This window comes from Solwaraspora sp. WMMD791 (assembly GCF_029581195.1).
Taxonomy (GTDB): domain Bacteria; phylum Actinomycetota; class Actinomycetes; order Mycobacteriales; family Micromonosporaceae; genus Micromonospora_E.
Map to the genome: position 1 here is coordinate 2075966 of NZ_CP120737.1, position 230686 is coordinate 2306651.

Annotated in this window: 204 protein-coding genes and 8 pseudogenes (2 of these 212 cut by a window edge); 76 read left to right on the top strand and 136 right to left on the bottom strand. The window is 71.9% G+C overall.

Going from position 1 to position 230686, the window contains the following annotated elements:
* The 3 genes in view from O7623_RS08990 to O7623_RS09000 are tightly spaced (at most 21 nt apart) and all read left to right on the top strand, a layout consistent with a single transcriptional unit that may run on beyond the window.
* Positions 1-188, top strand: the 3' portion of a protein-coding gene (locus O7623_RS08990; protein WP_282228150.1) for a trypsin-like peptidase domain-containing protein. The gene continues 634 nt to the left of window position 1, outside the view; only the last 188 of its 822 coding nucleotides appear in the window; its start codon lies off the left edge, out of view; it ends in the stop codon at positions 186-188.
* 21 nt (positions 189-209) lie between these two features.
* Positions 210-839 (top strand): hypothetical protein, encoded by a 630-nt coding sequence (locus tag O7623_RS08995; RefSeq protein ID WP_282228151.1) that lies wholly within the window; start codon positions 210-212, stop codon positions 837-839.
* A 10-nt stretch (positions 840-849) separates the two neighbouring features.
* A complete protein-coding gene (locus O7623_RS09000; RefSeq protein ID WP_282228152.1) occupies positions 850-1347 on the top strand; it encodes a hypothetical protein in 498 nt (165 codons plus the stop codon).
* Here the strand turns inward: O7623_RS09000 and O7623_RS09005 are convergent.
* Positions 1329-2513 carry an FAD-dependent oxidoreductase gene (locus O7623_RS09005; protein WP_282228153.1) on the bottom strand — a complete coding sequence of 395 codons (1185 nt, stop codon included), beginning with the start codon at positions 2511-2513 and terminating at the stop codon, positions 1329-1331. The two genes, O7623_RS09000 and O7623_RS09005, sit on opposite strands and share 19 nt — an antisense overlap.
* A gap of 101 nt (positions 2514-2614) precedes the next feature.
* On the bottom strand, positions 2615-3559 hold the full coding sequence (locus O7623_RS09010) for an RNA polymerase sigma-70 factor (RefSeq protein WP_282228154.1): 945 nt from the start codon (positions 3557-3559) through the stop codon (positions 2615-2617).
* A 49-nt stretch (positions 3560-3608) separates the two neighbouring features.
* Between O7623_RS09010 and O7623_RS09015 the strand changes: the two genes are divergently transcribed.
* Positions 3609-4166, top strand: a complete 558-nt coding sequence (locus O7623_RS09015) for a dihydrofolate reductase family protein (protein ID WP_282228155.1) — start codon at positions 3609-3611, stop codon at positions 4164-4166.
* A gap of 20 nt (positions 4167-4186) precedes the next feature.
* Here O7623_RS09015 and O7623_RS09020 read toward each other — a convergent pair whose 3' ends face one another.
* From O7623_RS09020 to O7623_RS09035, 4 genes are all read right to left on the bottom strand, one after another.
* Positions 4187-5023 carry an MOSC domain-containing protein gene (locus O7623_RS09020; RefSeq protein WP_282228156.1) on the bottom strand — a complete coding sequence of 279 codons (837 nt, stop codon included), beginning with the start codon at positions 5021-5023 and terminating at the stop codon, positions 4187-4189.
* Between the two features lie 64 nt (positions 5024-5087).
* Positions 5088-5969, bottom strand: a complete 882-nt coding sequence (locus O7623_RS09025) for a hypothetical protein (protein ID WP_282228157.1) — start codon at positions 5967-5969, stop codon at positions 5088-5090.
* A complete protein-coding gene (locus tag O7623_RS09030; RefSeq protein ID WP_282228158.1) occupies positions 5969-7096 on the bottom strand; it encodes a hypothetical protein in 1128 nt (375 codons plus the stop codon). The genes O7623_RS09025 and O7623_RS09030 overlap by 1 nt, the downstream gene beginning before the upstream one ends.
* An 80-nt stretch (positions 7097-7176) precedes the next feature.
* On the bottom strand, positions 7177-7974 hold the full coding sequence (locus O7623_RS09035) for an XRE family transcriptional regulator (protein ID WP_282228159.1): 798 nt from the start codon (positions 7972-7974) through the stop codon (positions 7177-7179).
* A 105-nt stretch (positions 7975-8079) separates the two neighbouring features.
* Here O7623_RS09035 and O7623_RS09040 point away from each other — a divergent pair, with 105 nt between their 5' ends.
* Both O7623_RS09040 and O7623_RS09045 read left to right on the top strand, forming a co-directional pair.
* Positions 8080-9009 (top strand): HNH endonuclease, encoded by a 930-nt coding sequence (locus O7623_RS09040; RefSeq protein WP_282228160.1) that lies wholly within the window; start codon positions 8080-8082, stop codon positions 9007-9009.
* 320 nt (positions 9010-9329) lie between these two features.
* Positions 9330-11729 carry a hypothetical protein gene (locus O7623_RS09045; protein WP_282228161.1) on the top strand — a complete coding sequence of 800 codons (2400 nt, stop codon included), beginning with the start codon at positions 9330-9332 and terminating at the stop codon, positions 11727-11729.
* Positions 11730-11794: 65 nt separating this feature from the next.
* Here the strand turns inward: O7623_RS09045 and O7623_RS09050 are convergent.
* Positions 11795-12531, bottom strand: a pseudogene (locus tag O7623_RS09050) (transposase family protein).
* Positions 12532-12843: 312 nt separating this feature from the next.
* Positions 12844-13077 (bottom strand): GntR family transcriptional regulator, encoded by a 234-nt coding sequence (locus O7623_RS09055; RefSeq protein ID WP_282228162.1) that lies wholly within the window; start codon positions 13075-13077, stop codon positions 12844-12846.
* Between the two features lie 193 nt (positions 13078-13270).
* Between O7623_RS09055 and O7623_RS09060 the strand changes: the two genes are divergently transcribed.
* The 4 genes from O7623_RS09060 (at position 13271) to O7623_RS09075 (ending at position 16432) form a co-directional block, all read left to right on the top strand.
* Positions 13271-13612, top strand: coding sequence for a hypothetical protein (locus tag O7623_RS09060; protein ID WP_282228163.1), 342 nt, complete (start codon positions 13271-13273; stop codon positions 13610-13612).
* Positions 13609-14343 carry a hypothetical protein gene (locus tag O7623_RS09065; protein WP_282228164.1) on the top strand — a complete coding sequence of 245 codons (735 nt, stop codon included), beginning with the start codon at positions 13609-13611 and terminating at the stop codon, positions 14341-14343. The genes O7623_RS09060 and O7623_RS09065 overlap by 4 nt, the downstream gene beginning before the upstream one ends.
* 162 nt (positions 14344-14505) lie before the next feature.
* The gene (locus tag O7623_RS09070) at positions 14506-14808 is read left to right on the top strand and encodes a hypothetical protein (protein ID WP_282228165.1); all 303 of its coding nucleotides are present in this window, start codon (positions 14506-14508) and stop codon (positions 14806-14808) included.
* 157 nt (positions 14809-14965) lie between these two features.
* Entirely contained in the window at positions 14966-16432 is a 1467-nt protein-coding gene (locus O7623_RS09075) for a cellulose binding domain-containing protein (RefSeq protein ID WP_282228166.1), read from the top strand.
* A gap of 137 nt (positions 16433-16569) precedes the next feature.
* Here the strand turns inward: O7623_RS09075 and O7623_RS09080 are convergent, their stop codons facing one another.
* From O7623_RS09080 to O7623_RS09100, 5 genes are all read right to left on the bottom strand, one after another.
* Complete coding sequence (locus O7623_RS09080; RefSeq protein WP_282228167.1) at positions 16570-18369, bottom strand: tetratricopeptide repeat protein; 1800 nt, start codon at positions 18367-18369, stop codon at positions 16570-16572.
* Positions 18330-19004: a helix-turn-helix domain-containing protein gene (locus O7623_RS09085; RefSeq protein ID WP_282228168.1), complete on the bottom strand. Its 675-nt coding sequence runs from the start codon at positions 19002-19004 to the stop codon at positions 18330-18332. The genes O7623_RS09080 and O7623_RS09085 overlap by 40 nt, the downstream gene beginning before the upstream one ends.
* Positions 19005-19185: 181 nt before the next feature.
* Positions 19186-20511, bottom strand: coding sequence for an ATP-dependent 6-phosphofructokinase (locus O7623_RS09090; protein WP_282228169.1), 1326 nt, complete (start codon positions 20509-20511; stop codon positions 19186-19188).
* A gap of 115 nt (positions 20512-20626) precedes the next feature.
* Positions 20627-21595: a hypothetical protein gene (locus O7623_RS09095; protein ID WP_282228170.1), complete on the bottom strand. Its 969-nt coding sequence runs from the start codon at positions 21593-21595 to the stop codon at positions 20627-20629.
* Positions 21596-21600: 5 nt separating this feature from the next.
* The gene (locus O7623_RS09100) at positions 21601-24198 is read right to left on the bottom strand and encodes an FtsK/SpoIIIE domain-containing protein (protein ID WP_282228171.1); all 2598 of its coding nucleotides are present in this window, start codon (positions 24196-24198) and stop codon (positions 21601-21603) included.
* A 193-nt stretch (positions 24199-24391) separates the two neighbouring features.
* Here O7623_RS09100 and O7623_RS09105 point away from each other — a divergent pair, with 193 nt between their 5' ends.
* From O7623_RS09105 to O7623_RS09125, 5 genes are all read left to right on the top strand, one after another.
* Complete coding sequence (locus O7623_RS09105; RefSeq protein ID WP_282228172.1) at positions 24392-25162, top strand: hypothetical protein; 771 nt, start codon at positions 24392-24394, stop codon at positions 25160-25162.
* Positions 25163-25242: 80 nt separating this feature from the next.
* On the top strand, positions 25243-25635 hold the full coding sequence (locus tag O7623_RS09110) for a hypothetical protein (protein WP_282228173.1): 393 nt from the start codon (positions 25243-25245) through the stop codon (positions 25633-25635).
* A complete protein-coding gene (locus O7623_RS09115; protein ID WP_282228174.1) occupies positions 25632-26609 on the top strand; it encodes a hypothetical protein in 978 nt (325 codons plus the stop codon). The genes O7623_RS09110 and O7623_RS09115 overlap by 4 nt, the downstream gene beginning before the upstream one ends.
* Before the next feature lie 41 nt (positions 26610-26650).
* Positions 26651-27568, top strand: coding sequence for a hypothetical protein (locus O7623_RS09120; RefSeq protein WP_282228175.1), 918 nt, complete (start codon positions 26651-26653; stop codon positions 27566-27568).
* A gap of 10 nt (positions 27569-27578) precedes the next feature.
* Positions 27579-30161 carry a CHAT domain-containing protein gene (locus O7623_RS09125; RefSeq protein ID WP_282228176.1) on the top strand — a complete coding sequence of 861 codons (2583 nt, stop codon included), beginning with the start codon at positions 27579-27581 and terminating at the stop codon, positions 30159-30161.
* A 155-nt stretch (positions 30162-30316) separates the two neighbouring features.
* Here O7623_RS09125 and O7623_RS09130 read toward each other — a convergent pair whose 3' ends face one another.
* The 3 genes from O7623_RS09130 to gltB all read right to left on the bottom strand — a co-directional run bounded on the left by O7623_RS09130 (position 30317) and on the right by gltB (position 37483).
* The gene (locus O7623_RS09130; RefSeq protein WP_282228177.1) at positions 30317-31120 is read right to left on the bottom strand and encodes an SGNH/GDSL hydrolase family protein; all 804 of its coding nucleotides are present in this window, start codon (positions 31118-31120) and stop codon (positions 30317-30319) included.
* Between the two features lie 257 nt (positions 31121-31377).
* Complete coding sequence (locus O7623_RS09135; protein ID WP_282228178.1) at positions 31378-32856, bottom strand: glutamate synthase subunit beta; 1479 nt, start codon at positions 32854-32856, stop codon at positions 31378-31380.
* A complete protein-coding gene (gene gltB, locus O7623_RS09140) occupies positions 32849-37483 on the bottom strand; it encodes a glutamate synthase large subunit (RefSeq protein ID WP_282228179.1) in 4635 nt (1544 codons plus the stop codon). The genes O7623_RS09135 and gltB overlap by 8 nt, the downstream gene beginning before the upstream one ends.
* A gap of 145 nt (positions 37484-37628) precedes the next feature.
* Here gltB and O7623_RS09145 point away from each other — a divergent pair, with 145 nt between their 5' ends.
* Positions 37629-38681, top strand: a complete 1053-nt coding sequence (locus tag O7623_RS09145; protein ID WP_282228180.1) for a GNAT family N-acetyltransferase — start codon at positions 37629-37631, stop codon at positions 38679-38681.
* A gap of 43 nt (positions 38682-38724) precedes the next feature.
* Here O7623_RS09145 and O7623_RS09150 read toward each other — a convergent pair whose 3' ends face one another.
* The 5 genes from O7623_RS09150 to trpC form a co-directional block, all read right to left on the bottom strand.
* The gene (locus O7623_RS09150) at positions 38725-39924 is read right to left on the bottom strand and encodes an NAD(P)/FAD-dependent oxidoreductase (protein ID WP_282228181.1); all 1200 of its coding nucleotides are present in this window, start codon (positions 39922-39924) and stop codon (positions 38725-38727) included.
* 51 nt (positions 39925-39975) lie between these two features.
* On the bottom strand, positions 39976-41265 hold the full coding sequence (lgt, locus tag O7623_RS09155) for a prolipoprotein diacylglyceryl transferase (protein ID WP_282228182.1): 1290 nt from the start codon (positions 41263-41265) through the stop codon (positions 39976-39978).
* A 94-nt stretch (positions 41266-41359) separates the two neighbouring features.
* Positions 41360-42163: a tryptophan synthase subunit alpha gene (gene trpA / locus O7623_RS09160; RefSeq protein ID WP_282229355.1), complete on the bottom strand. Its 804-nt coding sequence runs from the start codon at positions 42161-42163 to the stop codon at positions 41360-41362.
* A complete protein-coding gene (gene trpB, locus O7623_RS09165; RefSeq protein WP_282228183.1) occupies positions 42160-43407 on the bottom strand; it encodes a tryptophan synthase subunit beta in 1248 nt (415 codons plus the stop codon). The genes trpA and trpB overlap by 4 nt, the downstream gene beginning before the upstream one ends.
* Complete coding sequence (gene trpC / locus O7623_RS09170) at positions 43404-44285, bottom strand: indole-3-glycerol phosphate synthase TrpC (RefSeq protein ID WP_282228184.1); 882 nt, start codon at positions 44283-44285, stop codon at positions 43404-43406. The genes trpB and trpC overlap by 4 nt, the downstream gene beginning before the upstream one ends.
* A gap of 387 nt (positions 44286-44672) precedes the next feature.
* On the opposite strand from trpC, the gene O7623_RS09175 reads away from it, so the two are divergent.
* Positions 44673-44978 carry a hypothetical protein gene (locus O7623_RS09175; protein WP_282228185.1) on the top strand — a complete coding sequence of 102 codons (306 nt, stop codon included), beginning with the start codon at positions 44673-44675 and terminating at the stop codon, positions 44976-44978.
* A gap of 4 nt (positions 44979-44982) precedes the next feature.
* Here O7623_RS09175 and O7623_RS09180 read toward each other — a convergent pair whose 3' ends face one another.
* From O7623_RS09180 to hisI, 3 genes are all read right to left on the bottom strand, one after another.
* A complete protein-coding gene (locus O7623_RS09180; RefSeq protein ID WP_282229356.1) occupies positions 44983-45573 on the bottom strand; it encodes a Trp biosynthesis-associated membrane protein in 591 nt (196 codons plus the stop codon).
* A gap of 98 nt (positions 45574-45671) precedes the next feature.
* Positions 45672-47225, bottom strand: coding sequence for an anthranilate synthase component I (locus O7623_RS09185; protein ID WP_282228186.1), 1554 nt, complete (start codon positions 47223-47225; stop codon positions 45672-45674).
* A complete protein-coding gene (gene hisI / locus O7623_RS09190; protein ID WP_282228187.1) occupies positions 47222-47668 on the bottom strand; it encodes a phosphoribosyl-AMP cyclohydrolase in 447 nt (148 codons plus the stop codon). Before hisI ends, O7623_RS09185 begins: the two co-directional genes overlap by 4 nt.
* A gap of 368 nt (positions 47669-48036) precedes the next feature.
* Between hisI and O7623_RS09195 the strand changes: the two genes are divergently transcribed.
* Positions 48037-49107, top strand: coding sequence for a hypothetical protein (locus tag O7623_RS09195; protein WP_282228188.1), 1071 nt, complete (start codon positions 48037-48039; stop codon positions 49105-49107).
* Between the two features lie 42 nt (positions 49108-49149).
* Here O7623_RS09195 and O7623_RS09200 read toward each other — a convergent pair whose 3' ends face one another.
* Positions 49150-49533 carry a MerR family transcriptional regulator gene (locus O7623_RS09200; protein ID WP_282228189.1) on the bottom strand — a complete coding sequence of 128 codons (384 nt, stop codon included), beginning with the start codon at positions 49531-49533 and terminating at the stop codon, positions 49150-49152.
* Positions 49534-49695: 162 nt separating this feature from the next.
* Between O7623_RS09200 and O7623_RS09205 the strand changes: the two genes are divergently transcribed.
* Genes O7623_RS09205 through O7623_RS09215 form a run of 3 tightly spaced genes read left to right on the top strand, consistent with a single transcriptional unit; the run spans position 49696 to position 51068 of the window.
* A complete protein-coding gene (locus tag O7623_RS09205) occupies positions 49696-50271 on the top strand; it encodes a TetR/AcrR family transcriptional regulator (RefSeq protein ID WP_282228190.1) in 576 nt (191 codons plus the stop codon).
* 45 nt (positions 50272-50316) lie between these two features.
* Positions 50317-50610 carry a hypothetical protein gene (locus O7623_RS09210; protein WP_282228191.1) on the top strand — a complete coding sequence of 98 codons (294 nt, stop codon included), beginning with the start codon at positions 50317-50319 and terminating at the stop codon, positions 50608-50610.
* The gene (locus O7623_RS09215; RefSeq protein WP_282228192.1) at positions 50607-51068 is read left to right on the top strand and encodes a tetratricopeptide repeat protein; all 462 of its coding nucleotides are present in this window, start codon (positions 50607-50609) and stop codon (positions 51066-51068) included. Before O7623_RS09210 ends, O7623_RS09215 begins: the two co-directional genes overlap by 4 nt.
* A 58-nt stretch (positions 51069-51126) precedes the next feature.
* On the opposite strand, the pseudogene O7623_RS09220 reads toward O7623_RS09215, so the two are convergent.
* Positions 51127-51489: pseudogene (locus tag O7623_RS09220) on the bottom strand (M23 family metallopeptidase); the annotation flags it as partial.
* Positions 51490-51918: 429 nt separating this feature from the next.
* Between O7623_RS09220 and O7623_RS09225 the strand changes: the two are divergent.
* The 3 genes from O7623_RS09225 (at position 51919) to O7623_RS09235 (ending at position 54123) form a co-directional block, all read left to right on the top strand.
* The gene (locus O7623_RS09225; RefSeq protein ID WP_282228193.1) at positions 51919-52659 is read left to right on the top strand and encodes an ABC transporter ATP-binding protein; all 741 of its coding nucleotides are present in this window, start codon (positions 51919-51921) and stop codon (positions 52657-52659) included.
* On the top strand, positions 52656-53411 hold the full coding sequence (locus tag O7623_RS09230; protein WP_282228194.1) for an ABC transporter permease: 756 nt from the start codon (positions 52656-52658) through the stop codon (positions 53409-53411). The genes O7623_RS09225 and O7623_RS09230 overlap by 4 nt, the downstream gene beginning before the upstream one ends.
* A gap of 97 nt (positions 53412-53508) precedes the next feature.
* A complete protein-coding gene (locus O7623_RS09235; RefSeq protein WP_282228195.1) occupies positions 53509-54123 on the top strand; it encodes a TetR family transcriptional regulator in 615 nt (204 codons plus the stop codon).
* A gap of 84 nt (positions 54124-54207) precedes the next feature.
* On the opposite strand, the gene O7623_RS09240 is transcribed toward O7623_RS09235, so the two are convergent.
* The gene (locus O7623_RS09240; RefSeq protein WP_282228196.1) at positions 54208-54960 is read right to left on the bottom strand and encodes a DUF2470 domain-containing protein; all 753 of its coding nucleotides are present in this window, start codon (positions 54958-54960) and stop codon (positions 54208-54210) included.
* 73 nt (positions 54961-55033) lie between these two features.
* Here O7623_RS09240 and rpsD point away from each other — a divergent pair, with 73 nt between their 5' ends.
* Positions 55034-55645, top strand: coding sequence for a 30S ribosomal protein S4 (gene rpsD, locus O7623_RS09245; RefSeq protein ID WP_282228197.1), 612 nt, complete (start codon positions 55034-55036; stop codon positions 55643-55645).
* An 81-nt stretch (positions 55646-55726) separates the two neighbouring features.
* Here the strand turns inward: rpsD and O7623_RS09250 are convergent, their stop codons facing one another.
* Positions 55727-57589, bottom strand: a complete 1863-nt coding sequence (locus tag O7623_RS09250) for an ABC transporter ATP-binding protein (RefSeq protein WP_282228198.1) — start codon at positions 57587-57589, stop codon at positions 55727-55729.
* Entirely contained in the window at positions 57586-59502 is a 1917-nt protein-coding gene (locus O7623_RS09255) for an ABC transporter ATP-binding protein (RefSeq protein ID WP_282228199.1), read from the bottom strand. Before O7623_RS09255 ends, O7623_RS09250 begins: the two co-directional genes overlap by 4 nt.
* Positions 59503-59668: 166 nt before the next feature.
* Between O7623_RS09255 and O7623_RS09260 the strand changes: the two genes are divergently transcribed.
* Together O7623_RS09260 and O7623_RS09265 are read left to right on the top strand one after the other, a co-directional pair.
* Entirely contained in the window at positions 59669-60298 is a 630-nt protein-coding gene (locus O7623_RS09260; protein WP_282228200.1) for a TIGR03085 family metal-binding protein, read from the top strand.
* A gap of 87 nt (positions 60299-60385) precedes the next feature.
* A complete protein-coding gene (locus tag O7623_RS09265) occupies positions 60386-61330 on the top strand; it encodes a terpene synthase (RefSeq protein WP_282228201.1) in 945 nt (314 codons plus the stop codon).
* Between the two features lie 34 nt (positions 61331-61364).
* Here the strand turns inward: O7623_RS09265 and O7623_RS09270 are convergent, their stop codons facing one another.
* A complete protein-coding gene (locus tag O7623_RS09270; protein ID WP_282228202.1) occupies positions 61365-61871 on the bottom strand; it encodes a septum formation initiator in 507 nt (168 codons plus the stop codon).
* A gap of 104 nt (positions 61872-61975) precedes the next feature.
* Between O7623_RS09270 and O7623_RS09275 the strand changes: the two genes are divergently transcribed.
* The 3 genes from O7623_RS09275 to O7623_RS09285 all read left to right on the top strand — a co-directional run bounded on the left by O7623_RS09275 (position 61976) and on the right by O7623_RS09285 (position 64563).
* Positions 61976-62665 (top strand): response regulator transcription factor, encoded by a 690-nt coding sequence (locus O7623_RS09275; RefSeq protein WP_282228203.1) that lies wholly within the window; start codon positions 61976-61978, stop codon positions 62663-62665.
* Positions 62662-63948, top strand: a complete 1287-nt coding sequence (locus O7623_RS09280) for a HAMP domain-containing sensor histidine kinase (RefSeq protein WP_282228204.1) — start codon at positions 62662-62664, stop codon at positions 63946-63948. The genes O7623_RS09275 and O7623_RS09280 overlap by 4 nt, the downstream gene beginning before the upstream one ends.
* A 105-nt stretch (positions 63949-64053) precedes the next feature.
* Complete coding sequence (locus O7623_RS09285) at positions 64054-64563, top strand: PepSY domain-containing protein (protein ID WP_282228205.1); 510 nt, start codon at positions 64054-64056, stop codon at positions 64561-64563.
* Positions 64564-64664: 101 nt separating this feature from the next.
* Here the strand turns inward: O7623_RS09285 and O7623_RS09290 are convergent, their stop codons facing one another.
* A complete protein-coding gene (locus O7623_RS09290; protein ID WP_282228206.1) occupies positions 64665-65879 on the bottom strand; it encodes a S8 family peptidase in 1215 nt (404 codons plus the stop codon).
* Positions 65880-66180: 301 nt separating this feature from the next.
* Between O7623_RS09290 and O7623_RS09295 the strand changes: the two genes are divergently transcribed.
* Complete coding sequence (locus O7623_RS09295; RefSeq protein ID WP_282228207.1) at positions 66181-68007, top strand: long-chain fatty acid--CoA ligase; 1827 nt, start codon at positions 66181-66183, stop codon at positions 68005-68007.
* Positions 68008-68032: 25 nt separating this feature from the next.
* Here the strand turns inward: O7623_RS09295 and O7623_RS09300 are convergent, their stop codons facing one another.
* A complete protein-coding gene (locus tag O7623_RS09300; RefSeq protein WP_282228208.1) occupies positions 68033-69493 on the bottom strand; it encodes a PLP-dependent aminotransferase family protein in 1461 nt (486 codons plus the stop codon).
* Positions 69494-69555: 62 nt separating this feature from the next.
* Here O7623_RS09300 and O7623_RS09305 point away from each other — a divergent pair, with 62 nt between their 5' ends.
* Entirely contained in the window at positions 69556-70266 is a 711-nt protein-coding gene (locus O7623_RS09305; protein ID WP_282228209.1) for a hypothetical protein, read from the top strand.
* On the opposite strand, the gene O7623_RS09310 is transcribed toward O7623_RS09305, so the two are convergent.
* Positions 70208-71725, bottom strand: a complete 1518-nt coding sequence (locus tag O7623_RS09310; protein ID WP_282228210.1) for a beta-N-acetylhexosaminidase — start codon at positions 71723-71725, stop codon at positions 70208-70210. The two genes, O7623_RS09305 and O7623_RS09310, sit on opposite strands and share 59 nt — an antisense overlap.
* A 56-nt stretch (positions 71726-71781) precedes the next feature.
* Between O7623_RS09310 and O7623_RS09315 the strand changes: the two genes are divergently transcribed.
* The gene (locus O7623_RS09315; protein ID WP_282228211.1) at positions 71782-72258 is read left to right on the top strand and encodes a hypothetical protein; all 477 of its coding nucleotides are present in this window, start codon (positions 71782-71784) and stop codon (positions 72256-72258) included.
* An 88-nt stretch (positions 72259-72346) separates the two neighbouring features.
* Here O7623_RS09315 and hisF read toward each other — a convergent pair whose 3' ends face one another.
* The 8 genes and pseudogenes from hisF to hisD all read right to left on the bottom strand — a co-directional run.
* Positions 72347-73129, bottom strand: a complete 783-nt coding sequence (gene hisF / locus O7623_RS09320) for an imidazole glycerol phosphate synthase subunit HisF (protein ID WP_282228212.1) — start codon at positions 73127-73129, stop codon at positions 72347-72349.
* Positions 73126-73872, bottom strand: coding sequence for a bifunctional 1-(5-phosphoribosyl)-5-((5-phosphoribosylamino)methylideneamino)imidazole-4-carboxamide isomerase/phosphoribosylanthranilate isomerase PriA (gene priA, locus O7623_RS09325; RefSeq protein ID WP_282228213.1), 747 nt, complete (start codon positions 73870-73872; stop codon positions 73126-73128). The genes hisF and priA overlap by 4 nt, the downstream gene beginning before the upstream one ends.
* Before the next feature lie 26 nt (positions 73873-73898).
* Complete coding sequence (locus tag O7623_RS09330; protein WP_282228214.1) at positions 73899-74225, bottom strand: hypothetical protein; 327 nt, start codon at positions 74223-74225, stop codon at positions 73899-73901.
* Positions 74218-74889, bottom strand: a complete 672-nt coding sequence (hisH, locus tag O7623_RS09335; RefSeq protein ID WP_282228215.1) for an imidazole glycerol phosphate synthase subunit HisH — start codon at positions 74887-74889, stop codon at positions 74218-74220. The genes O7623_RS09330 and hisH overlap by 8 nt, the downstream gene beginning before the upstream one ends.
* On the bottom strand, positions 74889-75059 hold the full coding sequence (locus O7623_RS09340; RefSeq protein ID WP_282228216.1) for a hypothetical protein: 171 nt from the start codon (positions 75057-75059) through the stop codon (positions 74889-74891). Before O7623_RS09340 ends, hisH begins: the two co-directional genes overlap by 1 nt.
* Before the next feature lies 1 nt (position 75060).
* Positions 75061-75672: an imidazoleglycerol-phosphate dehydratase HisB gene (gene hisB / locus O7623_RS09345; RefSeq protein ID WP_282228217.1), complete on the bottom strand. Its 612-nt coding sequence runs from the start codon at positions 75670-75672 to the stop codon at positions 75061-75063.
* 77 nt (positions 75673-75749) lie between these two features.
* Positions 75750-76832: pseudogene (locus O7623_RS09350) on the bottom strand (histidinol-phosphate transaminase); the annotation flags it as partial.
* 98 nt (positions 76833-76930) lie between these two features.
* Positions 76931-78235: pseudogene (gene hisD / locus O7623_RS09355) on the bottom strand (histidinol dehydrogenase); the annotation flags it as partial.
* Positions 78236-78322: 87 nt separating this feature from the next.
* Here hisD and O7623_RS09360 point away from each other — a divergent pair.
* Positions 78323-79024, top strand: a complete 702-nt coding sequence (locus O7623_RS09360; RefSeq protein ID WP_282228218.1) for an LON peptidase substrate-binding domain-containing protein — start codon at positions 78323-78325, stop codon at positions 79022-79024.
* Here the strand turns inward: O7623_RS09360 and O7623_RS09365 are convergent.
* Both O7623_RS09365 and dnaE read right to left on the bottom strand, forming a co-directional pair.
* On the bottom strand, positions 78939-79808 hold the full coding sequence (locus O7623_RS09365) for a DUF2567 domain-containing protein (protein WP_282228219.1): 870 nt from the start codon (positions 79806-79808) through the stop codon (positions 78939-78941). The two genes, O7623_RS09360 and O7623_RS09365, sit on opposite strands and share 86 nt — an antisense overlap.
* Positions 79809-79827: 19 nt before the next feature.
* On the bottom strand, positions 79828-83364 hold the full coding sequence (gene dnaE / locus O7623_RS09370; protein ID WP_282228220.1) for a DNA polymerase III subunit alpha: 3537 nt from the start codon (positions 83362-83364) through the stop codon (positions 79828-79830).
* Between the two features lie 185 nt (positions 83365-83549).
* Between dnaE and O7623_RS09375 the strand changes: the two genes are divergently transcribed.
* A complete protein-coding gene (locus O7623_RS09375; protein ID WP_282228221.1) occupies positions 83550-85208 on the top strand; it encodes a hypothetical protein in 1659 nt (552 codons plus the stop codon).
* A 6-nt stretch (positions 85209-85214) separates the two neighbouring features.
* On the opposite strand, the gene O7623_RS09380 is transcribed toward O7623_RS09375, so the two are convergent.
* The 23 genes and pseudogenes from O7623_RS09380 to mraZ all read right to left on the bottom strand — a co-directional run bounded on the left by O7623_RS09380 (position 85215) and on the right by mraZ (position 109908).
* Complete coding sequence (locus O7623_RS09380; protein ID WP_282228222.1) at positions 85215-86750, bottom strand: AAA family ATPase; 1536 nt, start codon at positions 86748-86750, stop codon at positions 85215-85217.
* 178 nt (positions 86751-86928) lie between these two features.
* A complete protein-coding gene (locus O7623_RS09385) occupies positions 86929-87768 on the bottom strand; it encodes a hypothetical protein (protein ID WP_282228223.1) in 840 nt (279 codons plus the stop codon).
* Positions 87769-87825: 57 nt separating this feature from the next.
* Complete coding sequence (locus O7623_RS09390) at positions 87826-88767, bottom strand: RluA family pseudouridine synthase (protein ID WP_282228224.1); 942 nt, start codon at positions 88765-88767, stop codon at positions 87826-87828.
* A gap of 2 nt (positions 88768-88769) precedes the next feature.
* The gene (gene lspA / locus O7623_RS09395; protein WP_282229357.1) at positions 88770-89324 is read right to left on the bottom strand and encodes a signal peptidase II; all 555 of its coding nucleotides are present in this window, start codon (positions 89322-89324) and stop codon (positions 88770-88772) included.
* A gap of 72 nt (positions 89325-89396) precedes the next feature.
* Positions 89397-89816 (bottom strand): TraR/DksA family transcriptional regulator, encoded by a 420-nt coding sequence (locus O7623_RS09400; RefSeq protein ID WP_282228225.1) that lies wholly within the window; start codon positions 89814-89816, stop codon positions 89397-89399.
* Positions 89817-90102: 286 nt separating this feature from the next.
* Positions 90103-90441, bottom strand: coding sequence for a DUF167 domain-containing protein (locus O7623_RS09405; protein ID WP_282228226.1), 339 nt, complete (start codon positions 90439-90441; stop codon positions 90103-90105).
* A 21-nt stretch (positions 90442-90462) separates the two neighbouring features.
* Positions 90463-91200, bottom strand: coding sequence for a hypothetical protein (locus O7623_RS09410; protein ID WP_282228227.1), 738 nt, complete (start codon positions 91198-91200; stop codon positions 90463-90465).
* A 52-nt stretch (positions 91201-91252) separates the two neighbouring features.
* Positions 91253-92056: a DivIVA domain-containing protein gene (locus O7623_RS09415; protein WP_282228228.1), complete on the bottom strand. Its 804-nt coding sequence runs from the start codon at positions 92054-92056 to the stop codon at positions 91253-91255.
* Between the two features lie 40 nt (positions 92057-92096).
* On the bottom strand, positions 92097-92402 hold the full coding sequence (locus tag O7623_RS09420) for a YggT family protein (RefSeq protein ID WP_282228229.1): 306 nt from the start codon (positions 92400-92402) through the stop codon (positions 92097-92099).
* A gap of 24 nt (positions 92403-92426) precedes the next feature.
* Complete coding sequence (gene sepF / locus O7623_RS09425) at positions 92427-93140, bottom strand: cell division protein SepF (protein ID WP_282228230.1); 714 nt, start codon at positions 93138-93140, stop codon at positions 92427-92429.
* Between the two features lie 191 nt (positions 93141-93331).
* On the bottom strand, positions 93332-94105 hold the full coding sequence (locus O7623_RS09430; protein WP_282228231.1) for a YggS family pyridoxal phosphate-dependent enzyme: 774 nt from the start codon (positions 94103-94105) through the stop codon (positions 93332-93334).
* On the bottom strand, positions 94102-95211 hold the full coding sequence (gene ftsZ, locus O7623_RS09435) for a cell division protein FtsZ (protein ID WP_282228232.1): 1110 nt from the start codon (positions 95209-95211) through the stop codon (positions 94102-94104). Before ftsZ ends, O7623_RS09430 begins: the two co-directional genes overlap by 4 nt.
* A gap of 284 nt (positions 95212-95495) precedes the next feature.
* A complete protein-coding gene (locus O7623_RS09440) occupies positions 95496-96305 on the bottom strand; it encodes an FtsQ-type POTRA domain-containing protein (RefSeq protein ID WP_282228233.1) in 810 nt (269 codons plus the stop codon).
* 128 nt (positions 96306-96433) lie between these two features.
* On the bottom strand, positions 96434-97864 hold the full coding sequence (murC, locus tag O7623_RS09445) for a UDP-N-acetylmuramate--L-alanine ligase (RefSeq protein WP_282228234.1): 1431 nt from the start codon (positions 97862-97864) through the stop codon (positions 96434-96436).
* Positions 97865-97886: 22 nt separating this feature from the next.
* Positions 97887-98993 carry an undecaprenyldiphospho-muramoylpentapeptide beta-N-acetylglucosaminyltransferase gene (gene murG, locus O7623_RS09450; protein WP_282228235.1) on the bottom strand — a complete coding sequence of 369 codons (1107 nt, stop codon included), beginning with the start codon at positions 98991-98993 and terminating at the stop codon, positions 97887-97889.
* A 120-nt stretch (positions 98994-99113) separates the two neighbouring features.
* Positions 99114-100580: an FtsW/RodA/SpoVE family cell cycle protein gene (locus tag O7623_RS09455; RefSeq protein ID WP_282229358.1), complete on the bottom strand. Its 1467-nt coding sequence runs from the start codon at positions 100578-100580 to the stop codon at positions 99114-99116.
* Between the two features lie 371 nt (positions 100581-100951).
* The gene (gene mraY / locus O7623_RS09460) at positions 100952-102076 is read right to left on the bottom strand and encodes a phospho-N-acetylmuramoyl-pentapeptide-transferase (RefSeq protein WP_282228236.1); all 1125 of its coding nucleotides are present in this window, start codon (positions 102074-102076) and stop codon (positions 100952-100954) included.
* Positions 102073-103542, bottom strand: a complete 1470-nt coding sequence (gene murF, locus O7623_RS09465) for a UDP-N-acetylmuramoyl-tripeptide--D-alanyl-D-alanine ligase (RefSeq protein ID WP_282228237.1) — start codon at positions 103540-103542, stop codon at positions 102073-102075. Before murF ends, mraY begins: the two co-directional genes overlap by 4 nt.
* On the bottom strand, positions 103539-105128 hold the full coding sequence (locus O7623_RS09470; protein ID WP_282228238.1) for a UDP-N-acetylmuramoyl-L-alanyl-D-glutamate--2,6-diaminopimelate ligase: 1590 nt from the start codon (positions 105126-105128) through the stop codon (positions 103539-103541). Before O7623_RS09470 ends, murF begins: the two co-directional genes overlap by 4 nt.
* 43 nt (positions 105129-105171) lie before the next feature.
* Positions 105172-107487 carry a penicillin-binding protein 2 gene (locus tag O7623_RS09475; protein ID WP_282228239.1) on the bottom strand — a complete coding sequence of 772 codons (2316 nt, stop codon included), beginning with the start codon at positions 107485-107487 and terminating at the stop codon, positions 105172-105174.
* Between the two features lie 6 nt (positions 107488-107493).
* On the bottom strand, positions 107494-108069 hold the full coding sequence (locus tag O7623_RS09480; RefSeq protein ID WP_282228240.1) for a hypothetical protein: 576 nt from the start codon (positions 108067-108069) through the stop codon (positions 107494-107496).
* Positions 108070-108263: 194 nt separating this feature from the next.
* Positions 108264-109214: pseudogene (gene rsmH / locus O7623_RS09485) on the bottom strand (16S rRNA (cytosine(1402)-N(4))-methyltransferase RsmH); the annotation flags it as partial.
* Positions 109215-109476: 262 nt separating this feature from the next.
* Positions 109477-109908, bottom strand: coding sequence for a division/cell wall cluster transcriptional repressor MraZ (gene mraZ / locus O7623_RS09490; RefSeq protein WP_282228241.1), 432 nt, complete (start codon positions 109906-109908; stop codon positions 109477-109479).
* A 514-nt stretch (positions 109909-110422) separates the two neighbouring features.
* Here mraZ and O7623_RS09495 point away from each other — a divergent pair.
* The 4 genes from O7623_RS09495 (at position 110423) to O7623_RS09510 (ending at position 114453) form a co-directional block, all read left to right on the top strand.
* On the top strand, positions 110423-111643 hold the full coding sequence (locus O7623_RS09495) for a MurT ligase domain-containing protein (protein WP_282229359.1): 1221 nt from the start codon (positions 110423-110425) through the stop codon (positions 111641-111643).
* A 25-nt stretch (positions 111644-111668) separates the two neighbouring features.
* Positions 111669-112382 carry a DJ-1/PfpI family protein gene (locus O7623_RS09500; RefSeq protein WP_282229360.1) on the top strand — a complete coding sequence of 238 codons (714 nt, stop codon included), beginning with the start codon at positions 111669-111671 and terminating at the stop codon, positions 112380-112382.
* Positions 112383-113021: 639 nt separating this feature from the next.
* Positions 113022-113384, top strand: coding sequence for a hypothetical protein (locus tag O7623_RS09505; protein WP_282228242.1), 363 nt, complete (start codon positions 113022-113024; stop codon positions 113382-113384).
* Between the two features lie 313 nt (positions 113385-113697).
* Positions 113698-114453 carry a VTT domain-containing protein gene (locus tag O7623_RS09510; protein ID WP_282228243.1) on the top strand — a complete coding sequence of 252 codons (756 nt, stop codon included), beginning with the start codon at positions 113698-113700 and terminating at the stop codon, positions 114451-114453.
* On the opposite strand, the gene O7623_RS09515 is transcribed toward O7623_RS09510, so the two are convergent.
* Positions 114437-115264: a hypothetical protein gene (locus O7623_RS09515; protein ID WP_282228244.1), complete on the bottom strand. Its 828-nt coding sequence runs from the start codon at positions 115262-115264 to the stop codon at positions 114437-114439. The two genes, O7623_RS09510 and O7623_RS09515, sit on opposite strands and share 17 nt — an antisense overlap.
* An 80-nt stretch (positions 115265-115344) precedes the next feature.
* Here O7623_RS09515 and O7623_RS09520 point away from each other — a divergent pair, with 80 nt between their 5' ends.
* On the top strand, positions 115345-115767 hold the full coding sequence (locus tag O7623_RS09520; protein ID WP_282228245.1) for a helix-turn-helix domain-containing protein: 423 nt from the start codon (positions 115345-115347) through the stop codon (positions 115765-115767).
* A gap of 59 nt (positions 115768-115826) precedes the next feature.
* Here the strand turns inward: O7623_RS09520 and leuS are convergent, their stop codons facing one another.
* The 8 genes and pseudogenes from leuS to O7623_RS09560 all read right to left on the bottom strand — a co-directional run bounded on the left by leuS (position 115827) and on the right by O7623_RS09560 (position 125853).
* A complete protein-coding gene (leuS, locus tag O7623_RS09525) occupies positions 115827-118667 on the bottom strand; it encodes a leucine--tRNA ligase (RefSeq protein WP_282228246.1) in 2841 nt (946 codons plus the stop codon).
* Positions 118668-119042: 375 nt separating this feature from the next.
* Positions 119043-119429, bottom strand: coding sequence for a monovalent cation/H(+) antiporter subunit G (gene mnhG / locus O7623_RS09530; RefSeq protein WP_282228247.1), 387 nt, complete (start codon positions 119427-119429; stop codon positions 119043-119045).
* Complete coding sequence (locus O7623_RS09535) at positions 119426-119683, bottom strand: monovalent cation/H+ antiporter complex subunit F (protein ID WP_282228248.1); 258 nt, start codon at positions 119681-119683, stop codon at positions 119426-119428. The genes mnhG and O7623_RS09535 overlap by 4 nt, the downstream gene beginning before the upstream one ends.
* Entirely contained in the window at positions 119680-120159 is a 480-nt protein-coding gene (locus O7623_RS09540) for a Na+/H+ antiporter subunit E (protein ID WP_282228249.1), read from the bottom strand. The genes O7623_RS09535 and O7623_RS09540 overlap by 4 nt, the downstream gene beginning before the upstream one ends.
* Positions 120156-121742, bottom strand: coding sequence for a monovalent cation/H+ antiporter subunit D family protein (locus tag O7623_RS09545; RefSeq protein WP_282228250.1), 1587 nt, complete (start codon positions 121740-121742; stop codon positions 120156-120158). The genes O7623_RS09540 and O7623_RS09545 overlap by 4 nt, the downstream gene beginning before the upstream one ends.
* Positions 121743-121987: 245 nt before the next feature.
* Positions 121988-122251 (bottom strand): annotated as a pseudogene (locus tag O7623_RS09550) (NADH-quinone oxidoreductase subunit K); the annotation flags it as partial.
* Positions 122248-125091 carry a hydrogen gas-evolving membrane-bound hydrogenase subunit E gene (gene mbhE / locus O7623_RS09555; RefSeq protein WP_282228251.1) on the bottom strand — a complete coding sequence of 948 codons (2844 nt, stop codon included), beginning with the start codon at positions 125089-125091 and terminating at the stop codon, positions 122248-122250. The pseudogene O7623_RS09550 and the gene mbhE, both read right to left, overlap by 4 nt.
* Positions 125092-125190: 99 nt before the next feature.
* The gene (locus O7623_RS09560) at positions 125191-125853 is read right to left on the bottom strand and encodes a universal stress protein (protein WP_282228252.1); all 663 of its coding nucleotides are present in this window, start codon (positions 125851-125853) and stop codon (positions 125191-125193) included.
* 509 nt (positions 125854-126362) lie between these two features.
* On the opposite strand from O7623_RS09560, the gene O7623_RS09565 reads away from it, so the two are divergent.
* The 3 genes from O7623_RS09565 to O7623_RS09575 are packed head-to-tail and all read left to right on the top strand — an operon-like array spanning position 126363 to position 131209.
* A complete protein-coding gene (locus O7623_RS09565; RefSeq protein ID WP_282228253.1) occupies positions 126363-127430 on the top strand; it encodes a MoxR family ATPase in 1068 nt (355 codons plus the stop codon).
* 3 nt (positions 127431-127433) lie between these two features.
* Positions 127434-128732: a DUF58 domain-containing protein gene (locus tag O7623_RS09570; protein WP_282228254.1), complete on the top strand. Its 1299-nt coding sequence runs from the start codon at positions 127434-127436 to the stop codon at positions 128730-128732.
* Positions 128729-131209, top strand: a complete 2481-nt coding sequence (locus O7623_RS09575) for a DUF3488 and transglutaminase-like domain-containing protein (RefSeq protein ID WP_282228255.1) — start codon at positions 128729-128731, stop codon at positions 131207-131209. The genes O7623_RS09570 and O7623_RS09575 overlap by 4 nt, the downstream gene beginning before the upstream one ends.
* Before the next feature lie 338 nt (positions 131210-131547).
* On the opposite strand, the gene O7623_RS09580 is transcribed toward O7623_RS09575, so the two are convergent.
* The 3 genes from O7623_RS09580 to O7623_RS09590 form a co-directional block, all read right to left on the bottom strand.
* Positions 131548-131934: a DUF3040 domain-containing protein gene (locus tag O7623_RS09580; protein WP_282228256.1), complete on the bottom strand. Its 387-nt coding sequence runs from the start codon at positions 131932-131934 to the stop codon at positions 131548-131550.
* Between the two features lie 262 nt (positions 131935-132196).
* Positions 132197-133408, bottom strand: a complete 1212-nt coding sequence (locus O7623_RS09585; RefSeq protein WP_282228257.1) for a nucleotide pyrophosphatase/phosphodiesterase family protein — start codon at positions 133406-133408, stop codon at positions 132197-132199.
* Positions 133405-134154 (bottom strand): methyltransferase domain-containing protein, encoded by a 750-nt coding sequence (locus O7623_RS09590; protein WP_282228258.1) that lies wholly within the window; start codon positions 134152-134154, stop codon positions 133405-133407. Before O7623_RS09590 ends, O7623_RS09585 begins: the two co-directional genes overlap by 4 nt.
* 142 nt (positions 134155-134296) lie before the next feature.
* On the opposite strand from O7623_RS09590, the gene O7623_RS09595 reads away from it, so the two are divergent.
* Both O7623_RS09595 and O7623_RS09600 read left to right on the top strand, forming a co-directional pair.
* Entirely contained in the window at positions 134297-134629 is a 333-nt protein-coding gene (locus tag O7623_RS09595) for a PadR family transcriptional regulator (RefSeq protein WP_282228259.1), read from the top strand.
* A complete protein-coding gene (locus tag O7623_RS09600) occupies positions 134626-135663 on the top strand; it encodes a hypothetical protein (protein WP_282228260.1) in 1038 nt (345 codons plus the stop codon). The genes O7623_RS09595 and O7623_RS09600 overlap by 4 nt, the downstream gene beginning before the upstream one ends.
* Here the strand turns inward: O7623_RS09600 and O7623_RS09605 are convergent.
* The 7 genes from O7623_RS09605 to O7623_RS09635 form a co-directional block, all read right to left on the bottom strand.
* Positions 135635-138961, bottom strand: a complete 3327-nt coding sequence (locus O7623_RS09605; RefSeq protein ID WP_282228261.1) for an error-prone DNA polymerase — start codon at positions 138959-138961, stop codon at positions 135635-135637. The two genes, O7623_RS09600 and O7623_RS09605, sit on opposite strands and share 29 nt — an antisense overlap.
* Complete coding sequence (locus O7623_RS09610) at positions 138954-140540, bottom strand: DNA polymerase Y family protein (protein WP_282228262.1); 1587 nt, start codon at positions 140538-140540, stop codon at positions 138954-138956. Before O7623_RS09610 ends, O7623_RS09605 begins: the two co-directional genes overlap by 8 nt.
* A gap of 31 nt (positions 140541-140571) precedes the next feature.
* Positions 140572-141435 carry a hypothetical protein gene (locus O7623_RS09615; RefSeq protein ID WP_348775136.1) on the bottom strand — a complete coding sequence of 288 codons (864 nt, stop codon included), beginning with the start codon at positions 141433-141435 and terminating at the stop codon, positions 140572-140574.
* 96 nt (positions 141436-141531) lie between these two features.
* Positions 141532-141984, bottom strand: a complete 453-nt coding sequence (locus tag O7623_RS09620; protein ID WP_282228263.1) for an SAV_6107 family HEPN domain-containing protein — start codon at positions 141982-141984, stop codon at positions 141532-141534.
* A gap of 468 nt (positions 141985-142452) precedes the next feature.
* The gene (locus O7623_RS09625) at positions 142453-143073 is read right to left on the bottom strand and encodes a C39 family peptidase (RefSeq protein WP_282228264.1); all 621 of its coding nucleotides are present in this window, start codon (positions 143071-143073) and stop codon (positions 142453-142455) included.
* 548 nt (positions 143074-143621) lie between these two features.
* Entirely contained in the window at positions 143622-144467 is an 846-nt protein-coding gene (locus O7623_RS09630) for a hypothetical protein (protein WP_282228265.1), read from the bottom strand.
* 180 nt (positions 144468-144647) lie between these two features.
* On the bottom strand, positions 144648-148100 hold the full coding sequence (locus tag O7623_RS09635; RefSeq protein ID WP_282228266.1) for a hypothetical protein: 3453 nt from the start codon (positions 148098-148100) through the stop codon (positions 144648-144650).
* A 103-nt stretch (positions 148101-148203) separates the two neighbouring features.
* On the opposite strand from O7623_RS09635, the gene O7623_RS09640 reads away from it, so the two are divergent.
* Complete coding sequence (locus O7623_RS09640) at positions 148204-148563, top strand: helix-turn-helix transcriptional regulator (RefSeq protein ID WP_282228267.1); 360 nt, start codon at positions 148204-148206, stop codon at positions 148561-148563.
* A 5-nt stretch (positions 148564-148568) separates the two neighbouring features.
* Positions 148569-150854 (top strand): hypothetical protein, encoded by a 2286-nt coding sequence (locus O7623_RS09645; protein WP_282228268.1) that lies wholly within the window; start codon positions 148569-148571, stop codon positions 150852-150854.
* 118 nt (positions 150855-150972) lie between these two features.
* Here the strand turns inward: O7623_RS09645 and O7623_RS09650 are convergent, their stop codons facing one another.
* From O7623_RS09650 to O7623_RS09660, 3 genes are all read right to left on the bottom strand, one after another.
* Positions 150973-151593, bottom strand: a complete 621-nt coding sequence (locus tag O7623_RS09650) for a hypothetical protein (protein WP_282228269.1) — start codon at positions 151591-151593, stop codon at positions 150973-150975.
* 77 nt (positions 151594-151670) lie between these two features.
* The gene (locus O7623_RS09655) at positions 151671-152012 is read right to left on the bottom strand and encodes a hypothetical protein (protein WP_282228270.1); all 342 of its coding nucleotides are present in this window, start codon (positions 152010-152012) and stop codon (positions 151671-151673) included.
* A 257-nt stretch (positions 152013-152269) separates the two neighbouring features.
* Positions 152270-155824, bottom strand: coding sequence for a ThuA domain-containing protein (locus tag O7623_RS09660; RefSeq protein ID WP_282228271.1), 3555 nt, complete (start codon positions 155822-155824; stop codon positions 152270-152272).
* A 461-nt stretch (positions 155825-156285) separates the two neighbouring features.
* Between O7623_RS09660 and O7623_RS09665 the strand changes: the two genes are divergently transcribed.
* From O7623_RS09665 to O7623_RS09675, 3 genes are all read left to right on the top strand, one after another.
* The gene (locus O7623_RS09665; RefSeq protein ID WP_282228272.1) at positions 156286-158307 is read left to right on the top strand and encodes a cellulase family glycosylhydrolase; all 2022 of its coding nucleotides are present in this window, start codon (positions 156286-156288) and stop codon (positions 158305-158307) included.
* 177 nt (positions 158308-158484) lie between these two features.
* The gene (locus O7623_RS09670) at positions 158485-160038 is read left to right on the top strand and encodes a class I tRNA ligase family protein (RefSeq protein WP_282228273.1); all 1554 of its coding nucleotides are present in this window, start codon (positions 158485-158487) and stop codon (positions 160036-160038) included.
* Positions 160039-160179: 141 nt separating this feature from the next.
* The gene (locus O7623_RS09675; protein ID WP_282228274.1) at positions 160180-160695 is read left to right on the top strand and encodes a hypothetical protein; all 516 of its coding nucleotides are present in this window, start codon (positions 160180-160182) and stop codon (positions 160693-160695) included.
* 15 nt (positions 160696-160710) lie between these two features.
* Here O7623_RS09675 and O7623_RS09680 read toward each other — a convergent pair whose 3' ends face one another.
* The 10 genes from O7623_RS09680 to O7623_RS09725 form a co-directional block, all read right to left on the bottom strand.
* Positions 160711-161385, bottom strand: a complete 675-nt coding sequence (locus O7623_RS09680; RefSeq protein ID WP_282228275.1) for a C39 family peptidase — start codon at positions 161383-161385, stop codon at positions 160711-160713.
* 239 nt (positions 161386-161624) lie between these two features.
* Positions 161625-162416 carry a hypothetical protein gene (locus O7623_RS09685; protein WP_282228276.1) on the bottom strand — a complete coding sequence of 264 codons (792 nt, stop codon included), beginning with the start codon at positions 162414-162416 and terminating at the stop codon, positions 161625-161627.
* Positions 162406-162924: a SigE family RNA polymerase sigma factor gene (locus O7623_RS09690; protein ID WP_282228277.1), complete on the bottom strand. Its 519-nt coding sequence runs from the start codon at positions 162922-162924 to the stop codon at positions 162406-162408. The genes O7623_RS09685 and O7623_RS09690 overlap by 11 nt, the downstream gene beginning before the upstream one ends.
* A gap of 18 nt (positions 162925-162942) precedes the next feature.
* On the bottom strand, positions 162943-163602 hold the full coding sequence (locus O7623_RS09695) for a hypothetical protein (protein ID WP_282228278.1): 660 nt from the start codon (positions 163600-163602) through the stop codon (positions 162943-162945).
* A gap of 126 nt (positions 163603-163728) precedes the next feature.
* The gene (locus tag O7623_RS09700) at positions 163729-164433 is read right to left on the bottom strand and encodes an endonuclease V (protein WP_282228279.1); all 705 of its coding nucleotides are present in this window, start codon (positions 164431-164433) and stop codon (positions 163729-163731) included.
* The gene (locus O7623_RS09705; RefSeq protein WP_282228280.1) at positions 164430-164987 is read right to left on the bottom strand and encodes a GNAT family N-acetyltransferase; all 558 of its coding nucleotides are present in this window, start codon (positions 164985-164987) and stop codon (positions 164430-164432) included. The genes O7623_RS09700 and O7623_RS09705 overlap by 4 nt, the downstream gene beginning before the upstream one ends.
* 10 nt (positions 164988-164997) lie before the next feature.
* Positions 164998-165534 (bottom strand): STM3941 family protein, encoded by a 537-nt coding sequence (locus tag O7623_RS09710; protein WP_282228281.1) that lies wholly within the window; start codon positions 165532-165534, stop codon positions 164998-165000.
* Between the two features lie 62 nt (positions 165535-165596).
* Complete coding sequence (locus O7623_RS09715; RefSeq protein ID WP_282228282.1) at positions 165597-165725, bottom strand: hypothetical protein; 129 nt, start codon at positions 165723-165725, stop codon at positions 165597-165599.
* Positions 165726-165851: 126 nt separating this feature from the next.
* Positions 165852-166490 (bottom strand): GPP34 family phosphoprotein, encoded by a 639-nt coding sequence (locus tag O7623_RS09720; RefSeq protein WP_282228283.1) that lies wholly within the window; start codon positions 166488-166490, stop codon positions 165852-165854.
* Positions 166491-166579: 89 nt separating this feature from the next.
* Positions 166580-166723 (bottom strand): hypothetical protein, encoded by a 144-nt coding sequence (locus O7623_RS09725; protein ID WP_282228284.1) that lies wholly within the window; start codon positions 166721-166723, stop codon positions 166580-166582.
* 457 nt (positions 166724-167180) lie between these two features.
* On the opposite strand from O7623_RS09725, the gene O7623_RS09730 reads away from it, so the two are divergent.
* Positions 167181-168074, top strand: coding sequence for a helix-turn-helix transcriptional regulator (locus O7623_RS09730; RefSeq protein ID WP_282228285.1), 894 nt, complete (start codon positions 167181-167183; stop codon positions 168072-168074).
* 17 nt (positions 168075-168091) lie between these two features.
* Positions 168092-168301: a DUF397 domain-containing protein gene (locus O7623_RS09735; RefSeq protein WP_282228286.1), complete on the top strand. Its 210-nt coding sequence runs from the start codon at positions 168092-168094 to the stop codon at positions 168299-168301.
* A gap of 672 nt (positions 168302-168973) precedes the next feature.
* On the opposite strand, the gene O7623_RS09740 is transcribed toward O7623_RS09735, so the two are convergent.
* From O7623_RS09740 to O7623_RS09755, 4 genes are all read right to left on the bottom strand, one after another.
* Complete coding sequence (locus tag O7623_RS09740) at positions 168974-169516, bottom strand: hypothetical protein (RefSeq protein WP_282228287.1); 543 nt, start codon at positions 169514-169516, stop codon at positions 168974-168976.
* Positions 169517-169692: 176 nt separating this feature from the next.
* Positions 169693-170268: a hypothetical protein gene (locus O7623_RS09745; protein WP_282228288.1), complete on the bottom strand. Its 576-nt coding sequence runs from the start codon at positions 170266-170268 to the stop codon at positions 169693-169695.
* A 354-nt stretch (positions 170269-170622) separates the two neighbouring features.
* The gene (locus O7623_RS09750) at positions 170623-171126 is read right to left on the bottom strand and encodes a hypothetical protein (RefSeq protein WP_282228289.1); all 504 of its coding nucleotides are present in this window, start codon (positions 171124-171126) and stop codon (positions 170623-170625) included.
* Between the two features lie 168 nt (positions 171127-171294).
* Positions 171295-172485 (bottom strand): hypothetical protein, encoded by a 1191-nt coding sequence (locus tag O7623_RS09755; RefSeq protein ID WP_282228290.1) that lies wholly within the window; start codon positions 172483-172485, stop codon positions 171295-171297.
* A 153-nt stretch (positions 172486-172638) separates the two neighbouring features.
* On the opposite strand from O7623_RS09755, the gene O7623_RS09760 reads away from it, so the two are divergent.
* Together O7623_RS09760 and O7623_RS09765 are read left to right on the top strand one after the other, a co-directional pair.
* Positions 172639-173649: an intradiol ring-cleavage dioxygenase gene (locus O7623_RS09760; RefSeq protein WP_282228291.1), complete on the top strand. Its 1011-nt coding sequence runs from the start codon at positions 172639-172641 to the stop codon at positions 173647-173649.
* 235 nt (positions 173650-173884) lie between these two features.
* On the top strand, positions 173885-174394 hold the full coding sequence (locus tag O7623_RS09765) for a hypothetical protein (RefSeq protein WP_282228292.1): 510 nt from the start codon (positions 173885-173887) through the stop codon (positions 174392-174394).
* Between the two features lie 25 nt (positions 174395-174419).
* On the opposite strand, the gene O7623_RS09770 is transcribed toward O7623_RS09765, so the two are convergent.
* Positions 174420-175415 (bottom strand): cellulose binding domain-containing protein, encoded by a 996-nt coding sequence (locus tag O7623_RS09770; RefSeq protein WP_282228293.1) that lies wholly within the window; start codon positions 175413-175415, stop codon positions 174420-174422.
* 142 nt (positions 175416-175557) lie between these two features.
* Between O7623_RS09770 and O7623_RS09775 the strand changes: the two genes are divergently transcribed.
* Positions 175558-176499, top strand: a complete 942-nt coding sequence (locus tag O7623_RS09775; RefSeq protein ID WP_282228294.1) for a 3,4-dioxygenase subunit beta — start codon at positions 175558-175560, stop codon at positions 176497-176499.
* Between the two features lie 74 nt (positions 176500-176573).
* On the opposite strand, the gene O7623_RS09780 is transcribed toward O7623_RS09775, so the two are convergent.
* From O7623_RS09780 to O7623_RS09815, 8 genes are all read right to left on the bottom strand, one after another.
* Complete coding sequence (locus tag O7623_RS09780; RefSeq protein WP_282228295.1) at positions 176574-178952, bottom strand: RICIN domain-containing protein; 2379 nt, start codon at positions 178950-178952, stop codon at positions 176574-176576.
* A gap of 231 nt (positions 178953-179183) precedes the next feature.
* Entirely contained in the window at positions 179184-180125 is a 942-nt protein-coding gene (locus O7623_RS09785; RefSeq protein ID WP_282228296.1) for an aldo/keto reductase, read from the bottom strand.
* A gap of 80 nt (positions 180126-180205) precedes the next feature.
* Positions 180206-180967, bottom strand: coding sequence for a 2-dehydro-3-deoxy-D-gluconate 5-dehydrogenase KduD (gene kduD / locus O7623_RS09790; RefSeq protein ID WP_282228297.1), 762 nt, complete (start codon positions 180965-180967; stop codon positions 180206-180208).
* A complete protein-coding gene (locus O7623_RS09795; RefSeq protein ID WP_282228298.1) occupies positions 180964-181992 on the bottom strand; it encodes an alcohol dehydrogenase catalytic domain-containing protein in 1029 nt (342 codons plus the stop codon). The genes kduD and O7623_RS09795 overlap by 4 nt, the downstream gene beginning before the upstream one ends.
* A gap of 56 nt (positions 181993-182048) precedes the next feature.
* Positions 182049-183299, bottom strand: a complete 1251-nt coding sequence (locus O7623_RS09800) for a mandelate racemase/muconate lactonizing enzyme family protein (protein WP_282228299.1) — start codon at positions 183297-183299, stop codon at positions 182049-182051.
* A gap of 1 nt (position 183300) precedes the next feature.
* The gene (locus tag O7623_RS09805; RefSeq protein ID WP_282228300.1) at positions 183301-184128 is read right to left on the bottom strand and encodes a carbohydrate ABC transporter permease; all 828 of its coding nucleotides are present in this window, start codon (positions 184126-184128) and stop codon (positions 183301-183303) included.
* Positions 184128-185066, bottom strand: coding sequence for a sugar ABC transporter permease (locus tag O7623_RS09810; RefSeq protein WP_282228301.1), 939 nt, complete (start codon positions 185064-185066; stop codon positions 184128-184130). Before O7623_RS09810 ends, O7623_RS09805 begins: the two co-directional genes overlap by 1 nt.
* 3 nt (positions 185067-185069) lie before the next feature.
* On the bottom strand, positions 185070-186338 hold the full coding sequence (locus O7623_RS09815) for an extracellular solute-binding protein (RefSeq protein ID WP_282228302.1): 1269 nt from the start codon (positions 186336-186338) through the stop codon (positions 185070-185072).
* Between the two features lie 150 nt (positions 186339-186488).
* Between O7623_RS09815 and O7623_RS09820 the strand changes: the two genes are divergently transcribed.
* Positions 186489-187259, top strand: a complete 771-nt coding sequence (locus O7623_RS09820; RefSeq protein WP_282228303.1) for a FadR/GntR family transcriptional regulator — start codon at positions 186489-186491, stop codon at positions 187257-187259.
* 63 nt (positions 187260-187322) lie between these two features.
* Positions 187323-187640, top strand: a complete 318-nt coding sequence (locus tag O7623_RS09825; protein ID WP_282228304.1) for a DUF2087 domain-containing protein — start codon at positions 187323-187325, stop codon at positions 187638-187640.
* A 4-nt stretch (positions 187641-187644) separates the two neighbouring features.
* On the opposite strand, the gene O7623_RS09830 is transcribed toward O7623_RS09825, so the two are convergent.
* Genes O7623_RS09830 through O7623_RS09845 form a run of 4 tightly spaced genes read right to left on the bottom strand, consistent with a single transcriptional unit; the run spans position 187645 to position 191416 of the window.
* Positions 187645-188685, bottom strand: a complete 1041-nt coding sequence (locus tag O7623_RS09830; protein WP_282228305.1) for a phosphatidylinositol-specific phospholipase C — start codon at positions 188683-188685, stop codon at positions 187645-187647.
* A gap of 48 nt (positions 188686-188733) precedes the next feature.
* Positions 188734-189579, bottom strand: a complete 846-nt coding sequence (locus tag O7623_RS09835) for an ABC-2 family transporter protein (RefSeq protein WP_282228306.1) — start codon at positions 189577-189579, stop codon at positions 188734-188736.
* A gap of 2 nt (positions 189580-189581) precedes the next feature.
* A complete protein-coding gene (locus O7623_RS09840) occupies positions 189582-190409 on the bottom strand; it encodes an ABC-2 family transporter protein (protein ID WP_282228307.1) in 828 nt (275 codons plus the stop codon).
* Positions 190406-191416, bottom strand: a complete 1011-nt coding sequence (locus O7623_RS09845; protein ID WP_282228308.1) for an ATP-binding cassette domain-containing protein — start codon at positions 191414-191416, stop codon at positions 190406-190408. Before O7623_RS09845 ends, O7623_RS09840 begins: the two co-directional genes overlap by 4 nt.
* A gap of 108 nt (positions 191417-191524) precedes the next feature.
* Between O7623_RS09845 and O7623_RS09850 the strand changes: the two genes are divergently transcribed.
* Together O7623_RS09850 and O7623_RS09855 are read left to right on the top strand one after the other, a co-directional pair.
* Positions 191525-192535 carry an EamA family transporter gene (locus tag O7623_RS09850; protein WP_282228309.1) on the top strand — a complete coding sequence of 337 codons (1011 nt, stop codon included), beginning with the start codon at positions 191525-191527 and terminating at the stop codon, positions 192533-192535.
* Positions 192536-192545: 10 nt separating this feature from the next.
* Complete coding sequence (locus tag O7623_RS09855) at positions 192546-193430, top strand: diacylglycerol kinase family protein (RefSeq protein WP_282228310.1); 885 nt, start codon at positions 192546-192548, stop codon at positions 193428-193430.
* A 142-nt stretch (positions 193431-193572) separates the two neighbouring features.
* On the opposite strand, the gene O7623_RS09860 is transcribed toward O7623_RS09855, so the two are convergent.
* From O7623_RS09860 to O7623_RS09875, 4 genes are all read right to left on the bottom strand, one after another.
* The gene (locus O7623_RS09860; RefSeq protein WP_282223817.1) at positions 193573-194835 is read right to left on the bottom strand and encodes an ISL3 family transposase; all 1263 of its coding nucleotides are present in this window, start codon (positions 194833-194835) and stop codon (positions 193573-193575) included.
* Positions 194836-195035: 200 nt separating this feature from the next.
* Complete coding sequence (locus tag O7623_RS09865; protein ID WP_282228311.1) at positions 195036-195224, bottom strand: DUF397 domain-containing protein; 189 nt, start codon at positions 195222-195224, stop codon at positions 195036-195038.
* Positions 195225-195260: 36 nt separating this feature from the next.
* Positions 195261-195932 (bottom strand): helix-turn-helix transcriptional regulator, encoded by a 672-nt coding sequence (locus tag O7623_RS09870; protein WP_282228312.1) that lies wholly within the window; start codon positions 195930-195932, stop codon positions 195261-195263.
* A gap of 110 nt (positions 195933-196042) precedes the next feature.
* Positions 196043-196585, bottom strand: coding sequence for a GNAT family N-acetyltransferase (locus tag O7623_RS09875; protein WP_282228313.1), 543 nt, complete (start codon positions 196583-196585; stop codon positions 196043-196045).
* A gap of 128 nt (positions 196586-196713) precedes the next feature.
* On the opposite strand from O7623_RS09875, the gene O7623_RS09880 reads away from it, so the two are divergent.
* The 6 genes from O7623_RS09880 (at position 196714) to crtI (ending at position 202106) form a co-directional block, all read left to right on the top strand.
* The gene (locus O7623_RS09880) at positions 196714-197202 is read left to right on the top strand and encodes a YbaK/EbsC family protein (RefSeq protein WP_282228314.1); all 489 of its coding nucleotides are present in this window, start codon (positions 196714-196716) and stop codon (positions 197200-197202) included.
* On the top strand, positions 197199-197963 hold the full coding sequence (locus tag O7623_RS09885) for a monooxygenase (protein ID WP_282228315.1): 765 nt from the start codon (positions 197199-197201) through the stop codon (positions 197961-197963). The genes O7623_RS09880 and O7623_RS09885 overlap by 4 nt, the downstream gene beginning before the upstream one ends.
* Positions 197964-197976: 13 nt before the next feature.
* Positions 197977-198567, top strand: coding sequence for a GNAT family N-acetyltransferase (locus O7623_RS09890; protein ID WP_282228316.1), 591 nt, complete (start codon positions 197977-197979; stop codon positions 198565-198567).
* Positions 198564-199340, top strand: a complete 777-nt coding sequence (locus O7623_RS09895) for a carotenoid biosynthesis protein (protein ID WP_282228317.1) — start codon at positions 198564-198566, stop codon at positions 199338-199340. The genes O7623_RS09890 and O7623_RS09895 overlap by 4 nt, the downstream gene beginning before the upstream one ends.
* Positions 199337-200539 carry a glycosyltransferase gene (locus O7623_RS09900; RefSeq protein WP_282228318.1) on the top strand — a complete coding sequence of 401 codons (1203 nt, stop codon included), beginning with the start codon at positions 199337-199339 and terminating at the stop codon, positions 200537-200539. Before O7623_RS09895 ends, O7623_RS09900 begins: the two co-directional genes overlap by 4 nt.
* 61 nt (positions 200540-200600) lie before the next feature.
* Entirely contained in the window at positions 200601-202106 is a 1506-nt protein-coding gene (crtI, locus tag O7623_RS09905) for a phytoene desaturase family protein (protein WP_282228319.1), read from the top strand.
* Positions 202107-202155: 49 nt separating this feature from the next.
* On the opposite strand, the gene O7623_RS09910 is transcribed toward crtI, so the two are convergent.
* Both O7623_RS09910 and metF read right to left on the bottom strand, forming a co-directional pair.
* Positions 202156-202833 carry a CDP-alcohol phosphatidyltransferase family protein gene (locus O7623_RS09910; RefSeq protein WP_282228320.1) on the bottom strand — a complete coding sequence of 226 codons (678 nt, stop codon included), beginning with the start codon at positions 202831-202833 and terminating at the stop codon, positions 202156-202158.
* A gap of 44 nt (positions 202834-202877) precedes the next feature.
* Positions 202878-203795, bottom strand: coding sequence for a methylenetetrahydrofolate reductase [NAD(P)H] (metF, locus tag O7623_RS09915; protein ID WP_282228321.1), 918 nt, complete (start codon positions 203793-203795; stop codon positions 202878-202880).
* A gap of 60 nt (positions 203796-203855) precedes the next feature.
* Here metF and O7623_RS09920 point away from each other — a divergent pair, with 60 nt between their 5' ends.
* On the top strand, positions 203856-204938 hold the full coding sequence (locus tag O7623_RS09920; protein WP_282228322.1) for a polyprenyl synthetase family protein: 1083 nt from the start codon (positions 203856-203858) through the stop codon (positions 204936-204938).
* Between the two features lie 36 nt (positions 204939-204974).
* Here the strand turns inward: O7623_RS09920 and O7623_RS09925 are convergent, their stop codons facing one another.
* From O7623_RS09925 to O7623_RS09935, 3 genes are read right to left on the bottom strand one after another with little or no spacing between them, the layout of a single operon-like run.
* Positions 204975-205355 carry a lycopene cyclase domain-containing protein gene (locus tag O7623_RS09925; protein WP_282228323.1) on the bottom strand — a complete coding sequence of 127 codons (381 nt, stop codon included), beginning with the start codon at positions 205353-205355 and terminating at the stop codon, positions 204975-204977.
* Entirely contained in the window at positions 205352-205807 is a 456-nt protein-coding gene (locus O7623_RS09930; RefSeq protein WP_282228324.1) for a lycopene cyclase domain-containing protein, read from the bottom strand. Before O7623_RS09930 ends, O7623_RS09925 begins: the two co-directional genes overlap by 4 nt.
* A gap of 5 nt (positions 205808-205812) precedes the next feature.
* Positions 205813-206202 (bottom strand): Rv2175c family DNA-binding protein, encoded by a 390-nt coding sequence (locus O7623_RS09935; protein WP_282229361.1) that lies wholly within the window; start codon positions 206200-206202, stop codon positions 205813-205815.
* 167 nt (positions 206203-206369) lie between these two features.
* Between O7623_RS09935 and O7623_RS09940 the strand changes: the two genes are divergently transcribed.
* Positions 206370-208475: a Stk1 family PASTA domain-containing Ser/Thr kinase gene (locus tag O7623_RS09940; protein WP_282228325.1), complete on the top strand. Its 2106-nt coding sequence runs from the start codon at positions 206370-206372 to the stop codon at positions 208473-208475.
* A complete protein-coding gene (locus tag O7623_RS09945; protein ID WP_282229362.1) occupies positions 208475-209398 on the top strand; it encodes a deoxyribonuclease IV in 924 nt (307 codons plus the stop codon). Before O7623_RS09940 ends, O7623_RS09945 begins: the two co-directional genes overlap by 1 nt.
* 30 nt (positions 209399-209428) lie before the next feature.
* On the opposite strand, the gene O7623_RS09950 is transcribed toward O7623_RS09945, so the two are convergent.
* On the bottom strand, positions 209429-210208 hold the full coding sequence (locus O7623_RS09950) for an ABC transporter permease (protein ID WP_282228326.1): 780 nt from the start codon (positions 210206-210208) through the stop codon (positions 209429-209431).
* Complete coding sequence (locus O7623_RS09955; RefSeq protein WP_282228327.1) at positions 210205-211149, bottom strand: ATP-binding cassette domain-containing protein; 945 nt, start codon at positions 211147-211149, stop codon at positions 210205-210207. Before O7623_RS09955 ends, O7623_RS09950 begins: the two co-directional genes overlap by 4 nt.
* Before the next feature lie 79 nt (positions 211150-211228).
* On the opposite strand from O7623_RS09955, the gene O7623_RS09960 reads away from it, so the two are divergent.
* On the top strand, positions 211229-211975 hold the full coding sequence (locus O7623_RS09960) for a TetR/AcrR family transcriptional regulator C-terminal domain-containing protein (protein ID WP_282228328.1): 747 nt from the start codon (positions 211229-211231) through the stop codon (positions 211973-211975).
* On the opposite strand, the gene O7623_RS09965 is transcribed toward O7623_RS09960, so the two are convergent.
* The 4 genes from O7623_RS09965 to O7623_RS09980 are packed head-to-tail and all read right to left on the bottom strand — an operon-like array spanning position 211972 to position 215734.
* On the bottom strand, positions 211972-212994 hold the full coding sequence (locus O7623_RS09965; RefSeq protein WP_282229363.1) for a GntG family PLP-dependent aldolase: 1023 nt from the start codon (positions 212992-212994) through the stop codon (positions 211972-211974). The two genes, O7623_RS09960 and O7623_RS09965, sit on opposite strands and share 4 nt — an antisense overlap.
* Positions 212995-213025: 31 nt before the next feature.
* The gene (locus O7623_RS09970; protein WP_282228329.1) at positions 213026-214432 is read right to left on the bottom strand and encodes a 3-deoxy-7-phosphoheptulonate synthase class II; all 1407 of its coding nucleotides are present in this window, start codon (positions 214430-214432) and stop codon (positions 213026-213028) included.
* Between the two features lie 10 nt (positions 214433-214442).
* Entirely contained in the window at positions 214443-215075 is a 633-nt protein-coding gene (locus tag O7623_RS09975; RefSeq protein WP_282228330.1) for a hypothetical protein, read from the bottom strand.
* A 17-nt stretch (positions 215076-215092) separates the two neighbouring features.
* Complete coding sequence (locus O7623_RS09980; RefSeq protein WP_282228331.1) at positions 215093-215734, bottom strand: TetR/AcrR family transcriptional regulator; 642 nt, start codon at positions 215732-215734, stop codon at positions 215093-215095.
* Between the two features lie 186 nt (positions 215735-215920).
* Here O7623_RS09980 and O7623_RS09985 point away from each other — a divergent pair, with 186 nt between their 5' ends.
* On the top strand, positions 215921-216826 hold the full coding sequence (locus tag O7623_RS09985; RefSeq protein WP_282228332.1) for an ABC transporter permease: 906 nt from the start codon (positions 215921-215923) through the stop codon (positions 216824-216826).
* Positions 216819-217619, top strand: a complete 801-nt coding sequence (locus O7623_RS09990) for an ABC transporter ATP-binding protein (RefSeq protein WP_282228333.1) — start codon at positions 216819-216821, stop codon at positions 217617-217619. The genes O7623_RS09985 and O7623_RS09990 overlap by 8 nt, the downstream gene beginning before the upstream one ends.
* 106 nt (positions 217620-217725) lie before the next feature.
* On the opposite strand, the gene O7623_RS09995 is transcribed toward O7623_RS09990, so the two are convergent.
* From O7623_RS09995 to O7623_RS10015, 5 genes are all read right to left on the bottom strand, one after another.
* On the bottom strand, positions 217726-219336 hold the full coding sequence (locus O7623_RS09995; RefSeq protein ID WP_282228334.1) for a glycosyl hydrolase family 18 protein: 1611 nt from the start codon (positions 219334-219336) through the stop codon (positions 217726-217728).
* Between the two features lie 116 nt (positions 219337-219452).
* A complete protein-coding gene (locus O7623_RS10000) occupies positions 219453-219803 on the bottom strand; it encodes a DUF2203 domain-containing protein (protein ID WP_282228335.1) in 351 nt (116 codons plus the stop codon).
* Positions 219804-220163: 360 nt separating this feature from the next.
* On the bottom strand, positions 220164-220982 hold the full coding sequence (gene proC, locus O7623_RS10005) for a pyrroline-5-carboxylate reductase (RefSeq protein WP_282228336.1): 819 nt from the start codon (positions 220980-220982) through the stop codon (positions 220164-220166).
* A gap of 88 nt (positions 220983-221070) precedes the next feature.
* On the bottom strand, positions 221071-222099 hold the full coding sequence (locus O7623_RS10010) for a 6-phosphofructokinase (protein WP_282228337.1): 1029 nt from the start codon (positions 222097-222099) through the stop codon (positions 221071-221073).
* A gap of 175 nt (positions 222100-222274) precedes the next feature.
* Positions 222275-222781, bottom strand: a complete 507-nt coding sequence (locus O7623_RS10015; protein WP_282228338.1) for a polyadenylate-specific 3'-exoribonuclease AS — start codon at positions 222779-222781, stop codon at positions 222275-222277.
* Between the two features lie 360 nt (positions 222782-223141).
* Between O7623_RS10015 and O7623_RS10020 the strand changes: the two genes are divergently transcribed.
* A complete protein-coding gene (locus O7623_RS10020) occupies positions 223142-223834 on the top strand; it encodes a Crp/Fnr family transcriptional regulator (RefSeq protein ID WP_282228339.1) in 693 nt (230 codons plus the stop codon).
* Positions 223835-223896: 62 nt separating this feature from the next.
* On the opposite strand, the gene O7623_RS10025 is transcribed toward O7623_RS10020, so the two are convergent.
* The gene (locus tag O7623_RS10025; RefSeq protein WP_282228340.1) at positions 223897-224088 is read right to left on the bottom strand and encodes a hypothetical protein; all 192 of its coding nucleotides are present in this window, start codon (positions 224086-224088) and stop codon (positions 223897-223899) included.
* A 269-nt stretch (positions 224089-224357) separates the two neighbouring features.
* Between O7623_RS10025 and O7623_RS10030 the strand changes: the two genes are divergently transcribed.
* The 4 genes and pseudogenes from O7623_RS10030 to O7623_RS10045 all read left to right on the top strand — a co-directional run.
* On the top strand, positions 224358-227888 hold the full coding sequence (locus tag O7623_RS10030) for an adenylate/guanylate cyclase domain-containing protein (RefSeq protein WP_282229364.1): 3531 nt from the start codon (positions 224358-224360) through the stop codon (positions 227886-227888).
* 214 nt (positions 227889-228102) lie between these two features.
* Positions 228103-228375 (top strand): annotated as a pseudogene (locus O7623_RS10035) (DUF308 domain-containing protein); the annotation flags it as partial.
* A gap of 510 nt (positions 228376-228885) precedes the next feature.
* Positions 228886-229239, top strand: a pseudogene (locus O7623_RS10040) (DUF308 domain-containing protein); the annotation flags it as partial.
* Positions 229240-229403: 164 nt separating this feature from the next.
* A protein-coding gene (locus O7623_RS10045) for a trehalose-6-phosphate synthase (RefSeq protein ID WP_282228341.1) crosses the window boundary here: on the top strand, positions 229404-230686 show its 5' portion. The gene runs 130 nt beyond the window's last position; only the first 1283 of its 1413 coding nucleotides appear in the window; its start codon is at positions 229404-229406; its stop codon lies off the right edge, out of view.

Sequence of the window (230686 nt, forward strand, 5' to 3'; positions counted from 1 at the left end):
ACCGCACCGACGGCCCCGGATCAGTGATCCAGTTCGACGCGCCGGTCAACCCCGGCAACTCCGGCGGCCCGGTCATCAACACCCGCAAGGAGGTCGTGGGGATCGCCACCGCGAAGGCCCGCGACGCGGAGGGCATCGGACTCGCCGTACCGATCCGGACCGCCTGCGAGACCTTCCACGTCTGCTGATCGATCTCATCGGAGGAACCGATGTCGTACCCGTACGGGCCGGACGACGCCCAGTACCGTCCCCCCACGGCCCCCGTCCCCGCCCCGGCCCCTGTCCCGCCGATCTCCGCCCCGACCTCCGCCCCGCCGACCCAGCCCTTTCCGGTGCAACCGACGTACGGGCCGGGCCCGGCGCCGATGCCGCCGTACGCACCCACCTCGCCGCCGGTGCCGCCGTACGCACCCACCTCGCCGCCGGTGCCGCCGACGGCCCCGAAGGGGCGCGCCACCATCGTGCTCGCCGTCGTGTCGGTGCTGCTGCTCGCTCTCGGCGCGGTCGGCTTCGGCCTGTACGCCAACGAGCGCGGCGAGCTGCGCGACACCCGGTCCGACCTGACCAACCAGCTGCAGGAGCAACGCGACATCGTCACCGAGCAGGAGGAGAAGATAGCCGAGACCGAGGCGCGGGTCGGCGAGCTGACTACCGAGCTCGACACCACCAAGGAGAACCTGGCCGGGGTCACCGAGGAACGAGACGTGCTGCTGCCGTGCATGCGACGGGCGCAGGAAATGTTCGACGCCGCCCGCGCCGGCAACGAGAGCAAGTTGGACACCGCGCTGCGCCAGGCCGACACCGCCTGCAGCAGGGCACAGGCCGGAGTGGATTCCTGAAATGACGATCATGCGTGAAAGACGCCGCTCCCCGATGACGGGTCTCGCCGTGGCCGGCGCGGTGATCGTGATACTCGCCGTGGTCACCGCCGTGCTGGTGGTGGCGGTGACCAGGAGCGGCGGACCCGTCGACGAGTTCGAGCAGGCCGCCGAGCAGTTCCACAGCCGCTACGAGCCGTTGGCGCGCCAGCTCGAGACCAACCTGGACCGGGCCGGGGCCGGGATGTTCGACCCGGGGCTGGCGACCGCGCAGCAGGACGCCCGGGCCCTGGCCGACCTGTTCGACGAGTACGGCACGGCGCTGGCCGGCATCGAGTTCCCCGCCGACGCCGAGCCGGCCGCGACCCAGCTGGCGAACGCGGTCGAGGCCGGCAAGGTGTTGTGGGTCAACGCCGCTGGGTTCTTCGACAAGGGCCCGATGGAGTCGCTCATCGACGAGCTGCGGCCGCAGACCGAGGCGGCGATCGCCGAACGCGAGGAGTCGCTGCGTCAGGCGCTCAGCGGGTAGCGTACGCGGTGGCGGCGGGTCGGCAGCCGCAGCGTCGGGTTGGCGACGCCCCAGGCGGCACCCTTGCAGACCAGCTCCTTGTAGCCGGCGGCGAGTCGCCCGGTGAGCACCGCCGGCCGGGCGCGATCGTCGGCGGTGACGTACTGGATCAGGCCGTCGCGGCGGCCCAGCGAGATGCACTGGTTGTAGTAGCGGATCGGCACGTTCGGCGGTTTGCCGCCGGTCAGCCGGGCGGCGATCGCGTCGGCGGCCTGCCACGCGGTCGGCACCCCGGAGGCGCACGACATCCGCAGCGGTTTCTCGCCGGGTCCGACCACGAAGGCCGCGTCGCCGACGACGGAGACGTCCGGGTGCGACACCGACCGCATCATGTCGTCGACGACGATCTGGCCGCTGTCGGCCAGCTTCAATCCGGTGGTACGGGCGAGCGGGTGCACGGCGAACCCGGTGGTCCAGACGGTGACGGCGGCCGGGAGGGTGCCGCCGTCGGCGGTGGTGACCCGGTCGGCGGCGACGCCGGTGACGGTGGTGTGCTCGTACCCGGTGATGTCGAGTCTGTCGAGGACGACGCGCAGGTGGGCGCGGCCCTTCGGCGCGAGGGTGTCGCCGAGACCGTCGCGGACGACGAGGGCGACGGCGAGGTCCGGGCGGGCCTCGGCGATCTCCGTCGCCGCCTCCAGGCCGGTCAGCCCGCCGCCGACCACGACGACCGGCTGTCCGGCGGTGAGGCGGGCGAGGCGGTCCCGTAGCCGCAGCGCTCCCGCCCGGCTGGCGATCTCGTCGGCATGTGCGGCGACGCCGGGGACGTCACCGGGGTCCCAGCCGCTGCCGAGGGCGTAGACGAGGGTGTCGTAGCCGAGGGTGTCGGTCTGGTCCGCTCCGGGGCTGGTGTGGTCGGTGACCGTGACCGTCCTGGCGTCGACGCCGACGCCGGTGACGGTCGCGATCCGCACCTCGACGCCGGTGCCGGCGAACATCTGGCGCAACGGCCGGGGTGTGAGGTCCTGGCCGGTCGCCAGCTGGTGCATCCGTACGCGTTCGACGAAGTCGGGTCCGGCGTTGACGACGGTGATGTCGACGTCTGCGGGGTCGAGCCGCCGGGCGAGGCGGCCGGCGGCGACGGCTCCGGCGTAGCCGGCGCCGAGGACGATGATGCGGTGCCGCATGTCCTGCTCCTGTCTGTCTGCACGGGGTGTGACGCCACCTGAACCGGGCAGCCCCGCGGTTGCTGACACGACAGCGGCGTGAAGCAGCTCACACGGCGTGGTCAGAAGGCGGTGAACAGCGGTTCCCCGTGGTCGACGGCCGCCCAGGACGCGGTCGCCCGGTGCAGCTTGTCCGGGTTGACCTGGCTGCGGATCACCGCGACCCCGTCGGCGGTGACCTGCAGACAGATGACGCCGATGACCCGGGCGTCGACGACGACCACGACGGCCGGGTCACCGTTGGCGGTCCAGGCGTACAGCTCGGGTGAACCGCCGAGCAGCGCGCGCTTGGCCGCACCCGGGGTGAACAGGCCGCGCAGGAACTTCGCGACCGCGACGGCACCGACCACCGGGGCGACCCGGGCCGGGACGTGCCCGCCGCCGTCACCGATCGAGACGGCGTCGGCGGTGAGCAACTGGACCAGCGGCTCGACCCGGCCGCTGGTGGCGGCGGCCAGGAACTCCGCGACGACCCGCCGGGCTGCGGCCCGGTCGACCTCGGTACGGGCCCGGCCGTCGGCGACGTGCTGCCGGGCCCGGTGCAGGAGCTGCTGGCTGGCGGCCTCGGTGACGCCGAGGATGCCGGCAATGTCGCGGTGCGGGTAGTCGAACGCCTCCCGCAGGACGTACACGGCCCGCTCCTGTGGCGACAGCCGTTCCATCAGGGCCAGGACGGCGTACGAGACGGATTCGCGCTGTTCGACGGTGTCGGCCGGGCCGAGCATCGGGTCGCCGGCGAGCAGCGGCTCCGGCAGCCACTGCCCGACGTACGTCTCGCGGCGGGCCCGCGCGGAGGTCAACTGGTTGAGGCACAGGTTGGTGAGGACCTTCGTCAGCCAGGCCTCGGGGACGTCGATCCGGTCGACGTCGGCGGCCTGCCAGCGCAGGAACGTCTCCTGTACGGCGTCCTCGGCCTCGCTGGCGGAGCCGAGCAGGCGGTAGGCGATCGCCGCCAGGCGCGGCCTGGCCGCCTCGAACCGGTCGACGTCGTCCCCCGTCAGGGCCATGGAGCCGATCGTAGGCCCGGCCGTCGACCGGTCGTTAGACTCGCCGGCCATGGGCCTGCTCACCTTCAGCCTCAACGTCACCCTGGACGGTTGCGTCGACCACCGGGAGGGGATCGCCGACGACGAGACGCACGCCCTCTTCACCCGTCTCATGGAGGCCAGCGGGGCGATGCTGTGGGGTCGCGTCACCTACGAGATGATGGAGAGCTACTGGCCGGCCGTCGCCTGCGGCGACGAGGAAGCACCGCCGGCAGTGCGGGAGTGGGCGGTCAAGCTGGAGACCAAACCCAAGTACGTGGTGTCGTCGACGCGCACCGACTTCCCGTGGGCCAACAGCCACCACATCGCCGGTAATCTGCGTGAGGGCGTGCAGAAGCTCAAGGACGCGACCCCGGCCGGGGTCCTCGTCGGCAGCGGCACGCTCGCGACCGCGCTGGACCGGCTGGACCTGATCGACGAGTACCAGTTGCTCGTCCATCCCATGATCGCCGGCCACGGCCCGACGCTGTACCAGGGCGGGCTGCCCGGCACCCGCCGGCTCGAACTGCTCTCAGCGCAGCCGCTGCGCAACGGCGCGGTGCTCCTGCACTATCGCCGCGCGCGCTGATTCACCGGGCACGGGTACGGTCAGCAGAACTCGACCGGGTCACCGGAGCGGATGACGCCGGCCTCCAGCGGACGCGCGTACACCCCGGCGCACGGCAGAACGCCGACATCCGCCAGACGCAGCCGGTTGTGCCGGCTCAGCACCTGCAGCAGCGCGACGTCCGGCTCGCCGTCACCGTGCCGCAGCGCCGGCACCACGCACCGTGGGGTCGCGACGACGACCTCGGCGACCACGTCGGGGCCGATCCGTAGCCGACGCCCCGGCCAGAGGTTTTCGACGAAGCCGGCAGTCGGGTCGGGCACCTCGACGACGATGTTGGGTCGGAAGCGCTTACTCTCGACCGGCCGACCCGAGTGGGCCGCGAGGCCGGCCAGCGTCGCGGTCGTCATCAGGTGCAGGGGCGCGAAGTCGAAGAACGTACCCGGTGGGGAGCCGGCAGCCAGCACGGAGCTGGCGATCTGCGCGCGCGACAGGTCGTCGTCGGTGCGTACCTGGTCCGGGTCCATCCGCTCGATGGTCGCGCCCGGCCCGGCCCGGTCGAGCAGGCGCACGTCCCGACCCAGCAGCGTGGACAGCCCCGGATCGGGGCGGCCGGTGACCGTCACCGTCCCGGTCGTACCGTCCGCCATGGTCAGCTGGACCGCCGGGGTGCCGGCGGCGTCGGGGGGCGCCAGCGTGGACCGTACGGTCAGCATGTCCCGCCACCGGCGCGGGTTCTTGGCGCTGGCCACCTTGCCGGTAAGGCAGTCGAGCACCGCGAAGGCCCGGTCGCCGGCGATGCCCGCCTCGTCGACGTACGCCCGGTCCAGGTCCTCTCCGAGCATCGACTTGACCGGGTAGCGCGACAGCTGCCGCACCCTGCCCACCTGACGATCGTGGCCCATGGCCGTAGAACCTAGCCGAAGGATCTGCAGCGGTCGGTCAGCTCGTCGTGAGGTTGGTGACGAGGGTGCGCAGCCAGGGTTGCGCGAGTGCGTGGTCGCGTCCCACGGCGCGGGCGACGGCGTGGCGACCGGTCCGACTACGGCCGTACGCCACCAGCGCGGCGGCCTCGGTGAGGGCCTGCCGGGTGCGTTCGTCGCGGCCGGGTCCGGTGTCTTCGGCCAGCCACCGGTCGGGGTAGAACGAGCGGGTCAGCTTCACCTGATTGTCACCGAAGTGCGACCAGACCCAGGGATGCATCGACACGTTGGTCACGGCGGCGGCGGGCAGCGTCCGGGTCCAGGTGGCGTGCTGCTGCCACCGGTACGTGTTCGGGCTGGTCCTGGTCCGGCTGGTGACGCCGAGGAAGCGCAGCTTGCGGCGGATGACCGGCCACGGCTCGCGGTCGGCGTCGATCCAGTCGCGCAGCAGGGTGAACAGTTCAGTGAACGTCCCACCCCGGTGCACGACGTCGACCAGCACCGCGGGCCGGTCCCGCCTGGCGAGCGCGTGTGGCGTCAGCCCGACCGCGCCGAGGAACCGTCGCCCCTGGGTCACCTCGGCGCGGGTCAACGGACGCCGCCGCCACCGGCCCCCGGAGCTGACCCATGGACGCTGGAACGACAGCGGCAGCCGATGAAGCCGCTGTCCACCGACGGGTCCGGCGAGGACTCCGCCGAGCAGGTCGAACATCGAATCCAATGATCTGCCGACGAAGTACAGGTCACCGTTTCCGCTACGGGCCAGCACCTTCCCCGTGCAGGTGACGAGCTCGTCGAGGAACCACAGGTCCGGCGGTACGGCACCATCGAGCAACGTTCCGAGCTGGTCCGGCGTGACCAGGTCCCACCGGAACGGCACACTCTCCTGCCAGGTCCGCACTACCAGGTGAAGCCGACCGTGAACGGGGTGTTGACCGGGGTGCCGGCACTGTTCAGGCAGGTCACACCGACCTTCATGTCAGTGGTGCCGACCGGGTGCCAGTACTGCACGTGGCAGTGGGCGTCCTGGTAGCCGAGCGCGTACGCGACGGCGTGCCCGGAGTAGTCGATGATCTGCGGGAACACCATCTCGTACCGTCCGGTCCCGGTGCGGGTCACGGCGTAGTCGCCGCTCACCGAGCTGCCGTTGGTCCAGGTGATCGCCGGTACCGGCCCACCCGACGGGTACGTGTCGCCGACCGTGGCCAGCGCCGTCGGGGCGATCTGCTGCAGCAGGTTGTGGATCGTCCAGGTGATCGTGAACCGGGAGTCGACGAAGGCTCCGGAGGCGTCCCGGCACAGCACCCGGGCGATCCCGTCCGCGAGGTAGCCGACCACCTTGCACTTCACGGCCGCCGACGTGTAGGCCGTGACCTGGTAGAAGGTGTCCTGCGTCTGGGCGGCCGAGGCGGGCAGCTTCACCGCGTACGAGCCGGGCGCGTCCCGCGCCACCCACGGTGTGCCGCCGCCGGCGTCGTGGCGGTACCAGCTGCTCGGGGTGTACATCGGCGAGGTCGGATCGTTCGACCAGAGGTACGACACCCCGTCGGCGGCGAGCGTGGAGCCGCTGGCCTCGACGAAGTTCGCCACGAACGTCGAGTCCTGCCGGGTGCCGTTGGCCCCGAAGCAGTAGACGGCGACCAGCAGGTCGGTGCCGGACGGATACCAGGAGCCGACGGTGCAGAACCGGGCCGCCGCGCCGTACGCCTGGGCGTGTGCCACTCCCCCGCCGCCGGTCACCAGCGACCCGAGCCCACCGAACCGCACCAGGTAGGAACCGGCACCGGACCGGGTCACGGTGATCGGCCCGCCGCCGGGATTCTTCGCGTACGAGTAGTAGGGGTGGCCGCCGGAGGTCCACATCGGCACCGTGTAGCTCGCGGTGGTGGGGCTGCTGGCCCACACGTAGCTGGTGACGGCCGGGGTGACGGCCGCCGCAGCCGGCGCTGCCGCCGTGACGGTGCCGGCCAGGCCGACTGCCGCAGCACCGAGGACGGTCGCGATTCGCCGAAGAAGCCCACTGGTCATGCGCCCGACGCTAACCACCGCCGTCAACCGCCCGCGCCAGCCATGTCGCGTTCCGCGCGTCCGTCCCATAAGGCCTGGCGTCAGGCGGGGTTGGGGCAGTTGCACCGAAGCAACGGGTCAAGTTGCTTGGTGCGCAGATGACGAATGGCGTGTGCGTGATGGTCGACCTGTCGCAGCTGGTCGGCGGTCAGCCGGCGGGCCGACCAGATCAGCTCGGCGGCTTCGGCCGCGTCCGGGTGGGCCGGCTGGTCGACCCCGGTCAGGTCGATCCCCGTCAACGCACTGAGGTCGTCCCGGGGGATGTCGATGAACGCGGCGAACCCGGCGAGCAGCTCAGGTGTCAACGTCTTCTCGGCACCGCCGATCAACCCGATCGTCGACGCCGACAGCATCGGACCCTTGCCGATGCCGAACAGGTACTTGGCGGAGCCGGGCAGGCCCAGGTTCCGGTTGTGCAGCAGGCGCACCACCAGGCCGCCGGGGCCGCGCAGGCGCCGGTGGCGCGGTGGCTCCGGCTGCGGCGGGGCCGGGCGGGGTTGCTGCGGCATCGCGCGGACGAGCTGGTGCAGTTCCGGTACGGCACCCGGCAGGTACGTCAGCGACCAGGCCAGCGATCCGAGCGTGCTCGACGCGGTGGCGTCCAGCGGGGTGAGATTGTCCGGCACCGGCTGACCGGCGATCACGAACAGGTCGCTCCGATGCAGGCCGAGGGCGGGTCCGAGCCGGCGCAGCAGCGACGGGTCGGGCTCGCCACCGTCGAGCACCGACGTGATCACGGCGTCGGCGGTGTCCGTACTGCGGGCAAGCTCGCCGGCATCGAGGCCGCGCCGCCCGGCCAGCAGCGCCAACGGCAGTCCAAACGCCGGCAGCTCCCGCATAGTCCCGCATCCAACCGCGCACGGCCCGCGCTGGCAAGGTGCACTCTCGACTGTCGGCCGGTCGGCCCATTCCGGGCTGCGCCGCCTGCCGAGCAAGATGACCGGGTGAAAGCGTTCGTGGGGGTCACCGACGGCGAGTGGCGCAGCTTCCTCGCCACCCGGCCGCAGATCAACGAGGTCAACTTCTGGCGGCCCGGCGGCGGCAGCTTCAAGACCCTCACCCCCGGCGAGCCGTTCTTCTTCAAGAGTCGCTACCCGCACAACCGGATCGTCGGCGGCGGCTTCTTCAGCGGTTTCGCGAAGCTACGGCTCTCGGAAGCCTGGGGGCTGTTCGGCGAGGCCAACGGCGCGGGCTCCCTCGCCGATATGGCCCGCGACATCGGCAAGTACCGCAAGGATCCGATCGGCCCCGGCGAAGACCCGGTGATCGGCTGCATCTTCATCCGCGACACCGTCTTCTTCCCCGAGGGCCGGCAGCCGGAGCCGCCGCCGGAGTTCTCGTCGAACCTCACCCAGGGCAAGACCTACGACCTGTCGTCGGGCACGCACTTCGACTACTTCGAGCAGCTGACGAAACTGCTGCTCGACGGCGAGGTGCGGGTCGACCCGGAAGGCTCCTGGCACCGGCCGGGTCCGGTGTTCGGCGACCCCCGGCTCCGGCCGCAACGCCTCGGGCAGCAGTCGTTCAAGGCGGTCGTCCTCGACACGTACTCCCGGCGCTGCGCGATCACCGACAGCAAGTTGCGGCCGGCGCTGCAGGCCGCGCACATCCGCCCGGTGGCTGCCGGCGGCGAGCACCGCATCGACAACGGCATGCTGCTGCGGGCCGACGTACACATCCTCTTCGACCAGGGCTACCTGGGCGTCGACCCGAAGTATCGGCTGCTGGTCAGCCGACGCCTGCGCGACGACTTCGGCAACGGCGAACAGTTCTACGCCCGCGCCGGCACCCAGATCGCCGTACCCGAGCAGAAGGCCCGCCGCCCCGATCACGACCTGCTCGAATGGCACACTGACACGGTCTTCCAGCACTGACGGTCACGTGCGAGGCCGTTGTTAGATGCGACAGGAAGCGTTCGCGTTCGGCGGTCGCGATCGAGGCCGCAAGATTGTCGGCAGGCACGAACCAAGCGGAGGTTCAGCCTAAGTTGCTGGTACCGCCGCTGAGGGGTCGTCAGGGCCGCCGCAGGCCATAGCCCCACAACCATCAAACACGGAAGGCGACTAACCAAACACAGCGCGCGTAGCCAAATGTCCTTTATGGCCACTTAGACCACTAAGCGAAAAATGCACTCGCAAAGTATGACCACTGGAGGGCTGCCACCCAGCCGACCACTGCACTAACCTTACCGACCATGATGGAACCCAAGAGCCGCGATGAGTTGTTCGAACTGTACGGCAATGATTCGACCACCAGCACCCTGCGTGAATTCTTGGACATCCGACACCTTCTGGGTACATGCATCATAGATTCACAGTATCGCGTTGATCGCGAGATGCACGAGTCCCTTACACTAACCCCACTCGGCGAACGCATGCGTGAAGCCTTCACGAAAAAGGGAATAAAATATCCAGAAGCACGATTCATTTGCTTTCTTGAAGTATTTCAAAAAGATCTACTCATTGACCTCAACGAGTCAAGCTATGACAAACTTGCAAGCGTCGTAAGCGAGGAGATTCGTTCCCGCAAGATACTTTTCCCATACACCTATGGGCGACTATTGTATGACAAGCTAAATGCGATGCCGTTACGGGCAGGGCGGTCAGTTCTAACCGCATCCGAGACCCAGGAAGTTCTTGCGGGCACACCTCAAGGCGTGTTTCAAATGGGAAGGTACGTGACAGGCCCGTATGGGCTCCTTCTCAGTAACCACCGCAGGATGATTTCCCCCCGAGATTCGGTCCCTTACCACTGCGCCGACATCCGCTGCACAGAAACCCACGATCGAACTCTGGTTTCTGACAGCTCGGCTGCAATAAATCAGGCACGCTCGACAGCAGTAAGGATGCTGGATAAGGATAGTCATGACCACAGCGACTGGCGAGGCTTTTTTGAAAGGTCGGGACTACGCGCAAGCGACCCCTATGACGACCTTTCCGGCGACTGCATTCCCTTTCTCCTAGGTGATTCACTTGCATTATCGGAGCTCAGGTCGCTTGTTGCATGGCTACTGGACCACACAGGGAACGAGGTTCGGCAGGTTGCAACAAAGGTTGGAATCCGCCCCGCCCAGGCAGCTCAGATGACCGCAGGGTTAGGCGAAGCCGAACTCCTGCAACTGGTTCTTATGGCATCAAACAAAGATATCTTCTCGGGACTTGATCACCTCGTCCGCGAGAATCTCATTCCAGTTCCGCCGGGTGAAGTCCGCAGGCCGGTGGTAAACGCAGATGTAGAAGTGGGCACTTATGCCCTCAAAGCAGAACTCGGACGCTTTGGCGTACGCATAAGGTCCGATGTCTATCCCCTTGCACCGCTCCGCCTTAAGCGCTTGGTTGGCCAGATGTATAGACTTGACGACGAAGCCGACCGACAAGATCTCGAATGGCAACTCAGAGGTGAGGAATCCGCGAATCTCGAGGCTAAGATCGAAAGCTATCTCCAAAACGGAGATCCAAGCACGGTCATCTCCGCACTTCTTCTCGCTCGGCGAAGCAATTTCATAGTCGCTTCCTCTCACCTCGGACTAGCAGAGGATAATTTGCGCACCGACGAAGACAGAGTCAACGCAGTCATGTGGAAGCTCGGATTTCCAGTAGAGGGAACCTTGGACCCACACCGAAGCTTTTGGAATCTTTTCGACACCCTGAATCAGTCTATCCGTCAGTCCCCACTGACGCTCGCCCCGCAAGATGTTGATCGAATCAGAGGCCACGCTGGCGCATTTTTTCCCGTGCTTGAGTCAGTCCTTCGTGATTCGCTTTTCTATGTCACCTGGGCACTCACAACAGATCACCCATCAACGGCCAGGCCCTTTGTCTATCGTCCACACATTGATGAGGAGTACTCCCGCCTGCGCCTTGATGAAGCAGGAAAGACCACCAACGTCGATCACCAGGTCCGATTCACGGAGAAGACTGACCTATACGCTCTCATGCGGGGCTATCAGCTGCTTGCCGATATTCTGGACCAGCAATCTATCGACTCCGAATCTTATCTCCGGCCGAACCACGAAATACCCGACTGGGCAATCCAACAGGAATTGCAGAAGTTTGCCTTCAATCACACGTCGCCCTACCTCGATCTATTGCCAGAAAGCCAGAAGCTTATCCTGAAGAATCTTCGAGGCATAAGCACTCGCTTGATCTCGACGGAAGCTTACGAAGCACGTAACGAGTGGGCCCACGGAAGACAGGGAACGCCCAATCTGGATATTCTGAAAATTGGCATGGACGCAATCCGCGAAGCAGTTATTTGGATTGAAGACGCTGGGTTCTCTCGCCAGATATTTCGACGGGTACGCTCAGTCCGGGACGAAGCGGATAGGTCGACAGTTGTCCTGGCAAACAAAAATAAGCGAGAACTGGCCTTCCATAGACCATCAATGTTCGGTTGGCTCGACATGCCACCGCTGAGCGAGCCACAGCACGTACTGTCGGCGGCCAGGTTCGCTGAACCTAATGAAGTATTACGGTTTCAAACGGAGAGCGATTCACCGTTCTCACGACTTTGGCGCGACTACCCTGTCCGCACAGGTGATCCGTCTACGTCGATAAACTCTCAACACTCACATGTTACTCAGGCTCGCCAATAGACGTCAACGGGATGTGATCGCACCGGTCTCGTGAGCGTCGCGGATGTTCTATTCACCGCAGTTATCTACAAGTTGTCTTCGTAACTCGGTGATCGCGTTAGCGGTCGGCGCCATCCCGCCAGGATGATGTTGTGGAGGTCGGCGATGCCGGAAGCGGTGTTCGGTGAATGTGTGGGCGGCGCGGCGGTGGTCGCGCAGGATCTTGAAGGTCTTCATTCGGGCCAAGGCGTGTTCGACCTAGGATCGGACGGTGCAGTGATGCTTGTTCAGGGTGGTCTTCCAGTAGGGCAGTTCGCTTCCGTCGGTGGGTTTGCAGTAGGAAATGATCACCTCGGGGCTGCCACGGTAGGCGCCGTCGGCCATGACCGGACGTCCGGCGAGTTGGCATCGACGCCGGAGATGCGGTAGACGATGGTGTCATTGCGGTTGCCTGGCTGCGGGTCACCGAGGGCGACGAATAGGCGGGTGAGGGCGTCGATGGCGACATGGTCGACCCGCCGTCGAAGTGCCGGGGCCAGAGCGAGCAGGGGCCGAGGGTGTCGATGACCCGTGCGCGGCGGAGTGCGACACCCCGAACAGCGGGCCGATCTGGCGCATGGTCAGGTTCGTGCGCCAGTACGCGGCCACCAGCAGTACCCGGTCGGCAAGGTCGGATGAACAGGGGGCCGTCCCAACCCGGCCATCGGCGATCGCGTCCCCGCCGCGTTCGGCGACCAGCCGAACCAGCCTGCGGAACTGGGCGGGCTGCAGCCCTGTGAACGGGAAGATCCCACTCCGGGCGGGCCACGGTGATCACCTGCACCACGACACCCATCCAGAAGGACGTGCACCGGACTGCGGGACGGTCCCCTAGCAGCCCAGGCCTGGGTATCCACGGTCGGCCAGGTTTGCAAACCTCACTTATAGAACCAGCACAGGCGACGAGGGTGCGATCGTGGTCTGCCACGACGTCTCAGCAAGAAGGCTGGTACTGGACGGGAATCAAGATCGCTAAGACCTGCGCGGCCAGTCTCCCCGGCTGGCTGACCTGCCAGCACGCGGACTCGCGTGCTGGCAACATTACTCCGAACTCTGCACGAGCAGACCACCGCGATATGGCGTGTAGGGCCGGTGATCAGGCTTCTTCCGATCGGTCGGCGACGAACACGCCGAGGCCCTGCCTGCCGATGAGTTCGCCGGACTCGATCATCGAGTCGACGGCGCGGCGCACGGTGGCCGATGTCGTCGAGTGCTGCTCCATCAGCTTCCGAGTTGTCGGAATCCTGTCGCCCGGTTTCAGCAGTCCTGCCCTGATCTGCGCGCGGAGATCATCTCGGATGGATCTCCACAGCGGCACGGCGTAGGGCATGGGCCGATGCCATCACCTGAGCAGCACCGCTGGACATCCAACCCTAGGTTTGCTAGTAATGCTAGGACACATTCAGTCGATCGAGTTCGACCGACTCGACACGCTCACGAGGCAACCCGACCGTCAGGACCAGCGCAAACGTCAGAACTTCCAGCAGTAGTGCCATCTCCACGCGTACGGGAGGCAACGTCCGGTGACACCCGACCCCCACCCCACCCCGACCGTCCCACCGCCACCCACCCGGCAGCGCCCGGCCGGCGACCAGCGATCCGCGACCTACTACACCCGGTACGCCCGCGCCCGCGTCGTCGAGGCGCAACGCACCATCGACAGTCACACCACCTCGGCGTACACCGGGTGTTGTCTCGGCTGTGGACGGCCCGGACCGTGCGCGGACCTGACCGAAGCCGAAGCGACGATGCGCCGCTACCACCGGCTGCCCTTCCGCCGGCCCGGCGCGACCCTGCTCGACCCCCACCGGGTCGCCGACACCGCCGACCGGCCCCGGTTCTCCTGGCTGAGCAGGTCGGCATGAGCACCCGGGAGAACGCCGCCGACGCCGCGGCCCTGCAGGTCGCCGCCGACACGATCGGCGCGCTACGGGCGGTCTGCCTGGCCCTGGAGACCGCCGTCACCCACGTCACCGAACAACTCGGCGACGCCCACACGCTCGCCCCGGACGCCCGGCTCGCCGTCGACCGCTACGAGGAAGCCCTGCACCAGGCGTGGGAGGCGTACGGCGACGTCTTCGACGCGGTCGCCGCCGCCCGCCGGCACCTGCCCGGCAGCCGACCCGTCGGCGTCGCCAGCGTCCTGCACGGGTTGCGGACCGCCCGCGACCAGGCCGGGCACGCCGCCGCGACGGTCTTCGACGCCCGACCACGACTGCTGGCCGCCGCCGACTGGCTGCACCGCAGCGACGACCGGCACGCCCAGGCGGCCGCCGCCCGGCTGCGGCAGTCGCTGACCCGGCTGCACCGGGTCGAGACCAGCCTGAACGTCGCCACCAACGCCGTCGAACGCTACCTCGACGCCCTCGACACCGACCAGGATCCGCCGCAGCAGCGCCGGCAGCGGCTGGCCCGGCTGCGGGCGATCGCCACCGGCCCCGGACATCCCCGACCGCCCGCCGAGGTGCTGACCGTCGCCGCCGGCACCGCCGTCGCCCTGGTCGTCGCCGGCCGGCAACACATCCGGTTCCGCACCGAACGGCAACTCTTCCTGCAGGCCTTCTGGGAAGACGCCACCCGAAACTGGAGGATCTGATGCCCACCGCCCGCGCCGCCACCCCCGCCGCCGCGCCCGCTGCCGCCCTGACCCAGCTGATCGCCGGCCAGACCGGCGCCCACCAGCGGCAACTCGCCCGCTTCGACGACACCCAGTGGCAGCTACTATCTCGACCTGCTCAGCGCGCTGTTCGTCCTCGTCGTGCACCGGCGCTTCCGCCCCGGCGACCCGGCGGCGGTCATCCGCTACGTCGCCAGCGTCCGCGAACGCTTCGACCCCGCCGGCACCGGCATCGAGCCGACCACCGCCGAAACCCTGCTGTACGCCGCCCTCGGCCAGCATGACACCCTGCCCGCCACCGCCGAGACCATCGCCATCCAGACCACCCTCGTCGTCGCCCTCGTCAACGACGAAGGACTCAGCGCCGCCGGCCTGGCCAACCTGATCGACGACACCAACGAGTTGATCGCCCTACACGCCGAACCCCCCGACCGGCAGCAGTGAACCGCCTCCGGCATCGGGTCGGCCGGCAGCCGGCAGGACGCCCGGCAGGAGTCAACCTGCCGGGCGTCCTGCCTGTCACCCCACACCAGACGTTGCTTGACTCAGCGTCATGGTATCAATTCGAAAAGCGATCACCCTTGGGGTGGTCGCCGGGGCAATGGTCAGCGCGACCGTGCTCACCAGCCCCGTCTCCGCCGACGCGGAGTCCCGCCAGCCAGCGCCGACCGAGGCCGTCGAGTCCATCCTCGACATCATCCCGGCGCAGACCCTCGAACGGATGGTCGCTCAGGCGCCGCTGGTCGACGCGGCCAACGTCATCCGTACGGCGGTGGAACGTGCGCCGGACCGCGGCTACGCCGGCATCGGCCTGGTCGACGACCACGTCACCCTGTGGTGGAAGGGCGCGCTGCCCGCCGACATCGCCGTAGCCGTCGCCGCCGCCCGCCGCACCGCGCCGGTCGAGGTGGCCCGGGCCACCTACTCCCGCGCCGAGCTGCGCAAGGCCGCCGCCAGGCTCACCCCGGTGGTGCAGGCCGACCCGTCGGACGCCAGCCACTCGGTCCGGCTGCGTACGGACGGCTCCGGAATCGACATCGCCGTCGACTACACCGTGGGCGCCAGGGTGCCGAAGCTGCCAGCCACCGGTGTCCGTACCAGGATCGTCGAACGCGACCAGATGGTCGAACGGTCCCGAGCCAACGACGCCGCGCCGTTCGACGGCGGGGCCGGCATCGGCTTCACCACACCCGGATGCACCGCCGGCTTCGGCGTACGCAACGCGGACACCGACGCCGGGTACATCCTCACCGCCGAACACTGCGGAGCCATCGGCTCCCCCTGGCACGTCGGCTGGGACACCACCACCGGCACCGGCACGCTGGTCGGCTACGCGGTCGACAGCAACGACGACCACGACACGATGATCATTTCGACGTCGACCCCCGGCGACCACATCTACGTCGGCGGTCAGCACGACGAGGTCCGCGCCCAGGTCGTCGGCTGGACCGAGGTCATCCCAGGCCAGCTGCTGTGCCAGTCCGGGTACACCTCCGCGGGTGAGATCGGCGGTCCCGTCTGCAACCTGCGGGTCGACTACCACTACACCGACATCGAAGACCTGGTCGAGGCCACCCAGCTCGACGGCGACGAGGCCGCCCGGGGCGGCGACAGCGGCGGCCCGGTCTACTTCGTCAACGCCGACGGCACCGTGCTCGCCGCCGGCACCACCACCCGGTCGGGCGGCGCAGGATTCGGGTTCCAGGACTTCGCGACCGCCCGCGACGACTACGGCAACCTGGTGCCGGCGACGGCGATCGCCAGCACCTGCCGGGTCTCCTTCGTGGTCACCGACTCGTGGAGCACCGGCTACACCGCCAGCGTCACCGTCTACAACGACGGCCCGGCCATCACCGGCTGGTCGGTGGGCTGGGCCTTCCCCGGCGGGCAGGTCCTCCAGGGCCACTGGAACGGCGTCTTCCAGCAGACCGGCCCGGCGGTGACCGTCACCAACGAAAACTACAACGCCAGCATCCCGACCGGCGGTGCCGTCAACTTCGGCTTCACCGCGAACGGCTCCCCCGCCACCCCGGCACCGTTCACCCTCAACGGGACCACCTGCAACTGACCCTGTCCGCCGACACCGGGTCCCGCCGCATTACCGGCGGGGCCCGGTCCGTGTCGGCGCGGGTCAGGACGCGGGCATCGTCCGCGCGGTCAGGCGCGCGCCGTCGGCGCGGGTCAGGACGCGGGCGTCGGCTGCGGTCAGGACGCGGCCAGTTCGCGGCGCAGGGTGACCCGCAGGGTCCGCACCTGCGGGGCGTCCAGTTCGCCGCACCGGTCGAGCGCCCGCTGGCGCAGCAGACGGGCAGCCGCCGTCTCCGACGCCGCGTCGGCCAGCGCCGCGAGCGCGTACAGCATCTGCGCCTCCCACCACGGGCAGGACAGGGCCGCATACAGGGCCAGCGCCGCCCGCAGCGCCTCGCCGGCCGCGTCGACCTCACCCAACGCCTGAAGCGCCAGCCCGTACCGGTGGATGGCGGCGGCCTCGCTGAACGTCGCACCACACCGGTGGAACACCTGCCGGGCGCGGGCGTACACCTCGGCGGCATCCCGCCAACGGCCCAACCCGGCAAGATCCGCCCCGAGGCTCATCATCGCGCCGGCCTGCGCCACCGCCGCGCCGGTCCGGCTGAGACCGTTGCCCTGGCCGTAGAACGCCAACACGTCGCGGTGCAACTCGGCCGCCTCGGCGAACCGGCCGAGCGCGGCCAGCGCCCCGCCCTGTGCGCTCGCCGCGCCGTACTCGCCGAGGGCGTACCCGATCTCGCGGAACAGGCCGACCGCCCGGCGGCTGTGGTCGACGGCCGACTCCGCGCGGCCCATCCGGACCAGGATCACGGCGATGTAGGTCAGCGCCCACGCCTGCTCCCGGCGGTCCCCGATCCGCCGGGCCAGCTCCCGCGCCCGGACGAGGGCGGCCAGCCCGTCGAGGTTGCGGTCCTGGCAGAAGTACCGGGCCCAACCCACGAAGTTCAGCAGTACGGCCTCGTCGTGCGGTTTGCCGGCGGCCTGGGCGGCGGCGGCTCCCAGCGAGAAGATCTCCTCCCAGGGGTGCCGGTGACTGTTGGCGTCGGAGTACCAGTGCAGTGCCCGGCCGACCGCGATCACGTCGGCGTGCCGACCGCGCCGGGCCGCGTCGCGCAGCGCCGCCAGCCAGTTGCCCGATTCCCGGTCCAGCCAGTACGCCGCCGCCCGGTCGTCGTCGAACGGGGAGTCGGCCCGGCCGGCGTCCGGTTCGAACATGGCACCGGCCTGCCGGACCCGCCGCAGCAGCCAGTCGACCAGCTGATCGTGCGCCCCTGCCCGGCTGGCCGGTTGCTCCTCGACGTCGAGGCGTTCCCGGGCGTAGAGCCGGACCAGGTCATGGAACTGGTACCGGTCCCCGACGGTCAGCAGGACACCGGCCTCGACCAGCTCCTCCAGGGCCGCCGCCGCGGTCTCCTCGTCGGTGCCGGCCGCGACGGCGACCAGCGTGGGTGCGAAGTCGGGGCTGGGAATCAGCGACGCCCGCCGGAACACGCGCGCGGTCACCGGGTCCAGTTGCCGGTACGAGACCTCGAACGCGGACCGCACGCCCACATCTCCAGCGGTCAGCACGGTCAGCCTTCGGCGCTCGTCACGGAGCAGGTCCACCAGCCAGGCGATTGACCACTGTGGTCGGCTGGCGAGCCGGTTGCCGGCGATCCGCACGGCCAGCGGCAGCCGGCCGCAGAGCTCGACGAGCTGGTCCGCGGCGGCCGGCTCGGCGGCGACCCGGTCGGCACCGACGATCGCCGCGAGCAGCGCCCGACCGGCCGCCGGGGCGAGCACGTCGAGCGGCTGGCGGACCGCGCCGGCGAGGCCGGTCAGCGGACGCCGGCAGGTGACCAGCGCCAGGCATCCCCGCCCGGCCGGCAGCAGCGGACGCACCTGGGCCTCGCTCGCGGCGTTGTCCAGGATCACCAGCATCGGCCGGTCCCGGGTCAGGGTGCGGAACAGGCCGCCCCGCTCCGCCAGCGACACCGGCACCCTGCTGTCCGGCACCCCGAGCGACCGCAGCAGTCCGGCCAGCGCCTCGGCCGGGTCGAGCGGTCCGTCCGGCGCGGCACCCTGCAGGTCGACGAAGAGGCCCAGCTGAGTCGATGGCCGGCCGCGACGGCCAGGCTGGTCTTGCCGATCCCCGGCGGCCCGTGCAGCACCACCACCGAGGAGGTGTCCGGCCGCCCGGCGGCGACCTCGGCGGCCAAAGTCGCCAGCCGTTGCAGGATCTCCGCCCGGCCGGCCAGGTCCGGAACGGCGGAGGGCAGTTCTCCGGGTACGACCACCGCCAGGCGCCCGTGCAGCACCTCCGGTCGGTCGTGCGGCACCTCCGGTCGGTCGTGCGGCGCCGCCACGCCGTCGTACGGCACCGCCGGGCTGTTGTGTGGCTGCCACTCGGCCCGCGCCAGGGCGACGAAACGGTCGCGGTCCGCCCCGGCCAGCCGCAGGGCATCGGCGAGCAGCACCACCGTGCGTCGTTGCGGGCTGCGTACCCGGCCGCGCTCCATCTCCCGGATGCTGCGGACGCTGGAACCGGCCGCCTCAGCAAGCTCCTCCTGGGTCAGCCTCCGCTCGAGGCGGAGGGTTCTGAGCAGATCTCCGAACTGGTCATGCTGCACCTGACCGATTGGCATGCTTCCCCAACCACTCAACGCCCTGACTCATCTGACGTGCGTCGTCGCTCGCGCGTACGTCACCAGAATCGACGACAATGTGCACAGAGTGTGATCGCCGCCATGACAAATCCGTGACGAGTCATCAGGGCCCGGCGTACGCCGGCACCGGCTTCCCGCCGCTCGATCAGGTGAGCAGCGGCGGCTGACCGGTGGCCTCCAGGACCGACAACCACAGGTCGCCGTACGGGTCGACCTGGTTACGGGAGCTCACCACCAGCGGCATCGGCACATGCACGAACCTGCCCCGCCACCGGCCCACCACCAGGTCCGTCCGACCGGCCATCGCCGCGTGCACCGCCGCATGCGCCAACCGAATACAGTAGACACTGTCGTACGGGTTGGCCGGCACCCCACGGATCGTGTAACTCGGATCGATGTACTTCACACTCGCCTCGCGCCCGGCCGCGGCGAAGTCCTCGACGATCCGCTGCCGCAGATAGCGGCCGAAATCGTGCAGCCGCAGATTGCCGGACGCGTCGTGGCCGACAGGTTCGCCGGCCAGATGCTCCTGGCCGGCGCCCTCGGCGGCGACGACCGTCGCGTGCCCCCGCTCGGCGACCCGGCGACGCAGGTGCGCCAGGAAACCACCCGGGCCGTTCAGGGCGAACGGCACCTCGGGCACCAGGACGAAATCGGCGTCGTGGGTGGCCAGGGCCGCGTAACAGGCGATGAAACCCGAGTGCCGGCCCATCAGCTGTACGAGCCCGATCCCGCCCGGGAACGCGGTGGCCTCCACATGCGCGGCCCGGATCACGTCGGTGGCGTGCGCGACCGCCGTCTGAAAACCAAAGCTCTGATCGATGTACGGGATGTCGTTGTCGATCGTCTTGGGCACCCCGACGACGGCGACCGGCCGGCCCCGTCGGGCGAGCACCTCGGTGATCCGCGACGCGCCGCGCATCGAACCGTCGCCACCGATCACGAACAGGATGTCGATGCCGTGCTCGTCGAGGGTGTCGGCGATCTCCTCCGGATCCTGGTTGCCCCGCGACGTGCCGAGGATCGTGCCGCCGTACTCGTCGATCCGGTCCACGACGGCCGGGGTCAGCGGGACCGGGTCGTGGCCGTACCGGGCGACCAGCCCCTGATAGCCGTTGCGGAAACCGACGATCTGCCGCACCCCGTAGCCGGTGGTCAGCTCCAGCACCAGGGCCCGGATGACATTGTTGAGGCCGGGGCAGAGCCCACCGCAGGTGACGATCCCGACCCGGGTCCGGGCCGGCTCGAAGAAGATCTTCTGCCGGGGTCCGCCCGGTTCGAGGCTGGGCAGCTCGTCGATGGGCAGACCCCGACCAGTGAGCATCCCGACGGTGTCGTCGAGCAGCACCCGGTCGGACTCGTCGACGTAGTGCCAACTGGTGTTGCGCCCGAGCAGCAGTCGGGCCAGCGGCGAGTCGAACAGGCACCCGCCCAGCGTCCGGATCTCCAGTCGCACCGGCTCGTCGGCCATCCGCCCATGGTCCCGGCCATAGTTTTCAACGGCGTTACCGAAAGTTACGCCTTGCTCGCACGAGGATACGGCCCCAGACGCTACAACATCGGCGGGCGAGCCCGAGCCGGTCGACTCAGAACTCGTCGAGTTGAAGGAAGACCAGCAGCAGAAGGATCGAGGCGGCGGCGCCGGCGAAACTGATCAGGAACCCCAGCTTCGGGAACCGGGGACCGCCGTCGGTCTCCAGCCGGGACCGCCCCCACTTGCTGATCACGAAGTACGCGGCGAAGAACCCCATCGCCGGGAAGCCGGTGCAGGACCAGATGAACTTGGTGCTGACGTCGACAGTGGCGGCGAACGGGTTCAGGAAGATGGCGAACTGCAGGGCGGCGACGGCAGCGGCGAACCCCAGGTAGACGGTGACCGCCCGGGCCAGCGGTGTAAAGCCGGGCAGCAGCGGCGGGCGGGCCGCCGCCTGCTCCGCCTCGGTGGCGGCGGCATCGGCCTCGTCGAGCTGGCGGCGGGCCGCCTCCAGCTCCTGCTCCGCGTCCGGCGGAAACCCGCCGACGGCCGCCGGGTCACCGGAGACCGGCGCGGCCGAGACCGGGCCGGCCGCGCCCGCGCCGACGCCGTACGGCTGCACCTGCTCGGCCTGCGCGGACGGCCCGAACGCCCCGGCGGACAGCGGCACCGGTTGTTCGCTGGTGGCCAGCTCGGGGCGGCGCGGCGGTGGCGGCAGCCCGGCCGGCCCCGGCCCCGCCTGACCCGGCATCGCCCGGCCCGGTGGTGGCGGTGGCGGTGGCGGCCACGGGACACCGGCCGGCGAGGCACCGTACCCGCCGGATCGTTGCTGGCCCGGCGCGTTGCCGGCAGCCGGGGTCGCAGCGATGGGCGGCGGCGCGGGTGGAGCCGGCTCGCCGGCGGCCTGAGCGATCGCCGCCAGCCGCTGCCACTGGGCGTACAGCCGCTGACCGAGCTGGTCGGCGTAGCCGGTGAGCCGCTGCCGGCGGGTCTGGTGCTGCGCCGAGCCGGCCTGACCGGTGCGGTGCAGGTCGTGCAGGTGCCGGGCCAGGGCGGCGTACTCGTCGAAGTCGCTGCTCACCGCGCTCAGCCTTCCTCGTCCAGCTCACGGCCGGGCAACGCGAACGGCACGATCAGCCGGGTCCGCTGGTCGTGCCGGTCGATCAGCAACGCCCGGTTCGGCCGCGGCCGGTACGCCAGGTCGTGGGTGCCCAGGTAGGAGCCGAGCTCCCCGCCGGGCACGTTCATCGCCACCAGGCAGGCCAGGTCGTCGCGGTTGTGTGAGCCGCCCAGGTCGTCGGCGAGCCGGCGCAGCCCACGCCACCACCCCAGCAGGTGTACGCCGTGGCCGGGCCCCTGACGCAGCACCACCTGCAGGTCGTCCAGCCCGGACTTGTACATCTCGTCCTTCGCGCCGAGCACCCCGGCGGCGGCGTCCATTCCGAACACCACCAGGTACGTCCGACCACCGTCGGCCGGCGCGGCGGTGCCGTCCGGGTTGGCCAGCCGGCGCAGCTCCTCACGCAGCTCGGCGGCGGTCAGCCGGGTGATCGAATGCCCGAAGGTGTGCAGCGCGTCGGCGGTTTCCTCGGCGACCTCGTCGGCGGAGGCGACCAGCGGTGCCAGCAGGAACCGGGCGTGGCCGGCCGGCTCCTGCCGGGCCAGGCTGACCGTGGCGGCGTGCAGCACGTCGGCGGCGTGGCCGGTGGTGCCGACCACGGCGATGTGCCGGCCCGGGGTGGCGTCCAGCGGGAACACCGCCGAGCTGAGGTCCACGTCGACCTGCCGGCCGACCATCGCCAGGGGGCGCCGTCCGCCGGGGGCCAGTGAGCGGTACGTCGGATCACCGTCGAGGTGCGCCGCCTCGTACCCCTTGAAGATCGCCGGCGGGCGGGCGCCGGCGGCGCGGGCCTGCCACAGCTCGTGGCGCAGCGCGGCGATCCGCCGCGCCCCGCCGTGCGCGTCCGGGAACCGGATGACCGTGTTGGCGTTGGCGATGCCGGCCGAGGCGTTGACGATCGCCTGCCCGACCGGCAGCCCACCGGCGGCCTGGTTGAGCGGGTCGAGGACCCCGTTGCCGCCGGGCAGCGCCACCCGCAGCGGGAACTGGCCGAAGATCGAGTCGGTCTTGCCGTAGAGCGCGTCGATGCCGGACATGCTCTGGCTGGCCAGGACCAGGTGTACGCCGTACGACCGGCCCTTGCGGGCCAGCTCCTCCAGCAGGGCAGCGGCCTCCCGGGCGACCGAGTCGTTGCCCTCGAACAGCACATGGAACTCGTCGATCACGGCGACGGTACGCGGCGTCGGGGTGCCGTCGCGGGGCAGGTCGGCCAGCTTCGTCACGCCGTGGCGTTTCATCGCCGCCGCCCGCCGGTTCAGCTCGCGGCGCAGCTCCCGCAGCACGGCGACGCCGTACTCCCGGTCGGATTCGATGCCGACGGCGCGGGCGTGTGGAATCCACGACGGGTCGCGGCCGGTCGGCACGAACTCGGTGAAGCTGACACCCTCCTTGAAGTCGAGCAGGTAGAGGGCCAGCTCGTCGGGTGCGTAGCGGGCGGCGAGGCTGTAGAGCAGGTCGAGCAGGAAGACGGTCTTGCCGGAGCCGGTGCGCCCACCGACGAGCCAGTGCGGGGTGACGTCGTCGAAGGCGAGGATCGCCGGTTCGCGGCCGGCCCGGCCGACGATGGTGTGCAGGCCGGCGGTGGCCGACTCGGTCCAGATCCGGGGCGGCAGCAGGTCGGCGAAGTCCAGGGTGGATTCGCGTCGGTGGATCTCGCCGAGCCGGCCGGCGAGGGTTTCGACCACCCGGGCCGGCGGGTCGCCGTCGAGGGCGACCGGCGCGGCCAGCCCGGAGCCGTCGGCGCTGAACGGCTGCCCCGGTGGGTCGCCGACGAAGGCCCGGTTGCTGTCCAGCCTGATCAGGGTGGTGGCACCCAGCGTCGGCGGCGCCACCCCGGTGCCGGCCGGTGGGTAGCCGGCGACGATCACGCAGACCCGGGCGGACGCCCCGGCGTGGGTGAGCGCGGCGAGGCGCATCAGCTCGGCCCGCCCGTCGGGCAGCGCCCCGGCGACCACCACCAGCAGCTCCCCCGCCGTCTGGCCTGCGGAGCCGGCCCGGTCGCCGGTGCGGGCCTGGGCGGCCCGCACGTGCTGGTCGGCGTCGTCGAGGCGCTCCTTGGCTTCGGCGTCGGTGGCGGCCGGCGGTGCCAGCACACCGGCTTCGACCAGCGGCCGCAGCGGCAGGAACGTGGCACCCATCGACGTGGTGTCCAGCGCGGTCACCCGTACCGTGCCGGGTGGAGCGGCCGCGAGCAGCCGGACCACCAGGCTGCGCAGCAGCGCGGCGACCTTCGGTTGCCGGGCGTCGGCGTCGATGGCCAGGTGCGCGCCGGCGCCGAGCGGCACCAGCGCCGGGAACTCGACCGGGTCACCGGTGCCGGCCAACCCGACCGGGCGGGCCAGGCCGACCCGGACCGGGGCCGGGCCGGCGGCCAGGTCCCGGGTGGCGCTGGTGGCACCGGTGGTGAGGGTTTCGCCGACGCGGCGCAGCCGGTCGGTGACGTCGCCGAGATCCGGTGGCGGTGGTGCCGGGCTGTCCGCTATGGCCGATCGCGCGGTGGTCAGATGGGTCACGGCCTGCCGGTGGGCGGCCAGCGCCCGGCGGTACGCGGCACCGAAGCTCATCCCACCCCCACCTGCCACTCGGGTAGCCACCGGAACACTATCCGAATCGGGCAGGCCCTGTTAACCCGGCCGTCGTGGTGCGGCCGGCGCGACCCGGCCGACACTCCGGACCGGGCGATAGGGCGACCGCACACCCGAAATGCCCTTATTATTCGTCATTGGAGTGTCACCACCACCGTCGGAAGTGCGATCGATGCGACCTGGCGACAACGACGACACCGACGGCACCGACGGCACCGAGACCGGGCAGGACGCCCGCGACGGAAGGGAGCACGACCAGACCGAGCGCGACGAAATGCTGCGCCGGTTCGCCGACCGGCTCGACAAGCCACTCGGCATCCTCGGCGTGCTGTTCCTGCTCCTGGTGATCGGGCAGTTCGTCACCACCCATCCGCCGACGGCCGCCGTGCTCGGCGTGGCCAGCTGGGTGCTGTGGGTGGTCTTCGTCGCCGAGTTCTCGCTGCGGGCCTGGTTGGGCCGCCATCACCCCGGCCGGTTCTGGCGGCGCAACTGGTGGCAGCTGCTCTTCCTCGCCGTACCGGTGCTGCGCTTCGCCCGGGTGGCGCTGGCGCTGCGGACGGCCCGCGCCGGCGCGGCGATCTCCGCCGCCGTACGGGGTTCACGCTCCGCCGGCCGGTTGCTCACCGACCGGCTCGCCTGGCTCGTCGCGGTGACGGTGAGCCTCATCCTCGCCGCCGGCCAGCTGCTCGTCGTCTCCGGCTCATACCCGAGCTACGCGCAGGCGCTGCACGACGTCACGCTCACCACGATCACCGGTCAGCGGATGGCCGCACGGGACCCGTTCGCCCAGGTTCTGGAGCTGATTCTGGCCGCGTACTCGGTCGTCGTCTTCGGCACCCTGGCCGGCGCGCTCGGTGCCTACTTCCTCAGCAACCGGCCGGCATCCGATGGCGACGACGACCGGGGCGACGACCGGGACGGCACCGGCACCGGCTCAGGTTGACCGGACCGGGCATAGTGGAGTGGACCGTTCGCGGTCGGTACGCGCGGCGGCACGCCCGGTCGACTGGTACGGAGGCCACAGTGAATGAACTGGTGCGGGTCGCCCGGCTGCTGCGCGGCTACCTGCCGACGCTGCTCGACGCGGCCGAGGCCGCCGCGTACGACCAGCGGATCGCCGAGCTGCTCGCCGCGGACCGCGCCGGCCTACCGATCGACGACGACCTCGTCGAGCTGGTCGCGTCGTCGCCGGCGCTGCACACCTGGGTCGCCCGCGTCCTGGAGAGTCCGTGGCTGCTGCCGCAGGAGGTCAGCGAGCGCTACACCCCGCTGGCCGGCGACCGGGCCGGGTCCGACCTGCAGCGGTACGCCTGCCCGGTCGACGGCGACGTCGAGTGGTACCGCGTCTCCCTGTCGGATCCGGTGCCGATCTGCCCGCAGCACGGCAAGGCCCTCGTGCTGGCCGGGCCGGCATGATCGACGTCGTCACCGAGGCGGTCGCCGGCCGGCTGGCGGAACGGGCGGTGACCCGGCTCGGCCCGGCGCTGATCTTCTGGTCCGGCGGGGCACTGGCCTGGCTGACCGGCAACGGCGGCTGGGCCGGCCTGGTCCGGCTCGGCGAGCAGGCCGCCGAGCTGCCCGGCCTGGTGCAGCTGGCACTGCTCGCCGGCGTACTCGTCGTGGTGTCCGCCTCGGCGCTGCTGGTGGCACGGCTGACCCGGCCGGTGCTACGGCTGCTCGAAGGCTACTGGCCGCGACCCGCCGGCTGGCTGCGCGACCGGCTGGTGACGCGGACGGCCGCCCGACGGGCCGCGCTGGCAGCCGAGCTGCGCCAGCTCGCCGGACCGGTCGACAGTGGACAGGCCAGCACGGCGCAGACCGCCCGGTACGCCCACTGCGAGGCCGCGCTGCACCGATTGCCGGCCGAGCGGTGGCTGCTGCCGACGCCGGTGGGCAACCTGCTGCGGGCCGCCGAGGTCGGCCCGACCGAGAAGTACGGTGTGGACGCGGTCGCGGTGTGGCCGCACCTGTGGTGCGTACTGCCGGAGCCGGTGCGTACCGACCTGGCGCGCGCCCGGGTCGGGGTGGACAACGCCGTCGCGGCGGTGATCTGGGGTCTGGGTTTCGTCGCCTTCGCCGGCTGGAACGCCTGGGCGGTGCCGGCCGGTCTGCTGCTGGCCGGGTGTGCCGCCGGGTGGTGGGTCCCGGCGCGGGCCGCCAGCTACGCCGACCTGCTGACCGCCGGCTACGACCTGTACCGGGGTGAGCTGTACCGGCAGCTACGGTGGCCGCTGCCGGACAACCCCGACGACGAACGGCGGTCCGGCCGGCAGCTGACCACCTATCTGGTCCGTGGCCTGGCCGGCACCGCGCCGACGTTCGTTCCCGCTCCCCCACCGACGTTCGTTCCCGCTCCCCCACCGACGGACACCGCAGCCGGGGCGACGTGATGTGGCGCCGCGTTCGTGCCTCGGTCGCCCTCGGCGTACGGATGACGCGCATCGACCGGGCCGACAAGGCCTTCGCCGCCACCGGCGACCCCCGCCACCTCGACGTCGCGATCGACGAGGGCCTCGCCCTGCTGGACGACCACCACCTGCGCGACCAGCAGCCGCTGCGGGCGGCGATGGCCTGGGAGGTCGGCCGGACGGTCCGCACCCGCATCGACCTGCGGCTACGGAACCTGATCGGACTCGCCGGGCCAGCGCCGGTCGACCTGGACCCGCAGGCGTGGGACCCGGCCGGGCGGGCCGCCGTCGCCGCCGACGTCGACCTGTTCATCCGGCTGATGCGGCTGCCGGTCGCCGGGCTGCCGGAGCACTCCGCCTACCGCGACAGCGTCCGGATCGACCTCGCCGACGGGCACACCCGGCGCTACCAGCTGACCCGGGCACCCGACGAGCTGGACACCGGCATCCGGCTCTACCGGGAGGCGCTCGAACTGAGCCAGGGCCCCGACCACAACCTGGTCATCTGTCTGCTCGGCCTGGCCGACCTGCACCAGGAGCGGTACGGCTGGCACCGCGACCCGGCCGACCTGGCCGCCGCCGTCACCCACGCCGAGCAGGCTCTACGGCTGCCCGGCCTCAGCGAGCCGCACCGGTTGGAAGTCACCGGGATCCTCGCCGACGCCCTCGTCGAGCAGGTCGAGCAGGGTGCGGTCCCGGACGACGCCCGGCTGTCGACCATCGACACGGCCATCGGGCACTACGAGGACCTGCTGAGTCGGCCCGTCGCCGACGACGTCAGTCAGGAGCTGCCCCGGCTGCGCACCAATCTTGCGTACGCGCGGCGGCTGCGCTACCGGCTCGGCGGTGACCCGGCCGACCTGGACCGGCAGATCGATCTGCTCACCGACGCGCTCGCGGGAACCGATGCGGGCGCGGGGCCCGGCGAGCGCGTCGGGTAGGAGGGTGATGATGCTGCGCCGACGACGCCAGCCGCCGCGGCCGGTGCTGCTGCGGCTGCAACTGGCCGACGCGCTGCTGGAACGGGCCGCTCTGACCCGCTCCGCCGGTACCGGCGCGCACCTCGACCGGGCCCGCGACGACCACCACCGGGGAGTCGCCGGCCTGCTGCTGGCCGCCCGGGACGCCGAGCTGACCGTCACCGACCTGCCGTACCTGGTGGACCTCGTGGTCCGGTGGGTCGACGAAATCACCCCACGCGGCGAGCTGGTCGCCCTGCTGGACGCGACGATCGCCCAGATCGAGCAGCACCTGCCCCAGCTGGACCGGCCGGCCCACCCGCTGACCGCCGTCGAGACCGACGGGATCGCCGCGCTGGAGGCGCAGCTGCGGGAGGCGCTGTTCCAGCTGTCACTCAAACGGATGGTAACCAGCGGTGCCGATGTGCATCTGGCGCACGCCGTCGCGCTCAGCCAGTCGATGGTGGCGGCACCGCAGCCGGGGCGGTCGGGCCGTCAACGCCGGGACAGCGCCGCGTTGGCGCTGCTGGCCCGAGCGGACGCGGCCACCAGCGAGGCCGACGCGGACGCCGCCGTCGCGCTGCTGCGGGCCAACCTGACGCCGGCCGAGCTCGCCGGCGACGATCCGCCGGACGAGGCCGAGATCGCCACCACGACGGTCAACCTGGCGTTCGCGCTGCTGCAGCGGCACCGTGTACGCGGTGACGACGACACACTGCACGAGGCCCGCGAGCTGATCGAGGCCGCGCTGCGGCGGGCCGAGGAGCACGGCGTACGGACGCCGGAGCTGGCGCACGCGGCGGCCAATGCGTACCTGGTGGTGTTCGACGAGGTCAGCCGGCAGCGGGCCCGGCAGCTGCTGGCCGAGGCAGACGGAGAGTCCTTCTCCGCCGCGTTCGCCCTGGCCATGCTCGACCACTACGCGGCGGACCCCACCCGCCGCGCGGACGTGGCCCGGCAGTTGGAGTCGCTGCTGACGGCCGAGCCGGGCCTGCCGCCGATGCTCGGCGCGCACCTGCGGCGGGAGCGGGGCCGGTTGGCGCTGCTCGACGGCGAGTGGCGGGCCGCCGCCGGGTGGTTCGCCGACGCCCGGACGGCCTTCGGTGACCTGTACGACGCGCAGGCGCTGCTGACCAGCCGCGAACGGGTCCTCGGCTTCCGCGACGACCTCGCGGTGCTGCACGGGCTGGCGTTGGCCCGCGCCGGGGACTGTGAGGCGGCGGTCGGCATGCTGGAGGAGAGCCGGGCCCGGCTGCTCAACGAGGCGCTCGAACTGTCCCAGGTCGCCCTCGAGCAGGTGCCCACGGAGCTGGTCGACGCGTACCGGGCGGCAGCCGCCCAGGTACGGGACCTCACCACCGCCGACCGGCGGACGGCCGACCCGCTGCGGGTGGAGCCGGCACGGGCCGCGTTGCGGCAGGCAGTCGCGGCGATCCGGGCCGAGCCCGGCAGCGGGTCGTTCCTGCAGCCGTCGGGCCTGACCGAGGCACGGCAGGCCGCCGCCGACGGTACGCCGCTGGTCTACCTCGCCGCCGCCGAGACCACCGGGTACGCGCTGATCGTCCACGCCGACGCCGTGGATCTGGTGGAGCTGCCGGAGCTGAGCACCGACGACGCCAAGGCTCACGCCCTCGATCATCTGATCAGCTGCCACACCCGCTCCGGTGACTGGTCGGCACAGTTGACGCGGTTCCTCGGCTGGCTCGGGGCGTCGGTGCTGGGTCCGGTGCTGGCGGCGCTGCCGGCGGTGGACGCGGTGGCCGTCGTACCGATGGGGGTGCTCGGTCTGTTGCCGTTGCACGCCGCGCGGCTGGCCGACGGTACGCACGTCCTCGACCGGCTCACTGTCACGTACGTACCGAATGCGCGGGCGCTGGTCGCCGCCCGGCACGCGGCCGGGGACGGTCCGACGCCGGGGCATCTGCTGGTGGTCGACGACCCGCAGCCGGTGGCCGCACCGTTGGCCCACGCCGCCGCCGAGGCCGACCGGGTGCAGTCGCACTTCGCCGACACGGTCCGCTTCCCCGGCCCGACGGCGACCCGGGCGGCGGTGCTCGCCGCGCTGGGCGACCGCGACGTGCTGCACTTCGCCTGCCACGGGGCGGCGGACGTGGCCGATCCCCGGTCCAGCGGGGTCCGGTTGGCCGACGGGATGCTGACCGTGGCCGACCTGCTGCGTACCCCGTTGCGGTGCCGGCTGGCCGTGCTCGCCGCCTGCGAAACCGCGATGATCGGCCTGGACGCGCTCGACGAGGTCGTCGGGTTGCCGGCCGGGCTGATGCAGGCGGGCTGCGCCGGGGTGGTCGGCACCGGGTGGGCGGTGGACAGCGCGGCGGCGGCACTGGTCGTCAGCCGGTTCTACGACGCGTGGCGGGTCGACGGCTGCGCTCCGGCCGAGGCGCTGCGGGTGGCGCAGCGGTGGCTGCGGGACTGCACCAATGCCCAGGCGCACGACCGGTATCCGACCCTGCGGCCACGACCGGACCGGTCGGCGGCGGCAGTGCGGCTGTGGGAGTCGGCCCGGCCGTTCGCCGACGCCCGCTACTGGGCAGCGTTCAGCTACGTCGGGATCTGACCCGGCACCTTTTTGGCGCGGACGGTTCAACCGGTCCGGTCCTGCCGGTCCGTGGCGGCCGGACCTGCCTGTCCGTGGCGGCCCGGTACGCCGCTGTGGCGGCCCGGTCCCCGTGGTGAGGTCGGGGACCGGACCGCCAGGTACGCCGATGACCGTCAGCTGGTGACCGAGTTGAGCGCGGCCAGATAGCCGTCGCGGTAGCCGGCGGCGTTCGGGTGGTACGCGGCGATCAGCGCCGAGAAGTCGTTGATCCACGGGGTGGCTCCACAGACCCCGTGCCCGGCGAACTGGTCCCGGGTGTCCACGAAGGTCGCGCCGGCGGCGGCGGCCCGGTCGGCGGTGACCTCGGCGAGCAGGTCGGCGGCGTCGTTGATGATGGTGCGCTTGGTCAGGCTGACCGCGAACAGCCCACAGTTGCGGACCTCCTCGAACAGTCGCGGGTACCCGAGCACGATCAGCTCGGCGTTCGGGGCCCGCTGCTTGATCGCGGCGTAGGTGGTGTCGAGCCGGCCGGGCAGCTGGGTGGTGGCGAACTCGCGGGCCCGGTTGACGGCGCTGGCGCAGGAGGATTCGCTGCCGAGCCGGCAGTTGAGCACGACGTCGGCGAATCCGGCGTCGTTGCCGCCGATGGTGATGGTGACCATCGTCGTGTTGGCGTCCAGTACGGACAGTTGGTTGTCGAGCACGTCGGCGGTGACCGCGCCGCCGCAGGCGACGAAGCGGAAGCTGGCCGGCGAGTTGGCTGCCGCCCACAGTGGGGCGTACGAGCGGTTGCTGCGCAGGCAGGTGGTCTCGTAGGGGGCGGCACCGACGCCGGAGGAGAACGAGTCGCCGAGGGCGGCGTAGTGAACGGCAGGGGCGGCCTGGGCGGGGGCGGCGGCCGCGAGGGTGCCGGCGCCGACGGCGCCGAGGGTGACGGCCAGCGCGAGCGCGGCGCGGGCCAGGGGGCGAAGGATCATGGACGGACCTCACGAAGGACGGGGGGATCCTTGGGGCCGCGCGCGTGGCCGTGGGGAGTAACTGTTGTTACTAGCCGGTAATGCTATCGAAACATCTGCATCTCCGAAAGAGCACCCGTCGCGCCATGATCACGACGATCTTGCACTTACCGATGGACAAGTCGGACATATTTTCTCGATAAGCGCAAGATCGTCGCGGGGAGTCGGCGTCGCGGAATCGGCGTCGCGGGGAGTCGGCGTCGCGGAGCCAGCGGCGGTCAGCGGGCGGCGAGAGGCTGCATGGCGGGGGTCACCGGGGCCGGCAGGTCCCCCACCCCGCCGAGGTACGAGTGGATCGCGGCCGCCGCCGCCCGCCCCTCGGCGATCGCCCACACGATCAGCGATGCGCCCCGGTGCATGTCCCCGGCGACGAAGACGCCCTTGGTCGCGGTCTGCCACTGCCCGTCGGAGTCGACCGCGCCCCGCCGGTTGCGGACCAGCCGCAACTGCTCCAGCAGCGGCTGCTCCTCGGTGCCCTCGAAGCCGATCGCCAGCAGCACCAGGTCCGCCGGCAGCTCCCGCTCCGACCCCGGGACCACCGTCAGGATCCGCTCACCGTCGACCTTCGTGACCGTCACCTCGGCGATACGCACCGCCTTCACCGCGCCGGTGCCGTCGTCGACGAACTCCTGTACGGCGACGGCGAACACCCGCTCGCCGCCCTCCTCGTGCGCCGGGTACTCGCGCAGCAGCCACGGCCAGGTCGGCCACGGGTCGCGGGCCTCGTCGCGGGCGCTCGGCGGCTGCGGGTACAGGTCCAGCTGGTAGACCCCGGCCGCGCCCTGGCGGTGCGCCACCCCGAGACAGTCGGCGGCGGTGTCACCGCCACCGATGATCACCACATGCTTGCCGGCCGCGTCGACCGCCGGCTGCCCCGCCCCGGCGGCCACCACCCGATTCGACTCGACCAGATGCTCCATCGCCAGGTGCACCCCGCGCAGCGCCCGGCCCGGCGTCGCCGGGGTGTCCCGGCCGGCGAGCGCGCCGCAGGCCAGCAGCACCGCGTCGTGGTCGGCCCGCAGCTGCGCGGCGGTGACGTCGACCCCGACGTTCACCCCGGTCTGGAACTGCACGCCCTCGGCCGCCAACTGGGCCAACCGCAGGTCGATGTGCTGCTTTTCCAACTTGAAGTCGGGGATGCCGTAGCGCAGCAGCCCACCGATCGCGTCGTCACGTTCGAAGACGGTCACCGCGTGCCCGGCCCGGGCCAGCTGCTGCGCGGCGGCCAGCCCGGCCGGGCCGGAGCCGACCACAGCGACCCGCCTACCCGACGGCGCCGGCACCTCCTGCGGAGTGATCAGCCCGGCGTCGACCGCCCGGTTGATGATCTCCACCTCGACCTGCTTGATGGTCACCGGCGCGCCACCGCCAATGCCCAGTACGCAGGCCGCCTCACACGGAGCCGGGCAGAGCCGGCCGGTGAACTCCGGGAAGTTGTTGGTGGCGTGCAGCGACTCGATCGCCGCTGCCCAGCCGCCGGTGCGGACCAGGTCGTTCCAGTCCGGGATGCGGTTGCCCAGCGGGCAGCCGTCGTGGCAGAACGGGATCCCGCAGTCCATGCAGCGGGTCGCCTGCTCGCGGATCAGCTCGTCGGTGGCCGGCGGGTAGACCTCCCGCCAGTCGGAGATCCGCACCGGTACGGGGCGGCGCTGCGGCAGTCGCCGGTCGAACCGCAGGAATCCGGTCGGGTCAGGCACGAGCCACCTCCATGACGGCCTCATCCACGTCACGGCCGGCAGCTTCGGCGGCCCTCATCGCTTCCAACACCCGCTTGTAGTCGCGCGGCACCACGACGGCGAACTCCTCCACCGCCTCCGGCCAGCGCTTGAGCAGTGCCTCGGCCACCGCCGAGTCGGTCTCGGCGAGATGCCGCTCGACCAGTTCCCGCAGCATCGGCTCGGCCTCGGCCGACACCGGCTCCAGGTCCACCAGCTCCCGGTTGACCAGCCGCTCGTCGAGTCGCCACAGGTACGCCGTACCGCCGGACATGCCGGCGGCGAAGTTGCGCCCGGTGGGGCCGAGCACCACGACCGTACCGCCGGTCATGTATTCGCAGCCGTGGTCGCCGACTCCCTCGACGACCGCAGCGGCGCCCGAGTTGCGCACCGCGAACCGTTCGCCGACCCGCCCGCGCAGGAACAGCTCACCGGCGGTGGCCCCGTACAGGATGGTGTTGCCGGCGATGATCTGCTCCTCGGCGCCGGCGCCGCCAGGGGCGGCGAACGGTGCCGCCGCGTCCGGGCGCACGATCAGCCGACCCCCGGACAGGCCCTTGCCGACGTAGTCGTTGGCGTCGCCGTGCAGCCGCAGCGTCACCCCGCGCGGCAGGAAGGCCCCGAACGACTGCCCGGCGGTGCCGGTGAGGGTGAACTCGATGGTGTCGTCGGGCAGCCCGGCCCCACCGACCCGACGGGTCACCTCGCCGCCGAGCATCGCGCCGACGCTGCGGTGCTCGTTGCGCACCGTCACCGACGCCTTGACCGGGGTCCGGTCAGTCAGTGCCGGTGCGGCGAGCGCGATCAGCTCGTTGTCGAGGGCCTTGTCCAGGCCGTGGTCCTGGGCCCGGATGCCGCGCAGCGACGCCCCGGCCGGCAGGGTCGGCACGTGCAGCACCGCCGACAGGTCCAGCCCCTTGGCCTTCCAGTGGTCCACCGCCGGGGCGGTGTCGAGCAGGTCGGCCCGGCCGATCGCCTCGTCGATCGACCGGAACCCCAGCTCGGCGAGGTAGCCACGGACCTCCTCGGCGAGGAACAGGAAGAAGTTCTCCACGAACTCCGGTTTGCCGGTGAAGCGTTCCCGCAGCACCGGGTTCTGGGTGGCGATGCCGACCGGGCAGGTGTCCAGGTGGCAGACCCGCATCATCACGCAGCCCTCGACGATCAGCGGCGCGGTGGCGAAGCCGTACTCCTCGGCGCCGAGCAGCGCCGCGATCAGCACGTCCCGGCCGGTCTTGAGCTGCCCGTCGACCTGGACGGTGACCCGGTCGCGCAGCTTGTTCAGCAGCAGCGTCTGCTGCGCCTCGGCCAGGCCCAGCTCCCACGGGGTGCCGGCGTGCTTGAGCGAGTTCAGCGGCGACGCGCCGGTGCCGCCGTCGTGGCCGGAGATCAGGATGACGTCGGCCTTGAGCTTGGCGACGCCGGCGGCGACGGTGCCGACGCCGATCTCGCTGACCAGTTTGACGTGCACCCGGGCGGCCGGGTTGACGCACTTGAGGTCGTGGACCAGCTGGGCGAGGTCCTCGATCGAGTAGATGTCGTGGTGCGGCGGTGGCGAGATCAGCCCGACGCCGGGGGTGGCGTGGCGGGTCTTGGCGATCCACGGCCACACCTTGTTGCCGGGCAGCTGCCCGCCCTCGCCCGGCTTGGCGCCCTGGGCCATCTTGATCTGCAGGTCGTCGGCGTTGACCAGGTATTCGCTGGTCACGCCGAACCGGCCGGAGGCGATCTGTTTGACCGCCGAACGCCGGGTCGGGTCGTAGAGCCGCTCGACGTCCTCGCCGCCCTCGCCGGTGTTGGACCGCCCGCCGAGGCGGTTCATCGCGATGGCGAGGGTCTCGTGTGCCTCGGCGGAGATCGACCCGTAGCTCATCGCACCGGTGGAGAAGCGCTTGACGATCTCGCTGGCCGGCTCGACCTCGTCGAGCGGGACCGGTTCGCGCACCCCGGTCCGCAGGGTGAACAGTCCGCGCAGCGAGCCGGCCCGTTCGGCCAGTTCGTCAACGGCGGCGGTGTAGCGGCGGAACACGTCGTACTGCCCGGAGCGGGTGGCGTGCTGCAGCAGGAACACCGTCTCCGGGTTGAACAGGTGGATCTCACCTTCGCGCCGCCACTGGTACTCGCCACCGACGTCGAGGCGCCGGTGCGAACGTTCGGCGCTGTTGGCCGGGTAGGCGCGGGCGTGCCGGGCCGCGATCTCGGCGTGGATGCCGGCCAGGCCGACGCCGCCGACCGTGCCGGGGGTGCCGGCGAAGTAGCGCTCGACGACCAGTGGGTCGAGACCGACGGCTTCGAAGACCTGCGCCCCGCAGTACGAGGAGACCGTCGAGATGCCCATCTTCGACATGATCTTCAGGACGCCCTTGCCGAGCGCCTTGACGTAGTTGCGGATCGCGACGGTGGACTCGATGCCGGGCAGCGCGCCGGTGGCGATCAGGTCCTCGACCGATTCGAAGGCCAGGTACGGGTTGACCGCCGCCGCGCCGTAGCCGATCAGCACAGCGGCGTGGTGCACCTCGCGGCAGTCGCCGCTCTCGACGACCAGCGCCACCTGGGTGCGGGTCTGCTCGCGGACCAGGTGCTGGTGCACGGCGGCGGTGAGCAGCAGCGACGGGATCGGGGCCAGGTCGATCGTGGAGTCACGGTCGGAGAGCACGAAGATCCGTACGCCGTCCTCGATCGCCTCGGAGACGTGCCGGCAGATCTGGGTGAGTCGGGCCTTGATGCCCTCGGCGCCGTCGCGCAGCGGGTAGAGCCCGGAGACCCGGACCGCCTTGAAGCCGGGCAGGTCGCCGTCCTCGTCGATCGACAGGATCTTGGCCAGCTCGTCGTTGTCGATCACCGGGTACGGCAGCACGATCTGCCGGCAGGACGCCGGCCCGGGGTCGAGCAGGTTGCCCTCCGGGCCGATGGTCGACTGCAGGCTGGTCACCATCTCCTCCCGGATGGCGTCCAACGGCGGGTTGGTGACCTGGGCGAACAGCTGGTGGAAGTAGTCGAACAGCAGCCGGGGCCGGGTGGACAGCGGCGCGATCGGGGTGTCGGTGCCCATCGACCCGATCGGTTCGATGCCCTTGCGGGCCATCGGCGCGATCAGGATCTTCAGCTCCTCCTCGGTGTAGCCGAAGGTCTGCTGGCGGCGCTGCACCGAGTCGTGGGTGTAGACGGTGTGGTCGCGCTCGGGCAGGTCCCGCAGGTCGATCAGCCCGGCGTGCAGCCAGTCGGCGTACGGCTGGGCCGCGGCCAGCTCGGCCTTGACCTGCTCGTCCTCCACGATGCGCCCGGCGGCGGTGTCGACCAGGAACATCCGCCCGGGGCGCAGCCGGCCCTTGGCGACCACGGTCGCCGGGTCGAGGTCGAGCACCCCGGCCTCGCTGCCGAGCACCACCAGGCCGTCGCTGGTACGCCACCAGCGGCCGGGGCGCAGGCCGTTGCGGTCCAGCACCGCGCCGACGATCTCACCGTCGGTGAAGGCGACCGACGCCGGGCCGTCCCACGGCTCCATCAGGCTGGCGTGGAAGCGGTAGAAGTCACGCTTGGCCGGGTCCATCCCGGGGTCGTTCTCCCACGCCTCCGGGATCATCATCAGCACGGCGTGCGGCAGGCTGCGCCCGGCCAGGTGCAGCAGCTCGAGGACCTCGTCGAAGTTGGCCGAGTCGGACGCCTGCGGGGTGCAGACCGGGAAGAGCCGGCGGATGTTGCCCGGGATGTTCGGCGTGGCCAGCAGCGCCTCGCGGGCGTTCATCCAGTTCTTGTTGCCCCGGATCGTGTTGATCTCGCCGTTGTGCGCGATGAAGCGGTACGGGTGGGCCAGCGGCCACGACGGAAAGGTGTTGGTGGAGAACCGGGAGTGCACCAGGGCGATCGCGCTGGCCACCCGCTCGTCGCGCAGGTCCGGGAAGAACTCCGGCAGCTGGTCGGGGGTGAGCATGCCCTTGTAGACCATGGTCCGGCCGGACAGTGACGGAAAGTACGCCGGCACGCCACGCTCGGCGCTCTCCCGCTCGGCCTGCTTGCGGACGCAGAACGCCACCCGGTCCAGGTCCAGCCCGGTCAACGGGGTGCCGGCCGGGCCGGCGGGCGCGTCGGTGAGCCGGTGCGCGGCGAGGAAGAGCTGGCTGATCCGGGGGCGGGCGGCGTCGGCGGTCTCACCGAGCCCGTCCGGCTGCACCGGCACGTCCCGCCAGCCGAGCACGTCGGCGCCTTCGACCAGGGCGTACTTCTCGACGATGCGCCGGACCCGGGCTTCGTCGGCCGGGTCGGTCGGCAGGAAGACCAGGCCGGTGGCGTACTGGCCGGCCGGCGGAAGCGCGAAGTCGACGACGGCCCGCAGGAACTCGTCGGGGACCTGGATCATGATGCCGGCGCCGTCGCCGGTGTTCTGCTCCGCGCCCCGGGCCCCCCGGTGGTCCAGCCGGCACAGCGCGGCCAGGCCCTTGGCCACCACGTCGTGCGAGCGGCGACCGTTGAGGTCGGCCACGAAGGCGACACCGCACGCGTCGTGTTCGCGGGCCGGGTCGTAGAGACCCTGCGCCGGCGGCGGGGCGGCCTGCGGCCGGGACGCCTGCGGCGGGCAAGGGTGCGGTCCCTGCGGGTACGGAAGAACCACCGGGCCTCCTGTCGTCACTCGCGCATGAACAGATTCGGGACGACGTCGGCCCTGGAGAGTTTATTGAGTCTACGTGAGGGGCCACCGGACATCACCAGTGCGAATTGATCACACGTCCACAGTATGGGACGTGTAGTCTCACAAGGTGGCCAACCAGGAAGACCGACTCCTCGATCGGCTGGACCGGTTCTGCGATGCCGTACCGCGTGCCGCCGCCCGCCCCGAAGAGCTGGGCGATTATGTACTTTTCGTGCGGCGGGAGGAAGGCGGGTGGCCGTTCTACGCTCGCCCCCGCCGGGGTGCCGCCGCCCCGCCGGCCGCCGCCGACATCACCACCGTACGCGCTCGACAGCGCGAACTGGGGCTTCCCGAGTCGTTCGAATGGATCCACGAGATCCGGCCCGACCTGCTCGCCGTGGCCCGCGCCGCCGGCCTGGGGGTCCACCAGGCACCGCTGATGGTGCTCGACCCGGCGGCCCTGCCCGCCGACTCCCCTGCCGACTCCCCTGCCGACCCGCCGGCCGTACGGCTGCTCGATCCGGATTCGCCCGGTTTCGAGACCGACCTGGCGGCCTGGTTCGCGGTCGCCCAGGCCGCCTTCAACCCCGTTTCGACCGCCGACGGACCGCTGCCGACCACGAGTGCAGATGCCCCCGAGATTGTTACAGTGACATTTCCCACTGTCGATAGTGGTGATCGGGCACCGGGTACGGAATGGCCGACAACCGGCGCGACGGCCGCTGTGCTCGCCACCGCCGCCAACGGCCCGGATGCCGCGTCAGCCGCAGCGCAGGCACCTGCCACGGAGGCCACGCAGACCGCAGCGGCCACTCACACCACGACAGCCACCGACCTGCTGCCGGCGACGCTGGTCCGCCACGAAGGTGACGCGATCCGCTCCGGCATCCACCGGATCGCGCTGGCCACCCTGCCTGGGCGGACCGACCCGGTCGCGGTCGGCTCGGTCAACCGGGTCGACGACGTGGCCGAGATCGTCGGGGTCGGCACCCTGCCGGCGGCCCGCCGGCAGGGCCTCGCCTCCGCCGTCACCGTCACCCTGGCCCGGCAGGCCCTCGCCGACGGCGTCGACCTGGTCTTCCTGGCAGCCGGCAGCGACGACGTCGCGATGCTCTACCACCGGCTCGGGTTCCGCCGCGTCGGCACCGCCTGCATCGCCAGCCCGACAGCCACCGTCTGAGCCGACAGCCAGAGGTCGGGGCGGCCGGGACCGGCTCCACCGGTCACGACGGTGGCGGACTCCACCGGTCGGCGGTGGCCGCGACGCTGCCCAGCAGCCGGGGGCTGATCGTGCCGAGCGTGGCGTCGCGGGCCCGCAGCGCCAACCGGCCCCGGGCCTGCAACACCGCCGCCATCCGCCGGCTCTGCCGCACCATCGCCACCGTCCGGGGCCGCCGCAGCCTGCTGTACGCGGCCACCGCGTCGGCCAACCGCGGGCCCGGCACCGCGTCCCGGACCACCGCGCAGAGCGTCGCCGCGTCCTCGAACGCCAGGCAGGCACCCTGACCGAGATGGTGCGACATGGCATGCGCCGCGTCGCCGAGCAGGACCACGCCGCCCGGACCGGTCGGGAACCCGTACGACGGAGGCAGTGGCCGCAACTCGCGGACCTCGGCCTGGACCAGGTCCGCCGGTTCGGTCGCGGCGAGCAACTCCCCGACCGGGCTCGGCCAGCCGGCGAACCAGCGGCGCAGCAACGTCAACTGGGTCGCCGGCGGCTCCGGCCGGGACGCGCCGGCCGCCGTCGCCACCCAGTAGATGCCGCCCCGGCTGGAGCCGCCGGCCGAGCCCCGCTCGCCCAGCGACGCCGACACGAACCGGTACCCGGCACCGAGGATCTCCCCCGAGATACGCTCCGGCGGCAACTGCGGCGCCCGGTACCAGGGGACCACCGCCCGCCAGGCGGCGCACCCCGAGCTGACCACCGTACTGGCCGGGGCCAACGCGGGGCGCAGCGTGCTCTGCGCGCCATCCGCCGCGACCACCAGGTCGGCCTCGACCACGCCCCGGCCGGTGGTCACCGCCGGCCGGTCCGTCGAGGCCGGTCGCAGGCCGCGCACCGCCACCCCGGTACGGATCTCCACCTGCTCACCCAGACCGGCGATCAGGGCGTCGTGCAGATCCTCCTGATGGACCACCACCGGGACCCGCTCACCGGCCTGCGGCCGCGGCTGCACCAGCCACTGCCCGTCGGGCCGGCGGACACCGTGGTACGCCAGCCCGGTCGCGATCGCGTCCAGCCCGCCGCCGAGTCCGAGCGCCTGCAACGCGCGGATCCCGTTCGGCCAGAGCACCAGAGCGGTGCCGGCCGACCGGATCCGGTCCTGCCGCTCCAGCAGGGTGACCCGCCACCCCGACCGGGCCAGCGCGCCCGCGACCGCCAGCCCACCGACACCGGCCCCCACCACGACGGCAGTACGCATCCGCCCCGCCTTCCCGGATCGATCGTCAGGCCACCCGATGCGGTGGCCCGGTCAGCGCCCGGACGTGTCCGGCTTGTTCTCCGTGGCGGCCACGGTCTCCGCAGCCACCGCCGGCTCGTCAGCCGGCTCCTCCGCCGCCACCGGCTCCTCCGCCACCGGCTCCTTGGTCGGTGCCGGCTCGGCAGCCGGAACCGGTTCCTCGGCAGCCGGAGCGTCCCCGGCCGGCGCGGTACCGGTACGCAGGTATTCGGCGTACTGCGGCTCGTCGACCACCTGGTAACCGCCGACGGCCTCGGCACCCGCCGGCCTGGCGGAGACATCGACCTGCGACACCCCACCGGTGGCGGCACCGGAGCCCCCGGGCTGCCCCGAGCCGGGCGTGTCCGCTCCGGCCGACCCGCCGGACGTGCCAGCCGTCCCACCAGCGGACAGCGGCGGCAACGGTTCGCCGGCGGCGTCCAGCGGGATCAGGAACTGCTGCGGGCCACGGACCCGGACCAGGTACGCCAACGCGCCGAGGAAGACCAGCAGCGAGGTCCACACGTTCAGCCGGACCCCGAGGATCTCGTTGGCGGTGTCGGTACGCATCATCTCGATCCAGAACCGGCCGGCGGTGTAACCCATCACGTACACCGCGAACGCCCGCCCGGCACCGAGCTTCCAGCGGCGCTCGGCCAGGATCACCAGACCGGCGACACCGACGTTCCAGAGCGCCTCGTACAGGAACGTCGGGTGGTACAGCCCCGGCTCCAGCACCGGGTTGCCCTCCGGATCCCGCAGGGCCTGGCCCGGATTGGCCCGGTCCATCTGGTGCACCTGCAGCCCCCACGGCAACGTGGTCGGGCCGCCGTACAGCTCGTTGTTGAACCAGTTGCCGAATCTCCCGACCGCCTGGGCCAGCGGCAGCCCCGGGGCCAGCGCGTCGGCGACCACGGTCAGCGGGATACCGAGCTGGCGGGCGGCGAGCCAGGCACCCACCGCGCCACCGGCGACCGCGCCCCAGATGCCGAGCCCGCCCTGCCAGATGTAGAGGGCCTCGATCGGGTTGCCGCCGGCGCCGAAGTACTCCTGCGGCGAGCTGACGACGTGGTAGAGCCGGGCACCGATGATGCCGGCCGGCACCGCCCAGATGGCGATGTCCAGCACCGCCCAGGGTCGGGCCCCGCGCTGGCGGAGGCGGTACTCGGTGACCACGCAGGCCACGACGATGCCGGCGACGATGCAGAGCGCGTACGCCCGGATGGGTATCGGACCAAGCTGCCAGACCGCAGTGGCCGGGCTGGGGATAGCGGCGAGAGTCACGGATGCACACGCTACCGTCGCGACCCGTCGACCCGGCACCCCGGTCAGGGTGGGAAAACCGCGTGTCTCGCTCCGGCACCGCTGGCCGGGTCGATGGATGACGGCCCGGGTCAGCGGCTGACTGCCCGGCGGGTCAGCGGCTGACGGCCCGGACCCCGGCGGCGAGCTCGCCACTGAGCTGACGCAGGGCGGCCAGCCCGGAAGCCAGGTCGGGGGCGTCGAGCAGGCAGCGGATCAACGCGCTGCCGACGATCACCCCGTCGGCGAAGGAGCCGACCTGCGCCGCCTGGGCGCCGTTGCCGACCCCGAGGCCGACCCCGACCGGCAGGTCGGTGACCGCGCGCAGCCGGCGGACCAGCGTCGGCGCCGCGTCGGAGGACTGCTCCCGGGCGCCGGTGACCCCCATCAGGGCGGTGGCGTAGACGAAGCCCCGGCAGTGCCGGACCGTCATCGCCAACCGCTCGTCGGTCGACGACGGTGAGACCAGGAAGGTCCGGTCCAGGCCGTACGTGTCCGACGCCGCCAGCCAGTCGTCGGCCTCGTCCGGGATCAGGTCCGGGGTGATCAGGCCGGTCCCGCCGGCGGCGGCCAGGTCTCGAGCGAACGTGTCGACCCCGTACCGCTCGATCGGGTTCCAGTAGGTCATCGTGACCACCGGGGCACCGGTGGCGGCGACCGCCTCGATGATCCGCAGGGCATCGGCGATGCGCACCCCACCGGCCAGCGCGATGTCGCTGGCCCGCTGGATCACCGGGCCGTCCATCACCGGATCGGAGTACGGCAGCTCGACCTCGATGACGTCGACCCCGGCGTCGACCATCGCCCGCATCGCCGTGATGCTGTCGTCGACCGTCGGGAAGCCGGCCGGCATGCAGCCGACCAGGACCGCCCGGCCCTCGGCGCGGGCCTTGTCGAACGCGACCGTGATGCTCATCAGTCCTGCCCGTCGAGGATGCCGAAGTACGCCCCGGCGGTGTGTACGTCCTTGTCTCCCCGGCCGGAGAGGTTGACCACGATCGTCGGGGTCCGGCCCAGCTCGGCCGTCAACTCGGGGACGATCTTGATCATGCCGGCGAGGGCGTGCGCGCTCTCGATCGCCGGGATGATCCCCTCGGTGCGGCAGAGCAGCTGGAACGCCTCCATCGCCTCGGCGTCGGTGACCGGCCGGTAGTGCGCCCGGCCGGTGTCGTGCAGCCAGGCGTGCTCCGGGCCGACCGCCGGGTAGTCCAGCCCGGCCGAGATGGAGTGCGAGTCCAGGGTCTGCCCGTCGGCGTCCTGCAGCAGGTAGGTACGGGCGCCGTGCAGCACCCCGGAGGAGCCACCGGTGATGCTGGCCGCGTGCCGGCCGGTGGCCACCCCGTCGCCGCCGGCTTCGAACCCGTACAGCCGGACCTGCTCGTCGCCGACGAAGGCGTGGAAGATGCCGATCGCGTTGGATCCGCCGCCGACGCAGGCGGCCACCGCGTCCGGCAGGGCCCCGAGGGTCTCCAGACACTGCGCGCGGGCCTCGTCGCCGATGCCGCGTACGAAGTCGCGCACCATCGCCGGGAACGGGTGGGGCCCGGCGGCGGTGCCGATCAGATAGTGGGTGTGGTCGACGCTGGCCACCCAGTCGCGCAGCGCCTCGTTGAGCGCGTCCTTGAGGGTGCGCGAGCCGTTGGTGACCGGCACCACGGTCGCCCCGAGCATCCGCATCCGGGCGACGTTGAGCGCCTGCCGTTCGGTGTCGACCTCGCCCATGTAGACCACGCACTCGAGGTCGAGCAGGGCGGCGGCGGTGGCGCTGGCCACCCCGTGCTGCCCGGCGCCGGTCTCGGCGATGATCCGGGGCTTGCCCATCCGCCGGGTCAGCAGCGCCTGGCCGAGCACGTTGCGCACCTTGTGCGCGCCGGTGTGGTTGAGGTCCTCGCGCTTGAGCAGGACCGTCGCGCCGACCTGGGCGGAGAGCCGTTCGGCCCGGTACAGCAGCGACGGGGTGCCGGCATAGTCGCGCAGCAGCCGGGCGAAGTCGGCCCGGAACCCGTCGTCGGCCATCGCCTGCCGGTAGGCGACGTCGAGCTCGTCGAGGGCGGCGATCAGCGCCTCCGGGACGAACCGGCCGCCGTAGCGGCCGAAGTGACCCGTCCCGTCGGGCAGCTCGCCCGGGTGGGCACCGGCGGCGGTGCCGGCCGGGGCGCTCACCGGACCGGCCGTGGGGTCGCCGGGTGGTTGCCCGCGTTGACCAGCTCCGCGACCGCGTCCCGGGGGCTCTTCTGGGTGACCAGGCCCTCGCCGACCAGGACGGCGTCGGCGCCGGCCGACGCGTACCTGATCAGGTCGTGCGGCCCCCGCACCCCCGATTCGGCGATCTTGACGACGCTGTTGGGCAGCCCGGGGGCGATCCGTTCGAAGACCGACCGGTCGACCTCCAGGGTGCGCAGGTCCCGGGCGTTGACCCCGATGACCTGGGCACCGGCCTCCAGGGCCCGATCGGCCTCCTCCTCGGTGTGCACCTCGACCAGCGCGGTCATGCCCAGCGACTCGATCCGCTCCAGCAGACCGACCAGGACGTTCTGCTCCAACGCGACGACCATCAGCAGCACCAGGTCGGCACCGTGCGCACGGGCCTCGTGCACCTGGTAGCTGGAGACGATGAAGTCCTTGCGCAGCACCGGCACGTCCACCGCGGCCCGCACGGCGGTCAGGTCGTCCAGCGAGCCACCGAACCACCGGCCCTCGGTGAGCACGCTGATGCAGCGGGCACCGCCGGCGGCGTACTCGGTCGCCAGGTCCGCCGGATCCGGGATGTCGGCCAGCGCGCCCTTCGACGGCGACGACCGCTTGACCTCGGCGATCACCCCGACCCCGGGCTTACGCAGCGCGGCGCACGCGTCGATCGGCGGCGGTGCCGCGGCGGCGAGCTCACGGATCCGGCTCAGCGGCACCAGCTCCTCGCGACGCTTCAGGTCGGCCCGGACGCCAGCAAGGATCTCATCGAGAACGCTGAGTGCCGGCGCCGCCGGTCCCGCGCTGTCTTCCTGGTCAGCAGTCACCAACGGACTCCCCTCTCCGGGTGTCATGCGCCCGATGCTAGGCGGCGGCGCAGGGTAACCAGAGCCGGGGGTATGGCGCGCCTCACGAATTGGACTGGGGCATAATGTCCAACCTTTTGTGTCAACGGCATCACCCACCGTACTCAAGTGCCGACCCGACGGACCCATGCCTGCGGAATCTCCGCGATTCCATCGACATTGATCTTAGCCTGCCGGACGGTGGGGGCGCGCTGTGGCACAGATCAACACCGGCGGTACGGACGACACCGGTGCACCGGGGCGATAGTTGACACAGGCGTCACCGCCGACAGTTGACCTGCGGGTCACCGTCGCGAAACAGGCCCCGGTCAGCATGGAGTTCGGGCAGACTGGTCGGCGGTAGCCGCCGGCCGTGCAACCACCCTGGGGGGCACCATGAGCACCGCGCCACGCGACACGACCGTCGACCTGATCGCCATCCCCCGCGCCGTCGTCGCCCTGGCCGCCGAGGTCGCGCACTCGGTCGAACGCGCCGTGGTGGGCGACCACCGGGTGCGTACCGCGCAGGGCAACGCCTGGGAGGCGATCTGCGCCGACCGGGCCCGCGCCCACCAGCGTGACGAGATCCGCCGGCTGGTCGCGACGCTGGCGAGCAGCCGGCCGGTCGAGACGCAGACCGCCGACGCCCGCCGGGAGACCAGGCCGACCACCACCCGACGGGAGACCGGCGCGGCGGCGTGACGGGCTAACGCGGCCCGTCGTCGACGGTCGGATCCTCACCCCGGTCGAGCGCGGCCCAGGTGTCGAGCGTCGACCTCGGTGCCGACGTCGCCCGGCGGTCGGCCGCCGGGCGGGTCGACGTCGCCCCAGGTGCCGTCGTCCCGGGCGCCGTCCGCTCGTACCGGGCCCCCATCGCCGGCCAGCCACCCGACCGCAGGACCGTCACCAGCCCACCGGCGGTCGACAGCAGCGCCCCCGCCATCGCCAGGGCCGGCCAGTGCGGCGCGGTCGACGCCGTTTCCGCCGCCGCCCGACCCACCGGGGTCACCCCGACCAGCACCGCCGCCGCGCCCGCCAGCACCGCCACACCGACGACGGCGAGCAACGCCCCGATCAGCCGCCTGACCAGTCCCCGGCTGGCCAGCACCGCCCCCGCGCCGGCCAGCCCGACCAGGGCCAGCGCCGGTAACCACGGCAGTACGTCGGCCCCGGTGCGTACCACCTCCACGGCAGGCAGCGGCTCCGGCCGTACCGTCACCTCCACCCCCCACGCCTGCCGGGCGGCGTACCAGGTCAGGCCGGCGCCGACCAGGCAGGCACCGACGGCACCGGCCAGCTCCCGACGGACGCCGGGCGCCCGCGAGCCGGCCCCGCCGGCGGCCGTCGGGCCCGGTGCGCCCGCGGCAGGTCCGATGCCGTCCGGCCCGTTGCCGGTCACCGGGCCGGGCGCAGGGTCTCGGCGGCGGCGATCGCGACCAGCACCGCCGCAGCCTTGCTCTGGGTCTCCCGCTCCTCGGCGGCCGGATCGGAGTCGGCCACGATCCCCGCGCCCGCCTGCACGTAGGCGCGACCGCCCCGGATCACCGCGGTCCGGATCGCGATCGCCATGTCGAGGTCGCCGCCGAAGCCGAAGTAGCCGACGGTGCCGCCGTAGATGCCCCGGCGGGTCGGCTCCAGCTCCTCGATGATCTCCATCGCCCGTACCTTCGGCGCACCGGACAGGGTTCCGGCCGGGAAGCTCGCCGCCAGCGCGTCGAACGCGGTACGGTCCGCGCGCAGCTCGCCCACCACCGTCGACACGATGTGCATGACATGGCTGTACCGCTCGACCGTGGCGAACTCCGGCACCTCCACGGTGCCGGGCCGGCAGACCCGGCCCAGGTCGTTACGGCCCAGGTCGACGAGCATGACGTGTTCGGCCCGTTCCTTCGGGTCGGCCAGCAGCTCGGCGGCGAGCGCCGCGTCCTCCTCCGGGGTCGCCCCCCGCCGCCGGGTGCCGGCGATCGGGTGCAGCAACGCGCGCCGGGTGCCCTCCTCGGTGACGGTCACCTTCAGATGCGCCTCCGGCGACGACCCGACCACGTCGAAGTCGTCGAACCGCAGCAGGTACATGTAGGGGCTCGGGTTGGTGGCCCGCAGCACCCGGTAGACGTCCAACGGGTCGGCGGTGGTGTCCCGCTCGAACCGCTGCGCCAGCACGATCTGGAAGCACTCGCCGGCCCGGATCGCCTCCTTGGCCTGCTCGACCGCCTTCGGGTACTCCCCCGGTGCGGTACGGCTGCGAACCGCGCCCGCGTCGGCCGGAGTGTCGATCATGGACACCATCGGCGGGTTGGGCCGCGACAGCGCGGTGGTCATCGCGTCCAGCCGGCCGATCGCGTGGTGGTAGGCGGCGGCGACCGTGGCGGGATCGGCGGACTCCGGCAGTACCGCGTTGGCGACCAGGATCGCCGTACCGTCGTAGTGGTCGAGTACCACCAGGTCGGTGGCGAGCAGCAGACCGAACTCGGGCAGTCCCAGCTCGTCGGCGGTCAGCTCGGGCAGCCGCTCCAGCCGGCGCACGAAGTCGTAACTCAGGTAGCCGACCAGGCCACCGGTCAGCGGCGGCAGCCCGGCGGTGGCATCGGGCACTGGTGGCGGGCCGGTCAGCGCGGCGACCGTCGACCGCAGCACGTCCACCGGGTCGCCGCCGCCGGGCAGCCCGTCCGGTGGGTCGCCGAGCCAACGGGCGACACCGCCGGACTCGGTCAACGTCGCCGCGCTGCGCACCCCGACGAACGAGTAGCGCGACCAGGCGGTGCCGGCCGACCCGGCGCCCTGTTCGGCGGACTCCAGCAGGAAGGTCCCCGGCCCACCGGCGAGTTTGCGGTACACCCCGACCGGGGTCTCGCCGTCGGCCAACAGCCGACGGGTGACCGGCACCACCCGGCGTTGCCGGGCCAGGTTGGCGAAGGTCTGCGCGTCCGGGCTGACCGTTCCGGTCGTCATCGGCCCCCCTCGGTGGCGGTGATCGTGCCGGTCACCGGCAGTTCGTCGAAGAAGCAGTTCGGTGCACCGGTGTGGCAGGCGGCACCGACCTGCTCCACGGCGACCAGGACGGCGTCACCGTCGCAGTCCAGCCGCACCGACCGCACGTACTGGTGGTGCCCGGAGGTGGCCCCCTTGACCCAGTATTCCTGCCGGCTGCGCGACCAGTAGGTGGCCCGGCCGGTGGTCAGCGTCCGGTGCAGCGCCTCGTCGTCCATCCACGCCATCATCAGCACCTCGCCGGTGCCGTGCCGCTGCACGACGGCGGCGACCAGGCCGTCGGCGGTGCGGCGCAACCGGGCCGCGATGGCGGGATCGAGGGCGGACGCGCGGGCGGGGGCGCCGTCGCCGGGCCGCCGCCGGGCGGCTGCGGGGTCGGCGTGCGGTTCATCGGGTACGGGCACAGTGACCGATTGTCCCGTACGGCCGAACCGGCGTGCTGCCGCGTCCCGTCACCGGTGTCGTAAGCCCGACAGCGGTCGGCCGGATCCGACGGTTCGGGGGCTGTGCCGTCGCGGCCGGAGGGGTACCTTGACGGTGCGCCGCCACGGTCGAGGTCTGCGGGCACGTCCCATGCCCCGCACCGGTTCCGGCACCTGTCGACAGCACCGCGCCCGGGGCCTGCCCGGCGCGGTCGACGTACGTCCGGCCGGGTCCGTCGGCCTCGTCCGGTGCGGCGAGTCGGCGCACCACCCCAGCCACACGCCCGTGCGGGTGACGACCCGGTTGCACCGCCGACCGGGCACCCGCCGACGCGGACGGAGGATTCTCGATGCAGCCCATGGCCACCCCTCAGCCTTCGGGGGCGGTGGAGTCGGGGGACGCCGCCCCCGCCCCCGTTCCCGTGCACGGCAGACCGATCCCGGCACCCCGGCCGATGGCCGCCGGACATGTGATCAACGAAGCGACGACCGAGATGCCGGTGATCGCGCCACCTTCGGCGGACCGGCAGAACCCGAGCCCGCTGCCCCCGATCGCCACGCAGTTGCTCGGTGGCACCCCGACCGACGAACGGGAGTCGGACGAGGTGCCGTCGGCCACCGCCCAGGGGCCGACGGACACCGCACCGGAGTCCCCCGGTCACAAGCCCGCCGACGCGGCGTCAGCGGCGCATGTCGCCGACACGTCCCTGCCGGCGGATACCGATTCACCCGCTGACTCCGACTCCGACGACTCCTCCGACTCTTCCGATGGGCCGGCGGGCGACAACGCGACGGCCACGCAGCCCGAGCCGGCGGCGGAGGCAGAGCCGGCGGGCTCCGCCGACGATGCCGACCCGCACGACGCCGACGACCCGGCCGAGGACGACGACGACCCAGAGGCCGTCACCGCACACGGCGACGCCGGTGACCTCTCCTTCGACGACGACGACCTCGAGGACGAGGACGACGAGGACGAGGAGGACGACGACCTCGAGGATGACGATGACGACGAGGAGGACGACCTCGACGATGACGATGACGACGGGGATGAGGATGACGACGAAGACGAGGAGCCGGCTGACTTGCTGACCTCAGTGGATGACGCGCAGCCGGAAGCGGTGTCGGCGCGGCGGCCGGGCGACGTGTCGTTGCCGCCGATCACGATCTGGACCGAGGCCGCCGCCGACGATCTGCGCGACGAGTGGCACGAGATCAAGGCCCGGTTCGTCGACGAACCGGACGTCGCCCTGGCGCAGGCCCAGGCGCTGGTCGGGCACACCGTCCGGACGCTGGCCGAACGTCTCCTCGCCGAACAGAACGAACTCGACCCGCACCGGCACAGCGAGACGCCGGACACCGAGTCGATGCGGGTGGCGTTGCGCCAGTACCGCGAGTTCCTCGACCGCCTGCTGGCCATCTGACGTGGGTGAGGTTGGCGTGGCGGGGTACCCGCCACGCCCACCTCACCGCTCGTCCACGAGTTTCCGGTAAGCGTCGATCTTGTGGTCGAGGACGGCCAGGTCCTCCTGCAACTGCCCGATCCGGGCGAGGACAAGTGCCCGGTGCCGCTCGAACAGGTCGATGCGTTGCGGCAGCGTGCCGTCGCCCTGCCGGGCGAGTTCGGTGTACCGGCGCATGTCACGCACCGACATCCCGGTGCGCCGCAGTCGGGTCAGCAGGATCAGCCAGCCGATGTCGGTTTCGGTGTAGCGGCGGCGACCCGCCGCGTCCCGCCCGACCGGGGCGACCAGCCCTTCCTGCTCGTACCACCGCAGGGTGTGCGGGCTGAGCCCGACCCGCGCGGCGGCCGCACCGACGGTCAGGGAGCCGCTGGCCGATGTGGTCATGACGCCCAGGGTGACAGGCGGACGCCAGCAGCGCCGCGCACCGGACGCGGCCCTCCGGCGCAACCGGCGGCGACCACTTGACACCCGCTAGGACGGATGCCCTAGAGTGCCGCGTAGGACAACCGTCCTAGCGATCCGGCCAGCTGAGGGAGAGTGCGGTCGATGGCAGCGAGCGCGACCCGCGCCCAGATCGTCGCAGCGGCCGACCGGCTCTTCTACGAACAGGGTTTCGAACACACCTCGTTCACGACGATCGCCGAGGTGGTGGGACTGTCGAGAGGCAACTTCTACTACCACTTCAAGACCAAGAACGAGATCCTGGCGGCGGTGATCGCGTCCCGGATCGACGCCACCCGCGCGATGCTGCGGCAGTGGGAGGACGAGACGGCCGAGCCCACGGAGCGGATCCGGCGCTTCATCCGCATCGTGCAGACCAACCGGGCGGACATCCGCGACTTCGGCTGCCCGGTCGGCACCCTGACCGCAGAGCTGACAAAACTGCGACACCCGTCCCGGCCGGAGGCAACCGCCCTGTTCACGGTGTTCCGTGACTGGCTGACCGCGCAGTTCGCGACGCTCGGCCATGGGGAGGGCTCGGACGCGATGGCGCTCCATGTGCTGGCCTTCAGCCAGGGCGTCGCCACCCTGACGAATGCCTTCGGCGACGAGGACTTCGTCCATCGCGAGGTCGCCCGGATGGAAGCCTGGCTGGCCACCTGCGGCACCCGACCGAGCTGACCGCACCGGCGGATCCCCTTACCCTGCCGTCACGAGAGAGAGCCGATGTTCATCGTGTTGCTCCGGTTCACCGGGAACAAGGCCGCCGCCGGCGAGTACCTGTCCGAGCATCAGCAGTGGATCACGCAGGGCCTGGATGATCAGGTGTTCCTCCTGGTCGGCGGGATCCAGCCCGGACTCGGGGGCGCGGTGCTGGCGCACAACGTGACGCTGCCGCAGTTGCAGCAGCGGGTGGCGGCGGACCCGTTCGTCATCCACCGGGTCGTCGACGCCGAGATCCTGGAGATCGCACCGGGCATGGCCGATCCACGGCTGGACTTTCTGGTGCCGGCCCGGTGACCTCCGACGGGATGCTCGCCCGGATCAACGAGGGCGTCCAGTTGCACCACCGGCAGGGCCAGCCGGCCGCCGCCCGCGACCTGTTCGCGCGGATCTGGGCCGAGATCTGCGGCGAGCGGGGCGATCCGTTGCACGTCTGCGTCCTCGCGCACGCGATGGCCGACGTGCAGGACGACGTCGGTCAGGAACTGCTCTGGGACGAGCGGGCCCTGGTTGCGGCCGACCGGCTCACCGACGGCCGGGTCGCGCAGGCCGGGGTGCCGCTGTCGGTGGCCGCCCTGTATCCGTCGTTGCACCTCAACATCGGCGAGTGCTACCGCAGGCTCGGTGATCTCGACCGGGCCAGGGAGCACCTGCGCCAGGCGCGGGCCGGGATCGACGCGCTCGGCCACGACGCGTACGGGCAGCTGATCCGCGACGGTCTGGACCGACTGACGCAGCTGCTGGGCGAGGGGTGAGCGTCGGCTGCCGGGCGGCGGTCCGCCCGGCAGCCGACGGTGTCGACAACCGGCCGGTTCAGCAGCCGAGATCCACGCCCCGGGCGGCCATCCACGGGCCGGGATCGATCTGGTTCCACAGCCCGGCGTGCACCTCGAAGTGCAGGTGCGGACCGGTCGAGTCACCGGTGGACCCCTCGTCGCCGACGCGTTGCCCGGCGGCCACCACGTCACCGGCGGAGACTGACGCCGTACGCAGGTGCGCGTAGTGGGTCAGGTGCCCGTCGCCGTGGTCGATCAGCACGGAGATGCCGTACCCGGAGTAGAGCCAGCCGCTGTCGACGACCGTTCCGGCTCCGGCGGCGTACACCGGGGTGCCCTCGTCGGCGGCGAGGTCCAGCCCGGCGTGCTGGGTGCCCCAGCGCGGCCCGAAGCAGGAGGTGGTCTCGGCGCCGGGCATCGGATGCGCCCAGCCGGTGCCCGCCGCGTGCGCGGCGGTGGCGGCACCGGCCACCCCGCCGAGGGCCATCGTCGCGGTCAGCGCGACCCGGCCCAGCAGGGTCCGGCGTAGCAGGGTCCGTACGCCGGCGCGACGGGTACGGCGGGCTCGACGGTCACGGCCACGGTCAGTAGGGGGTTTCATCACACCTCCGTAGCGAACTGCGGTTTGTGACGGGACACGGCGTTTGCCGCTATCCGCGCCAGCTGCTGGTGATGGACCTGAGCGATTCCAACGATCAGCAGCTCAGCGACCATGCCGGGCAGCGGCGGTGAGCCGCGCCACGGACCCCGCCGGAAATAGCCCCTGGCGTCACGGTCGGTAATTCATCTACCGTTGAGTTCAACGCATGATGAATTACTGGAGGCAACCATGGAGCCCGTCATCGAGGTCACCGACCTCGTGGTCGACCGGGGCCGCCGCCGCGTGCTGCACGGGATCTCGTGCACCGTCGGCCGTGGCAGCGTCACCGGCCTGCTCGGCCCGAGCGGCAGCGGCAAGAGCACCCTGATGCGGGCGGTCGTCGGGGTGCAGACCGTCCGGTCCGGGCAGGTCCGCGTCTTCGGCCGACCGGCCGGAGCACCCGCCCTGCGGCGTACCGTCGGGTATCTCACCCAGGCACCCAGCGTCTACGCCGACCTCACCGTCCGGGAGAACGCCCGGTACTTCGCCGCGTTGTACGGCCTGTCGGCGGCCGACGCCGACCGGGCCGTCGCCGACGTCGGCCTGGCGTCCGCCGCCGGGCAACTGGTGGCCGACCTCTCCGGCGGTCAACGCAGCCGCGCCTCGCTGGCCTGCGCCCTGGTCGGCCGCCCCGACCTGGTCGTCCTCGACGAGCCGACGGTCGGCCAGGACCCCGTCCTGCGGGCCGAACTGTGGGCCCGGTTCCACGCCCTCGCCGCCGCCGGCACCACCCTGCTGGTCTCCAGTCACGTGATGGACGAGGCCGGCCGGTGCGACCGACTGCTGCTGATCCGCGACGGACGGCTGATCGCCGACGACACCCCGGCGGCGGTACGCGCCGCCGCCGGCACCGACGACCTGGACGAGGCGTTCCTGCGGCTCATCCGCCAGCACCAGTCGACCGACGCTACCCGAGGAGCAGACCGGTGAACCCGACGATCCTGGCCGCCACGGTCGGCCGCGTCCTGCGTCAGCTGCGCCACGACCGGCGTACCGTCGCACTGCTGGTCGTCGTGCCGGCGCTGCTGCTGACCCTGCTCTACTACATGTACGGCGACCAGGACCCGGCCACCGGTGGGCCGGCGCTGTTCAACCGGGTCGCGCTGGTGATGCTCGGCGTCTTCCCATTCGTGATCATGTTCCTGGTGACCAGCATCGCTATGCTGCGCGAACGTACCAGCGGCACCCTGGAACGACTGCTCACCACCCCGCTGGGAAAACTGGACCTGCTGTTCGGCTACGGCATCGCGTTCGGGCTCGCGGCGGCGGTGCAGGCCACCGTGGCCAGCGCGGCCGCCTACTGGCTGTTCGACCTGACCACCGCCGGCTCCGCCGCCCTGGTGATCGCCATCGCGGTGCTCAACGCGCTGCTCGGGGTGGCGCTCGGCCTGCTGTGCAGCGCTTTCGCCCGCACCGAGTTCCAGGCCGTACAGTTCATGCCGGTGGTGGTGATCCCGCAACTGCTGCTCTGCGGGTTGTTCGTCGCCCGTGACCAGATGGCCGGTTGGCTGGAGGCGATCAGCAACGTCCTGCCGCTGTCCTACGCCGTGTCGGCGTTGACGGAGGTCGGGGCGCATCCGGAGCCGACCGCGACGCTCTGGCGCGACCTGGGCGTGGTCGCTGGGGCGGTGGTCGCCGCGCTGGTGCTGGCCGCCGCTACCTTGCGCCGACGAAGCGGCTGAGTGCGGCGCGGCAACTGGGTGTGCGGCTGCGGGCGGCGCGGCAGCTGGGTGTGCGGCTGCGGGCGGCGCGGCGACGGCGACAGGAGTGACAGGACCGATGGCACGACGCACCGGGCGGCGACCGGGCAATCCCGACACCCGCGAGGCGATCCTGACCGCCGCCCGGCAGACCTTCGGTGAGCGCGGCTTCGACCAGGCGTCGGTACGGGCGATCGCGGCCGCCGCCGGCGTCGACCCGGCGCTGGTGCACCACTACTTCGGCACCAAGGACAACCTGTTCCTGGCCGCGATGAACGCGCCGGTGGACCCGGCCGAGCTGCTGCCGCAGGCGTTCGCCGGCGGCCGCGAGGAGGTCGGGCAGCGGCTGGTCCGGCTGGTCCTGGGAGTCTGGGACTCACCAGCCGGGGTGGCCGCCCTGGCGTTGCTGCGCTCGGCGTTGAGCAACGACTGGACCGCCCGGCTGATGCGCGAGTTCGTCACCACCCAGATCGTCCGTCGGGTACTGGGCCAGCTCGACCTCGACCCGGCGGAGCTGCCGCTGCGCACCGCGCTGGTGGTGTCGCAGATGGCTGGCCTGCTCGTGACCCGCTACGTGCTGCGGCTGTCGCCGCTGTCCACCATGGCGGCCGACGAGGTGGCGGCGGCGGTCGGGCCGACGATCCAGCGTTACCTCACCGGCACCGTCACCACGGCGTCGCCGCCCGACCACTGACCGCCGGTGGGTGCGCACCCCGTGTCAAGCGGCGGTGGGTGCGCAGGCGTCAGGCGGCGGTTGGTGCGCGGCGGTCGGTGGGTATCAGGCGGCGGCCGGTGGGGCGCAGCAGCGTCGGCAGAGCACCGGGTGCAGCAGCCGGGCGAGTTCGGCGCGGTCGCGGACCGGGGCGGGAAAGGCGAGCCGGGCGCGGGGGCCCTGCGGGCCGAGCGCGACCACGAAGCCGTACCGGTCCATCCGGACGACCTGCGGGTCACCGGCGAGCGACCGGTGGCCGGCGTCGCGCAGCTGCCGACGGATGAACGCGGTCATCTCGGTCCGGTGGTGGTCGGCGAGGTCGACGAGCAGCTGCGACTCGATGCCGCCGAGCGGATCGGGTTCGGCGGCGGCGTACTCGTCGGGGTCCACCTCGGTGGTGACGCCGCACCGCTGCAGCCGGACCTCGGCCACCTCCATCCGGAACATGGTGGCGCCGTGGCCGACGTCGAGCAGGTCGGGGCAGGCGTGCACGTCGGCGAAGTCCAACGCGGCCATCCGGGCGGCCGCGCCGTCGAGCGGGCTGACCCAACCGGATACCCAGACCTGGCCGTGGGTGGGCGAACCGGCCACCGGCGGCACGTCGGTCGCCTCCAGTACGACCGCGACGTCGTCGGCGCCGTCGACCGGACGCAGGGCACCGGCGATCGGGTCCGACCCGGTCGCCAGCAGCAGGATCCGTCCCATCGGGTCGGTCGCGTGCCGTACGGCGAGTGGGCCGGGCCGGCAGGCGACGTGCGCCGTGCCGGGCAGCCGGCCCGCGGCCAGGGTCCGGGCGATCTCTGCGGGGCTGGGCTGCATGACACGGACCTCCGAGATCAGTTAGGCTCACCTTAGTGAGGGCAGGCTAACCTACTAATCCGGAGTCGTCCACGTGAACCACCCACGACCCAAGGCGCGAATCTCCCGCGCCCTCGGCATCCCGCTGACCCGCAAGTGCACCAAGTACTTCGAGCGCCGCCCGTACCCGCCCGGCGTACACGGCCGCGCCCGACGCAAGCCCTCGGACTACCAGGTCCGGCTGCTGGAGAAGCAGCGGCTGCGCCACCAGTACAACGTCAGCGAGACCCAGCTGCGCCGCGCCTTCGACGACGCCGTACGGGGTGCCGGCAAGACCGGCGACACGTTGGTCAGCCTGCTGGAACGCCGCCTCGACGCGGTGGTGCACCGGGCCGGGCTGGCCCGCACCGTCTACCAGGCCCGCCAACTGGTCGCGCACGGCCACTTCAGCGTCGACGGGGTCAAGGTGGACCGGCCGTCCTACCGGCTGCGCCCCGGCCAGGTGGTCGAAGTCCGCGAGCGCAGCCGCACCAAGCCGCCGTTCCAGCTGGCCGCCGCCGGCGCACACACCGGCGACGGGCCGACCGCGCCGTACCTGTCGGTCAGCCTGAGCGAGCTGACCGCGACGCTGCTGCGCGAACCGGCCCGAAGCGAAGTGCCGATCATCTGCGACGAGCAGCTCGTGGTCGAGTTCTACTCCCGCTGAGCCCGGAGCGGCCCGACGCGACGCCGCCCGCCCGTCAGGCCCGGTCGGTGCCGCGACGCGGGCACCGACCGGAACGGGTGGTCAGCGGGTCTGCTCCAACCAGGACGCGAACAGCCGTGCGTAGACCGAATCGGGGTCGGCGAGCAACTGCTCGTGCGGACCCCGCTGCACCACCCGCCCCCGGTCGACGACGATCACCTCGTCGGCGGCCTGCGCGGTGGACAGCCGGTGGGCGATCGTCAACGTGGTCCGCCCCCGGGTCACCGCGTCCAACGTACGCTGCAGCCGGACCTCAGTCGCAGGGTCGACGGCGCTGGTCGCCTCGTCGAGCACCAGCAGATCGGGGTCGGCGACGTAGGCCCGGACCAACGCCACCAGCTGACGCTCCCCGACGCTCAACGCCTCGCCCCGCTCGCCGACCGGCGTGTCCAGCCCAGCCGGCAGCCCGGCCACCCAGTCCGACAGACCCAGCTCGCCGAAGGCGGCGGCGAGCCGCTGGTCGGTCAGCTCCGGCCGGGCGAACCGGACGTTCTGCGCCACCGTCGCGTCGAACAGGAACCCGTCCTGCGGCACCATCACCACCCGGGACCGCAACGACTCGAACCGGACCTGGTCCAACGGCACCCCGGAGAGCAGCACCCGACCGGTGGCCGGATCCATCAACCGGGTGAGCAGCTTCGCGAAGGTCGTCTTGCCACTTCCGGTCTCCCCGACCACCGCCACCCGCGTCTTCGCCGGAATCTCCAGGCGCACGTCGGCCAGCACCGTCGGACCACCGGGGTACGCGAAGCTGACATCGTCGAACCGCACGTCCAGCGCGCCCCGGGGCAGATCCACCCCCTCGTGACCGGGGTCGGCCACGTCGGGCGCGATGTCGAGCACGTCGAGCACCCGACGCCAGCCGGCGATGGCGTTCTGCGCCTCGTTGAGCACCTCGGTGGCGATCTGGACCGGCTGGATGAACAGCGTCACCAGGAACAGGAACGCGGTCAGCTGGCCGACGGTCAGGTCACCGTCGACGCCCATCCGTACCCCGACCACCACCACCCCGGCCAGGGCCAGCCCGGCGGCGATCTCCCCGACGGAGAAGCCGATCACGCTGGTCCGCAGCGCCCGCTGCTGGGCCCGCCGCTGGCCCTCGATCGCCTCGTCGAGGCGACGCGCGGTGCGGCCGGACACCCCGTACGCGCGGATCACGGCCGCGCCGACGACGCTCTCGGCGACCGCCGCCAGCAGGGCCCCGGTCCGTTGGCGGACCACGCCGTACGCGGCGGCGAGCCGTCGTTGGAACGCCCGGATGATCAGCAACGCCGGGATGAAGGCCGCCAGGACCACCAGGGTGAGCTGCCACGAGTACACGGCCATCACGGTCGCGGTGACCACCACCTGCCCACCACTGATCAGCAGGATCACCCCGCCCCACTGCAGGAACTGGGTGATCTGGTCGACGTCGCTGGTGACCCGGCTGACCAGCGAACCGCGCCGTTCCGACTGCTGGTGCAGCATCGACAGGTCGTGCACATGGCGGAACGCCCTGGTCCGCACCGCGGCGAGCGCGGTCTCGCTGACGGTGAACAGCCGCCGCATCATGAAGTACCCGGCGACGGTCGTCCCGGCCAGCACCGTGGCGGTCAACGCCACGATCAGCCCGACCACGCCGAGGTCCGGGCCGCCCGGGGCGCGCAGGCCGTTGTCGATGGCCTGCTGTACGGCGACCGGGATGGCGGCCCGGCCGACCATCGACGCCAGGGCCAGGGCGAGGGTCCCGGCCAGTCCGGTACGCAGCTCCGGCGACAGGGCCAGCCCGCGCCGCAGGGTCCGCCAGGTCGACTCGGCCGGTGGCTCCCCGGCACCGCCGGGTGCCGGAGCCGTACCGCCGGCGCCGGGCGTCCCCGCTGGCTGCGGGCGTCGCCGGCCGCTCTGGTCCATCGTGGGGGCACTCACCGGTTCACCTCCACCGGGCGTGACACGCCGTCGACCGGCCCGGTCGGGTCGACGCCGCCGGCCCGGTCCCGTTCCCGTTGCGCCTCGGCCTGCTCGTACGCGGTGACCAGGTCGGCGTAGCCGGGGCAGCGGGCGAGCAGTTGCTGGTGCGTACCGGTGTCGACGACCCGCCCCTGGTCGAGGAAGACGACCTCGTCGGCGAGGGCAATGGTGGCGCGGCGGTAGGCGACCACCAGGATCGAGGTGGCGATCTCCGAGGTCCGCAGCGCGGCCAGGATCGCCGCCTCCACCCGGGGGTCGACGGCGCTGGTCGCGTCGTCGAGCACCAGCAGCCGGGGTCGGCCGGCCAGGGCCCGGGCCAGGGTGAGGCGCTGGCGCTGCCCGCCGGACAGCGTGGTGCCCCGTTCCCCGACCATCGTGTCGAGCCCGTCGGGCAGCGCCGCGATGAACCCGTCCGCCTCGGCCAGCCGCAGCGCCGCCCACACCGACTCGTCGGTCACCCCGTCGCGGTCCAGTGCGACGTTGGCCCGGACCGTGTCGTCGAAGACGAAGGGCACCTGGGCGACCAGGGAGATCGTCCGGGCCAGCGATTCCGCTGTCAGTTCCCGCAGGTCGACGCCGTCGACGGTCACCGTACCGGCGGTCGGGTCGACCAGCCGGGCGGCGAGCGCCGCGATGGTCGACTTACCGGAGCCGGTCGGCCCGACCAGGGCGACCGTGCGCCCGGCCGGCACCGTGAACGACACGTCGTGCAGAACCTGCGGCGCGGGCCCGGACGCCGCGTCGTCGGTGCCGCGCGCCGTGGTGTCCGGTGTGTCCGGGGAGTCCGGCCCGTAGCTGAAGCGGACCCGGTCCAGGACCAGGCTCGCCGCGTCGGTCGCGGCCGCCGGCAGCCCGTCGGTGCCGTACGGCATCTGCCCGCTCGCGGTCAGCACCCGGTGCACGCGGTCCCAGCCGGCGACGCTGCGCGGCAGTTCGGCGAGCACCCAGCCGATGGCCCGGACCGGGAACGCCAGCACGGTGAACAGGAACGCGACGCTCACCAGGTCGGCGACGCTGATCGCACCCTGCCGCAGCCGGTATGTGCCGACCAGGAGCACCGCCAGGGTGCCGAGACTGGGCAGCGTCTCCAGCAACGGGTCGAACATGCCCCGGAGCCGACCGACGGCGATCAGCGCGTCGCGCAGCTCGGCGGCCCGGGCGGCGAAGCGGACCGTCTCCTGGCCTTCCCGGCCCATCGTCTTGACCACCAACGCGCCGTCGAAGCTCTCGTGCGCGATCGCGCTGACCTCGGCCCGCAGCTGCTGGGCGCGGACCTGCCGGGGGGCCATCCGGCGGGAGTAGACGACGTTGAGGGTGAACAGCGCGGGGAACACCGCCAGCCCGACCAGGGCCAGGACCCAGTCGGTGACGAACAGGGCGCCGATCGCGGCCACCAGCATCACCACCGTGCCGACGGCGAACGGCAGCGGCGCCACCGGGAACCAGGTCGCCTCGACATCGGAGTTCGCGTTCGACAGCAGGGTGCCGGTCGGATGCCGCTGATGCCACGCCATCGGCAGTTCGAGGTAGCGGCGGGTGACCCGACGCCGGTACGACGCCTGCAGGCGGTACTGCATGAACCCGGCACCGAGCCGACGGCCGAAGATCCCGCCCACCTTGACGACGCTCACCGCCAGCAGGGCGGCCGCACCGGCGGCGAGCAGACCGGTCTCGGCCTGCCCGGACTCGATCGAGGGCACGACCACCTCACCGACGATCGCCCCGACGACGTACGCGCTGGCGATGGTGAGCAGCCCGAACACGACGCTGCCGCCGACCCCGACGGTGAACAGCCCCGGCTGCTCCCGGATGCCCTGGCCGAGCACCCACAGCCCACGCAGCAGCACGTCACGGCTTGTCCTATTGGCCACACTTCCCCCGCAGGTAAGTTCCGAACATCAAATCTTGTCCTTACCAACCGACGACGCCAGCCGACGGCGACGACTGTGGCGACCGCCACACCGACGGCGACGGCGGGACAGGACGGATCGCCCGGCTCCCCCGCCACCGGCTCACGCCTGCACCTAGGATCGGTTCATGGCGCGGTTCGCACAGATGGAACGTCAAGCCCTTGCCGACCTGTTCCTCACCATCGGTCCGGATGCACCGACGGTCAACGAGGGCTGGACCACCCGCGACCTCGCGGCGCACCTGGTGGTGCGGGAGCGCCGGCCCGACGCCGGGCCCGGGATCTGGCTGCCGGTGCTGCGCGGATACAGCGAACGGGTCCGCACCGAGTACGCCCGCCGGCCATTCCCGGAGCTGGTCGCGCTGGTCCGGCAACCACCGGTGTGGAGCCCGCTGAGCAACCCGCTCACCGACGAACTCGCCAACCTCATGGAGTTCTTCATCCACCACGAGGACGTCCGCCGCGCCGTACCCGACTGGGCCCCCCGGGAACTCCCGCCCGGCGAGCAGGCGGCGCTGTGGAAGCGGGTCGCCGCGTTGAGCCGGCTGCACCTGCGCCGGTTCACCGGGGCGGTCCGGGTCGTCGCCGACGGCTACGGCGAGGTGAGCACCGGCGGCGGTGGCGAGCCGGTACTGATCAGCGCCCCGCCCGGTGAGCTCGTGCTGTTCCTGACCGGTCGGCAACGGGTCGCCCGGGTGCAGATCGACTGCCCCGCGGTGCTCGAAGAACGATTGCGTAACGCCGGGTTCGGCTTCTGAGGGCGGCACTCGCCGCCACGGGCGCGGACCGCGATGATGATCACACCGGTGCGCCACCCCTCCCCCCGGCGCCCGCCCGGAGGTCACATGCCCGCGTTCGCGCCGACATCGGTGGTGGCACCGCCGTTCCGTCCCCGGACGAACCCGCATCTGCCGACCCTCGCCGAGCAGTCGATCCAGTGGGCCGAACGGTTCGCGCTGACCGCCAACGCCTCCACCGCGGCCCGGCTGCGTCGGGCCAACGCGGCCGAGTTGGCGGCCCGCGCCGCGCCCAGCGCCGAACTCGCCCACGCCCAACTGCTCAGCGATCTGATCACCTGGCTGTTCGCACTGGACGACGTCTGTGACGAAGACGGTGGCGGTGCCGACCCGTGCCGGGTCTCGCCCCTGATCAGTCCACTGATGCAGGTGCTGGAGCGGTACGGCGTACCGGCTGCCGGTCCGGTGGCGGACCAGGAGCCGCTGTCGGCGGCGCTGGCCGACCTGTGTCACCGGGTCCGCCGGCTGCGCCGGCCCGGAGCCCTGTTGCGCTTCACCGCTTCGCTGCACCACTACCTCTTCGCGCTGCTCTGGGAGGCCAGCAACCGCCAGCAGGGTCGGGTGCCGGCGGTGGCCGAGTACATCCAGATGCGCCGGCACACCGGCGCCGTACTGCCCAGTTTCGCGCTCACCGACCTCGCGGAAAACGGACTGCCGCATTCCCGTCACCGGGTTGACCCACGGCTAGCGGAATTGAACACTGTCGCGGCGGATCTGGTCTGCTGGTGCAACGACCTGTTCTCCTACGCCAAGGAACACCACCAGGATCCGCACAACCTGGCCGTCGTCATCGCGCACGAGACCGGCCAGAGCGCGGCGGCGGGGCTGGCCGAGGCCAGCAGCCGGTTCACCGACAGCCTGGCGCTCTACCTGCGGTTGGAGGCGGAGGTGCTGGTCGACGCGCCGCCTGCGGTGGAGCGCCTCGTCGCCGCCCGGCGGCACTGGATCCGGGGCACCTACGACTGGTCGGTCAACTCCCAGCGCTACCGGTGAGGGCTCCGGCCGGCGACGCGCCGGGAGGCGGGCGTCAGTCGTCCAGTTCCCAGCTGACCTGCGGACGACCGGCGACACAGATCACGGTCACCTCGTACTCGCCAGCCGCGCCGACGAAGCTCACCTCGGCGTCGTCGTCGGGACCACGGTCCACATCGCTCGCGGTGTAACCCTGCGCGGGCGCCCAGGAGACCAGGCGGGCCAACGCGCCGTCGCAGGCGGCGACCACGGTGCCGCCGGGGGTCGCCGCGACCTGCCGCACAGCGGTGTCGGTCGGCGACGGCGACGGCGGGTCAGGGCTGGTCGCCGGCGACGCCGGTGCCGACGTCGGTGACGGCGCTGGCGGCACCATGGCCGTGGCCGAGGGCGACACCGAGGCGGCCGCGAGCTGGCGGGCGATCTCCTGCTGGTCGAGCACCTCACCGGCCGGGCCACCGGTCAGCCCTTCACCGACCACCCGCAGCGCGGCCAGTCCGATCATGGTCGCCGCGCCGACGGCTAGGCACCAGCCGGCGACGGTGAGCAGCACACGACGGGTCACCCTGGTGACTATGCCCGCCGGTGGGTTAACGGCAGCGCCGGGGGACCCTAAAGAACCGTTAACGGGTGCCGTCACCAGCGACGGCGCCAGGTAGCGTGCCTGTCGTGGCCCGGCTGCTGGTGATCGAGGACGACCTGGCGATCCGTACCCCGCTGATCCGGGCCCTGCGCGAACGCGGCCACGCCGTCGCGGCCGCGCACACCGCGATGGCCGGCCTGACGCACGCCCTCGACGACCGACCCGACCTGGTCGTGCTCGACCTCGGCCTGCCCGACCTGGACGGGTTGGAGATGCTGCGGATGCTGCGGGCCGTCAGCCGGGTACCGGTGATCATCGCCACCGCCCGCGACGACGAGGCCGAGATCGTCCGAGGGCTCGACGCCGGCGCCGACGACTACGTCGTCAAGCCCTTCACCGCCGCCCAGCTCGACGCTCGGGTGCGGGCCGTGCTGCGCCGGGGCGCCGGCGAACCGGAAGAAACTGCGGTGCTGGTCGGTGAGCTGCGCATCGACGTACGGTCCCGACAGGTCAGTTTGGCCGGCGCGACGCTGGAGCTGACCCCGCGCGAGTTCGACCTGCTGCACTACCTGGCGGCCCGGGCCGGGCAGGTGGTCTCCAAACGGGAACTGATGACCGAGGTCTGGCAGGTGCCCTACGGCGGCGCGGACAAGACCGTCGACGTCCACCTGTCCTGGCTGCGCCGCAAACTCGGCGAAACCGCCGGCGCGCCCCGCTACCTGCACACCGTCCGCGGCGTCGGGGTGCGCCTGGACGCCCCGGACGGCGTCGGGTGAGACGCCGGCTCACCCTGCTGGTCGCCGCCACCACGACCCTGGTGCTGGTGGCCTTCCTGGTGCCGCTGGCGCTGCTGCTGCGCACCGTGGCGCAGGACCGGGCGATCATCGCCGCCACCGCCGACGTGCAGTCGATCGTCTCGCTGGTCGGCACCGCCGACGTCGCCACCCTGCGGCTGACCGTCGAGCAGCTGGCCGCCACCGCCGACCGGCCGGTCACCGTCTACCTGCCCGACGGCACGGTCCTCGGTGACCAGGTCGCGGCGACGCCGGCGGTCCGGCTGGCCGGCACCGGCCGCAGCCTCACCGCCGCCGACGCCCAGGGCCGGGAGATCCTGGTCGCGGTGCAGGGCCGCCCCGACGGTACGGCGGTGATCCGTACCTTCGTCTCCGCCGCCGAGCTGGACCGGGGGGTCGGCCGGGCCTGGACGGTGTTGGCCGGGCTCGGCCTGGGTCTGATCCTGGTCGGGGTCCTCGTCGCCGACCGGCTGGCCCGCCGGCTGGTCGCGCCGATCACCGAGCTGTCGGCGGTGTCGCACCGGTTGGCCGGCGCCGAACTGTCGGCCCGGGCGCAGCCCGGTGGCCCGCCGGAGGTGCGGGAGGTGGCCGGGGCGTTGAACCACCTGGCCGGGCGGATCCAGGAACTGCTGCGTGACGAACGTGAACGCATCGCCGATTTGTCACACCGGCTCCGCACGCCGCTGACCGCGCTGCGGCTGGAGGCCGAGTCGCTGCCCGACCCGGCGGAGGCGGCCCGGGTCACCGCCGCGGTGGACTCCCTCGAACGGGCCGTCACCGGTCTGATCCAGCAGGCCCGCCGGCGCAGCGCCGCTCCGACCGGGCCGGGCGGGCAGCCTGCGGTCGCCGACGCCGCCGTGGTGGTCCGCGACCGGGTCGAGTTCTGGTCGGTGCTGGCCGAGGACACCGGGCGTACCGTCCGACTCGAGCTGGCCGCCGGCCCGCTGCCGGTCGCCGTCGACGCGGAGGAGCTGGCTGCCGCGGTGGACGCCCTGCTGGGCAACGTCTTCGCGCACACCCCGGACGGCACCGGGTTCGCGGTCGCCCTGGCCGCGACCGCCGAGGACGTGGCACTCACCGTCGCCGACACCGGCCCCGGCCTGCCCGACGGGCTGGCCCGGCGCGGGGTGTCCCAGGCCGGTTCGACCGGGCTGGGCCTGGACATCGCCGCCCGGGTGGCCCGGGCCAGCGGTGGCCGGCTGACGGTGGTGGACGGATCGCCGGGCGCGGTGGTGACGCTGCGGCTCGGCCGGCCACGGACCTGACCGGCGCGGACCCACGGTCTTAACCCGCCCTTAGCGCTCGCACAGCGCGCCGCTATCCGGCGGTGGACGAACCTTGCTGTCAACGACGACAACAGGAGGTGCGAGATGGCTCGCAGGTCAGTGATCGTAATGGCCGGAGTGGGTGCGGTGGCCGCGTTGGCGGTGGCCGGTACGGCGGTCGGCTCGGCCGCCCAGAACGTGACCGGTACGGCCAAGGCGGTCAGCGCCACCAGTGGCACCGGTCCGGCCACGGCATCGCAGCCGGCCACCACCGGCACCCCGACCGCCCCGGCGACCGGGTCCGGTGACGCCGGTGCCACCGACGTGGTCGGGGTCGAGCAGGCGAAGCGGATCGCGCTGGCGCACGTCGGCGAGGGTCGGGTCACCGAGATCGAGCGGGACCAGGAGCACGGCCGGCCGGTCTGGGAGGTCGAGGTCAGGGCCGAGCGCGTCGAGTGGGACCTGGACATCGACCGGGAGACCGGGGGGATCCTCGACGTCGACCGGGACGACGACGATGACGATGACGGCCGGGACGACGACGGCCACGACGACGACCGGCGTGACCGGGACGACGACCACGACGACGACCGGGACGACCGACGCGACGACTGACCGGTCGTCACGCCGGACAGGGTGCGGCCCCCGGGCGCTGGGGGTTCCCGGGGGCCGCGCGCACTGCTCAGTTCGTCGGGTTGGTCGAGCTGGTCACCAGCTCAGTTGACCACGAAGAGCAGGCGGTTCGGGGAGCCGCTGCCCGCGCTGGTCACCACACCGGTGGTGGCGTTGCTCACCAGCGAGCTGGTGACCTGGGCCGGGCTGTAGGACGGGTTGGCGGCGAGCACCAGGGCGGCGGCACCGGCCACGTGCGGCGAGGCCATCGAGGTGCCGCTGATGGTGTTGGTCGCGGTGTTGCTGGTGTACCAGGGCGCGGTGATCGACGAACCCGGCGCGAAGATGTCCAGGCAGCTGCCGTAGTTGGAGTAGGACGCACGGGCGTCGGTGCTGGTGGTGGCACCGACGGTGATCGCGTTGGCGACCCGGGCCGGCGAGTAGCTGCAGGCGTTGCGGTTGGAGTTGCCGGCGGCGACGGCGTAGCTGACGCCGGAGGAGATCGAGTTGGCCACCGCGCTGTCCAGCGTGCTGCTGGCGCCGCCGCCGAGGCTCATGTTGGCCACGGCCGGCTTGCGGGCGTTGGAGGTGACCCAGTTGACCCCGGCGATGACGCCGGCGGTGGTGCCGCTGCCGGAGCAGTTGAGCACCCGGACGGCGACCAGCCGCACGCCCTTGGCCACCCCGTACGCGCTGCCGCCCACGGTGCCGGCGACGTGGGTGCCGTGGCCGTTGCAGTCCTCGGAGGTGCCACCGAACGCGTCGTAGCCACGGCTGGCCCGCCCACCGAAGTCGTTGTGGGTGGTCCGGATGCCGGTGTCGATGATGTACGCGGTGACGTTGCTGGCCGTGCTGGGGTACGTGTAGGCGCTGTTCAGCGGGCGGTTGCGCTGGTCGATGCGGTCCAGACCCCAGGACGGCGGGTTGGTCTGGGTGGCGGCGATCGACACGACGTGGTTCTGCTCGACGTACGCCACCGAGGAGTGGGCGGCCAGCCGGCGGGCCTGCGAGGCGGTGAGGGTGGCCTCGAAGCCGTTGACGGCGGCGCCGAACACCCGCTCGACGGATCCGCCGTACTGGCCGGCGAGGCTGCCGGCGCGGTCGGCGACGGCGGCGGTGCGTGCCGAGGTCGCCTTGGCCGCGACGGCGGAGTCCTTGAGCACCACGATGTAGCTGTCCGCGACCGCGGTGGCACCACCGGCGAGCTGGATCTCGCCGGCGGGCGCGGCGGCGGCCGGGTTGCCGATCAGCGCGGTGGCGACCGCAGCGGCACAGCCGGTCAGCAGCAGCCGTCGGCTGTGTGTACGGAGAACGGTCATCCCTGTCCCTTCCTCAATCTGGACACCCGCGTCGGCTTGTGGCCGTCGGTCACGGGTGGACGATCGGGATATCGATCGATGGGATCGTATGCGGGGATAGTGGTCAGGTTTCTATACCGTTATGGCCATACCGTCGACGTCCGGTCGGCCGACGCTCGGGCACGACCGGTGGATGGCGGGGCGGGAACCGCAGCGTGCGACCCGGCGGGACTAGCCGAAGGGCGGCCGTGCCACTACTGTTCGGTAACACGGAATTAACGTGACGGCGCTCACTATCACATATGCGGAGGCGACGCACCCGATGGCTCTCCACGTACCATATCGGTCGATTCCCGACATGTTCCTGCAGCGGGTCGCCGCGACCCCCGACAAGAACGCCTTTGCCTCGCCCGCTCCGGGCGACTCGGGTCTGACCTGGTTGACCTGGAGTCAGGTCGCCGCGCGGACCAAGGCGATCGCCGCCGGCCTGTACGGCCTCGGAGTCGGCAACGAGGACCGGGTGGCCATCCTGGCGGGCACCCGGCTCGAGTGGGTGCTCGCCGACCTGGGGATCATGTGCGCCGCCGGGGCGACCACCACGGTCTACCCCACCACCGAACCGACCGACGCCACCTTCATCATCGGCGACTCGGGATCCAAGGTCCTCATCGCCGAGAACCCCACCCAGGCCGGCAAGATCGCCGGCACTGACCTGCCCGCGCTGACCCATGTGGTGCTGATGGACGGCGAGCCCGACCCGGCTGCGGCCGTCCCCCAACTGACGTTGGCGCAGTTGGAGGAACGTGGCACCCAGGCGCTGGCCGACGAACCCGGGCTGATCGAGCGGATCGCCACCACGATCGAGCCGGAGCATCTGGCAACGCTGATCTACACCTCCGGCACCACCGGCCGCCCCAAGGGCGTCGAACTGCTGCACCGGGGCTGGTGCTGGGAGGCGGTGGCCCAGGCCGACCTGGGCATCATGAACCCCGACGACCTGCAGTACCTCTGGCTGCCGCTGTCACACTCGTTCGGCAAGACCCTGCTCTGCAGCATCATCCACGTCGGACTTCCCACCTACGTGGACGGCCGGGTGGACAAGCTGGTCGAGATGCTGGCGGTGGTCCGGCCCACACTGATGTGCGCCGCCCCCCGGATCTTCGAGAAGGTCTACAACAAGGCGGTCACCACCGCCCGCGACGCCGGCGGCGCCAAGGCCAGGATCTTCAACTGGGCGGTCGGCGTCGGCCGGCAGCGGGTCGCCCTGCAACAGGCCGGCACACCGGTGCCGGGCGGGCTGAAGCTCAAGTACGCCATCGCCGAGAAACTGGTGTTCAGCAAGCTCCAGGCCCGCCTCGGCGGGCACATCCGGGTGCTGGTCTCCGGCTCCGCGCCACTGAGTCCGGACATCGCCGAGTTCTTCGCCGCCGCGAACCTGCCGATCTGCGAAGGGTACGGGTTGACCGAGGCGAGCGCCGCGAACTTCGTCAACCGACCGGTCCAGATCAAGATCGGTACGGTCGGTCAGCCCCTCGGTGACCTGGAGTGCCGCATCGACGACGACGGCGAGGTCCTGCTGCGCGGCGCGCCGGTGATGCGCGGCTACCACAACCTGCCGCAGGAGACGGCCGAGGCGTTCACCGAGGGCGGCTACTTCCGCACCGGCGACATCGGCGTGCTCGACGACGACGGCTTCCTCACCATCACCGACCGCAAGAAGGATCTGGTCAAGACCTCCGGCGGCAAGTACGTCGCGCCGTCGCACATCGAGGGCCTGTTCAAGGCCACCTGCCCGTACACCTCGCAGGCGGTGGTGATCGGGCAGGCGCGCAACTACTGCACGATGCTGGTGACCCTGGATCCGGACGCCATCGCCGGCTGGGCCGCCGGTGGCCCGCTGGCCGGCCGCCCGTACGCCGAGATCGTCGCCTCGCCGCAGGCGCACGCGCTCGTCGAGGGGTACGTGGCCGAACTCAACAGCAAGCTGAACCGCTGGGAAACCATCAAGAAATTCACTATCCTCAATCGGGACCTGACCATCGAGGACGGCGAGATGACGCCGTCACTCAAGATCAAGCGCCGGATCGTGGAGAGCAACTTCGCCGCGGAGATCGACCGGATGTACGCCGGTCAACTCGCCGAGATCTGACCGTGGGGTCGGGCACCAGCCGCCGTCAGGCGATCATGGCGGGCTCCCGCCACTGGCGGCGGCTGGTGCGGTCGAGGTCGTAGCGCACCGCGGCGATCCGGCGCACCGCGTCGGTCAGCACCGGTACCGGCAGGGTGAACGGCAGCCGCAGGAAGCGCTCGAGGGTGCCGTCGATGCCGAACCGGGGTCCCGGTGCCAGCCGGACCCCGGCCTCCTCGGCGGCCCGGGCCAGGGCGCTGGAGATCGGACCGTCCAGCTCCGCCCAGAGGGTCACCCCGCCGTGCGGCACGGTGACCCGCCACTCCGGTAGCGCGGTGGCCAACTCGGCCAGCAGCGCGTCTCGCTGCGCGGTCAGTTGCGCCAACCGCGCCGGCACGATCTGGTCGGCGGCGGCCAGCAGGTGCACCCCGACCAGTTGGTCGAGCACCGGCCCGGCCATGTCGACGCCGACCCGCAGGGCCGCGAGCCGTTGCACCAGCGGTGCCGAGGCCCGCACCCACCCGATCCGCAGGCCGCCCCAGTACGGCTTGCTCATCCCGCCGATGGAGATCACCCGGGAGTGCCGGTCGAAGACCGCGGTCGGCGGCGGGACCACGGTGCCGTCCAACGGAAGGTCCACGAACGACTCGTCCACCACCAGGTCGGTGCCGCTGGCGTGGGCCGCCGCGACGACCCGTTCCCGCAGCTCGGTCGACATCAGGTGGCCGGTCGGGTTCTGGAACTCCGGAATCAGGTAGGCCAGCCGGGGGCGCTCCTGCCGGATCGCGCCGAGCAGCAGGTCCGCGTCCCAGCCGCCGTCCGGTCCGGTGGCCAGCCCGTGGGTGGCGATCCGGGCCCGGCGGGCGGCCAACGCGGCGAGCGCGTTCGGGTACGTCGGCGACTCCACCAGCGCCGGCGCACCGGCCGGCAGCAGCAGCCGCAGCACCAGGTCGAGAGCGTGCTGGGTGCCACCGGTCACCATGATCTGCTCGGCGCTGGTGGTAAGTCCGCGCCGGGTGTAGCCCTGCGCGATCGCCGCCCGCAGTTCGGCGAGGCCGGTCGGGAAGTAGCCGGCGTGCTGCAGGTAGCGGGGCAGGTCCTCGGCGGCGGCCCGGGCCGCCGGGACCAGCTCGGGCGGCGCGGCCAACGCCGCGTACCCCAGGTCGATCATGTCCAGGTCGGTCTCGGCGGTCCACAACCCCGTGCTGGCGACCTGGTGGCCGCTGGGCAGCGTGGTCCAGCTACCGGCCCCCCGCCGGCTGGTCAGGTGCCCGCTCTCGCGCAGACTGCGGTACGCGGCGGTGACCGTGGTCCGGCTGACCCGTAGCGCTTCGGCCAGCTCCCGCTCGGCCGGTAGCCGGACGCCGAGGGAGAGCCGCCCGTCGGCGAGCAGACCCCGGACCGCACTGGCGAGGGCGGCGTAGTCCGGATTGCGGCGCCGACCCGGTAGGGCATGCCAATGCCCGAGCAGCCGCGCCAATTGGCTACCCCGAACGATCACTGCCATAGCCACCTACCTCCAATTGGCCCTAGGTATCCGCCGGATTGGCCACCAGAGTGGCATGCGTGATGAAAATTGGCAACGGGCATGGCACAGGCCGCCGGCTCCCCCGCAGACTCGGCCAGCTCTACCTCGGTCTGGTCCTGTACGGCGTCAGCATGGCGATGATGATCGAGTCCCAACTCGGGCTGAACCCGTGGGACGTTCTACACCAGGGCCTCGCCGGGCAGACCGGGCTCAGCTTCGGCACCGTCACCGTGATCACCGGGGCGTTCGTGCTGCTGCTGTGGATCCCGCTGCGGCAACGCCCCGGCCTCGGCACCGTGAGCAACGTGCTGGTCATCGGGATCGCCGTGGACGTCAGCCTGGCCCTGCTGCCCAGCCCGGCGGCGATCGCCGTCCGGGTGCCGCTGCTGGTCGGCGGCATCGTGCTCAACGGCCTGGCCACCGGCCTGTACGTCGGGGCACGACTCGGCCCGGGCCCTCGCGACGGGCTGATGACCGGCTGGGTGGCCCGGCACCCCAGGCACTCGGTCCGGCTGGTCCGTACGGTGATCGAGCTCACCGTCCTCGGCGCCGGCTGGCTGCTCGGCGGCACCGCCGGGCTCGGCACCGTGCTCTACGCCGTCGCGATCGGGCCACTGGTGCAGCTGTTCCTCCCGCTGTGCACGGTGCCGGCGGTGTCACCCGCCGCCGACCCGCCGCCGGCGGCGGAGCCGCTCAGTCCAGTGGCCGGTAGCCCACCCCGAGCTGATCGAGCCGGCGCAGGTGGACGGTGAGCCGGTCGCGGAACTCCGCCCACGGACCGGTCGGCACCACCCCGTCGACGTCCACCGCCGTCGGCCCGGACCAGCCCACCTCGGCCAGGGCCGCCAGCCGGGGAAACGCCCGCCACAGCACCCGCTGCGGCGTCGGAAGGTACTCGCTCCACAACTGCCCCTGCACCCCGAGCACGTCGCCGGGCTGGAACCCGTACACCGTCTCCAGCGGGACCGTGCCCGCGATCGCCAGTGGCTCGGCCGGGTCGTCGGACTCGGCCCAGTCGAAGTAGGTGTGGGTGTACGGCGCGGCGACCACCGGCAGCCCGGCCGCTTGGGCGGCGTCGATGCGGTCGGTGCCCCGCCAGGCGAAGACCGTCGCCCCGGCCGGGGCACCCCGGTCGAGCAGCTCGTCCCAGACCGCGATGCGCCGTCGGTGGCCGGCCAGGTGCGCGGCGAGCTGCCCGGTCCACCAGCCCTGCAGGTCGGCGACCCGGGGCAGCCCGAGCTCGACGGCCCGGGCGGTCGCCGCCGGGCTGGCCGCCCATTCGGCGCTGGGCACCTCGTCACCGCCGACGTGCACGTACTCGAACGGGAAGACGTCGACCACCTCGTCGAGGATGTCGCAGACGGCGGCCAGGGTGGCCGGCTCGAGGTTGAGCACGTGGGTGGAGATGCCCCAGGTGGTACGGACCGCCAGCTGGCGGGTGGGGTCGTTGCCGAACTCGGGATAGGCGGCGATCGCCGCCTGGGCGTGGCCGGGCAGGTCGATCTCCGGCATGACCCGTACGCCGCGCCGGTGCGCGTACGCCACCAGGTCACGCAGGTCGGCCTGCCGGTACCAGCCGCCGTGGGGTACCCCGTCACCGCGACCGTCGCGGGCGTGGCCGGCCGGCGAGGCGGCCCGGTACCCGCCGACCTCGGTCAGCCGGGGGTAGCGACGCACCTCGAACCGCCAGCCCTGGTCGTCGGTCAGATGCAGGTGCAGGGTGTTGAGCTTGTGCGCCGCCAGCAGATCGACGTAGCGGTAGAGGAACGGCAGCGGATGGCACCAGCGGGCAACGTCCAGCAGGGAGCCTCGCCAGGCGTACCTCGGCACGTCGACGATCTGGACCGCCGGCAGTCGCCACGGCACCCCGCGCACCGGCGCGGCGGCGTACACCTGCTCGGGCAGCAACTGGCGCAGCGTCTGCACCGCCCAGCGGAGCCCGACCTCGGTGGCGGCCTCCGCCCGTACCCCGGATTCGTCGACGGTGAGCCGGTAGCCTTCCGCGCCGAGCTGCGCGGCGTCCACCGTCCGCATGCTGATCACCCCTCCGGCACCGGCCGCCGGACCGTCCGGCAACGGCAGGCCGGTGGCCGGGGTGACCAGCTCCCGCAGCAGGTCAGCGATGCCGTCGGGGGCCTGTACGCCGGTCGTCGCGGTGAGCGTGAAGTCCCCGGCCGCACGGATCAGCCGGGTAGGGCGCGGCAACAACATGTCCACAGCCAAGCACAGGAGTACCGTCCGCGCGGCTGACACGGCATCATGGTCCGATGACGGACGAGGGGTGGGCGTGGTCCGACGCGTGGATCTTCGTCTCGCTGGTCATCGCGGGCAAGGTCGGCCGGCACCGGCGGTCGCCGGGCAGTCGCCGGCCCGAGGGGGTCCGCCTGGTCGACGTGCTGGCCACCGCGGAGCATCTCAACCAGGCGATCCCCAGCCGCGAGGAGATCGAGACCGGCGTACGGCGACTGCTCGGCGCGGACCTCGTGTCGGTGCGCGACGGCTGGTTCCAGGTCACCGCCGCCGGCGAGCGACTGTGGCGTGACCGGCCACGCAGCGGGCTGACCACGACGGTGGACAGTGTGCACGGCGTGCTGAACCGCCGGTACGCCACGACCGACGGTGACTGGCGGCTCGACGACCAGGACCATACCGCAGCGATGGTCGAGTACACCGGGCGGTTCCTGCCGCCCGCGCCCCGGCGGTCGGTGGAGAACCAGACCACCATCCAACCCGGACCCGCCTGACCGCGACCGGCCACCGGGTGCGCCGGCGCACTTGTCGGCGCACCGGGTGTACGGGGAGCGTCAGCGCACCGGGTGGCCGGCGGGAGCGTCAGCGCACCGGGTGGCCGGCGGCGCGCAGCTCCTGCTTGACGGCCCCGATGGTCAGCTCACCGAAGTGGAAGACGCTGGCGGCGAGGACCGCGTCCGCGCCGGCCGCGACCGCCGGTGGGAAATGCCCGGTCGCACCGGCCCCGCCGCTGGCGATCACCGGGATGTCGACCACCGCCCGGACCGCTGCGATCAGCTCGACGTCGAAACCGCTCTTGGTGCCGTCGGCGTCCATCGAGTTCAGCAGGATCTCCCCGGCGCCCAGTTCGGCACCCCGCCGCGCCCAGGCCACCGCGTCGATGGCGGTGCCCCGTCGCCCGCCGTGGGTGGTGACCTCGAAGCCGCTGGGCGTGTCGCCGCTGGCCACCGTGGCCGCGCCAGCGCGCCGGACGTCCAGCGAGAGCACCAGCACCTGCCGGCCGAACCGGTCGGCGATCTCCGCGATCAGCTCCGGTCGGGCGATCGCCGCCGTGTTGACGCCCACCTTGTCCGCACCCGCGCGCAGCAGCGTGTCCACGTTGGCCACGGACCGCACGCCGCCGCCGACGGTGAGCGGGATGAACACCGACTCGGCGGTACGCCGGACCACGTCGAGCATGGTCCCCCGGTCGTCGGAGGAGGCGGTCACGTCGAGGAAGGTCAGCTCGTCGGCCCCGGCGGCGTCGTAGGCGGCCGCCAGCTCGACCGGGTCGCCGGCGTCGCGCAGATCGACGAAGTTGACCCCCTTGACCACCCGGCCGGCGTCGACGTCGAGGCAGGGGATCACCCGGACGGCGACGGTCACGACCGGCCGCCCGTGGCGTCGGCCTCCCGCAGGGTGGCGAGCGCCTCGGCGACGGTGAACGCGCCGGCGTAGAGCGCCTTGCCGGCGATCACCCCTTCCACCCCGACCGGTTCCAGCGTCGCCAACGCCCGCAGGTCGTCCAGGGTCGACACGCCACCGGAGGCGATCACCGGCGCGTCGGTGCGGGAACACACCTCCCGCAGCAGGTCCAGGTTCGGCCCGCGCATCGTGCCGTCCTTGGTGATGTCGGTCACCACGTACCGGGCGGCACCCGCCTTGTCCAGCCGTTCGAGGACCTCGAACAGGTCACCGCCGTCGCGGGTCCAGCCCCGGGCGGCGAGGGTACGGCCCCGCACGTCCAGCCCGATCGCCACCCGGTCGCCGTACTCGGCGACGACCCGGTCGCACCAGAGCGGATCCTCCAACGCGGCGGTGCCGATGTTGACCCGCGCCGCGCCGGTGCCCAGGGCGGCGGCCAGTGACTCGTCGTCACGGATCCCGCCGGACAGCTCCACCGCCACGTCGATCTGCCGGACCACCTCGGCCAGCAGGTGGGCGTTGCTGCCCCGACCGAACGCGGCGTCCAGGTCCACCAGGTGGATCCACTGCGCCCCGTCGCGCTGCCAGGCCAGCGCCGCCTCCAACGGGTCGCCGTAGGAGGTCTCACTGCCGGCGGCGCCCTGGACCAGGCGGACCGCCTGGCCGTCGGCGACATCGACGGCGGGAAGCAGGGCAAGCGTCACGGAGATCTCCTCGAATGATGATGGAATCAGGTACGCCGGCCGAGGGCGATCACCACGACGGCCGGCGCGACGAGTAGCAGTACGGCGATCAACAACAGACGCAACGCCGGGTCCGGCACGGCCAACCAGATCACGGCCAGCACCGCCACGGTCAGCACCGCGATCCCGGCCCGCTCGGCGCGGCTGCGCCGAACGAACAACCGTCCGGTACGGCCACCCGGCCGGCGCGGGGTGAGCCGCTGCAGCGCCGCCCGGCGACGCTGCCGACGCGCGGTACGGCGGGCCTGCGCCGCCCGCTCCCGCTGCGCCTCGGCCAGCCGCTGCTCGCGGCGCCGGGCCCGCTCCTTACTCACCGGACGCCCCGGATGGGCCGTCCGGCGCCGACGTGAGCGTGGCCAGCCAGTTGACCAGCAGGGTGGCACCGGTCCCGGCGGACTTCTCCGGGTGGAACTGGGTCGCCGACAGTGGACCGTGCTCGACCGCCGCCACGAACCGCCCCTCGTGGTCGGCCGTGGTGACCAGGGCACCCACCGCGTCGAGCGGGTCGGTGGCCAGCGCCGCGTACGAGTGCACGAAGTAGAACCGGGCGTCGTCGGGCAACCCGGCGAACAGCCCGCTGCCGGCCGGCACCGCCACGGTGTTCCAACCCATGTGCGGCACCCGCTGGGCGGGCAGCCGCCGCACCGCGCCCGGCAGCAGACCCAGGCCCTTGGTGACCACGCCGTGCTCCTCCCCGTACTCGAAGAGGATCTGCATGCCCACGCAGATGCCCAGCACCGGCCGGCCGGCGGCGACCCGCCGGGCGATCACCGGGGCGGCCCCCAGGTCGTCGATGCCGGCCATGCAGGCGGCGTACGCACCCACGCCCGGCACCACCAGGCCGTCGGCGGCCTCGGCGGCGGCCAGGTCGGGCGTCACCGTCACCTCGGCACCGGCGGCGGCCAACGCCCGCTCGGCGGAGCGCAGATTGCCGGAGCCGTAGTCGAGCACCACGACACGCGGCGGACGCGGGGTCATCAGTCACCTCCGGGAAGCAGCCAGAACACCCCGCCGGCGGCGGCCAGCACGGCGAGGACAGCCGCCAGGGCGACGGTACCCCGACCGGCGCCCTGGCGGTGCAGCGACCAGGCACCACCGACGAGGACCCCGGCGAGCGCGAACAGCGCCACCGGCAGGAAGCCGCCCACGTTACAACGCGCCCTTGGTGCTGGGCACCGTTCCGGCGGCGCGGGGGTCGATGGACACGGCCTCCCGCAGCGCCCGGGACACCGCCTTGAACTGCGTCTCGACGACGTGGTGGGCGTCCGGGTGTCCGCCGTCGCGGGCCGCCCGCAGCACCGACACGTGCAGGGTGATCAGCGCGGAGTGCCCCAGCGACTCCCAGATGTGCCGGGTCATGCTGGTCGGGTAGACCGGCCCGATGTACGGCGCCAGCGCCGGCTCGTCGTGCACCACGTACGGCCGGCCGGACAGGTCGACCGCAGCGCGGACGAGGACCTCGTCCATCGGGATCGTGGCCGAGCCGTACCGGCGGATGCCCGCCTTGTCGCCCAACGCCTGACGCAGCGCCGTGCCCAGAGCGATGGCGGTGTCCTCCATCGTGTGGTGCGCGTCGATTTCCAGGTCGCCGACGGTCTGCACGGTCAGGTCGAAGCCGCCGTGCCGGGCGATCTGGTGCAGCATGTGGTCGTAGAAGCCGACCCCGGTGCTGATGTCGGCCGCGCCGGTGCCGTCCAGGTCCAGCTCGACCAGTACCTTCGTCTCGGCCGTGGTGCGTTCCACCCGCGCGGTGCGGCTCATCGGGTCACTCCGTTCCCAGTCGTGGCGGTCAGGTCCCTCGCCGCCGTCAGGTCTGTGGTAGCGGCCAGTTCGGTCGTCGCGGCCAGTTCGGTCATCGCCGCCAGGAAGGCGTCGGTCTCGTCCGGGGTGCCTGCCGTCACCCGCAACCAGCCGGCCAGCCCGACGTCGCGCACCAGCACGCCCCGCTCCAGCAGCGCCTGCCACGCGTCGCGCTGGTCACCACCGACGGAGAACAGCACGAAGTTGGCGTCGCTGTCGGCCACGGTCGACCCGAGCTGACGCAGCCGCGTCACGATCCGGTCCCGCTCCTGCTTGATCGCCGCGACGGTGCCCAGCAGCAGGTCCCGGTGCGCCAGCGCCGCCCGCGCCGCCGCCTGGGTCAGCGCCGACAGGTGGTACGGCAGCCGGACCAGCTGCACCGCGTCCACCACCGCCGGGTGCGCCGCCAGGTAGCCGAGCCGGCCACCGGCGAAGCCGAACGCCTTGCTCATCGTCCGGGTCACCACCAGCCGGGGGTGCGCCGGCAGCAGCTCCAGGGCGCTGCGGGTGCCGGGGCGAGCGAACTCGGCGTACGCCTCGTCCACCACCACCATGCCCGGCGCGGCCGCGAGCACCGCGTCCACCACCGCCGGATCCAGCGCGGTGCCGGTCGGGTTGTTCGGCGAGCAGAGGAAGACCAGGTCCGGCCGGTGGGCGGCGATCTGCTCGGCGGCGTCGGCGGCGGTCAGCCCGAAGTCTGGACCGCGCCGGCCGTCGACCCACCGGGTGCCGGTGCCCAGCGCCAGCAGCGGGTGCATCGAGTACGCCGGGGTGAACCCGAGCGCCACCCGCCCGGCACCGGCGAAGACCTGCAGCAGCTGCTGCTGGATCTCGTTGGACCCGTTGGCGGCCCACACCCCGGCGGTGCTCACCCCGTGGCCGAGGTAGTCGGCCAGCTCACCGCGCAGCGCCACCGCGTCGCGGTCCGGATAGCGGTTCAGCTCCCGCAGCTGGGCGGTGACCGCCGCGCTGATCGCCTCGACCACCACGTCCGGCAGCGGGTAGGAGTTCTCGTTGGTGTTCAGCCGCACCGGCACGTCCAGCTGCGGGGCGCCGTACGGGCTGCGGCCGCGCAACTCGTCGCGGATCGGCAGATCGTCCAGGCTGACCGGGCCGCTCATGCCGGCACCTCCGGACCGTCGGCGCCGGCCGTGGCCACGGTGGCCGTACCCGCCGCCCCCGCGCCCGCCGTCGCCGCCCCGGCCTGGACCGGATCGGTGAACCGGGCCTGGACAGCCTGGCCGTGCGCCGGCAGGTCCTCGGCCCGCGCCAGGGTCACCACGTGACCGGCCACCTCCCGCAGCGCGTCGGCGTCGTACTCGACGAGATGCACGCCCCGCAGGAACGACTGCACGCTCAGCCCGGAGGAGTGCCGGGCACAGCCGCCGGTCGGCAGCACGTGGTTGGAGCCGGCGCAGTAGTCGCCGAGCGAAACCGGCGAGTACGCCCCGACGAAGATCGCCCCGGCGTTGCGGACCCGCAGCGCCCACTGCCGGGCGTCGCGGGTCTGGATCTCCAGGTGCTCGGCGGCGTACGCGTCGACCACGGCGAGGCCGGCGTCGAGGTCGTCGACGAGCACCGTCCCGGACTGGGTACCGCCCAGCGCGGTGGTGATCCGGTCGGCGTGCCGGGTCGCGGGCACCTGCCGGGCCAGTTCCCGGTCGACCGCGTCGGCCAGCTCGACCGACGGGGTGACCAGCACGCTGGCGGCCAGCGGGTCGTGCTCGGCCTGGCTGATCAGGTCGGCGGCGACGTGCACCGGGTCGGCAGTGTCGTCGGCGAGGATCGCGATCTCCGTCGGGCCGGCCTCGGCGTCGATGCCGACCACCCCGCGCAGCAGCCGCTTCGCGGCGGTGACCCAGATGTTGCCGGGCCCGGTGATCACGTCGACCGGGGCGCACCGGTCGGCGCCGTCCGGGTCGACGGCGGCACCGTAGCCGAGCATCGCGACGGCCTGGGCGCCGCCGACGGCGTACACCTCGTCGACGCCGAGCAGGGCGCAGGCGGCCAGCACCCGGGCGTCGGGCAACCCGTCGTTGTCGCGCTGCGGCGGGCTCGTCACCACCAGCGAGGTGACCCCCGCGACCTGGGCGGGGACCACGTTCATCACCACCGTCGACGGGTACACCGCCAGGCCGCCGGGCACGTACAGCCCGACCCGGCCGACCGGCAGCCACCGCTCGGTGACGGTGCCGCCGGGTACCACCTGGGTGGTGACGTCGGTACGCCGTTGGTCGGCGTGCACCCGCCGGGCCCGGTCGATGCACTCCAGCAGCGCGGCCCGCACGTCGTCGTCGAGGTCGCGTTCGGCGGCGGCCAGCGCCTCGGCCGGCACCCGCAGCCGGGCCGGGCTGACCCCGTCGAACCGCTGGGCCGCGTCCCGGATCGCCGGGTAACCATGGTCCCGGACCGCCTCGACCAGCGGGCGGATGCGCTCGACCGCCACGGAGACGTCGAGCTGGGCACGGGGCAGCAGGTCACGCGGGTCACGTGACCCGCCGCGCAGGTCGATCCGGTTCAGCACGCCTGCGAGTCTAGGCCGCCTCCCAACCATCGGACGCTGGCCGTCCAGCCGACGGGACGGTGAGGGTCACCACGCTACGCTCGACCAGTGGGCCAGCGGCTGCCGATCTTTCCGCTCGGGACGGTGCTCTTCCCCGGGCTGGTGCTGCCTCTGCACGTCTTCGAGGAGCGCTACCGGGCGCTGGTCCGCCATCTGACGAGCCTGCCCGACGGGGTCACGCGGGAGTTCGGGGTGGTGGCGATCCGGCGCGGCTGGGAGGTGCTGCCGACGGCCGGGCCACCGGGAGCGCCCACCCCGACGGCGGTCAGCCTGCACGACGTCGGCTGCACCGCCGAGCTGCGACAGGTCACCGAGCTGCCGAACGGCCGGTACGACATCGTCACGGTGGGCCGGCGACGGTTCCGGGTCACCGAGCTGGCCGACGAGGGCACGCCGTACCTGACCGCGTCGGTGCGGTGGCTGCCGGAACCGGCCGGTCAGGAGATGCTGGCCGACCGGCTCGCGCCGCAGGTCCTGGCGCTGTTCCGGCAGTACCTGGAGCTGGTGCGCACCGACTCCGCGGAGATCACCGAACAGTTGCCGGAGCAGCCGACGGTCCTGTCCCACCTGGTCGCGGCAACTGCCGCGTTGACCATCGGGGAGCGGCAGGCGCTGCTGGCGGAGCCGGACACCGCCCGGCGGCTGAGGGCCGAGCTGCGGATGCTCAATCGGGAGGTGTCGCTGCTGCGCCGGGTGCGGGCGGTGCCGGTTCCGCTGCCGGAGCTCGCGGTGCCGGCGAGCCCGAACTGACCGACGGTGTGCCCGGACCGGGCGGGCTGCCCGCCGCCGCCGGCGGCTCCGCGACGGCGGCGGTGTCCGACTGGTCCGCGACCGCCGCGTCCGGCGGGTCAGCCACGACGGCGGCTCCCGACGGGTCGGGGCGCAGGTCCGGGTAACGGGACCAGCCGGCCAGCATCGTGTAGACCAGGGCGGCGCCGAACGCCGGTGCGAAGAAGGCACCGTTGAGCGCGGGGAGCACCCCGAACCACAGCTCGATGTCGCCAGCGTGCAGATCCGGGGGGCGGCTCAACGTCGCCCCGATCTCGGCGGCCTCCAGCGCCCGCCGGTAGCCGGCCAGCCCGATCTGTCGACCGAGGGCCCAGGCCACCGCCGCCGCGCCGAGCCCACCGATGGTCACCGCCAGCAGCCCGGCCGGTCCACGCCGACGTGGTGACAGCGCCCAGGCGCAGATCCCGGCGAGGATGCCGAACCCGAGCCCGAGCAGAGCGAACCAGCCGTCGGCGGCCACGAAGTACTCCGGGTCGCCACCGCGTACCGCCGCGCCCTGCTCGGTCTTGATCACCGGCACCCAGGGCGTCAGCGTCGACCAGGCGAGCCCCAGCAGTACGCCGCCGAGCACCATCGCCACGACGACGAGGACCGCCGGCCGCCGCCACGGTGCCGCTCGGCCGGTGGTGGCCGCGACCGGGGCCCCGGGCTCCGTCGGCGTCGGCGTCGGCAGGTCGACGGGCTGACCGGGCTGCTCGGGCTGCTCGGGCTGCTCGGACTGGCCGGGTTCGGACGGGGAACTCACCCGGTGATCCTCTCAGGTCTCAGCCGGCCACGGCGGCAGGCCCGAGCAGCGCCTTGAGGTCGGCCATCAACGCCGTGGTGGGGGCGACCCGGTGCGGTCCGAGGCGCAGCAGGGTGGCGCGGCTGCCGTTGACGAGTTTGACGTGGACCTCGGCCGAGCCGGGATGGCTGGTGAGGACGTCGCGCAGGCTGTCCACCAGGGGCGGGGTGCAGCGGGCCGGCGACAACGCGATCACGATGGGCTTGATCTCGTCCGCGGCGGTGATCTCCGGCACGGACAGGTCCATCGCCATCAACCGGGGCTGGTCGTCACGCCGGTCCACCCGGCCCTTCACCACGACGATGGCGTCCTCGGCGATGTACTGGCCGACGACCTCGTAGGTGTTGGGGAAGAACAGCACCTCGACCGCGCCGCCGAGGTCCTCCAGGGTCGCCGACGCCCAGGCCCGGCCCTGCTTGGTGATCCGGCGTTGCACCCCGGACAGGATGCCGGCGAGGTTGACCACGCTGCCGTCGGCGACGGCACCCTCCTCAGCCAGAGCGGCGATGGACATGTCCGCCGCGGCGGCCAGGACGTGTTCGACGCCGAACAGCGGGTGGTCGGAGACGTAGAGGCCGAGCATCTCACGCTCGAAGGTGAGCAGGTCGGTCTTGTCCCACTCGCCCTCCGGGATCGGTGGGGTGACCACCATCGCGCCCCCGGCGGCGGGATCCGCAGCCCCGAAAGCGTCACCGAACAGGTCGTACTGGCCCACCGCCTCGTTGCGTTTGAGGTCCATGAACGAGTCGATCGCGTCGGCGTGCACGGTCAACAGGGCTTTGCGGGGGTGACCGAGGGAGTCGAACGCACCGGCCTTGATCAGCGATTCGACCGTACGTTTGTTGCAGGCCACCGCGTCGACCTTGCGCAGGAAGTCGTAGAAGTCGGTGTAGGCGCCCTTCTCCTTGCGGGCACGGGCGATCGCGTCGACGACGTTCGTGCCGACGTTGCGGACGGCGGCCAGACCGAAGCGGATGTCGGAGCCGACCGCGGTGAACCGGGCACCGGAGGCGTTGACGTCCGGCGGCAGCACCTTGATCTTCATCCGGCGGCACTCCGCCAGGTAGACGGCGGCCTTGTCCTTGTCGTCACCGACGCTGGTCAACAGGGCGGCCATGTACTCGGCCGGGTAGTTGGCCTTCAGGTACGCGGTCCAGTAGGAGACCAGCCCGTAGCCGGCGGTGTGCGCCTTGTTGAACGCGTAGTCGGAGAACGGGACCAGGATGTCCCACAGCGTCTTGATCGCCTCGTCGGAGTAGCCGTTGTCCCGCATGCCCTGGGAGAACGGCACGTACTCCTTGTCCAGGATCTCCTTCTTCTTCTTGCCCATCGCCCGACGCAGCAGGTCGGCCGCGCCCAGCGTGTAGCCGGCCAACTGCTGGGCGATCGCCATGACCTGTTCCTGGTAGACGATCAGGCCGTAGGTGTCGCCCAGGATGTCGGCGAGGGGTTCGGCGAGCTCGGGGTGGATCGGCACCACCGGTTTGCGGTTGTTCTTGCGGTCGGCGTACTCGTTGTGCGCGTTGGCGCCCATCGGACCGGGCCGGTACAGCGCCAGAACGGCGGAGATGTCCTCGAAGTTGTCCGGCACCATCGAGCGCAGCAGCGAGCGCATCGGCCCGCCGTCGAGCTGGAACACCCCCAGCGTGTCGCCCCGGGCCAGCAACTCGTAGGCACGTTTGTCGTCCAGTGGCAGCTCTTCGAGCACCAGGTCCAGGCCCCGGTTGTCCTTGATCCCGGCCAGGCAGTCGTCCATCACGGTCAGGTTGCGTAGGCCGAGGAAGTCCATCTTCAGCAGGCCGATGGACTCGCACGCGCCCATGTCCCACTGGGTGATGATCGCCCCGTCCTGCTCCCGCTTCTGGATCGGCAGCACGTCCACCAGCGGGTCGCGGGACAGGATCACCCCGGCGGCGTGCACCCCCCACTGCCGTTTGAGCCCTTCCAGCCCCTTGGCCGTATCGACGATCTTGCGAACCTCGCCGTCGGACTCGTACAACGACCGGAACTCGACCGCCTCCGGGTAGCGCGGGTGTTTCGGGTCGAAGATCCCCGACAACGGGATGTCCTTGCCCATCACCGGCGGCGGCATCGCCTTGGTGATGCGGTCACCCATCGCGAACGGGTAGCCGAGCACGCGCGCCGCGTCCTTGATCGCCGCCTTCGCCTTGATCGTGCCGTAGGTGATGATCTGTGCGACGCGTTCCTCGCCGTAGCGCTCGGTCGCGTACCGGATCATGTCGCCGCGGCGACGCTCGTCGAAGTCCATGTCGATGTCCGGCATCGACACCCGGTCCGGGTTGAGGAAGCGTTCGAACAGCAGGCCGTGCGGGATCGGGTCCAGTTCGGTGATACCCAGGGCGTACGCGATCAGCGCCCCGGCCGCCGACCCACGACCCGGGCCGACCCGGATCCCTTCCCGTTTGGCGTAGTCCACCAGGTCGGCGGTGACCAGGAAGTACCCCGGGAACCCCATCTTGATGATCACGTCGAGCTCGTACTCGGCCTGCTTGCGGTGTCCCTCGGGCACCCCGCCCGGGAACCGGCGCTCCAGTCCGCGCAGCACCTCGGCCCGCAGGAAGGACTCCTCGGTCTCCCCCGCCGGTACGGGGAACTGCGGCATCAGGTCCCGCGAGGCGAACAACGCCGAATAGTCGCCGATCTTCTCGGCGATTTCCAGGGTGTTGTCGCACGCCCCGGGCACCTCGGAGTCCCACAGTTTCCGCATCTCTGCGGCCGATTTCAGGTAGAAGTCACGCGCGTCGAACTTGAACCGTTTCGGATCCGCCATGGTCGACCCGGACTGGACACACAGCAGCACCTCATGCGCGTCCGCGTCCCGCTCGTGCGTGTAGTGCAGATCGTTGGTCGCGATCGGCTTGAGGTTGAGTCGCTTACCGAGCCGTATGAGGTCTTCCCGGATCCGGGTCTCGATGTCGAGACCGTGATCCATCAGCTCCAGATAGAAATTGTCCGCACCGAAGATGTCACGGAATTCCGCCGCCGACGCGCACGCCTTTTCGAAGTCACCGATCCGCAACCAGGTCTGCACCTCGCCGGACGGGCATCCGGTCGTCGCGATGATACCCTTGGCGTACTCGTGCAGCAGCTCACGGTCAGCACGGGGCTTGTAGAAGTAACCCTCCAAGCTGGACCGCGAGCCCAGACGGAACAGGTTTCGCAGACCGTCGGCGTCCGCCGCCAGCATGGTCATGTGCGTGTACGCACCACCACCGGAAACGTCGTTCTCTCCGCCGTCGGCCCACCGCACCCGGGTCCGGTCGCGCCGGTCCGTCCCCGGTGTCAGGTACGCCTCCAAGCCGATGATCGGCTTCACTCCGGCACCGGTCGCCTGCTTGAAGAAATCGTACGCACCGAAGAGGTTCCCGTGGTCGGTCATCGCCAACGCCGGCATTTCCAGCCGATTCGCCTCGGCGAACAGTTCTTTCAGGCGGGCCGCACCGTCGAGCATTGAATACTCTGTGTGCACATGCAGATGCACGAAGGAATCGGACACCGACCGGCCCCCTTCTCCCGTCCCGGCGACAACCACGCGACCTTACCCGACCATCTCCGGCCCGCCGCGACGGCGCACCGCACCCGCAGGTCGTCGCGGCGATCCTCAACCTCAGATGACGACAGGCCGGGCAACGCGGGGGACACCGGACACCGAACCGACACCCCAGGCATTACGGTCTGTGTGTGAGTGATTACCCCCAGAAGAGGCCGCTTCTCGCCCGCGTCGCGGCGATCGGCGCCGAGGTGCTGGTCAGCGTCGGCACCGCAGGCGGGTTCCTGGCCTGGAGCAGAACCATAGAAGTCGATCCACTGGATCGCAAGGGCCAGGTCGCCGGCCTGGCCGCCCTGCAGTTGCGGTTCGCCGTACTGGCCGCGCTGCTGGTCGTGGCGATGGTGGTGGCACACCGGCTGCTGACCCACGCCCACCACGGGTACGCGGTACGGATCGGCTGCGCCGCCGTGGCCGGGCTCGGCACCGGCCTCGTCGCCGGCGGCATCGCCGTCGCGCTGAACGGCACCGAGATGTCGCTGTGGGCCGGCGGCGGTGACTACGGCTGGATCCTCGCGTGGACCGCCGACCTGTGGTCCGGGCGCGAAATCTCCGACCACTACCCGCCCGTGGTCTTCTGGTTGATCGGTGCCTGGGCCCGGATGACCGACCAGCCGCACGTACTGGCCCTGCAGGACCTGCAACTCGCCGGCACTGCGCTGTTCGGCCCGGCCGCGTACCTGGCGTGGCGGCTCGTCCTGCGCCCGGTCTGGGCGGTGACCATCGGCATGCTGGCCATGCTGCCACTGATCGAGCCGGTCAAGCCGTACCCGCAGATCACCCTGGTGATGCTCGTCCCGGTGCTGGTCGCCTTCCTCTCGGCGGTCCGCCGCGCCGACACCATGGGCCTGCGACGGGCGGCGCTGACCGGCCTGTTCGCCGGAGTCGGCTTCGGCCTGCTCTTCCTGCTCTACTCCGGCTGGTACGTCTGGTGCGCCGGCGGAATGTTGCTGGCAGTGCTGCTGCTGGCCCCCTGGCGACGCGGCTGGCGCTCGGTGCTCGTCCTCGGCGGCACCACCGTCGTCGCCTTCGTCGCAGTCTCCTGGGTACATCTGCGAGGGCTGCTCGCGCCCACCGGCGGGACCTCCGACAACTACTTCTACTTCGACACCGACACCGAGCCGGCGTACATCGCGATGTGGCGCAACGACCGCCCGGCCGATGTCGGCCCGGTCTGGCCTCCGGTCGGGGAACTCGGCGGTGTCGGCCTGTTCACCCTGCTGCTCGCCGCCGGCCTGGCGCTGGCTCTGGCACTGGGCTGGCGACGCAGCATCGTCGTCGCTGTCGGTGCCTGCGCGGCCAGCGCCTGGTTCATGCGGATGTGGCTGGCCAGCGAGCAGTGGCAGACCCAGACGGTACGGCTGTACCCGCGGACCACCGCCGTGGTGCTCTACTGCCTGCTGATCCTCACCGGCTTCGGGGTGCTGCTCGCCGTCCGCCAGTGGCGTCGGCGTAGCGCCACCGCCGGCACCGCCGGCACCGCCACCGCCGGAACCGCCACCGCCAGCACCGCCGGAACCGCCGGAACCGCGACTGCCGGCGAGCCCGACGCCGGCCGCTCGACGGCACCGGTCGGGCTGCTCCTCGTGCCGTTGCTGTTCGTGCTCGCCTCCGCCGGCTCCGCCACCGTGGACCGCTACATGCCGGACGAACGCTCCGACCATGCCGGCTTCTTCTCCTGGACGGCCCACACGGAGAACTACCCGGACGGCCGCTGCTCCCGCTGGGGCGTGGCGCACGGTTGCGTACCGGCAACCGAAGGCACGGCAACCGAGCCGCCGGCGACCGACTGAGCCGGGTCAGCGTACGAAAGGCTCCAGCATGATCGAGGCAGCCTGCAGCCAGGCCTGCCGCGTCTCCGGCTGCAGCTGCGGGTACTCGATCGACGACCCGGTCTCCAGGGCCGGGTCGTAGGGCACCACGGCGACCGCACGGGTACGGGTGGCGAAGTGCCGACGCAGGTCCTCCAGCAGCGGCGCCGGCCCCGGAGTGGGGCAGGAGAGCAGGGTGACCGCGTTCTCCACCAGATCACCCATCCCGACGTCGTGGAGCAGATCGAGCATCCAGTCGGCGGTGAACGCCGCGTCCTCGCGGGGCACGCAGGTGACCACCAGCTGGTCAGCGGCCTGCAGCACCGTCTGCCAGTTGGCGCTCTCCACGTTGTTGCCGGTGTCCACACAGATCACGTCGTGGGTACGGCGTAGCAGCTCCAGCACCCGCCGTACGGTCTGCGGGTCGAGCCGCTGCGCGAACCGCGGGCTCTCCTCGCCGGCCAGTACGTCGTACGAGCCGTCGGAGGCGTGCCGCAGGTAGTCGTCGAGCCGGTCGGTCAGCTCGTAGCCGTGCGCGGACTCGATCTCCACCAGGTCGCTGATCAGGTGCCGGATGGTCCGGGCGTGCCGGGCGCTGCCCGCGCGCAAACCCAGCGTGCCACGCAGCTCGTTGTCGTCCCAGGCGAGAACTCCGCGTCCGCGCACACTGCCGATGGTCGCCGCCGCCAGCACCGTCGCCGTGGTCTTGTGCACACCGCCCTTGGGGTTGGCGAACGCCAGCACCCGGGGCATCCCGAGGTTACGCCGCAGGACGCTGGCCGCCCGGTCGACCTCGGCGTCCGGCTGGCTCTCCCGCCACTCGATCCGGGCCGGGTAGCCGCCGTCGGCACCGCTGGGCGGGCCGGGATCGGGTCGACCGCGTACCGGTCCGGGCGGGGTGGGCGTGAATCCTGGCTGCGACCGCCCCGGATGGGTGGACGGTGGACCCGGTGGCGGGCCCGGACGCCCCGGCGGCGGGCCGACGACCTGACCGGGCCGAGGTCCGACCTGGCCCGGTGGTGGGCCGGGCTCGGGCGGAGCGGGCCGAGCCGGCTGCACCGGGACGGCACCCCGGTCCGGCACGGTGCCGGGTACCACCGGATAGGCCGGCGCGTAACCCGCCGGTGCCCCGCCGGGCGCGAGCGCGGCGTAGCGGCCGGCCCCCGGCATTGGCGGTCCGGCGTCGTACGGGTAGCCGCCCACCGACGGTGGACCCGGGTCGTAGGGGCGGCCCCCAGCCGGCGGTGGGACCGGTTCGAACAGACTCGGAGTCGACGGGCGGCTCGGCTCGGCCGGCCGGTCCGGGCCGCCGGACCCGCCGTCGGGGCGTCGGCCAGGACCCGACCCGTGCGGTACCTGCGCCGCGGCCTGCCCGTTGTCCTGGGGTCGGGCACCGGTGCCGTTGCGGTCGTCCACCTCGGGATGCTCGCCGGTACGGCCACCGAGACGGGCGCGGTCGAGCAGCGCGCGCCAGCGCGGCGGTGGTTCCGCAGGACGGCCCCAGCCGTTCTCGGTGCCCTCCACGGCTCACCCTCCCCAGCGCTATCGGTCCCCGCCTGACAGGCTACGAACCAAATCCCGTCAAGGCCACACCGCCGGAGGCTATTGGTGCCTCGGCATGACAACTCCATCGGGCGCCGGTGACCGTCCGTCACGGTCGCCAGGCCGCGATGCCCCTGCGGCACCCCGGGGTAGCGTACGGTCACCCACCGGCCGGTCGCGCACCGGCAGGTGTCTCGGCCGGCACCACCTCGTCGTGCTCGGGCAGCGGCGGCAGGAAGACGGTGCGTTCCAGCCGTCGGACCTCGGGCGCGGGATCGACCGCCCGTACCTCCGCATGCCCGGTCAGGTCCCGCAGGACGTCCGGGCCGCCCCGGACCACCGCCGCGTACACGCACGCGCAGTACCGCCGGTAGGCCTCGGCCTCGGCGGTGGCGACCCGCGCACCGGTGTCGTAGAGCTTCCACAGATCCAACTCGGCTGCCCGACCCAGTTCGGCCACCCGGCGCCGGTAGTCGGCGGCCTCGCGGCTCTTGCGCTGCGCGACCTGGTCCATGCCGGTCAGCACATCCTCCGGCAACCGGTACGCCGGCATCCGGACGACCTGAGTCTGTTCCGGCCCCAGCGGCACCCGCAGGTACACCTCCACGACCGACACTCCGGACAGGACCGATGCCAGCCGCCTCGGCGGCAGATACTCACTGAAGGTGACCAATGCGTACCCTTCGCCCTGCGTCGCCGTCGGTGCCGGACCGGCGTCCAGGGTCGCGAGTTCGCTGCGGGCCGCCTGCAGGTAGTCCGTGATGGACTCGCCCTCGGCCACTCCGACCTGGACGACGTCGTTGACGGCCGGCAGTGCCGCCGCGCCCGGATCGTGGTCGACCGCCCACAGCGCCGTGGCGGCCACGACGCTGACCGACGCCGCGGCCACCCCGGCCAGCAGGTGCGGCCGTACCGGTCGGTGCGCCAGTCCGGCCACGGCCTCCGCCAGCACCGGCAGCAGCCTCCGGTCGATCCCCCGCAACAGGTCGCCGGCACGCACGGACGACTCCCTCCCGATGGTGGGATGGACAGTGGACAGGCGCGTGCGCAGGCAGTCTCACTCGCCGAGCACGGCGAGAGCACGCTTCAAGTCGTCAGGATAGTCGCTGTGGAAGCGAACTTCCTCCGCCGTACGGGGGTGTAGGAAACTGAGCGCACGGGCATGCAGCCACTGGCGGGTCAGTCCGAGTCGGGCGGCGAGTGTCGGATCGGCACCGTACGTCAGGTCACCCACGCACGGGTGTCGCAGGGCGGAGAAGTGCACCCGGATCTGGTGGGTGCGACCGGTCTCCAGCCGGATGCCGACCAGGCTGGCGGCGGGAAACGCCTCGATCGTCTCGTAGTGGGTGACGCTGGGTTTGCCGCCGGACACGACGGCCCACCGGTAGTCGTGGTGGGGGTGCCGGTCGATCGGCGCGTCGATCGTGCCCCGCAGCGGATCGAGATGGCCCTGCACGACGGCGTGGTAGCGCTTGTCCACCTCGCGTTCCTTGAACGCGCGTTTGAGCACCGAGTAGGCGTGCTCACTCTTGGCCACCACCATCAGTCCGCTGGTGCCGACGTCGAGCCGGTGCACGATGCCCTGGCGTTCGGCGGCGCCGCTGGTGGCGATGGTGTGCCCGGCCGCCGCGAGCCCGGCGAGCACCGTCGGGCCGGTCCAGCCCGGGCTCGGATGCGCCGCGACGCCCACCGGCTTGTCCACCACGACGATGTCCTCGTCGGCGTGAACCACGGCAAGGCCGTCCACCGGTTGCGCGACCACGGTCGGCGCGAGGGCGGGTGCCGGTAGCACCACCTCCAACCAGGCGCCGGCGCTCACCCGGTCGGCCTTCTGCCGGGTCACCCCGTCCAGCGCCGCGTCGCCCGACTCCACCAGGGCGGCCGCCGCCGTCCGGGAGAGCCCGAACAGCCGGGAGACTGCCTGGTCCAGCCGGAATCCGTCGAGGCCCTCGGGCACCGGCAGGCTCCGGCGCTCGCCGGATCGGGCGGAAATGGTCATCGTCAGGCCCCTCGCGTCAGTCGTCGGCCGTCGCGTTGGCGGCCGGTCAGTTCCAGCAGTACGGCGAGGGCCACTCCGACCACCAGGGCGCTGTCGGCGACGTTGAAGATCGGAAACACCTGGCCGCGCGGGTCGAAGACGCTGAACATGTCGACCACGTGGCCGATGAACGGACCGGGTGCCCGGAACATCCGATCGAGGAAGTTGCCGAGCGCGCCACCGAGGATCAGTCCGAGCGCCACCGCCCACGGTGTCGACCGCAGTCCTCGGGCCAGCCAGCCGATCCAGCCGACCACGACGCCGGTGACCAGGGAGAAGATCCAGGTGTAGTCGGCACCGAGGCTGAACGCCGCGCCGGGGTTGCGGATGAGCGTCAGGTAGAGAACGCCGCTGACGACCTCGACCGGCTGGCGGCCGGTGAGCGCGCTGAGTGCCCACTGTTTGCTACCGAGGTCGACGAGCAGGGCGACAACCGCCACCATCGTGAGAAGTCCCACCGCACGCCGGGTGCCGTGGGTGTCAGCGACAGCGGGTCGCTGCTGCGGATCCGCGGTCAGCTGCCTCTCCCCTCGGTCACGTCGGCGACGTCCGCCGAGCGGCCCCCGGGGTCGATCGACCGCTCCGCCCGACTAGCGCCGCTCCTCAAGTTGCTTGCAGGTCACACAGAGGGTCGCCGAGGGGAAGGCCGCGAGCCGTTCGACCGGGATGTCCGTGCCGCACCGCTCACACCAGCCGTAGTTCCCCTCGTCCAACCGCTCCAGCGCCCGCTCCACCTGGTTGATGCGGTCCAGGATGTTCCTGGCGAGAGATATCTCCTGCTCCCGCTCGAACGTCTTGGTGCCGGTGTCGGCCTGGTCGTCGCCGGCCGAGTCGGTCAGCCGCTCCCGCTGCAGCTCGGTGATCTCGCTCAACGTCTGATCATACTCGGTGCGCAACTCGTCCCGTCGGGCCTGCAGCGCGCTACGGATCTTGGTGGTCTCCGCCGCGCTGCGCGCCGGCCGGGCCGCCGGCCTGCGGGCGGCGGTCTTCGTGTCGACTGGCTTGGCCATCGTCGCTCCCTCGGCCGCGTCACCGGCGGCAATCGGCAGTGCTCCGGCGGACCGTCGGACCCGCTGCCGACGCCCGGCCGCGGAGCACCGTCGGGTGCACAACGGGTACGTTGCACACTCCGGAGATTCGCAAGGATACGGAACGTGAAGGCTTCCGACAACAATGCCGCCTTCTTCACACCGTTTCGTACGGATTTGCCTGCCGTACAAAACGTTTGTTCTTCTCTATAGATCCACAAAACGTGCATATCGGGATGAAAGCTCCGCACCCCTGATGGTCCGACCGTCAACCGTCCCGCAGTTGCGTGACGCGGGCAGTGAGCCGGTCGGCGTCGTCCGCCACCGCGACGGCGAAGATCTTGTCGCGGCTGGTCGCACCGGTGTGCACCGTGACCCGGCGGGCCGGTACGTCGAGCGCGGCCGCGAGCGCACGGCGGGCGGCCTCGGTGGCGCGACCGTCCACCGCCGGTGCCGAGACGGCGATCACCAACGCGGGACCGCGCGGGCCGGGATGGGACCCGCCGACACGGGACCGCGACGACCCGGGCTTGACCCGTACGGCGATCGACAGGCTGGTCGACGCGCGATCAGCGCGACGACCGCCACGGTCAGGCGGGGACGGCATGGACCCGACGCGGCCCACCGGTCAGACCCGGCCGGCCTCGGTCAGCAGGGCCCGGTCCGGCCCGCACAGACTGCACGGGGTGAAGCCGAGCTCCAACGCCTCCCGTACGGGCAACGGCTCCCCCGGACGGGCCAGCAGGTGCACGCAGTCGGACAGGTGGTACCGGGGCCGGCCGTCGACGACGATCACCTCGGCCTCGATCCGGGCCAGGACGGCCCGCTCGGCCTCGCTCGTCTGCTCGGCGGCTGGTTCGTCGGGCGGGTCGACGTCGACCTCGCCCGGATCGTCGCCCACCGCCCCGATGGCCGGTGACGCGCCCGGCCCCGAACCGTCGGTCGGCTGTCGGCTGGCCGGCACCGTCGCCGTGGCATCCGGCACCGCAGCACCCGGAACCGTGTCATCCGGCAGCGTGACCGACACTGGTGGGAAGGTGGCCGCCGGGTCCGGGGCCGGTCGCGCCGCATCCGCGGACGTGGCCGACGGCGGGAACCCGGACCGCGCCTGGTCCGGATCGGCGACGTAGGGCTCGTCGTATCCGACCGGCCAACCGCCGGCACCGGGCGTACCCACCTCGGCGTCAGCCGCGTCGGCCTCGGCCGCGCGGGCCGCAGCCGCCTGGCGGGCACCGATGACGAGGGCGACCGCGGCGAGCAGACTCGCCACGATCGAACCGACCAGCAACATGCTGGAACCGCTCGCCAGGCCGAGCACGAGCAGCGTGACGGCGACGAGGATGAGCAGCAAGCTTGCAACGATCACGGCTCACCCCCGCCGCACTGTCCCTGGCGTATCCCCCGCAGCCGAGTCGGCCTCAGCGGCCGGCCTCGAGAGCGCTCGACCGGCTGCCGCCGTACGAGCTGGCCAACCCGGCGGCGGCCAGACCACCGGAGCCAGCGGCGGAGCGACCGCCCTCGACCCGACCCATCTCGGCCTCGAGGCCCTGGCCGCGACCGTCGAGGTCACGCAGCTGGCTCTCCAGGTAGGCCTTGAGCCGGGTCCGGTACTCGCGCTCGAACTGCTTGAGCTCCTCGATGTGCTTCTGCAGCGCGGTCCGCTTGGCGTCGAGCCCGCCCATCGCCTCCTGGTGGCGCTGCCGCGCGTCACGCTCCAGCGCGTCGGCCTTGGCCCGCGCCTCGCGGGTGACCTCCTCGGCCTTGGTCCGGGCGTCGGTGAGCAGCTTGTCGGCTTCCCGGCGCGCGTCGGAGACGTGGTCGTCGGCGGTCCGCTGGGCCATCATCAGCACCCGCAGCGCCTGCTGCTCGCCGTCGCCGCCGACACCGCCGGGGCCACCGGTCGACCGGACCTGCTCCAGCTCGGCCTGCATCGCGCGGGCGGCCTGCTCGGCGGCGGCCTTGTCCCGCTGCACGCGGTCGAGCTGCGCCTTGAGGTCGTTCAGCTCCGCCGCGAGCCGTGGATCGCCGCCGGGACCGGCCGGGCCGCCCCGCCCGCCCCGCTCCACCTGGGCGCGCAGCTCGTTGTTCTCCTCGATCAGACGGGCGAGCTCACGCTCGACCTCGTCCAGGAAGGCGTCGACCTCCTCCTCGTCGTACCCCCGCTTGCCGATCGGAGGTTTTTTGAAGGCGACGTTGTGGACGTCGGCCGGGGTTAGCGGCATCGAAACTCCTCGGGTCAGTTGCGGCCGCGTAGCGCGCCGGTCAGTTGGTTGCCCTGATCAGCGGCTCCACCACGAACGTGATCAGCACGAACAGGATAACCAGGAGCACAAGGGAGGCCAGGTCGAAGCTCACGGTACCAATTCGCAGTGGTGGGATCACCCGCCTCAACGCTTTGAGGGGGGGATCAGTGACGCTCCACACCGATTCCATTCCGGCGGCGGCCCCCCGCCCGGGTTGCCACCGCCGACCGTACTGAAGCACCGCACTCAGGACAAACCTCGCCAACAGGGTCAGCAGAAACACGTACAGCAGCAGATACAGGACTTGGAACAAGATCGACAACACGGCAGGCCAGGTCCTCGTCTGGGGTTAGCTCAAGCTGAAAAATCCACCCTCGGCTATCTTGGCCTTGTCCTCGGCGGTGACCTGGACGTTGGCCGGTGAGAGCAGAAACACCCGGTTGGTGACGCGCTCGATCGTACCGCGCAGACCGAAGGCCAGTCCGGCAGCGAAATCAACCAGTCGGCGGGCATCCGCCTCGTCCATCTCGGTGAGGTTGATGATCACCGGGGTGCCGTCGCGGAAGTGCTCGCCGATCGTGCGGGCCTCCCGGTAGGTCGTGGGGTGCAGCGTGGTGATCTGGTAGCGCTGCTCCTCCTCGGCGACGACCACCCGCTCGCGCACCACCGGCTGTGGCGCGAGAGCCAGGTTGTCCCGGGTCTGATAGGTAGGAGTCGACGCCTGGTCGGCACCGCCCCGGGTGATCGAACGCACACTGGACCGTTCGGACCGTTCCGGCCGCTCCGGCTCGCCGCCCCGGGCGTCCCGGTCGGCCAGCCGGTGCTCCCGCTCGGCGGCGCGGGCATGCAGCCGGTCCGACGGCCGCAGCCGCTCCACCGTCGGGCGGGCGCGTGGCGGCGGATCGTCCGGCTCTTCGTCGTCGGCGAACTCGTCGGCGTACCTACTGTCGCGGTATCGCGACTCACGGTAACTGGCTTTGTCGTACCCGCCGTCGTCGTAGCCCCGGTCGTCGTCCTCCTCGACCAGGCCTAGCCAGACCCCCGCCTTGCGCAGTGCACCCATGCCGCGCCCCTCCGTCCGCCGTACGGCACGCGCCCCCGCCGTGCCGCTGTCGCGCGTGAACACCGCTGCGTGCCCACCGGTCCGAGTCGTCCCCCCGCCGGTGTCCCTCTTACCCGGTCACCGACGTCGACCCCCGACTACGAGGGGTCCGCCTCGAACAACACTGATGTAGTTTGGTACCCGCCGTCAGGCTACCGTAGCGTTGGGCGGTTTCCGAGCAACGCACTTCCGACACGGACGTGTGTCGCACCGGCGGCGACCGCCGCTTCGAGGTCCCCGCTCATCCCTGCCGAGATCACCCGTGCCTGCGGCACCCTTGCGATGAGCTGGGCGGACAGCTCGGCCAGCCGGGCGAACGCCGGCTCGGGCGGCTGACCCAGCGGTGCCACCGCCATCAGGCCGGCGAGTCGCAGATGCGACTGCGCCGTGACAGCGTCGACCACCGGCCAGAAGCCGTGTTCGGAGTCGGTGGAGTCGATCAGCACCCCACCACGGCCCGCGACGCCGTCCAGACTGACCTGCACGAGTACGTCGAGCCGCCGGGGCGCCGTCCGGCCAGCGGCGGCGGATTCGGCAGCCGCGGCGGCGTCGAGTGCCCGGGCCAGCGCCACCCGGTCCACCGACTGCACCACGTCGGCGTACCGGACGACCGACCGGCACTTGTTGCGCTGCAGCTGACCGATGAAGTGCCAGCGCGGGGTCGGCACCGACGGGTCGGCGGCGAGCGCCGCCGCCTTCGGCGCCGCCTCCTGGTCGCGGTTCTCACCCACGTCGGTGACGCCGAGTTCGGCGAGCAGCCGCACGTCGCTCGCGGGACAGGTCTTGGTCACCGCGATCAAGGTCACCTCGGCGGGGTCACGCCCGGCCGCCAGGGCGGCGGCGGTGAGCCGGGCCCGGACCGCGACGAGCGCGTCGGCCAGCTCGGCCCGCCGGTCCCCGTCGGTACGCCGGTCGTGGGTCGTCACGAGCCGTTCTTCAGGAAGTCCGGAACGTCCACGTCGTCGAAGAGCACCCGGCGGGTCTGCGGGGTCGGCGGCTGGGGCGCCGGCGCCACCGCCGGGGCGGCCGGCGACACCGGGCTCGCGGGTACCTTGCGCGGGCCTTCGGCCGGCTTGTACGCCGGTGCACCGCCGTCGAACCCGGCGGCGATGACGGTCACCCGCACCTCGTCGCCGAGCGCGTCGTCGATGACCGCACCGAAGATGATGTTGGCGTCGGCGTGTGCGGCGTCGGTGACCAGCTGGGCCGCGTCGTTGATCTCGAACAGCCCGAGGTCGGAGCCGCCGGCGATGGACAGCAGCACCCCTCGGGCACCGTCCATGCTCTGTTCCAGCAGTGGGCTGGAGATGGCGGCCTCGGCGGCCTCGACGGCACGGTTCTCGCCCCGGGCGCTGCCGATTCCCATCAGCGCGCTGCCGGCCCCACTCATGACGCTCTTCACGTCGGCGAAGTCCAGGTTGATCAGACCCGGCGTGGTGATCAGATCGGTGATCCCCTGGACACCGGAGAGCAGCACCTGGTCGGCCTGGCGGAAGGCGTCCATCATGCTGATCCCCCGGTCACCGAGGGCCAGCAGCCGGTCGTTCGGGATGACGATCAGGGTGTCGCACTGGTTGCGTAGTTCCTCGATGCCGGCCTCGGCCTGCACCTGCCGGCGCTTGCCCTCGAACGAAAACGGTCGGGTCACGACGCCGATGGTCAGCGCACCGAGCTTGCGGGCGATGTTGGCGACCACCGGAGCGCCGCCGGTGCCCGTACCGCCGCCCTCGCCACAGGTGACGAAGACCATGTCGGCGCCCTTGAGCACCTCCTCGATCTCGTCGCGGTGGTCCTCGGCGGCGTTCTTGCCGACATCGGGGTTGGCCCCCGCGCCGAGGCCCCGGGTCAGCTCGCGGCCGACGTCGAGCTTGACGTCCGCGTCACTCATCAGCAACGCCTGGGCGTCGGTGTTGATCGCGATGAACTCGACGCCCTTGAGGCCAACCTCGATCATCCGGTTGACGGCGTTGACGCCGCCTCCGCCGATGCCGACGACCTTGATGACCGCCAGGTAGTTGTGCGGAGGTGTCATCGGGGTGCCTTCCCTTCGAGATTGGCGGGCGCCGGCCTGACCCGGTTGGACCACGGAGGACAGACCCGTCGTACACGAGAGCGCGGGCGGAACCCTAACCCTCTACTAGAGGCTCAGGGCTATGTCAACCACTGCGCCTCTCGTGGCAACGTAAGCGCACGTACGGCGTGATCCAAGGACCACGACGGCGTGTCGCCCGGCGCACCGCACCGAGTCCGACCCGGCACCCCGTAATGTACCTTCTGCACGGAGCCGTCCTGAAATCACGCGAACGGCACGCCGGGTCAGCGGATCGTCACCACATCCGGTGCGCTGACGTCCATGACGGTGCCCGCACGTTCCAACAGCGCGTCCGCCACCTGTGCCTTGACCTCATTGTCGGTGGCGTCACCCCAGATCACCACCCGGTCGTCGGCGAGGCGCAACTGGATCCCGGCCGGGCCGCTCACCTCGAGCTCGACGAGCAGCTCCCGCAGCGGAGCGGTCAGCGCGCCGAGCACACTCACCGCGTCACGCGCCAGCCCCTGGTCGAACTCCGCAGCCGTCAACCGGATCACCGCCAGCCCGTCCGGACGGGTCGTCACCGTCCGAAATCCCACCCCGGCGGCGTCGACGACCAGGTACGCGTCGCCCTGCGGCACCACGGCCGCCGGCACCCGCTCCACCACGGTGATCACCAACGTACCGGGCCAGTCGCGGCTGGCCACCGCGCGCTCCACCGCCGCCAGGGCGGCGACCCGGTCGGCCACCGCGGTCAGGTCCACCCGGGCCAACGGCGTGCCGACCGGCACGTCCGCAGCGTCCCGTACGGCGTCCTCCGTGGTCACCACGGCCCCGGCGACCTGCACGCGGTCCACGCCGAACACCGAGGTCGCCGCGACCACCCACCACCCGGTCAGGGCCAGCGCCAGCACCACACCGCCGACCGCCCAGGGCAGCGCCGCCCGCAGTCGTCGGCGCCGGGCCCGGCGCATGAACCGGCGGACCGACGGCGGCACCGCCTCGCGACTGGCCCGAACCAGGCGCCACCGGCGCCCCGGCCGGGACCCGGTGCGTGACTCGGCGTCGGGGCCGCCACCGGAACCGGTCCGCACGCCGGCGACACCACCGCCCGGCGACCCGGTCGACCGACCACCCGGGCGGGCGGCACCGGATCGGGGTACCCCCGGTCGGCCGGCCGCCGCCCGGCCGAGGCCGGGTCGCCCCGGTCGGCCGGTGGGCGTCATCCGGCGTCGGCCGCCGCAGCCAGCGCGGCCAGCAGTTCGTCACCGAGCAGCGAGATCGGCGGCGCACCCATGGTGACGACGACGTCACCCGGACGGGCCCGCCGGACCACCTCACCCGAGACGTCCTCCCAGGACGGCACGAAGACCTTGCGATCGTCGGGAAGCGGCACCGCCGCCGTCAACGACGCCCCGCCCTCGCCAGGTTCCCGGAGCTCGCCAGGGCCGAACACCTCCATCACGATCACCTCGTCGGCGATCGCCAACGCCTCGGCGAGTTCGGCCTGCAGGTCCCGGGTGCGGTAGACCCGGTAGGGCTGGAACACCACGACGAGCCGGCCGGCGGCGGCCACCTCCTGCATGGTGCGCAACGCCGCCGTCATCGAGGTCGGATGGTAGGCGTACTCGTCGTAGACGGTCACCCCGGCGGCGGTGCCCTTACGCTCGAACCGGCGCCGGACACCGGGGAACGCACCGAGCGCGGCGACCGCCGCGTCGATGGGCACGCCCAGGCGCAGGGCGGTGAGCACCGCGGCCGCGCTGTTGAGCCCCAGGTGCCGCCCCGGCACCGGCAGCATGATCTCGCCGAGCGGAGCGCCGTCCAGGGTCGCCTGGTAGCGCACCCCGGCCGCGGCGGACGCGATCTGCGACAACCGCAGGTCCGCGTCGGCCGACTCGCCGTAGGTGTGCACCGTGCGGCCCTCGTCGCGCAGCGCCTCGGTCAGCTGCCGGGTACCCGGGTCGTCGGCGCAGGTCACCACGAAGCCGTCCGGGTCGGTCAGCCGGGCGAACTCGGCGAACCCGGCGGCCAGACCGGCCAGGTCACCGTAGGTGTTCAGGTGGTCGGCGTCGATGTTGGTGACAATCGACACGTACGGCCGGTAGAGCAGGAAGGACCGGTCGCTCTCGTCGGCCTCGGCGACGAAGAAGTCACCCGTACCGTGATGGGCGTTGGACCCTGCCTCGGAGATCTCGCCGCCGATCACGAAGGACGGATCCTCGCCGGCCTGCTGCAGGATCAGGGTGACCATCGAGGTCGTGGTGGTCTTGCCGTGGGTGCCGGCCACCGCGATGGTCCGCCGGCCGGTCATCGCGGCGGCCAGTGCCTCGGAGCGGTGCAGTACCCGCAGCCCGCGCGCCCGCGCGGTGGCCAGTTCGACGTGGTCGGCCGGGATCGCGGTCGAGTAGACAACGGTGTCCACGCCGTCGAGGTTCGCCGCGTCGTGGGTCATGTGGATGGTCCCGCCGAGCGCGCGCAGGCCGGCCAGCGACGGCCAGTCCCGTAGTTCGCTGCCGGTCACCGGGATGCCGCGGGTGAGCAGCAGGCGGGCCAGGCCGCTCATGCCGACCCCGCCGACACCGATGAGGTGTACGGTGCCCAGGTCCTCGGCGGCGAGTGTGCCGGCCGGGGCGAACTCGGTGGTGTTCACGTGGTCACCTTCCCGTTGCGGGTCATCGGGACACCGCCTCGTAGACGAAGTCGAGCAGTGCCTCGTCGCCGTCGCGACGGCCGTACGCGGCCGCCGCCGCACCCATCGCCGCCAGCCGCTGCGGATCCCGGGCCAGCGGCACCACGACCTGCTCGATCCAGGCCGGGGTCAGCTCCGCGTCGTCGACCAGCAGCCCACCGCCCGCCTCGACCACCGGCAGGGCGTTGCGCTTCTGCTCCTGGTTGCTGTGCGGGTACGGCACGTAGACGGCCGGCAGCCCGATCGCGGCCACCTCCGCGCAGGTCATCGCCCCGCCCCGGCACACCATGAGGTCGGCGGCGGCGTACCCCAGCTCCATCTCCGACAGGTACGGCAACGTCACGTACGGCGCCGGAAGATCGCTGGGTACGGAGATCGGCTCGTTGCGCGCACCGATCGCGTGCAGCACCTGCACACCCGCGCGGGCCAGCTCCTTGGCGGCGCCGGAGACGGCCAGGTTGATCGACCGGGCCCCCTGTGAGCCGCCGGAGACGAAGATGGTCGGCAGGTCGGGGTGCAGCCCGAAGTGGGCCCGGGCTGCGCCCCGGGCGGCGGCCCGGTCGAGTCCGGCGATGCCCCGGCGCAGCGGCACACCGACGACCCGCGCGTGCCGCAGCGACTCGGCCTGCACCGGCTGGTGCGGGAAACCGACCGCGACGTGCTTGGTGAACCGCATCCCCATCCGGTTCGCCACCCCCGGTGGCACGTTCACCTCGTGCACCACGATCGGCAGCTCACGCCGCCAGGCCGCCAGGTACGCGGGCACCGAGACGTAGCCGCCGAACCCGACGACGACGTCGGCCTGCACCTCGTCGATCACCTTGCCGGCGGCGCGGGCGGCCTTGAACATCCGGTCCGGAGTACGCACGAGGTTCATGTTGACCGACCGGGGCAGCTGATGTGCGGGGATCAGCCGCAGATCGTAGCCGTGCGGCGGAATCAGTTCGTTCTCCAGCCCCTTGGGGGTACCGAGGCAGGTGATCCGGACGCTCGGATCGTGCCGGCGAAGGCAGTCGGCGAAAGCGAGCAACGGGTAGATGTGCCCGCCGGTACCTCCACCCGCCAGTACCACCGATCGCAGCGGACCCATCAGCATCTCCTCTCGCTCGCTCCGGTGGACGCGGCGGCCGGCGTGTCGCCGACGGCGAGCGCGACACCACCGACGGTACGTGCGGACCGCCGGGCCCGGGCACGCCTTCGCGGGGGTACGTTAACGTCCGTCCCGGCGCTTCGGCGCACGGGGCGTCGCCGACCCGCCGGAGCTGCCGAAACGCGCCTGACGGTCGGCCGGCCCTGACTGACGGGACTGACGGGACTGACGGGGCGCGGGCTCACGGGGCTGACGGGGCGCGGCACCGGGCTGGCGTGGCTGACCCGACTTGCCGCCCTCGCGTGGCGCGACGCCGGTCATCCGGGGCTTCGCCGGGTGTCGCCGACGCGGCACCGGCGGCAACGGAGCCCAGAGCAGGCGGACCCAGCGGGCCGGCGGACGGGCGTTGAGCGCCCGCGCGGCGTCCGGCTCCGCCCGGGCGAACGACGCCAGCATGCCGATCGCGGCCAGGGTCACCACCAGCGCACTGCCGCCCGCCGAGATGAACGGCAGGGGGATGCCGGTGATCGGCAGCAGGCCGACCACCCCGCCGATGTTGATCACCGCCTGGCTGATCAGCCAGCTGGCCGCAGCGGCCGCGGCGAGCCGGCGGAACGCGTCGTCGACCCGCCGGGCGATGCGCAACGCGGTGTACGCCAGGACCGCGAACAGGGCCAGCACCACGACGCAGCCGACCACACCGAGCTCCTCGGCGACGATGGCGAAGATGAAGTCGTCCTCGGCCTGTGGCAGGTAGCCCCACTTCAACCGGCTGGACCCGAGCCCCTCGCCGAACCAGCCGCCGTTGGCGATGGCGTACCGGGCCTGTAGCGCCTGGTAGCAGTCGTCGACGCACTGGTCCGGCGGGGTGAAGAACGACGTGAGCCGGGCGAGTCGGTAGTTGTCCGCGTCCTGGGCGCCGGAGCCGGCGCCCTGCCAGGCGGCAGCGATCAGCAGGCCGATGCCGGCCAGGCCGACCGCGCCGAGCGTGGCGAAGATCCGCAACGGGACGCCGGCGGCCCAGAGCAGCCCGACGACCAGCGCCAGGATGCAGAGCATGGTGCCCAGGTCGTTGTAGCCGACCAGCAGGAACAGCAGTCCGACGGCGGGAAACAGCGGGATCGCCAGTTGCCGCCACTGGCCCAGGTCGGCTCCCTTGCGGGCGATCACGTCGGCGCCCCACAGCACCAGCCCCAGCTTGGCCAGCTCGGAAGGCTGCAGCTGGAACGAGCCGAAGTAGAGCCAGAGCAGATGGGCGCGGACCGGGCCGATCTGGGCCTGTGGCCAGCCGGCGAGCGAGGCGAGCAGCAGCATCCCGTTGAGCACCAGCAGCAACGCGACGGAGGTGCCGAGGATGACGATGCCCAGTGCCCGGAACGTGCGTCCGGGCAGCCGCTGGCACAGCCAGAACGCGACCAGGCCGATCACCGCGAAGGTCGCCTGGCGGCTCAGGACGCTGAACGCGCTGCCGTCGTCGATGTAGGCCTTGATGCTGGTCGCCGAGAAGACCATGGTCAGGCCGATCATCAGCAGCAGGCCGCTGCTGAAGATCAGCAGATAGTACGAGGCGAGCGGTCGGGCCAGCATCCCGCGCAGAGCGGCCAGCCCACCGCCGAGGTCCCATCCGCCGCCACCGGTCTGCGGCGGCACGGGCTGACCGGACGCCGCCGGGTGCTGGCCGGTCGCGGACCGGACCGACGAGGTCTGGCCCGGACCGGTCGCCGTGGTGCGGGTCGACGAGCCCGGGCCCGGACCGGTCGGCGCGGTCGTGGCGGCAGGCTGGTCCGGATCGCCGCTCATCCGGACCGTCCCTTCGTCCCGCGCATCGGTCCATCATCGGCGGTGCCGCCGGGGTCGGCACGGCACCACGGCCAGCCCCGGCGTGTCGCGACAGTCAGATCACCCCCGGTCACCGCCGGTCAGCAGCGACCGGCATCCGCCGGGTCGGTCCGGTCCGGTCAGCCCATCACGGCGAGGAACTCGCTGTAGAACAGGCCCAGCCCGATCGCCACACCGATTCCGGCGATGATCCAGAACCGGACGACGATGTTGACCTCGCTCCACCCGGCGAGTTCGAAGTGGTGCTGCAGCGGCGACATGCGGAACACCCGCTTGCCGGTGGTCCGGAACGAGATGATCTGGATCACCACCGACATCGTGATGATCACGAACAACCCGCCGATGATCAGCAGCAGCAGCATGGTCCGGGTGGCCATCGCCATCCCGGCGATCAGCCCACCCAGGCCGAGCGCCCCGGTGTCACCCATGAAGATGCGCGCCGGTGAGGTGTTCCACCACAGGAAGCCGACACAGGCACCGGCGGCGGCCCCCGCGATCAGCGCGATCTCCAGTGGGTCCCGCACCTGGTAGCAGTACTCGGCCGTGTAGTTGGGGTCGGCGCACCAGTGTCGGTACTGCCAGAACGCGATCAGCGCGTACGCCCCGAGGACCATCACCGACGCGCCGGTGGCCAACCCGTCGAGCCCGTCGGTCAGGTTCACCCCATTGGTCGTCGCCATCACCACGAAGATGAAGATGACCACCGACACGGCCTTGCCGACGTCGAGCGCGTCGATGTCCCGGATGAACGAGATGGTGGTGCTGCCGACCGTCTCGGTGTTGGTCGCGTCGCCGGTGGCGTCCACCATCGTGCTCGGGAAGTAGAGCGCGATGATGCCGAAGACCGCGCCGACCAGGATCTGGCCGAGCAGCTTGCCGCGCTTGTTCAACCCGGCGCTGTTGCGCTTGCGGACCTTGAGGAAGTCGTCGATGAAACCGACCGCGCCGGAGAAGACCAGCAGGCCGAGCAGGACCAACGCGGTGATGGTCGGCCCGATCTGGGCAATCTGCTGCTCCGGAAGGGTGGTCAGGGCCAGGTGCCCGGCGACGTAGGCGATCACCGTGGCGACGATGAAGACCACGCCGCCCATCGTCGGTGTGCCCTTCTTGCCCTGGTGCATGGCGGGGCCCTCGGCCCGGATCGGTTGGCCGGCCTTGAGCCGGGTGAACACCTTGATGGCCACCGGCGTACCGAACAGTGACACCAGGAACGCCACGGCCGCCGCGACGATGACAGCCCTCACGCCGTCGCCTCCCGGGCACCGGCGCGCAGCGCGTCGGCGACGTCCCAGGTGCGGTAGCGCGAGCCTTTCACCAGAACCACGTCGCCGCCGGTCAGTTCCTGCCCGAGCAGGTCGATCGCTGCCTGTTGATCGGTGACCAGCACCGACTCCCCTTCCCACGTCTGCACCGTCGCCGCTCCCTGTCGGATCGGCGCGGCCTGCTCACCCACCACCACCAGCCGGTGCACGCCGAGCTCGGCGGCGAGCCGCCCGACCTCAGCGTGACCGGACTGCTCGTACTCGCCCAACTCGGCGAGGTAGCCGAGGACCGCGAAGGTCCGCCGCCCCTGGCCGAGGTCTGCCAACGCGCGCAACGCCGCCGCGGTGGAAGCCGGATTGGCATTGTAGGAATCGTCGATCACGGTGACGCCGTCCGGTCGGTCGAACACGTCCATCCGGCGGGTCGACACCAGCCGCAGCCCACCGATCGCGGCGGCGAGCTCCGCCGGCCCGGTCATCCCGAGCTCGATCGCGACGGCCGCCGCCAACAGGCTGTTGCCGACCTGGTGACGGCCGCTGACGGCGAGCCGCACCGGCGCCGTACCGCCCGGGGTGACCAGCTGGTACGCGGCCCGGCCCCGGTCGTCGACGGTGACCTGCTCGGCGCGGACCGTCGCCGTGGCGCTCTCGCCGGCCAGCACCACCCGGGCACCAGTGCGACCGGCCATGGCCGCCACCCGGGGATCGTCGGCGTTGAGCACCGCCACCCCCTCCGCCGGCAGCGCCTCGACCAGCTCACCCTTTGCCGTGGCGATCGCGTCGACGGAGCCGAACTCGCCGATGTGCGCGACCCCGACGTTGATCACGACCCCGATCCGGGGTCGGGCGATCTCACAGAGGTGGCGGATGTGCCCGACGCCGCGCGCACCCATCTCCAGCACCAGGAAGCGGGTCTCGGGATCGGCCCGCAACACCGTGTACGGGTGCCCGAGTTCGTTGTTGAACGACCCGGCGGGCGCCACCGTCGGCCCCAGCGCGGTGGCGAGCTGGGCGATCAGATCCTTGGTGGTGGTCTTGCCGGAGGACCCGGTGATGCCGATCACGGTCAGCTGCGGCAGCCGGTCCAGCACGGCCCGGGCCAGCGCCGCCATGGCGACGAGCGGATCGTCGACCAGCACCATCGGCACCGGCCGAGTCGCCCCGGAGCCACTGGTCGACACCGCGCCGTCGGCGTCGGCGTCGGCGTCGGCGTCGGCGTGAGCATCGACCGGGCGGGTGCCGAGCACCGCGACCGCGCCGGCCGCGATCGCGGTCGCCGCGAAGTCGTGGCCGTCGACCCGCTCTCCGGCGAAGGCGACGAACAACCCGCCGGGACCGATCTTGCGGGAGTCGAACTCCACCCCACCGGTGACCCGGACCGCCGGGTCGGCCGCGTGCAACCGCCCACCGACCGCGGCGGCCACCTCGGCCAGCGTCATCGGGATCACGACTGACCCACCAGCGCACCGAAGCGGGCGGTCAGCGCCGCCGCCAGCTCCACCCGGTCGTCGAACGGCAGGATCTGGCCGTCGATCTCCTGGCCCTGCTCGTGCCCCTTGCCCAGCAGGGCTATCACGTCGGCCGGGGCGGCCAGCCGGACCGCCTCGTCGATCGCGGCCCGCCGGCCGGCGACCTCCACCACCTCGGCACCGCCGGCCTCGTCCGCCCCCCGGCGCAGCTGCGCCCGGACGACCGCCGGGTCCTCGGTCCGGGGATTGTCGTCGGTGACGATCACCAGGTCGGCACCGCGCGCGGCGGCCTGCCCCATCGTCGGGCGCTTGCCCCGGTCCCGGTCGCCACCGGCGCCGATGACGCAGATCAACCGGCCACGCCGGGACCGGCTCAGCCCGCGCAGCGCGGCCAGCACTGCCACGATCGCGTCCGGTTTGTGGGCGTAGTCCACCACACCGAGCACGGGTCCGGGCGCGTCGACCTGCTCCAGACGACCGGGTACGCCGGGGCAGGCGGCCACCCCGGCGGCGGCGGTCACCGGGTCGACGCCCAGTGCGACCAGGGTGGCGATGGCCAGCAGGGCGTTCGCCACGTTGTGCCGCCCGGGCAGGCCCACTCCGGCCTCGATCGACACCCCGTGCGGACCGAGGGCTATGAAGTGCTGCCGGTAGCCGTCGTCGCTGATCGCGGCGGCCCGCCAGGTCGCGGCGGCGTCCCCGGCGGCCGAGTAGGTGACCGTGTGCGGGCGGCGCAGCGGCGTCAACGCCGGGTCGTCGTGGTTGAGCACCTCGATCGCGCAGCGGCCGTCGAAGAGTCGGGCCTTCGCCGCGAAGTAGTCGGCGGCGTCGGCGTGAAAGTCCAGGTGGTCGGAGCCGAAGTTGGTGTAGCCGCCGACGGCGAACCGCACCCCGCCGACCCGGTCCAGCGCCAGCGCGTGGCTGGACACCTCCATCACCACGCTGGCTACGCCCCGTTCGGCGGCCACCGCCAGCATCGCGTGCAGATCGGTCGCCTCCGGTGTGGTCCGGGCGCTGGCGACCACCAGGTCGCCGAGCCGGGTCTCCACGGTGCCGATCAGGCCGGTGCGCTGGCCGGCGGCCCGCAGCCCCGCCTCCACCAGGTAGGCGGTACTGGTCTTGCCGGCGGTCCCGGTCAACCCGATCATCGCCAGCCGCTGGCTTGGCGCGCCGTAGACCGTCGCCGCGACCGGCCCCAGGACGGCCCGGGGGTCGGCCACCACCAGGGCGGGCACGGTGGCGGCGGCAGCCGCCGCGGCGCCTGCCGGGTCGGTGAGCACGGCGAGGGCCCCGCGTGCGACGGCGTCGGCGACGAACTCGGCGCCGTGCCGCCGGGCTCCCGGCAGCGCCGCGTACAGGTCACCGGGGCGGACCTCGCCGCTGGCGTGGGTGATTCCGCTGATCAGTGGGTTGTCGCCGACCGGTGGCGGCACTGCCACCGAGGCGGCGAGTTCCGCGAGCGGAACCGGACGATTGGTGCGGGGTCGTGGATTGCCGGGCACGGCGCTAGACCCTACCCGGTCCACGGGCGCAGACCGTGCAGCGGCGTACCGGTCGCACCGCATCGCGCAGCGTTTCGCCCGTACGGATGAGTCCCGGTGCAGGTCGTCACGGGTGCACCACGAACTCCGGTGGCGCCGTACCGCTGGGCGGCACCCGGTAGTGCAGCAAGGTGAAGCGCATCATGTCGCGAAACGCCGGCGCCGGGATCTCCCCACCGCCGCCACCGGGTACGTGTGCCACCACGGCGATGACGTACCGGGGGTCGTCGGCCGGGGCCATGCCGATGAACGAGGCCACCTCGCCCGGCTGTACCCGGCCCTCGGCGATCAGCCGACCGGTACCGGTCTTGCCGGCCACCCGGTAGCCGGGGATCGCCGCGGCGGTGCCGGTGGCGCCGGGGATGGTGGTGACGCCCTCCATGATCGTGCGGAGCGCGGCGGCGTTGTCCGCGCTGAGCACCCGTCGGGTGGTCGGCGGCGTGGTCGGCGTGCGCTCGCCGTCGTCGTCGACGATCTCCCGGACGATCCGCGGCTGGACGTAGACGCCGTCGTTGGCGATGGTGGCGTACGCCGCGGCCATCTGCAGCGGCGTGGCGTCCACCGAGTGCCCGAGCGGCACCGACCCGTACGACGAGGCGCTCCACTCGTCGATCGGCAGCACCCGGCCCCCCGCCTCGCCCGGCAACCCGACGCCGGTCGGGCTGCCCAGCCCGAACGCCTGCTGGTAGGCGTACAGCCGCTCCGGACCGAGCAGGTCGGCGATCTTGATCGTTCCGACGTTCGACGAGTAGGCCAGCATCCCGGCCAGGCTGGTCGGCACGCCGGCCTCGATCGGTCGGGTGTCCCGGAAGGTGGTGTCGCCCTTGCGGATCGTCGGTCCCAGGTCGAGCGTGGTCTCCGGCTCGATCAGACCCTCCTCCAGGGCCGCGCCGAAGACCAGCGCCTTGTGCACCGAACCCGGCTCGACGGTGAAGGTGGTCGCGATGTCCTGCCGGTCGGCCGGGTCGCTGGACCAGGCGTCGGCCGCGTTGTACGTGGGGTGGCTGGCCTGGGCCAGCACCTCACCGGTGTGCGCGTCGAGCACTACGGCGGCCCCCACCCCGTCGGCGTACGCCGACATCGCGGAGCTGAGCAGGCGCTGCACCTCGAACTGCAGGTCCCGGTCGATGGTGAGCACCAGGGAACTGCCCGGCTGCGGCTCGGTCTCCTGCCGGTAGCCGCCCGGGATCTCGGCCAGCCGCAGTTCCCGGTTGCCCTGCTCGGCGACGCGCTGGCCGTTCACACCGCGCAGCACCTCGTCGTAGCGCGCCTCCAGGCCCTCCAGTCCGTTCATGTCCGTGCCGACGAAGCCGATCAGGTTGGCGGCCAGGTCGTTGCCCGGCACCTCGCGCCGCTCGTCGTAGTCGACACCGATGCCGTCCAGTTCCAGTGCCAGCACGGCCTCGGCCACCTCGACGTCGACGCCCCGGGCGAGGAACTCGAACCGCGACTCCTGCCCGTCCGGGCGGGTCTGCGGCACCAGCCGCTCCAGCAGCGTCGACCGGGGGATCCCGAGCAACGGGGAGAGCGCCTCGGCGGCCGCCTGCGGATCCTCGACCAGGCCCGGATCGGAGTAGACGAACCGGGCGGCGACGCTGTGCACGAGGACTGCGCCGGTGCGGTCGTAGATGCTGCCGCGTGGCGCCGGCACCACCACCGGGGCGCCGATGCGGTCCCGTACGCCGCCGTCGGCGTAGGCCGGCGCGTCGACGACCTGGAGCACGACCAGCCGGATCCCGATCACCGCGAACATGGTGAGAGTCAGGAAGGTGCCCAGCCGCAGCCGCCGACGCGGGTCGGCGAGCCGGGGCAGGCTCCGGCGACGACGAGCGGGGCCGTCCCGGCGGGCAGCGCCGGCACGGGAGGCGGTCGCGCCGGCACCGGAGGCGGTCGCGGTGGCGCGCCGCTGGGCACCGGGCCGGGGCGCGGTGCCGCCGGACCGCCGGGCAGCATCCGCGCCGGTACGCCGACCGGCGGTCGACGCCTCCCGGCGACCGACCGGCTCGGCGCCAGGCGAGGTGCCGCCGGCGGCACCCGACCGGTTCGCGCCGCCGGTGGTGGTCCTGCCGCCGGTGGTGGTCCGGCCGCCGTCGAGCACCTGAAGCGCCGGCCGGAACGGGTCGCGGCTGCGATCGGCGGCCCGCGCGGTACGTCGCTGTTCGGCCGACTCCCGCACCGTCCGACCACGGGGGGTGTAGGCACGGGCGTCGGCGATCCCACCGAGGGCGGTGCCGTCCCGTGCGGTGGCCTCCCGGCCGGTGCCGCCGGTCCGGCCGGTGCCGCGCCGGGCACCACCGGCGGCGGCGCCGGTTCCCGGCGTAGCGGAACCGCCGCGCCGGGAACCCTGCGGTTCCCGGCGCGGCGGATCGGCACGGTCAGCCACGCTGGCCTACTCCCCTGCCCCCTGCGGGCTGGTGATGGCCGGCTCACCGGTGGCCGGCTGCGGTACGCCGATCACCCGCCCGTCCGGCAGTCGGATGAACGCCGGCGGACCGGACTCGACCAGGCCGAGCTTGCGGGCCTGGGCAGCCAGGTTGTTCGGTGCCTCGTACTGCGCGATTTCCTTCTTCAGCTGCTGCTCCTGCACGTCCAGGCTGGACTGCTGCTGCTGCAGCGTGCCGATCCGGATCGCGTTCTCGTTGATCTTCGTGTTCACCAGCAGCACGCCGAGCACCCCACCGACGACGACCACCAGGATCATCGCGATGAACGGTGCCCGTGGCACCGCGACCGGCGCCGGCGGTGCCACCCGCAGCTGTGGCGGCCCGGCCGGTGCCGCGGTGTCCCTGACCCGGACCTGGTCCGCCGTCATGGGCTGCTCCTGCAGCGCCGCGCTGCCCTGGGTCGCGTAGCCACCCGTCGAGGTGGTACGCCGCGCCGCGGTCCGGCCCCCCGACCGCGGTGCGCCTGCCCGGGCGCTGCGCTGACCGACCTGCCCCGAACGGTCGCGCTTGTCTACGTTCATCTCCCCTCCCCCTGTTCGTTCGCGTCGCGACCCCCATCGCGACGTCGCCGCCGGCCGGTTGCTCCGTCCGGTGTGGTCCGCCCGGACGCCGCCGCGCCGGGCCGGTGGTGCACGGGTGCCGGACGGGGCCGTTCGCGGGCGGCCCCGTCCTTGTCCCGGGTGGCGGTGCCCACTTTGGTCACCGCCGTCTGTCCGATGCGCTCCGCCGCTCGTAGCCGTACCGACGCCGCGCGTGGGTTGGCCGCGATCTCCGCCTCGCTGGCCAGCTCGGCGCCCCGGGTCAGCAACCGGAACGTCGGGCCGGTGCCGGGCAGTTCGACCGGCAGGTCCAGCGGTGCGCTGCTGCGTACCCTGCCCGCCAGCGACTGCTTGGTGATCCGGTCCTCCAACGACTGGTAGGACATGACCACCAGGCGGCCGCCGACGTGCAGCGCGTCCAGCGCGGCCGGCAGTGCTCCGCGGAGCGCTGCCAGCTCCTCGTTTACCTCGATTCGCAGTGCCTGAAACGTTCTCTTCGCGGGGTTTCCCCCAGTTCTTCGGGTAGCGGCCGGAATGGCGGTCTCCACCAGCTCCGCCAGCCGCGCCGACGAGGTGATCCGCCGCCGCGTCCGTTCCCGCACGATCGCCGACACGATCCGGCTGGCGAACCGCTCCTCGCCGTACTCACGCAGCACCCGTACCAGGTCTCCGGGGGGATAGTCGTTGACGATCTCCTCGGCGGTCCGGCCACGGCTCTGGTCCATCCGCATGTCCAGCGCCACGTCCCGGGCGTATGAGAAGCCCCGGTCGGCGGCGTCCAGCTGCAGCGACGACACCCCGAGATCGAACAGCACGCTGTCCACGCCGGACAGTTCGAGCTCGTCGAGCACCGTGGGCAGCTCGTCGTAGACCGCGTGGACCAGGTGGACCCGGTCGGCGTACGCACCGAGCCGGGCCCGGGCGTGTGCCAGCGCCTCCCGATCCCGGTCGAGCCCGACCAGGGTCACCGAGGGAAAGGCCGCCAGGACCGCCTCGGCGTGCCCGCCGAGCCCGAGGGTGGCGTCGACGTGCACGGCTGCCCGGTCACCGCGACCGAGCGCGGGAGCGAGCAGCTCGAGACACCGCTCGAGCAGCACCGGTACGTGCGTACCGCGAAGCTCCCCCATGTCGACCCCCAGTGACCCTGCCTGCCGTGTGTTCGCGCCCGGTTGTCCGTGTCGCCGCTCGTCGTACCGCCAGATCCCCATCCGCTCTACTCCCGCCCACCGGCGAACCGTTGCTGGAAACACGCGCCTGGCGCCGGGGAAGTGGCGCCAGGTGCGGGAGCGGCTGGAGATCTCGCAGTACGTCGGACGGCCGGTGCCGACTGGTGGCTCTCGCGTCAGCCACTGCCGCCGGCCGCCGCCGGCGTGTCGACCATCCGTTGCCCTACAGCCCGCCGGGCAGCACCCCCTCCTCGATGTCCGCGAAGTCGTCCTCGCTCTCGGAGAGGTACTGCTCCCAGGCCTGCCGATCCCAGACCTCGACGCGGCTGCTGGCCCCGATCACCACGAGGTCACGGTCGAGGCCGGCGTACTCGCGCAGATGCGCCGGGATGGTCACCCGGCCCTGCTTGTCCGGCACCTCGTCGTGCGCGCTGGCGAAGAAGACCCGGCTGTACGCCCGAGCCGCCTTGTGCGTCATCGGCTGGGTGCGCAACTGGTCGGCGATCCGCTGGAACTCCGGCATCGGGAACACGTACAGACAGCGTTCCTGCCCCTTGGTGATCACGACACCTCCCGCCAGCTCGTCCCGGAACTTGGCTGGAAGGATCAACCGGCCCTTGTCGTCCAGGCGCGGAGTATGGGTGCCGAGAAACACGGCCCAACCCCCCTTGCCCTTGTACGGCATTCGCGGTGCCGCATCCCCCGGGGCCGGCGGGCCCTCCCGGCCCCGCCATTGCGCCCCACTCTACTCCACTTCCCTCCACCTGCAACCAGAATCGCGGCCGGAACACGCCCAATTGCTCGGCAAAACCGCACGTCAATCGGGGTGGTGCCAGGTGGAGGGCGCGGCGGCACGACGCCGGTCCACTTTCCGACAGGCACTCGACAGGGCCCGGCGAATTCCCGCTCGGTACGGCGTTGCCGAACGATTCCCGCGCCGGACGGCCATTTCCGCCCACCCGCGCACCCGTTCCGCCCACCCGCGCACCCGCCGGGCGGCGGTGGTGGAGGAAAGTGGAGGGCCGCACGGGAGGGTCGGGCACCGGGTCGGTGTGTCGACACACGGTCCACCGCACAGGCCACCCGGCACCCGCAGGGGCCAACCGCCTGCGTGCGTCGATCGCCGCCGGGTGGGGTCCGGTAACCTCGCTCGCGTGACGGACGCGAAGATGCCTCTGCGGGCGAAGGTGGCAAGCTCGGTGTCGCGCACCGCCGCGGCGTTGTCGCGGGCCGCTGGACGCGGCGACGGTTCGGTGATCGGCGGCTGGCTCGGACTCAAGATCGACCCGGAACTACTGGCCCACCTGGCCGCTGGTCGGGCGATCGCGCTGGTGTCCGGCACCAACGGCAAGACGACCACCACCCGGCTGGCGGCCGCGGCGGTCGGCGTCCTCGGCCGGGTCGCCACCAACTCGTTCGGTGCCAACATGCCCACCGGCCACACCTCCGCGCTGGCCAAGGCCGGCGCGACGCCGTACGCCGTGCTCGAGGTCGACGAGCACTACCTGGCCCAGGTACTGGACGCCACCAACCCCCGGGTGATCGCCCTGCTCAACCTCTCCCGCGACCAGCTCGACCGGGCCAAGGAGGTGGCGATGATGGCCCAGCTGTGGCGGGTGGCGCTGGCCGAGCACCAGCATGTCAAGGTCATCGCCAACGCCGACGACCCGATGGTGGTGTGGGCCGCCACCACCGCTGGTGCCGTCTCCTGGTTCAGCGCCGGCCAACGCTGGCACGACGACTCCTGGGTCTGCCCGGAGTGCGGTTCGGCGATCCAACGCGCCGAGAACCAGTGGTGGTGCAACGGCTGCCCGCTGCGGCGCCCGGATCCCGAGTGGGTGGTCGACGAGGACGGCGTCATCGACCCGACCGGCGCCTGGCACAAGGTGGTGCTGCAACTGCCCGGACAGGTCAACATCGGCAACGCGGCCACCGCGTTGGCGGTGGCCGCGGAGTTCGGCGTACGGCCGGTGGACGCGGTGACCCGGCTGGCCACGGTGACCTCGGTCGCCGGCCGGTACGCCCAAGTGGTCCGCAACGGACGCAACATCCGGCTGCTGCTGGCCAAGAACCCGGCCAGTTGGCTGGAGGCGTTCGACATGGCCGAGCAGGCACCGACCCTGTTGTCGATCAACGCCCGGGATCCCGACGGGCTCGACACCTCCTGGTTGTTCGACGTCGACTTCTCGCCGCTGCGGGGCCGGCAGGTGCTCATCACCGGCGACCGGGCGTTCGACCTGGCCGTCCGGCTGGAGATCAACGACGTACCGTTCCTGCACGTGGCGACCCTGAACGCGGCGATCGCCTCGGTCCCGCCGGGGCGGCTGGAGGTCATCGCCAACTACACCGCATTCCAGGACATCCGAGCGGAGCTGGACCGTGTCAACTGAGTCCTTCCCGGCCATCGGCCCGTCGATCGGCGGGCCCAGCGTGCTGCGACTGGTCTGGATCTACCCGGACCTGCTGTCCACCTACGGCGACCGGGGCAACCTGCTGATCCTGGCCAAACGGGCACAGCAGCGCGGGATCCCGGTCGAGCTGACCGAGATCCGCTCCGACCAGGCGGTACCGCAGGCCGCCGACATCTACCTGCTGGGCGGTGGCGAGGACGGCCCGCAGGCCCTCGCCGCGCAGCGGCTGCGCGCCGACGGCGGGCTGCACCGGGCGGTCAGCCAGGGTTCGGTGATCTTCGCGGTCTGCGCCGGCTATCAACTGCTGGGGACCTCGTTCTTCGCCAAGGGCACCCGGTGCACCGGACTGGAGCTGCTCGACCTGCACTCCGACCGGGGACCCAGCCGGGCGGTCGGCGAACTCGCCGGCGACATCGACCCCCGGCTCGGTCTGCCGCCGCTGAGCGGCTTCGAGAACCACGGTGGCCGCACCCACCTGGGCACCGGCGTATCGCCGCTGGCCCGGGTCACCGCCGGCGTGGGCAACGACGGCGCCAGCGAAGGGGCCTGGCGCGGCAACATCCTGGGCACGTACGCGCACGGCCCGGCGCTGGCCCGCAACCCCGCGCTGGCGGACCTGCTGCTGCGCTGGGCGATCGGTGCCGCCAGCCTGCCGCCGCTCAACGACATGTGGGCCGACCGGCTGCGGGCCGAACGGATGGCCGCGATCCGGACTTGACAATCCTCCCCGCCCTGAAGGACGGGGAGGCCCTGGGTCGCACCAAGGGGTTCCTGCTTCACCGACGACCGCCCCGTCCGAGAGGAGGACTCCCGGTGAGGTCTTACACCGCCTCCACAGGCAGTCACGGAGAGCCCCTCCGCGAGGATGTTGCGGGCCGCGTTGACGTCCCGGTCGTGGGTCCGCCCGCACCGGCAGGTCCACGACCGGACCGCCAACGGCATCCGCTCGGCCAGTGCGCCGCAGGCGGAGCACAGCCGGGTCGACGGGAACCAGCGGTCCACGACCACCAGATCCCGGCCGTACCAGTCGGCCTTGTAGGCCAGCATGGTGCGGAACTGCCGCCAGGCCGCGTCCGAGGCGGCGCGGGCCAGACTGTGGTTGGCGACCATGTTGCGGACGGTCAGGTCCTCGATCACGATCGTTTGGGTTCCACGAACGAGCCGAGTGGTCAGTTTGTGCAGGTGGTCACGGCGACGGTCGGCGATCCGGGCATGGACGCGGGCCACCGCCAGCCGGGCTTTGGCCCGGTTCGCCGAGCCTTGGGCCTTCCGCGCGAGGTTCCGCTGGGCGCGGGTCAGCCGATGCCGGTCGCGGCGTTCGTGCCCCGGGTTGGGGATCTTCTCCCCGCCCGAGAGGGTGAACAGGCTGTCGAGACCGGCGTCGACCCCCACCGAGCCCGAGCAGGCCGGGGCCGGCTCGATCCGGTCGTCGCAGAGCAGGGAGACGAACCAGCGGCCCGCCAGGTCCTGCGACACCGTCACCGTCGACAGCGATACACCCTCCGGCAGGGGCCGCGACCAGACGCTGTCCAACGGTTCGGACATCTTCGCCAGGGTGAGCCGGCCGTCGCGCCACCGGAACGCGCTGGCCGTGTACTCCGCCGACCGCCGCGACCTCTGCCGCAGCGCCTGTTGCAACGGCACCGACGACACCTCGGCGAGGAACGCGAACTCGTCGGTCTTCTTCCACGACGTGAGCATCGCCGAGGTGGCGTTGTAGGTGACCCGTTCCCGCCGCAGGATCCACGCCTGCGTGCGGGCGGCCAGGGCCATGTCGTAGACCAGCCGCACACAGCCGAACGTCCGGGCAAGCTCGGCGGCCTGCCGGGGAGTGGGGTGGAAGCGGTACCTGAACGCCCGCTTCACGGTCCTGGACACAGTCCACAATCTAACGATCCGACAGGCGAGCCTTGGGGCGGCGTGTGGATGGACGCCGATCCGCCCCGGCGGCAGACCGGCGTTCCCCGTCCCGCTCCGCAGGAGTTCCGTTTCCTGCCCGGCCTGAAGACCGGAGTATCCACGGAAGGAATCCGATGAGGCGGCTGCGGCAGGCGCTACGCGAACCGGCGGTCGCCCGGTTCGCGGCCCTGCTCGCGCTGATCGCCGGCTGCGGTCTGCTGGTGCTGCTGATCCCCCGGCCCGACCTGGCGGCCCTGTCCGGCCTGCCGGACCGGCTCGGCATGGCGGCACCGGTGCTGGCCGTGGTGGGCGGCGCCCTGCTGCTGACCGTACTGGTGCCCCGGACCTTCATCACGCTGACCTGGGGCGCGCTGTTCGGCCCGGTCGCCGGAGCCGGTTACAGCCTGGCTGCGGCGACGCTGGCGGCGCTGATCGGCTTCGGCGTCGGCCGGTGGCTCGGCCGCGAGTACGTCGCCAGCCGTACTTCGGCGGCACCGGCGGGCGGCCTGGCCGGCCGGACCGGTCGGGTCCGGCTGCGGCTGGCCCAGTTGGACCGGTGGTTCACCACCCAGAGCGTGCTGGGGGTGGTGACGGTCCGGCTGCTGCCGGTCAGCGGCTTCGGGATGGTCAGCCTCGGCTACGGCACCACCGGAGTCCGGCTGACCCCGTTCCTGATCGGCAGCGTGCTCGCCTCGACGCCGACCGCCGTCGGCTACGCGGTGCTCGGTGCGGCCGTGGTCGCCCCCGGTGAGGTCAACTGGCTGGCCGCCGCGCCCGCCGGGCTGGGTGCGGCGGCCACCGTCGCGCTGCTGCTGCGGTGGCGCCGCGCGGTTCGCGCCAGTGCGGCCGCCGCCCGGGTGCCCGACCGCGACGTCACCGCGTCGGCGTAGCCGGGCCGGACCGGGTCGACGCAGCCACGGCCGCCGCGACGTCGAGCGGGTCGGCGGGATCGCGACCGAGCAGCCGGCCGAGATCGTCGCCGGTGGCGTCGAGCAGCCCGTGCCGTACCGCGCTCGCGATCGACACCAGCATCGGCGGTTGGAACGGCAGCAACCCCGCCGTGTCCGCCAGCCGGGCGCGGTACTCCCCCAGGTCGATGGTGCGGTGTCCGACGCCGAGTCGGGCAGCGACCTCACCGGCGGTCACCGGCCGGCCGACCAGGTCGTAGCAGCGGCCGGCATGCTCAGGTGCGGCGACGGCGACCAGCGCGGCGGCCTCGGCCAGGTCGGCCCGGACGACCGCGGCCAGGGCCCCGGCGCCGAAGGCGGACTCCAGCCCCTGCGGGCCCCAGGTGAGCAGCGCCCCGAACAGTTCGGCGTACAGCCCGTTGCGCAGCACCGTCCAGCCCAGGCCACTGGCGGTCAGCAGCTGTTCGGTGACCCGGTGGGCCAGCGCGAAGCCGAGATGATCGCCCGCCGTGGTCAGGCTGGTGTACACCACCTGGTCGACCCCGTCGCGGACGGCGGCGTCGATGACCGCCCGGTGGCGGGCGATGACCTGGTCGTCCTCGGCGTAGCCGGCGGAGACCAGCACCAGCGTCCGGACGCCACGCAGATCGAGGTCGGCCGGCCGGTCGAAATCCAGGTGCCGCAGACCCGGGCGCGGTGACCGGCTGGCACCGGTGACCGGCACCCCGCTACGGCCCAGCCGGTCGACGATGTCCGCACCGAGGTGTCCGGTGGCACCCGTGACAAGGATCATTGATGAGGTCCTCCTACTCGCCGTTGCGTTCCTGCGGCGATCGTCCCCATCCCTGTCGGCACGGACAAGAAGGCACTCTCATGTCACCCACGCACACCGTGGTAACCACCTCGGCCGCACAGCTGGAGCCGTGTGGGCGCGCCGAGCATCCCGACTGCGGCATCCGCGACGTGCTGGACCGGCTCGGTGACCGATGGTCGGTCCTGGTCGTGGTCGAGTTGGCGGCCGGGCCACGGCGCTTCCGCCAGCTGCAACGGTCGATCGACGGCATCTCGCAGCGCATGCTCACGCTCACCGTCCGTCGGCTGGAGCGTGACGGGCTGGTCACCCGTACGGTCTATCCGACCGTCCCCGCCCAGGTCGACTACCGGCTGACCGACGTCGGCGCCAGCCTGACCCACCTGGTCAAGGCGCTGGCCGACTGGTCACTCGCGCACCGACCGGTGATCGCCGCCGCCCGACAGCGCTACGACGACCGCGCCGGCGGGCACCGGGTCGGCTGAACCGTGCCGGCCCGCAGCTGACGCTGCGGGCCGGCACGCCGGTGGCAGGAGCACTGGCGTCAGGGCACCACGCTGACCATCCGGCCCGGGACCACGATCACCTTGCGCGGCGTACGGCCGCCCAGGTGCTCGGCGACGGCGGCCAGCGCGGCGGCCCGTACCTCCTCCTCGCCGGCTTCGGCCGGCACCTCCACACGCCCCCGGACCTTGCCCGCCACCTGCACCGGGTAGGTCACCGAAGCGGCCCGCAGCAGCGCCGGGTCGGCCACCGGGAAATCGGCGTACGCCAGGGAGCCGGTGTGGCCCAGCCGCTGCCACAGCTCCTCCGCCACGTGCGGGGCGAACGGCGCGAGCATCAGGACCAGCGGCTCGGCCACCTCCCGGGGCGTCGCGGGCAGCCGGGTCAGCGCGTTGGTCAGCTCGATCAGCTTCGCGATCGCCGTGTTGAACCGCAGCCCGTCCATGTCGGCGCGGACACCGTCGACGACCCGGTGCGTCAGCCGACGCAGCTCGTCGTCGGCGGGCGCGTCGGTCACCCGGGACGCGCCGGAGTGCTCGTCGACCAGGGCCCGCCACACCCGCTGCAGGAACCGGTACGAGCCGACGACCGCCCGGGTCTCCCACGGGCGGGAGACCTCCAGCGGGCCCATCGACATCTCGTACACCCGGAAGGTGTCGGCACCGTATGCCTCGCACATCTCGTCCGGGGTGACCACGTTGCGCAGGCTCTTGCCCATCTTGCCGTACTCACGGTTGACGGCGACGTCGCCGTGGAACCAGCCGCCGTCGCGTTCGGTCACCTCGGCCGCGTCGACGTAGGCGCCCCGCGCGTCGGTGTACGCGTACGCCTGGATGTAGCCCTGGTTGAACAGCCGGCGGAACGGTTCGACGCTGGAGACGTGCCCCAGGTCGAACAGCACCTTGTGCCAGAACCGGGCGTACAGCAGGTGCAGCACGGCATGTTCGACACCGCCGACGTACAGGTCGACGCCGCCGCAGTCGGCCGCCGACGCCGGCCCCATCCAGTACCGCTCGTTGGCCGGGTCGACGAACGCGTCGCTGTTGGTCGGGTCGGCGTAGCGCAGCTCGTACCAGCAGGAGCCGGCCCACTGCGGCATCGTGTTGGTCTCCCGACGGTAGCGACGCCGGCCGGCGGGTGCCCCCGGCACACCGGTCAGGTCCAGCTCCACCTCGACCCAGTCGGTGGCCCGCGACAGCGGCGTCTCCGGGTCGGACCCGGCGTCGTCGGGGTCGAAGGTACGCGGCGAGAAGTCGTCGACCTCGGGCAGCTCCAGCGGCAGCAGCTCGTCCGGCAGGGCGATCGGCAGACCGGTTTCGTCGTAGACGATCGGGAACGGCTCGCCCCAGTAGCGTTGCCGGCTGAACAGCCAGTCCCGCAGCCGGTAGGTGACCGCGCCCCGGCCGTGGCCGCCCGCCTCCAGCCAGGCGATGATCCGTTCCTTGGCCTCGGTCACTCCCAGGCCGTTCAGGAAGTCGCTGTTCATCGCGGGGCCGTCACCGGTGTACGCCTTGCCGGTGAAGCCTTCCGGCGGCGTCACGGTTCGCACGATCGGCAGGTCGAACACCTCGGCGAAGTCCCAGTCCCGCTCGTCCTGCGCGGGCACCGCCATGATCGCCCCGGTGCCGTAGCCGGCCAGCACGTAGTCGGCGATGAAGATCGGCAGTCGGGCGCCGTTGACCGGGTTGGTGGCATAGGCGCCGACAAAGACCCCGGACTTGTCCCGGCTCTCGGCGTGCCGCTCGGCGTCGGTGCGGCCGGCGGCCTGCTTGCGGTACGCCTCGACCGCCTCGGCCGGGGTGGCGTGCCCACCGGTCCACGCCGGGCGGGTGCCCTCCGGCCAGGCCGCCGGCACCAGCGCGTCGACCAGGGCGTGCTCGGGGGCCAGCACCATGTAGGTGGCGCCGAAGACGGTGTCCGGGCGGGTGGTGAAGACCTCGATCGGCGCGGCGTCGGTCGGGAAGGTGATGTGCGCACCGGTGGACCGGCCGATCCAGTTGCGCTGCATCAGCTTGATCGGCTCCGGCCAGTCCAGCAGGTCCAGGTCGTCGAGCAGCCGGTCGGCGTACGCGGTGATCCGCATCATCCATTGACGCAGGTTGCGCTTGAAGACCGGGAAGTTGCCACGCTCGGAGCGGCCGTCGGCGGTGATCTCCTCGTTGGCCAGTACGGTGCCCAGGCCCGGACACCAGTTGACCGGCGCCTCGGAGATGTACGCCAGCCGGTGTGCGTCGACCGCCTCGCGACGCTCCCGGTCGGTCAGCTCCGACCAGGCACGCCCGTCGGGGGTCGCCCGCTGCCCGGACTCGTACGCGGCGATCAGCTCGCTGACCGGGCGGGCCCGGCCGGCGTCGGCGTCGTACCAGGAGTTGAAGACCTGCAGGAAGATCCACTGGGTCCAGCGGTAGAACTCGACGTCGGTGGTGGCCACCGACCGACGGTCGTCGTGGGCCAGCCCCAACATGCGCAGCTGGGCCCGGTACCGCTCGATGTTGGCCTCGGTGGTGGTGCGGGGGTGCTGACCGGTCTGCACCGCGTACTGCTCGGCGGGCAGCCCGAACGCGTCGAAGCCCATCGCGTGCAGTACGTTGCGCCCGGCCATCCGCTGGTAGCGGCCGTAGCAGTCGGTGCCGATGAAGCCCAGCGGGTGACCGACGTGCAGCCCGGCCCCGGAGGGGTACGGGAACATGTCCAGCAGGAAGAGCTTGTCGGCGCCGGCGCGCGGGTGCTCCGGGTCGGCCAGCGGGCCGGTCGGGTTGGGCGCGTGGAACGTACCGTCCTGTTCCCAGCGCTGCTGCCACCGCCGTTCGATCTCGCCCGCCATCGCGGCGGTGTACCGGTACGGGGGGATGTCCGCTCCGGTCTCGGCTGCCTCGCTCATCGTCGGTCGCCACCTCAGGTATCGGTCGTGGGCTGTCATTTGTCGGTCCGGGGGCCGGGCGTCGGTCCGGGGCCGGGGGTACCCGGGCATGAAAAAACCCCTCACGCAGGAGGGGTCGCCGTGCTGTCGCCACCGACGGGGCCGTAGTGGGTCAGGCCTCCGGGTGGGTCAGCACGGCCGGAGAAGGAGCAGGAAGGCACCGGCCATACCGGTAGTCTACCGGTACCCGCAACTCACATCGACGGGCCTCCGGCGCGGCCGGGGCCCACTGCGGGCTCAGTCCCGGCGCAGCCGGGGCTCACTGCGGGCTCAGTCCCGGCGCAGCCGGGGCCCACTGCGGGCTCAGTCCCGGCGCGGCCGGGGCTCACTGCGGGCTCAGTCCCGGTCCCGGCCGGGCTCCATGGCGGTGTCGCCCAGATCCGTTCCGGTCCGCGCCGCAGGCTCGGCGAGGTCGTCGAACCGGCTCTGCGCCGACATCGGCGTGCCGGACCGGTAGGCGGCCCGGGCGAGTGCGTACCCGCCGACCGGGGCGGTGAGCAGCTGCAGAAGGATGGCCAGGGCCACCACGACGGCGGTACGCGGGCTCGGCAGCAGGGTCAGCACGCCGAGCAGGACCAGGGTCAGCCCCAGGCTGGCCGCCTTGGCGACGGCGTTCATCCGGTTGTAGATGTCCGGTAACCGCAGCAACCCGATCGCGGTGATCCCGATCAGCAGGGTGCCGGCGCCCAGCAGCACCGTGGCCAGGACCGTCGAGACGTTCACCGGCTCCTCCGTTCCACCAGGCGGGCGAGCGCGACGGTCGCCAGGAACCCGACCAGGGTCGCGGTCAGCACGAGGTCCAGCAGGGCAGGGATCCGCAGCCGGGCGGCCAGGACCGCGACGGCGGCGATGAAGACGAAGAAGCCGAAGTCGAGCGCGGCGGCCCGGTCGGCGTCGGTCGGTCCGACGACGAGCCGGACGATCGCGGCCAGCATGGCCGCCGCGAGTACGCCGAGGACGAGATCGAGTCCGGTCACGACGGGTTCACCTCCGGTCGTCCCTGATCGCCGGCGTCACCAGACCGGTCCGGCCGGTCCGAGACGCCGGCGTCACCAGACCTGTCGCCAGCGTCCTGGACCGGCCGGACCGCCGGCAGCATGCGGTCCTGCAGCCGGGCTAGCTCGGCGCGGAAGGTCTGCGGGTCCTCGGCGTGCATGCCGTGGACGAACAGCGTCGGCGGGTCCTGGCGGATCGCCACGGTCAGTGTTCCCGGGGTGAGCCCCACCGCCAGCGCCATCAGCACGACCTCGGTCGGGGTCCGGGTCCGCAGCCGGATCTCGACGATCCCCGGCGACAGGCCGCTGCCCGGCGTGACGATCTCCCGGGCGACGACGAGGTTGGCGACCACCAGCCGTACGGCGAAGTAGCCGATGAACCGCGACACCCGGACGGTCCGCAGCGCGAACCGGCCCGGCGGACTCGCCCACCAGCCGGTGCCGCCGCGCCCGCTCATCGCCCGGTCACCGCCTCGACGTACGCCTGTGGGTCGATCAGGCCGGCGGCGGCCTCGGCGGCCAGGTCGAGCAAGGGTGCGGCGGCCGGACCGAGCAGCAGGGTGGCGACCGCCAGCGCCAGCGCCGGCACGGTCATGGCCGGTCCGATCCGCGCCGGCGGCCGGACCCCGACCTGCTCCCCGACGTCGACCGGGGCACGGACACCGACCGGGGCGCCCGGCTCGGGCCGCGCTGCGGAGCCGGCGGAGTTGGGTGCCCGGGTGACGCCGGCCGGGCCGGCCGGACCGGACGGCGGTTCACCCCAGAAGACCAGGTCCCAGATTTTGATCATCGAGATGAGGGTTCCCAGGCTGACCACCACCGCGACGGTGAAGATCAGGTAGTCGCCGTCGGCCGCGGCCGCCCGCAGCAGGAGGAACTTGGCCAGGAAACCGGAGAACGGCGGCATACCGGCCAGCGACAGGGCCGCACCGATGTAGGCGAGCGCGAGGAGCCGGTGCACCGCCGCGAGACCGCCGAGCCGGTCCAACCGGTCGGTGCCGTAACCCACCGTCACCGCGCCGGCGGACAGAAACAGGGCCGCCTTGACCAGGATGTACTGGACCAGGAAGAAGATCGCGGCGGTCAGCGCCGCCGGGCTGAACAACGCCAACCCGATGAGCAGGTAGCCGATCTGACTGACCATGTGGAAGGCCAGCACCGTACGCATGGTGTGCTCACCGAGCGCCCCCAGCACGCCGATCACCATCGTCACCACGGCGGCGATCCCGATGAGCCACTGGTACTGCACGGCACCGTCGTAGACCACCGCGACGATCCGCAGGATCGCGTAGACGCCGACCTTGGTCAGGATCCCGGAGAAGAGCACGGTGACCGTCGGTGGCGCGTACGGGTAGCTGCGCGGCAGCCAGCCGTGCAGCGGCACCACCGCGGCCTTGACCGCCAGGGCCAGCAGCACGACCGCCCCGGCGACGACCAGCTCACCGGACCCGGTGGCGCCCGCACCGGCCAGTTCACCGAGGTCGACGGTGCCGGCCACGGCGTAGACCAGCCCCACCCCGGCCAAGAAGATCGTCGACGCCAGCAGATTGACCGTGACGTAGACCCGACCGGCGGTGATCCGCTCCCGCCCACCGCCGGTGGTCAGCAGCACGTACGAGGGCACCAGCATGACCTCGACCATGACGAAGAGGTTGAACAGGTCGGCGGTGAGAAACGCCCCGTACGCGCCGGCGCTGGTGATGAGCACCAGTGGTACGAAGAAGGGTCGCCGGTCGTCACCGGAGCCGGCGGCGAACACGCCGCACGCCAGTTGCACCACCGCCACCGTGACGATCAGCAGGGCGCTGAGGGTGTCCGCCGCGAGGCTGATCGCGATGCCGGCCGGCCAGCCGCCGATCCGTTCGGCGATGACGTCACCGTCGCGGGTGCTGGCGAGCAGGACGGCACCGTCGACCACCACGGCCGCCGAGGTCGCCAGCCACCCGGCCCGGTGCAGCGCCGCACGCCCGGGCAGCGCCGTCAGCAGCCCGGCGACCACCAACGGCAGCACGATCGGAAGTACCAGCGCCGTGCCGGTCATCGGCCCTCCCGCTGGTGCCGCGTCCCGCCGGGGTCGGCCACCCCGTCGTCGCGGACAGTTCCGCCGCCCCGGGCAAGTTCGTCGGTGACCGCACGTGGTTCGGTCAGCACCGGCTCGGCCGGCGCACCGGCCGTTGGACCAGCGGCACGCCGTGGTGCGGTCGGCGGCGCCGCCGGAGTCGGCGACGGCGGCGCCTCGCCGAGTTCGAGGTCGGGCCGGTCGCGCTCAGGTGGGCTGGCCAGGGTGAGGGCGAGCAGATACACGGTGATCCCGAAGGTGATGACGATGGCGGTCAACGCGAACGCCTGGGGCAACGGGTCGGCGGTGGTGGCACGGTCCACCTCGCCGAGCGGTGGTTCCCTCCGCCACAGCCCGCCGGCGGCCAGCAACAGGGCGTTGACGGCGTGCCCGAGCAGGACGAATCCGATGATCACCCGGATCAGGCCCCGGTGCAGGATCAGGTACACGCCGGCGGCGGTCAGGATGCCGACCATCAGCGCTACGGTCATCGCGTCGACACCTCCCGGGTGGCCCCGGTGGGCACCGACGCGGCGACGGCTCGCTGCCGCTCGACGACCGGACGCACGTCGGTCGCGCCCAGCCGGTCCACCGCCGCGGTGACCAGTCCGACCACCATCAGGTAGATGCCGACGTCGAACAGCGTCACCGGTGTCACGGACAACCCGAGCGCCGACACCGCCGGGGTGTGCTCCGGAGTGAGGAACGGCTCGCCGAGCAGCAGCGCGGACAGCCCGACGGCCAGGCAGGTCAGCAACCCGCCGGCCAGCAGCGGTGCCGGCCGTAGCCAGCGCCGCGCCGCCACCCGGCTGCCCCCGTGGGCCAGTTGCCCGAGACCGATCGCGGCCCCCGCGACCAGCGCGGCGATGAAGCCACCGCCGGGTTCGTCGTGGCCACGCAGGAACAGGTACGCGGAGACGACGAGCATCACCGGGGTGAGCAGCCGGTGCGCGAACCGCAGCACCAGGTCGGGGCCGCCACCGCCGGAACCGCCAGCCGCGCTGGTCGTGCCGGTGCCGTCGGGGCCGTCTCCGGAGCGGCCGACCCGGCCGGCCCGGAACAGTCCGATCAGGCCGAGCGCCACAGCGACCAGGACACTGGCCTCACCGAGGGTGTCGAACGCCCGGAAGTCGACCAGGATCACGTTGACCACGTTCTCGCCGCCGGTCTGCGGCTCGGCGGTACGCAGGAAGTAGTCCCCCGCTGTCGACAGCTCCCGGCGGCCGGTCAGGGCGAGCGTGGCCACGACCGCGACGATCCCGGCGGCGGCCGCGAGCGCGCCGGCGAAACAGCTCACCGGCTGCCGCCCGGCCCCGGGCAGCCGGGCCGGCAACCGCCGCAGCACGAGCATCCCGACCACCGCGGTCAGCACCTCGACCAGCATCAACGTCAGCGCGACGTCCGGCGCACCGGCGAGCAGGAACCAGGTGGCGACCAGCAGGCCGACCAGGCCGAGCAGCGCGATCGCGGCCAGTGCCGAACGGGCCGTCACGATCCCGGCGGTCGCCACCGCCACGAGCACCAGCAGTGGCCAGTCGCCGGCGGTGGGGCCCGTCGGCGGCCACAGCGGTGACGGCGGCGACGACGCGAGCGCCCAACTGCCGACCGCACCCAGCAGCACCAGCAACAGCACCGGTCGGAACAGGTGGGCGCCGGGTGAGTCGTAGCGGGCCGGGCGGCCGACCAGATGACCCAGTCGCAGCAGCGTCGCATAGCTATGGTCGAACATGGTCGCGCCGGCGGGTGGCAGCGGCACCGCGTGCACGATCCGGTCGACCCGGGCGCGGGCGGCGAACAACGCGAACCCGAGCCCGACGGCCAGGACCGACAGCCCCAGCGCCGGGGTGAACCCGTGCCAGAACGCCACGTACGGCGGTTCCCCGCCCGGGTCGGCGTTGCGGGTGGCCTGGTCGATCAGCGGGCCGAGCAGGGCGGCGGCCGGGCCGAGCATCAGGCTGAGCAACGCCGCCACCCCGGCCGGGGCGAGGAAGGTCAGCGCCGGCTCGTACAGGTCGGGTTGCCGGGTGGGCCCGGCGAAGGTCTCGTAGACGATCCGCGCGCCGTAGGCGAAGGTCAGCGCGGACGCCGACACGGCCAGCACCTCGGCGGTCGGGCTCAGCCAGGGATCCACCCCGGTCCGGATCAGCGCTTCGAAGATCGCTTCCTTGCTGACGAAGCCGAGCAGTGGGGCCAGTCCGGCCATCGACATCGCCGCGAGCCCGGTCAGGGTCGCGGTCACCGGCATCACCCGGCGCAGCCCGGACAGCTGGCGGATGTCGCGGCTGCCGGCTTCCCGGTCGATGATGCCGACGAGCATGAACAGGGTGGCCTTGAACAGCGCGTGGGCCACCGTGTGCAGCACTGCGGCGGCCAGGGCGGCCGTGGTGCCGACCCCGATCACGCCGACCAGCAGGCCCAGTTGGCTGACCGTCGAGTAGGCCAGCATCGCCTTGAGGTCGTGTTGGCGCAACGCCAGGAAGGCACCGAGCACGGCGGTTCCGAGCCCGCCGAGGACCAGTGTGATGGTCCAGGCCGGTTGACCGGCGTAGACCGGCGAGAAGCGGATCAGCAGGTAGATGCCGGCCTTGACCATCGTGGCCGCGTGCAGGTACGCGCTGACCGGGGTGATCGCCACCATCGCGCTGGGCAGCCAGAAGTGGAACGGGAACTGCGCCGACTTGGCGAACGCCGCGACGATCAGCAACGCACCGACCGCCCAGGCCGCTGGGGAGGCGAGCAACCGGTCCGGGCGAGCCAGGATCGTGGTGAGGTCGGCGGTGCCGAGGGTGCCGACCAGGATCACGACGGCGGCCAGCAACGCCAGTCCGCCGCCGGCGGTGACCAGCAGGGCCCGGGTCGCCGGTCGGGCCGCCGCCGGACTGGCCAGGCCGATCAGGAAGAACGAGCAGAGCGTGGTCAGTTCCCAGAACAGGAACAACAGCACCATGTCGGACGCGAAGACCAGGCCGAGCATCGCGACGGTGAACAGGGTCAGCAGGGTGTAGAGGCTGGTGCACCGGGCGTCCGGGGTGAGATAGCGCGGACAGTACATCATGATCAGCGCGCCGACGCCGAGCACGAGCAGCCCGAAGACCATCGACAGGCCGTCCAGACGCAGCGCGAACGCCACCTCCAGCGACGGCAGCCACGGCGCGGTGACCGCGACCGCGCCGTTGTCGAGCACCACCGGCATCCGCGAAGCGAGTAGTCCGCAGCTGACCAGGTAGCCGAGGGCGAGTGGATATCCGGCGTCCCGACCGAGCAGACGGGTGAGCAGTGGTGCGGTGGCGGCGAGCCCGGTCAGCAGGACCAGCACCGCGACCATGGTCAACGCCGGACTCCCCTACCGCAGCCAGCGCGACGGCGCCCGCAGCCAGCGCGACGGCGCCCGCAGCCGGTCGTCGTGCCCGTGGCCGTGGCGCACGCCATCTCAGGCGTCCTCGGTCGCGGCGAGCAGGACCGGTCGGTCGGCGTGGCGCACCACCTGGTCGGCGACGCCACCGAGCAGCCGGGTGGACAGGCCGCTGCCCCGCCGCCCGATGACGATCAGGTCGACGTCGTTGCGGCGAGCGGTGTCCAGCAGCGCCCGCGCCGGGGTGCCGGTGAGGATCTCCGTACGGCTCGCTCCGGCCCGGCCCCCGGCGGACGCCGCGCCGGCCCGGTCCCGCAGCACCTCTCGGGCGCGGGCGAGGTCCTCGTCCTCCTCCTCGGTCCGTTCGTCCGGGTCGACCTGGGGTGCCAGGTCGACGACCGTGGCCAGGATCAGCTCGCCGACCCGGTCACCGAGCACCTCCCGGGCGGTACGCAGCGCCCGGTCGGCGTCGGCGGACCCGTCCACCGCGACCAGCACCCGTGGGCCGGCGGCGGACGCCGACCGGCCGGGTCGCCCCGGCGCGGTCCGGGTCTCCAAACGTCCGGTGCCGGTGGCACCGCGTTCCATCGCGATCGGGACGAACAGCAGTCCTAGCACGGCACCGAGCAGATACCAGTACCAGGCGCGCCGGCCCCGCCGGGTCATGAACACCGCGACCGCGGTGACTCCGGAGAGCACCCACACCACGACGACGACCGCCACGTACCCGGCCGTGGACATCCGACTCCTCTCCGTACCGCCCGCCAGGGGCCGCACCCGCGTCCGGCGGACCGGATGACCTGGACCGCGTGAGATGTCGCGATGTACTGCCCAGTCCGTGCCACGGTGAATCCTGCTGTCCGTCACGTCCCCTTCGGGTAGGTGTCAGCAGCGAATGGACCGACCCACCCGTGAGTCGGCGACGATCACGGACGGTTACCCGGGCCGGCCCGGTTCATGTCCGACGACGCCCAGGTCCTGCGGGTCGTCGGATCGGTTGAACCCGCACGGTCACCACCACGTACTCCAGTCGGGAGGCGGACCCCGGCTGCCTGGGCCGGGCCGGGTCATCCTGCGGATGGCGCGGCGACGGGAGGCCGGGTCATCCTGTGGATGGCGTCAGGTAGGAGAATGGATAGCCTGAGAGGCGTGTGGGGTACCTGCGGCGGGTGGCAACGGTGCCCACGTGACCCGGCGGCGGGCGGCCGGACCGACCGGTCCGCTGACGCCGCACGACGAGGAGGAGGGTCGTGACCCAAGACATCTGGGACGATCTGGGTGCTCCGTTGCCCCATGACGAGTTCCGCACCGTGACCGATGCGATCGTGGCCAACATCGAGCAGGTCATCGAGGGGAAGACCGCAACGGTCCGGTTGGCGCTCGCCGTCCTGCTCGCCGAAGGCCACCTCCTGATCGAGGATGTTCCTGGCGTCGGCAAGACCAAGCTGGCCAAGACGCTCGCGCGGTCCATCGACTGTTCGGTACGCCGGATCCAGTTCACCCCCGACCTGCTGCCCAGCGACGTGACCGGGGTCAGCGTCTACAACCAGGACAACCACGACTTCGAGTTCAAGCCCGGAGCGGTGTTCGCCAATCTGGTGGTCGGTGACGAGATCAACCGGGCGTCACCGAAGACGCAGGCCGCGTTGCTGGAGTGCATGGAGGAGCGGCAGGTCACCGTCGACGGTACGACCTACGAGCTGCGCACGCCGTTCATGGTGATCGCCACCCAGAACCCGATCGAGATGGAGGGCACCTATCCCCTGCCGGAGGCACAGCGGGACAGGTTCACCGCCCGGATCGCGATGGGGTACCCGGATCCGAGCGCCGAGTTGGCGATGCTCGACGGACACGGTGCGGTGGACCCCATCCACCAGTTGCGGCCGGTCTCGGACGCCAACGGCGTACGGCAGCTGATCGCCACCGTCCGGGAGGTGCACGTGGCCGACCCGGTCAAGCAGTACGCGGTGGACCTGGTGACCGCGACCCGGGAGTCCCCGGAGCTGCGGCTGGGCGCGTCGCCCCGGTCGACCCTGCAGCTGCTGCGCACCGCTCGTGCGGTCGCCGCGTTGGAGGGCCGCGACTACGTGCTCCCCGACGACCTGCAGGCACTGGCCGTGCCGGTGCTCGCCCACCGGCTCATCCCGACCGCCGAGGCGCAACTGGCCCGGCGTACCACCGACGCGATCATCGCGGAGCTGGTCCACCGGCTCCCGCTGCCGCACGAGCGGCAGCGGCCGGCGGCAGCGGCGTACGACGGTCGGCCCTTCGGTGCCGAGGGCGTGGCGCCGGTGCCGTTCGATTCCCGGGGGCGCTGATCGATGCGTGAGGCGCTGCGCGGCCTAACCACCCGCGGCCGGTCGTTCCTGGCGGCCGGCACCGCGGCGGTCGTGTCGGCGCTGATCCTCGGCGAGAAGGACCTGCTGCGGGTCGCCATCCTGTTGGCCCTGCTCCCGCTGCTGGCCGCGGCCTACGTGGGTCGCAGCCGGTACAAGCTGGCCTGCACCCGCTCGTTGGAGCCGCACCGGGTGCCGGTGGGCGCCAACGCCCGGGTGGTCCTGCGCCTGCACAACCTGTCCCGGTTGCCGACCGGCACCCTGCTACTGGAGGACCGGCTGCCGTACGCCCTGGGGACCCGCCCCCGGGTGGTGCTGGAACGGCTCGGCGCCCAGCAGGCGAGTTCGGTGGCGTACACGGTGCGCGCCGACGTCCGGGGCCGCTACGAGGTCGGACCACTGGTGGTCCGACTGACCGACCCGTTCGGGTTGTGCGAGTTGACCCGGGCGTTCCCCAGCGTCGACCGGCTCACCGTGATCCCGCAGGTCACCGCGCTGCCGACGGTCCGGCTGGCCAGCGAGTACGCCGGCTCGGGCGACAGCCGGGCCCGGTCGGTGGCGGTGCACGGCGAGGACGATTCGGCGACCCGGGAGTACCGGCGCGGCGACGACCTGCGCCGGGTGCACTGGAAGTCGACCGCCCGGACCGGGGAACTGATGGTGCGCCGTGAGGAGCAGCCCTGGGAGAGCCGGGCCACCGTGGTGCTCGACACCCGGGCGTACGCCCACCAGGGTGACGGACCGACGGCCAGTTTCGAATGGGCGGTGGCGGCGACCGCGAGCGTCGCCGTACACCTGCGCGGCAACGGTTACCGGCTGCGGCTGGTCACCGGCCTCGGCGTCGACACCGACGCGACCGAGGCCGACGGCGACGGCCTGCTGCTGGACTGTCTGGCCGATGTCACCGCCAGTCAACGCAGCGACGTCGCGACCCTGGTCGAGCAGGTCCGTCGCCGGTCGGACAGTTCACTGGTGGTGGCCGTGCTCGGCGCGTTGACCCTGCCCGAGGCCGAGTTGCTGGCCGGGTTGCGCGGCAACCGGTCGACCTGCGTCGCGCTGTTGATCGACAGTCACGGCTGGCTGAACCTGGGCGACAGCGAGCGGGCCGAGGCGGCCCGGACGCAGGGGGCGGCGGCGCTGTCGCTGTTGCAGAGCGGCTGGCGGGTGATCGGAGTGAACCACGGCGACCAGTTGCCGTCGTTGTGGCCGCAACTGGCGCGTGGACCACAGGGCTTCGCCTGGCGGGCGGCGTTGGCCGAGACGGTAGCCGGAGGTGTCAAATGACCGGCCGCAGACATCTGGGCCTGGTCGCCGCGGCGGCCACCCTGATGGCCGCCGCCCCGATGGGGACCATCTTCGCCAGTTGGACCTGGTTGGTGCAGTGTGCGATCACCGTCGCGCTGGTCTCCGGGGCCGGCCTGCTGGCCCGGACGCTGGGCGGACCGGCCTGGCTGCACCCGGTGGCCATGGTGGGTGCCCTGCTGCTCGGGCTGACCTGGCTGTTCCCCAGCGGCGACGAGTTCCTCGTGGTGCTGCCCTCCCCCGCGACCTTCGCCCACTTCGGCGGACTGTTCGCCCAGTCCGCGCAGGACGTGCACGCCTACGGCGTACCGGTGCCCGACGGCGACGCCCTGCTGTTCATCACGGCCCTGGGCATCGGCGCGGTCGCCGTCGTCGTCGACGTGCTGACGGTGACGTTGCGCCGGCCCGCGCTGGCCGGTCTGCCGATGCTGGCCATCTACTCGGTGCCGGTGGCGATCTACGTGGACAGTGTGCCGGCGGTGCCGTTCGTGGTGGGCGCGATCGGTTACCTGTGGCTGCTGATGGCCGACAACGTCGACCGGGTACGCCGGTTCGGCCGACGCTTCACCGGCGACGGCCGGGACGTGGACGTGTGGGAGCCGTCGCCGCTGGCCGCCGCCGGCCGCCGGCTGGCGCTGGTCGGTGTGGTGGTCGCGGTGGCGGTTCCGGTGGCGATCCCCGGGATGACCTCGGGGCTGCTGACCAATCTCAGCGGTGCCGGCGTGGGCGGCACCGGCCTGGGCACCGGACCGGGGCAGGTGAACCTGTTCGCGGCGTTGAGCGGCCAGCTCAACCAGAGCGAGGTCACCGAGATGCTGCGGGTGACGACGAACGATCCGGATCCGGGGTATCTGCGGATCGGGATCGCCGACGAGATCAGCCAGGAGGGCTTCGCCAACCGGTCGCCGGGTGGGCGGCCAGGGTCGGCGTCGGCGCTGCCCGACCCTCGGGAGGATCCCCGGCTGCTCAGCACCGGGGTGACCCGGGAGGAGTTCGAGGCGACCGTCGAGGTCGCGCAGGGCTTCAACATGGCGTTGCTGCCGACGTACCCGGTGCCGGTGCGGATGCGCGACGTGGACGGCAGCTGGGCGTACGACCGGACCGCACAGGTCGTCTTCTCCGGCCGGTCCCGGGCACGGGGCATGACCTACGGCTTCGACTACGTCCGTTCCTCGTACACGCCGGGCGCGCTGCGGCGGTCGCAGCCGCTGCCGGCCGACGACGACCTACGGGTACGGCTCACCGAGGTGCCGCAGGTCCCGCAGGTCACGGCCCTGGTCGAGGAGTTGACCGCGGGTGCGCGGACCGACTACGACCGGGTACGGGCGATCTACGACCACTTCTCCCGTGACAACGGCTTCACCTACAGTCTGGCCACCGAGGGCGGTACGGCCAGCCAGGACATCGTCAACTTCCTCGACAACAAGGTCGGCTTCTGCCAGCAGTACGCGGCGGCCATGGCGTGGCTGGTACGGGCCGCGGACATTCCGGCCCGAGTGGCGTTCGGCTTCACCAACGGCTCCCGGCGGGTGGAGAACACCTACACGTTGACCAACCTCAACCTGCACGCCTGGACCGAGGTCTACTTCGACGGGCTCGGCTGGGTGCCGTTCGATCCCACTCCGGCGGCGAGCGTGCCGGGGTCGGTGCGCTCCGAGTGGGCGCCGGACGTGGACGCCCCCGACGAGGCCGGTCCGTCCGCCGCGCCGACCGTCGGGCCGACCGCCGGGCCGTCGGCGGCGCCGCTGCCGCAGACCGATCCGAACAACGTCGGCCCTGGTGACGAGGGCCTGGCCGGGGCGTCGACCACACCGACGGGCCCGAGGTGGCCGTTGTGGACGCTGGCGGCGGTGGCGGTCCTGTTGGCGCTGGCGGCGGTGCCGGCGGTGCGACGGGCCACCGTACGTCGCCGGCGGCTCAGCCGCACCCTGAGCTCGGCGTCCGGGGACGGCACCGACCTGGCCCCGGCACCCGACGGCGGAGCCGGCCCGGTCATGGTGGTCACCGGTGCCGACCCTGGGGCGGCCCGGGCGCATGCGCACGCCGCCTGGAGCGAGCTGATCGACACCATGGTCGATCTGCGGGTGCCGGTGGACCGGTCGGAAACGCCCCGGGCGACCGCCGAGCGGCTCGCGGCGATCGGGTCGGTCCGCGACGGCGGGGCGACCGACGCGGTACGGCTGCTCGGCCGGGCCGAGGAGCGGGCGCGGTACGCCCGGCAGCCGATGCAGGGCGGGGCGTTGGTCGAGGCGCTCGACCGGACCCGGGCGGCGTTGGCGGCGGGCGCGAACCGTCGGACCCGGCTGCTGGCCCGGCTGCTGCCGCCGTCGGTGCTGCTGCACTGGCGCGCACAGGTCGTGGACACGTACGGGCGGTTGTTCGGGGTGGTCGCGCAGTGGCGGGACGCCGCCGCCCGGTTCAGCCCGCGCCGGCTGTTGGCGAGCCGGCTGGGCCGCTGACCCCCCGGCGGACCACTTTCGGGAATCCGGCCACCTGTGGCCGGCGGGCCCGGCATAATCGCCCTCGTGCCACAGCGGCGATCCGTCGAGCGCGGTCAACGGACCGACGGGACAGTTCGCGCCCCGGTCCGGGGCGCTGCCGTGGTGTGCGACCGCGCTGCCGTGGCATGCGCGACCGCGACCAGGGCACGGGTAGCGGCGCCGGTCACGATCACCCGGTCGCCGGCACCGGCCAACGACGCAGAGTCAGGCGGCGATGCCCGGGGCACGGTGGCACCGGGCACGACGCGTTCACCCGGGCCGGGCAGGTCCCGGGTAGCAGGGCTCCGCTGGTCAGGTCAGCGGTGGCCCTCCGGCCGCTGGCGCCAACGCTCCTCCAGCCGGTCGATCAGCGATGACCGTCGCCCGCTGCGGGTCCTGCGGCTCGTCGTCCCGCCGACCACCCGCAGATCGGGTGCGCTGGACTTGCGCTGGGACTGCATGGCGAACGCCGCAGCGCCGAGCATGACCACGAAACCGGCCACGCCCAGCAGCGGCACTTTGCTCACTGTGCCGTAAACGACCAGGGCAAGGCCAATGATGATCACACCGGCAGCGACGAGCAGGCGACGCCGCGCGTGGAAACGCGGGTCGCTGGCGCGCACGGCCGAGGCGAATTTGGGGTCCTCGGCAAGCGACCGCTCGATCTGCTCGAACAGCCGCTGCTCGTGCTCCGAGAGCGGCACGGCACTCCTCCCCGGTCACCGTTGGTCGGCCCGGTCGGACCGACAGACCGTGGCAGCCAACCGGCTGCTTACCCGCAAGTCTACGAGGGGGTTCGCGGGTCGGAAAGCCGGACGACGGACCGCCTAGGTTGATTTTCCGTCCGGTGGACGTCATCACCTGGTAACAGCGTAGCCGCCCGTTCCCACTGAGTCCCGTCCGCCCTTCGGCCAGCATCGACAAACCGGGCGATCTTCGCGCGATCGGGTTACCCCGTCGGCTGAGTCACCCGGTGGCCACCAACAGTGGGATGGCCAGCTCGACCTCGGTCGCCCCGCCGTGGAATCCGACGAGTGCCGACATACCGGGTTCTGTCGCGGTGGACAGCACCACGTACCGGTCCTGGCAGGTCACCACGACGTCACCGATGCGGGCCTGGTGTGCCGGCGGCACCGGGCCGAACCAGCCCGCCTCGATCAGTGCGTTCCGTTCGGTCACCTCGACGGCCGGTCCGAGAACCGCCCGCCAGGCGGCCACCACGTCGGCGGCGGCGCCCGGCCGGGTGTGCAGGTAGCGCACCCGGGGTTCGCCGGCCACCACCCGTACCCCCTCCTGCAGCCGGGGATCGGCGTCCAGGTCGACCCGGTACGCCGGCCCGGCCGGCACGTTGAGCTGGCCGTGGTCGGCGGTCACCAGCAGCGCCGCGTCCGACGGCAGCCCGTCGACCACCCGTCCGATCAGCCGCTCCAGCCCGGCGGCGGCCAGCTGCCACTGCGGTGAGTCGACCCCATGGACGTGGCCGGCCCGGTCGAGGTCCGGGTGGTATCCGTAGACCAGGGCCGGCCCGTCGGCGACGGCGACCGCCGCCAGCAGGCCGGCGGCGAGATCGTCGACGCCGTCGGCCTCCCGGTAGGTGCCGCCCCGGTTGGCCGCGACGGTCAGCCCGCTGCCGGCGAACTCACCCCGGCTCACCACGCTCACCGCGACGCCGGCGGCGGCAGCCCGCTGCCAACAGGTGTCCAGCGGCTGCCACGACATCGGGTCCGGGTCGTCGGTCCAGTAGGTGTGGGTCAGCACCCGGTCGGTACCCGGCATCAGGAGGCGGAAGCCGAGGACACCGTGTGCGCCGGGTGGGGTGCCGGTGCCGAGGCTGACCAGACTGGTGGGAGTGGTCGACGGGAAACCGGTGGTCAGGCGGCGGGCGTGCCGGCCGGCGGCCAGCTGCGCCAGGGCCGGGGCGTGTCGACCGGCAGCCGGCAGCTGGTGCCAGCCGAGGCCGTCGATCAGCAGCACGACGACCCGCCGTACGCCGGCCAACGGGTCGGCCAGCCGCAGCGGGTCGACCGCGCCGGGCACTCCGAGGACGGCGAGCACACTGGGCACGACCTCGGCGAGGCTGGCCACGCCGTACTCGGGTCGGGCCGGGCGCAGCAGGTGCGCCGGGGTGGCCGGCGGCTCGGCGTCGACTCTCGCGCTGGGCGGCTCGGCGTCACTCATGGCGCGGGGCGCCGGGCGAACAGGTGCAGCTGGGTGGCGAGGTCCCGGTAGGGCGGGTGGGCGGCGGCGGCGAGTTCCAGGTCGAGCACCGCCTGCGGGTCGCCCTCGGCGACGGCCGCCGGCAGCAGATCGGCCAGTACGCGTACCCCATGGGTCTGCTCGACCTGCAGCCCGGCGGCGACGAGCAGCGCGACGGCGCTGGCCGCGTCGTAGCGGCGGCGCAGGGTGTCCCGCGTGCCGGCGGTGCCCTGCGGGTCGGTCAGCAACGCGGCGGCGAGGTCCAGGTGGCCGTTGACCGCCCGGGCCAGCACGGCGGCGGCCCGGCCGGCGACCAGGACGCTGGCCGCGCCGCCGGGGCGCAGCGCGGCGGCCAGGGACTCGACCACCCGGGCCGGATCGTCGACCACCTCCAGCACGGCGTGGCACAGCACCAGGTCGGCGCTGGCCGGCGCGATCAGGTCACCGAGCGCGTCACCGTCGCCCTGCACGGCCCGGATCCGCTCGGCGACGCCCGCCTCGGCGGCGCGGCGGGTCAGCGCGGCCAGGGCGTCCGGGCTGGCGTCGACGACGGTGACCTGATGGCCGGCCTCGGCCAGCGGTACGGCGAACCCGCCGGTGCCGCCGCCGACGTCGACGACGGTGAGGGTGCGGTCACGGTGGCGGTCCAGCTCCTGCCGCAGCACGGACCAGACCACGGCGGTCCGGGGGCTGACCGTCGGGCCGCTCGGGATGTGTGTGCGCTCCACCCGCGCGAGCCTATCGGCCGTCGGGGGCGGCGTGCCCGGCGCGGCCCGCGCGGCCGGTCGGTCGACCGTCCGCAACCGGTCCGCTCCACCGCCGGTACTGCGCGATTGACGGTATATCGGATTGCACAGTAGTCTGCACACCGTGGATACCACCCAGCTTCTCAAAGGGGTGCTCGACCTCGCCGTCCTCGCCGTGCTTCGGCACGACGACGGGTACGGCTACGACATCCTGCGCCGGCTGCGTACCGCCGGGTTGACGGAGGTCGGTGACGCCTCGGTCTACGGCACGCTGCGCCGGCTGTTCCAGGCCGGCCTGCTCACCACCTACGTGGTCCCGTCCGAGGAAGGGCCGCACCGCAAGTACTACTCACTCAACTCCGCCGGCCGCGACCAGCTGACCCGCTCGGGTAAGAACTGGCGCGACTTCGCCGCGACCATGGACGACCTGCTCGACGATCGGGGGGTGGCGGCGTGAACGCCACGACGCAGATGGAGATCACGCGCTACGTCGAGCAGGTCCGGGCCGCCCTGGCCGACCTGCCGGCGACGGTCCGCGACGAGTTGCTCGAAGATCTGCCCGAGCATCTGGCCGAGGTCCTCGCCGAAGGCGACGGCACGCTTGTCGACCGGCTCGGCGACCCGACGGAGTACGCCGCCGAACTGCGCGCCAGCGCCGCGCTGGACACCCCGGCGACGACGCCGGGGGTCGGCCACCGGGTCGCCGCCGCCTGGCAGAGCACCCGCAGCCGGCTGGCCCGGGTCGACCACCGGGTCGGGCCGCTGCTCGGCTACCGCAGTGCCAGCGAGTTCCTGCGGTTGCTGCGCCCCGCCTGGTGGGTGCTGCGCGGCTACCTCGCCGCGCTGCTCTTCGCCCACCTCGTCACCGACGGCTCGCCCGGGCTCTTCCCACGTCCGGGCGGCAGCGTCGTCATCGGTCTGCTGGTCCTCGCCGGCTTCGTGACCGCCTCGATCTGGCTCGGCCGCCGTCAGGCCGGGTTCACCCGCTGGCCCCGCCGGACGCTCACCGCCGCGACCGCTATCGTGCTGATCTTCGGCGCGGTCACCGTGGCGGAGGTCGACGGCCGATCCCGCAGCAGCACCCCCGGGCCGGTCTACTACCAGAACGATCCGTACACGCAGGTGCTGGACGTGTACGTCTACGACGGGCAGGGCCGACTGGTAGAGGGTGCTCGGCTGTTCGACGAGAGCGGCCAACCGATCTCGCTCGGCGATCCGTACCGGTGCGAGCACCTCGACTACTCTCGGCAGGGGGTCGAGGCGGACCCAGCACGGTTCGACAACCCGCAGTACATCTACCCGTTCTGCCCGGAGCTGGCGCCGTTCACGCTCCCCGGTTCCACTCCGACGCCGGCACCGGTGCGGACGGCACCGAGCGACCTTCCGCTGACCCCGCTGACCCCGACACCGGACCAGCAGGAGCCCGCCGCCGATCCGTCGGCGACGGCGGCCGACCCGACGGTCAGCGGAAGTCCCGGGACGCCGGACTGACCGGGGTGGTGACCGCGTCCAGCCGGTCGGCGACCAGGTTGAGCACCCCTTCGGCCTTCTCCAGCCGGCCCCGTACCAGCAGGGCGGCGCTGGACCGGGCCACCGTGCGGTAGCGCAGCCACAGCCCGGGTGAGCAGGTCACGTTGAGCATCCCGGTCTCGTCCTCCAGATTGACGAACGTCACCCCGCCGGCGGTCGCCGGGCGCTGCCGGTGGGTGACGATGCCGCCGACCCGCACCCGGGTACCGGCGTCGACCCGACCCAGGTCGGCGATCGGCACCGCCCCGGCGGCGGCCAGCCGGTCCCGGACGAACCGCACCGGATGGTTCTCCGGCGACAGTCCGGTGGCCCACACGTCGGCCATCAACGCGTCGACCTCGTCCAGACCGGGCAGGGTCGGCGCGTCGACCCCGACGGCGACGCCGGGCAGCCGGTCGGCGCGTTCCTGCGCGGCGGCCCCGGCCCCCCACAGCGCCTGCCGACGGGTCAGCCCGAAACAGGCGAACGCGTCGGCGGTGGCCAGCGCCTCCAACTGGGCAGCGGTCAGCCCGACCCGGCGGGCCAGGTCCGGCATGTCCCGGTACGGCCCACGCGCGGCCCGCTCGCCCTCGATCCGCTGGGCCAGGTCGTCGCCGATGCCGCGTACCGCCGACAGACCGAGGCGCACCTGCGGGCCGCCGACCCCCCACTGGTGCGGCGGCTCCCCCGGCGCGCCACCCCACCGGGTACGGGCGTCGACGACCAGGGTGGCCGCCGCGCCACTGGCGTTGACGTCCGGCCGGTGCACCCGCACCCCGTGCCGGCGGGCGTCGTCGACCAGGGTCTGCGGCGAGTAGAACCCCATCGGCTGGGCGTTGAGCAGCGCGGCGAGGAACGGGGCCGGGTGGTAGCGCTTGAGCCAGGCGCTGGCGTACACCAGGTAGGCGAAGCTCATCGCGTGGCTCTCCGGGAAACCGAAGCTGGCGAACGCGCTCAGCTTCACGTACAGGTCGTCGGCCAGCTCACCGGTGATGCCCCGGCCGGCCATCCCGGCGTACAGCCGGTCGCGGATCGCGGCCATCCGAGACGCCGACCGTTTCGACCCCATCGCCCGGCGCAGCTGGTCGGCGCCGGCGGCGTCGAACCCGGCCAGGTCGATCGCCAACTGCATCAGCTGCTCCTGGAACAGCGGCACCCCGAGGGTCTTCTCCAGCGCGTTGCGCATCAGCGGATGCGGGTAGGTCACCGGTTCCTGGCCGTTGCGCCGACGGATGTACGGGTGCACCGAGCCGCCCTGGATGGGGCCGGGACGGATCAGCGCCACCTCGACGACCAGGTCGTAGAAGCAGGTCGGTTTCAGCCGGGGCAGGGTGGCCATCTGGGCGCGGCTCTCCACCTGGAACACCCCGACCGAGTCGGCCCGGCACAGCATCGCGTACACCTCGGGGTCGTCCAGCGACATGGCGCCCAGGTCCAGTTCGGAGCCGATCAGGTCGTGCGCGTCGTGCAACGCGGTCAACATGCCGAGCCCGAGCAGGTCGAACTTGACCAGGCCGACGCTGGCGCAGTCGTCCTTGTCCCACTGCAGCACGGTGCGCCCCGGCATCCGGGCCCACTCCACCGGGCAGACCTCGATCACCGGCCGGTCGCAGATCACCATCCCGCCGGAGTGGACGCCCAGGTGCCGGGGGAAGGTCTGCAGCTCGTCGGCGTACGCCACCACCTGCGCCGGAATGTCCTGGCCGGCCGCCGCGACCGCGCCATAGTGGTCGATCTGCTTGCTCCAGGCATCCTGCTGGCCGGGTGAGAAGCCGAACGCGCGGGCCACGTCGCGCACCGCCGACCGGGGCCGGTACGAGATCACGTTGGCCACCTGGGCGGTGTGTTCCCGGCCGTAGCGGCGGTACACGTACTGGATGACCTCCTCGCGGCGGCCGGACTCGATGTCGACGTCGATGTCCGGCGGGCCGTCGCGTTCCGGGGCGAGGAACCGCTCGAACAGCAGCTGGTGGCGGACCGCGTCGACGTTGGTGATCCGCAGCGCGTAGCAGACCGCCGAGTTGGCCGCCGACCCCCGGCCCTGGCAGTAGATGTCCTGTTCGCGGCAGAACGCCACGATGTCGTGCACGACCAGGAAGTAGCCGGGGAAGTCCAGCTTTTCGATCATGTCGAGCTCGTGGTCGAGCTGCCGGTACGCCTCCGGGTGGGCCTCGCGGGGGCCGTACCGTTCCAGCGCGCCCCGCCAGGTCAGCTCCCGCAGCCAGCTCATCTCGGTGTGCCCGGCCGGTACCGGGTGGTCGGGCAGCCGGGGGGCGACCAGCTGCAGGTCGAAGGCGAGCTCGGCGCCGTAGGCGGCGGCCCGGGACACCGCACCCGGGTAGCCGGCGAACCGGGCCGCCATCTCGGCCCCGGACCGCAGGTGGGCGGTGCCGGCGGCGGGCAGCCAGCCGTCGATGTCGTCCAGGCCGCGCCGGGCCCGGATCGCGGCCAGCACGGCGGCCATCCGGTGCCGCGCCGGCGCGGCGTAGTGCACGTTGCCGCTGGCCACCGTCGGCAGGCCCCGGCCGTGGGCCAGCGCGGCGAGGGCATCGTTGCGGTCGCCGTCGGACGGGTCGCCGTGGTCGGTCAATTCGACCGCGACACCGTCCGCGCCGAAGAGCGCCACCAGCCGGTCCAGCTCCGCGCCGGCGGCGGCCACCCCGCCGGTACGCAGCGTCGCCGGCACCGGCCCTTTGCGGCACCCGGTGAGCACCAGTACGTGGTCACGCAGCTCGGCGGCGACCTGCTCCAGGGTGCCGTAGTCGGGTCGGCCCTTCTCCCCGCCGCGCAGCTGCGCCCGGGAGATGACGCGGGCCAGCCGGGCGTACCCGGCCGGGCCACGGGCCAACGCCAGCAGATGCCGGCCGGCCGGGTCCGGTTCCCCGGTACGCGGCACCGCCCGCCGGTCGCTCTGCTGATCCCCTGCGCCGAGGGACAGCTCGGCACCGAACACCGTCGCCAGCCCGTGGGCGGCGGCCGCCTCGGCGAAGCGGACCACCCCGTAGAAGCCGTCGTGGTCGGTGACCGCCAACGCGGTCAGCCCCAGCCGGACCGCCTCCTCGACCAGCTCCTCCGGGTGGCTGGCCCCGTCGAGAAAACTGAAGTTGCTGTGGCAGTGCAGTTCGGCGTACGGCGTGACCGGCCCGACCCTGGCGGCGTCGGACGGCCCCGCCGGCCCCGCCGGCGGCACGTACGGTGGCCGTTTACGGGTCCAGCCCGGCGCGTCGCCGCCGTCGCCGTCGACCGCGAGCGGGTCGACCACCATCGGGTGGCTAGTCATAGATGGCCTCCACCACCCAGCGCCCGTCGGCGCGGGCGATCAGCAGGGCACTGCCGTCGGCCAGGGCGACCTGGAACCGGGCCCGCCGGCGTGCCTCGGCCGGCGCCCACCAGCGTTCGTCGATCGGCCACGGGCCGGCCCAGCCGGTGACGTCGACCGGCCCGGCGGAGTCGACGGCCAACCGGGCCGGTACGGCGCTGAGCACCAGCCGGGCGTCGACGGTGACCGGGGCACCGGTCGCGTCGTACACCTCGGCGGGCAGCGGGGCGGGCAGCACGATCGCCGGGGCCGGCGGCGGCAGCCGACCCGGCCAGGGCGGTTCGCCGGGGCGGTCCGGCACCCGTTCGTCGCCCCACGGGACGAAGCGGACCTGGTCGACCGGGGACCGGCCACCGCCGGGCACGGCGGTCAGCACCGACTCCGGTCCGAGCAGGCCCTGCACCCGGCTGAGCGCCCGGTGCGCGCGGGCTCGTTCCTCGCCGGTCTCCCCCCACAGGCCGGGCTGCAGAGCGGCCCGGGCGAGCACCCCGTCGGGGATCAGCCGCAGCCGGATGATCCCGGCGGTCGGCGCCGGCGGCACCACGGCGGCACCGGCACCCGGCCGGCGGGCGGTGCCGCCGGTCAGCCAGCCGTCGAGCTGCCAGCGCAGCCGGTCGGCGATCGCGGCGGCGGTGAGTACGCCGTCGTGCCGCCAGACGCGGTGCAGTTCCTGGCCGTGCGCGGTGACCGCGTCGATGCCGAGCCGGGTGCAGGCCAGACCGTGTCCGGCGAGCCGATCGTGCAGCTGTTCGGCCAGGGCACGGGCGGCGAACGCCGCCACGTCGACCCGGTCGAGCGGATCGTCGTAGTCGGCGGTGACGGCCAGGTCGGGTGGCGGTCGGCGGGGGGTGAACGGCTGTTCGTCGCGGCCGGCGGACAGCCGGTGGGCCAGGGCCGCGTCCGGACCGAACCGGGCGAGTACGTCCCGGATCGGCAGGGCGGCGAAGTCGCCGAGGGTACGTAGGCCGAGCCGGCGCAGCAGGTCGGCCAGGTCGGGCCGGCCGAGTACCCGCAACGGCAGACCGGCCAGGAACGCCGCGCTGGCACCGGGGGCGACGATCCGGCCGGTACGGGCGGCCAGCCCGGCGGCGAAGCTGCCGTCGGCCACCCCCACCTGGCATTCGACCTCGCAGCTCTGCGCGACGTGTTCGACGATCCGCTCGGCCGCCCGGTCCTCGCCGCCGAAGTAGCGGGCCGGGCCACGGGCGGCGACCATGCACGTTCCGGCGCGGAGCACCTCGACACCGGCCACGATCTGCTCGACGGCGGTGACGACCGGCTCGAACGCCCGCGCGTCGCGGGACGGGTCGTGGTCGACCACGGTGAGCCCGGGGCAGCGGCTCTGCGCCTCCCGGCGGCGCAGTCCCGGGTGTACGCCGTCGGCCCGGGCCGTGGTCGAACAGGCGATCACCCGGTTGGCGTGCAGCACCGCCACCGGTGCGGTGGCCGGCACCCCGTCGACGATCTCGGCGGCGGTCACCGGCCAGTCCGGGCACCAGACCACCATGGCCCGGGTGGCGGCCCCGTCGGTGCGGCTCATCTCAGCCGCACCACGATCGGCCCGGAGCGGCTCATCCCCGCCGTACCACGGTCAGCTCGGGCCGGCCGGAGCGACGTGGCGGACCGGCCGGGGCCGGCGCGGTGACGTGCGGTGCCGCGGTGACACCCACCACTGGGCCGCCGCCGGGCCGTGGCGACCCGGTGGCGGTGCCGGGCAGCCAGACCCGCACCTGCCGGGGTCGGCTCATCGCACCCCGGCCCCGGGCGGCGATCACCATCTCCCGGCGGCGCAGCCGGCCCCGGCCCGAGCCGAGCCCTTCCCACCGGCCGCGTACCACCTGCAGGGTCACGTCGGCGGCGTCCCACCGGCCGCAGGGCACCAGCACGCAGCCCCGCTGCCGGGCGCGGGCGGCGAGCCGGCCGGTGACCTGCGGTGTCACGGCGGCGGGGGCGGCGACGACCACCACGTCCACGCCGTCGATCAGCGCGGCAACCACCGTCGGCCAGTCCGGGCCGGGGTGCGGGACCAGCGCCAGCCGGTCCAGGGCGATGCCCAGCTCGGCGGCGGCACCCGCGCCCAGCGCCGGCACCCCGACGACGGCGCACCACAGGCCGGCCCGGGAAACCTCGGCGAGCAGGGCCAGCAGCAGGGAGGTGGCACCGAGCCGGGCCGACCGGTGCGGCAGGACGTTGACGGTGGAGCCTCGGCGCAGGCCGCGCCCGGGGAGCAGGCCGGTCAACGCGGCCGGCACCGGCAACGCCCGGTCGATACCGGGGGCCGGCCCGGTGCCAGGTGCCGGCCCGGTGCCAGGTGCCGACGCGGTGTCGGCGGGGTGTGCCGCGACGGCCGCCCCGGCCAGGGCGCTCGCCGGGCGGACCAGCCCGGCGGCGACCGCCGCCAACGCCGCCGTCCCGGCCACCATCCGCCCCGCCATCTCTGCCTCTCCCCCGTGTTCTCGTCCGTACGTGGTACGCGCGCGTCGCCCGCCGCCGGCACCACGGATGCCGGCGGCGGGGAGTCACGCCAGGGGTCAGGCGGCCAGCCCGTCGAGGGCGGGTTGGCTGGCCACTCCGAGGGTGTCTTCGACCAGACAGACGAACTCCGTGGCGGCACGCAGCAGGTCGTCGGCTTCCCGGGCGGTGACCACCCGGGGGATGCCGGCTTCGGCGGCAGCCCGTTTGCTCGCGCCGGCGGCGAAGAAGGTGGCCCACTCGGTCAGCTCGGGGGCGACCATCAACAGCAGGGTCCAGACACTGGTGACCCGGTGGCGGCGGGTCGGTGCCGGCCGGGCGCGGGCGGCGAGCATCGCCGCGGCGGCACGTAGCGCCGCCAGGTGGGCCGCCGCGTAGCGCAGCCCGTCGGGGCGGGTGGCGGTCGCCTCGGTCAGCCCGTGCCGGGCGAGAGCGAGCAGCTGAGCCGGGGTGCGGTTGGGCAGCAGGTGCGCCGGCACCGTGGGTGCCTGCTGGCTCGGGCTGGTCGGCATGGGTCACTCCTCCGCGCGTGTCACCTGTCGGGTGCCCGCCCACGGAGGAAGACGTCGGACGGGGCGTCGCCGGTGCGGATACGGATGCTTCCCCACACCGCATCCGCACCGGCGATGCTGGCGGGGTCCGTTGCCCGCCGCCCGGGGGTCGGGGGCGGCGGGCAACGGTCCTGCCTTGTGGCGCTGGACCCGCGAAAGTCCAGTGCCGGGGTGTGCGGCTCGCGGCGCCGCACTGCCGGGACTCGCGCCGCGAATCGCTCCTCCCGGCTGGTCAGGACGGGGAGCCCGAGGGCGGAACTGTCGCGGACCGGCGGACCCGACCAGCGGCAGCACCTTTGCCGAACACCCGTTTATCGAACACCCGTTCTAACCACTTCTCACAGTACACCCTGCCGCCGACAAAAACGCAACGTCGGACACGCCACTGGCCGGGCCCCCGCAGGGACCCGGCCAGCGCACTGTCACCGATCAGGAGGAGTAGCCACGCGCGGCGACCCAGTCAGCCAGCGCGTCGAGGTCCATCCAGTACTCCTGGCCCTCGAAGTACGGGTCGGCGATCTTCACCGTGTCACCACCGTCGCGGTAACCGGTCACCGTCAGGTAGTGCCCACCCTCGTACGAGTGCGCCACCCCGTCGACGTCGGTCGCCGTACCCATGATGTTCGCAACCACGGCCCGGTCGTCGTCCACGGCCTCACGCACGTCGGCCCGCAGCTTCTCCACGTGCTCCGGCTTGGCGGCGTCCGCGCCGATCGCGGTCGTCTCGTACTCGTCGCCACCGGTCATCTCGTTGAGCACCCGGGTCGTCTCCTCGGCCGAGTCGGTGCCGGCCTCGGTCGTACCCAGCTTGTCCGCCACCTCGTCCTGCGACGGGGCCTTGCCCTGCGCGGTCAGCGCGATCCGCGTCGCCGCCGGGCCGCAGTAGTAGAAGTTCGGCTGCGCCTCGTACTGCACCCGCACCTCACGCGCACCGCCGTCGGCGGCACCCGGGCCAGCGGCCTGCGCCGCCACGGCGGGAGCGGCCACGACACCACCAGCGGTCAGCAGACCGGCAACGGACAGCAGAGACTTACGGAAGATCGTGTTCATAGCAGAATCTCCGTTCCGAGGGGGATGAACCCGACACCAGCCGCACGGGCGATGAACGGGTCACGAACGGGACAGAACAGAACACGTGCCAAAAAGTCGAGAGAGCGACACCGCCGACCTGCGCACACCCGCCGGTCCAGGCGGGGGGCGGTCTCACGGGCGCACCGGATACAACCATCGGGGGGTGCCCGGCATTCCGACGGGGCTGCCCGGCGTTTCGACCGGGCCGGCTTCTGCGCGTCGCGACCATGTACAACCACGTCGACCGGCCGATCATTCCCCAGCCTCACCGGACCGGCCGGTCGGAGCGTCGACCCACCGCACACACGGTCACCGCATGTCACAAAACGCGAACGGGACATCACGCCAGACAATATTCCTCAGAGGAATGATTATTCCTCACAGGAATACCGCTCCACCGCAAGTGCCGGTCCGCCAGAGCGGGCGGACCGGGCGTCGTGCGCTACTCGGTCCAACGCCAGGATCCAACGCCGCCCGGCCGGCCGATGTTCCCCGCGCCCGGGCGCCTCGGACGCCGCCGACCCCGGTCAGTCGCCCGGCTTCTTCCACAGCACGTACTCCAGCTGCAGCGGGCCCTGCTCGCCGTCGACCGACGTGCGCTGGGTGAGCGTGCCGTACCGGCCGTCGCTGGTCCGGATGCAGTAGACCGGAAACAGCCGCCGCCACCGGTTGCCGCTGAACATGCCCTGGACCACCTCCTCGTCGTTCCAGGCCGAATCGGGCAGCGACGAACAGCCGCCGAGGGTGGGCGTACCGTCGTTCCAGTCTGCGGCCTGTGCACCGTTCCGCAGCGCGGCCTGGCCACCGGTCAGCGAGCTCCAGGTGCCGGCGAACCGCGGCTCCACCAGATCCACCGCCGCCGCGAACTGCGGATCCTGGTCCGGGTCGCCGAACCGCCCGGTATCGAGGTCGTAGTGCAGATCGTCACCGGTGAAGACGAGCCGGCCGCCGGCGTGGACGGGTTCACTGGCCAGCGCGTCGGTGATCACGAGCGTGGAGTCGACGGTGGGGTCGGCGGTGATGGTGATCCGGTTCTGTTCGATCTCGGTGACGAACCGCCCGTCCATGTCGAGACGCAGCTTGCGGGTGGTGTCGATGCGGAACAGGCTGACCTGCGGCGTACCGTCGATCGTCTGGTTGATCAACAGGTAGGTGGCGTCCCGGTCGGCCGCCTGCTCGCGGGCCGCCTCCTCGGTGGCGTAGATACCGACCTCGGCGACGATCCGGTACGGGGCCGGCAGCGCCGCCACCGACTCCTTGGCGATCTCGACGACGATCGGCATGACCGCCTCCTCGAAGGCGGCCATCCGTTCGTCGTCGCCGCAGCCGGCGACGGCGGTCACCGTGACGACGGACGCGACGATCCCGGCCACCGTCCGGACCCACCGGCCCGACCCGAGACCTCCGTACGGCCACGATCGTCCCGTTCGCTGCACGCGCACCTACCACCTCTCCGACCACACCGGCACCGACCTGCCGATTCGCTGATCATGGTGAGGTGGCCGCGCAAGGTCAACGCCCGGTCGGGCGCGGCAAGCGGCCGCCCGGTCAGCTCACCGGCCCACCATCGCCATGTCGAAGGCCGCCGACCGGACGTCCGGCACCGGATGGCGGCGCAGCCGGTGCAGTAGCGACCGCCACGGCGGCGACCAGCCGTACCGGTGACCGGCACGGGCGACCGCCACCGCGAACAGCCCGGCCGCCAGGTCGTCCCGGTCGGCGAGCGCCCCGACGACGCCCGTCAGCACCGCCGGTTCCCAGCTGCCCTCGGCGCGGCGGACCTGGTCGGTCAGCGTCTCGGCGAGTCGACCGGCGAGCACCGGACGGTCGGCGACCAGGTCGGCGAGCGCGGCCAGCTCGGCCACGACCGGGGGCGCGGTCGGTGCGGCCAGCGGCACCAGGTGGGCGAACAGCCGGGCCGCCTGCGGGGTCAAATCGGCAAAACCGGCGAGGGTACGCGCGGCGGCCCGCACCGCCGTCCGGTCGGTCTGCGGGTCGGCGTCGCGGCACCAGCGCGTCGCCGCGTCGACGATCCGGTCGAGGCGGCGGCGGGCCGGCCGGTCCCGCGCCGGGTCGCCGGGCCGGTCGTCGGCCCGGTCCAGCCGGGCCAGCGCAGCCACCGCGACCACCAGCGGCGGCCGGTCGATCACCGGCGGCGACCCGTCAGCCGCCGCCGGCGATCCATCGGCCGCCGCCGTCGGTTCGTCGAGCAGCCGGATCACCACCTGCATCGCCGACGCCCACCGGTACGGGTCGTCCAGGTCGGTCAGAGCGGCGACGGTCAACCCGGTCAGGTCGGGTGCCCAGCGGGCCCAGACCGGCAACGCCACCCAGGCCAACCGGGCCGCTTCCGGATCCGGGTTGCCGGTGGCGGCCACGACCAGGGCGGCGTACCGGGGGCGGTCCGGTTCGGCGATGGTCGACGGTGGTGCGTCCAGCAGCGCCGCCACCTCGGCCCGCGACGGTGCCGGCGAGTCGGCTCCGCCAGCGACGCCAGCGCGGCCAGCGACACCAGCCGCGCTGGCCAGGATCGCCCAGCTGGCCGGCACGTCGGGCCGCTGCCGGGCGGCGGCGACGGCGGCGGCCCGCACGTCGGGGTGCTGGTCCACCCGCCGGTACGCCGCGGTGACCACGTCGAACGCCTCCGGCGGGCCGTACCGGGCGAGCAGCCGCAGCGCCTGTTTGCGGCTGGTCACCTTGCCGGTGCCGAGCGCGACGTCGGTCAGCGTGGCGACCAGCGTCGACGGCGCGACGAGCCGGGCGGTCCGGCCGGCCGCGTAGACGGCGACCCGGGCCCGGTCGTCGTCTACGTGCCGCAGCAGCACCGGCAGCGCCTCGTCCGGCCGGTCGGTCCAGGCCAGCGCGGCCAGTGCCGCCTCGGCGATGGTGACGTCCGCCGCGTCGAGGTGCCGGGTGACGACCGCCCAGCCGGCACCGGGCACCGGGGCGGCGGAGCTGATCGCCCGTACCCGATGATGTTTGGCCATGCTCCGGTCGGCGGCGATCGACGCCAGCAGGTCGGCGTACGCCTGCTGGTGGCGGGGCAGCCACCGGGCGACCCGGTGCGCCGGGCCGGGCACCCAGCGGGCACCGGCGGAGAGGAACTTGCCGGTCCGCTGGTCCGCCGGGGTGGTGAACACCTCGTCGAGCAGATCGGTACGGCGGGCGCAGATCGCCTGCCACACCTCGTGGATCTCCACGGTGGACGCGTCGACGGCGAGGACCTCGCCGACCCGGTCGGCCCGGGTCGTCGGGTCGGCCAGCCACAGCGTCACCGCCCGGCGGAACACCGCCGACACCACCCCGGGGTGGATCGCCCGGCGCAGCAGCCGCTGCAGGTGCGGCAGCCGCCAGGCCCGCCGGCCCAGCGACCAGGCGACGGCGAACAGCGGCTCGTACCGGTCCCGGGCCGCCGCGCCCTCGATCCACCGCGCGATCCGGGCGAACAGATCCCGCTCCTGGCCCCGACGCAGCACCTGGTCGAGCCGACCGAGGAAGGGCAACTGCCGGCCGTCGTACAGGGTGTCGAAGGTCTGCATCGCCCAGCCGACCAGCGCCGGGTCGGCCGCGTGCCGGCGCAGCACCTGCCCGGCCACGTCGCCGATCGCGGTCAGGCTGGCCTGGGAGGTGTCCCGGGCAGCCACCGCCTCGGTGACGACGTCGGTCAGCGCCGGCACCGTCGCCGGGGTCAGCAGGCCGACGACCTGCGACAACGCGGTGAGCGCACGGGCCCGTACCGGGTCCTGGTCGTTGCGTAGCCGGCGCAGCTGCTCGACGGCGGCGGCGACGGCCGCCGGGTCGCCGTTGCGGCCGGCAGCGTCCAGCAGCAGCGTGTAGCCGGTGCCCCGGGCGGTGGCGTCCGCGCGTCGGGCCGCCGCGACCAGCGCCGGCTCCGCCTCGGCCCAGGGCAGGAACGCGGTGTACGTCAGCGTCAGGTCCTCGCTGGCCCGGACCCGGTCCAAGCGGAGCATCCGGCGGGCCTCCCGGTGCTGCCAGCGGCGCGGCAGCACGGTCAGCAGCTCGACCGACAGCAGCCGATCGGCGGTGTCCACGTCGACCGTCACCGCGTCGTACAGCTCGCCCCGACGGGCCGGGGCCAGTGCGGCGAGCAGCCGGGCGGAGGCGTGGTCGGTGCCGTGCAGGCGTACGCCGAGCGGCGTCAGGTCGGCCAGGTCGGCGTCGCGCAGCCGGTACAGCAGGCCGGACGGCAGCGTCCGGCCGCGCAGCCAGCCGGCCCGCGCCGGGGCGGTGAGCAGCCGCAGGGTCCGGGCCGGATCCGCGCCGGCCAGTACGCCGTACGCGGTCAGCTCGCCGGGCAGGCGGGTCGTCGGGGCGTACCGCTCCAGCAGGTCGAACACCCGCGTCGGATGCTGCTGCGCGGTGTGCAGCACGGCGTCGTCCCAGTCGCGCCACCAGTCGTCGCGGGCGACGCCGGACCGGCCGGCAAGCTGCGTGTCGGCGAAATCGAGCAGTACGGTGGCGTGCCGACGGGCCAGCGCGGCGCCGTTGGCGACGGTGTACGACAGTTGCGGCAGCAGCCGGGCGACGGTCTCCGGGCCGCAGGCGGGCAGCAGGACCGCGGCCTCGCCGTCGCCGTACCGGGCGCGGACCGGGTCGATCAGCGCGTCGGCCAGGTCGGCGCGGCGGGTCGCGCGCAGCGTCCGGTACGCCGTGCGCCGCAGGTCGGACGGGGCGTCGTGCAGCAGCGCCACCACCTCGGCGGGATCCGCCCAGCCGGAGCGCAGGTACGCGGTGACCGCGACCGCCCGCAGCCGGCGGTCAGGGTCGGTGAACCCGACCCGCACCGCTGCCCGGTCGTCGACGATCACCGCCATGGTGAGACCGAGGAACCGCTGGTAGGCGTCGCCTCGTGCCAGCTCGGCGAGCACGGCGGGCAGGTGCCCGGCGGCGGCCAGTCGGCGGGCGTGCCCGGCCAGGGCGGTCGTCCGGGCGTGGTGGGTCAGCGGGTCGAGGGCGGCGAGCAGTTCGGCGGTGGGGTGCGGCACCGGATGATCGTCTCAGCCGCCGGCAACCGGATATCCGTCAGCGACACATCGGTCGGCGGCGAGCTCTGGACCCCTATGTAGATACCCGAGTATGCTCCTCGGCATGACGCGACCGGTCCAGATCACCACCGGGGTGGCCCGGGTGCTGGCGGCGCTGCTCGACGACTCTGGCACCGGCCGCTACGGCCTGGAGCTGATGCGGGCCACCGGGCAGCCCAGCGGCACCCTCTACCCGATCCTCAACCGACTGCTGGCCGCCGGCTGGGTGCACGCGCAGTGGGAGCAGATCGACCCGGTGGCCGAGGGCCGCCCGGCCCGGCGCTACTACCAGCTCACCCCGGACGGCCTGGTCGCCGCCCGCACCGAGCTGGCCGCGCTGTACGCCACGCTGCGCCCGTACGCCCCCGGGGACGCCGGCCCGGCCACCGGCCGACCCGGCACCGTCACTCCGGAAACCACCTGACCGCCATGCTGAGCTGGCTGGTCCACCAACTGTTCACCGTGGCGGCCCGCCGCTGGCCGGCCGCCGACCGCGCCGAACTGATTCGCGAATGGCTCGCCGAGGCGCACACGCTCCGTAACGAGCCAGGCGTGCCCGCGCCGGCACGGGTCTGGCGGCAGGTCCGGTTCGCGACCAGTCTCGCCTGTGCCAGGCGATCCTCGATCGGTGCCGTCGGCACGGTCCCGGTCGACCACGTGGAGTGGACCGCCCGGCACGTCGTCGCCCTGTTCCTCGCCCCGCTGGCGGCGGCCGTCCTGGCGATCCTCGCCAACGGACCACTATGGATGGCGGCCAGCACCGGCGACCACCTGCCAGCGGCCCTGACCCTGCTGAGCAGCACCGGGCACGTCGTCGCCGGGATCGGCTGCGGCGTACTGCTCGCCGACCGGATACGCCAGCAGCGGGGGGCAGCGGCCAGCGGGCCGTGGTGCGTCGCCGCGACGATCCCGGTGCTGGCCGGGCTGATCGTCGCCGGATCGGCCGTACGCCACCTGGCGATCACCCTCACCGGACCGACGGTCACTGCCGCCGTCACCGGTCCGGCGGGCACCGTCGTGGGCACGGCCGTCATCGCCGGGACGCTGATCCCGTCGACCGTCGTGGTGGCGGCCCTCGCCCGCCGCGCCACCCGGTGGGCGCTCGCCGCCGCCGTACCGGGCACCGCCGCCATCACACTGGCCGCGACCTCGACCGCGACCGCGCTCGTCGCCGGGCCGGCCGGAGCGCAGACACCGTTACCGGTCCCGCCGGGGATCATGCTCGGCGCGGTCGCGCTGTCCCTGACGTACACGGTGCGGGCGGTCCGGCCACGACCGCCGGTGCCGCCGCGACCACGGCCGACCCCGGCACCGCGCCTGCTGGTGGCGACGGTGCCGGTCATCGGTGGCGGACTGCTCGTCGCCTACGGGTTCACCCCGTACGGCTGGTGGGCGACGCTGCCCACACCGGTCGTCGCGGTCGCCACCCTCGCCACGAACGGGTTCTGTTTCGCCGTGGCACGCTGGGTGGTCGTCCGGATCCCGGTGAGCCGGCCCGACCCGATCTGGTCGGAGGTCGTTCCCGATCAGCCGGAGCCGGTCCCGCTGCGCCGGTCCTGGCGGGAGGTCCTCGCCTGGGGCGGGGCGGCGGGCGCGGCGATCGGCTGGGCGGTCACGCTCGCCTACCTGACCCCGAACATCGGGCTGCAGACGCCGTGGCCGCACACCGACGCGGCGCCGGCCGGCTGGGCCGGATGGGACACCTCGACCGGCCGGGTCTGGATGCAGGATCTGCAGATGTACGCCATCTGCTGCGTCGCGGTGTGTCTGGCGGCAGCCGCCGCGTACCGGCGCGCGTCGCTGCTGCCCGCACTGGCCAGCCCGGTCGTGCTGCTCGCCGCGACTGTCGGGGTGATCCGGTCCGGCTGGCACAACCCGGTCGCGCTGCCCTGGCTGGCCGCTGGGGCGCTGCTGCTCATGATCGCGGCATGGTGGGCGACCGAGCGTCTCGCCCCCGCCCGTCGGCGGACCCCGGAACGCGACAGGCTGCTGATCGCGCGGCTCGCCGTGCTGGCCGCGTTCCTGGTCCCGGGCAACTACCTCTACGGCGTTTTTCTCAGCGACGGGCCACCGGTCCCGGTGGCGGCGCTGACCGTGGCCGTCGGCCTGTCGACCGTACTGGCGGTCGTCGCCAGTGCCGCGGTGACCGCGTCCTCGGCGCGGACGTCGATCAGGACGCTGCCCGAGACCACCGCGGCGGCCTGGTCGCTCACGGTCGGTGCCAGCGCGGCCGTGTTCGGTACGGCGCTGTTCAGCGGCGCCACGACGGCGTCGCCGGTCAGCTACGTCCTGCTGGCCGTGGCGCCGGCGCTGACAGTGCCGGCCGCCGTGCTGACCATCGCGGCGATCCGCGCCCCACGATCACGTCGCACGCCCGGCGCGGGCCGCGTGTCCCGGCCTGCCGGCACCGGCCGTCTCCGCCTCGATGTCGTACGCCGCGTCGGGAGCGGCATGGGGCTTGGCGTGGTGCTGCTGACCGGTGGATACGTGGCCCTGATCTGCGGCATCGTCCTCGCGTTCGGGATCGGTCAGCTGCTGCCGTGGCTGGAATACCAGCAGAGCTACGAACCGTTCGGCTATCTGCCCGGTGGGGTCGCGCTCGGTCTGCTGCTGGCCTTTCTCACCCCGTACCTGGTCGAACCGTGGGGAACGTATCCGGCCCGGCCGGCGATGCCGGCGCCGTCACCGGCCGTCGCCCACTCGTCAGGGTCGTGATCCACTTCGCGCTGTCGAACGGCGGCCCGGCGTGTCGAGTCGATCAGCCGAAGTTGATCACCATCGTCAGTGCCGGAGGGCGGCACCGGGCGCTGGTCGCGAGCGCCACCATGGCTGATCATTTCAGCCCGCTTGTGAGTCGAGCGACCAGCCGGCGCGACACCGTCCAGCGGGCGAGCAGATGAAAGCTGGAAATCGTTGTGACGGCCACCAGGAGGCCGGACATCGTCACCGTCATCGTCCAACGGCCTGCACTGCGGTCGGCAGGTAGCGGGCCGTACCATCCGCGTGGGTCCACCTGCATGGTCAACTGGTCACCGTCGCGGCGTACCCCGATGTCGTGTCGGTACTGCCAGCCGAGGTCCACTCCGGTGTCCAACCGCGACAGCCGGTACCGCTCGGTTTCGCTGCCGCGCCAGGTGTCGGTCACGACGACCGGTGTCCGTTCACCCGCGAGGTGCAGATAGACCGGGCCGAGCCCGACGAAGACCGCCCAGCCGAGCAGTACGACAGCCACGAGCGCGACCCGTGACGGCGCCGAAGCCCGAGGGCGAACGGCCCGGACGATGAGCAGTCCCAGCCCCAGACTGCCGCCGACGAGAGCGGCACCGAGATAGATTCCCCAGTACTGGCCATTGTGGTACAGCGAGCCGCTGTAGACGCAGAGGAGCAGCCAGCCGAGCACAGCGGCAACGGCGCTCGTCCGCTGGGCGACAGCCCGCCATCCGATCGCTCGCATCCGGGACACCCGGCCGACGGTAACGCCCGCCCGCATCCCTGCCGCCGCGCCGCACCACGGGCTTGATCCACTTCGCGTCAATAGACAGCGGTACGGTGTGTCGCGTCGATGAGCCGAAGTGGATCAACGCGGCTATCCGGCCGCGCAGCGACAGCCGTGCCGAGGTCTTGAATCCGCTGCCGGATCTCGGCGATCGGCACGGACAGGTCGACCGGGTGTACGTCGACCCGGATTCCGGAACCGGTCAACTGGTAGCTGCCGGACATCGGACCACCGGCGGCGTACACCAGATGGCCGCGGCTCAGCCTATATGTCGTGCAGTACGCCAGCATCTGGTAGACGTCGGCGTTCGGCGGACGGCCCGGCCCGGCGGCCTCACCAGGCTTGCCCCACGCGGTCGACTGTCGCTGAGCGCGCACCCGGCCGCCGTACCGCGACTCGCACCGAATTGCGACATCAACGATCGACGCCGATCAGCAAGTTCGCACGTAGGGTGGATCAGGCTCGTCCGGCAGCTGCCCAGCCGGCCTTGAGCAGGCTCGGCCGGTGCCCCGACCAGAAGCGGTGTAGCTGCACCCAATCGACCGAGCGCACCGTCACCGGCGGCCGTGGGACCGTTCTACGCCGAGACGGAGCTGCGCGGCACCAGCAGGTGGTGCCGCGCAGCCCTCGTTGATCAGCTGGCGGTGCAGCTCAGCGACGACACGCTGTTCGCGCCGTTGCCGGAGCCGATGAAGCCGAACGTCGTACTGGCGCTGGCGCCGAGCGACCCGTTGTAGGAAACGTTGCGGGCGGTCACGTTGGCACCACTCGACGTAACGGTGGCGCTCCAGGACTGGGTGACGGTCTGTCCCCCGGTGAACGTCCAGGTGACCGTCCAGCCGCTGATCGACGTGGATCCGGCGGTGACCCGTACCTCACCTTGGAAGCCACCCTGCCATTGACCCGTCACCGAGTACGTCGCCGCACACGACCGGCCGGTGGGCGGCGGCGTGGTCGGCGGCGCGGTGGTGGGCGGTGCCGTGGTCGGCGGCGCGGTCGTGGGCGGTGCCGTGGTCGGCGGCGCGGTCGTGGGCGGTGCCGTGGTCGGCGGCGCGGTCGTGGGCGGTGCCGTGGTCGGCGGTGCGGTCGTGGGCGGCGGTGTCGTACCACCACTGCGGAAAGTGAACTCGTCGACGTCGAACAGGTAGCTGGAGCCGCCGGTGAAGACGAGGAACAGGTTGTGCGTACCGGCCGGTGGGCTGACCGTGCCGGTGACGGTGGTCCAGGTCTCCCAGCTTCCGGTGGGGCTGACCGTCGCCGTACCGATGACGGGTCCCGACGCCGAGCCGGTCCGCAGCGAGATGGTACCGCCGGAGCCGGCGGAGGCGACCCGCGCGGTGAACGACGTGGCCCCGGCCAGGTTGTACGGGGTGAACGAGATCCAGTCGCCGTTCTCGATGTAGCCGACCGCGCTGCCCCCGTTGGCGGAGGCCTTCTCCACGAGGGTGGTGCCCTGCTGGCCGCCGTAGTGCTCGGCCTGGCGGGTCCGGGGCTGCATGACCGTCTGCGTCGAGGTCACCGGGATGGTCGCGCCCACCGGGGTGTACTCGGCGACCATGACACCGAAGATGTTCGCGTTCGGGTCGTGTTCGCCGTCGACGGTGGTCTGCAGGGTGCCGGAGCAGCCGGTGGCGCTGGTGATGCCGTGGCCATGGCTGTCGTGCCCGAGCAGGTAGTTGACCTTCACCCGGCTGCAGTCGATGGTCGCCGCGTTCGGGTCGGTGACCGTGACCTGGAACGGAATGGCGTCACCGAAGTCGAACAGCCGGCCGTTGGTCGGTAGGTCGAGGGTGACCGTCGGCCGGCCCACCCCGATCACCACGCTCGCGGTGGCGCTGCGGCCGGTGCTGTCGCGCACCGTTAGCGTCGCCGTGAACTCGCCGTTGCTGGTGTACGTGTACGACGGGTTCGGCTGCGTCGAGTCGGTGCTGCCGTCCGTGGTGAAGTCCCACGCGTACGTGATGGCGTCGCCGTCCGGGTCGCTGGTCCCGGCCGAGCTGAACTGTACGGTCAACGGCGCGTTGCCGCTGGTCGGGTTGGCGGTCGCGAGCACGGTCGGGGCCCGGCCGCCACCGGAGTTGTACTCGATGCGGTACACCGCCGAGCTGGCGTCGCCGCTGCCCCAGCCGGTGCCGTAGTCGAGTACGTAGAGTGCACCCTCCGGCCCGAACTCCAGGTCCATCACCTGGGTGCCGGTGTAGGCCGGGAACGGTTCGATCGCGCCGACCCCGCCGGAGCCGGTGACGGTGACGGCTTTGATCCACCGTCGGCCGAACTCGCCGATGAACACCTTGCCGTTCATCGACGCCGGGAACTTCACGTCGGAGGCGAGCGAGGCGTCGTAGTTGTAGACCACGGCGTCCATCGGAGACAGGCTGCCGCAGCACAGCTCCGGCGGATTCTGCTCGCCGCCGTACGGCAGCCAGGCCCGCTGGGACGGGGGCAGTTGGGTGATGCCGGAGTTGTTCGGGGAGTTGTTCACCGGGCCGCCGGAGCAGTTGAACGGTGCACCGGATGGGCCGGACGGGAACGTGTAGTCGATGTACGGGGTGTTGTAGTTCGAGCAGTACGGCCAGCCGTAGAAACCGGGCTGGGCGATGCGTTCGAACGCGACATGGTTCGCCGGCCCTCGGTTGGGGTTGGCGGTGCCGGCGTCCGGGCCGTACTCGCCGAGGTAGACGATGCCGGTCGCCTTGTCGACGGACATCTTGAACGGGTTGCGGAAGCCCATCGCGTAGATCTCGGGCTTGGTCCTGGCCGTGCCGGCGGGGAACATGTTGCCGGCCGGGATGGTGTAGCCGCCGTTGGCGCCAGGCCGGATCCGCAGCACCTTGCCCCGCAGGTCGTTGCTGTTGCCGGCGGTACGCTGCGCGTCGTACGCCGGGTTGCGGTTCGGCCTTTCGTCGATCGGCGTGTAGCCACTGGAGTCGAACGGGTTCGTGTCGTCGCCGGTCGACAGGTAGAGGTTCCCGGCGGCGTCGAAGTCGATGTCACCGCCGACGTGGCAGCACATGCCCCGGCTGGTCGGGACCTCGAGGATCGTCACCTCCGACGCCCGGTCAAGGGTATGGTCGGCGTTGACGGTGAAGCGGGCCAGCCGGTTGTAGCCGTTGAACGGGGCGAACTGTGCCGCCGAACCGGTCGCCGGTGCGTCGCCGCCGGGGGTGTTCAGTGGCGGCGAGTAGTACACGTACACCCAGCGGTTGGTGGCGAAGTTCGGGTCGGCCTCGATGCTCTGCAGTCCTTCTTCGTCGTGCGTGTAGACCGGGATGGTAAGTGCCACCTTGGTGTTGCCGGCCGCGTCGGTGTAGCGGATGGTGCCTTCCCGGGAGGTGTGCAGCACTCCCCGGTTGGGCAGCACGGTCATGCCCATCGGTTCACCGACCTCGGCCACCCCCTTGGCCAGGGTGATCTGGCTGTAGCCGGCCGGTGTCTGGCTGGTCGAGCAGTTGCCCGTGCCCTGCGCGGCGTAGCGGATGCCGCCCAGCACGTGGCTGCGGAAGTTGGCGTCGCTGAAGCTCTCGTTGGTGTGGCCCATTCCGGTGTACCAGGATCGGCCGCCGTCGTAGTTTCGACACCACGCGATCGGGTGGTCGCTGCCCATCGTGCCACCGGTGTAGGTGCTCTCGTCGACGGTGGCCAGGATCCGGTTCTGCGCCCGAGGGTTGGTCCGGTAGTTGTACCACTCGTCGTACCGGTTCCACGCGGTCGGCAGCCCGGCGGTCGAGGGGTGGGAGCTGTCCTCGATCCGTACGGTCGCGTTCTGGTTCGCGGGGTGGCTGGAGAAGTAGGCGCCGACCAGGTTGCCGTACCACGACCAGTTGTGTTCGGTGTCGGCCGCCGCGTGGACGCCGGCGAATCCACCGCCGGACCGGATGTAGCTCTCGAACGCCGACTGCTGGCTGGCGTTGAGCACGTCCCCGGTGGTGGACAGCCAGATGACCGCCTGGAACCGGGACAGGTTGGCGGTGGTGAACTGGCCGGCGTCCTCGGTGGTCTCGACGGTGAAGTTGTGCTGGTTGCCGAGTTGCTGGATCGCGACGATGCCGGCTGGGATCGAGTCGTGCCGGAATCCGGCGGTCTTGCTGAAGACCAGGACGGTGAAGTCCGCCTGGGCCTGGGCCGGCACGGCGCTGAAGCCGACGGTGGCCAACACCATGACCAGGCAGAGGGCCAATCTTCGGAACATGATTCGGGGGCTCGCTTTCTGTCGTGAACCTGCGGACAGGCGTGCGCCGAATCACGCCGCGATGGGATCGACAGGAGCGGGGGCGCCGGCTGGCGGTGCATCGAGCCACGCGCCGGTAGCGGGCGGGCTCGCCGGGCGACCCTGCTCACCTTCGTCTGCGCGAACGCGGTGCCGGCTCCCAGGTCACCGCGCTGCGATCGAAGGTCGTCGTTGCGACTCTACGGGAGCCACAAAATGGAAGTCAATGAATCCGAAACAGCGTGGACACGTTCCGGGCATGCATCCTTCGGCCCATGGCGCACAGACCCACCGGGCAATGCCGTTCATTCTGGACGTTGCGGATCACGTCCTTCCATCGCGACCTTGGCACGTCGTAACCTGTCGATGGAAGCGCTCCCACGGCCTCGCCCGGCACCCGGGAGCCACCCGAACCGCACACCCCACGACAGGAGAATCACTGCATGCCCTCGATACGGACCCGGTGGGCCGCCACGACGGCGGCCGGCCTACTGCTCGGGGCGGTCGCCGCCGTCCCGGCCACGACCACGGCAGCCGCCGCCCCACCGGCTGCCGCCACCGGCACGTCAGCTGACGCGTCAGCCGCAGCCGCCCAGGCCGTACCGGCCAACGACTGGCTGCACACCGACGGGAACACGATCGTCGACGAGGCCGGCAACCAGGTGTGGCTCACCGGCGCCAACTGGTTCGGCTACAACGCCACCGAGCGGGTCTTCCACGGTCTGTGGTCGGCCAACATCGAGGCGGTCACCCGCGCGATGGCGCAGCGCGGCATCAACATCGTCCGGGTGCCGATCTCGACCCAGCTGCTGTTGGAGTGGAAGGCTGGCCAGCCGCTGGCCCGGCCCAACATCAACGCGTACGTCAACCCGGAGCTGGACGGGCTGAACAACCTGCAGATCTTCGACCACTGGCTCGGCCTGTGCGAGAAGTACGGTCTGAAGGTCATGCTGGACGTGCACAGCGCCGAGGCCGACAACTCCGGCCACCTCTACCCGGTGTGGTGGAAGGGCTCGATCACCTCGGAGGACTTCTACCAGGGCTGGGAGTGGGTGACCGCGCGCTACCGCGACAACGACACGATCGTCGCGATGGACGTCAAGAACGAGCCGCACGGCACCCCGAACGACCCGCAGCGGGCCAAGTGGGACTCCTCGACCGACCAGGACAACTTCAAGCACGCCTGCGAGACCGCCGGCCGACGGATCCTGGCGATCAACCCCGACCTGCTGATCCTCTGCGAGGGCATCGAGGTCTACCCTCGCCCGCACGCCGACTGGGACTCGCCCAACACCAACCCGGACCTCAGCCCCAACTACTTCTACAACTGGTGGGGCGGCAACCTGCGCGGCGTCGCCGCGCACCCGGTCGACCTGGGCGCCAACCAGGACCAGCTGGTCTACTCTCCGCACGACTACGGCCCGCTGGTCTACGAGCAGCCCTGGTTCCAGGGCGAGTTCGACAAGGCATCGCTGACCGAGGACGTGTGGCGGCCCAACTGGCTGTTCATCCACGAGGACGACACCGCGCCACTGCTGATCGGCGAGTGGGGCGGCCGGTACGGTCAGGACGCCCGGCAGGACAAGTGGCTGCACGCCCTGCGCGATCTGATGATCGACTACGGCATCCACCACACGTTCTGGTCGCTGAACCCCAACTCGGGCGACACCGGCGGCCTGCTGCTCGACGACTGGACCAGCTGGGACGAGGTCAAGTACAACCAGGTGCTCAAGCCGGCGTTGTGGCAGCACGGCGGCAAGTTCGTCGGCCTCGACCACCAGGTGCCGCTCGGCGGGGCCGGCTCGACCACCGGGATCAGCCTCGGCCAGCGCTACAGCGACGGCGGCGGGGACGACGACGTGACCGCGCCGACCGCTCCCGGCCAGCCGGCCGCCAGCGACGTCACCGCCGACTCGGTGACGCTGACCTGGGCGGCGTCGACCGACGACGTCGGCGTCACCTCGTACCAGGTGCTGCGCTCCACCGCCGGCGGCCCGGCCACCCCGGTCGCCACGGTCTCCGGTACCACGTACACCGCCTCCGGGCTGACCCCCGAGACCAGCTACACCTTCACGGTCCGGGCCCGCGACGCCGCCGGCAACGTCTCGCCGGCGTCGCCGGCACGGACGGTCACCACCGCGCCGGACGACGGCGGCACCGGTGACGACGGTTGCACCGCCACGTACACGGTGACCAGCAGCTGGCAGGGCGGCTTCCAGGGCGGCATCGAGGTGCGCAACACCGGCACCTCGGCGATCTCCGGCTGGACGCTCACCTGGACCAACCCGAGCGGTACGTCGATCGGGTCGCTGTGGAACGGCCGGTTGACCACGTCCGGTGGGGTGAACACGGTACGCAACGAGCCGTACAACGGGGCCCTCGCGCCGACGGCCGCCACCACGGTCGGGTTCGTCGGCTCCGGGGCCGCCACGACGCCGACCGACCTGGTCTGCACCGCGTCCTGACCTGACACGACCTGCTGGGCGGGCCCGGCCGGGCCCGCCCAGCGGTAGCCAGCCGCCGACCCCACCCCACCAATCACCCGTACGGCCGGTGTGACCTGGGTAAGTTCGATGCGGCTAAACCGGACGATAGGCTAAGGTGACCTGCTCGAAGCGACTACCACTAGGCTGGGCACACTGATGACCTCGACGTCCTTCGTCTCGACGACCATCCCCTATGTGAACGCGCATCCGCACCTCGGTCACGCCTTCGAATACGCGCAGGCCGACGCTTACGCCCGGCACATGCGCGCGTGCGGCGAGGATGTCTACCTGTTGAGCGGATCCGACGAGAACAGCCTGAAAAACGTCCTCGCCGCCGAACGCGAAGGTCTCACCGCCCGCGAGTTGGTCGACCGTAACGTCGTTTATTTCGAACAACTCGCGGCAGAGCTCCAGCTCGACCTTACCCGTTTCATCCGTACGAGTGTCGACCGCGACCATATCGACGGCGCGATCGAGATCTGGCGCCGGATGGCCGCCAACGACGACATCTATTCCCGCGACTACCAGGGGTTGTACTGCGTCGGCTGCGAACAGTTCTACAGCCCGGCAGAGTTGGTCGACGGCAAATGTCCGGAGCATCTCGTCGAACCGGAACTCGTCGCGGAACGCAACTACTTCTTCCGCTTGTCCCGGTACGGTGACCGTCTCGTCGACGCCTTGGAGTCAGGCCAGCTGAAGATCGTGCCCGAGTCCCGCTACAACGAGGTGATCAGCTTCATCCGCAGCGGTCTGGCCGACATCAGCATCTCGCGGTCGACCGAACGTGCCCGGGGCTGGGGAATCGAGGTTCCCGACGATCCCGGCCAGGTCATGTACGTCTGGATCGATGCGCTCACCAACTACATCAACGCGCTCGGCTGGACCCGGGACGGCGAGGAGTACCAACGGTACTGGGCCGAAGCCCAGCGTCGGGTACACGTCGTCGGCAAAGGCGTCACCCGGTTCCACGCCGTCTACTGGCCGGCCATGCTGATGTCGGCCGGTCTGCCGCTGCCGACCGAGGTCGTGGTACACGGCTACATCACCGCCTCCGGAGTCAAGCTGAGCAAGTCGATGGGCAACGCGGTGGATCCCGCCGACCTGATCGCACGGTACGGGGTCAACGCCGTACGTTATTTCCTGCTTGCCGAGTTCTCGCCGTTCATCGACGGGGACTTCACCGAGGAACGGCTGATCAGCCGGTACAACTCCGATCTGGCCAACGGGCTCGGCAACCTGCTGAGCCGGGCGACCAGCATGACGGTGCGTTACCGCGACGGGGTGGTGCCCGAGGCGGCGGACCGGGGCGAGCCCGAGGCGGCGCTGGCCGCGCAGGTCGCGCAGACCCGGCAGGCGTCGGCGGCGGCGATGCGGGGGTACGACCACCGCGAGGCGCTCGCCCGGATCTGGGACCTGGTCCGGCGGACGAACGCCTACGTGGACGAGCGGTCGCCGTGGCACTTGGCCAAGTCCGACGACCCGCAGTCCCAGGCGATGTTGGACACCACCCTGCATCACCTGGTCGGTGCGGTGCGGCAGCTCGGCGACCTGATCCTGCCGTTCCTGCCGGAAGCCGGTGCCACGATCCTGCAGAACGTGGGCTCCGCTACGTCCATGGTGCCCGGTGCCGACGCCTGGCTCGACGAACTCGCCGGTACGAAGGTGACCAAGGCCGGCGCGCTGTTCCCCCGGATCGACGTAGCGCCCTGACGAACGATCCTCGCCCCGACCCGGCCCGACCGACGGCTACGGGGCAGGGCCAGGGCCACGACGCCAGCGGGCCGGGCGGCCCGGCCCGCTGGTGCCGGTCTGATTGAGTGGACGGGAGCCGTCGACCCGGAACTGTCCGCCATGCTGCACGACAGCTCCCGCTACAAGCCGTTCACCCTCAGCCCGATCGTCGACGAGGGCAGCCGGGCTCCGACGGAGCCGGACGCGCCGGCCCGGATCGTGGTCGGGCTGCTGGTCGACGCGTACGCCGCCCCGGTGCTCGCCGCACTGCACGACGCCGCCGAGCATCAGATCGCACAGACCCGCTACCGCACCGTCGACGTGGCCGTGCACGCCGTGTCGTACGCCGAGGTACGGGTGGTCGCGCACCTGGTGGAGCCGAGGCAGCCGGACCCGGAGCACCGGTTCCGCCGGGGCGCGGTCGGCACGGTGACGTTCCAGTTGGCGGAGCCGACCGCGGTGCCGGGCGACGCGCGGCGGCGGTCGACGCGTACGCCGGTCTCGGTGACCGGACGGCGATGGGCATGGACCATGTCCGGCCCCGGGCCGACCCCGCCCTGCCACCGCAGCGGTGATCGACTGGAAACGGCGCTGGCCGGGTCTCGCGCGTACGCGCGAGACCCGGCCAGCGGGTAGAAGGTGGTGCTACCGTCAGTGCGAGTAGCCGCGCTCGGCGATCCAGTGTGCCAGCGTCTCGGTCGACATCCAGTACTCCTGGCCCTCGTACCACGGGTCGGCGATCCGCACCGTGTCGCCGCCGTCGCGGTAGCCGATGACGGTCACGTAGTGCCCGCCCGGGTAGGAGTGCGCCACGCCGTCGACGTCACTCGCCGTACCGATGATGTTCGCCACCACGGCCCGGTTGTCGTCGACGGTCGCCCGCACGTCGTCGCGCAGCTTGTCGATCTGCGCCTGCTCGGCCTTGGTCGACTCGATCGCGGTGGTCTGGTACTTGTCGTTGCCGACGAGCTCGTTGAGCACCCGGGTGGTGTCCTCGGCCGAGTTGGTGCCGGCCTCGGTGGTGCCCAGCTTCTTGGCGACCTCGTCCTGCGACAGGTCGTGGCCCTGCGCGGTCAACGCGATCCGGGTCGCGGCCGGCCCGCAGTAGTAGAAGTTCGGCTGCCGCTCGTAGCGGGTGTTCAGCACCCGGTCGCCGCCGGAATGGTCGCCGCGCTCGCCACCACGGTCGGAGCTGGCAGCCGCGGCCACGTTCCCCGACCCGCCCGACGGGGCGGCCTGGGCGGCGACGGCGGGGCCGGCCACCACACCACCGGCGACGAGCAGACCAGCAACGGACAGCGCAGACTTACGGATGATCGTGTTCATCAGGAAGACTCCGTTCCGAGGGGTACGGGGATCCGGACGCCGCCACCAGACGGGCATCGGCTCCCGCGAACGGGACAGAACAGATGATCAGTCGGAGAATCGCCCGCTGACCGGTGTCGCGTCCGCCGGCTGGGCGGGACAGTCTTGCGGGCGTACCGGATACAACCGCCGGGGGGTGGCCGGCATTCCGGCGGCGGTGCCCCGGCCGGCCCGGCCGCGCCAGCCAAGGGCGAGCCCGGTCAGCCCGGCGCCGCACCGTTGTCGACAAATCGGAAAAACGTCGTCAACGTCGCATCACCCAGCTCTTCGAGGATCAGCCCCCGGGTGCTGGAGTACTGCAGGTAGGCGGCGCTGCTGCTGATCGCGTACGCGTCCTCGCCCTGGGCCTGCACGACGGTGATCTCGAACCGTTGGCGTGGTTCGTCGGCCGCGCAGACCGCCGCACCCACGGTGAGTGGTGCGGACCCGGCCGACACCACCTGCCAACAGGTGTCCGATCCGTCCGGGTCAGGGTCGGCTGTCCGGATCCGGTAGCTGTCGTCGTCGAGCGGCTCGATCACGAACAACCGCCGGCCTTCGACCCCGTCGACCTCGCCGAGCCGGCCCTCGTCGAGCAGCGACACCGCCGACTCGAAGCCGTCCGTCCGCACCATCGCCACCTGCCGCTGCCCGGACAGCAACGGGTCGTCCCCGGGCGGCGTACCGACTGTCGGGTCGGAACCGTCGTCGGACGCCGGGCCGGTCGGCGAGGCGGACGGTGAACCGGTCGGTGCCCCCGGTGTCGCGGTCGGGGTGGGGCCGGCGGGGCCGATCGGCAGCGGCGGCGCGGCCCGGTTGGCCTGAACGGCGGCGACACCGGCACCGACGGCACCGATCAGCACGACACCGACCGCAGCGGTGGCGACCTGCCGGCGACGGCGCAGCGTGTCGCCCCGGCGGCGGATGTCGGCGGCGGCGGCCAGCCGACCGGTCCGCCCGGCGTGCTCGGCCATGTCCTGCAGCACCTGCTCGGGATTGGGCTCAGACCGCATAGCTCCTCCCGTCGCCGGTGGTCTGCTGGTCGCCGTCGGTCAGCTGCGCGGCGAGGGCCTTGCGGCCCCGGGCCAACCAGGTCTTGACGGTGTTGACGTTGGTGCCGGTCTCCGCGGCGACTTCGGCGACGCTGAGCCCGGCCAGGTAGTGCAGCACGACGACCCGCCGCTGGTCGACGGTGATCTGCCGCAGCGCCGCCACCAGCGCGACGTGGTCGACCGACACCCCGTCGACCGACTGGGCGCCGGCGGTGTCCCGACGGTGGGCCTTCCACCGGTTCACCGCCTTACGCCAGGAGCTCACCGCGATGCGGTACGCGACCGTGCGTACCCAGGCTTCGGGGCTGTCGCAGTCGCGCACGGACGCCCACCGGTCCCACGCGCGGGCGTACGCCTCGGCGACCGCGTCCTCCGCGTCGGACCGGTTGCCGAGCACCACGTACAGGTGGCCGAGCACCCGCTTGGACGACGCCGCGTAGAAGGCGTCGAACTCGTCGGCGTCACGCATCCGTCAAGCCTCCACCGGTCACCTCGTCGGTGCCGGCCCGTTGTCGTTGAACCGGAAACCGTCCGGCGCCGGCGAACCGTCGCCCTGCTCCTCCAGGATCAGCCCGGACCGCGCCGAGGTACGCAGGTACGCCGAGCTGTTGCTGATCATGAAGGTGTCGTCGGTGTCAGTATCGGCGGCGACGATCTCGAACCGCTGCCGGGGGTCCCCGGCGTCGCACGCCGCGCCCTCGACCGACAACGACTGGCCGTCGCCCGGGTTGTGCACCCGCCAGCAGACCGGCTCACCGGTGCCAGGACCACCACCGACCCCCTGGTACGAGTGGATCAGGAACAGCTGCCCGTCGAGCGGCAGCGGCACGAACAGTTGCCGGCCCTCGTCGCCGTCGACCTCGGCCAGCCGTCCGTCGTCGGTCATCGACAGCCCGCCTTCGAAGCCGCCGGTCCGCACCATCGTGACCTGCCGGGTGCCGGAGAGCACCTCGGGCAGGTTCGTCGCGGTGACCTGCGGCGTCGGTGCCGCGCTGCTGGCCGGGGCGCTGCTGGCCGCCGTCGGGGACGGACCGGCCGTACCGTCACCGGCCGTACCGTCGCCGGACGGCGTGGCCGGGCCGCACGCCGTCACCGCCCCCGCCAGCGCGGTGATCCCCAGGCCCGCGATCCATCGGCTGCTACGCACGTCGTTCACCCTCATCCGGTTCGTCGGTGACTCCGGCGGCGAGGGCATCCCGCCCGCCACCGGGGTCCGGTCGATGTTCCTGTTTCGACCGACGTACCCCTTGACGTGCGACGGTGACACCTGGTTTCAGCGGCTACGGAAAAGGTCGCCGCGCTGCCCCCGCAGGGCTTCCCGGCTGGCCCGGTCCGCCAGCCGGGTGGTCTCCGGCAGCCGGAAACTCGGCGTCAGACGCAGCGTGATCGCCGCCGCCTGGTCGAGGTCGATGAGATGCCCGGCCGACACGTACACCGGGGCGACCCCGGTCCGGGTACGCAGCGCCCGGCCGACGACCTCGCCGCCGTCGACCAGGTCGGCCCCGCCGCCGCGCTCGCGCGGCACCTCGCCGTCGGTGTCGACGAACGCCGTCTTGGCCACGCCGAACGCCGGGATGCCGGTGAGCACGCCCAGGTGGCTGGCCAGGCCGCAGCGGCGTGGATGCGCCACGCCGTACCCGTCGCAGACCAGCAGGTCCGGACGGACCGCGAGCTGGTCGAGGACGGCGAGCAGGATCGGGATCTCCCGGAACGCGAGCAGGCCCGCAACGTACGGGAAGTCCGCGACGCCGGTCGCGGTGGCGCTGGCCACCACGGACAGGTCGTCGGCGAGGTCGAGCACGACGACGGCGCCGGCGAGCCGACCACCCGCCGACGAGTCGGACGCGTACGCCACGTCGACACCGGCGACGAACCTCGGCGGTACGGGCATCGGCTGGTCGACCCGGACCCGGCGGGCCAGCTCCCGCTGGATCTCGATCGCTTCCTGCTCGGTACGCGGTGTCCCCGGCGTCGTCACCGGACCGGCCCCGACGCTGCCGGCTGGTCGGACAGGGTGATCCAGTAGCGGCGGGTGCGGCCGAGCTCGGTGTCCCGTACGTCCTCCAGCACGCCGCCGTGGCGTTCGATGACCCGCGCCGACGCGGCGTTGCCGTCAGCGCAGGTGATCAGGACCCGGTCCAGGCCGCGGGCGGCGGCCAGCGGCAGCACCGCGCCGAGCGCCCAGGTCGCGACCCGTCGGCCCCGGGCCGACGGCCGTACGCCGTACCCGATGTGCCCACCGGCGCGCAGCAGGAAGTCGTTGAGCCGGTGCCGCAGCGAGATCGCCCCGAGGTAGCTGCCCTGCTCGACGATCCACCAGTGGGTGGCGTGCACCCGTCCTTCGTCGGCGGGCAGCGACTCGTCGCCCTGGCGGCGCAGCCGGTCGACCCAGGCGGCGAACCCGGCGGCCGTGTCGACGTCGTCGGCCGGGCGCAGCCCACTGCCGTCCTGATGAGTGCCGGGCCCCCACTCCTCGCGGGCGGCAAGCCACGACGCGTACAGCTCGGCGGTGGGTGCGATCAGTTCGGGCACGCCGGGCAGGTTAGCCCGGCGGCCCGCCCGGTGCCACGCCATTGCGGTGTCGCAGCACCGCCTCGGCCAGATCTTCGACCCGGCACCTCAGGCCGACCGTGCCGATGTGCACCCCGGAGTAGCCGGTCCGCCGGTTGACCCGCAGCAGGATTCGCGCCGAGCGGCTCGACAGCGCCGCACGTTCCGCACCGGGGAACAGGTCGAGGGTCAGGAACCGTTGCCGGCCCACGCCGGTGACCCGGACCGACGCGACCGACAGCCACGGGATGGTCCGGGGCGACAGCCGACGGTCCAGCACACCCCAGGGGCCGATCAGCACGATGGGCCGACGTTGGAATAGCTGCCAGACCAGGCGCAGCACACCGGCCGTAAACAGGGCCAGGCCGAGGGCACCGACCAGCAGGTACGCCGCCGCGAGCGGATGCGGCAGCCCGTCGAGGCCGCTGACCGCCATCACCAGGCAGGCAGCGATCAACGCCAGCCCGGCGACGACCCAGCCGAGGGTGCGCCAGAACGACCGGTGGAACGCGGCCGCCGGCTCGCCCACCGCTTCTCCCCTGTCCTGTCGTTGTGCCACCCGACCAGCATGACCGGTGCCGACCGCAGGACTCAGACGCTCGGCGGCGGCGTGGTGGTCAGTTCGCCACATTTCGGGCACCAGCGGCTCTTGACCCGGAACGAGAACAGCCCGGCCAGGTAGCCGAGCACCGTGGCACTGGTCAACGCGCAGATCTCCATCGTCGTCTGCCTTTCCTGTCGTCTTGTGTCGTCTTCTGTCGTCGGTGGTGGGACGGGGTCGGGCCGGCGGTTGCCGCCACCGGCCCGACCCCAGCTCGGTGGGCGGCGTCCGGGCCGGCGCGTCGGTCAGCCCCGGTGGGCGGCGACGGTGCGGCCGAGCGCCGCGCGGGTCTGCCGGGCCAGGTCAGCGATCGGCGGCCAGCCGTGGTCGACGAGGCGGCGCAGGTCGTCGTAGGCGTGCGGCGGTGCGCCGTCGAGGAGGTGCCGGTCGAGGCCGCAGGCCCAGGCGAGAGCGGCGAGGCCCTGGTCGGTGACGTCGAGACGCCGCCGGGCGCGTAGCGCGGTGGCCAGCCGGGCGGTCGGCCAGGCGGCGGTGTTCATGTCGGTCGGCACCCACCGTTCGTCGCGGCCGACGAGGCGCCGGCGGGTCACTTCCCGGCGTACGTGGCCGGCGCGGGTCAGCCGGGTGGTGACCTGCCGTACGGCGGTGTCGCTGAGCACTTCCACCCAGGTCCGCACCGGTTGCGGGGTCGGCGCGGCGCTGATCTGGGCGAGCAGGCCGTGCACCAGATCGTCCGGTGGGACGATCCTCGCCCCGACGGCGACCCGGCCGTGCCGGACGGTGATCCACTGTGGGTAGAGCAGTTCGGCGAGCAGTGCGGCGGCCAGGCCGTGGCGCAGTGCCCGGGGGTGCAGCAGTGGGCGGCCGTGCAGCCGGTGGTGGGCCATCCGGAACAGGTCGTCAGCCAGCGGGTACGTGGGCATGGTGGCTCCTCGTCGGCGCAGTGACAGGGTGGGGCTGGTCCGTGGGTGGGGTCGCGTCGGCCGGGATCGCGTGGGGCGGGTGGGGCGGCTCAGGTACGCCAGACGATCAGCACCTCGTCGGCGTCGGCACCGACGTACACCTGATCGATGGCGTCGCCGATCACCTCAGCCTGGGTACGCGGCGTCGCGGCGGCGGCCAGGTCGGGGCGGCGGCGGGCGATGGACAGGCCCACGAGCCGCTCGATCCGGCCGGCGTCGACCGGTCGCAGCCGGCAACCACACGGCCCCGGTACGCCCGACCACCGTCAGCGGTCCACAACGGCTCCAGCCGCCGCCCACACGCCGCACACATCAGGACCCCACGCAGCAGCCACTGGTCGGACGTGTCGCCGCGCTCGGGTTCCCCGACCGGTGGGCCGTCTTCGGGCAGGTCAGAGCGCAGCGAAGGCATCGAAGGACTCCTACGGGTTCACGAGGTTGACCGGCGACGGAACGGGCGCCACCGGCACAGCGGACTGAAGATCACAGATCGTCGCGATCTAGTAACCCGCTTGGATCGACAGTGGCACGCCGAATCTGGTCCGTCAATTCTTCCATGGAAAAATCTTGAGACCATCTCGATCAGTCGGCTTTAATGATCAAGATGGATCGCGCTAGCCTGGTTGCGCTGACAGGCATGGATGGTCCAAGATGGCGGAATCCACCTCACCCACTGTGGAGGCAGACGTGCCCAAGGTCGTCGGTCCAACCATCCCGCGCTGGCAGCTCGGCGAGGAGCTCACCCGCCTACGCCGCGCCGCCAACCTCACCGAGGCAGACGTCGCCGACAAACTCGGCTGCTCCGAGTCGAAGATCAAGAAGGTCGAGGCCGGCTACGTCGGCACCAACCGCGCCGAACTGCTGGTCATGCTCGACATGTACGGCGTCACCGACGAGGCCGCCCGCAACGACATGATCGAGCTGCAGAAGCGCGGCAAGGAGCGCGGCTGGTGGTCCAAGTTCGGCATGGTGCCCCAGCAGTTCGCGACCTTCCTCAGCCTGGAGTCCTCGGCAACCAGCATCCGCGTCTTCGAGCCGCTGATGGTCCACGGGCTCCTGCAGACCGAGGACTACACCCGCGCGATCGTCTCGACGCATACGCCTGGGCTCACGCCGGATGAGATCGAACGGCAGGTGCAGATCCGCCGCGCCCGCCAAGAGCGGATCTTCGCGGACCCGCCGCAGACCTGGATCATCCTCGACGAGGCGGTCCTGCACCGCCGGGTCGGCGGCACCGACGCCATGCGCGCCCAGCTCACCCACATCCTCGACACCGTCAAGGCCAACCGTTGGCTCACCCTCCAGGTCGTCCCGTACAGCCACGGCAGCTACCCCGGTGAGCTCGGCGCGTTCACGATCTTCGACTTCGAGGAGGACATCCACTCCCCCGTCGTCTACGTGGAAGGTCAGGCCGGCGGCCTCTATCTCGAACGTGACGCGGACCTGCGCCGGTGTAACCTGGCGTACAACCACATCACGGCCGCCGCGCTCAGCCCACCCGAGAGCGCCAAGCTGATCACCGCCCTGACCCGCGCCACGGGTTGACCGACGAGGAGCAGCACGTGACCCCCGACCTCGACCTCAGCACTGCCGTCTGGCGCAAGAGCAGGAAGTCATCCACGAACGGTGGCTGCGTCGAGGTCGCCAACCTGGGTCAGGCGTACGCGCTCCGCGACTCCAAGAACCCGGACGGCCCGGTCCTCATCTTCACCCCAGAGGAGTGGGACTGCTTCCTCGACGGCGCAGAAAAGGGCGAGTTCCGCCAACTCTGACCTACTTCCGTAGGCCCCAGGGACACCGAGGTCATCACCGGTTCTGGCGGATGGACACTCAGAGAAACATATCGATGTAGCTTGCCTCGCTACAACAAGCCCTCATCGATTTGAACGCAGTCCGACACTAGTTCTTGCAGCTCAAATGCGATAGCCATGATTCGCTCCCCAACTTCCCCAGCATATGAATTCGAGTTCGATTCGGTTGCCGGAAATATGTCGACTAGTATGTTGACACCCAGTCGTGGGATAGCATCAAGATTCGCCCAAGCCGAGGCACATGCCCCAAGAGCGGACTTGAGCGACTCCAACGCCGACTCATCTAGCCCACGGTTCATTCGAAGCGAAAGATCGAACTCCTTCCAGGAGTCAGCCAGAAACTGCAATTCCTGCGAGACAATGATCACGATGGACCTCCAACGACCCAAGAGATTGCATCGGCGGGCACCCGACCCGTCAGTAGCACCTCTCCGGAAGATTTAGCTCTATTGATTGCAGTAAAACCTTTGATGCCATGCTGCGCCCGCCCCGCGTCAGTGGATAGATCGAAAACGCCACCTGAAACCTTGTCAAGATCAATCCTAACCATACGCCCCGATGACCATTGATCTGCGGCAGCCAAACTTCTCGTGGTGGAAATGTACTGCGATCGCCAGTTGGCTCGACTCCCGTTCAGCACATGTCCGGCCGGCGTGTACGTCGCACCTGGGTTCTTCGCAACCAGACCATCCGCTGGATCCTCATCCGGTCGCAGATTTCGATAGACGAAATCACCTTCGCCCTGGTCCGGAACACTGCCGGTGGCGCCCTGGACCGGGCGGTGGCTTCGCTGGCGTCCCGGCGGCTGGTCGCCGCGTCGAAGCCGGGCTCGGCGACACCGGTCGGGGTGGTCGGGACCGCCGGGTCGTGCGGCTGGTACGGCGGCAGGGTGCCGGCTGCCTGCTCGGCAACCCGACCGGCACCGCCGTCGGCGTCGGTCGCGTCTGCCGGGACGTGATGGTCACCGGTGAACGGTGCCGGTCCGGCCATCGCCGGCGCACCGAGCGCGGCCGCCGCAGCCGACCACAGGGGACGTTTCGAGGCCCATGACCAGAGCCAGGAGACCGGCCAATTGTCGGCCGGTACGGCACCGGCCGGCACGGCGACGGTCAGCCCGAACAGCAGCAGCGTGACGATGGCGATCCGCCGGGACGCACGACCGATGGCACGGCGCATGGCCGCCCTCCCCCGTGTACCGAAAACTGTCCGACATCGATCATGCCGACGTCGGACAGTCTCCGATGGCACAAGCGGAGCGCACAAGCATCCGTACGGAGGGTTGACCACACATCGCCGTCGGCGATTTAATCCCCGGCTCAGCCGATGGCTCGGTCCCCGACTGAGTCCTCAGCTCAGTCATCGGCCGGAGCACCGACCGCCGCGTCCACCAGTTCCCGGACCCGCTGCTGCAGCGCCGCATCGTCGGTTTCGGTCACCACGGTCACGTTGCCGGCGTCGACCGCCGCCGATCCATCGTCGACCAGTACGAAGCTGGCCTGCGGGTGCCGGGCGGCGTCGCGGACCGTCGCCGCCACCGGCCCCTCACCCACCGCGAGAATCAGCTCACACCCGCTGCCGGCGAGGCTGGCGAGATAGCTCGCCGCGTTGTCGGCGGTCTGCGGGCCGTCCACTTCGAGGAACTGCACTCTGGCTCGCGTCTGCAGCGACGACTCCTGCATCGCGGTCCATACCGGCGCGGCGGCCGGGTCGGTCACCCCGGCCGCGCCGGTGAGCAGGCACACGGTGACGTCCCGGTACTCGCGGGCGCGGGGCTCAGCCGGATCGTTCGGCCACAGCGCCGCCACCAGCACCGCCAGAACGACGACGACCAGCGCGGCAATGACAGCGAGTAGTACGATCCGGGCCCGCCGTCCACTGAGGCGACCCGGTGTCGGCTGGCGGTCTCGACCGCCCACACGCTTCGGCACGGTCGCACCCTACCCGTCGGCAACCGCCGCTCCGCCGCACTGCTGCCGGTGTGGCACCGTAGGCGCAGGCCAGGCGGTCAGCGGTGATGGGCCACCGCTGAGATTAGAACCAGGCTACGCTCCAGGACGTTGGAGTTGACGGAATTGATTCTTCATTGGATTCCAGACACTTCGTGACGCGACCTAGAAGTTGCACTTTGCGCGGGAGCCGAGTTTCTCCTACCGCATTTCTCAATTCAGAGTCATGTGGATGAGTCTGGGGCGAAATAGCCGTTTGTTGATTGATATTCGAGCCATGGCGGCGAGTCTGCCGGGTGCCTACGCACCTCGTCGCGCAGGCACCCGTACCGCAGGTCATTTCACCGCGCGGATGTCCTGGATGACGCCGTACCCGTCCGCGTTGTGTGTCACCTGGTGGGGACCGAAGACGTCCTGGAGCGCCTGGTCAAGGTGTCCACCCGGGTTGATGGTCCCCAGACCCGCACGGATGACCACCCGTCCACCCGCCTGCAGCAGCCGGTGCGCGGCTCGCACTGCGGTCAGGCACCAGCCGCGGTTGGCGAACAGCGGGCCGGGCAGGTTCTCGAAGAATATGACGGAGAATCTGCCGCCCGGCAGGTCCTCGGTGTGGTCGGCGACCCAGAAGTCGCCGACCCGGTGCGGCCCCTGGGCGTGATTGACGTCGATCGTGTAACTCAGGTGTGCAGGAATGAAGATGTCGGCGTGGGTGTTCGGGTTCCCGAGCGGAATCCGGTGCCCAGGAAGCTGGTTTCCACCGACGTCGACGACATGGGTGGTCCCACATCCGACAACGATGATCGGCTCGTTGTTGTAGGGCAGATTGTCGACTGCGGGCATGAGGGCAGGCTGCACGGTGACCTCCGGGCACGGAATGGATTCAGGTCAACGCTATGCCGAATCCCGCCCGACCCCTACTGTCTGTCCGGGACCGGTCACACGAATGCCCTCAATGCACGATGTGTCGTGTCGTGGAACCGGGTTCCCTGGCGCGAAGGACCCTGTCCGTCAGCGCTGGGCTCCGACCCCGCCGATGGTCGGCCCGTCCGGCCACAGCGCGGTGAGGTCGGCGGGGGTCAACGGCCCCTGGTACGCGGCCCGCAGCACGGCCGTACGGGCGGCGGGGCCGCCGGTGTCGGCCAGCGCGACGAACCAGTCGATACCGGCCGGGTACGCCCACAGGTACGACCGCAGTTGCGGGTCGACGCTGCGGTCAGTCAACGCGTTGCCGATCTCCTCGTCGGTCCAGAACGGCACCCGCTGCCGCGCCCACCGCACACAGTCGGCCACCGGCACGCCGTCGTCGACCGCCCGGTGCAGGCCGGCGCGGACCAGCTGGGTGTAGTGCGCCAGCCGGACCCGCGCCACCGCCGGGGCGTCGTCGCCGATGACGAACAGCGGCCACGCCTGCGCCAGCCCTTCCAGCAGCACCTGGGTGTCGGTGTGCACCGACAGCAGGCGTACCGCGCCGTCGTCGACGGCGGTCCACCGCGCGTACCAGCTGGCCGACTGCAGGGCGTGGCCGAGCACTTCGTGCAGCGCGAACACCCGCGCCTGGGTCTCGGTGAACTCGGCGCGGTGCCGGTTCAGTCGCAGTCGGGCGGCCGTGCCGGCGCCGTCGAGCCAGTACGACCAGTAGGCGTCGACCTCGACCTGTTCGATCGTCAACTGGTACGGCGCGTCGGTGCCGGTCGCCGCCCGTACCAGTGGTTCCAGGTCGGTCGCGGCCTGTTCGATCGCGTCGGCGGCGTCCTGGCCGCGCAGCCGGCCCTCGACCCTGGTGAGCTGGGTGAGGGTCCGGTCGTCCCAGTCGACGTCGAGGTCGGCCAGGCAGGCGCGGGCGCGGTCGCCGACCTGCGTGAGGTGGGCCTCGGACCAGCCGGCGCTGGCGCAGCCCTGGGTGCGCCGTAGGTAGTCGGCCAGCGGCAGCCGCTCCCCCAGCATCGCCTGCAGGTAGGTGCGGTCGGCGTCGACGCGGGTCCGCAGCCGGGTGTCGGCCCGGCAGGCCGGCTCGTCGGCGATGGCGGTCAGTTCGGCGAGTACGGCGACCCGGCTGGTGGCCGGTGGCGGCGCGGCCGAGTCGGGCTGTGCTGGACGGCAGTCGTAGTCGATCACGGGGGTGGTGCCGCGTCGCCGTTCGTAGCCGTCCCAGGCGCGCAGCGTCGCTTCGATCCGGTCCCGCACCGCCGTCGTCGTCATGGTCCCCATCCTGACGCACCCCGACCGGGCGGCAGCCGGGCACAGCGGATCCACAGGCACGGCACAGCGGGCTGCTGGAGCGGACGGCCAGGGTTGGTCACAACCAAGGCACGACACCGATGACATGTCGTCGTCACGAACGGAGAAAAACGGATGCAGCGCGATCCCCGCCGGGACGGCACCGCACGGTACGAAGGCCGCCCGTTGCCCAGGCCGGACGAGGAACTCGTCGACCAAGGCCTCGGCTTCGACCTCGGCACCCTGCTGGGCCGCCGGCAGATCCTGCGGGCCTTCGGCCTGGGCGCGGCGACCCTCGGGCTCGCCGCCTGCGGCAGCAACGCCACCAGCAGCGGCAGCAGTGGCGGTTCGACCGCGACGTCCGCCGCGACGTCGGCCGGTGAGATCCCGGACGAGACCGCCGGGCCGTACCCCGGTGACGGATCCAACGGCCCGGACGTCCTGGAGCAGAGCGGCGTCGTGCGCAGCGACATCCGGTCCAGCTTCGGCGACGCCGACGGTACGGCCGAAGGGGTGCCGCTGACCCTGGAGTTGACCATCACCGATCTGGCCGGCGGCGGTACGCCGTTCGTCGGCACCGCCGTCTACGCCTGGCACTGCGACCGTGAGGGCCGCTACTCGATGTACTCCGACGGCATCACCGACCAGAACTACCTGCGCGGGGTGCAGATCACCGACGACGCCGGCAAGGTCAGCTTCACCACGATCTTCCCCGGCTGCTACTCCGGCCGCTGGCCGCACATCCACTTCGAGGTCTACCCCGACGAGGCAAGCATCATCGACGCGGCCAACGCCATCGCCACCTCGCAGGTCGCGTTGCCGCAGGACGTCTGCGACACCGTGTACGCCGAGACCGGCTACGACGCCTCGGTCGGCAACCTGGCGCAGATCACTCTGGAGTCGGACAACGTCTTCGGCGACGACGGTGGCGTCCTGCAGTTGGCCACCGTCACCGGGGACGTGTCCGGCGGGTACGCCGCCGCGCTCACCGTGGCGGTCGACACGACCACCACGCCGAGCAGCGGCTCCGCCCCGTCCGGTGGCGGCGGTCCGGCCGGCGGCGGCGAGGGCGGCCCGGGCGGTACGCCGCCCAGTGGTGCCCCGGGCGGTCCCGGCGGTACCCCGCCGAGCGGTGCCCCGGCCTGACCGGACCTGGTCGACGGACCCGGCGAACAACGTCTGCGACGCGGGGTACGCCGACGACGTTACGTCGACATCGCCGAGCGGGGCGGTTCAGAAGCTGACCAGAAGACATCCAGCGGCACCACCTAACTTCGGTCCGGTGACCCGCCGGTCCAGCCCGGCGGTCCCGCCGGCCACGGTCGTGACCGGCGAATTCGGCCGGTCACGACCGTGGCCGGCCCGTCGGAAGGGGAACGTGATGTCACTGGTCCATCGACGGCACCGGCGACGGGCCGCTGTGTTCCTGCTGTGCGTGGCGACCACCGTCGTCGCTGTCGCGGCACCGGCGGCTGCGGCCGAGCGGCAACGTCCGTCGGCGGCTGACGCTGGCGCAGCCGTCGTCGAGTTCTCCTTCACCCGGGCGGGTGGGGTGGCCGCGACCGACGTCATCACCTGCACCGCGACGGCGGACAACCCGCATCTGTCCACACACAACCCGGGCAACATCAACGTGGTGGGTCGGGTGAACTGCACCGCCACCGTGGCCGGGATCGACCTGGTCACCGGACTGTTCCGGGGCAACACCCCGGTCGCGAGCGCACGCCGGGTCGTCGGGGCCTACCCGGGTACGTCGGTACCCGCGCCGGCGCCCTGCGTCAACGGCACGTACTACGGCGTCGCCGACGCGTACGTCTTTGCGCCACGCGGGTACCAGCCTCCGTACCTGCATCTGGTGCACCAGTCGGCCGCCGTGTCGATCACCTGCTGACGGGGCGGTCCCGCATCGGCGGTGGCTACGGAGTCGGTGGGGTCGGTGGAATGGACGGCGCCGGGTCGACGGCGATGCCCACGTGGACGGGCGCGGAGAAGTTGCCGGCGCTGTCGAACGCCCGGACCCGGAACAGGTAGGTGCCGTAGCCGCGTGACTCACCGTACGCAAAGGTGTCACCGACCAGGGTGACCGCCGAGACGGTCCCCATCTGCTGCACCTCGTAGCCGGCGACGAGGACGTTGTCGTCGGACGGGTCCCAGGTGATCTGGTAGTGGCCGTCGCGTGGGCCGGTGAGCCGCAGCCGGGACGGCGCGGTCGGTGGTTCGTCGTCCGGTACGTCGCCGATGGTGATGATGGCGAAGGGTGACGAGTTCCCGGCCGCGTCGACGGCGCGGACACCGAAGACGAAGACTCCCGGCGGCGGGGGCGGCATCGTATGGCTGGTGCCGGTCGTGGTGGCGAGCTGGCCGCTGTGGGAGAAGATGTCGTACCCGACGACCCCCCGGTTGTCGGTCGAGGCGTCCCAGCGCAGGTTCAGCTGCTGGTTCTCGAAGGTGTGCCGAGGGTTCGCGGGGATCGTCGGTGGGTCGACGTCAGGGCCGGTGCCGTCGTCGTCGGGGGCGCACGGCTGGTTGTCGACCAGGCAGTGCACGGGGCTGCCGACGCCGGATGCGATCCAACCGAAGCTGGTCGTGGCGCCGGCGGCGAGGGTGCCGTTCCAGCCGAGATCCTGGAAGACGTAGCGGGTCCCGACCCGGGTGAGTTCGGCGTTCCAGTGGCTGCTGATGCTGGTGCCGGCCGGCAACTCGAGGTCGACCCGCCAACTGGTGATCGGGACCGGGGCATTGTTGTGGACGGTCAACTTCCCGACGTACCCGTCCGACCATTCGCTTTCTTTCACGAAGTGGGCGATCGCCGCGTGGGCGGCGGTGGGGGCGAATCCGACGGTGGCGGCACCGATGAGCAGCGCGACCGTCAGCGTGCCGACCCGGGCCCAGGAGGAGCGAGATCCATTCATGCACTTCGATTCTACGCTCCCGGATCCCGCCAATCAATCGACATTCCCGAATCTCCTGCCCCGCGCCTGGGGGCTGAATTAGCCAAACGGCCCCCCGGGACCACGACGCGAAAACTACCGTGTGTCACGGACGGAGGGACGTATGCGACACGACCAGCTTCCCAGCGCGGCCACCACCTACCAGGGCCGCCCACTGCCACGGCCGGACGAGGACCTCGTCGACCAGGGCCTCGGTTTCGACCTGCGCACCATGTGGGACCGCCGGCAGGTACTACAGGTGCTCGGCCTCGGTGCGGCCACCGTCGGGCTCGCCGCCTGCACCCGCAACGTGGTCACCGAGCCGGCCACGTCCCCGTCGGCGGCGGCGGCCACCACCGAGATCCCGGACGAGACCGCCGGGCCGTACCCGGGTGACGGCTCCAACGGCCCCGACGTCCTCGACCAGAGCGGCGTCGTCCGCAGCGACATCCGCTCCAGCTTCGACGGAGCGAGCGGGACCGCCGAGGGCGTACCGCTGACGTTGGAGCTGACCCTCACCGACCTCGCGGGCGGCGGTACGCCGTTCGCCGGTGTCGCCGTCTACGTCTGGCACTGCGACCGTGAGGGCCGCTACTCGATGTACTCCGAGGGCATCACGGACCAGAACTACCTGCGCGGGGTCCAGCTCGCCGACGACGCCGGCACGGTCAGCTTCACCACGATCTTCCCCGGCTGCTACACCGGCCGCTGGCCACACATCCACTTCGAGGTCTACCCCGACGAGGCCAGCATCACCGACGCCGCCATGGTGATCGCGACCTCCCAGGTCGCGCTGCCGCAGGACGTCTGCGACGCGGTCTACGCCGAGCCGGGCTACGAGGACTCGATCGACAACCTGGCGTCGACCAGCCTCGACACCGACAACGTCTTCGGCGACGACCGGGCCGAACTGCAGCTCGCCACGGTCACCGGTGACACCGCGAGCGGGTACACCGCGACCCTGCCGGTCGGCATCGACACGAACACGACCCCGACCGGCGGGCAGCTCGACGGTGACGGGCAGCCGTCCGGAGCGCCGGTGCCGCCGAGCGGCCGCCCGTCCTGACGGCACACCGGCAACCGCCGTACGCCGGACCGCGTCCCCTCACGGACACGGCCCGGCGTCGGTATCCGTGTCGGTCAGTTCCGCAGGGTCCACTGCTGGTTGGTGCCGGTGTGGCAGCTCCAGAGGATCATCTTCGTGCCGTTGGCCGTCGCGGCGCCGTTGGCGTCCAGACACAGCCCGGACTGCACGCCCCGGATGGTGCCGCTGGCGTCGACGGTCCACTGTTGGTTCGGCTGCCCGTTGCAGTCCCAGATGATCACCGTGGTGCCGTTCGTGGTGCCCTGGCCGTTCGCGTCCAGGCACTTGGTGCCGTAGACCATCAGCTGCCCGGCGGAGGTGCGGGTCCACCGCTGACCGGTGGCACCGTTGCAGTCCCACAGCTGGGTCTGAGTGCCGTTGGTGGTACTCGAATTCGGCACCTCCAGGCACCGCCCGGACTGGACCCCGACGATCTGCACGTTCTGCTGCCCGCCGCCGGTGCGGGGTCCGGCGGCGGCCATCACCGCCTGGGCACCTGCCGGCCAGTTTCCGTTGGTCACGGTGACGTTGTTGTTGACGACGTTGCCGCGGTCGCCGTTGGTCACGTTGGTACTGCCGTTGGTCGACCAGTTGTTGGTGACGGTGAAGTTGCCCATGTTCTCGGCGAACCAGTAGTTGGCCGTGGCCCAGGTCCCGGTGTTCGAGAAGACGTTGTTGCGGGCTGTCCAGTACCGCGAACCTTCGTCGAAGTAGACCCCGAAGTAGCCGTTGGTCCGTAGACAGTAGTTGTCGCTGATCAGCCCGCCCTGGTTCGCCGACAGCGTGTAGATGCACCCGCCGTCGTTCATCTGCTGCATCACGTCGTGCACGTAGTTGCCGATCAGCCGGTTGTTGGCAGCGGTGGTGGGCGTCGAGTAGCGCGGCTGGTAGTTGTACAGGCCACGGTCGGCGTAGTGGTTGCTGCCGCCGGCGTCGTTGGCGCCCCAGCCGTACCCCATCGACATGCCGGTGTACGGCATGTTGTAGACCTCGTTGTAGGAGATCGTGGCGTTGGTGACGTAGGTGGTGAGGACCGAGACGATCCCCCGGTGCTCGACACCGATGTCGTGGATCCGGTTGTTGCTGATGGTGATGTCCCGGTTCACCATCCGCTGGTCGCCGGGGTGGTGCGCGTCGGCACGCACGCCGCCGACCACGATGCCGCCGGCCGACGTACGGGCGATCTCGGATCTGTCGATGGTGATGTTGCTGGCACCGAGTCCGACTCCGCTGGCGTGGGCGTTGGCGTCGTTACCGATGCCGATCGCCGTCTGTCCCAGGTTGACGAACTGGGAGTCGGTGATGGTGATGTCGTTGGCCGCCGAGATCTGCACGGCCGCAGGTGACTGGTACCAGTGCGGACGCGCGGCCTCGAACTGCGGGCAACCGTTGTGGCAGGAGGTGAAGCTGGGCCAGTTCCAGTTGCCGGAGATGTAGGCCCCGGTCTGCTGGTCCACGTAGCCCTGGTTGCTGCTGGGCCCGAGCCAACTCGTGCCGGTGAAGGTGATTCCGCTGAAGGTGACGTGGTGTGCGGGAGCGTCGTAGGTGCCGCCCAGGTTCACCAGTGACTGCAGTACGGGAAGTTCGACGCTGAGGTCGTTCATGTTCTGGCCGGCGGATGGGATGTAGTACAGGTCACCGGTCGTACGGTTGAGATACCACTCCCCCGCCGTGTCGAGAAACTCGTACGCATTGGTGAGATAGAGCGGACCCGCCCGGTGCGGGCTGGTAAAGGTGTCGTACCCGAAATTGTTGTTGTTCCATGCCGGCTGCGCCATGGTGATGAGGTTCCCGGAGATGCTCTGCACAGGAGAGTACCGGTCCGTGAACGACCCGACGCTCTCCATTTCGATCCGGTTCTGGTTGGCCAGGTTGTTGAGGTAGTTCAACGCGGAGTTGGTGAACCTCATCCCGGTGCTGCTGGCGGTGAAGTCGCTGCGGTTGACCTGGGTACGGGCCCTGGTGGCGATCGCGCCGTCGACGTAGAGCTGCCGGGTCTCGGTGCCGGCGCCGACGTTGGCCCGCCAGATGTTGCGGCCGGAGTCGGCCAGCGACCAGCCGGTGACCGCCCGGGCGCCGCTGATCACCGGACGCGCCGACGGTGCGGCCTGCCAGAGCACCCGGAAGCCGTTGTTGCCCGAGTCAGCGGCGGTGAACCGCAGCGGCGCGGAGAGCCGGTACACGCCGTCGGCCAGCTCCACGACGATGTCGCCGGACATCGCGGCGTTGCGGTCGCGCACCGCTGACTGGGCCGAGGTCAGTGAGCAGGGTTGGACGGCGGAGCAGCTGGTGCCGGTGCCGGACGGGGAGGCGTAGAGGGTGGTGGTGGCCGCGAAGGCCGGCGACGCCACGGCGACGGCGGCGACGGCGGTCGCCGCCGCGACTCCGCCGGCCAACACCCGCCTTCGCGCCGTGGTGGATGCGGATCTGGACACGGTCGATCTCCTTACCTGTGGACGGTGCGGTGGGATGACAGGGGCAGGTCGCCCACTTCGGGCACCGACTTTCCTGGACGTTGGAAATCGAGCCCCTACCCCTATGCCCTACCACAGGAAAGCATACTTTTCATATCGATAGGCGTCAATCTTTGAATCGATTTGTCTCGACACTTTCCATGATTCGAATAATCTGGGAGCGGGAGCCGACACCCGGCGGATGCCGGTGAGTCACGACCGCAGAAGTCCGGCATCGCGCAGGGCGGACCAGAGTTCGTCCGGCACCTCGGTCTCCGCCCGCCGCAGGGTGTCGACCACCTGTCGCCGGTCACGCATGCCGACCACCGTCGAGACCACCGCCGGGTGCGACCGGACGAAGGCGAGGGCCGCCTGCGGAAGGGTGACCCCGTACGCCGCGCAGATCGACGCGATCCGCCGGGCCCGGTCGATCACCTCCGGCGCCGCCGGTCGGTAGTCGTGGAACGCGTCGTCCGGCGGCCACTCCCGCGACAACAGCCCCGAGTTGTAGACACCCGCGACGACCACCCCGACCCCGGCGGCCCGCGCCACCGGCATGAGGTCGGCCAGCGCGCCCTGTTCGAGCAGGGTGTACCGGCCGGCGCACATCACCACGTCGACGTCGGACTCCCGGACGAACCGGGCGAGCATCCGGGACTGGTTCATCCCGACCCCGACGGCACGCAGCACCCCCTCGTCACGCAACTCGACCAGGGCGGGCAGCGCCTCGGCGACGGCCGTCTCCCAGTGCTCGTCCGGATCGTGCAGGTAGCCGATGTCGATCCGGTCCAGACCCGTACGTTCCAGACTCGCGTCGAGGCACCGGCGCACCCCGTCGCGGCTGAAGTCCCACACCCGACGATGGGTCGCCGCGACGTCGAACCCCTCCGGGTCGCGGTCGTGCGCGGTCTCCGGAGACGGTACGAGAACCCGCCCGACCTTCGTCGACACGACGTACTCGTCGCGTGGGCGGGACCGCAGGGCCTCGCCGAGCCGTCGCTCGGACAGCCCCAGCCCGTAGTGCGGCGCGGTGTCGTAGTACCGGACGCCGCCGGCCCACGCCACGTCGATGGCGGCGGCGAACTCCTCGTCGGTCGTCGCCCGGTAGAGGTTGCCGCCCTGGGACGCCCCGAAACCGACCTCGCTGAGGCGCACCGCCGGTCGCCGCAGGAGCGACCGGGCCGCCAGTCGCCGAACCGGCGGCGGGCCCGCCGCCGGACGATCCCGCGTGCCCGTCATCGCCCCAGCCACCCGCCGTCGACCGGCAGCACGATGCCGTTGACGTAGTCCGACGCCGGTGCCGCCAGGAACACGGTCGCGCCACCGAGGTCGTCGGGCCGACCCCAGCGGCCGGCGGGGATCCGGTCCAGGATCGCCCGGCTCCGGTCGGGGTCGGCGCGCAGCGCCCGGGTGTTGTCGGTGGCGATGTAGCCCGGCGCGATGGCGTTGACGTTCACCCCGTACGCCGCCCACTCGTTCGCCAGTGCCTTCGTGAGCCCCGCCAGACCGGACTTGGCGGCCGCATAACCTGGCACGTTGATACCCCCCTGGAAGCTCAGCAGCGACGCGGTGAAAATGATCTTCCCGTACCCCCGGTCGACCATCCGCCGGCCGATCTCCCGGCTCAGGACGAACTGGCTGGTCAGGTTCACCTCGATGACGTGGTCCCACATTTCGTCGGGATGCTCGGCCGCCGCCGCCCGGGCGATCGTGCCCGCGTTGTTCACCAGGATGTCGGGCGGCCCGGACGCGGTGAGCTCGTCGGCCAGTCGGTGCACCGCCGCCCGGTCCGCCAGGTCGGCCCGTACGGCGGTGAACCGCCGCCCGGCCGCCCGGACCCGCCGCTGCACCTCATTGCCCTCGGCTTCGGCGTTGGCGGAGACACCGACGATGTCGGCACCGGCCCGGGCGAGCGCCTCGGCCATGGCCAGGCCGATGCCCCGTCGGGCACCGGTCACGACGGCGGTCCGGCCGGTCAGGTCGAAGGGTGTGCTCATCGGGCCGGCACCTGCCAGTCGATCAGCACCTTCATCACGCCGGCACGCCGGTCCAGCGCGTCGAAGGCGTCGGTGACGGCGTCGACGGGCACGGTCCGTGAGATGAGCGCGCCCACCGGCACCGCTCCCGACGCCACCAGCCGGATCGCTTCGAGCATGTCGTCGCGCTGGTACAGCCGGGCACCGCGCAGTTCCAGTTCGCGCCAGAAGAACCGGTGCAGGTCGACGGTCCGCGGCTGGGTGTGGATCGCCACCATCACCAGCCGGCCGTGGGTGGTCAGGACGTCGACGGCGGTGGCGACGCCCGGCGCCGACCCGGACACCTCGAACGCGACGTCCGCGCCCGCGCCGGCGGTCCACTCGGTCACCGCCGCCACCGGGTCGTCCACCTGCGGGTCGATCGCCTCGATCCCGATCCGGCCGGCGACGCCCCGCCGGAACGGGTCCGGTTCGACCAGCAGGACCGGTGCGCCCCGCTGCTGGGCAACGGCGGCGATGAGGACACCGACCGGCCCGCCGCCGACCACGACGACGTGGTCCGTGGCGGCCACGCTCGCCCGCCGGACGTCGTGCACGGCGACGGCGAGCGGTTCGACCAGCGCCGCGTGGTCGAGCGGGACTCCCTCCGGCAGTGGCAGGACCAGCTCCGCCGGCACCGTCCAGGACGACTGCATGGCACCCGGCGAGTCGATGCCGAGGAAGTCCATGGCGTGACAGACGTGCGACCGGCCGCGCCGACAGGCGACGCACCGCCCACACGACCGGGTCGGCATGACCGTGACGGCCTGACCGACGGTCCAGCCGGCCACACCTGCCCCGATGGCGGCCACCCGCCCGGACATCTCGTGCCCGAGCACGGCCGGTACGCCGACCCGGGCGTCCATGCCGCCGTGGTAGATGTGCAGGTCCGTGCCGCAGATGCCGGTGTAGGCCACCGCGATGGTCAGCTCGCCGTCGCCCGGCGGCCGGCCGGCGCGGTCCTCGACCGCCAGGTTGCCAGCGGTACGGTAGACCACTGCTTTCATCGCACCTGCCTCTCGGTCCTCGGAGGGCACCGGCCGCGCCGGCGCCGTACGTCGACTCAGCTCGCCGTGGTCGGGGACACCTCGTTACGGGTGGCGGCTGGCCCGCCGTCGGGCTTCCCCAGCACTGGCCCGCCGTCGGGCTCGCCCAGCACTGGCCCGCCGTCGGGCTCGCCCAGCAGGTGCCGGCCGGCGCGCTCCGGCCGTACCAGCGGACCGTCGGCGGTCAGTGGGCGCGGTCGGCGGGCTGCCGCGACGATCGCCGCCTCGTCGAGGCGGATGCCCAGGCCCGGGCTGTCACCGAGGACGAAGCAGCCGCCCTCGACGGACAGGTCGATGGTGGTCCCGACCGGCGGGTTCAGGTCCTGCAACTCGCTGACCAGGTGGTTCGGCACCGAGGTCGCGGCGTGCAACAGTCCGACCGGGGTGTTGCCGATCGGGCTCACCGGCAGGTCGTTGGCGTGGGCCAGGACGCTGACCCGGAGGAAGTGGGTGACCCCCCAGGCCGCCGAGGTCTGGACGACGTCGACCGCTGCGGCCGCGATCAGCGGCCGGAACTGCTCGAGGCCGGTGAGGTTCTCGCCGGTGGCGACCGATGCCCGGATCCCCCGGCTGACGACCGCGAGCCCTTCGGCGTCCCATCGACGGACCGGCTCCTCGATCCAGATGAGATCGAGGGTGCGTTCGATCTCGCCGACGTGCCGGACCGCCTGCTTGCGCGTCCACGCCTCGTTCACGTCGAGCATCAGACCGGGTCGCAGCCCGTGCGCCGCCTCGGTCAGCACGTCGCGGACCAGACACAGCCGACGCAGATCCCGCTCGATGTCGAGACCGCCTTTGAGCTTCGCGGCCCGCAGACCGTAGGTGGCGTACACCTCGTACTCGGCGACGAGTCGCTCGTCGGTCAGCGCGATGTCGAGGCCGGAGGCGTACGCCGGCACCCGCCGGTCGCGGCCGCCGAGCAGCCGCCAGAGCGGTTCGCCGGCCGCCTGCGCCTTGATGTCCCACAGCGCGGTGTCGAGGGCACCGATGGTGCCGAACACCGGCCCGGTGTGGCCGGCCTTGAACGCCTGCCGCAGCATGCGGTCGTAGAGCGCCGTCACGGCGCGCGGATCCTCGCCGTCGATGGCTGGGAAGATTCGTTCGATCTCGACGTGCGACCCGATGCCGACTCCGGAGATCCCCTCGTCGGTCTCCACGACGACGATCGGCACCGAGGTGACGCCGTCGGTGAAGACGCCGTTGGCGTCGCCGACCGGTCGGCCCCACTCCTGCACCGTGGTCAGGGTGCGATAGCCGGTGATCCGCATGTCAACCCTTCGTCGCGCCAGCGGCCACGCCGTCGGCGATCTGCCGCTGCAGAAAGAGATAGATCACCAGTACGGGAACCGCGGCGATCAGGACTCCGGAGGCGAAGGTGGGGATGTCGTCGGAGTACTGGCCGCGCAGTGCGGTGACTCCCACCATGAGTGTGCGGTTCTCGGCCGACGGCATCAGCAGCAGCGCGATGAGCACGTCGTTCCAGCAGAACAGGGCGTCGAGAATGCCGACCGACAGCAACGCCGGCCGACCCAGCGGCAGCATGATCCTGCGGTACACGCCGTACGCGCTGTTCCCGTCGATTCGGGCCGCGTCGACGATCTCCACCGGAATGGTCCGGTAGTAGCTGGTCATGAGGAACACCGTGAACGGCAGGAACTGGGCCACGTAGGCGAGCACCAGCCCGGGATAGGTGTCGATGAGGCCGAGGTCGGCCATGGTCCGGGCGATCGGCACCATGATCACCTGGAAGGGAACGAAGAGCGCCGCCAGGCAGCCCAGGAAGATCACCGACGATCCCCGGAACCGGATCTGGCTCAGCGCGAACCCCGCCATCGATCCGACGAGCAGGAGCAGGAGCACCGAACAGGTCACGACGAGCAGGGAGTTGGCGAAGTACCGGCCCATCCCGACGGAGTTCCAGGCGGTGCCGAGGTTCTCCCAGCGCACCGCGTCGGCGAGGGAGAACCGGTCGAGGACGTACTCGCGCCGGGTCTTCGACGCGACGTTCGCGGTGAAGAACAGCGGGTAGACCGTCGCCAGCGCGAGCAGGGTCATCGGGACGGCGACCACCCACCCGACGACCCACCGGCGGCCCATCAGTCCTGCCTTCCCGCGCGCCGCAGCAGGCTGATCTGCGCCAGCCCCACGACGAGCATGACGGCGAACAGGACCGTCGACGCGGCCGACGCGAGGGCGGGACGGTTCATCTGTCCCTGCTGAATCCAGATGTAGTACTCCGGCAGGTACGTCGAACCCTCCGGGCCGCCGCTGGTCATCACGTACAGCAGCCCGAACATGGACGTCAGCATCCCGATCATGGTGGTGACGAAGACGAACTGGATCGTCCGGATCAGGCTGGGGACGATCACGTGCCGGATGGTCTGCGGCAGCGACGCGCCGTCCACCCGGGCGGCGTCCAGCAGCGCACCGTCCAGGGTGGCGAATCCGGCGAGGAACACCACCAGCGCCATCCCGAACGTCGCCCAGACGTGTACGCCGACGACCGCGAACATGGCCACCGCCGGGTCGCCGAGCCAGTCGACCGGCCCCAGGCCCACCGTCGCCAGGGCGGCGTTGAGCGGGCCGTCGAAGGCGAGCAGAAGGTTGAAGATCGCACCGACGATGACCGGCGAGAGCACCGCCGGGAAGAAGTAGACGCTGCGGTACCAGCGGTGTCCGGGAACCCGCAGGTAGATGAAGGTCGCGATCAGGCCCGGGACCGCCACGGCCACCGGCAGGAGCAGCACCAGCAGCCCCACGTTGCCCAGTGCCTGCTGGAACAGCGGGTCACCGAACAACTCGAGGTAGTTGTCGAGGCCGACCGCCGTACCGTCGCGGTCGCCGTCGCCGGTGAAGGAGAAGTTGACCCCCAGCAGGAGCGGCCACAACCGCAGCACGACGATGACGAGCACCGCCGGGGCCACCAGGACGTACGGGGCGAGGCGTTCGGCGCGTCGGCCGGCGGACCACCGCTGGTCGGCGCGCCGGCCGGCGGACCGCCGTCGGAGCACCGGCGGGGACTCGGTGATCGACACGGCTCAGCCCACGTGGTCGGAGTCAGCCAACTGCCGTACGGCATCGTCCACGGTGACCGAGCCGCTGAGTAGTTGCTGGGAGAGTCTTCCCATCAGGTCCAGGGTCTTCGAGGAGAGCGCGACGTGCAGGGCGGCCTTCCCGGAGTCGAGCTGCGGCACGATCGTGGCGACGGCCGGTCCGCTGCGGGAGACGTCGATCGTGGTGTCCGAGGCGATGGCGCCGGCCTCCTGGTAGAAGGCGGTCAGGGCCTCGGTCGAGGTCAGGGAGCGCACCAGGTCCGCCGCGACCTGGGGGTCGGCCGTCCACCTGGCGACCGCGTAGCCGATGCCGCCGTCGTAGGGCAGGCTCGCGACGGCGCCGGTGGTGGCGACCGGGGCCGCCATGACGCCGAGGGTGTCGGGTGCCAGGAACTCGCTGAAGTCCTTCCAGTGCCCCACGTCGGACATCAGTCCGATCACGTGCGCGGCCTCACCGGACTGGAACAGCGCGAACGCGTCGTTGAACATCGCGGTCGAGTTGGCGCCGTCGTTGTTCAGCCCTTTGTCGCCGGCCTCTTTCCACAGTTGGAAGATCCGTTTGACGTTGGGCGATTCCCAGTCACGCTTTCCGTCGATCCAGGCGTCGTACTCGTCGGGGGTGAGGATCCCCGACGCGAGGCCGGACAGGAAGAACTGGATGCCGAAACCTTCCTTGTTGCCGAGGGCGAAGCATTTCGCGCCGGTCGCCCCGGTGATCGTCGCGCAGTCGTCGACGAACTGGTCCCAGGTCGTGGCCGGTGCCGCCGGATCGAGCCCGGCCGCCTCGTAGAGCGCCTTGTTGTAGTAGATCGGATGGCCCTGCAACGTCACCGGCGCGGCGTATGTCCGGCCGTCCTTGGTGAACGCCTCCCAACCCGCCAGGCGCTGCCGGTCGTCGGCCACGAACTCGTCGAGTGGCAGGAGCGCGTCGACGCGGTCGCGGATCTGGCCGCCTCCGTTGAAGAGAACGACATCGGGCCCTTTGCCGGCCTGGATGGCCGCGCCGAGCAGGGTGTAGTACTGGTCGAAAGGCTGCGCGACGAACTCGACGGTGACGTCCGGGTGGGTGCGGGCGAAGTCGGCCTTCGCCTTGTCGATGTAGGCGGCGGACGCGGGGTCGCCGGACTTCCAGTCCCAGACCACCAGTGTGTCGTCCGAGCCGCCGGACGGGGAGCGCGATCCCGTGGCGCTCCCACAGCCGGCCAGGGCCAGACCCGCGACGAGGGCGACCGACACCGCAGTTCGGTACTTCATCGCTGCTCACTTTCGAAGAGGGGGCCGGGACGAAACCGGTCTTCGGGCGAGATAGATTTACATGAACGTAACTCGTATGACGTGTGACGTCAAGGGGTGGACGTACACTGACCACGGAGGTCGTGGGACGGCGACCACCCGGAGGGAACCATGACGGCAACGCAGCAGACCGCGCCGAACGCTTCGACACCCCCGGCCTGGACGCGACGACCAGCCAATCTCGCCACGGCGGTCACCGCCGAACTGGTGGAACGCATCGTTCGCGGGGTGCACCCGTCGGGCACGACACTGCCCGCCGAACCGGTCCTCTGCGAGACCTTCTCGGTCAGCCGGACCGTCGTCCGGGAGGCCGTGAAGATCCTTCAGGAGAAAGGGCTGGTGCAGATCCGCCAGGGCAGCGGCACCATCGTCACCCCGGCGTCGATGTGGGACATGCTCGACGAACACGTCCTCGCGGCGACCATCGCCGAGGACGACAGCCTGTCGATCCTCGACGATCTCGTCGTCACCCGACGCGTACTGGAGTCGGACATGGCCAACGTCGCCGCCCGGCTGGCCGATCAGAACACCATCGATCGGCTACGCGGCCTGGTCGAGCGGATGGACGAACTCGTCGACGACCACGTCACCTACCACGACCATGACCGGGCCTTCCACGACACGATCATGCAGGCGTCCGGCAATCGCATCGCCCGTGGCGTCATCCGGGCGTTGGAGAGCCAGGTCGTCAACACCGCTCGGTACATGGGCCGGACCGAACGGTCGCTCTGCGTGGCCTCCAACCGCGGCCACCGACGAATCTACGAACGCATCGCCGCACACGACCCGGACGGCGCCGCCGCGGCGATGTTCACCCACATCACCGAAGCCTGGCTCGTGCGCCGCAGCGGCCCGGGCAAACCCGTACGCCTCACGCGGTGAGGTCCCCACGCCGGGTCGCGTATCCGCCCACCGCACGGCCGGAGAACCCACGAAAGGACTGCGATGAGCGACGAGTTGAGCCCGTTCATCCGCGACGGCCGCCTGATCTCGATGCCGGCGCGGCAGGCGCGGCGCCGCGCGGTGCTGACGCATATCGTCGAGGCGTGTTTCGACCGTGACATCGTCTACGACGAGCCGGCGGTCGACGAGTTGCTGCGTCACTGGTGCGACGGCGGCGACGTCGACCACGTCACTGTCCGCCGCTACCTGGTCGAGACCGAGTTGCTGACCCGCGCCGACGGTCGGTACTGCCGCAACGCGCTGGCGTTGCCGTACCCGAACGCCGCCGAGCGGTACGTGGAATCGATGGGCCTGCGCTGACACGTCAGCCCCCGTTCACCGCGATGATCCGGTCGATCAGCCCGCCACCGGGGAAGTCCAGCATCAACAGCCCGGTACGGTGTACCGGCGGATGCACCTCGGGGCCCTCGTTGAGGTAGATCAGCAGGAACGGGTCGACCCCCTGCACACCGAGCGCGCCGCCAGCCACCGCCGCCGGAGTGGCAAAGACACTGGAGCCGCTGGCGAAGTTGACGTACAGCTTGGTGGGGTCACCGGCGCTGGTGGCGTCGAGGTGCCGGCGGACCTGGTCGCGTTTGGTCGCGATCGCCCCGACGTTCGGTACGTCGTACTCGTCCTGCACGTAGGTCGACGAGCCGTGTCCCCAGTCGGCGAACTGGGCGAGCCCGTACTGGCCGTACCGACCGCCGCGCGGACCGTGCGCCACGGCCAGGACGACCCGGCCACGGACCGCGCCCAGCGTCGGGGTGGCGGCGGCGGTCGACCGGTTCACCGACGGCGCCCAGAACAGCCCCGGTCGGGCGTCGCGGTAGCGGTCGAAGATGTCCGGGAAGGCGAGCTGGCCGGTCGCGTCCGCACAGGAGCCGAACTCGCCGGTGCACTCGTGCTTGAGCCGCATGACCACGGTCTCGCTGGGCCGCTGGCCGAGGAACCCGCCGAGCACCCGCAGCACGTCGTCGAAGTTGGCCTGCTGGTAGACGGCGCCATGATGGACGGTGAAAGTGTTGCCGGCGTTGATCCGTACCCGGATGTCGACCACCCGGATGCCGGCGTCGAGCTGGGCGGTGAGGGTGGCCGCGCTGTTGCCGTGGTTCTCCTGGGTCTGGGTCCAGGCACCGCCGTGGATGGACAGGCTCTGGTGGGTGCCGGGCAGCGACAGCGCCGCCAGGTTGGTACCGTCGGGCACTCGACGCAGCCAGTCCGGGTTGCTGGCGGTACGCAGCGTGCGGTAGCTGGCGTCGGCGGCGAGCGCCGGGGCGGGCAGGGCGACGACCGCGACGGTGGCGGCGAGCAGGGACGCGGCGAGCCCGGCGACGGCACGTCGCCAACGGGCCGGAGACACCATGGCAGGAAATATAGATCAATCCATACGTCGACACTACTGGTCGGTCACTCAGTTGCCGGCCGACTCGTAGCGGCGCAGCCCGGCGCGGAAGACCAGCGCCGCCACCGCCACGCAGTAGGCGGCGACCAGCGGGGTCAGCCAGCCCAGCCAGGCCGGGCCCACCCCGACCCGGTCGCCGGTGCCGTCACCGAGGACCGCGCTGGCCGGGAAGAAGCTGACGAACGCGAACGGCAACCCGACGACCAGCACCAGCCGTACCCCGAACGTGTAGACCGACACCGGGTAGCGGGCCAGGTCGCCGATCTGATGCACCGCGTACGCGAAGATCGAATGGGGACTCTGCATCCAGAACGCCGACGAGTTGGTGGCCAGGTTGATCGACAGCTTGATCGCCATGCCGCTGGCGAACAGTCCCAGCCCGCCGAGCACCAGCGCCGGCGACCAGGCGACGTCGACGCGCCACAACGCCCAACCGAACATCGCCCCACCGGTCACCAGGTTGCCCAGCCCGTTGATGCCGACGTCGTCGCTGAGCACCTGCAGCACCACCGGGTACGGCCGGACCAGCTTGTAGTCCAGCTCCCCCTTGTTGACCAGCCACGGCAGCCGCCACATGCCCTCGAACAGCAGCGGCCCGACCGCGTCGGAGAGCACCACGACCGAGTAGATCAGCACCACCTCGGCGAAGGTCCAGCCGTTGACCTGCGGCACCCGGGAGAAGACCGCGCCGAGAAAGGCCAGGCCGACCAGCTGGGTCAACGCCGAACCGGCGACCAAAATCCAGAAGTCGGCCTCGTACTCCAGGGTGGCCCGCAGGTGGGCGCCGAGGCTGCGTCGGTAGAGCCGCACACCCCGGCGCAGGCCGGTCCGGCTCGGGCCGGTACGCGGTCGCATGATCAACCCCCGTGTACGGTCAGTTGGCGCACTGCCGTCCGCCAGGCCAGCCGGGCACCCCACCACAGGGCCACCGTCCACACCGCCTGGATGCCGATCAGCCGCCACGCGTCGGCCCCGGTCGCCTGCCCGAGGTAGATCGTCGCCGGGGTGAAGGTCATCCCGGCGAACGGCAGCACCGCCGCGATCGCCTGCAACCAGCCGGGCAGCAGCGTCAACGGCACCAGGGAACCGGAGAACAGGTTGGTGATCGCCTGCCGGGCCAACGACACCCCGAAGATGTTCTGCGTCCAGAAGCAGAGCAACGCCGTCAGGTAGACGGTCGTGAACCGCAGCGGCAGCACCAGCGCGGCGCTGACCGCGAACAGCGCCGCCTGCCCCGGCGACGGCACCGGGACCGGCCCGGTGACCGCCAGCACCACCGCACACACCACCAACGAGAAGGCGACCTCGACGACGGCGACACCGACCGTCTCGGCGAACCGGGCCCGCTGGTAGTCGACCGGCCGGGTCAGATCGACCGCGACCATCCCGTCGCGGATCCGGGCGGCCATGTCCCAGTCACCGAACGACATCAACGCCCCGGTGACGTAGGCGATCAGCAGGTACGCCTTCATCTGCGGCCAGGTGAACCCGCCGATGCTGGTCCCGGAGCCGAGCAGCACCGCCCAGATCGACAGCATGGCGAGCAGTTGCAGCAGCACCCCGGCCATGCCGAGGACGAAACTCAACGGGTACGCCAGGGTGCTGCGCGCCGCCACCCGGGCCAACGCCCGGTACGGGCGGACCAGCGCCGGCCGGGTCGGCGTACCGGCCCCGAGGGTGGTCACGGGGCCGGCTCCAGGCGCAGCTCACCGGCGTACACCTTGCGGACCACGTCCTCGATGGCCGGCTCGTCGATGCGCAGGTCGCGTACCTCGGACACCGCCGACACGGCCGCGATCACCTGGCCGGCGGTGACCACGAACCGGTCGAACCGGACGGTGAACTCCCCCGGCGTCTGGCCCGCCGTCACCTCGACGCCGGGCAGCGCGGCGGTGACCGCGCCGTACGGCAACGGGTCGGCCAGGTGCAGGTGCATCGACCGGTGCCGGGCGAACTGGTCCTTCACCCCGGTCAGCGGCCCGTCGTAGATGATCCGCCCCTGGTCGATGATCACGATCCGCTGGCAGACGTCCTCGATGTCGCCGAGGTCGTGGGTGGTCAGGATCAGCGTGGTGCCGTCGGCGCGCAGCTCCCGCAGGAACGCCCGGACCCGGTCCTTGACGGCGATGTCCAGCCCGATGGTCGGCTCGTCGAGGTAGACCACCCGGGGCCGGTGCAGCAGCGCGGCGGCCAGATCGGCGCGCATCCGCTGACCGAGGGAGAGTTTGCGGGCCACCACCGGCAGCAGCTCGCCGAGGCCGAGGACGTCGTCGAAGCGCGCCAACTGCTCGCGGTAGGTGGCGGCGTCGAGGTCGTACAGGTCGCGCAGCAGGGCCAGGGACTCGCGCACCGGCAGGTCCCACCACAGCTGGGTACGTTGACCGAACAGCACACCGATCTGCCGGGCGTTGGCGACCCGCTGCCGGTGCGGCACCACTCCACCGACGCGGACCTCCCCGGCGGTCGGCACCAGAATGCCGGCGAGCAGCTTCACGGTGGTCGACTTGCCGGCACCGTTCGGGCCGACGTACGCCACCGCCTCGCCCGCCTCGACCCGCAGGTTGATGCCGTCGACCGCGGCATGGTCGGAGAACCTCCGGGTGACCAGGTGTTTCAGTGCGCCGCGCAGACCCGGGTCCTTCACCGGCCGGCGGAACCGTTTGGTCAAACCATCAGCTTCGATGAAGGCCATATGCGGATCGTGCCGTAGACACCCGTCGGCCGCCCAGCGATTTTCCGCCCTTCGGTAAGGAGCCATACCCGCTGGGGCGCTGACATGTGCGGCGGTAGCCTCACCGGCGTGACAACTGCGTACCTGCGCCGGCCGTTGCTCGGCCTGGCCCTGGTCATCGGGGCCAGCGCCCTGTTCGCGATCAACGGCACCGTCTCGAAGCTGGTGCTGCGCGCCGGGCTGGACGCCCCGCAGCTGACCGTACTGCGGGCGGTCGGCGCGTTCGCCGGGCTGCTGGTGCTCAGCGTGGTGCTGCGACCCGGGGTGCGCCGGCTACGGGTACGTCGCCGCGAGGTGCCGCTGCTCGTCGCGTACGGCCTGACCGGGTTCTTCCTGGTGCCGATGCTCTACTTCGTGGCGATCGCCCGGCTCCCGGTCGGCATCGCCCTGCTGTTCGAGTACACCGCGCCGCTGATGGTGGCGCTGTGGGCGTGGGCGGTGCAGCGCCAGCAGGTGCGGTCACGGATCTGGGCCGGGCTGGGCCTGAGCCTGGTCGGGCTCGCCTGCGTCGCGCAGGTGTGGGGCGGGCTCACCCTCGACGCGCTCGGGGTGGCCGCCGGGCTCGGCGCGGCGGTGATGCTCGCCGCGTACTTCCTGATCGGTGCCCGTGGTGTGCGCGACCGCGACGCGCTGTCGCTGACCACCCTGGCGTTCGGCGCGTCGGCGGTCGCCGGGCTGGTCCTGCGCGGGGCCACCGCCGGGCTGGACGGCTGGCAGCCGCTGCTCACCCGCACCGACGGCGGCGTACCGGTCGCGCTGCTCTGCTGCTACGTGGTGGTCCTGGGCTCGATCGTGCCGTACCTGCTGATCACCGCCGCGCTGCGGCACCTGCCGGCCACCAGCGTCGGCATCGTCGCCATGCTCGAACCGGTGCTGGCAGCCGCGGTCGCCTGGCTGATCCTCGGCGCCGGCGAGGCGTTGACCCCGGTCCAGTTGGCCGGCGGCGCGCTGGTGACCGTCGGCGTCGTCCTGGCCGAGACGGCCCGGCCCGGTGGTCCGCCGGCCACCCCGCCGGTGCCCGACGCCCCGCCACCGCCGCCGGTCGCCCGGGTCGGCGTAACGGGGCCGTCCGGCGGGTAAGAGCGCCGGCATGAGTGCACCGAGACGCGTCGCCGTCGTCGCCCACCGCAAGAAGAGCCTCGGTGGCGGCCTGGACGAGCTGCGGGCGGCGATCGCCGGGCACGGCGCGTCGGACATCGACTGGTACGAGGTGCCGAAGAGCCGCAAGGCGCCGAAGAAGGCCCGGCGGGCTGTCGAACGCGGTGCCGACCTGGTCTTCGTGTGGGGCGGCGACGGGATGGTGCAGCGCACCATGGACGCCCTCGCCGGCTCCGGGGCCACGGTGGCGATCGTCCCGGCCGGTACGGCGAACCTGCTCGCCGGCAACCTGGGCATCCCCGACGATCTGGGCGAGGCGGTCCGGATCGGTTTCGAGGGCCGGCGACGCCAGCTCGACCTGGGCAGACTCAACGGCGAGCACTTCGCGGTGATGGCCGGGGCCGGCTTCGACGGCCGGCTGATCCGCGACGCCGACCGCGACCTCAAGGACCGGGCCGGCAAACTGGCGTACGTCTGGACCGGCCTGCGCCACGTCCGCGGCGTCGCCCCCAAGGTGCGGATCAAGGTCGACGGGACGACCTGGTTCGACGAACCGGCCAGCTGCGTCCTGGTCGGCAACGTCGGCAGGATCACCGGTGGGATCCACGCCTTCGACGACGCCCAGCCCGACGACGGCTGGCTGGAGGTCGGGGTGGCCACGGCACAGGGCGCGGTGGAGTGGGCGCGCACGCTGGGCCGGATGGCGGTCGGGCGGTCCGAGAAGTCGCCGTTCGTGCGGGTCACCCGGGCGAAGCGGATCTCCGTCCGGCTCGCCGAGCCGATGACCTACGAGCTCGACGGCGGTGCCCGCGCCCAGGCCAGGAAGATGAAGGTACGGGTGGTCCCCGCCGCGATCACCGTCTGCGTCCCCGCCTGACCGACCGTCACTGGCCCGACGTGTCACTGGCCCGACGCGTCACGGATCGTCACCACCCGAGGAGCAACTACGCGCGTGAGCGATATTCCTCTGAGGAATAATTATGGGTCTTGTGTTGTTTGTGTGGGTCGGTTCTGGATCGTCATCTGGGTAGTTGTGGTCGGTGGCCGCCGAGGCTGAGCATGGCGAGGGCGATCAGTGCGTGGGGTGAGTGGAAGCCGAACGCGATCCGGGTGATCAGCCGGATCTTGGCGTTGACTGACTCGATGAGTCCGTTGGACAGTTGGTGTTCGATCGCGGCGCGGATCGTGTCGCGGTGGCGTGTGATCCGGCGTTGGAGTTCGACGAAGGCGTCGATACGGCTGCGGCGGGCCCACTCGATCCACCTGTCGAGGGCTTCGAGTGCCGCTGCCGGGCTGTCCTTGGCCATGGCGAACACGGCGCGGAGGCCTTCCTTGAGGGCCCAGGCCCGGTACAGCTGGGGCTGGGTCCTGGCGATCCAGTCGAGTTTTGCCTTCTGTGCCTCGGTGAGGTTGTCCGGGTTCTTCCACAGGGCCCACCGTGCGTTCTTGAGTGTGCGGGCGTCGCCCCGGGCGGTGTTGCGTCGGCCGGTGCCGCGTCCGGCGGCCTGGTTCCACGCCTGTCGGCGTACCAGGTCCAGCGCTTCGGTGGCCCAGGCCACGACGTGGAACGGGTCGGCGCACCGCACCGCCTGCGGGCAGCGGCGGGTGACGACCTTCGCGATCGTGTCGGCGCCGTCGGCGGACACGTGGGTGATGGCCGCGGCGCGCTGCTCACCGAGCTGGTCGAAGAAGGCGTGCAACGTCGCGGCGTCCTTGCCCGGCGCGGCCCACACCAGTCGGCCGGTGTCGTGGTCGACCACGACGGTCAGGTACCGGTGACCCTTCTTGTAGGCGATCTCGTCGATGCCGATCCGACGCAGCCCGGCGAACCGGTCGGTGACCTCGCCGGTGTCGGCCCATACCCTGGCCACGATCGCCCCGACGGTGCGCCAACCGACGCGCATCAGCTGACACACCGTCGATTTCGCGGTGCGCACCGCCAGCCACGCCACGGTGGCGTCGAACGCCCGGGTGTGTCCGGCGTTGTGACGCGCCCACGGCACCGCCGCGACCACCACGCCGTGCTCGGCGCAGGACACCCGTGGCGCGTCGGCCTCGACGACCGCCCTGACCGTGCCCAGATCCAGAGCCCGCCACCGCCGCCGCCCGTGACCGGCGTCGAAACCCGGACACCGCCGGCCGCAGTACGGACACCGCCGCCGCGCCCCTCTACGCACCCGTACATGGACCACCAACAACGCGTCTTCGTCGTCGAACTCGACGTCCTCCACCACCGCCCGCTCGACGCCGAGCAGAGCAGCCCATACGCTGACAGAACGCACGCCGTTCCCCGCCTTTCCCAGTTCTGACCTTCGACAAGCCAGAACCTAGGCAGGGCAACGGCGTGCGCCACCAACGCCGCGCCGAACCACCCACAGACACAACACAAGATCCATAATTATTCCTCAGAGGAATATCGTCGTGGCGCAGTACATGCGTGGACCGTCCGGGTGATCGAGGTCCCGATCGTGAGCGGTGCCGGTCAGTAGGTGGTGACCAGCTCGGTCACGAAGGCAGACCAGGCGGCCGGACCAAAGGTGAGCACCGGGCCTGCGACGTCCTTGCTGTCGCGGACCAGCACCTGACCAGGAAGATTGTCGGCGACCTCGACACAGGTGTTGCCGCCGTTGCCGGACCTGGTCGAGGTGCGCCACTGTGGTGTCGCGCTCATGCCGCTCATAGCTCCTTCACCAGACCTTCGATCAGTTCACGAGAGGCACGCTCGGGAAGCGCCTCGGTCAGCAGACTGTCCCACATCCGCACCACCTGCTCCACGCCGCTCGAATGGTCCACGGGGTGTCCGAAGACGCCATCGACATGCACCACGTCGTCGCCCTCGGGAAGGGTGCCGCCGCTCGTTGATCAGCTTGAGCAGATAGTTGAGCTGCTCAAGCTGGACGACGGTGTCACCGACGATGCGACGAAGTGCCCCTTCGTCGACCACAGCTACGAACACCGGCGGCTTCTCCCTGGTGAGCAGCCGCTGGCGATCCAACCGCATGGACACCTGCTCCTCGACCCCGTCCGGGGTGTAGAGGCCGGTGCCGGTGAAAACAGCGCGAGCGTACTCCTCGGTCTGGAGCAGTCCGGGCACAAGCAACGGCTCGTACGTCCGCAGCTTGACAGCACGGTCCTCGACCGTTCGCCATGATGCGAACCAGCTCGGCGATTGTTTCTTGTTGATCAGATCCAACATCTCGGCGAGCAGACCACCGGTATCCAAGGCTTCGTCGGCACCCACAGCCAACGTCATGGTCGGCCTACGCCGACCCGTCTCCACGGCAGCGATGGTGGAGGCGCTGTAGTTGATTTTGGGAGCGAGCTGATCCTGGGAAACGTCCGCCGCTGCCCTGGCCGCTTTGAAGGCCTTGATCCACATATCGACATCTACCAGCTGATCCGATCAGGAAAGAATGATCGAATCAACACTCTGGAGTGGAGATTGCGGGCGTGACCATGGCGGACCAAAGCAACGTACGGCCGGGATGGTCAGCGTGAGCGCGACGGTGCCTGGATGCGGAACAAGGTGTGTCGGCGTACCGGGCCGTCCGGGACGTTCGGGTGGTCGAAGTCGCCATCCGGGTCGCGGGTCATCCCGATCCGCCGCATCACCGCCTGCGACCGTAGGTTCCCGACAGCGGTCAGGGCCACGATCTCCGGCAGCGCCAGCTCATCGAAGCCGTACGCCAGGCAGGCGCGGGCCGCTTCGCTCGCGTACCCGTGGCCCCAGGCGGTACGGCGCAGCCGCCAGCCGATCTCCACCCCGTCGAACGGCATGTTTGCGTCCACCGGATCCAGCCCGGTCATGCCGATGAACTCGCCGGTGTCGACCACCTCGACCGCCCACCAACCCCAGCCGCGCTGCTCCAGACCAGCCTGGCAGCGCAGCATGGTGGCGGTGCTCTGCTCACGGGTCGCCAGGCCGGGGAAGAACTCGCGTACCTGCGGGTCGGCGTTCATCGCCACCCAGGGCTCCAGATCGGATTCCCGCCAGTGCCGCAGCAGCAGCCGTTCAGTGCTCAACTCCCCCATGCCGGCACTGTAACCGCCCGGCGACCGGCGCGGCCCAGACCAGGGCCGGGGTGGTAGGCCCCGTTCAGCTGGCGGTACACGTGCTCCCGGCCTCAGGCAGCGGACCGCCAGCGAGCAAGATAGAGGGCATGCAGACACATCCGAACGTGCAGGCGGTGCAGGACGCACTGAACGCCGCCGACGCCCGGGACGGCTCCGGCACCGGCTGCCAGGTCCGGCTGCTGCCGGACGCGGTGCACACCGCCGCCGCGGCGGCGGCCGCGCTCGACATCGAGGTCGGCCAGATCGCCAACTCGTTGATCTTCGACGCGGACGGGGAGCCGCTGCTGGTGCTGACCTCCGGCGCGCACCGGGTGGACACCGCGAAGGTCGCCGCCGACCTCGGGATCGGCAAGCTGCGCCGGGCCACCCCGGAGTTCGTCCGGGAGCACACCGGCCAGCCGATCGGCGGCGTCGCCCCGCTCGGGCACCCCAAGCCGGTCCGTACCCTGGTCGACGTCGCGTTGGAGCAGTATCCGCAGATCTGGGCCGCCGGTGGCGTACCGAGGGCAGTGTTCCCGACGACGTACGCCGAACTGTTGCGGATCACCGCCGGTACCGCCGCCGAGGTGGCGTGAACGACCCGGCCGACCCGCCGGGCCCGGTGCCCGGGCTGGTCACCCTGCACGTCTGGCGGGTGCCCCGCCGACGGCTGCCGCGTGTCCTGGCCCGGATGGCCGTCGACGCCCGCCGGCTGCGGCGCGTCGACGGCGTACGGTTCGCGAAGATGCTCGGCACCGGGACCGGCACCGGGTTCGGCCCCACCGACGCCGACCCGACCCGGTGGGCGGCGCTCGTGGCCTGGGCCGACCCGGCCGCCGCGGCCGGCTTCGACACCGGCCCGGTCGCGCGGGCCTGGCGGCGCATCGCCGACGCGGCCGTCCGCGTCGACCTGCGGCCACTGCACAGCCGGGGACGCTGGTCGGGTGTCGCCCCGTTCGGTACGCCGAGCGGCGGACAGCCCGACGCCGGGCGGCCGGTGCTGGCGTTGACCCGGGCCCGGCTCCGCCCGGCGCGGGCGGTCACGTTCTGGCAGGCGGTGCCGCCGGTCGCCGCCGCTCTGGCCCAGGCTGAGGGGCTGTACTGCCGGTTCGGCATCGGCGAGGCACCACTCGGCTGGCAGGGCACGGTCAGCGTGTGGCGCGGTACGGCGGATCTCACCCGGTTCGCGTACCGTCACCCGGAGCACCGGGCGGCCATCACCCAGACCCCGGTGAAACAGTGGTACGCCGAGGAGCTGTTCGCCCGGTTCGAGGTGCTCGGCGTCGACGGTGACCGGGCTGTGCTGGGCTGGCTCGGAGAGGACGTGGACAGGACATGCGGTGCAGGCGGCGGATGAGGGACGGACACCGATGAGGCTGGTGCCGTGGCTGCCGGACGACCTGCTCCGCCGGCTCGACGACGTGGTCGCCGTCTACGGTGAGGCGATGAACTACCGGGCCGAGTTGCTGGAGGTCCGGCGCGGCTACATCGCCACCCACGTGCGTCGCCCCGGGTTCCGGGCGGTCGCCACCCTCACCGACGAGGGCGCGCTGGCCGGGTTCGGCTACGGCTACCACTCCTCCGCCGGCCAGTGGTGGCACGACCAGGTACGCGGCGCGCTGCCCCGGTCACAGCGGCAGACCTGGCTCGCCGACTGCTTCGAAGTCGTCGAACTGCACGTGCATCCGCAGGCACAGGGCCACGGGCTCGGCGCGCACCAGCTGCGTACCCTGCTGCACATGGCCGCCGGCACGACCACGCTGCTGTCCACCCCCGAGGCCGACGAGCAGCGGTCCCGGGCCTGGCGGTTGTACCGCCGGTTCGGCTTCGTCGACGTACTGCGCCACTTCCACTTCCCCGGCGACGAACGGGCCTTCGCGGTGCTGGGCCGTACGTTGCCGTTGCCGCAACCGCAGCCGGCCGCCCACCCGGACGCCGCCCCGACCCCGCGACGCTCATGAACCTGCGGCGAACGCTGCCCTGGGCGGTCCTAGCGCTGCTGGTCGCCGCCCAGATCGGCTACCCGCTGACTGACGGCGGCGGGCGGACGGTGCTGACCGTCGCCACCGTGGTGATCGGCTTCGTCCTGTCGGTGGGCCACGCCGTGCTCAGCCGGGGGCCGCGCAGCGCCGCCGCGCTGGTGCTGGTCACCACCGGCGGTGGGCTGGCGGTCGAGGCCTGCGGGGTGGCGACCGGGTTCCCGTTCGGCGGCTACGACTACGCCGGCACGCTCGGGCCGAAGCTGCTCGGCGTACCGGTGATCATCCCGCTGGCCTGGACCTGGATGGCCTGGCCGGCCTGGCTGGTCGCGACGCGGCTGGTCAGCGGCGCGACGGCCCGCAGCGCGGCGGCCCGGGTCGCCGTCGGCGCGGTCGCGCTGGCCGCCTGGGATCTCTTCCTCGACCCGCAGATGGTCGCCGAAGGCCACTGGACCTGGCTGGACACCGAACCGGCGCTGCCCGGAGTGGCGGACATCCCGGTCGGCAACTACCTGGGCTGGCTCGCCGTGGCGGCGGTGATGATGGCGTTGTTGCAGCTCACCGGTGCCGCCGGTCGGGCCGAGCCGGCGGCGGACCCGCCGATGTACGCGCTGTACCTGTGGACGTACGCGTCGAGCGTGCTCGCCCACGCGGTGTTCCTCGGGCTGCCGGCGTCGGCCGGCTGGGGCGGGCTGGGGATGGGGCTGGTCGCGGTCCCGTTCGCGGTGGCGCTGATCCGCGCCCGCCGCCGATGAGTGGGTGGACGGCGGCCGCCGTCGGCGCGACCGCCATCGTGGCGGTGCTGCTGGCGCTGACCGCGCTGACCCTGGTCAACGCGCTGCGCTGGCTGCGCCGCCCGGTCGCGGTGACGGCCCCGGTGACCGAACCGGTGTCGATCCTGCTGCCGCTGCGTGACGAGGCAGACCGGGTGACGCCGTGCCTGCGGGCGCTGCTGGCCCAACGGCAGCTCACCGACTGGCGGATCGTCGTACTCGACGACGGCTCGACCGACGGCACCGCCGAGGTGGTCGCCGGGATCGCCGGCACCGACCCCCGGGTCCGGCTACTGACCGGCACCGGCCTGCCGCCCGGTTGGCTGGGCAAACCGCACGCCTGCCAGCAGCTGGCCGACGCAGCCGCACCGGCCGACGATGCGCGGGCCGACGGCACGCCGGCCGGCGTACTGGTCTTCGTCGACGCCGACGTGGTCCTCGCCCCGGACGCGGTCGCCGCCGCCGTCGCCACCCTGCGGGCCGTGCCGGCCCAGCTGCTCAGCCCGTACCCGCGGATCGTGGCCGGCTCGGCCGGTGAACGGCTGGTGCAGCCGCTGCTGCAGTGGACCTGGTTGACGTTCCTGCCGCTGCGGGCGATGGAACGCTCGCCGCGTACCTCGCTGGCCGCCGCCGGTGGCCAGTTCCTGCTGGTCGACCGGGCGGCGTACGACCGGGCCGGCGGGCACGCGGCCGTGCGTGACCAGGTGCTGGAGGACATCGCGCTGGCCCGGGCGGTCAAGCGGGCCGGCGACCGGATCGCCCTGGCCGACGGGTCGGCGCTGGCGACCTGCCGGATGTACGGGTCGTGGCGCGAGCTGTCCGCCGGCTACACCAAGTCGCTGTGGGCGTCGCTGCCATCGCCGGTCGGTGCGGCCGCCGTCGTGGCCACGCTGCTGATCCTGTACGCCGTACCGCCGGTGCTGGCCGTGGCGGGCCTGGCCGGCCTGGTCGGCGGGGCCGGGCCGGCCGCTGCCGGGCTGGCCACGGCCGGGGTGGCCGGCTACGCGCTCGGGGTCGTCGGCCGGGTGGTGGCGGCGCGGGCCACCGGGGGCCGGCCGGTCCCGGACGGATTGGCACATCCGGTCTCGGTCGCGCTGCTCGGTTGGCTCGTGATCCGGTCCTACTATCTGCGCAAGCGGCGGCGCCTCACCTGGCGCGGTCGCCCTGTGCTCATGCCCTGAGCGCCGCGGGCCGGCCGGTGCCGGCCGGGTCGGCGCCGGGCCAGCTGCGAGGAGGAGACCGTTGAGCCGGGTGGTGGTGATCGGTGCCGGGGTCGGCGGGCTCGCCGCCGCGATCCGGCTGGCGCACGGCGGACACGACGTGACCGTCGTCGAACAGGCCGACACCGTCGGCGGGAAGCTGGCCCGCTGGACGCGGCAGACCCCCGACGGCGAGTTCACCTTCGACACCGGGCCGAGCCTGCTGACCCTGCCACAGGTCTTCGCCGACCTGTTCGACGCCACCGGTGAGCCGCTGGAGAAGGTGCTGGACCTGGTCGCGCTCGACCCGATCGTGCGGCACCGGTTCCCTGGTGTCGGCGACACCGACGCGGCCTGGCTCGACTCGTGCGCCGACCCGGCCCGGTTCACCGACCGGATCGCCGCCGCCCTCGGCGACGGTGCGGCCGCCGACTGGCAGCGGGTGTGGCGGCGGGCGCAGCGGATCTGGGACGCGTCCTGGCGGGACGTGCTGCGCCGGGAGGTCGGTTCGCCGCTGGCGATGGCGCGGCTGGCGTACCGCCTCGGTGACCTGGCGGCGATCGCACCCGGCCGGACCCTGCGCGGGGTGCTGCGCCGCGACGTGCGCGACCCACGGCTGCGGACCCTGCTGGAGCGGTACGCCACCTACACCGGCGCGGATCCGCGGCGCGCCCCGGCGGCGCTGCTCGCCGTGCCGTACGCCGAGTTGGCCTTCGGCGGCTGGTACGTGCGCGGCGGGCTCGGCGCGCTCGCCGACGCCCTGCTGTCGCGCTGCCTGGACCTGGGGGTGGTGGTGCGGACCGCGACGACGGTCACCGCGATCGACGCCGCCGGTGGCCGGGTGCACGGGGTACGGGTGGCCGGGGAGTCCCGGCCGGTGCCGGCCGACGTGGTCGTGGCCAACGTGGACGCGCTGCGGGTCTACCGGGAACTGCTGCCGCACGCCGGGCGGCTGGCCCGGCTCACCGACCGCAGCCTCGGCGGGTTCGTGCTGCTGCTCGGGGTACGCGGCCGGACCGAGCAGTTGGCGCACCACACGGTCTTCTTTCCGGGTGACTACGACGCCGAGTTCGACGCGGTCTTCGGTGACCCGGGACGCGGTCGGCCGGCGCGGCCGGCGGCCGACCCGACGGTGTTCGTCACGGTGGCCGACGACCCGGCGGCCCGCCCGGACGGCCACGAGGCGTGGTTCGTGCTGGTCAACGCGGCCCGGCAGGACCTGTCGTTGGCCGGGGTGGACTGGCGCCGGGAGGGTCTGGCCGACGCGTACGCCGACCACGTGCTGCGGGTGCTGGCCGAACGCGGCGTCGACGTCCGGGACCGGGTGCTGTTCCGCGAGGTCCGCACCCCGGCGGATCTGGCCGCCACGACGGGTACGCCGGGCGGGTCGATCTACGGCACGGCCGGTGGCCTGCTGCGGCCGGCCAACCGGGGGCCGGCGGCCGGGCTGTTCCTGGTCGGCGGGTCGGTGCATCCCGGCGGCGGGTTGCCGATGGTGACCCTGTCGGCGCAGATCGTCGCCGAGCAGATCGGCCCGGCCGGGCGCTGACCCGGTGCCGGGATGCCGTCGACTTCGACTGTCGGACGGTGTGGGCGTGTCAGCGCAGGGTCCGGCGGACGGCGGTGAGGAGTTGGCTGAACCCGAACAGGGCCAGCAGCACCCACACCGCGGTGACGACGGTGAGCACCCCGGCGGCGAGATCCGGGGCGATCATCGCGGCCGCCCCGGCCAGCAGCAGACCGACCAGGGCGGCGCTGACCCGGGTCGGCCGCTCCCCCATCGTCACCGCACCGATCTCGCGCATCCCGGCCGCCGCCGCCCGGGCCCGCAGGTACTCGTGCAGCCAGGACAGCGCACCGGCGGCGACGACCAGCGGGCCGGGCGCGCCGGCCAGCCAGAAGGCGAGCAGCCAGAACGCCTCACCGGCCCGGTCGGCCAGCGAGTCGTAGACGTAGCCGAGCCGGGTGGCGCGCCCGGTCACCACCGCCAGGGCCCCGTCGACCGTGTCGGCGACCGCGGCCAGCAGCACCAGGGCGGCGGCGACCAGCAGCCCGTACCCGCCACGGGAGGCGGCCACCGGCGTGGCGGCGCAGAGCACCAGCCCGGCGACGGTGACCGCGTTCGGCCCGACGCCGGCCCGGCCGAGCAGGTCGGCGACGGCGTGCGCGGCGCGCAGCCAGTAGCGCACCACCGGGGTGGCCGTACGCGGATCGAACCCGCCGTGCAGCCGTGCCCAGGTGACGGCGTAGTCCTGCCAGTTGAGCCGGGTGTCCACGACAGCTCAACCGTGCCGGGGCGCTACCGGTGGCGGGACGGCGGTCACACCCGGGTGCCGGCGGCGACGTTGAGCCACACCTCGCGGGTGGCCGTCGACCTGTTCATGGTGATGAAGTGGATGCCCGGCACGCCCTCGTCGATCAGCCGCCGGCAGAGCAGGTTGGCCTGCTCGATGCCGAGCTGGCGGACCGCTTCGGCGTCGTCGGCGACCTTGGCGAACTGGGCGGCCAGCGCGGGCGGGAACGGTGCACCGGACAGCTGCTCGGAACGTTCGATGGTGGCCAGCCTGGTCACCGGCATGACACCGGGCAGGATCGGGGTGTCGCAGCCGGCGGCCGCGACCCGGTCGCGCAGCCGCAGGTAGTCGTCGGCGTCGAAGACCATCTGGGTGATCGCGAAGTCCGCGCCGGCGCGGCACTTGCGGATGAAGTACGCGGTGTCGGTGGCGATGTCCGGCGACCGGGGATGTTTGTACGGGAAGGCGGCGACGCCGACGCTGAAGTCGCCCGAGTCGCGGACCAGCCGGACCAGGTCCTCGGCGTAGTGCACCCCGTCGGGGTGCGGAATCCATTCGCCGGTCGGGTCACCGGGCGGGTCACCGCGTACGGCGAGCACGTTGCGCACTCCCGCGCCGGCCAGCCGGCCGATCACGTTGCGCAGTTCGGCGACCGAGTGGTTGACGGCGGTGAGGTGTGCCATCGGCAGCAGGGTGGTCTCGGTGGCGATCCGTTCGGTGACGTCGACGGTGGTGTCGCGGGTGGTGCCGCCGGCCCCGTAGGTGATCGACACGAACGACGGCTGCAACGGCTCCAGCTCGCGGATCGCCTGCCAGAGCAGCCGCTCGCCCTCCGGGGTCTTCGGCGGGAAGAACTCGAACGAGAAGGTCGGTGCGCCGGCGCGGATCAGGTCGCCGATCGACGGCTGGGAGCCGGGGAGTACGGACGGTAGACCGAGAGCCACGGATGTGACTGTACCGGGTGGCGGGTGAGATGCGTACCGGCCAGCCGATAGCGTCAGGGCGTGACAGAGAGCATCGCGGTCGCGCCGACCGACCGGGCCGACCTGCGCCAGCGCGTCGACCGTGCGCTGGCCGACTTCCTGCGGGACCGGCGGCGCTGGTTGCGCGACGTCGACGAGGCCCTGCTCGAGGTGGCCGACGCCATCGAGGACTTCGTGCTCGGTGGCGGTAAGCGGTTGCGGCCGGCGTTCGGTTACTGGGGCTACCGGGGCGCGGGGGGCGCCGACTCGGCGCAGGTGGTGACCGCCCTGGCGGCGTTGGAGTTCGTACAGGCCAGCGCGCTGATCCACGACGATCTGATGGACGGTTCGGACACCCGCCGGGGCGAACCGTCGGTGCACCGACGGTTCGCCGCGCAGCACCGTCGGCACGGTTGGCGCGGCCCGGCGGACGGCTTCGGTGCCTCGGCGGCGGTGCTGCTCGGTGACCTGTGCCTGGTCTGGTCGGACGAGTTGCTGCACGGCTGCGGGCTGACCGCCGGAATGCTGCGGCGGGCCCGGCCGGTCTTCGACGAGATGCGCACCGAGGTCACCGTCGGGCAGTACCTGGACGTGGTGACCCAGTTCACCGGGGACACGTCGGTACGCCGGGCCACCCAGATCGCCCGGCTCAAGTCGGCGAAGTACACGGTCGAACGACCACTGCTGCTCGGCGCGGCGCTGGCCGACGCACCACCGTCGCTGGCGGCGGTCTACTCGGCGTACGGTCTGCCGCTGGGTGAGGCGTTCCAGCTGCGCGACGACGTGCTCGGGGTCTTCGGTGACCCGGCCCGGACCGGTAAACCGGCCGGCGACGATCTGCGGGAGGGCAAGCGGACCTTCCTGGTGGCCTCGGCGTACCAGGCCAGTGGGCCGGCGGGCCGGGAGCTGCTCGACGTCCGGCTCGGCGACCCGGCGCTGGATCCCGACGGCATCGACCAGTTGCGGGAGCTCATCGTCGCCAGCGGCGCGTTGGCGGTCACCGAGGCGCGCATCACCGAGCTGACCACGCGGGCCTTGGCGGCGCTGGAGCCGGCCGCCGTCGACCCGCAGGCGCGGCAGGTGCTGGTCGACCTGGCGATCGCCGCGACCAGCCGCACCGGCTGACCGGCTGACCGGCACGCGACCGACCGCGTAGCGGATCTAGCCGGCGGGCGGCTGCGTCGGCGGGCGGCGCTGGCGCAGCCAGGTCAGCAACCAGTCGCCGGTGCCGGCGGCCGGGGTACGCCCCACCCCGCGACGTCCGAGCCACACCCACGTCGACAGGGTGAACAGCACCATGGCGAAGCCGAACAGCAGGTCCTCCACCGGCGCGTACGCGATCCGCAGGCCGATGATCGCCTCGGGGTCGTAGATGACGATCTCGCGGCCGGTCAGGATGCCGTTGGACAGCAACTGGAAGCCGACGATGATCGGGTAGGTCGCCCAGAAGACCGCCCGCAGCACCAGCCGGGTCCGCAGCACCAGCAGGTCGACCAGCACGGCGGCGAGAACTCCGGTCACGGCCGCCAGGGTGTAGCTCATCGGGTGACCGGCCGCTGGTCGCGCCGGGCCGGGCGGTCGTCACCGCCGTCCCCGCCGACGCCGACGACGGTCCCGTCGCCGACCTCGCTACCGACCTCGTCGCCGGCCGACCAGCGGTCGTCCGGCCGGCGGGGCCGACCCGGTGGGGTACGCACCGCCCGGACCGCCTCGAATCCGAGGACGGTGCAGATCGGTACGACCACGAAGAACAGCAACTCGTCCAAGGGCAGCCGGCCGGGCAGCAGGATCCCGGTGGTCTGCGCCGGATCGAACTCCCAGTGACCGGCGGCGATCGCCGCGACGTCCCAGGCCACGAAGACCACGATCACCGGCAGCAGGGTCAACAGCAGCCGGCGCCATCGCCGCAGCACGTTGACCCGCAGGATCGGCTCCAGCCAGAGCGCGGCGAGCAGGCAGCCGGCGAGCACCGCCAGGTAGCTGAGCCGGGCCATCGCGGTCAGAAACCTTCGGCCTGGGCCCGGCGTTTCACTTCGCGGGCCCGGTCACCACCGAGCGCCGCCGCCGGGGTGCCGGGCAGCGTGTCGTCGGGGCGGTACAGCCACTCGAGGGTCTCCTCGTCGGAGAATCCGGCGTCGTGCAGCACCGTCAGCACCCCGGGCAGATGCTTGCGGACGGTCCGGTTGGCGACCAGTTCGGCCGGCACCCGGCGGACACCCTCGCGGCGTACCGCCAGCAGCTCCCGGTCCCGGATCATCTGATGGACCTTGCTGATCGTCACCTCCAGCCGCTCGGCGACCTCGGGTAGCGTGAGCCAGTCGGTGGGCCCACCGGCGGTCGACGGCGCGGACGCGGCGGTGGCGGCCGGCCCGCCGGTGGCGGCCGACACGGTGCTGGCGGCCGACGCGGTGATGGCGGGATCTGTCACATCACTACCCTGCCACGCAGCATACGTGCGCCACCACGTACCCCGCAGGTAACGGTTTGGCCCGGTTCGGTCCGCCCGGGTCGATCGGTGTTCTGCCGCTGCCCTCCGGCCGCATAGACTGCCTGCCGATGGACACACAGGTCGCCGATTCGCTGCTGGGCTCGTTGATAGGCGGGCGCTACCGCATCCGTGCCCTCGTGGCCCGGGGCGGCATGGCGACCGTGTACACCGCCACGGACGAACGGCTCGAACGTACCGTCGCGCTGAAGATCATCCATTCGACGCAGCTCAATGAGGTCCGCAGCCGCGACACGGGTTTTCTCGACCGGTTCACCGACGAGGCGAAGACCATCGCCCGGCTCACCCACCCCAATGTCGTCGCCGTCTACGACCAGGGCGTCCACGAGGGGCTGCCCTACCTGGTGATGGAGTACGTCCGGGGCCGGACGCTGCGTGACGTGCTGGCGGAACGTCGCCGGCTCAACCCGGGTGAGGCGCTGGCCATCCTCGACCAGATGCTGGCGGCCATCGGCGCCGCGCACCGGGCCGGCCTGGTGCACCGCGACGTCAAGCCGGAGAACGTACTGGTCGCCGAGGCACCGACCGGTGGTGCGGGCAACCTGATCGACAGCGTGGTCAAGGTCGCCGACTTCGGTCTGGCCCAGGCGGTGGAGGCCAGTTCCGAGGCGGGCGCCGGGCAGCTCATGGCGACGGTGGCGTACGTGGCACCGGAGCTGGTCACCGAGGGTCGGGCGGATCCGCGCACCGATGTCTACTCGGCCGGGATCGTGCTGTTCGAGATGCTCACCGGCCGGGTCCCGTACGACGGCGACCAGCCGGCCGTGGTGGCCTGGCAGCACGTCGACCAGGACGTACCGCCGCCGTCACAGACGGTGCCCGGGATTCCCGCGATGGTCGACGACCTGGTCGTGCGGGCCACCCGTCGGGATCCGGGGCAACGACCGACCGACGCCGGGGCGTTGCTGACCCAGGTGCAGGCGGTCCGCGACGATCTCGGCAACGCCAGCGCCAACACCGCGGTGCTGCGCCACGTGGCCCAGCCCACGATGGCGATCAACCCGGTGCAGCCGGCCGACCGGCCGGCATGGGCCCGGCTGCCCGAGCCCAAGGAGAAGCGCGATCGGTCGGGGCAGCGCCGGCGGGCCTCGGCCAGCACGGTGGTCCGGTCGACGGCGGCCGGTGGACCGCCGGTGGCGGCGGTCGCTGGCGACAGCTACACCCCCGGCACCTACCGCAGTGGTGACGTCGGCGCCGGCACCTACCGTAGCGGTGACGCCAGCGCCGGCACCTACCGCAGTGGTGACACCGGTCCCGCTGCCGGGCGCGGCGGGTGGCTGCGGGACCCGCAGAACCGGCTGGCGGTGATCGCCGGCGTGGTGGTGCTGGTCCTGCTGGTGGGCATCGGCGGTTGGTGGTTCGGCGCCGGCCGGTACACCGTGGCACCCGAGCTGGTCAGCCTCGACCGGGCGCAGGCCCAGGCACTGGCCAACGAACGGGGCCTGACGGTGCGGTTCACCGATCCCCGCCACGACGACACCGTGGCCCGCGACCTGGTGCTCGCCCAGGATCCGCCGGGCAACGGCCGGGTCGTGCGCGGCGGCGAGATCGTACTCACCCTCTCCCTCGGTCCGGAGCGCTACCAGGTGCCCGACGTTGTCGGCAAGACCCTCGACCTGGCCCGGGTCGACCTGGAGAAGGCGCTGCTCGTGCTCGAACAGGGCCCCGACCGGTACGACGACAACCTGCCCGCCGGCAGGGTGATCGCCGTCGATCCACCGGTCGGTGCCGAGGTCACCGCCGGCGACGTGGTGACGGTGACGGTCAGCAAGGGCCGGGCGCCGATCACCGTGCCGAACGTGCTGGGGCTCGACGTCAACGAGGCGCGGCGGATCCTGGAGGAGCTCAAGCTCGAGCCGTTGATCGCCTCGGAGGAGTCGGACAAGCCGAAGGACCAGGTGATCGGGCAGGAGCCGGCGGACGGGGCCGGAGTGGAGGAGGGTGCGGAGATCAAGCTCAAGGTGAGCGAGGGTCCACCCGCCGTCACGGTGCCACGAGTGATCGACCGCCCGTGTCCGGAGGCGCAGGCCGAGTTGCAGGGTCTGGGCTTCGCGGTCCGGGTCGACTTCAACCCCAACGGTACGGTCCGGTACCAGAGCCCGGGCGAGAACTCCCAGGTGCCGCCGGGCACCGAGATCGTGATCGGTTGCCTGTAGTGCGGCCGGGGCACAGCGCCGACGGTCACCGGCCGGTCGGATCGCACACACCGACCTCGGGCGGGCTGGCGCGCGCCGCGCTGCCCTACGCCGACGCCGCCGGATCCGAGGTGGTGCAGGTCTACGTCGGCAACTCGCGCGGCTGGGCGATGCCCGACGGCGACCCGGCGCAGGACGTGGCGTTCCGGGACGGCTGCGCCGAGCGCGGGCTGCGCGCGTACATCCACGCCTCGCTGCTGGTGAATCTCGGCTCGCCGACCGCGGCCACCGTCGAACGCTCCACCGCGACCTTGGCGCACGCGCTGCGCCGGGGTCGGGCGATCGGCGCCGAAGCGGTCGTCTTCCACGCCGGCAGCGCCGTCGACGACGGGTACGCCGACACCGCGATGCGCCAGGTACGTGCGGCGCTGCTGCCGTTGCTGGACGCCGCCGAGGCCGCCGACGGGCCGTTGTTGCTGGTGGAACCGAGCGCCGGCGGCGGCCGATCGTTGGCGTCGCGGGTGGAGCACCTGCAGCCGTACCTGGCCGCGGTGGACTGGCATCCCCGGATGGGGGTCTGCTTCGACACCTGCCATGCCTGGGCCGCCGGGCACGACGTGGCCGCCCCGGGTGGCATGACGGCGACGCTGGACGCGCTCGTCGCGGCGGTCGGCGCGGACCGGCTGCGGCTGGTGCACGCCAACGACTCCCGCGACGGCTGCGGATCCACCCGGGACCGGCACGAGACGATCGGCAAGGGCACGATCGGTGCGGCGGCGTTCGCCGAACTGATGCGGCATCCGGCCACGGCCGGGGTGCCGGTGGTGGCGGAGACCCCGAGCGACAAGCACCTCGGGCACGCCGCCGACATCGCGACGCTGCGACGGCTGGCGGACGACCCGGCCGCTCTGGTGACCGTCCGCCACCCGTCGTCGGCGCGCTGACCGCAGGTCAGGCACCGAACGCCCGCCGGTTCAGGTACGGAGCCTGCGGTAGGCCCGCCCGGCGAGCGGGACGAAGATCGCGGTGATCAGCAGTGGCCAGCCGATCGCGAGCCACACCGCGCCGTCGGCGAGTGGGCCGTCGGTGACGCCAGTCGGATTGCCGAACAGTTGGCGGGCGGCGGTGGCGGTGGCCGACAGCGGATTCCAGGCGGCGATCGCGCCGAGCCAGCCGGGCATCGTCTCGGCGGACACGATCGCAGTGGAGAGGAAGCCGACCGGCCAGACCAGCACCTGAACGGCCATCGTCGCGCCCTCGCCGCGCAGCAGCAGGCCGAGATAGATGCCCAGCCACAGCAGGGCGAACCGCAGCCACAGCAGCAGCCCGACGGCCAGGACGATCGACGCCGGACCGGCGTCGATCCGCCAGCCGACGACCAGCCCGCCGGTGATCAGCACGAGCAGTTCGACCGCCGAGGTGGACATGTCGGCACCGACCCGGCCGAGCGAGACCGCCGCGCCGCCGATCGGCATCGAGCGGAACCGGTCGGTGATCCCCTTGCGGGCGTCCTGCGCCATCGCGGTGCTGGTCGCCTCGACGCCGAACATCATGGTCAGGGCGAGCATCCCGGGGAGCAGGAAGGCCAGGTAGTCGCCGCCACCGGGGACGGTGATGGCACCGCCGAACAGGAATCCGAAGATCAGCAGCAGCATGATCGTGAAGAGCAGGTTGAAGATCGGGGTCCACGGTTGGCGTACCCAGTGGGCCAGGTCCCGTTGGGTGATGATCCATCCGGCGCGCAGGGTGGTCACCGTCCGGCCTCCTTGTCGGTCAGCGCGAGGAACACCTCGTCGAGCGTGGGGCGGCGCAGTTGCAGGTCCTCCGGGGTGATTCCCAGGTCGTCGAGGGTGCGCACGACGGCGGCCAGCGCGGTGACGGCGGCACCGACCTCGACGGTCACCCGGCGGGCGTCGGCGTCGACGGTCGCGGGCGCGCCGACCGCGCGGCCCAGCCGACCGGCGAGTGGCTCGAGCGGTTCACCGGCGGCCAGGGTGAGGCTGACCCGGTCGCCGCCGATCTGGCGCTTCAACGCGTCCGGGGTGCCGCTGGCAGCGATCCGGCCGTGGTGCAGCACGGTGATGTCGGTGGCGAGCTGATCCGCCTCGTCGAGGTACTGGGTGGTCAGCAGCACGGTGGTGCCGAGCTGCGCGACCTCACGGACGCCGCGCCAGACCTCGGCGCGGGCCCGGGGGTCCAGTCCGGTGGTCGGTTCGTCGAGAAACAGGACGGCGGGCCGGACGATCATTCCGGCGGCGATGTCCAATCGGCGACGCATCCCACCGGAGTAGGTGGCCACCGCCCGGTCTGCGGCGTCGGTGAGGTCGAACTGGTCGAGCAGCGCGTCGGCCCGCCGCCGGGCGTCGACGGTGTTCAGGCCGTACAGCCGGCCGAACATGACCAGGTTCTGCCGGCCGCCGAGGATCTCGTCCACGGCGGCGTGCTGACCCACCACCCCGATCCGTTCGCGGACCCGCCGGGCCTGGGTCCGTACGTCGAGTCCGGCCACCCGTACGTCACCGGCGTCGACGTCGATCAGGGTGGCCATCGCCTTGACCGCGGTGCTCTTGCCGGCGCCGTTGGGGCCGAGCAGTCCGTGGATGGTGCCGGTGGGGACCTGCAGGTCGATGCCGTCGAGCGCGGCCTGGTCGCCGTACCGCTTGCGCAGGCCGTGGGCTGTCAGGGCGTGTTCCATCGCCACTCGCTCCTAACTCCGTATAGGTTACGGAATATACCGCTGCAACACCGTACACCACACGGCGTATCCTGCCCACATGGCCGATCAGGACGTCGACCGCACGCTGACGCTGCTCTGGCGCCGTACTCTCGGCACACCGCAAGGCTCGCGGGGGCCGAAGCAGCGGGTCAGCGTGGACGACGTGGTGACGGCGGCGATCGAGGTCGCCGACGAGTCCGGCCTGGCCGCCTTCGCACTGCGCAAGGTCGCCGACCGGCTCGGCCTGAAGCTGATGTCGCTCTACACCTACGTACCGGGCCGGTCCGAGCTGATCGGCCTGATGGTCGACGAGGTGCTGGGCGAGCGGGAGCTACCGGCACTCACCGGTGACCTACGGCAACGGCTGTACACCGTCGCCCGGCACCAATGGGACGAGGCACACCGGCACCCGTGGTTGCTGCAGGTCGACAACAGCCGGCCGTGGATCGGGCCGAACGGGTCGGACCGCTACGAGTGGCAGCTCACCGCCGTCGAAGGCGCCGGCTTCACCGACCTGGAGATGGACCAGATCGTCACGCTGATCAGCGGATTCACCGCCAGCGCCGCCAAGGCGTCCATCGAGGCACGACAGGCCGTCGACCGGTCGGCGATGACCGACGCCCAGTGGTGGGAGATCAACGCACCGATCCTGGAGCGGGTGATGCCCGCCGGCGCGTACCCGATCTCGTCACGGGTCGGCACCGCCGCCGGCCAGGAGTACAGCTCCATCGGCGATCCGCAGCGGTCCTTCCGCTTCGGCCTGGACCGGATCGTCGACGGGCTGGAGCGTCTGCTGGAACGTTAGCGGCGCAGAATGCCGGCGAGGACGACAGCCGCTCGGTCCACCGCGTCGTCGTCGATGTCCAGGTGGGTGACGAGCCGGGCGGTGTCCGGCCCGACCACCGATACCAGGACTCCCTCGGCACCGGCCGCCTCGGCCAGCGCCGGGCCACTCAGCGCCGTCGCACTCAGGTCCAGCGCGACGATGTTGCTGCGGACCTGCTCCGGCCTGACGACGCCGTACGGTGCCAACGCCTGCGCCAACCGGGCGGCCCGCGCATGGTCGTCGGCCAGCCGGTCCAGGTGGTGCGCCAGCGCGTACCGCCCGGCGGCGGCGAGCACCCCCGCCTGGCGCATCCCGCCGCCCATCCGCTTGCGCAGCTGCCGGGCCACGGCGACCCGCTCGGCGCTGCCGACCAGCACCGAGCCCACCGGTGCGCCGAGCCCCTTGGACAGGCAGACCGAGACGGTGTCGAACAGCGCGCCGTACTCGGCCAGCGGCACCCCGTCGGCGACGTGGGCATGCCAGATCCGCGCCCCGTCGCAGTGCAGCGCCACTCCGGCCGCTGCGGTCACCGCACGGAGGCGGCGCAGCACCGGCGTACCGATGATCTGCCCGCCGGAGCGGTTGTGGGTCTGCTCGACGGCGACCGCCCGGGTCGGCACCGCGCCGAAACCGGCCGGCCGCAGCATCGCCGCGACCAGGTCCGGGTCCGGGTCACCGCCGGCGGCCGGCCAGGTCCGCGAGGAGATCCCGCCGTACGCCGCCGCCGCGCCGACCTCGTAGGTGACCACGTGGGCGTCGGCGTCGCAGAGCAGCTCCCCGCCAGGCGGCACCAGGGTCTGCAGGGCGAGCTGGTTGGCCATCGAGCCGGTCGGGGCGAACAGCCCGGCCTCGTGGCCGAACATCGCCGCGACCTGTGCCTCCAGCGCGTTGACCGTCGGGTCCTCGCCGTACACGTCGTCGCCGACCTCGGCGGCGGCCATCGCCGCCCGCATCCCCGGTGTCGGCCGGGTCACCGTGTCCGACCGCAGGTCGACCACGGTCGCCAGCGACCGACCCGGTCGGGTCGGGTCAGCCACGCAGCATCTCCGCGACCAGGAAGGCCAGCTCGAGGGACTGCTGGGTGTTCAGCCGCGGGTCACACGCGGTCTCGTACCGGTCGGGCAGGTGGATGTCCTCGATCGCCTGGGCACCGCCGAGGCATTCGGTGACGTCCTCGCCGGTCAACTCGACGTGCAGTCCGCCGGGGTGGGTCTGCAGGCCCCGGTGCACCTCGAAGTATCCGAGTACCTCGTCGACGATGCGGTCGAAGTGGCGGGTCTTGTAACCGTTGGACGACTCGTGGGTGTTGCCGTGCATCGGGTCGCACTGCCACACCACCCGGGCACCGGCGGCGGTGACCTTCTCCACGATGGGTGGCAGAGCGTCACGGACCTTGTGGTTGCCCATCCGGCTGATCAGCGTGAGCCGACCGGGGACGTTGTCCGGGTTGAGCTTCTCGCAGAGCTCGAGTGCCTGCTCCGGACTGGTACCCGGGCCGAGTTTGACGCCGATCGGGTTGGCGATGCGGGAGATGAAGTCGATGTGCGCGCCGTCGATCTGCCGGGTCCGCTCGCCGACCCAGAGGAAGTGCCCGGACAGGCCGTATGCACGGTCGTCCGAGATGCGGGTCAGGGCGCGGTCGTACTCCAGGGCCAGGGCCTCGTGCGAGCAGTAGAGCGTGACGGTGCGCAGCGCCTCGTCATCGGTCATCCCGCAGGCGCGGATGAACGCCAGCGCCCGGTCGATCTCCCGGGCGATCGCCTCGTAGCGCTCCCCCGCCGGGGACCGCTTGACGAACCCCTTGTTCCAGTCGTGCACGGCGTGCAGGTCGGCCAGCCCGCCGGCGAGGTAGGCGCGGAGCATGTTCATCGCGGCGGCCGAGTTGGCGTACGCCCGGATCATCCGCTGCGGGTCGGCGACCCGGGCCTGCGGCGTCGTCTCCAGTGAGTTGATCATGTCGCCGCGGTACGCCGGCAGCCCGAGCGCGTCCGTCGGCGACGAACGCGGCTTGGTGTACTGCCCGGCCACCCGGGCCACCTTGACCACCGGCAGCGACGCGCCGTACGTGAGCACCACGGCCATCTGCAGGATCGTCCGGGCGTTGGCCAGCAGATGACTCTCGGTGTTGTCGCTGAACGTCTCGGCGCAGTCGCCGCCCTGCAGCAGGAAGGCCTTGCCGTCACAGACCAGGGCCAGTCGCTGCCGCAACTGGTCGACCTCGTACGGAGCGACGACCGACGGCACGTTGCCCAGCACCTGACACACCTCGTCGACCGCGGCCGGGTCCGGCCACGGCGGGGTCTGCGCCCGGGGCAGTTCCCGCCACCGGTCCAGGCCGAGCGCCACGTCCTCGACGGAGTCGATGGCGGGTCGGCTGGTCTGCAGGCTGGGGTGCCCGACCGACGGGTAGCTCAGCTGATGCCACTGTTGGCCCATGCGCCAAAGACTAGTCTGCGATCGGCGCGGTGAGGTCGCCGGCCGGCGCGGTGAGGTCGCCGGCCGGGGCGGTGAGGTCGCCGGCCGGGGGCGCTCCGACGGCGTCGTCGAAAACGGTGCCGGCGTCGTCGGCCGGGTCGTCAGCGTCGACCGGCGGGTCGTCGGTGCCGGTCTGCGGGACGTCGGGGTCGGCCGCACGGCTGGTCTCGTCGTGGATGCACCAGGTGCCGTCGTCGGCCGGCGTGACGGTGAACACCAGCTCGACCGGCACGGTCGTACTGCCGGTGACGACCGTCACGCGGGTGGTGACCTCGTACCCGACCGTGGTCTGGCGGGTCCCGACGATCTCCGCCTGCGGCACGGTGAACTCCTCGGCGAAGTCACCGTTGGGCCCGGTCGCGCTGGCCTCGAAGATCGGCTGGGTGGCGGGGCAGAACTGGGCCCGGCCCTGGGCGACGTCCTTGCTGCGCATCGCGTCCAGGTAGGCGTGCACCACCGCCTCGGACTCGCCCTGACCGCTCGGAGATTGCGCGGCCGACGGCGCGGGTGTCTGCGGTGCGGAACCGTCGGCGGTGCAACCGGAGATCGACAGGGCGAGTACGGCCGACGCCGACAGCGCCGCCCCCACCGACTGGAGCCGCATCCGCGTCCTCCTCGTGACTACCCGGGCCGGGACGAGTCTACGGCCGTTGGCCGCCCGGCCCCGGTGACGGTGAGCGCGGCGGCCACCGCGTCGGCGACCTGACTGACGTACCGGGCGGGCAGCGGGGTCCGGGCGACCGCCAGGCGCCAGTAGAGCGGGCCGACCATCAGGTCGACGAGCAGATCGGGATCGGTGTCCACCGGGATCTCCCCCCGGGCCACCGCGCGGCTGGTCACCAGGCTGCCGATGCCCCGCTGGCTGTCCCGCAGCGCGGTCTGCAGGGTCTGCGCGATCGCCGGGTTGCGGGCCGCCTCGGCGAGCAGGTCGGGCACGATCTGCCCGGCCAGCGGATGGCGCAGGGCACGGGCCGCGATGGCGAGCACCACTTCGAGGTCGCCACGCAGGGAGCCGGTGTCGGGCACGGCGGTCACCCCGACGGCCACCTCGGAGATGATCTCGATCACCATCTCGAGCTTGGAACCCCACCGCCGGTACACGGCCGTCTTGCCGACACCGGCCCGACGGGCCACCGCCTCGATCGACATCCGGCCGTATCCGACAGCGGCCAGCTCCTGGAAGACCGCAGCCCGGATCGCCTGTGTCACGTCCTCGCGGAGCACCGCCGCTCCGGCGGGTGCACGTTTGCCGTCGCCCTGCATCCGTCGGAGTGTAGCCGAACGACGATACGGTTGCGTATCGTCGTCGGCTCCCCTACCGTTTCCGTCAGGACGCGACGGTATCGTTCCGTGCCACCGGGCGCCCGAGGTGAAAAATCGGACGGGCAGCTACGGGAAGGGGTCGGAGGTGCGCGAGTGGCAGCGCTGGCTGAGGGAAGGACGGACGGGATGCAGCAGCCAACCAGCGGCACGACCGTGACGCTGGAACCGGAGAGCGGGCCGACGCTCGCCGAACTGGCCGAGCGGCACGGGCTGGCTGTCAGCGGTGCCCGGCCCGGCCTGGGCACCTACCTCAAGCAGGTGTGGTCCCGACGGCACTTCATCTGGACGTTCGCCAACGCACGGCTCATCGCGACGTACACCAACGCCCGGCTGGGTCAGATCTGGCAGGTGATCACGCCGCTGGCCAACGCCGGCGTCTACTTCCTGGTCTTCGGGGTGCTGCTCGGCACCAACCACGGGATCGACAACTTCATCGCGTACCTGTGCACCGGCATCTTCATCTTCAGCTTCACCCAGCAGACGGTGAGCACGGCGGCCCGGTCCATCGCCGACAACCTCAACCTGATCCGGGCGATGCACTTCCCCCGGGCCAGCCTGCCGATCACCTCGGTCCTGGTCCAGGTGCAGCAGCTCGCCCCGTCGATGCTCGTCCTCGTGGTGATCATGCTGGTCACCGGCGAGTGGATCGACCTCAGCTGGCTGCTGCTGATCCCGGCCCTGATCCTGCAGATCCTGTTCAGCACCGGGCTCGCCCTGATGGTGGCCCGCTGGGCGTCGCGCACCAGCGACCTGTCCCAGCTGCTGCCCTTCGTGATGCGGACCTGGCTGTACGCCTCCGGCGTCTTCTACAACATCGACCGGTTCACCGCCGACCTGCCGGGCTGGGTGGCGGTGGCGCTGCAGTTCAACCCGATGGCGGTCTACATCGACATCGTCCGGTACGCGCTGATGGACTCGATGGGCACCGCGCCCGGCTACCTGTGGCCGGCGGCGGCCGCCTGGGCGCTGGTGATGAGCGTCGCCGGCTTCGTCTACTTCTGGCGTGCGGAGGAGGAGTACGGCCGTGGCTGAACCGCTGGTCGCACCGGCACCCGGCACCGACACCCGGGTGCCCACGGTGATCGTCGACAACCTGCACGTCGTCTACCGCGTCACCGCGGGCGGCGGCGGACGCACCAGCCCGGTCGCCGCGCTGCGGCGCATCGTCACCCGACAGCCCGCCCCGTCGGTACGCGAGGTGCACGCCATCCGGGGCGTGAGCTTCGTGGCGTACCGGGGTGAGGCGATCGGCCTGATCGGCAGCAACGGCTCCGGCAAGTCGACCCTGCTGCGCGCGGTGGCGGGGCTGCTGCCGCCCCGCCGGGGCAAGGTCTACACCCAGGGCCAGCCGTCGCTGCTCGGGGTGAACGCCGCGCTGATGAACGACCTGACCGGCGAGCGCAACGTGGTGCTCGGCTGCCTGGCGATGGGGATGAGCCCGGCCGAGGTACGGGCCCGGTACGACAGCATCGTGGACTTCTCCGGGATCAACGAGCGGGACGACTTCGCCTCGCTGCCGATGCGGACCTACTCGTCGGGCATGGCCGCCCGGCTGCGGTTCTCCATCGCCGCCGCGAAGAGCCACGACGTACTCATGATCGACGAGGCGTTGGCCACCGGTGACGCCGCCTTCCAGAAGCGCAGCGAGGAGCGGGTCCGCGAGCTGCGGGCCGAGGCCGGCACGGTCTTCCTGGTCAGCCACTCCAACAAGTCGATCCTGGACACCTGCGAGCGCAGCATCTGGCTGGAGTCCGGGGTGATCCGGATGGACGGCCCGAGCGCCGACGTGGTCAAGGCGTACCAGGACCACGTCAACCGCAAGTAAGCCGTACGGTCCTCCGGCAGACCGCACGGTCCGGAGCGGGCATCGCCTGCTCCGGACCGTCGGACGGCCCGCTGGCGGGGCGTCGGTTGCCGACCCCGCCAGTGGGTCAGCTGAGTCCGCTGCGGATCGCGGTGACCAGTTCACCGTTGCCGGTGTCGCCGGAGAGCTCCCAGAAGAAGGCACCGCCGAGACCCTGGCCCCTGGCGTAGTTCATCTTGCCGCCGATGGTGGCCGGGGTGTCGTAGCTCCACCAGTTGCTGCCGCACTTGGCGTACGCCGTGCCACCGACCGTGCCGGTCGCCGGGCAGGTGTTCTTGAGCACCTTGTAGTCCTCGATGCCCTGCTCGTAGGTGCCCGGTGCCGGCCCGGTGGCGCTGCCGCCCGGGGCGGTCTGACTGACCCCGGTCCAGCCCCGGCCGTAGAAGCCGATGCCGAGCAGCAGCTTGCTGGCGGGGATTCCCTTGCTCTTGAGTTTCTGGATCGCCGCGTCGGACCAGAAGCCCTGCTGCGGGATCCCCGGGTAGGAGGTCAGCGGCGAGTGTGGTGCCGTCGGCCCCTGCGCGTTGAAGGCGCCGAAGTAGTCGTACGTCATCGGCATGATCCAGTCGAGGTTGCCGGCCGCGCCCGCGTAGTCGGTGGCGTCGATCTTGCCACCGGTGCTGCCATCGGCGGTGATGGCCGCGGTGACCAGGGCCGACGGCCCGAACCGGGTGCGCAGCGCCGAGACCACGTTCTTGAACGCGTTCGGGCCGCTGGCGTCACAGGTGAGTCCGCAGGCGTTGGGGTACTCCCAGTCGATGTCGATGCCGTCGAAGACGTCCGCCCAGCGTGGGTCCTCGACCAGGTTGTGGCAGGACTCGGCGAACGCGGCCGGGTTCTGCGCCGCCTGGGTGAAGCCGCCGGACCAGGTCCAGCCGCCGAACGACCAGATCACCTTGAGGTGCGGGTACATCCGCTTGAGCTTGCGCAACTGGTTGAAGTTGCCGCGCAGCGGCTGGTCCCAGGTGTCGGCCACCCCGTCGACGCTCTCCGCCGCCGTGTACGCCTTCTCGTAGTCGGCGAAGCTGTCCCCGATGGTGCAGCGTCCGCCCGTGGTGTTGCCGAAGGCGTACAGGATGTGGGTCATCTTCGCCGCTGATCCACTCGTGTGGATGTTGCGCACGTGGTAGTTGCGGGCGTACACGCCCCACTGGGTGAAGTAGCCGACGACCTTCTGACCGCCCGGTGGTGGCGGCGGCGTGGTCGGTGGCGGCGTCGTCGGGGGCGCGGTGGTCGGGGGTACGCTCGTCGGCGGCGCGGTCGTCGGGGCCGGACCGCCGCCGCAGGAGACGCCGTTGATCGTGCAGTTCAGCGGGGCCCGGAAGGCACCGGTACCGATGTAGCCCCAGCTGATCGAGGCACCAGGGGCGAGGCTGCCGGCCCAGCTCTTCTTGACCGCGGTGTACCGGGTGCCGCTGCGGGTCACGTCGGCGTCCCAGAAGCTGCTGATGGTGGTGCCGGCGGGCAGGTCGAACTCGATCCGCCAGGTGCTCACGGGGGCGTCGGATCCGTTGGCGACGGTCACCTTGACCTCGTGGCCGGTGCCCCAGTCGGAGGTGGCGACGAAGCTGGCGGAGATGCTGCCGGCGCCGAACGCGGCGGTGACCGGCACGGCCGCCGCGGCGGTCACCACTGCCAGCGCGCCGGCCCACACGGCACGGCGCAGGGATGTTCTCATGAGGCGTCTCCCTATTAGTTAGGAAACTTTCCATAAAGTGCCTGAGACGCTACTCACCTGTCCAACCGTTCGTCAAGATGTCGATATCTCGATGCGATGGGCGAACGCGCCGCAGCTCAGACGCGCCGACGTCCGGAGAAGCCGCACTCCAGCCGGTGATACCAGCGGATCTCGCCGTCACCTTCCAACCAGCACCAGAGCACGGGGCGCCCATCGAGCTCGCCCGGAAAGTCCAGCAGCACCGGGGCGACGCCCTTGACCTGGATGTCGTGCTCGTTCACCTCGTCGATGATCCCGTAGATCCGGGCTTCCAACCCTTTGACCTCGGCCAACCCGCCGTGCGGACTCGGCACGCCAGCGGCCAGATCGGCCCGCAACTCGGCCAGGTCCGCCCGCAACGACACGAGCTCGTCGATGCGGGGTCGCAGAGTGGCCATCAGGTGCCGTGCCTGGGCGAGAGTGAACACGTCCGACAGTATGGTCCACGGACCGGACCGGCGGGCACCACCATCACGCTGGGCCACCACCGGCAGGCCCGGAACCGGCCTGACACCGGCCATCGCCGCTGCCCCCGGGCCGCCGCCGGTCGCCCGAGCGCCGGCGGCGGCACAGGGCGCGTCGGCGGAACGCGCCCCGGTCGGCCGGCCGTAGGGGGGCAACCAGGGCCGGCACTACGACGTCGCCGCAGGGGGAAGTGTCGATGCGACGTCGGTACGGTGGTCCCGGCCGCGAACCGGTTCCGCTGATCAGGCGCCACAACCACCGATGTTGCATACGGTAGCCACATCGACACGGTCGGCGGAAGTCCTGGAACGTGAATGAATGCCTCAGGTGTGCTGCGCGGCCAACTCACGGGCCCGGTCGCGGGCCGCCTCCAGCGCGGCGAGCAGGGCCGCCCGTACGCCGTGATTCTCCAGCTCCCGGATGGCCGAGATCGTGGTACCGGCCGGGGAGGTGACGGCCTCGCGCAGCTTGACCGGGTGCTCACCGGAGTCGCGCAGCATCACGGCCGAGCCGATCGCCGTCTGCACGATCAACTCGTGGGCCACCTGGCGCGGCAGCCCGAGCAGGATCCCGGCGTCGATCATCGCTTCCACGAGCAGATAGAAGTACGCCGGCCCGGACCCGGACAGCGCGGTGACCGCGTCCTGCTGCGACTCCGGCACCCGCAGCGTGGCGCCGAGCGGCGTGAACATCTCCTCGGCCAGGGCCAGGTGCGCGGCGGTGACGTGCCGGCCCGGCGAGATCGCCGTCATCGCCTGATCGACCAGGGCCGGCGTGTTGGTCATCACCCGGATCACCGGGGTGCCCTCGGGCAGCCGCCGGGCGAAGAACTCGGTCGGCAGCCCGGCGCACAGCGAGATGACCAGCTTGTCGGCCGGTACCTTCGGGCCGATCTGATCCAGCAGAGCGGCGGCGTCCTGCGGCTTGACCGCCACCGCCAGCACCTCGGCCTCGGCGACCGCGACGAGGTTGTCGACCACCGACACGCCGTACCGCAGGGCGAGATCCTCGGCCCGCTCCCGACGCCGGGTGGTGGCCAGCAACTGCGCCGCCGGCCAACCGGCGCGCAGCAGTCCGGACAGGACCAGCTCGCCGATCTTGCCGGCACCGATCACCGCGACCTTGTGCGCGCCGGGAGGCATCCGTACTCCACTCTGCTGATGCGTGCCGCCGGGCGACGGACGGGCACACACGGACGATGCCGCGCGCCCCCACCCGTCGCCCCGACGGTCAGCTGCCGAAGAAGACCTCGGCCTCGGTGTACCGTTCCAGCGGGACGGTCTTGAGCTCCCGGGTCGCCTCGGCCAGCGGCACCCGGACGATGTCGGTGCCCCGGATCCCGACCATCTTGCCCCAGTCGCCGTCGTTGGCGGCGTCGATGGCGTGCAGGCCGAGCCGGGTGGCGAGCACCCGGTCGAACGCGGTCGGGGTGCCACCACGCTGGATGTGACCCAGCACGACGGTCCGGGCCTCCTTGCCGGTCTTGGCCTCCAGCTGCTCGGCGAGCCACTGGCCGATGCCACCGAGCCGGACGTGGCCGAAGGAGTCGAGCTCCTGGTTCTGCAGAACCATCTGGCCCTCCATCGGGTGGGCCCCCTCGGCGACCACCACGATCGGGGCGTACTGCTTCTGGAAGCGCTTCTCGACGTAGGTCGCGACCTGCTCGACGTCGAACTCGCGCTCCGGCAGCAGGATCACGTTCGCACCCCCGGCCAGGCCGGCGTGCAACGCGATCCAGCCAGCGTGCCGGCCCATCACCTCGACCACCAGGGTGCGGTGGTGGCTCTCGGCGGTGGTGTGCAGCCGGTCGATGGCCTCCATCGCGATGTTGACCGCGGTGTCGAAGCCGAAGGTGTAGTCGGTGGCACCGAGGTCGTTGTCGATGGTCTTCGGCACGCCGACCACCTGGACACCGAGCTCGTGCAGCTTGGTGGCGACGCCGAGGGTGTCCTCACCACCGATCGCGACCAGGGCGTCGACACCCTGGGCGGCCAGGTTCTCCTTGATCCGCTCGACCCCACCGTCGATCTTGAACGGGTTGGTCCGGGACGACCCCAGGATGGTGCCGCCACGGGGCAGGATGCCCCGTACGTCGTCGATACCGAGAGGCTTGCTCAGCCCCTCCAGCGGCCCGCGCCAGCCGTCGCGGAAACCGATGAACTCGTGACCGTAGCTGGCGACGCCCTTGCGCACCACCGCCCTGATCACGGCGTTCAGGCCGGGGCAGTCGCCACCACCGGTGAGCACGCCGATACGCATGATCCGCTCATCCTCCAGGAATCTGTGCGGTAGACCCACTCGAGCCCCAGGAACGAAGTCCGGTCAGACCGTCGGCGTCATTGCCGGCCCGGGGCGGGCCGTCAGTGCGCACTTTATCGGCCCGCCCGGCGGCGAGGCGACCAGACCCCGAGGATCACCGTCGAGACGGACCCGGTCACCGGCGGTACGCCTGGCTGATCACCTGCCACCGGGCCAGGTTGTGCCGCGCGTCGACCAGCGCGTCGTGACGCTCGGCGACCGCCGTCGGCAGCGCCGGGCGGCCCGCGTCGTCCCACCGTTGCCGCAGATCCTTGGTGAACCGCGGCACCGGGCGGGGCAGCGCCGGCATCGCGCCCCACAGCTGCGCCAGGGCCACGTGGTCGTACGCGGCGTACCAGGCCCACAGCTCCAGCTCGTCGGCCGTACCGTCACGCAACGGCGCCACCAGGAACTCGTACAGCTCGTCCCGGATCCGCTCCCGGGAGCGCCAGGCCGGGTCGGCCGGCGACGGAAGCTTGTCGAGCACGTTACGGCGCACCCAGGGGATCGCCCGGGCGGCGTCGAACTCGGTGGAGACCGCGTAGAACTCGCGGCCGTGCTCGTCGACCACGCCGATCGAGACGAGGTCGATGATCCGGCCGTCCTCGATGAACTCGCAGTCGTAGAAGTAGCGGTACGTCATCGCCGTCATCCTCGCCGATCGGCGTCGACGGCGGCCCGTCGGGGTGCCGGCCGGGGCCGCACCGCCCCACGGACGGACCCCAGCCGGCACCGCTTCCCCACGGCCGGATCCACCGGGCCCCCGTGTCGGCCCCCACCCGCCGGTGGATCTGGCCACCAGCCTGCCGGTTTGTCGGGCACAGGACTGTCACAGAAATGATTGTGGGGGTGTACACCACGCGACAGGCCAGCCATGATCTGATGTTGACACCGTTCTCCGAACGGTATCTATTTCATGTTCGCCCGCGTCGGTGCTGCATCCCCGGCCGGGTGCGATGGTGCCCTCGGTGGGATGGTGCCCTTGGTGGGGAGGGGTTGGACCGTGGAGATGCGCCTGCCGGAGCCGGGTGACGCGCTCACCGGCGTGGACATGTTCGCCGGCCTCGAACCGGAGGTCCGACAGCGGGTGATCGCCGCCGCCGTGCCCCGTACCTACCGTAAGGGGCAGTTGCTCTTCGTGGAGAACGATCCCGGCGATTCGCTGATCGTGCTCAAACGAGGCGCGATCGCGGTGTTCCGGACCGCGCCCACCGGCGAGCGTGCCGTGCTGTCGGTGATCCGGCCGCCCGACGTCCTCGGCGAGGTGTCACTGCTGGACGCCTCCACCCGTTCGGCGTCGGCCGAGGCCATCGAGGACTGCGCCGCGCTGGCCCTGTCCCGCGGCGCGTTCATGGATCTGGTCCACTCCAACCCGCGGATCCTCGACGCGGTGATGCGCTCGCTCGGCGCGCTGATCCGCCGGCTCACCGAGCAGAACGCCGACCATGTCTTCCTCGACCTGCCTGGCCGGGTGGCCAAGACCCTGGTCCGCCTGGCCGGGGAGAGTCACGCGCCGATGATCACGATCGAGCTGAACCAGAGTCAGCTCGCGGAGATGGCCGGCGGATCCCGGCAGAGCGTCAACCAGGCCATCGGCTCGTTCAGCAGCCGCGGCTGGCTGCGTACCGAGGGGCGTCGGATCGTGGTCACCGACGTCGCCGCGTTGCGTCGTCGGGCCGGCATGGCCGACCGCTGACCGGCCACGGGCGGCACCCGTCGGCTGACGCGTGCCGCCCCGGACCTGCCTGACCCGTGCGGTCAGGGCTGGGTGCTGGTCGGACCGATCCAGTTGGTGCCGACCTTCTCGCTGGTCGGGCCGATCCACTCGGAAACGACCCCTTCCTCCTCCAGCTTGGCCAACGTGCCGGCGTCGAGGTCGACCATCTCCCCTGCGGAGTGGTCGACGCCGGACGGGTCGGTCCAGTCCTTCTCCAACCTCGCGTACACCATCTCAGGACTCCCCTGCTCGGTCTGAACTGGCGGAATGAATGTAGCCCGGTTCCACCCACCGATGGACTGTCCATTAGCCAACAGCCCGGTTATGGACAGTTGACCACACCCGCGATACTCGGCCTGAAACACGGCGGTGACCTGCGGATGCGGACCATCCCGCAGTGCTGGATCAACCGCCGCCACGCCCGAATCGTGAGCCGCTGGCCAGGGTGGTCGGCCAGATGCGACAGTAGGCTCCCGACTCGACGATCCGCGAGGAGGCCGACATCGCTGCTCCCTGCGAGAAGTGCGGCCGAACCGCAGCCGACACCGACCGCTTCTGCGGCGGCTGCGGTACGCCGCTGACCGCCATCTGCGCCCACTGCGACCGGCCGCTGCCGGCAGACGCGAGCTTCTGTACCTCCTGCGGGCAGCCGCAGGGTACCCGACGAACGGTCACCGAACCGAGCCATGAGGACCGTCGACGGGTCAGCGTCCTGTTCATCGACCTGATCAACTTCACCCCGTACGCCGAACGCGCCGACCCGGAGCAGGTCCGGCGGACCCAGACGGCCTACTTCGCCGTCGTGCGCCGCGTCGTCGGTCAGTACGGCGGCGTGGTCGAGAAGTACATCGGCGACGCCGTGATGGCCCTGTTCGGGGCCCCGGTGGCCACCGAGAACGACGCGGTCCGCTGCGTCCGGGCCGGGCTCGACCTGCGGCGCGCGCTCGACGACTTCACCGACGGCGTCGGCGAAGGGCTGCGGTTCCGGATCGGGGTGGCCACCGGTGAGGCGCTGGTCGACATCGCCGCCGCCCGCGACGGCGGGCAGGCCTTCGTCGCCGGTGACGTGGTCAACACCGCCTCCCGGCTGCAGTCGGCGGCACCGCCCGGCGGCCTGCTCGTCTGTGGCGTGACCCACGCCCTGACCAGGGACGCGATCCGGTACGACGCACAGCCGACGGTGACCCTGCGGGGCCGGTCGTCGCCGACCGAGGTGTGGCTCGCACTCGCTCCGCTGCGTCCACCGCCGGTCGACCGGCAGTCCGACGCCACCCCGTTGATCGATCGGGAGCACGAGCTCGGTCTGCTCGTCAACGCCCTCTACCGGTCGATCCGGGAGCAGCGACCCCAGGTGCTGACCGTGCTCGGCCAGGCGGGGATCGGCAAGAGCCGGTTGGTGCGGGAACTGCTGCGGCACACCGAACGGATGGTCGACCAACCGGTCACCTGGCGGATCGGCCGCTGCCCGCCGTTCGGGGAGAACGTCACGTTCGCCGCGCTCGCCGACATCGTCAAGGCCGAGGCCGGCATCCTCGACACCGACCTGGCCTCCGTCGCCGCGCAACGGCTCGCGGCGGCGGTCGGTGACCTGGTCGGGCCGGAGGCCGACCGGCTGGTCGACGCGCTGCGCCCACTCGTCGGGCTACCACACCGCAACCTGCCGGCCGAGGAGACCGAGTCGGCCTGGCGACGGTTTCTGCTGGCGCTGGCGGCCCGCCAACCCACCGTCCTGGTCTTCGAGGACCTGCACTGGGCCGACGAGGCGATGCTGCGCTTCGTCGAACTGCTCGGCGCCACCGCCCGGCAGGTGCCGTTGCTGCTGCTGTGCACCGCCCGGCCCGAGCTGATCAGCCGGGACCCGGCCTGGGCCGGGAGCACCGTCGGCGCGCTGACCGTCACGCTGCCGCCGCTGCGCGACAGCAGCGTCGCCACCCTGTACGCCCACATGTTCGGCGGCGTGCCGTTCTCCGCCGACCTGCTCGGCCCGCTGGTCGAGGTGGCCGACGGCAATCCGCTGTACGCCCACGAGTACGTCCGGATGCTGATGGAGCAGGGGTCGCTGCGGCGCAGTGGTCGCGGCTGGGTGCTCGACCACGGCGCGGGCCTGGCGATCCCGGACAGCGTGCACGGGGTGATCGCCAACCGGGTCGACCTGCTGGACGCCGCCGACCGGGCGGTGCTGCTGGCCGCAGCCGTGGTGGGCGTGCAGTTCTGGCCGGGGGCCGTCGCCGCCGCGCTGGGGCAGTCGGTGGAGCTGGTCGACCGGGCGCTGCGCCGGCTGGAACACCGCGACTTCGTCCACGAACAGACCAGTTCGGCGATGGCGCAGCAGCCGGAGTTCCGGTTCCGGCACGTCCTGGTCCGCGACGTCTGCTACCAGCGGCTACCGCGCAGCGAGCGGGTGGCCCGGCACGCTCGTACCGCCGACTGGCTCGACACCCTCGCCGGCGACCGCGACACCGACCTGGCGGAGGTGCTCGCCCACCACCGGTGGGCCGCTCACGAGATCGCCGACACGCTGGGTCTGGACACCGGTGTCTACGCCGGTCCCGCCCGTGACGCGCTGCACCGGGCCGCCCGGCGGGCCTACGCGCTGCACGCCCTCGACGTCGCCGCCGGGCACGTCGAACGGGCACTGAGCGCGGTACAGCTCGCCGACACCGACGAGGCGGGACCCCGGCTGCAGCTGGAACTGCTCGGCGCCGAGATCGCCTTCTTCCGCGACGGCCCGGCCTTCCTCGCCGCCGGTGGCGCCGACCAGTTGCGGGCCCTGGCCGACGCGCTGTCCGCCGTCGCGGATCAGGGTTGTGCGGCGCGGGCGTGGACGCTGCTGGGGCGGGCGGCCTGGCTGCGGACCGACCGCGCCGGCGCGCTGCGGTGTCTGGACCGGGCGGTGGAGCTGTTCGACGCGCTGCCCGACAGCGACCAGAAGGCCGACGCGTACGCCGAGCTCGGTCGGTTGCACATGCTCAACCTCGAACGGGACCCGGCGATCGCGGCGGCGGAGGCCGCGGCCGAGATCGCCGAGCGGCTCGGCCTGACCGAGACGCTGGTCGACGCGCGGATCACGGTCGCTATGGCCCGCTACCAGTCGGGCGAACGCGACGGCCTCGACCAGTTGCGGGCGGCCACCGCGATGTGCCGCGAGCAACAGTTGCTGGCCCTGCCCCGGGCGCTGCAGAACCTGTCGTACGCGTTGTGCGAGGAGGGCGACTGGTCCGGCGCGCAGGAGCTGATGGCGGGTGCGGCGACCGGTTCCGGGCAGAGCACCGGGTATTCCGGCGAGGCGATGCGGGCCTACTTCGCCGGCGACTTCACCGCTTTCCTGGCCGCCGCCGACGCCTTCGTGGAAACTCCGAGCGGGCGGTGGGACATCCAGGTCCGAGGGCTGCGCTGCTGCCTCCGGGTGCTGCGCGGCGAGCCGGTGCCCGGCGCCGAGGCCGGTGACGTCGACGACGTCGCCGACGCGGTCCGGGCGGCCCGCGACAGCGGGTTCCGCCGGCCGTACTGGAACAGTCTCGGCCTGGGTGCGCTGTGCCGGGCGTTGCAGGGGCGCGACACCGAGGCTGCTGCCTTGCTGGAGGAGCTGGACGACTCCTGGTCGAGGGTGCCGGCACTGGCCAGCGGCGAGTGGATCGCCGCGGCCGCGTTCGCCGCCGCGATCGCCGGGCGGGCGGGCGCCGTACGGGTGCGGTCGATGCTCGACCGGGTGCGCCACCGTACGCCGTGGGCGCAGGCCGCGCTGGCCACGGTCAGCGCTGCGGTCGCGGCCGCCGACGGTGACCACCGCCGGGCCAACGAGTTGTACGCGGCGGCGGCGGTCGGGTTCGGCGAGATCGACGCCGTCACGGACCGGATGATCGCGCTGGCGCTGGCCGTCGGCGCCGCCCGGCGGGCCGGTGACCGGGAGGCGGCGATCCCGGCGTTGACCGAGGTGCAGGGATTCGCGCTGCGTAACAAGGCACCCGGGTTGCTGGGCCTGGGTGAGCTGGGCGCCGACGACTACGGCTGGTCGCCGACGCTCGCGTCCTGACCGGCGGCGGATCACGTCCTGTCCGGGACCCGACCGCGTCGTGACCGGTGGCGGGCCGCCGGCCCGACCGGTGGCGGGCCCTCGGGCGCGAACGGCGCGCCCGACGCACTCCCGCAACCGGCTCCCGGCGTGTCACGATTCAAGGGCACGGCACGCCCCGGCCGGGGCCGCCGGTGGGACAGGGCGCGACGGCGACCGGTGAGGAGAGGGTTCGGTGTCTGCGGGTGGCGCGCGCCGGGGGCGGCGGGACAACGGCCTCGACGCATCCGAGTACGCGGTGGCCGGCGACGTCGATCCGCGGGTCGGCGAGCACCTGCTCGACGTGCTCGCCGCCGGTGGGATCGCCGCGTACCTGCAGCCGTCGTCGGACGTCAATCCGGTGACCCGGACCACGACCGTGCCAGCGCGGCCGATCGACCGGCTCTTCGTCGACCGGGTGCACCTGGACACGGCCCGGGGCTACCTGGTGCAGCTCGCCGAGGACGGCCCGCCGACGTCGGGCGGCCGGGCGACGCCCGGGCCGGCAGGTGCCGCCGGGTCCGCTGGTACCGACGGGCCAGGCGGTGCGGTGGGAGCGGGCGGGCCGCCCGGCGCTGACGGGCCGGGCCCGGCCGGATCGCCCGATCGGCGGGCGACGCCGGATGCCGACGTCGAGGCCGCCTGGGCCGGGATCATCGCCAACTACCATCGGACCGCCCCGACGGACGTCGGCCCCACGCCGTGGCCGGCGGCCGAGAATCTCCCCGGCGGGCAGCGCGGGACCGGAGCCGGGCCGGTCGGCGACGGCACCGCCGACGCTGCCCCGGCCGACTGGTCGGGCGTCGACGCCACCGGCACGACGCCGCCGCAGCGGAACCCCGGCCAGCCCGCCGACGGGCACCGTACGGCCGGCGACGACCGTACCGGTGATGTCACCGACCCCGCGCGCCGCTCCGGTGCCGAGCGCTCCGGGCCGGCGGACACCGGGCCGACGCGGGGCGCGGGTGCCGACGATCCGCTGCCGTGGGCGGTCGGCTTCACCAACATCTCGATCGGCCGCCGGGGCGACGAGCCGTCCCTGTTGGACGGGTTGGACACGTTCGGCAGCCGGCTGCCCGACGAGCCGGAGGAGGGCTACACCCCGCCGCCGCCACCGCCACTGCCCCGGCTGTCGTCCGCGGCGGTGCTCGGGGTGCTCGCGATCGTCGCGGGGTTCATCCTGTTCGTCTTCCCGACTGTGCTTCCGGTGGACCGCGGGTTGGCCATCCTGCTCGGTTTCGCTGGCGTCGTCGGTGGCTTTGTCACTTTGATCTGGCGGCTGCGCCCGGACCACGACGAGGATGACGACATCGACGACGGTGCTGTCGTCTGAACCTGACCACTGGATGGCGGAAAATCTGATTCATTGACGACCGTGGTCACTCTGTAACAGTCGCGTAACTTGCTCTCAGTAGGAATAATTCCGGTAGTCGCCCCCTCACACGTTCGCGATCACTCGCCATGCGCGGCCCTGCCGCGGCGAAACGAGGTCCCCTCATGCGTCAGAGTTCTCTCGTCGTGGTGGCCAACCGGCTGCCGGTGGACGACAGCGTCGCACGCGACGGCGCGTGCGAGTGGCGTCGAAGCCCCGGCGGACTGGTCAGCGCACTGCACCCGATCCTGCAGCACACCCCGGCGACCTGGGTCGGGTGGGCCGGTGGCACCGGGCCCGCGCCGAGCCTGCCGGACATCGACGGCGTGCGGATGCACACCGTCGCGCTGTCCGCCGAGGACATTCAGGACCACTACGAGGGCTTCGCCAACGCCACCCTGTGGCCGCTCTACCACGACTCGGTCGAGCAGCCGACGTACCACCGCCGCTGGTGGGAGGCGTACCAACGGGTCAACCAGCGGTTCGCCGACGCGGCGGCCGCCGCCGCCGAACCGGGCGCGATCGTCTGGGTGCAGGACTACCACCTTCAACTGGTGCCGGGGATGCTGCGGGCGCTGCGCCCGGACCTGCTGATCGGGTTCTTCCTGCACGTACCGTTCCCGCCACCGGAGCTGTTCATGCAGCTGCCGCGCCGAGCGGAGTTGATGCTCGGCATGCTCGGCGCCGACCTGGTCGGCTTCCAGCGCGCCCAGGCCGCGCACAACTTCGCTCAACTGGCGACGAAGGTGCTCAAGGTGCCGGCCACCGACCGCCGGATCGCGATCGACGACCGGGTGGTGCGCATCGGTGCTTTCCCGGTCTCGATCAACATGTCCGAGATGGAGTCTCTCGCCGCCCGGCCCGACGTGGTCGAGCGGGCCCGGCAGCTGCGGGCCGACCTCGGTGACCCGCAGCACGTGATCCTCAGTGTGGACCGGATGGACTACACCAAGGGCATCGAGCAGCGACTCAAGGCGTACAGCGAACTGATCGCCGACGGGCACATCAAGGTCCGTGACACGGTGATGGTCCAGGTCGCCGTACCCAGCCGGGAACGGGTCGAGCAGTACCGGATCCTGCGCGACCGGGTCGAACGCGAGGTCGGCCGGATCAACGGCGAGTTCGGCCGGGTCGGCGAACCGGCGATCCACTACCTCAACCAGTCGTTCAGCCGGGCCGACCTGGCGGCGTTGTACCGGGTCGCCGACATCATGGCGGTCACCCCGCTGCGCGACGGGATGAACCTGGTGGCCAAGGAGTACGTCGCCGCCCGGGTCGACGACGACGGTGCCCTGCTGCTCAGCGAGTTCGCCGGAGCCGCAGCCGAATTCCAACAGGCGTACCTGGTCAATCCGCACGACCTCGACGGTCTCAAGTTGACCCTGATGCACGCGTTGGAGGCCGCGCC

Coding starts and splice junctions, on each gene's coding strand:
- O7623_RS08995 (WP_282228151.1), top strand. CDS start 210: ATGTCGTACCCGTACGGGCCGGACGACGCCCAGTACCGTCCCCCCACG.
- O7623_RS09000 (WP_282228152.1), top strand. CDS start 850: ATGCGTGAAAGACGCCGCTCCCCGATGACGGGTCTCGCCGTGGCCGGC.
- O7623_RS09005 (WP_282228153.1), bottom strand. CDS start 2,513: ATGCGGCACCGCATCATCGTCCTCGGCGCCGGCTACGCCGGAGCCGTC.
- O7623_RS09010 (WP_282228154.1), bottom strand. CDS start 3,559: ATGGCCCTGACGGGGGACGACGTCGACCGGTTCGAGGCGGCCAGGCCG.
- O7623_RS09015 (WP_282228155.1), top strand. CDS start 3,609: ATGGGCCTGCTCACCTTCAGCCTCAACGTCACCCTGGACGGTTGCGTC.
- O7623_RS09030 (WP_282228158.1), bottom strand. CDS start 7,096: ATGACCAGTGGGCTTCTTCGGCGAATCGCGACCGTCCTCGGTGCTGCG.
- O7623_RS09035 (WP_282228159.1), bottom strand. CDS start 7,974: ATGCGGGAGCTGCCGGCGTTTGGACTGCCGTTGGCGCTGCTGGCCGGG.
- O7623_RS09045 (WP_282228161.1), top strand. CDS start 9,330: ATGATGGAACCCAAGAGCCGCGATGAGTTGTTCGAACTGTACGGCAAT.
- O7623_RS09055 (WP_282228162.1), bottom strand. CDS start 13,077: ATGCCCTACGCCGTGCCGCTGTGGAGATCCATCCGAGATGATCTCCGC.
- O7623_RS09065 (WP_282228164.1), top strand. CDS start 13,609: ATGAGCACCCGGGAGAACGCCGCCGACGCCGCGGCCCTGCAGGTCGCC.
- O7623_RS09075 (WP_282228166.1), top strand. CDS start 14,966: ATGGTCAGCGCGACCGTGCTCACCAGCCCCGTCTCCGCCGACGCGGAG.
- O7623_RS09090 (WP_282228169.1), bottom strand. CDS start 20,511: ATGGCCGACGAGCCGGTGCGACTGGAGATCCGGACGCTGGGCGGGTGC.
- O7623_RS09100 (WP_282228171.1), bottom strand. CDS start 24,198: ATGAGCTTCGGTGCCGCGTACCGCCGGGCGCTGGCCGCCCACCGGCAG.
- O7623_RS09105 (WP_282228172.1), top strand. CDS start 24,392: ATGCGACCTGGCGACAACGACGACACCGACGGCACCGACGGCACCGAG.
- O7623_RS09115 (WP_282228174.1), top strand. CDS start 25,632: ATGATCGACGTCGTCACCGAGGCGGTCGCCGGCCGGCTGGCGGAACGG.
- O7623_RS09120 (WP_282228175.1), top strand. CDS start 26,651: ATGACGCGCATCGACCGGGCCGACAAGGCCTTCGCCGCCACCGGCGAC.
- O7623_RS09125 (WP_282228176.1), top strand. CDS start 27,579: ATGCTGCGCCGACGACGCCAGCCGCCGCGGCCGGTGCTGCTGCGGCTG.
- O7623_RS09130 (WP_282228177.1), bottom strand. CDS start 31,120: ATGATCCTTCGCCCCCTGGCCCGCGCCGCGCTCGCGCTGGCCGTCACC.
- O7623_RS09150 (WP_282228181.1), bottom strand. CDS start 39,924: ATGCGTACTGCCGTCGTGGTGGGGGCCGGTGTCGGTGGGCTGGCGGTC.
- trpC (WP_282228184.1), bottom strand. CDS start 44,285: ATGACACCCGGAGAGGGGAGTCCGTTGGTGACTGCTGACCAGGAAGAC.
- O7623_RS09175 (WP_282228185.1), top strand. CDS start 44,673: ATGAGCACCGCGCCACGCGACACGACCGTCGACCTGATCGCCATCCCC.
- O7623_RS09185 (WP_282228186.1), bottom strand. CDS start 47,225: ATGACGACCGGAACGGTCAGCCCGGACGCGCAGACCTTCGCCAACCTG.
- O7623_RS09195 (WP_282228188.1), top strand. CDS start 48,037: ATGCAGCCCATGGCCACCCCTCAGCCTTCGGGGGCGGTGGAGTCGGGG.
- O7623_RS09200 (WP_282228189.1), bottom strand. CDS start 49,533: ATGACCACATCGGCCAGCGGCTCCCTGACCGTCGGTGCGGCCGCCGCG.
- O7623_RS09205 (WP_282228190.1), top strand. CDS start 49,696: ATGGCAGCGAGCGCGACCCGCGCCCAGATCGTCGCAGCGGCCGACCGG.
- O7623_RS09210 (WP_282228191.1), top strand. CDS start 50,317: ATGTTCATCGTGTTGCTCCGGTTCACCGGGAACAAGGCCGCCGCCGGC.
- O7623_RS09225 (WP_282228193.1), top strand. CDS start 51,919: ATGGAGCCCGTCATCGAGGTCACCGACCTCGTGGTCGACCGGGGCCGC.
- O7623_RS09235 (WP_282228195.1), top strand. CDS start 53,509: ATGGCACGACGCACCGGGCGGCGACCGGGCAATCCCGACACCCGCGAG.
- O7623_RS09240 (WP_282228196.1), bottom strand. CDS start 54,960: ATGCAGCCCAGCCCCGCAGAGATCGCCCGGACCCTGGCCGCGGGCCGG.
- O7623_RS09260 (WP_282228200.1), top strand. CDS start 59,669: ATGGCGCGGTTCGCACAGATGGAACGTCAAGCCCTTGCCGACCTGTTC.
- O7623_RS09265 (WP_282228201.1), top strand. CDS start 60,386: ATGCCCGCGTTCGCGCCGACATCGGTGGTGGCACCGCCGTTCCGTCCC.
- O7623_RS09285 (WP_282228205.1), top strand. CDS start 64,054: ATGGCTCGCAGGTCAGTGATCGTAATGGCCGGAGTGGGTGCGGTGGCC.
- O7623_RS09290 (WP_282228206.1), bottom strand. CDS start 65,879: ATGACCGTTCTCCGTACACACAGCCGACGGCTGCTGCTGACCGGCTGT.
- O7623_RS09295 (WP_282228207.1), top strand. CDS start 66,181: ATGGCTCTCCACGTACCATATCGGTCGATTCCCGACATGTTCCTGCAG.
- O7623_RS09300 (WP_282228208.1), bottom strand. CDS start 69,493: ATGGCAGTGATCGTTCGGGGTAGCCAATTGGCGCGGCTGCTCGGGCAT.
- O7623_RS09305 (WP_282228209.1), top strand. CDS start 69,556: ATGAAAATTGGCAACGGGCATGGCACAGGCCGCCGGCTCCCCCGCAGA.
- O7623_RS09310 (WP_282228210.1), bottom strand. CDS start 71,725: ATGTTGTTGCCGCGCCCTACCCGGCTGATCCGTGCGGCCGGGGACTTC.
- O7623_RS09315 (WP_282228211.1), top strand. CDS start 71,782: ATGACGGACGAGGGGTGGGCGTGGTCCGACGCGTGGATCTTCGTCTCG.
- hisH (WP_282228215.1), bottom strand. CDS start 74,889: ATGACCCCGCGTCCGCCGCGTGTCGTGGTGCTCGACTACGGCTCCGGC.
- hisB (WP_282228217.1), bottom strand. CDS start 75,672: ATGAGCCGCACCGCGCGGGTGGAACGCACCACGGCCGAGACGAAGGTA.
- O7623_RS09390 (WP_282228224.1), bottom strand. CDS start 88,767: ATGACCATTTCCGCCCGATCCGGCGAGCGCCGGAGCCTGCCGGTGCCC.
- O7623_RS09400 (WP_282228225.1), bottom strand. CDS start 89,816: ATGGCCAAGCCAGTCGACACGAAGACCGCCGCCCGCAGGCCGGCGGCC.
- O7623_RS09405 (WP_282228226.1), bottom strand. CDS start 90,441: ATGCCGTCCCCGCCTGACCGTGGCGGTCGTCGCGCTGATCGCGCGTCG.
- O7623_RS09415 (WP_282228228.1), bottom strand. CDS start 92,056: ATGCCGCTAACCCCGGCCGACGTCCACAACGTCGCCTTCAAAAAACCT.
- sepF (WP_282228230.1), bottom strand. CDS start 93,140: ATGGGTGCACTGCGCAAGGCGGGGGTCTGGCTAGGCCTGGTCGAGGAG.
- ftsZ (WP_282228232.1), bottom strand. CDS start 95,211: ATGACACCTCCGCACAACTACCTGGCGGTCATCAAGGTCGTCGGCATC.
- murG (WP_282228235.1), bottom strand. CDS start 98,993: ATGGGTCCGCTGCGATCGGTGGTACTGGCGGGTGGAGGTACCGGCGGG.
- O7623_RS09455 (WP_282229358.1), bottom strand. CDS start 100,580: ATGCTGGCCCGACCGCTCGCCTCGTACTATCTGCTGATCTTCAGCAGC.
- O7623_RS09470 (WP_282228238.1), bottom strand. CDS start 105,128: ATGCGGTGCGACCGGTACGCCGCTGCACGGTCTGCGCCCGTGGACCGG.
- O7623_RS09480 (WP_282228240.1), bottom strand. CDS start 108,069: ATGAACGTAGACAAGCGCGACCGTTCGGGGCAGGTCGGTCAGCGCAGC.
- O7623_RS09495 (WP_282229359.1), top strand. CDS start 110,423: ATGCCTCTGCGGGCGAAGGTGGCAAGCTCGGTGTCGCGCACCGCCGCG.
- O7623_RS09510 (WP_282228243.1), top strand. CDS start 113,698: ATGAGGCGGCTGCGGCAGGCGCTACGCGAACCGGCGGTCGCCCGGTTC.
- O7623_RS09515 (WP_282228244.1), bottom strand. CDS start 115,264: ATGATCCTTGTCACGGGTGCCACCGGACACCTCGGTGCGGACATCGTC.
- O7623_RS09520 (WP_282228245.1), top strand. CDS start 115,345: ATGTCACCCACGCACACCGTGGTAACCACCTCGGCCGCACAGCTGGAG.
- leuS (WP_282228246.1), bottom strand. CDS start 118,667: ATGAGCGAGGCAGCCGAGACCGGAGCGGACATCCCCCCGTACCGGTAC.
- O7623_RS09540 (WP_282228249.1), bottom strand. CDS start 120,159: ATGAGCGGGCGCGGCGGCACCGGCTGGTGGGCGAGTCCGCCGGGCCGG.
- O7623_RS09545 (WP_282228250.1), bottom strand. CDS start 121,742: ATGACCGGCACGGCGCTGGTACTTCCGATCGTGCTGCCGTTGGTGGTC.
- O7623_RS09560 (WP_282228252.1), bottom strand. CDS start 125,853: ATGTCCACGGCCGGGTACGTGGCGGTCGTCGTCGTGGTGTGGGTGCTC.
- O7623_RS09570 (WP_282228254.1), top strand. CDS start 127,434: ATGCGTGAGGCGCTGCGCGGCCTAACCACCCGCGGCCGGTCGTTCCTG.
- O7623_RS09575 (WP_282228255.1), top strand. CDS start 128,729: ATGACCGGCCGCAGACATCTGGGCCTGGTCGCCGCGGCGGCCACCCTG.
- O7623_RS09585 (WP_282228257.1), bottom strand. CDS start 133,408: ATGAGTGACGCCGAGCCGCCCAGCGCGAGAGTCGACGCCGAGCCGCCG.
- O7623_RS09605 (WP_282228261.1), bottom strand. CDS start 138,961: ATGACTAGCCACCCGATGGTGGTCGACCCGCTCGCGGTCGACGGCGAC.
- O7623_RS09610 (WP_282228262.1), bottom strand. CDS start 140,540: ATGAGCCGCACCGACGGGGCCGCCACCCGGGCCATGGTGGTCTGGTGC.
- O7623_RS09615 (WP_348775136.1), bottom strand. CDS start 141,435: ATGGCGGGGCGGATGGTGGCCGGGACGGCGGCGTTGGCGGCGGTCGCC.
- O7623_RS09620 (WP_282228263.1), bottom strand. CDS start 141,984: ATGCCGACCAGCCCGAGCCAGCAGGCACCCACGGTGCCGGCGCACCTG.
- O7623_RS09625 (WP_282228264.1), bottom strand. CDS start 143,073: ATGAACACGATCTTCCGTAAGTCTCTGCTGTCCGTTGCCGGTCTGCTG.
- O7623_RS09640 (WP_282228267.1), top strand. CDS start 148,204: ATGACGCGACCGGTCCAGATCACCACCGGGGTGGCCCGGGTGCTGGCG.
- O7623_RS09645 (WP_282228268.1), top strand. CDS start 148,569: ATGCTGAGCTGGCTGGTCCACCAACTGTTCACCGTGGCGGCCCGCCGC.
- O7623_RS09650 (WP_282228269.1), bottom strand. CDS start 151,593: ATGCGAGCGATCGGATGGCGGGCTGTCGCCCAGCGGACGAGCGCCGTT.
- O7623_RS09660 (WP_282228271.1), bottom strand. CDS start 155,824: ATGTTCCGAAGATTGGCCCTCTGCCTGGTCATGGTGTTGGCCACCGTC.
- O7623_RS09665 (WP_282228272.1), top strand. CDS start 156,286: ATGCCCTCGATACGGACCCGGTGGGCCGCCACGACGGCGGCCGGCCTA.
- O7623_RS09670 (WP_282228273.1), top strand. CDS start 158,485: ATGACCTCGACGTCCTTCGTCTCGACGACCATCCCCTATGTGAACGCG.
- O7623_RS09675 (WP_282228274.1), top strand. CDS start 160,180: ATGCTGCACGACAGCTCCCGCTACAAGCCGTTCACCCTCAGCCCGATC.
- O7623_RS09680 (WP_282228275.1), bottom strand. CDS start 161,385: ATGAACACGATCATCCGTAAGTCTGCGCTGTCCGTTGCTGGTCTGCTC.
- O7623_RS09685 (WP_282228276.1), bottom strand. CDS start 162,416: ATGCGGTCTGAGCCCAATCCCGAGCAGGTGCTGCAGGACATGGCCGAG.
- O7623_RS09690 (WP_282228277.1), bottom strand. CDS start 162,924: ATGCGTGACGCCGACGAGTTCGACGCCTTCTACGCGGCGTCGTCCAAG.
- O7623_RS09715 (WP_282228282.1), bottom strand. CDS start 165,725: ATGGAGATCTGCGCGTTGACCAGTGCCACGGTGCTCGGCTACCTGGCC.
- O7623_RS09720 (WP_282228283.1), bottom strand. CDS start 166,490: ATGCCCACGTACCCGCTGGCTGACGACCTGTTCCGGATGGCCCACCAC.
- O7623_RS09730 (WP_282228285.1), top strand. CDS start 167,181: ATGGCGGAATCCACCTCACCCACTGTGGAGGCAGACGTGCCCAAGGTC.
- O7623_RS09740 (WP_282228287.1), bottom strand. CDS start 169,516: ATGCGCCGTGCCATCGGTCGTGCGTCCCGGCGGATCGCCATCGTCACG.
- O7623_RS09750 (WP_282228289.1), bottom strand. CDS start 171,126: ATGCCCGCAGTCGACAATCTGCCCTACAACAACGAGCCGATCATCGTT.
- O7623_RS09755 (WP_282228290.1), bottom strand. CDS start 172,485: ATGACGACGACGGCGGTGCGGGACCGGATCGAAGCGACGCTGCGCGCC.
- O7623_RS09760 (WP_282228291.1), top strand. CDS start 172,639: ATGCAGCGCGATCCCCGCCGGGACGGCACCGCACGGTACGAAGGCCGC.
- O7623_RS09765 (WP_282228292.1), top strand. CDS start 173,885: ATGTCACTGGTCCATCGACGGCACCGGCGACGGGCCGCTGTGTTCCTG.
- O7623_RS09770 (WP_282228293.1), bottom strand. CDS start 175,415: ATGAATGGATCTCGCTCCTCCTGGGCCCGGGTCGGCACGCTGACGGTC.
- O7623_RS09775 (WP_282228294.1), top strand. CDS start 175,558: ATGCGACACGACCAGCTTCCCAGCGCGGCCACCACCTACCAGGGCCGC.
- kduD (WP_282228297.1), bottom strand. CDS start 180,967: ATGAGCACACCCTTCGACCTGACCGGCCGGACCGCCGTCGTGACCGGT.
- O7623_RS09795 (WP_282228298.1), bottom strand. CDS start 181,992: ATGAAAGCAGTGGTCTACCGTACCGCTGGCAACCTGGCGGTCGAGGAC.
- O7623_RS09800 (WP_282228299.1), bottom strand. CDS start 183,299: ATGCGGATCACCGGCTATCGCACCCTGACCACGGTGCAGGAGTGGGGC.
- O7623_RS09805 (WP_282228300.1), bottom strand. CDS start 184,128: ATGGGCCGCCGGTGGGTCGTCGGGTGGGTGGTCGCCGTCCCGATGACC.
- O7623_RS09815 (WP_282228302.1), bottom strand. CDS start 186,338: ATGAAGTACCGAACTGCGGTGTCGGTCGCCCTCGTCGCGGGTCTGGCC.
- O7623_RS09820 (WP_282228303.1), top strand. CDS start 186,489: ATGACGGCAACGCAGCAGACCGCGCCGAACGCTTCGACACCCCCGGCC.
- O7623_RS09825 (WP_282228304.1), top strand. CDS start 187,323: ATGAGCGACGAGTTGAGCCCGTTCATCCGCGACGGCCGCCTGATCTCG.
- O7623_RS09830 (WP_282228305.1), bottom strand. CDS start 188,685: ATGGTGTCTCCGGCCCGTTGGCGACGTGCCGTCGCCGGGCTCGCCGCG.
- O7623_RS09835 (WP_282228306.1), bottom strand. CDS start 189,579: ATGCGACCGCGTACCGGCCCGAGCCGGACCGGCCTGCGCCGGGGTGTG.
- O7623_RS09845 (WP_282228308.1), bottom strand. CDS start 191,416: ATGGCCTTCATCGAAGCTGATGGTTTGACCAAACGGTTCCGCCGGCCG.
- O7623_RS09855 (WP_282228310.1), top strand. CDS start 192,546: ATGAGTGCACCGAGACGCGTCGCCGTCGTCGCCCACCGCAAGAAGAGC.
- O7623_RS09865 (WP_282228311.1), bottom strand. CDS start 195,224: ATGAGCGCGACACCACAGTGGCGCACCTCGACCAGGTCCGGCAACGGC.
- O7623_RS09870 (WP_282228312.1), bottom strand. CDS start 195,932: ATGTGGATCAAGGCCTTCAAAGCGGCCAGGGCAGCGGCGGACGTTTCC.
- O7623_RS09875 (WP_282228313.1), bottom strand. CDS start 196,585: ATGGGGGAGTTGAGCACTGAACGGCTGCTGCTGCGGCACTGGCGGGAA.
- O7623_RS09880 (WP_282228314.1), top strand. CDS start 196,714: ATGCAGACACATCCGAACGTGCAGGCGGTGCAGGACGCACTGAACGCC.
- O7623_RS09890 (WP_282228316.1), top strand. CDS start 197,977: ATGAGGCTGGTGCCGTGGCTGCCGGACGACCTGCTCCGCCGGCTCGAC.
- O7623_RS09895 (WP_282228317.1), top strand. CDS start 198,564: ATGAACCTGCGGCGAACGCTGCCCTGGGCGGTCCTAGCGCTGCTGGTC.
- O7623_RS09900 (WP_282228318.1), top strand. CDS start 199,337: ATGAGTGGGTGGACGGCGGCCGCCGTCGGCGCGACCGCCATCGTGGCG.
- O7623_RS09925 (WP_282228323.1), bottom strand. CDS start 205,355: ATGAGCTACACCCTGGCGGCCGTGACCGGAGTTCTCGCCGCCGTGCTG.
- O7623_RS09930 (WP_282228324.1), bottom strand. CDS start 205,807: ATGGCCCGGCTCAGCTACCTGGCGGTGCTCGCCGGCTGCCTGCTCGCC.
- O7623_RS09940 (WP_282228325.1), top strand. CDS start 206,370: ATGGACACACAGGTCGCCGATTCGCTGCTGGGCTCGTTGATAGGCGGG.
- O7623_RS09955 (WP_282228327.1), bottom strand. CDS start 211,149: ATGGAACACGCCCTGACAGCCCACGGCCTGCGCAAGCGGTACGGCGAC.
- O7623_RS09960 (WP_282228328.1), top strand. CDS start 211,229: ATGGCCGATCAGGACGTCGACCGCACGCTGACGCTGCTCTGGCGCCGT.
- O7623_RS09970 (WP_282228329.1), bottom strand. CDS start 214,432: ATGGGCCAACAGTGGCATCAGCTGAGCTACCCGTCGGTCGGGCACCCC.
- O7623_RS09975 (WP_282228330.1), bottom strand. CDS start 215,075: ATGCGGCTCCAGTCGGTGGGGGCGGCGCTGTCGGCGTCGGCCGTACTC.
- O7623_RS09980 (WP_282228331.1), bottom strand. CDS start 215,734: ATGCAGGGCGACGGCAAACGTGCACCCGCCGGAGCGGCGGTGCTCCGC.
- O7623_RS09985 (WP_282228332.1), top strand. CDS start 215,921: ATGCAGCAGCCAACCAGCGGCACGACCGTGACGCTGGAACCGGAGAGC.
- O7623_RS09995 (WP_282228334.1), bottom strand. CDS start 219,336: ATGAGAACATCCCTGCGCCGTGCCGTGTGGGCCGGCGCGCTGGCAGTG.
- proC (WP_282228336.1), bottom strand. CDS start 220,982: ATGCCTCCCGGCGCGCACAAGGTCGCGGTGATCGGTGCCGGCAAGATC.
- O7623_RS10010 (WP_282228337.1), bottom strand. CDS start 222,099: ATGCGTATCGGCGTGCTCACCGGTGGTGGCGACTGCCCCGGCCTGAAC.
- O7623_RS10015 (WP_282228338.1), bottom strand. CDS start 222,781: ATGACGTACCGCTACTTCTACGACTGCGAGTTCATCGAGGACGGCCGG.
- O7623_RS10025 (WP_282228340.1), bottom strand. CDS start 224,088: ATGGTGTACGCGAGGTTGGAGAAGGACTGGACCGACCCGTCCGGCGTC.